Below are 230,686 nucleotides of genomic sequence, written 5' to 3'. Positions count from 1 at the left end.
CGTCTCCCCGGACGCGCTGCCGCACGGCGCGTTCGTCGACGGCCTCGGCATCGACCCGATGGACCTGCGGATCCCGCCCGCCGACCTGCGCACCTACAACCTCCAGCACGCCCTGGCCATCAAGGTCGCCGACGAGGCGCTGCACGACGCCGGTTACAGCCGCGCCGTGCCCAAGGGCGAGTCCGCGCCCGCCCCGCGCCGCATCGCGGTCGTCGTCGGCATGGAGACCGAGCCCACCACCCATCTGCGGATCACCCGCTACGGCCTGGGCACCTTCGTACGCCAGGAGTTCGCCCGCGCCGGCATCGAGGTCGACGAGGCGGAACTCGCCCGGCTGACCGCGGCGGGCCGGGACGCGGTGGTCGACCCGATCGTCGCCAACGAGGTGCTCAGCTACATCGGCAACGTCATGGCGAGCCGCATCTCCTCGCTGTGGAACCTCACCGGCCCCTCCTTCACGGTCTCCTCCGACGGCTCGGCCACCGCCGAGGCCCTCCAGGTCGCCCGGCTGCTGCTGCTCGACCCGGGCATCGAAGCCGTCCTGGTCGGCGCCGTGGACCTGGCGGGCTCGGCCGAGAACCTGCTGCTGCGGCCCGACGTGGTCGCCGAGGCCGGGCTCACCTTCAACGAGGGCGCGGCCGGCCGCCGGATCGGCGAGGGCGCCGGGGCGCTCGTCGTCACCCGGCCCGGCGAGGCCGCCGCACCCGTGTACGCCCGCATCGACGCGGTCGCCGTACGGCACGCGCCGCCCGTGGACGGCCGGGTGCCCGAGGCCGACGCCGACACCTACGCGGCGGCGGCCGAGGCCGCCCTCGCCGAGGCCGGCGTCACCGCCGACGACATCGGCTACATCGAGGCCCACGCGGGCGGCACCCCGGACCAGGACCGCGCCGAGATCGCCGCGCTGGCCCGGGTGTTCCCGGCGGCCGACGCCCCCGAGGCGCCCGCGGGCCCGCTCGGCCGCACCGGCCGGGTCGCGCTCGGCAGCGCCAAGGCGCAGCTCGGCGACACCGGCTGCGCGGCGACCATGGCCGGACTCATCCGCACCGTGCTCTGCCTGCACCACGGCTATGTGCCCGGCACCAGCGGCTGGCGCCGTCCGGCCGCCGCGCTCGCCGACGACTTCGCCGCCTCCGCGCTCTACGTCCCCGACGCCTCCCGCCCCTGGCTGCGGCGCACGGCCGGATCGCGCCGGTACGCGTCCGTCGGCTTCATCGGCGCGTCCGGCGCCCACGGGCACCTCACGCTCTCCGCCGAGGCCACCCGGGGCGCGCTGGTGCCCGGCGACTGGCAGCGGGCGGGCGGCCCCGTCGTCCTGCCGCTGTCCGCCGACACCTTCGACGGGCTGCTCACCGCCGTGGAGCGGCACCGCGAGCTGCTGGACGCGGGCTCGGACCCGTACGCCCTGGCCCGCGACGCGGCCCGGGAGCTGACCGGCCGCACCGTGCGGGCCGTGCTCGTCGGCCGCGACCGCGCCGAACTGGGCGCCCAGCTCGCCCTGGCCGCCCGGGACCTGCCCGCCGTGCACGCCTCCGGCGGCGAGTGGACCACCCCGGCGGGCAGTTGCTTCGCCGCCCGCCCGATCGGCCCCGAGGGCAAGGTCGCCCTGGTCTACCCGGGCGCCTTCAACTCCTACCCGGGCCTCGGCCAGGACCTGTTCCGGGCCTTCCCCGGGCTGCTCGAACGCTTCGAGTCCCAGGCCGACGCGCCCGAACGCCATCTGCGGGCCGCCGCGCTCCACCCGCGCGGCCAGGCCGCCCCGGGCCGCCGGGAGCTGATGGCCCTGGAGGCCGGACTCGGCGAGGACATCCCGTTCATGCTGGCCACCGGCACCAGCTTCGCGATCCTCTACACCGACCTGGTGCGCGACGTCCTCGGCATCACCGCGCACGGCGGCTTCGGCTACAGCCTGGGCGAGTCCAGCATGCTGTTCGCCACCGGCGGCTGGCGGCCCGAGGGCCGCGACGACGCGCTGATCAGCAACACCCCCATCTTCAAGGACCGGCTGTGCGGACCGCGCCGCACGGTCCGCGAGGCATGGGCACTGCCCGAGGACACCCCGGACGCCGAGGTGTGGGCGAGCCACGTCCTGCTCACCGACGCCGACACCGTACGGGCCGCGCTGCCCCGCTACGACCGGGTGCACCTCACCCATGTCAACACGCCCGCCGAACTGGTCGTCGCCGGAGACCCGGCCCAGTGCCGCGCCCTCATCGAGGAACTGGGCTGCCCGGCCGCGCGCTCGCCCGTCAACGCGGTCATGCACTGCCCGGTGGTGGACGCCGAGTCCGAGGGCCTGGCCGGGCTCAACGACTACCCGACCGGTTCCTTCGGCGACCTCGAACTGCTCAGCGCCTACGACTACGAGGCGCTGCCCGCCCTGGACCGCGCGGAGATCGCCCGCCGGATCGCGCACACCCTGCGCTCCCCGATCGACTTCCCGCGCCTGGTGCGCGGCGCCCACGACCGCGGCTTCCGGTACTTCCTGGAGGTCGGGCCGAGCGCCACCTGCTCGCGCTGGGTCCGCGAGACCCTGGGCGAGTCGGCGCACGTCGCGGTGCCGGTCGACCGGCGCGGGGTCGCCGCCACCAAGTCCATCGCCCAGCTCGCCGCCCGGCTCACCGCCCACGGCCTGGACCTCGACCTGGCCGCGCTGCTCGGCCCGGCCGCCGAACGCGTCCCGGCCCGGCCGGCCCGCCCCGCCCGGTTCCGGGTCGGCGGCGCGGACCCGGCCCCGGCCCGGATCGCCCGCGAACTGGCCGGTGCCGCCGCGCCGCAGGTCCCGGCCGCGGTCGGCGCGACGGCCGTGCCCGGCGCGGTCTCCGTCACCTCCACGGCACCCCGCGCGGTCCCGGCGGCGGTCTCCGCCGCCCCGGCCCACGCGACGGCCCCGGCCGCTCCGGTGGGCTCGCTCACCGCTCCGGCACCCGCCGCGCACGCCGCCCCTCCGGCCGCCGCCGCTCCCGCCGCGAGCCTCGCGGGCACCGGCACCGCCGTACCGCCGTCCGCCCCGGCGCCCGCCCCGCGCCCGGCCGGAACGGGCCCGCGCGCCGGTGCCACACCCCCGTCGACCGCCGGGTCCGCCCCGCACGCCGCGGCCGCCGTGCCGGCCCCCGCCCCCGACCCCGTCCAGCCCGTACCGCCGGAGGACTCAGCACTCATGCCCGCAGACCCGACCCTCGCCGACGCCGAGGTCATCGCCTTCGACGGCACCCCGGTCACGTACCTGCCCTGGGCACAGCACGCGCCCGGCGGCACGTCCCCGGCCGCACCGCCGCAGCAGCAGCAGCCGTCCGCCCCGGCGCCGGCCGCGCCGCAGCGGCCCGTCGCCCCGGCCGCCCCCACCGCGTACCAGGAGGGCACGGCCTCGGCCGCCGTCGCCGCCGACCTCGTGCGCGAGATGCGCCGCCAGATGGTCGCCACCCACTCGGTGGTGATGGAGACCCAGCACATCCTCCAGTCGGCCACCCTCTCCCGGGTGGAGGCGTTCCTCGACGGGGACGCCGCGCGGCCTCAGGCTCCCCAGGTGACCGTCCGGCAGGAGGCCCCGGCCGCACCCGCCCCGGCGCCGCTGCCGGAACTGCCCGCCGCCCCGCCCGCGCCCGCCCCCGCGCAGGCCGTGTCCGCCCCCGCCGCCCCCGCCGCTCCCGCCGAGCTCGTCCGGGAGGTCAAGGAAGGCGTCATCTGGGACGAGAAGGACCTGCTGGAGTTCGCGGTCGGCTCGGTCGCCGAGGTCTTCGGACCGGAGTTCGGCGTGATCGACGGCTACGGCAAGCGCGTCCGGCTGCCCGCACCGCCGTACCACTTCGTCAGCCGGGTCACCGCGATCGAGGGCACCACCGGCGAGTTCAAGCCCGCCACCATCACCACCGAGTACGACGTCCCCGAGGACGCCTGGTACGCGGTGGACGGCGGGGTCCCGCCGGCCGTCACCGTCGAGGCGGGCCAGTGCGACCTGCTGCTGGTCAGCTACCTCGGCATCGACTTCCGCAACAAGGGCGAGCGCGTCTACCGGCTGCTCGACAGCACCCTGATCTTCCGCGGCAACCTGCCCCGGGTGGGCCAGACGCTGCGCTACGACATCTCCATCGACCGCTTCGTCCACCAGGGCGACACCACCCTCTTCTTCTTCAGCTACAAGTGCTACGCGGACGGCGAGCTGATCCTCGAACTCCACGACGCCTGCGCCGGGTTCTTCAGCCAGGCCGAGCTGGACACCCCGCTCGGCGTGGTGATGACCGAGAAGGAGAAGGCCGCCCGCGCCGCCCTGCCGCGCGGCTACTTCAAGCCGCTCGCCTACACCGACAAGAACCACCTCACCCGCGAGGACCTGGACCTGCTCGCCCAGGGCAGGCCCGGGGACGTCTTCGGTCCCGACCACGCCCAGGACCCGGGGATCAACCCGGCGCTGCGGCTGCCCGACGAGAAGCTGCGCATGGTCGACGACGTCGTCATCGACCGCAAGGGCGGCCCGCGCGGACTCGGCACGCTCAGCGCGGTCAAGAAGCTCCAGCCCGACGCCTGGTACTTCACCTGCCACTTCCCGGACGACCACGTGCTGGCCGGTTCGCTGGTCGCCGAGGGCGCCGTCCAGCTCCTCCAGATCTACCTGCTCCACCAGGGCCTGCACCTCACCCTGCCCGACGCCCGCTTCCAGTGCGTCACGGACACCCCCATCGAGGTCCAGGTCCGCGGCCAGATCACCCAGGCCCACGAGGAGATCCGCTACGAGGTCGAGGTGATGGAGCTGACGCTGCTGCCGCGCGCCACCGTCATCGCCGACGTCCTGATCTACCTCGGCGACAAGCCGGTCATCCGGATGAAGAACCTCGGCCTCCAGGTCCGCGAGAAGGAGGGCTCGCCCTACCGCCCCGAGGCCGGCGGGTTCCCGAAGTTCCTCGGCCGCCGCAACCGCTCCGGCGAACCGGCGATGATCAACGAACTGCACCTGGCGCACGCCGCCAAGGGCCTGCTCGACATGGCGATGGGCCCCGAGTTCGAGGTCTACCGCGACAGCCGCGCCCCCTACATCCCCAACGGCGACTTCCAGTTCGTCGACCGCGTCATGTCCCTCGAGGGCACCCGCGGCGACCTCTCGCCCGGCGCGGAGATGGTCACCGAGTACGACTCCCCGGCCGACGCCTGGTACTACGAGCAGAACTCCCACCCGCACATGCCGAACGCCGTCTACATGGAGTCCTCCCTCCAGGCGGCGATCTTCCTCGGCTACTACCTCGGCGCCACCCTGAAGAACCCCGAGGAGCAGTACGCGATCCGCAACCTCGACGGCCGCGCCACCCTCGTCAAGGACATCGACCTGCGCGGCAAGACCATCAAGCACCACTCGAAGCTGCTGATGACCAGCGCCGTCCAGGGCGCGGTGCTCCAGAACTTCAGCTACGAGCTGTCCGCCGACGGCGAGGTCTTCTACACCGGCGAGTCGCTGTTCGGCTACTTCAACGCCGCCGCCCTCGCCAACCAGGTCGGCCTGGACAACGGCCAGTACGTGGCCCCCTGGATCGAGTCCGAGAAGCCGGCCGCCGACCGCGTCCGCCGCATCGAACTCCCCGAGGGCGCGCCCGCGTTCACCGACCCCGACGGCGGCCATCTGCATCTGCCCGGCGAGAAGTTCGCCCTCGTCGACCGGGTCGACCTGGTCACCGACGGCGGCCGGCACGGCAAGGGCTACCTGCACGGAAAGCGGGCCGTCCGCCCCGACGAGTGGTACTTCGACTGCCACTTCCACCGCGACCCGGTGATGCCCGGCTCGCTCGGCGTCGAGGCCGTCCTCCAGGCGCTGCGGCTGTACGTGCTGGAGCAGAACCTCGCCGAGGGCTACGCCCGGCCCCGCTTCGCCATGGCCACCGGGGTCGAGACGTCCTGGAAGTACCGCGGCCAGATCCTGCGCCACGACAAGGAGCTCTTCTTCGACGTGCACGTCAAGGAGATCCGCCGCGAGGACGACCGTCTGCTGGTCATCGCCGACGCCGACCTGTGGAAGCCGGGCCTGCGCATCTACGAACTGACCGACGTGGCCATCGAGGTCCGCCCCACCGAGGGGTGACGCCGGGGCCCGCCGTTCGGACCCCGCCGCGGACGCGGGGTCCGGCGCGGCCGGCCGTCCGCGCGGCCGGCCGCCGGACCCCGCCCGCCCCCGCGGACACGGCGCCGCCGGGGCCCCGCCCCCCGATCCGAACGACAGGCCCCCGCCCGCACCCGCCGCTCAGCCAAGGAGCTTCGTTTCACGATGGACGTTCGCGACACCCCTCTCCGCTGGTACGGAGAGCGGTACCCCAGCACGGACCCCGCCGGGATCTACCACGTCCTGGCCGACCTGGAGCAGCCCTGCTTCATCGCCGTCACCCCCGAGGGCATCGGCGCGGTCTCCGGCGGTTTCGCCTCCGCCGAGGGTGAGGGACTGCCGCTGCTCGCCGCCGCCGAACCGCTGCCGCCCGAGCGCCTGGGCTCGGCCGCCTTCCGCACCGCCCACGGCGTCGCCCAGCCGTACATGGCCGGTGCCATGGCCGGCGGCATCGCCTCCGCCGACCTGGTGATCGCCCTGGCCCGAGAGGGCTTCCTCGCCTCCTTCGGCGCCGCCGGACTGCTGCCCGAGACCATCGAGCGCACCCTCGCCCGGTTCGCCGCCGAGATCCCCGGACTGCCCTACGCCGTCAACCTCATCCACAGCCCCAGCGAGGACCGGCTGGAGCGGGAGGCCGTGGAGCTGTTCCTGCGCCACGGGGTGCGCTGCGTGGAGGCGTCCGCGTACATGGACCTCACCCCGCACGTGGTCCGCTACCGGCTGGCCGGGCTGCGCCGCGGCCCGGACGGGCGGGTCGTCGCCGACAACCGGCTGATCGCCAAGATCTCCCGCTCCGAGACCGCCGAGCGCTTCATGCACCCGGCCCCGGCCACCCTGGTCAGCGCCCTGCTGGAGCAGGGCCTGATCACCGCCGAGCAGGCCGCGCTCGCCCACCACGTCCCGCTCGCCGACGACATCACCGTCGAGGCGGACTCCGGCGGCCACACCGACCGGCGCCCGCTGCCCGCGCTGCTGCCGACCATCCTGCGGCTGCGCGACAGCGTGCAGCGCGAGTTCCGCTACGCCGTGCCGGTGCGCGTCGGCGCGGGCGGCGGCCTGGGCACCCCGGTCGCGGTCGCCGCCGCCTTCGCGATGGGCGCCGCCTATGTGGTGACCGGCTCCGTCAACCAGTCCTGCCTGGAGTCCGGCGCCTCCGCCAAGTCCAAGGAGATGCTGGCCGAGGCGGGCATCGCCGACTGCGAGATGGCCCCGGCCGCCGACATGTTCGAGATGGGCGTCGAACTCCAGGTCCTGAAGAAGGGCACGCTCTTCCCGATGCGGGCCAAGCGCCTGTACGAGCTGTACCAGAGCTGCGACAGCCTGGAGTCCATCCCGCCCGCCGACCGGGCCCGCCTGGAGCAGCAGATCTTCCGCCGCTCCCTGGAGGACGTCTGGCAGGAGTGCGTCACCTACTTCACCCGCCGCGACCCCGAGCAGCTCGCCCGCGCCGCCGGCAGCCCCAAGCGCCGGATGGCCCTCGTCTTCCGCTGGTACCTCGGCATGTCCTCGCGCTGGGCGGTCACCGGCGACGAGGGCCGCGCCATGGACTACCAGGTGTGGTGCGGCCCGGCCATGGGCAGCTTCAACGACTGGGTCACCGGCAGCTATCTGAAGACCCCCGGCAACCGCCGGGTCGCCGACGTCGCCCACCACCTGATGCGCGGCGCCGCCTTCCACACCCGGCTCGCCCAGCTGCGCACCGCCGGGGTGCACATCCCCGCGACCGCCGCCGACTACCGGCCCATCCCGCTGGAGACGCCCGCCCACGGCTCCTCGGTGGGGCTGCGATGAGCACACTCACCCCCGAGGAGCTGGAGGAACGCCTCGGCGATCCGGCCGACGACACCAACCCGTACGGCTTCGCCGCCGCCGTCGCCCGCGACGAGCGCGACGAGTTCCCCGAGGAGCTCTGCGCGGAGCTGGTGCGCGCCGGATTCCACCGCAACTACCTGCCCAAGGAGTGGGGCGGCGCGTTCGAGTCCTTCGACCGCAGCCTCACCCTGGTGCGCTCCGCCGCCCGCCGGGACGTCAACGTCATGCCCGGCACCATGTTCAGCATCATCGCCGCGACCTGCCTGCAACTGCACGGCAGCGTCGAGCAGCAGCAGCGGGCCGCGGAGATCCTGCGCTCCGGCGGCGCCGTCGCCTTCGCGCTCACCGAGGCCGCGCACGGCAGCGAACTGCTCACCAACGAGGTGCGGCTCACCCCCGAGTCCACCCTCACCGGCGAGAAGTGGCTGGTCGGCCTCGGCCTGCGCGGCGAGGCGGTCTACGTCGTCGCCCGCACCGGCGAACGCGGCCCCGGCGCCTTCTCCGCCGTGCTGCTGGAGACCGACCGGATCCCCGAGGGCCGCCTGGAGCGGGTGCCCGCGCCGCGCACCGGCGGCATGCGCGGCATCGACCTGGCCACCCTGCGCTTCCACGACACGCCCGTGCCCGAGGACGCGCTCGTCGGCCGGCGCGGCGAGGCCCTGGAGGTGGCGGTCAAGGCGCAGCAGGCGGTCCGGCTGATGAGCATGGCCGGCAGCCTCGGCATCGCCGACACCGCCGTCCGTATCGCCCTCGACTTCGCCACCGGCCGCCGCACCGGCCGCACCGAGCTGGTCGAATCCCCGTGGTCCAGGCGGGAGTTGTCGGTCGCCGCGGCCGCGCTGCTGGCCGCCGACGCGGTCGCGCTGAGCGCGGCCCGCGGGGTGCACGTGGTGCCCGAGGCGTTCAGCGTGTGGGCGCTGTCCGCCAAGCACGTCGTCGCCGAGGCCACCGACGACCTGATCCGCCGCTCGGGCACCGTGCTCGCCACCCGCTCCGTGCTGCGCGAGGGCGCGCCCGGCGCCGGGCTCTTCCAGAAGCTCCAGCGGGACTCCCAGGTGGTCCGGGTGATCGACGCGAGCACCCTGGCCAACCTCCGTTCCTACGCGGGCCAGTTGCCCACCCTCACCGAGGGCACCGCCCCCGCCGACGAGGACGCGGTGCACAGCGTCTTCTCGCTGGACGCGCCGCTGCCGCCGTACGAACCGGCCCGGCTCGACATGTTCGCGCGCGGCCAGGACCCGGTCCTGGCCGGGCTGCCGGACACCGCCGACGCGCTGCCCGACGGCCTCGGCGAGGCGGCTCGGCCCGCCCGGCGCCTGGTGGCGGCGGTCGCGGACCTCGGCGAGCTGGTCCGGGCCGCGCAGCGCCCCGGCGCCGACCCGAACGCGCTCGTGGACGCCGCCGAACGCTACGCCTGGCTGCACGCCGCCGCCTGCTGCCTGCACCTGTGGCAGGCGAACCGCGACCGCTCCCTGTACGGGGGCGAGCCCGGCGCCACCGGCTGGCTGGGCGCCGCCCTGGCCTACCTCCTCGCCCGCGCCGAGGGCACCGACCCGCGCCGCGACGCGGCCCTGCTGGCGCCCGCCCTGGACGCCGTCCGCGCACTGCACACCGGCGACCGGCTGTTCACCGCCCTGCCCGTCCGGCTGGCCACCCCCCGTAAGGAGCCCTGAGATGCCCAAGTCCGACGTGACCGAACTGGCCGCGAGCCTGGAGGAGTACCTGGGCGACCCGCACGACGCGGCCGGCCGGATGCCCTTCGCGCAGATCCTGGACCACGACGTCCGCGGCGAGTACCCGTACCAGTTCGTCGCCCTGCTGCGCCGCTGGGGCCTGCACCTGCGCTGTCTGCCCGCGAGCGACGGCGGCCTGGCCGGCAACGTCGAGACCGGGATGAGCCTGATGCGCCTGGTCGCCCGGCGCGACCCGTCCACCGCGGTCGGCCTGGCCCTCAACAGCCTCGGCTTCATGCCCGCCTGGATCCTGGGCACGCCCGAGCAGAAGGGCGCGCTGATCGAGGACATGAAGCGCGGCAGCTCGGTCTCCTGGGGCCTGTCCGAGCGCGTCCACGGCAGCGACCTGGTCGCCAACGAGGTGCTGGCCGAGCGGACCGAGGGCGGCTGGCTGCTCACCGGCGAGAAGTGGCCGATCGGCAACGCCACCGTCGCCGACAAGATGGTCGTCTTCGCCCGCACCGGCAAGCGCCCCGGCCCGGCCGCCTACTCGCTGTTCGTCCTGGACAAGTGGCGGGCCGAGCCCGGCACGGTGGCCGACCTGCCCTTCGAGGACCTGTACGGCACCCGCGCCCTGGACCTGAGCGGGGTCCGCCTGGACGGCGCGTTCGTCCCCGACGCGGCGATGATCGGGCGTGAGGGCCAGGGCCTGGAGATCGCGCTCAAGACCAGCCAGACCGCGCGCGTGGTGCTGATGCACCTGGCGCTGTCCGCCGTCGACACCAGCCTGCGGCTCGCCCTCGACTTCGCCGAGCGCCGGGTGCTGTTCGGCGACCGGATCAGCGATGTGCCCTACACCCGGCGCCAGCTCACCGAGGCGTTCGCCGACCTGATGATCGCCGACGCGATGGTCCTCGGCGCCGCCCGCGCCCTCCAGGCCGCGCCCGAGCAGATCAGCGTCTGGTCGTCGGTGGTCAAGTACCAGGTGCCGACGCTGCTCCAGAAGACGATGTCCCAGCTGACCGTCGTCCTGGGCGCGCGCACCTTCCTGCGCGACCACCCGCACTACGGCATGCACCAGAAGATGGTCCGCGACATCCTGATCACGGACATCGCCGACGGCAACACCGTGGTGAACCTGCGCAACCTCGGCCACCAGCTCGCCGGTCTGCTCGACAAGGCCGCCGAGCCCGGCGAGGGGGTGCGCGAGGCCGCCGCCGAGCGCGCCGCCGTGCTCTACGGCCTGGACCGGGAGCTGCCGGTGTACGAGCCGGTCAAGCAGGAGCTGTTCAGCCGCGGCCTGGACGACGCGGTGCTGGCCGCGCCCGACGGGATCGCCCGGCTGCGCGCCCTGGCGGACCGGGCCGACGGTGCCGAGGGCGCCGAGGGTGCCGCGGGCACCGAGGCGGAGCGGCTGCGCGCCGCCGCGGACCTCGCCGAGGAACTGACCGGCCGGGCCGGGCCGCTGCGCGAGCGCGCCGCCGCCCTGAAGGCCGGACTGGGCAAGGACTACGCGCAGTCGCCCGAGCTGTTCGAACTGGCCAAGGAGTACTGCCTGGTGCACGCCGCGGCGGCCTGCGTGCTCACCCACGTCCACTCCGCGGACGCCATGGAGGCGCCGCTGCCGAGCGCGTCCCTGCTGCTGCTCCAGCTGGAGCGGATCCGCCGCCAGCTGTTCCCGCACGAGCAGGTCACCTCGCAGGCGGTCGTCGACGAGGTGATGGAGGTGCTGCGCGGCCTGCACCAGGACAACCGGCTCTTCTCGTACTGGCAGTTCCCGCTCGCCAAGCGGCTCACCGACGAGTCCGCCGCCCGCCGCTGAACCGTCCGTCCGCCCACCAGGGAGGTGCCGCGTGATCCGCAGTGACGACCGGGCGTTCCTGTGGCTGCTGCCCGAACCGGCCGTGGCCTCCTTCGCCGCCGCGCTCGGCGGTCCCGGCCTGCTGACCGCCGAGGAGCGGGCCGCGCTGGACCGGCGGCGCACCGAGGGTGCGCGCCGCCGCTACCTCGGCGGGCGGCTGCTGTGCCGCTACGCGCTCACCGCCCGCACCGGCCGGCCCGTGGACCGCTGGCGCTTCACGCACGGCGCCCACGGGCGGCCCGAGCCCGAACCGGCGGCGGACGGCGTCCGGTTCAACCTCTCGCACCACGACGGACTCATCGCCTGCGTCGTCACCCGGGGACGCGGCTGCGGTGTGGACGTCGCCCCGGTCACCGCCTCCCCGGAGCTGACCTGCCACCTGGCCCGGCGGCTCGGTCCCGAGGAGCGGGCCCGGCTCGCCGGGGCCGCGCCCGGCGCGCGCGCCGCCCTGGCGAGCGAGCTGTGGGTGCTCAAGGAGGCGTATCTGAAGGCGCTGGGCACCGGGCTCACCCGGGACCTGGCGAGCTTCACCGTCGTCCGCGGGCCGGGGGACCGCGTCTCCGTACGCGACCCGCGGCAGCCCGGCGCGGACGCCCGCTGGTGGTTCGACCTGATCCACGCCGGGCCCCGGCACGTCGTCGCCGTCGCCACCGAGCACGGCCGGCCCGGGGCCCTGCGCCGCACCGACCTGTCCGACCTCTCGCTGACCGCCCTGACCACCGCATGAAGGACATCACCATGACGCAACCCACCACCCCGCGTGTCGCCATCGTCGGTGCGGGAGTCTCCGGCATCTCCGCCGCCTACCACCTGCGCGAGCGCGCCCAGATCACGATCTACGAGCGGGAGGACCGCCTCGGCGGCCACGCCAACACGGTGGAGGTGGAGGACGACGGCCGCACGCTCGGCATCGACACGGCCTTCGTCGTCTTCAACCGGCCCGCGTACACCAACCTGTGCGAGTTCTTCGACGAGCTGGGCGTCGAGGCGGTCGAGCACCAGGGCGCCTTCAACTTCTTCGACCTGGACTCGGGCCTGGAGTACGGCACCGCCGAACTCGCCCTGACCGAGGAGGAGGTGGCCGAGCGCTACACGGAGGAGTTCCTGACCATCTGGCGCGAGGCCCGCCGCTTCCACACCGAGGGCCGCAAGGACTTCGTCCGCAAGAAGGCCGACATCCCGCTCGGCGAGTACCTGGACCGAGGCGGCTACAGCCAGGCGTTCCGCAACTCCTACGTCATCCTGCTCTGCTCCGCCGTCTGGTCCATCCCGGCCGAGCTGATCTGGGAGATGCCGGCCAGCACCGCCATCGCCTTCTTCATGGGCCACGACGAGGGCGGCCTGGGCGGCCGCCAGGTGGACTGGCGCACCGTCGGCGGCGGCTCCATCTCCTACGTCCGCAAGGCGCTGGCCGCCATCGGCCCCGAGATCCGCAGCGGCGACCCGGTCACCGCGATCCACCAGGAGGACGACGGGGTCACGGTGACCACCGCGCGCGGCAGCGAGCGCTACGACTACGTGGTGGTCGGCGCCCACGCCGACGAGGCGCTGGCCCTGCTGGACAACGCCAATGACCACCAGCGCGAGGTGCTCTCCAAGGTCCGCTACAACGGCTCCTCGGTCGTGCTGCACACCGACCCGTCCGTGATGCCGGCCGACCGGGAGCGCTGGGAGGCGTGGAACTACGGCAAGGTCGACGTGGACGGCGAGGCCCGCACCTATGTCGCCTATTACATGAACAAGCTCCACGGATTCACCTCCGAGAAGGACTACTTCGTCACGCTCGACTATCCGCGTGACGTCGACCCGGAGACGGTCATCGCCGAATTCCCGTACACCCACCCGATCATCGACATTCACGTCCGTGACATGCAGAAGAGCATCTACGACGTGAATGTGGGAAGCCGTGTGAAGCTGTGCGGCTCGTACTTCCACGCCAAGCGGCACGGCGTGGACCAGATCGGTTCGCACGAGGCCGGATATTCCTCCGGAATGGAGGCGGCGCGCCAGCTCATCTCCGAACTCTGAGCGTTCCGTGACGCAAAGCGCGCCCTCCGCCTGTGGCGGGGGGCGCGCTTCGTGCGGGCGAGGTGCGCGGCGGGGTCAGGAGGCGAGGACCCGGCCGCTGAGCAACTGGGTCAGATAGCCCGCCACCGAGAGCGCCGAGGGCTCCTCGGGCTCCTGGGCGGCGCCCGTGCCGGGGCGCGGGGCGGCCCTCTCCGGCGCGGCGGCGCCCGGGTCGGTCAGGACGGGGGAGCAGACGCTGATCTGCTCCAGGCGGGCCGTCAGCAGCGGCGTGGCGGCGCCGTCGACGACGGCCAGCCGGCGCCGGGCGCGCCGGTAGACACCGATCGCCTCCGGACCGCGCCCGCACCGGCACAGGGCCAGCATGAGCTGGTCGTGGAAGCGTTCGCGCAGCGGGTGGGCGGCGACGGCCGCCTCCAGCTCGGGCACCACCTGCTGATGGCGCCCGGTGCGCAGCGCGCAGTCGAAGTAGATCTCCAGGGCCTCCTGGCGCTCGCGTTCCAGGCGGGCCGCCAGCGGGGTGCAGACCGGGCCGCGGGTGCCGCCGCCCAGCACGTCGCCGCGCCACAGCGCGAGGGCCGCGCGCAGCCCCGTGCAGGTGGTCCCGGGGTCGCGCTCGGCGGTGCGGCGGGCCGCCGCCACGGCCGCGCGGAAGCGTCCCGCGTCGGTCTCGGCGGGGGCGGCGCGCAGTGCGTAGCCCGCCTCGCGGGCGCTCAGCCGCTGCCCTTCGGCGCCTTCCGGTTCCAGTCGCAGCAGCGATTTCCTGAGCGTGGAGACATGGGCGTTGAGGGTATGGGCGGCCTGGCGCGGGGGAGTGGCACCCCAGAGTTCCCTGATCAGCAGGGAACGGGGGACGGGGAAATTCGGCTGGGCGAGCAGAGCGCCGATCAGCAGCCGAGTCTTCGGGGCGTTCAGGGGCACGCTCCGGTCGCCGTTCTCGTCGTGGAGATCGGGCGGCCCCAGAATCCGGAACTGCATTCTCCTGCCTCCCGTGCGCGATGTACTGAATTCCGCACACGAGAAGAACACGCGGGGCATTGCGCGGGCCTGAGTCGCGGCCACTCACCTTCCGGCGCCGCGGCGGCGCGGGGGACGGGGCGCGGTGTGCCGGGGCGGGCGTGCGCACGGGGCGGACATGAGTAGCCCTCACTCACGCCCGTCCGCCGCCGCGGCGCTTTCGACGGGCCCGGAGCACAGGGCGTCCTCGGCGGCCGCGCCCTCGCCGTGCCGCAGCTCCGACTCGGCCTCCTGCGCGAGGCGGCGCAGCGCCATCAGGGCGGGCTCCAGCAGGAACGTCAGCAGCACCGCGCGCTCCGCCTTCTCCAACGGGTCCTCGAACTCCTGGAGTTCGTCCAGGTCGAGGCGGGCGCTGCGGGCGGCCAGCTCGGCGTAGGGGAGCAGATGCCGCCAGTCGTACTCCATGCCCAGCGAGCGCAGGGTGCTCAGCGTCTGGTCGATGACGCGCCAGGCCGGGTTGTACGCGGAGACGCACCAGCCCAGCGCGTCGAGCAGGGCGGCCGCCTCGTGGCAGTCCTCGGCGGCCGGGCCCTCCTCGGCGCCGCCGCCCGGCGCGCCGCTGCCGGAGGGGTCTATGCCGACGGCCAGACCGAGCACCTCGTGCACATCGCTCTGGTGCTCGGAGACGGTGTCCAGCACCTGCCGGGCGGCGGCGACGGACAGTCCGCGCACCCCGATCAGCGCCCTGACCAGGCGCAGCCGCCTCAAGTGGGTGGCGTCGTACTCGGCCTGGGTCGCGGCGGTCGCCCGGCCCGGCGGCAGCAGGCCCTCGCGCAGGTAGTACTTGATCGTGGCGTTGGGCACCCCGCTGCGACGACTGAGTTCCGAGATCCGCATCAGCTTCTCCGCTCTCCCACTGGCAATTGGGTAGTGCCACTGTCTAAGATGGATAGTGTCACTCACCAACCGTGGAGGCGAGACTACCGTGCCCACTCTTCCCTGGGTCACGCCGAACCCGGCCCGGCCCGACACCACCGCCTTCGTCATGGCCTCCCGCTTCGAGGTGCGGTCCCTGAAGGACGTCCCCCGCTTCTTCTGGAAGTCCCTCGCCGCCTGGGGTCAGGTGCGCAAGGCGCCCGGAGCGCTCGGGGCGTCCCTGGAGGCCCAGCCGTTCAAGAGGACCTTCTTCACCCTGAGCGCGTGGGAGAGCCGCGAGGCGCTGTACACGTACGCCAGGACCGAACCGCACAAGGGCGTCATGGGCAATGTGCGCTCCACCATGCGCCGCTCGACGTTCATCTTCTGGGAGGTGCCCGTCACCGGCCTCCCGATCGACTGGAAGGACGCCAAGCGCCGCATCGACGAGAAGGCCCGCGCCGACGCGGCGGCCGGCGGTCGCACGGCCCACTGAGCCTCCGGCCCGCCGGGTCTCCGGTCCCCCGAGCCCCCGGCCCGAGGACGCCCCCGCCCTCGGGCCGGGTTCCCCGCCCGCCCGGACCTGCGCATCGTCACCCCGGGTTGAGCCCTTTGCCATTCCTTGGCCGAACGGGGCCGTGACCCGCGCCCCGCCTGTCAGGCGCCGTCAGCCCGCGGGCCCCGGGGCCCGCACTCTCATTACGCTTCCCGCCGGGCCACACGCCGGGCCGTCCGGCGGACGAGCCCGGCGCCCGGCGCCGCCTCCGGCACCCGGGGTCGACATGTCGACCCGCCCGCGCGCCCCCGGCCGCCGTACGCACTCCCGCATCCCGCACCCGCATCCCGCAGTCCGCACCCCGCACCGGCCGCACCTCTTCCCCCGGTACCCCGGTACCGGAGAACCCGGAGAACCAACGTGACCACGGTCCACGAGACGCTCGCCAGGGGCGAGACCGCAGCCGGTGCCGTCGGCGTGGCGACCGCTCTCCTCGACGCCTACCGGCCCGGCGCCCACCGCTTCTTCGCCTCCCCGACCCGCACCCTCCTCGCCGAGGGCACGCACACCCGGGTCGCGCACGACGAGCGGCCGCTGACCGACCGCGTGCGGGAGGCCCTCGGCACCGCCGCCGACCGGGGAGCGGCCGACCCCGTGGTGATCGGCGCCATCCCCTTCGACCGGACCGCGCCCGCCGCACTCGTCGTGCCCGCCGCGCTGCACCGCGCCCCGGCCCTCGCCGCCGACCCGCTGATCGCCCTGCCCGCGCCCCCGCCCGAACCCGTCGCCTGGACCCTGCGGCCCGTGCCCGCGCCCGAGCGGTACGCCGAGGCCGTCGCCGCGGCCGTACGGCGCATGCGGGACGGCGAGTTCGGCAAGGTCGTCCTCGCCCGCGCCCTGGACCTCACCGCCGACCGGACGCCCGGCCTGCCCGCGATGCTCCAGCGCCTGGCCCGCCGCGACCCCCACGGCTACACCTTCGCCGTGCCCACCGCCACCGGCGGCACCCTGCTCGGCGCCAGCCCCGAACTCCTCGTCTCCCGGCGCGGCACCGCCCTGGTGGCCAACCCGCTGGCCGGCTCCGCCCCGCGCAGCGAGGACCTCGCCGAGGACGTGCAGCGCGCCGCCGCGCTGCTGCGGTCCGCCAAGGACCTGCACGAGCACGCCGTCGTCGTGGACGCCATGCGCGCCGCCCTCGCCCCGTACTGCGCCACCCTGCACGTACCGCGGCGGCCCACCCTGGTGAAGACCGCCGCGATGTGGCACCTGTCGACCACCCTCACCGGCACCCTCGCCGACCCGGCCGCCACCGCGCTGGACCTGGCCTGCGCCGTGCACCCCACCCCCGCCGTCTGCGGCGCCCCCACCGCCCATGCCCGCCGGGTCATCGGCGAGCTGGAGCCCTTCGACCGGGGCCTGTACACCGGCATCGTCGGCTGGGGCGACGCCGCGGGCGACGGCGAGTGGGTGGTCACCATCCGCTGCGCCGAGACCCGCGGCCAGGACCTGCGCCTGTACGCCGGTGCGGGGGTCGTCGCCGACTCCGACCCCGCCGCCGAGACCGCCGAGACCGGCGCCAAGTTCCGTACGTTCCTGGACGCCGTGGGAGCAGCACTGTGACCGCACCGGCCCCGCACACCGCACCGGAGACCGCACCGGCCCCCGCCGCGCCCGACGCCCCCACCTGGCCCGCCGCGTACGCCGAGCGCTACCGCGCCGCCGGCTACTGGCGCGGCGAGACCTTCGGGCAGATGCTGCGCGCCCGCGCCGTCCGCCACCCCGACCGCACCGCCGTCGTCGACCCGGCAGGCGCCGGACGCCGCTGGTCCTACGCCGAACTCGACCGCCGCGCCGACCGGACGGCCGCCGGACTGCTCGCCGCCGGGATCGGCCGCGGCGACCGCGTCGTGCTCCAACTGCCCAACGTCGCCGAGTTCTTCGAGGTGCTCTTCGCGCTCTTCCGGATCGGCGCCCTGCCCGTCTTCGCGCTGCCCGCCCACCGCGACACCGAGATCACCCACTTCTGCGTGCTCAGCGAGGCCGTCGCCTACGTCGTCGCCGACGTCCACGAGGGCTACGACTACCGCGACCTGGCCACCCGGGTCCGCGCCAACGCCCCCGCCCTGCGGCATGTGTTCGTCGTCGGCGACCCCGGAGAGCACACCCCGCTGGCCGGGGTGCCCCGCGAACCCGTCCCGCACGACGAGCCCGCACCCGGCGACCTCGCCTTCCTCCAACTGTCCGGCGGCAGCACCGGCGTACCCAAACTCATCCCGCGCACCCACGACGACTACCTGTACTCAGTGCGCGCCTCCGACGAGATCTGCGCCGTCGACGAGGACAGCGTCCACCTCGTCGCCCTGCCCGCCGCGCACAACTTCCCGCTCAGCTCGCCCGGTTCGCTCGGCACCCTGGCCGCGGGCGGCCGCGTCGTGCTCTGCCCGCGCCCCGACCCGGACACCGCGTTCCCGCTCATCGAACGCGAACGCGTCACCCACACCGGGCTCGTCCCGCCGCTCGCCCTGGTGTGGACCGAGGCGGCGGCCGCGACCCCGTACGACCTCAGCAGCCTTCGGGTGCTGCTGGTGGGCGGCGCCAAGTTCAGCGAGGCCGCCGCCCGCCGCGTCCGGCCCGCCCTCGGCTGCGCCCTGCAACAGGTCTTCGGCATGGCCGAAGGACTGGTCAACTACACCCGGCTGGACGACGACGAGGAGACCGTCGTCACCACCCAGGGCCGGCCCATCTGCCCGGACGACGAGATCCGCGTCGTGGACGACGACGACCGCGACGTCGAACCCGGCGGGACCGGACACCTGCTCACCCGCGGCCCCTACACCATCCGCGGCTACTGGCGGGCCCCCGAGCACAACGCGCGCTCCTTCACCGCGGACGGCTTCTACCGCACCGGCGACCTCGTCCGGCTCACCGGCAGCGGCCACCTCGTCGTCGAAGGACGCAGCAAGGACCAGATCAACCGCGGCGGCGAGAAGATCGCCGCCGAGGAGGTCGAGAACGTCATCCTCGGCCACCCGGCGGTCCACGACGTCTCCGTCGTCGCCGTCCCCGACGACTACCTCGGCGAACGCAGCTGCGCCTACGTCATCCTGCGCCGCGGCGCCGAGCTGCGCGCCGCCGCCCTGCGGCGGTTCGTGCGCGAACGGGGACTGGCCGCCTACAAGGTGCCCGACCGCGTCGAGTTCGTCGACGCCTTCCCGCACACCGGCGTCGGCAAGGTCAGCAAGAGGGACCTGCGCACGACCGCCGCCGACTCCGCCAGCGCCCCCCACGGCCCCCACGACTAGGCGATCTCACCATGGGACTTCCCTCCATCGCGCCGTACGACCTGCCGTCCGGCCCCGACCTGCCCGCCAACCGGGTGGACTGGACCGTCGACCCGGACCGGGCCGTGCTCCTCGTGCACGACCTCCAGAACCACTTCCTGTCCGCGTTCACCCCCGGCGCCCAGCCGCTCACCGGCCTGCTCGCCGCCACCGCCCGCCTGGCGGACCGGGCCCGCGCCCTCGGCATCCCCGTCGTCTACTCCGCGCAGACCGGCGGCCAGAGCCCCGAACTGCGCGGTCTCCAGATGGACTTCTGGGGACCGGGGCTGCCCGACGACGCCCACGCCGAGGCCATCGCCGCCGAGGTCGCCCCGCGGGACGGCGACACCGTGCTCACCAAGTGGAAGTACAGCGCGTTCGTCCGCACCGACCTGGCCGCCCTCCTCACCGAGCGGGGCCGCGACCAGCTCGTCATCACCGGCGTCTACGCCCACCTCGGCGTCAACATGACGGCCTGCGACGCCTGGATGCGCGACGTGCAGGCGTTCGTCGTCGCCGACGCGGTCGCCGACTTCGGCCCGCGCGAACACCTGGACGCGCTGCGCTGGGCCGCCCGCGCCTGCGCCCGCGTCACCACCGCCGACACCGTCTTCGACCTGGGGGACCGGCCATGACCCTGACCGTGCGACGCATCCGCGAGGACGTCGCGGACGTCCTGGGGGAGGACCCCGAGGACATCCCCGTCGACGAGAACCTGGCCGACCACGGCCTGGACTCCGTACGGCTGATGACCCTCGTCGAACGCTGGCGCCGCGACCACGCCGCCGACATCTCCTTCGTCGACCTCGCCACCCGCCCCGCCATCGAGGCCTGGGCCCCCCTCCTGGGAGCCCGCGAATGACCACCGCCCCCGAGGCGGGGCGCACCCCCGAGCCCACAGCCGGGCCCGCGCCCGCGCGCGAGGCCGGGGCCGGGCATGCCCCCGGGGCTGGTCCCGCGCCCGAGGCCGGGCGTGCGCCCGCGCCTGCGGTCGCCTCTTCGGCCGGGCCGGTCCCGGAGTCCGGGCGTGCGCCCGCCTCCGAGGCCGCGTCCGCGCCCGAGGCCGGGCTCGTTCCCGTCCCTTCGGCCGGGCCCCCGTCTGCGCCCGAGGCCGGTACTGCGCCCGAAGGCGCGCCTGGGCCCGCCCCCTGGGCCGGGCCTGCTTCGGAGGCCGGGCCTGTGCCCGCTCCGGAAGCCGCGCCCGCGCCCGGAAGCGCGCCCGCGGCCGCCCCTGCGGCCGGCCTCGTAGCTGCGCCCGAGGCCGGGCCCGTGCCCGGAAGTGCGCCTGCGCCCACCCCCTCGGCCGGCTCCGCGCCGGAGGCCGGTCCTGCGCCCGCCACAGAAGCCGCGCCCGCGCCCAAGACCGGGCGTGCCCCCGCGCCCGAAAACGCTTCCGCAGCCGCCCCCTCGGCCGGTCCCGCGCCCACGCCCGCCCCCGAGGCCGGGCGCGCCCCCGAGGCCGCGTCCGGCCTCGCCCCCGCGTCGGCCCCCGCCGCCCCCGGCCTCCCCCTCACCGCCGCCCAGAGCGGCATGTGGTACGCCCAGGCCCTGGACCCGGACAGTCCCGCGCTGAACACCGCCGAACATCTGGAGATCCACGGCGACCTCCGCCCCGACCTGTTCGCCGAGGCCCTGTACCGCACCGCGTGCGAGGCGGAGACCCTGGGTGTGCGGGTCGCCGGGACGCCGGACGGGCCACGGCAGTTCCGCTGCCCGGTGCCGCCGCCCGGGGACGGGTTCCCGCTGCACACCGCCGACCTGCGCGACGCCCCGGACCCGGTCGCGGCCGCCCGCGCCTGGGCCGACGACGACCTCGCCCGGCCCTTCGACCTCACCACCGGACCGCTGTTCCGGCACGCCCTGCTCCGGCTCGGCGAGCACCGCTGGCTGTGGCACCAGCGCGTCCACCACCTCGCCCTGGACGGCTTCGGCTACTCCCTGGTCGCCCGCCGCACCGCCGAGATCTACACCGCGCTGGCCGCCGGACAGCCCCCGGCCGAGAGCCCCTTCGGCAGCCTCGGCGACCTCGTGGCCGACGACCTCGCCTACCGCGCGGGCGAACAGTACGAACGCGACCGCGCCCACTGGAACCAGCTCCTCGCCGACCGGCCCGAGGCCCCCGCCCTGGCCGGCCGCAGCGCGCTGCCCTCCCACACCTTCCTGCGGGCCACCGCCCGCGTCCCGGACGCGACCACCGCCTCCCTGCGCGAGCTGGCGGGCGAACTCAAGGCGACCTGGGCCGAGTTGATCGTCGTCGCGCAGGCCCTGTACGTCTCCCGGGCCACCGGCCGCGACGACGTCGTCCTCGGCCTGCCCCTGATGGGCCGGATGGGCTCCGTGGCCCTGCGGGTGCCCGGCATGGTGATGAACGTCCTGCCGCTGCGCCTCACCGTCCGGCCCGCCGACACTCTCGCCGAGCTGACCCGCCAGGTGGTCCTCGGCCTCCGGGCCGCCCGCCGCCACCAGCGCTACCGCTTCGAGGACATCCGCCGCGACCTGGGCCTGCTCGGCGAGAGCCGCCCGCTCGTCGGCCCGCTGGTCAACGTCATGCCCTTCGACTACGACCTCACCTTCGCCGGGGCCACCGCCGTCCCGCACAACCTCTCCGCCGGACCCGTCGACGACCTCACCGTCAACGTCTACGACCGCGCCGACGGCCGGGGCCTGCGCATCGACCACGATGCCAACCCCGCCCTCTACACCCGGGCCGAACTCATCGCCCACCAGGACCGGTTCCTCGCCCTGCTCACCCGGCTCACCGGCCACCGCCCCACCACCCCGCTCGCCGCGCTCGGCATCGCCACCGACGCCGAACACCACCAGGTGGTAACCGAGTTCAACGCCACCGCCCGCGACCTCCCGCCCACCACCCTCATCGGCCCCATCGAGGCCCAGGCCCGCCGCACCCCCGACGCGCCCGCCCTCGTCCACGGCGACCGCACCCTCAGCTACGCCGAACTCACCACCCGGGCCAACCGGCTGGCCCACCACCTGATCACCCGGGGAGCCGGACCCGGCACCCTCGTCGGCGTCGCCCTGCCCCGCTCCGCCGAGCTGATCACCACCCTGCTCGCCATTCTCAAGGCGGGCGCCGCCTATCTGCCGCTGGACCCCGGCTACCCGGCCGACCGGCTCCGCCATCTGCTCGACGACGGCGACCCGGTCTGCGTCGTCACCGACACCGCCACCGCGGACCGGCTGCCCGCCACCGGCCACCACCGCGTCCTGCTGGACCGCACCGGCCTCGGCCACCTCCCGGCCGTCGACCCGCCGCGCGCCCTCACCCCGCAGCACCCCGCCTACGTCATCCACACCTCCGGCTCCACCGGCCTGCCCAAGGGCGTCGTCGTCCCGCACTCCGCGATCGACAACCGCCTGCGCTGGATGCAGCACACCTACCCGCTGGCGCCCGGCGACCGCGTCCTACAGAAGACACCCTCCGGGTTCGACGTGTCCGTATGGGAGTTCTTCTGGGCGTTTCGCGAGGGCGCCACCCTCGTCCTCGCCGACCCGGAGGGCCACAAGGACCCCGCCTACCTGGCCCGGGTCATCCGCGAACAGGGCGTCACCGTCTGCCACTTCGTGCCCTCCATGCTCCAGGTGTTCCTCGCCGAACCCGACGCCGCCCGCTGCACCGGACTGCGGCACGTCTTCGCCAGCGGCGAGGCCCTGCCCCGCGAGACCGCCCACCACTTCCACCGCGTGCTGCCCGCCGCGGCCCTGCACAACCTGTACGGCCCCACCGAGGCCGCCGTCGACGTCAGCCACCACACCTGCGTCCCCGGCGCCACCGGCCCCGTGCCCATCGGCCGCCCCGTCTGGAACACCCGCCTGTACGTCCTCGACGCCGCCCTGAAGCCCTGCCCGCCCGGCGTCGCGGGCGAGCTGTACCTCGCGGGCGCCCAGCTCGCCGACGGCTACCTCGGCCGCCCCGCTCTGACCGCCACCCGGTTCGTCGCCGACCCGTACGGCCCCGCCGGGGCGCGCATGTACCGCACCGGCGACCTGGCCCGCTGGACCCCCGACGGCGAGGCCGTCTACCTCGGCCGCACCGACCACCAGGTCAAACTGCGCGGCCAGCGCCTGGAACCCGGCGAGATCGAGGCCCACCTCACCGCCGCCGACGGCATCACCGCCGCCACCGTCCTGCTGCGCGAGGACCGCCCCGGCGACCAGCGGCTCGTCGCCTACGTCACCGGCGACGCCCCCGACCCGGACGCCCTGCGCGCCCGCCTCGCCGCCGCCCTGCCCGACTACATGGTCCCCTCCGCCTTCGTCGTCCTCGACGACTTCCCGCTGAGCCCCAACGGCAAGCTGGACCGCACCGCGCTGCCCGCTCCCGCCGCCGCGGCGGGCACCGGCGGACGCCCGCCGCGCAACCCCACCGAGGAACTGCTGACCCGCCTGTTCGCCGAGGTCCTCGGCGTCGACCGGGTCGGCGTCGACGACGCCTTCTTCGACCTGGGCGGCACCTCCCTGCTCGCCGCCCGCCTGATGTCCCGCATCCGCGACATGCTCGGCACCACCGCCCCGCTCGGCACCCTCTTCCGGGCGCCCACCCCCGCCGCCCTCGCCGACCGGCTCACCGACGGCGACGGCGAGGACACCGCGCTCGACGTGCTGCTGCCGCTGCGCGCCACGGGCCGCCGCACCCCCCTGTTCGTGTTCCACCCGGCCGGGGGCATCAGCTGGTGCTACTCGGGCCTGCTGTCCCGGCTCGGCCCCGACCAGCCCGTGCACGGCCTCCAGGCCCGCGGACTGCGGCCGGGCGAGGACCTGCCCGCCACCATGGACGAGATGGCCGCCGACTACGCCGAGCAGCTGCGCACCGTCCAGCCGCACGGCCCCTACCGGCTGCTCGGCTGGTCCGTGGGCGGCGTCGTCGCCCACACCGTCGCCGTCCGTCTCCAGCAGGCGGGCGAACGCGTGGAACTCCTCGCCCTGCTGGACGCCTACCCCTCCGACCAGTGGCGCGACCTGGCCGGACCGACCGAGGCCGACGCCCTCAACGCCCTGCTGCGCATGGCCGGGTACGAGGGCGGCACCGGGCTGACCCGGCAGGAGGTCCTGACGGTGCTGCGCCGCGAGGGCAGCGCGCTGGCGGCCCTGCCCGAACGGGTCCTGGACGCCGTCGTCGGCATCGTCACCAACAACGCCCGCCTGATGCGCACCCAGCGGCACCGCGCCTTCGACGGCGACCTGCTGTTCTTCACGGCCGCCGCACCGCGCGCCGAGCACTGGCTCACCCCGCGGGCCTGGGCGCCGTACCTCACCGGCACCCTCGACGAGCACCGGCTGGACTGCCTGCACCCGGAGATGACCCGGCCCGGCCCGCTGGACGAGATCGCCGCCACGCTCGCGGCCCGGCTGAAGGAGCTGGACGGATGACCTCGCCCTTCGACCCGTTCGACCCGTTCGATCCGCTGGACCCGTCCGACGCGGCCGCACCGGGCGAGCCCGGCCACCTGGTCCTCGCCGGACCGGCCGGCCACCGCTCGCTGTGGCCTCACTGGCTGCCCGTCCCGCCCGGCTGGAGCACCGCGTACGGCCCGGCCCCGTACGCCGACTGCCTGCACCGGCTCGACGCGCCCCCGCCCCGGCCCGCGCCCCCGCCCGCGTCCCCGGACCCGGTCCGAACCCGGGACCCCCGGCCCTGACCCGACCCGATCCACCCGGCCCCGCGCCGCCCCGATCCCTGGAGGAAACACCATGTCCGGTTCCCGCAACCCGATACAGCGCCGCACCGTGCTCGGCGCGGCGATCGCCGCGGGCGGCGTGCTCGGCACGGCCGGTACGGCCGCCGCCGCCACCCCCGACCAGGCCCGCGACCGCAACCGCACCAAGGAGACGACCTACGCCGTGACGTCCGCCGAACTCGCCCAGGGCCTCTACCAGGTGGCCCACTCCACCCGCCACAACGCGCTGTGGGTGACCAGCTCCATCGGCTACCCGCCGGTCACCCAGTCCCGGCTGCTCAAGGTGGACCCGAGGACGCTCAAGACGCTGGCCTCCTACACCCCGCCGGTCACCGACGAGGCCACCGGCACCCTGGAGGCCGTCTACGGCATCGCCGTGGACGACGTCCACGACACCGTGTGGGTCACCGCCACCCTGAACAACGCCCTCGCCGTCTACAGCCAGCGCACCGGCCAGCACCTGGCGACGGTGCCCGGCGTGCAGCACACCCGGGACGTCGCCGTCGACATCCCGCGCGGCCTGGTCTGGTGCACCGCCCTGGAGGAGGGCAGCATCGTCGCGTTCGACCTGCGCACGCACGCCGAGCGCAAGCGCGTCACCGTCGAGGGCAGCTGGCCCGCCGGACTGGTCGTCAACCCCTTCACCGGCCACGTCTACGCCGCCGACCTGGCCAAGAGCCGCCTGTTCGAGGTGAGCCCCGGCTCCGACCGGCCGCGGATCCTGCCCGTGGGCGAGGGCACCATCGACGTCGCCCTGTCCGCGGACGGCCGCACCGCCTACACCGCGAACCAGGCCGCCGGTTCCGTCTCCGTCGTCGACCTGGCCAGCGGCGAGGTGACCCGGGAGATCAAGACCGGCGCGGGCACCCTCGCGGTGGCCACCGACCTGTGCACCGGCCGGGTCTACGCCGCCAACAAGGACGCGGGCACCACCACCGTCCTGGACCCCCGCACCGGCACGATCGTCGCCGACCTCGCCACCGGCGCCAACACCGACCACGTCACCGTCGCCCACGGCATCGCCTACGTGGTCGACAAGGCGGCGGCCGGCCCCGACACCCTGGACTCCATCCACCGCATCGACCCGATCCACTGACCCGCGCGGCCGTTCACCGTCCCCGGAGGCGGTGAACGGCCCCCGCGCGGCTCGTATCCTGGGGCGGCAGTCAGGTCGCGCGCCTGGTCCGGGGCCGCTCCGGCGCGGGGCGCGCTCGGAGAGAGGTCGCACGGTGAACCAGCCGCCCCCGAACCCGGTCCCGTCCGGGACCGCCCCGCAGGACCGGGCCCCGGAGGCGGACCCCGCCCACCCCGGCGGGCAGATCCCCGTCGTCGTGCTCGCCGGGTTCCTCGGATCCGGCAAGACGACGCTGCTCAACCATCTGCTGCACCACAGCGGCGGCAGCCGTATCGGCGCGATCGTCAACGACTTCGGGGCCATCGAGATCGACGCGATGGCGGTGGCGGGCGCGCTCGGCGACTCGACCGTCTCGCTGGGCAACGGCTGCCTGTGCTGCGCCGTCGACGCGGGGGAGCTGGACCAGTACCTGGACCGGCTCACCCGCCCCCAAACCGGCATCGATGTGATCGTGGTCGAGGCCAGCGGCCTCGCCGAGCCCCAGGAACTGGTCCGCATGGTCCTGGCCAGCGAGAACCCCCGGGTCGTCTACGGCGGCCTGGTCGAGGTCGTGGATGCCGCCGAGTTCGACGGCACCCGGGCCCGGCACCCCGAGATCGACCGGCACCTCGCCCTCGCGGACCTCGTCGTCGTCAACAAGGCCGACCGCGCGGACGACACCGAACGGGTGCTCGCGACCGTGCGCTCGCTCGTCGACCGGGCGGCCGTCGTCCCGGCCACCTACGGCCGGGTGGACCCCGAGTTCCTGTTCGACTGCCGGCCCGGTGAGGAACGCGTCGGCCAGCTCTCCTTCGACGACCTGCACCTCGCCGAAGAGGACGCCGAAGAGCACGGGGACGAGGGCGGGGACGGGTCCGGCGGCGGGTCCGGCGGGGCCCGCCACACCGGCCATCTGCACGCCGGCTACGACACCCTCTCCTTCGTCTCCGACGTGCCCCTCGACCCGCGCCGCCTGATGCGCTTCCTGGACAGCCGCCCCGACGGCCTCTACCGCATCAAGGGCTACGTCGGCTTCGGACCGTACGACCCGCGCAACCGCTACGCCGTGCACGCCGTGGGCCGGTTCCTGCGCTTCTACCCCGAGCCCTGGCCGGCCGGCGGACCGCGGCGGACCCAGCTCGTGCTCATCGGATCCGGCACCGACATGCCCGCCCTCGCCGGGGAGCTCCAGGAGTGCGAGCAGGACACCCCGGACGCCGACGAGCACGGCATGTGGGGCGTCCTGCGCTACGTCCAGGGCCCCGGGCAGGAGGAGGCACCCGCCGGGGCTCCCGGAGCCGCAGAGGCCCCTGAGGACCCTGAGGCTCCCGGGGCCGCCGACGACCCCGGGGACGCCCCGGACATCGAGGACCCGCCCGTCTAGACGGGTCCCGCCACCACCCCCACCGTCTTCGGCAGCGACAGCCCCGAGCCGTCGCGGCGCGGGTCGATCTCCGGCAGCTCGGCCGGGTTGCCGTTCTTCTGCGCGGCCCGCGCCGGGGTGGGGCCCGCCCAGGCGAACGACAGACAGTCCTCGCCCTTCAGGAACCGCTGGCAGCGCACCCCGCCGGTGGCCCGGCCCTTGCGCGGGAACTGGTCGAACGGCGTCGCCTTGCCCGTCGTCTGCACCGAGTCGTCCAGCGTCCCGCGCGAGCCCGCGACCGTGAACACCACCGCCTCCACGGCCGGATCCACCGCCGTGAACGAGATGACCTTGGCGCCCTCGGCGAGCTTGATCCCCGCCATGCCCCCGGCCGGGCGGCCCTGCGGCCGGACCTGGGCCGCCTGGTAGCGCAGGAGCTGCGCGTCGTCCGTGATGAAGACCAGGTCCTCCTCGCCGGTGCGCAGCTCGGCGGCGCCGACGATCCGGTCGCCCTCCTTGAGGGTGATGACCTCCAACTCGTCCTTGTTGGACGGATAGTCGGGCACCACCCGCTTGACGACACCCTGCTCGGTGCCGAGCGCGAGACCCGGCGAGGACTCGTCGAGCGTGATCAGGCACACCACCGACTCGTCGTCCTCCAGGGAGATGAACTCCGCGATCGGCGCCCCGCCGGACAGGGTCGGCGCCGCGTCGGTCCCCGGGAGCTGGGGCAGGTCGACCACGTTCACCCGGAGCAGGCGGCCGGTCGAGGTGACCACGCCCACCTCGCCGCGCGCGGTGGCCGGCACCGCCGAGACGATCACGTCGTGCTTGTGCCGCCTGCCGTCCGCCGCGCGCGGGAACGGCCGGTCGTCCGCCGTACGCGCCAGCAGCCCGGTGGAGGACAGCAGCACCCGGCACGGGTCGTCCGCCACCTGGAGCGGCACCGCCGCCACCGGCACGGCGCCCGCCTCCAGCAGCACCGTGCGCCGCGGGGTGGCGAACTTCTTGGCGACGGACGCCAGTTCGGCCGAGACCAGCTTGCGCAGCTCGGCGTCCGAGTCGAGGATCCGGGTCAGCTCCTCGATCTCCGCGGTCAGCCGGTCCTTCTCCGCCTCCAGCTCGATGCGGTCGAACCTGGTCAGCCGGCGCAGCGGCGTGTCGAGGATGTACTGCGTCTGGACCTCGCTCAGCGAGAACCGCTCCATCAGGCGCTGCTTGGCCTCGGCGGAGTTGTCCGAGGAGCGGATCAGCCGGATGACCTCGTCGATGTCGACCAGCGCCGTGAGCAGGCCCTCGACCAGGTGCAGCCGGTCGCGCCGCTTGCCGCGCCGGTACTCGCTGCGCCGCCGCACGACCTCGAAGCGGTGGTCGAGATAGACCTCCAGCAGCTCCTTGAGGCCCAGCGTGAGCGGCTGGCCGTCGACCAGCGCCACGTTGTTGATGCCGAAGGACTCCTCCATCGGCGTCAGCTTGTAGAGCTGTTCGAGGACGGCCTCCGGCACGAAGCCGTTCTTGATCTCGATGACCAGGCGCAGCCCGTGCTCGCGGTCGGTGAGGTCCTTGACGTCGGCGATGCCCTGGATCTTCTTCGCGCCGACCAGGTCCTTGATCTTCGCGATGACCTTCTCCGGGCCGACCGCGAAGGGCAGCTCGGTGACGACGAGGCCCTTGCGGCGGGCGCTGACCGTCTCCACCGAGACCGTGGCACGGATCTTGAAGGTGCCGCGCCCCGACTCGTAGGCGTCGCGGATCCCGGACAGGCCCACGATCCGCCCGCCGGTGGGCAGATCGGGACCCGGGACGTGCTTCATCAGCGCGTCCAGGTCCGCGTTCGGATTGCGGATCAGGTGGCGGGCCGCCGCGACGACCTCGCCCAGGTTGTGCGGGGGCATGTTCGTGGCCATGCCGACGGCGATGCCCGACGCGCCGTTCACCAGGAGGTTCGGGAAGGCGGCGGGCAGGGCCACCGGCTCCTGCTCCTGGCCGTCGTAGTTGGGCGCGAAGTCGACCGTGTCCTCGTCGATCGACTCGGTCATCAGGCTGGTCGCCTCGGCCATGCGGCACTCGGTGTACCGCATCGCGGCGGGCGGGTCGTCGTTGCCCAGGGAGCCGAAGTTGCCGTGGCCGTCGACCAGCGGGACGCGCATCGAGAAGGACTGGGCCAGCCGCACCAGCGCGTCGTAGATGGACGCGTCGCCGTGCGGGTGGAGCTTGCCCATGACCTCGCCGACGACACGGGCGCACTTCACATAGCCGCGCTCGGGGCGCAGGCCCATCTCGTTCATCTGGTAGACGATGCGGCGGTGCACCGGCTTCAGTCCGTCCCGGGCGTCCGGCAGGGCGCGCGAGTAGATGACCGAGTACGCGTACTCGAGGAAGGAGCCCTGCATCTCGTCGACCACGTCGATGTCGAGGATCTTCTCCTCGTACGGGTCGTCGGGCGGCGGGGTCTTCGTGCTGCGGCGGGCCATCGCTGCCGGCTCCTTGCTGAAGCGTGGAACGGGATCTGACGCCGACCATTGTGGACCGCCGGACTGACAACGTGGACCGGACCCCGCCCCACGAGCCTTCCCGGATCCCTCGCGGAGCCCCCGGACCGGCCCGTCCGAAGGGGCCACGGGTCCCTTCCCGGGCCCCGGCGGAAGGCGCCGGAGCGCCCCGCGGCCCCCGGCCCGGACCGCGCCGCCCCCCTCGAACCACCGCCCACTGCCCCGGAGCTCCGCCCACTGCCCCGAAGTCCCGCCCGCCGCCCGCGTGTCGGCCCCGGCACGGCGCCACGGCGGCTCCCGTCCGCGCCCCGGCCCGCCCCGCACGGTCCCGCGCCCCGCCCCGCGCGCCCTCGTACGCCCCCGCGTGCGGCCGCCGCGCCGCGCGCCCCGCCCGCTCCGCCTCGTCCCCCGTTCTCGTCCCCCGTTCGATCTCGCTCAGGGCGTACGGAGAGCGGGAACTTCGCCAGCGGCTCGCACGCTTGCATACAGTGGCAGGACCGGCAGGAACAGGGCGGATTCCGGACCGCCACCGCGATCGAAGGGACGTACATGCCCAAGGGTCACACCGCCACAGCCGAGGCAGGCTCCGGCGGCCTGACAGCGACCGAGCACCGCCTGGCCAACGGCCTGCGCGTGGTGCTCTCCGAGGACCACCTGACCCCGGTCGCGGCGGTGTGCCTCTGGTACGACGTCGGCTCCCGCCACGAGGTGAAGGGGCGCACCGGCCTGGCCCATCTCTTCGAGCACCTGATGTTCCAGGGCTCGGCCCAGGTGACGGGCAACGGCCACTTCGAACTGGTGCAGGGCGCCGGCGGCTCGCTGAACGGCACCACCAGCTTCGAGCGCACCAACTACTTCGAGACCATGCCCGCCCACCAGCTGGAACTGGCCCTCTGGCTGGAGGCCGACCGCATGGGCTCCCTGCTCGCCGCCCTGGACGACGAGTCGATGGAGAACCAGCGCGACGTCGTCAAGAACGAGCGCCGCCAGCGCTACGACAACGTCCCCTACGGCACGGCCTTCGAGCGGCTCACCGCCCTCGCCTACCCGGAGGGCCACCCGTACCACCACACGCCGATCGGCTCCATGGCCGACCTGGACGCGGCCACCCTGGAGGACGCCCGCGCGTTCTTCCGCACGTACTACGCGCCCAACAACGCCGTCCTGTCCGTCGTCGGCGACATCGACCCGCAGCAGACGCTCGCCTGGATCGAGAAGTACTTCGGCTCCATCGCCTCCCACGACGGCAAGCCCGAGCCCCGCGACGGCTCGCTGCCCGAGGTGATGGGCGAGCAGCTGCGCGAGGTCGTCGAGGAGGAGGTCCCGGCGCGCGCCCTGATGGCCGCCTACCGCCTCCCGCACGACGGCACGCGCGCGTGCGACGCGGCCGACCTCGCCCTGACCGTCCTGGGCGGCGGCGAGTCCTCCCGGCTCTACAACCGGCTGGTGCGCCGCGACCGCACCGCCGTGGCCGCCGGGTTCGGCCTGCTGCGGCTGGCCGGAGCACCCTCCCTGGGCTGGCTCGACGTCAAGACCTCCGGTGACGTGGAGGTCCCCGTCATCGAGGCCGCCATCGACGAGGAGCTGGCCCGCTTCGCCGCGGAGGGCCCCACCGCCGAGGAGCTGGAGCGCGCCCAGGCCCAGCTGGAGCGCGAGTGGCTGGACCGGCTCGGCACGGTCGCGGGCCGCGCCGACGAACTGTGCCGCTTCGCCGTCCTGTTCGGCGACCCGCAGCTCGCCCTCACCGCCGTCCAGCGCGTCCTGGAGGTGACGCCCGAGGAGGTCCAGGAGGTCGCCAAGACCCGGCTGCGCCCCGACAACCGCGCGGTCCTCGTCTACGAGCCGACCGCCCCCGACGCCCAGGACGACACCCCCGACGCCCAGGACGACACCGAGGAGACGGCGAAGTGACCGAGCTGGCCACCATGGAGTTCCACCCCCGCCCCGAGGCCGGCGAGGCCAGGCCGTGGGCGTTCCCGGCCCCCGGGCGCGGCACCCTGGACAACGGCATCACCGTGCTGCGCTGCCACCGCCCCGGCCAGCAGGTCGTCGCCGTCGAGGTGCTCCTCGACGCGCCCCTGGACGCCGAGCCGGCCGGTCTGGACGGCGTCGCCACGATCATGGCGCGGGCCTTCTCCGAGGGCACCGACAAGCACTCCGCCGAGGACTTCGCCGCCGAGCTGGAGCGCGCGGGCGCCACCCTGGACGCGCACGCCGACCACCCCGGCGTACGGCTCAGCCTGGAGGTCCCGGCCTCCCGGCTGGCCAAGGGGCTCGCGCTGCTCTCCGACGCGCTGCGGGCGCCCGCGTTCGCCGGGTCCGAGGTCGAGCGGCTGGTGCGCAACCGGCTCGACGAGATCCCGCACGAGCTGGCCAACCCCTCCCGCCGCGCTGCCAAGGAGCTGTCCCGGCAGCTGTTCCCGGCCACCGCCCGCATGTCGCGCCCGCGCCAGGGCACCGAGGAGACCGTCGCCGCCGTCGACGCCGCCGCCGTCCGCGCCTTCTACGACCGGCACGTGCGCCCCGCCACGGCCACCGCGGTCGTCGTCGGCGACCTCACCGGCATCGACCTCGACGAGCTGCTCGGCGAGACCCTGGGCGCCTGGACCGGTTCGCCGGCCGAGCCGCGTCCGGTGCCGCCGGTCACCGCCGACGACACCGGCCGCGTGGTGATCGTGGACCGCCCCGGCGCCGTCCAGACCCAGCTGCTCATCGGCCGGATCGGACCCGACCGGCACGACCGCGTGTGGCCCGCCCAGGTGCTCGGCACCTACTGCCTGGGCGGCACCCTGACCTCCCGTCTGGACCGCGTCCTGCGCGAGGAGAAGGGCTACACCTACGGCGTGCGGTCCTTCGGCCAGGTGCTGCGCTCGGCGCCCGACGGCACCGGCGCGGCCATGCTCGCCATCAGCGGCTCGGTCGACACGCCGAACACCGGACCGGCCCTGGACGACCTCTTCACGGTGCTGCGCAAGCTCGCCGCCGAGGGGCTCACCGAGGCCGAGCGGGACGTGGCCGTGCAGAACCTGGTGGGGGTGGCGCCGCTCAAGTACGAGACGGCCGCCGCCGTGGCGAGCACACTCGCCGACCAGGTCGAGCAGCACCTGCCCGACGACTACCAGGCGACGCTCTATCAGCAGCTCGCGCAGACCGGCACGGTGGAGGCGACCGCCGCGGTCGTCAGCGCCTTCCCGGTGGACCGCCTGGTGACGGTGCTCGTCGGGGACGCGGCGCAGATCAAGGAGCCGGTCGAGGCGCTCGGCGTCGGCCCGGTGACCGTGGTCGCCGCCGAGTAGGACGCACCGCGCGGCACGCGCGCGCGTGGGGCCCCGGTGACCGGAGCGTCACCGGGGCCCCGGCATGTCCGTATTGGGCAGGAGGCGCCCTGTCTGCCCTGTGGCGTGCGCTACAAAAACCCGGATCCGTTTGGGCGCGGAACACGGCCCCGTCTAGCGTCGGTCCGGCTGTTCGTCGGGCAGTGCGCCGCAGCCGCGGCACCGGACAGTCATCGCCGAGTCCCCGTACGGCGCGAGCCAGGGGAGCCGGGGACCCACTCAGTCCCTGGGGTGAATCGGGCACCGTGCGCCGCGCACGGCACCCGTAGGAGACCTTCCTGCTCCGAACCCGTCAGCTAACCCGGTAGGCGAGAGGGAAGGAAAGGACCAGCCACCACATGGCGTTCACGCGCGCCACCGGGAAGCACCGCCGTCCCGGCCGGGTGCAGCGCACCACCGCCCGCGCGGCGGGTGTCGCTGCCCTCACCACCACCGGCGTCATCGGCACCCTCGCCGCCTCCCCGGCCCTCGCCGCCGAGACCCCCGCCCCCGCGGACACCGGCCTCACCCCGGTCATCAGCCTCGGCGACACCGTCGCCGAGCGGGTCGACGCGCAGGCCGCCGCCCAGTGGGAGGCCGCCCAGCAGAAGCAGGCCGAGCAGGCCGCGCGCAAGCTGGCCGCCGAGCGCGCCGAGCAGGCGCGCGAGGCCAAGGAGCGGGCCGACCGCGAGGCCGAGCGCAAGCGCCTCAACACCTTCGTGCCGCCCATCGCCGGCTCCTACGTCTCCACCGGCTACAAGACCGGCGGCTCGCTGTGGTCCTCCGGCTCGCACACCGGCATCGACTTCCACGCCGCGACCGGCACCCCCGTCCACGCGGTCGGCGTCGGCACGGTGGTGGAGACCGGCTGGGGCGGGGCGTACGGCAACCAGGTCGTCATCAGGATGGCCGACGGCATGTACACCCAGTACGGCCATCTGTCGTCCATCGGGGTCACGGTGGGCCAGCAGGTCGCCGCGGGCCAGCAGATCGCGGTGTCGGGCTCCACGGGCAACGTCACCGGTCCGCATCTGCACTTCGAGGCGCGCACCGGCGCGGAGTACGGCTCGGACGTCGACCCGATCGCCTACCTCCGCACGCACGGCGTGCAGGTCTGAATTCCGGCTCCGGGCACGCTCCGTATTCTTCTCCGCCGCACTGCATCCCGGCTGTCCAAAAAATATCCCTGGATTCCGTCACGCCGTCGGAAATTCCCGCGCATTGTTCTAGAGTCGTCGGAATGCGCGTCCGCGGCGTGTCCGCCACGGGCGCGCCACGGCCATGGACACGGCCACGGTCACGGGACGGGATACGGAGGTCGGACATGCGTGTTCCGGCGCACTCGGTGTGCACGGCGATCCGGGACGACATCGTCGCCGGGGTGCACGAGCGCGGCAGCCGGCTCACCGAGGAGGTCCTGGCCCGCCGCTACGGCGTCTCGCGCGTCCCGGTGCGCGAGGCCCTGCGCACCCTGGAGGCCGAGGGCTTCGTGGTGACCCGGCGGCACGCGGGCGCGTGCGTGGCCGAGCCGACCGAGCAGGAGGGCGCCGACCTGCTGGAGATGCGTCTGCTGCTGGAGCCGCTGGGCGCCGAGCGGGCCGCCCAGCGGCGCACCGAGGGCCATCTGAAGGTGCTGCGCGGCCTGGTCAGGCTCGGTCAGGAGCGGGCCGCGGGCGGGGGCGGCGAGGAGCTGCGGTCCCTGGCCGCCTGGTTCCACGAGACCCTGGCCCAGTCCTGCGGCAGCCCCGCGCTGACCGCCGCCCTGGCCCAGCTGCGGCACAAGATCACCTGGATGTACGGGGCGCCGGACCCCGCCGACCCGGCCGAGACCTGGGCCGGACACGGGGCGATCGTCGACGCGGTGGCACGCGGCGACGCCGCCCGCGCCCGCGCCCTGACCGCCCTGCACACCGAGCGGATGACCGCCGCGCAGCGGGCGAGCGCCCGGAAACATCCCGTCAACACATCGAGCACACGGAATTAACACGCGTGCCGTAGAAAAGAACCGGCAGGAATCGGCAGGGACCGGCAGGGGCCGGGAAGGAATGTGCTGCCGATATCCGCGCCCTATTTCCGTTTCCCGCGCGGGGAATTCACGCGGACACACGAAAACCGCGCCGCCCCGCAGGGGGAGACGCGGTTCCCGGACGCGCTGTGTGTTCCCTCCGGCCGCTCAGACGGTCTCGGGGAGCTCTTCCAGGCCCTCGGCGACCAGCTTGGCCAGCCGCTCCAGGGCGGCCTCCGCGCCCTCGGCGTCGGAGGCGAGGACGACCTCCTCGCCACCCTGCGCGCCCAGGCCGAGCACGGCCAGCATGGAGGCCGCGTTGACGGGGTTGCCGTCGGCCTTGGCGATCGTCACGGGGACCCCTGCGGCCGTGGCGGCCCGGACGAAGATGGAAGCGGGGCGGGCGTGGAGACCCTCGGCCCAGCCGACGTTGACGCGGCGCTCAGCCATGTGATGCTGCCCTTCAGGTGTAGCAGGTTGTCTAGACCAGTTTCCCATACGTGCGGCACCGTGTGGGTACGCCACACACCGCCTCGCGCCGCCGCCCGGGGCGAGCCGTACGCTGGGCCCCATGCAGACCTCGTCGGACCGGCATGCGTACCCCGCCCACTGGGAGGCCGACGTGGTGCTGCGCGACGGGGGCACGGCACGGATCCGGCCCATCACCGCCGAGGACGCCGACCGGCTGGTCAGCTTCTACGAGCAGGTGTCGGACGAGTCCAAGTACTACCGCTTCTTCGCGCCCTACCCGCGCCTGTCCGCCAAGGACGTCCACCGCTTCACGCACCATGACTTCGTGGACCGGGTGGGGCTCGCGGCCACCGTCGGCGGCGAGTTCATCGCCACCGTACGCTACGACCGCATCGGCCCCGCCGGAGCGCCCGGCCCGGCGCCCGCCGACGAGGCCGAGGTCGCCTTCCTGGTGCAGGACGCCCACCAGGGCCGCGGGGTCGCCTCCGCCCTGCTGGAGCACATCGCGGCCGTCGCCCGCGAGCGCGGCATCCGCCGCTTCTCCGCCGAGGTGCTGCCCGCGAACACCAAGATGATCAAGGTGTTCACCGACGCCGGGTACACCCAGAAGCGCAGCTTCGAGGACGGTGTCGTCCGACTGGAGTTCGACATCGAGCCGACGGACCGCTCGCTGGCCGTGCAGCGCGCGCGGGAGCAGCGCGCGGAGGGGCGCTCGGTGCGGCGGCTGCTGCTGCCCGGCTCGGTCGCCGTGATCGGCGTCGGCCGCGGCCCCGGGAGCGTGGGCCGCGGCATCCTCGGCCATCTGCGCGAGGCCGGGTTCACCGGCCCGCTGTACGCCGTCAACCGCGCCTTCGAGCGGGAGCGCGCGGAGATCGACGGGGTGCCCGCCCACCGCTCGGTGCGGGACATCGCCCGGCCGGTCGACCTCGCCGTGGTCGCCGTCCCGGCCGAGCGGGTCCCCGAGGCGGTCGCCGAGTGCGGCGAGCACGGGGTGCAGGGGCTCGTCGTGATCTCCGCCGGGTACGCGGAGAGCGGGCCCGAGGGGCGCGAGCGGCAGCGGGCCCTCGTCCGGCAGGCACGCGCGTACGGCATGCGGATCATCGGCCCGAACGCCTTCGGGATCATCAACACCGCGCCCGGCGTCCGGCTCAACGCCTCGCTCGCCCCCGAGATGCCCCGGCCCGGCCGGATCGGCATGTTCACCCAGTCCGGCGCCATCGGCATCGCCCTGCTCTCCCGGCTGCACCGGCGCGGCGGCGGGGTCACCGGCGTGACCGGCGTCTCCACCTTCGTTTCGGCGGGCAACCGCGCGGACGTCTCGGGCAACGACGTCCTCCAGTACTGGTACGACGACCCCGGCACCGATGTGGCGCTGATGTACCTGGAGTCCATCGGCAACCCGCGCAAGTTCACCCGGCTGGCCCGGCGCACGGCGGCGGTGAAGCCGCTGGTGGTGGTGCAGGCCGCGGGCGCCCCGCAGGGCCACGCCGTGCGCGCGACCCGGCTGCCGCACGCGACGGTGTCCGCGCTGCTGCGCCAGGCCGGGGTGATCCGGGTGGACACCATCACCGAACTGGTCGACACCGGGCTGCTGCTGGCCCGGCAGCCGCTGCCCGCCGGGCCGCGGGTGGCGATCCTCGGCAACTCCGAGTCGCTGGGCGTGCTCACCTACGACCGCTGCCTGGCCGAGGGGCTGCGGCCGCAGCCGCCGCACGACCTGACGACGGCCGCCTCGGCGGAGGACTTCCGCGCCGCGCTGGCGCGGGCGCTGGCCGACGAGAGCAGCGACGCGGTCGTCGTCACCGCGATCCCGGCCGTGGGGGAGGGCGCCGCGCAGGACGCCGCCCTCGCCGGGGCGCTGCGCTCGGCCGCCCTGGCGAACCCGGCCAAGCCGGTCCTCGTCGTCCACGTCGAGCTGGGCGGCCTCGCCGAGGCCCTGTCGGCGGCGGCCAGCACGGGCCCCCAGCCCGGCGGCTCCCTTCCGCAGCCTCCGCTCCCGGGTGCCTCCGCGGTCACCGGCACCCCCGGCGTCCCGCCGGACGCGGAAGCCACCGCGGCCACGAACACCCCACCGGGCCCGGAGACATCCCCTGCCCCAGAGACATCCCCTGCCCCGGAGACACCGCCTGCCCCGGAGACACCCGAAGACCCGGAGACACCCGCTCCCCGCCTCATTCCCGCCTACCCCGCCGCCGAGCGGGCCGTGCGGGCGCTCGCCGAGGCGGTGCGCTACGGGCAGTGGCGGCGCGAGGCGGCCGAACCGGGCAGGGTGCCGGAGTACGAGGACATCGACGAGAAGGGCGCCGCCGCGCTCATCACCGGCCTCCTGGACCGCGGGGAGGGCCTCACGCCCGGCGCCGAGGACACCTGCGCGCTGCTCGCCCGCTACGGCATCCCCGTCCGCCGGGCCGTCCCCGCGCCCACCGCCGACGCCGCCGCCGAGGCCGCCCGCACCCTCGGCTACCCGGTCGCCCTGAAGGCCACCGCCCCGCACCTGCGCCACCGCGCCGACCTGGGCGGCGTCCGCCTCGACCTCGCCGACGAGGAGCAACTTCGCCGCTCCTACGCCGAGTTGACCGAGCTGTTCGGCAGCCCGCAGGAGGTGCGGCCGGTGGTGCAGACCATGGCACCCCGGGGCGTCGACACCGTCGTGCGGTCGGTCATCGACCCGGCGGCCGGTGCGGTGCTCTCCTTCGGCCTCGCCGGAGCCCCCTCCCAGCTCCTCGACGACATGGCGCACCGCCTGGTCCCGGTCACCGGCCGGGAGGCCACCTCCATGATCCGCTCCATCCGCACCGCCCCCCTGCTGTTCGGCTGGCGCGGCTCGGCGCCGGTCGACACCCCCGCCCTGGAGGAGCTGCTGCTGCGCGTCTCCCGGCTCGTCGACGACCACCCCGAGGTCGCCGCCGTCACCCTGGAGCCGGTCGTCGTCGCCCCGCACGGGGTGAGCGTCCTCGGCGCGAGCGTGCGCCTGGCCCCGCCGCCCGTCCGCGACGACCTCGGCCCGCGCACCCTCCCGGCGTACTGATCCTCCCGGCGTACTGACCCTCCGGCGTACTGACGGCCCGCCGACGGCCCGCCCACCGGTTCGCCCGGACGTTCCCCGCGACGAACCGGTGCCTGGCAGTCAGTGCCTCCCCGTAGGATGGACGGCATGGCCAAGACCAGTACGACGACCCAGGGGCTGCGGGCGGCGATCGAACGCAGCGGCTACTACCCGGCTCTCGTGGCCGAGGCGGTGGAGGCCGCCGTGGGCGGCGAGCCCATCCGGTCGTACCTGGTCCACCAGGAGACCACCTTCGACCAGAACGAGGTGCGGCGGCACGTCACCGTGCTCGTCCTCACCGGCAACCGCTTCATCGTCAGCCACACCGACGAGCAGGCGGCCGACAGCACCTCCCCGACGCCGTACGCCACGACGTCCACCGAATCGGTGAAGCTCGGCCGGATCTCGTCGGTCGTGGTGAGCCGGGTCGTCGCCAACCCGGAGCAGTACACGCCGGGCACGCTGCCCCGCGAGGTCGTCCTCACCATCGGCTGGGGCGCCGTCTCCCGCATCGACCTGGAGCCCGCCGCCTGCGGCGACCCGAACTGCGAGGCGGACCACGGCTACACGGGGAACTCCACCGCCGACGACCTCAGCCTGCGCGTCAGCGAGGCGGGGGACGGCCCGGAGACCGTGCGCCAGACGCTCGCCTTCGCCCAGGCGGTCTCCGAGGCCACCGCGGACGTCACCCGCTGATGCCGGCCCAGCCCACCGCCTGGGACCACCCCGAGCCCCTCGCCGTCGCCTCCGCGCCCGTCCCCGCCTACGGCACGGGTTCGCTCGCCGACCTGCTGCCCACCCTGGCCGCCGGGATGGACGTCCCCGGGACGACGGCCGCGATCCCCGAGCTGACCCCCGCCGACCGCGCCTGCGTCTTCCTGATCGACGGCCTCGGCTGGGAGCAGCTGCGCGCACACCCCGACGAGGCGCCCTTCCTGACCTCCCTGCTGGGCAGCTCGCGCGGCGGCACCGGCCGTCCGCTCACCGCCGGCTACCCGGCCACCACCGCGACCTCCCTCGCCTCCGTGGGCACCGGCCTGCCCCCGGGCGCGCACGGACTGCCCGGCTACACGGTCCGCGACCCGGCCACCGGCGCGCTGATGAACCAGCTCCGCTGGCAGCCCTACACCGACCCGCGCGCCTGGCAGCCGTACCCCACCGTCTTCGAGCTGGCCCACCGCGCCGGGGTGCACGCCGCTCAGGTCTCCTCCCCGGCCTTCCAGAACACCCCGCTCACCAAGGTCGCGCTGAGCGGCGGCACCTTCCTGGGCCGGCTGACCGGCGAGGAGCGCATGGACATGGCGGCCGGGCAGCTCGCCGCGGCCGACCGCGCCCTCGTCTACACGTACTACTCCGAACTCGACGGCGCCGGCCACCGCTTCGGCGTGGACTCCGACGCCTGGCGCGGCCAGCTGATGCACGTCGACCGGCTCGCCCAGCGGCTGGCCGAGCAGCTTCCGCCGCGCAGCGCGCTCTACGTCACCGCCGACCACGGCATGGTCGACATCGTCTTCGACGAGGAGCACCGCATCGACTTCGACGCCGACTGGGAGCTGCGCGCCGGTGTCGCCCTGCTCGGCGGCGAGGGCCGCGCCCGGCACGTGTACGCGGTGCCCGGCGCCGCCGGTGACGTGCTGACCTGCTGGCGCGAGGTGCTGGGGGAGCAGTTCTGGGTGGCCTCGCGGGACGAGGCGATCGACGCCGGCTGGTTCGGGCCCCGGATCGACGACCGGGTGTACGAGCGGCTCGGCGACGTGATCGCGGCCGCCCGGGACGACGTCCTGCTCATCGCCTCGGAGCGGGAGCCCAAGGAGTCCCTGATGGTCGGCAACCACGGCTCCATGACCCCGGCCGAGCAGTTCGTCCCGCTGCTCGAAGCCCGCCCCTGACCCTCGCCGCCCGTTCCCTTCCCCGACCCGCGACCTCGCCGAAAGGTGCCCGCCCCCTCATGCCCGAGCTGGTGTTCTTCTCCGGAACGATGGACTGCGGGAAGTCGACACTGGCTCTCCAGATCGAGCACAACCGCTCGGCGCGCGGACTCGCCGGTCTGATCTTCACCCGCGACGACAGGGCGGGCGAGGGCAAGCTGTCCTCCCGCCTCGGCCTGGTCACCGACGCCGTGGAGGTGGCGGACGGTGTCGACCTCTACTCCTACCTGGTCGACCACCTCTCCCAGGGTGGCCGGGCCGACTATGTGATCGCCGACGAGGCGCAGTTCCTCGCGCCCGAGCAGATCGACCAGCTCGCCCGCGTCGTGGACGACCTGGAGATCGACGTCTACGCCTTCGGCATCACCACCGACTTCCGCTCCAAGCTGTTCCCCGGCTCCCAGCGCCTGGTCGAACTCGCCGACCGCGTGGAGGTCCTCCAGGTCGAGGCCCTGTGCTGGTGCGGCGCCCGCGCCACGCACAACGCCCGCACGGTCGGCGGTGTCATGGTCGTGGAGGGCGCCCAGGTGGTCGTGGGCGACGTCGACCAGTCCCCGGACGAGATCGGCTACGAGGTGCTGTGCCGCCGCCACCACCGCCGCCGCATGACCGCGGCCTCGGCCCGCGCGGCGGCCCTGTCCCCGGACGTCCTCCCGGTCACCCCGGCCTGACCCCGCCGAAAGGGCGGCCCCATCCGTACGAGCGTCAGCCCCGCCCTTCCGACGAGGCGACAGCCCCGACGAACCCGCCCCAAGTCGCACGCGAGACGGTGAGCATGGGCCCGGCGGCGGCCTTCGAGTCACGGACGTGCACGGCAGCCGGGGCGGCCGCGACCTCGACGCACTGACCGCCTTCGGTGCCGCTGTGGCTGCTCTTGGCCCAGGCGAGGCCGACGAATCCGGCCCACGCTTCGCGTGAGACGGTGAGCATGGGGCCAGTGGCGGCTTTCGAGTCGCGGACGTGTACGAGCGTCGTGGCGGGTGCGACCTCTAGGCATTCCCCGCCTTCGGTTCCGCTGTAGCTGCTCTTGAACCAGGCGAGGCCGGAGACGACGGTCGAGGACTCAGCGTTGTTCATGGCGCTCCCAGCAACCCTTCGATGAACTCCGTTGACTCTCGCGGACTGAGAGCCTGTGATCGGATGATCCCATAGAGTGCGGCAGCCAGAACCCCTTGCTCGGGGTCGGTCTGTAGAGAGCCGATACCCCGCGCCTCGGCGTACACGAACTTCTTGCCGTCTTTGCGCGTGACAACCGTGAACGGCCCGTTCACCCCTGCGTTGTCCTCACGGTCGAGCGGCATGACCTGGATCTCGACATTGCGCTTCTGCCCGATCAGCAGGAGGTGTTCCAACTGCCCGTGCAGCACTGCCCAGCCGCCGTACGGGCGTCGCAGAAGCGACTCGTCGAGCACGAAGCTCAGGAAGGGTGCGGGCTGGTGCTCGAAGATGCTCTGCCGAGCCAACCTTGATGCCACGCGCTGCTCGATTGTCTCCTGGTCGAGGGGAGGGCGCCTCATGGCGAGCAGTGCTCTCATGTACTCCTCGGTCTGGAGCAGGCCGTTGAGCACGGGCATGCTGTACGAGACCAGTTCGACCGCCTTCTTCTCCAGCGCCGCCATCCCCCGGAAGAACGCCGGATACTGAGCCCGCTCCACCTGCTCCTGCCACAGGCAGAGCAACCCGCCCGCCCCCAGCACCTCGTCCGCCCGCTCGATCGTCTGCGGAGTCGGAATCCTCCGGCCCTGCTCGAACGACGCGATCGTGGACGCCGAGTACCCGAGCCGCCGCCCGAACTCCTCGCGCTCCAGCCCCTCGCGCAGCCGCAGCATCTTCATGGTCTGCCCGAACGCGACCACGACACCCCGGCCGGTGTCGTTCTCGCGCTCCCCGGAGCCCACCTCGGGCTCCGCGTCCGCATCCTTGTGTTCCGCGTGTTCCGCCATGTGCATCACCGCCTCCTCGGCCCAACGCCCCCGCGAGGAACGCCGTCACGGCGCACCGCGCCGACTCGTGCGTACAACGCGCGTACAGCGGGTTCCTGTCGCTGCGTCACCACTGGTCACGCTACGCGAGCAACGGGACCTTGGACGGCGTGACGACGAAACCCATCGAACCCACCCGCACCGGCAACGACCCCGCCCGCCCCGCGCCGCCGCCGGACCACACCTTCGAGATGAGGTTCACCTCCACGCCCCGAGGGGCCCGCCTCGCCCGCCGCCTCGCGGCCGTCCGCCTGCACGCGTGGGACATCCCGTACGGCACCGACGCGCACGACGCGATCGTGCTGATCGTCGCGGAGCTGGCCGCGAACGCCGTACGGCACGGCCATGTGCCCGGCCGGGACTTCCGGCTCGCTCTGCACGCCGCCGCGGGCGCCCGTACCGTCCGCGTCGAGGTCACCGACACCCGGGCCGAACGCCTCCCGCGCCGCCCCGGCCCGCCGCAGGGCGCCGCCGGTGCCGAGGAGTCCGGCCGCGGGCTGCTCCTCGTGGCCCACCTGGCCGCCCGCTGGGGCTGGCAGCCGCGCCCGGACGGACCGGGCAAGACCGTCTGGGCCGAGTACGCGGGACCCGGCCCCGCCGCCAACTGAACGGCGGCCAGGCGGATATGGCTATGATCTCCCCGGCAAGGCTGTAGCGCAGTGGTCGTCGCGCCCACGCATCAAGCTGGAGGACGTCGGTTCGAATCCGACCAGCCTTGCCACCCTTGTCGTGGAGGAAGTCGATGGGCGTCGGTCCGGCCCCGGACGGCCGGGAGCGGTGCCGCCCCCGGCGAGGCGGGCACCGGCGACGGACCGGTGGAGTGGTGATGACGCAGCCGACACCCGTGCGCTGCCCGGCGATCGAGCACCCGGACATCCCGATCAGCGATCCCGCCGCGCTGGACCCGCTGCTGGCCCGGCTGGGCTCGGCGCGGCCGGTGGCGGACGACGAGACGTTCCCGCTCGGCACCGTACGCGCGGACGGCCGGATCGACCTGTGCAAGCAGGGACTCGGCGCGGCGGGTGCCGCCCGCCTGCTGCCCGTGGCCGCCGCCTCGCCGCACGCCCGGCACCTCCTGCTCGGCACCAACGCCATCGGGGACGAGGGCGCGACCGCGGTGGCACGGGCCGTCGGCTCCGGACCGCACGGGCTGCACACCCTCTACCTCGGCTGCAACCGCATCGGCCCGGACGGCGTCACCGCGCTCGCCGGAGCGCTGGCGGCCGACACGACCGTCCGCGCCCTGTGGCTCAAACGCAACCCGGTCGGCGACGACGGCGCCCGCGCGCTCGCCGCGCTGCTGCGCCGCAACACCGCCCTGCGCACCCTCGACCTGGTCAACACCGGCCTCACCACCGCCGGACTGCGCGCCCTGCTGGACGCCCTCACCGACCGCCCGCAGCCGGTCGAACGCCTCTTCCTCGGCGGCAACGGCCTGACCGCCGACGCCGCCGGACCGCTGGCCGCGCTCGTGCGCGAGGCGGGCGTACGCGAGCTGTACCTGCCCGCCAACCACCTCGGTGACGAGGGCGCCGCCGTCCTCGCCGCGGCCGCCGACCCCGCCCGCCCCCTGCGGCTCGGCCTGGGCGGCAACGGCATCGGACCCGCCGGGGCGCGCGCCCTCGCGGACGCCCTGACCGGCATCGAGACGCTCGACCTGGGCCGCCCGCCCTCCGAACGGAGCCTGGGCGCCCCCGCCAACGCCACCGGCGACGAAGGCGCCCACGCCCTGGCCGCCGCCCTGCCGGGCAGCCCGCTGCGCCGCCTCGAACTGCGCCACACCGGACTCACCGGACGCGGCGCCAAGTCCCTGCTCGCCGCCGTACCGGACGACTCGCCGCTGGAGTACGTCGGTCTGGGCCCCGGACTGCCCCGCAAGGTCAAGCGGTCCTTCACCCGCCGTCTGCGGCCCGGCACCGGCACCCACCCCGACCTGCGCGCGATAGGGAGCGTCTACCGGTGAGCCCGTGCCCCGCACCGCCCTGCTTCTCCACCGAGGAGGCGGCGGCCCGGCGGCGGATCCGCCGCCACGCGGTGACCCGCACGACCATCGAACAGGCCACCGGGCGCCGCCTGGCCGGTGACTGGCGCGGCGCGTGCGCGGCGGCCCGCGTCGACCTCGCCCTCGTCCTCGCGGAGATCGCCTCCCACTGCGGCCGGGACGTCGCCGACGCCCTGACGGACGACCTGCGCCACCTCGTCCCCGACCTGCTGCACTGGCACCTGCCCCGGCTGCTCGGCGGCTGGACCACCCTGGACACCGGCCGGACCGTGGTCCTCGCCCGCTACCGCCCGGTGGACCCGGCCGAACGCCCCGGCACGACCCCGTACCTGTACGTCACCACCCCCGCGATGCGGGAGGGCCCGCAGCGGGTCGCCCTGCGGTTCCGGACGGTCGAGGACGAGCGGGCCCCCGGTGTCTTCGGACCCCGGACGGAGGACTGGCGGCACGCCCGGCACCTGTGGGACGCCCGGCACACCGCCGCACTGCGCGAACGCTGCGGCGGCGCCCACGACCGCCTCCCGTTCCTCCGCCCCGACGGCACCCCGCGCGCCGTGGACGAACTGCCCACCGCCGACCCCGGCCCCGGCGACCCGGCGGCCCGCGCCGAATGGATCACCGTGCTGCACCAGCGCGGTGAATGCCACGCGGCCCTCGCGGCGGCCGGTGTCGACGCCGACCTGACCCCGCCACCGCAGGGCTTCCGCTGGTACCGGTCCGACCCCGAGGCGTTCCTCGGCCGGTTCGCCCTCGACCACACCCGGCTGGAACGCGAGGTCCGCGGGTCGGCCGAGGCGGGCGCCGGACACCGCTTCCTCCTCGGCAGCGACTCCCGCACCCACCTCCTGCTGGAGACGCCCCCGTCCGGCGGGACCGGGCTCAGGGCCCGGCTCGTCGACCGGACCAAGGCCCAGGGCGTGCCGCTCCTGGCCGAGGCGCGCTGGCGCCGCCTGCCCGACCTCGACCTGCTGCGCGACGGCGGGATCACCGCGGAGCACCTGCACCCGCTGGTCCGCGACGCCCTGTTCCCCGCGCTGCGCGCCACCGGCGGCCCCGGCGGACCGCCCGGACCCGGCGCCCCCGCACCCGTCCGGGTCCGCTGCCGCGGCGCGTGGCACGAGGTCGGCTTCCGGCCGGGCGGCGGCCTGCTCCAGATGCCGCACAGCGACGAGGAGCAGCGGCGCGAGCAGGCCCTGCGCGCCTTCGGCGGCGCCGTCACCGGCTGCTTCGCCGTCCGGCAGACCTGGACATCGGGGGAGGGCCGGCTGCCCAAGGCCCTGCGCGCCCAGCGGCGGGAACTGTTCCTGCGCGCCCAGCACGGCGACACCCACGGGGTGCTCGCCCTGCTGGACCTGGGCATGGACCCGGGGGTGCGGGACGCCTCCGGACGCACCCTGCTGCACGTCCTGCACCTGCTGGACCACGAGACGCTGCTGCCCCGGCTGCTCGCGCACGGGCTCGACCTGGAGGCCCGCGACCGGCGCGAGCGCACCCCGCTGTTCACCGCGGTCAACGACGGCGGCTCCCGTGCCCTGGTGGAGGCGCTCGTCGCCGCCGGTGCCCGGCTCGACGTCGTCGACGAGTCCGCGTTCTCCCTGGCCCAGATCATCCGCCGCTACCGGCGGACCGACCTGGCCCACCTGCGCGAGCGCGTCCACGCGGAGCATCCGGACCTCGGCGTCGCCTGGCTGGACCGGTGGCTGGACGAGAAGGAACGGGAGCGGCAGCCGTACGACACCGACGACACCGACGACGCCCACGACGGCGAGGACGGGACCCCGTGAGCACCACCCGCCCCACAGGCACCAGCCCCCCGGGCCCCCTGGCCGCCGCCGACCACCTGGTCGACCGGCTGCGCATCCGGCACACCGAGCCCGCCGCCAGCACCCAACTGGAGGCGCTGGCACTCGCGGTGACGGCCAATCAGCCCGTCCTGCTGTGGGGTGAGCCGGGCATCGGCAAGTCCGCGGGCCTCGAACAGCTCGCCGCCGGGCTCGGCCTGCCGCTGGAGACGGTCATCGCCAGCGTCCACGAGCCCTCCGACTTCGCCGGGCTGCCGATCGTCGGCGACGATCCGGCGGTCACCGGAGTGCCGATGGCCCCGCCCGACTGGGCGGTCCGGCTCACCCGCGCCGGACAGGGCCTCCTCTTCTTCGACGAACTCTCCTCGGCGCCCCCGGCCGTGCAGGCGGCGCTGCTGCGCGTCGTCCTCGAACGCCGGGTCGGCAGCCTCGCCCTGCCCGACGCGGTCCGGATCGTCGCCGCCGCCAACCCGCCCTCCAGCGCCGCCGACGGCTGGCACCTCAGCCCGCCGCTGGCCAACCGCTTCGTCCACCTGGACTGGACGCACGACCCGCGCACGGTCGCCCGCGGCATGGCCGGCACCTGGCCCGAGGCGGCCGTCCCCACGGTCGACGCGGGCAAGGTGCCCGGCGCCGTGGCACGGGCCCGCGGCGCCGTCTCCGGCTTCCTCACCGCCCGGCCGGGACTGGTCCACCATCTGCCCGCCGACGCCGAGAGCCGGGGCCGCTCCTGGCCGTCCCCGCGCACCTGGGAGATGGCGCTGCGGCTGCTCGCCACCGGCTACGCGACCGGCGCCGGGCGCGAGGCGGTGGCCGCCGCGCTCACCGGGGCGGTCGGCGACGGCGCGGGCATCGAACTGCTGTCGTACCTGGAACACCTCGACCTGCCGGACCCCGAACGGGTCCTCGCCGACCCCGACGCGTTCGCCCTGCCCGAGCGCGGCGACCGCCAACTGGCCTTCCTCATCGCGGTGGTCGCCGCCGTCCGGAGCGACCTCACCCGGCCCCGCTGGGAGGCGGGCTGGACGGTGCTGGGCAAGGCCGTGGAGGCGGGCGTACCGGACGTGGCCGCCCGCGCCGCCACCGACCTCGCGGCGATGCGCCACCCGGACTGGCCGGTGCCGCCCGGCATCGACGGCTTCCTCGACCTGCTCCAGCTCTCCGGGGCCCTGCCCGGCAGCCCATGAGGGCACGGCGATGACGGACGCCCGCCGGGAACTGGACACCACCAAGCTGCTCGCCGCCCGCTACCGCGCGGCGAGCGACCGCCCGTATCTCGCCTCCGCCCTGTACGCCCTGACCGTCGTCCCCTCCCACGAGGTGCCGACCATGGGCGTGGACCGGCACTGGCGCTGCTATGTGTCGCCCGCCTTCGTCGAGGCGACCCCGGTCGCGGAACTCGCGGGCGTATGGGTGCACGAGGCGGCGCACCTGCTGCGCGACCACCACGGCCGCGCCGAGCGGCTGCCCGCCGCCGACCAGCGCGACGCGCACCGGGTGAACATCGCCCAGGACTGCGAGATCAACGACGACCTCCTCGCCGACGGTCTGCGGCTGCCCGCCGGACGCGTCGAGCCCCGCCTCTTCGGCCTGCCGGACGGGCAGTTGTTCGAGGCGTATCTGCCGGGGCTGCCCGCCCACCGCCAGGCACACGACTGCGGACCGGGCGCCCATGGCCGTCCGGTGCCCTGGGAGATCACCGGCCCCGCCGGTCCCGCCCGTCTCGGGGAGACCGAGGCACAGGCGCTGCGCCGGCACACCGCCGAGGCGATGCGCGCCCACCAGCGCGGCCGCGGCACCCTGCCCGGCGGCTGGCGGCGCTGGGCCGAGGAGATCCTCGAACCCACGGTCGACTGGCGCCAGGCGCTGTCCGGCGCGGTCCGCGAGGCCGCCGCCTGGGCCGCAGGCGCCGTCGACTACACCTACCGCCGCCCCTCGCGCCGCACCCCGGCGCTGCGCGGGGTCGTGCTGCCGAGCCTGCGCCGCCCGCTGCCCCGGGTGGCCGTGGTCGTCGACACCTCCGGTTCGATGGGCGAGGCCGAACTCGCCGCCGCCCTGGGCGAGGTGACGGGCGTGCTGCGCGAGGTCGGCGTGCGCGGCAACCGCGTGACCGTCCTCGCCTGCGACGCCGACGTACAGGCGGTGTCCCGGGTGACGGCCACCGAACAGGTCGTCCTCGGCGGCGGAGGCGGCACCGACCTGCGCGTCGGCATCGACGCCGCCCTGACCGCCCCCGACCGCCCCGGCATCGTCATCGTCCTCACCGACGGCCTCACCCCCTGGCCCGAACAGCCCACCTCCTGCCGCCTGATAGCCGCCCTGATCGGCCCCGACGCCCCCCACCCCCCGCACTGGGCGGAAACGATACGCATCCCACCCACCTGACCCCACCGCAGCACGCCCACCCTCTCGCCGCCCCACCGGGGCGCGCCCTCCTCCGGTCCGGCTCTGCCGCCCGACGCGGTCACGGGCCCGCGCCCACCGCCCCCGCCCGGCACGGCCCGTCCGCCGCGCGCCCGGGTCCGGCCCTCCCGCCCCGTACGATCACCACCCCGCCGATCCAACGCTGCACGGCCACCGTCCCGCCGGGGCACGCCCACGGGTCCGGTTCTACCGCCCGACGCGGTCGCGAGCCCGCGTCCACCGCCCCCGGCACGGCCTGTCGGCCGCGCACCCCCGCCCGATCCCGCCGCCGTAGGGTCACCACCCGCCGCCCCGCCGAGGCGCGGCCACCGCCCCGCCGACCCATCGACCCGCCGCCCCGTCGAGGCGCGGTCACCGGCCCGTGCCTGCGGCCCCGGCGTGGCCGCCGCCGTTCCGGGGCTGCCGCTCGAAACGGCCGCTACCGTCCCGCCACTTCGGCCACCGGGCCATCCGCCACACCGCTGGACCACGCACACGGCCTCGATCCGCACCGGGACACGGCGTCCGCGCCCGATGCCCCGAGCCCGCCCCCGCGGTGACGGGTCCCGCCCCCGTCACGGACACCAGCGCGGCAGGAGCACCCAGAGCCCGGAACCGGCCGCAGGCCCGCCGTGCCCGGGGCCGGGGCACGGGCCGTCGGCGTCTCACCTCACCCGGCCGCGCGCCGCCCGTCCGCTCCCGTGCCGCCGCGCTGGAGCAGCGCGAAGCGGGCGCCCTCCGGGTCCGTGACCGTGGCGGTGCGGCCGCGGGCGGTGTCGTGGGCCGGGGCGACGACACGTCCGCCGAGCCCGGTCAGTCGCTCCACCGCCGCGTCCGTGTCGGCGACCTCGAAGTACGTCAGCCAGTGCGGACCCCCGTCGTGCCGCAGCGCGGGCCCCGCGCCGAGGATCCCGGCGACCGGACGGCCGTCCAGGCACAGCGTCACCCGGTCGGCGCCCTCCTCGCCCGCTCCGGCACCGCCGGACTCCGGGCGCCGCTCCTCGTAACCGAACAGCGAGGCGTAGAACTTGGCGACGTTCGCGGTCTCGAAGGTGCGCAGCTCGTTCCAGAGCGGTGCCCCGGGCCGGCCACCGGCGGCGCCCCCGCGCTCCCCGGGCACCTGCCAGACACCGAAGACCGCCCCGGAGGGGTCGGAGCCGAGCACCAGCCGGCCGACCTCGCCCGCGTCGAGCGGCCCCACCCCGACCGTGCCCCCGCACAGCCGTACCGTTTCGGCCGTCACATCCACGTCGTCCGAGGCGAGATACGGGGTCCAGGCGACCGGAAGATGGCGGTCGGGCGACAGCAGGCCGATGCCCGCCACCTGCCGCCCGTCCAGCCGGGCCCGGACATAGGGGCCGAGCTGGGCGGGACCCGGCTCGAACTCCCAGCCGAACAGCTCGCCGTAGAAGCCCTGGGTCGCGGTCATGTCGTGCACCATCAGGCTCACCCAGCAGGGTGTCCCGGGCGTGTGCCGGGCGCTCGCCCGGCCGTCCCGGTCGGCCGGATCCGGTGCCTGAGTCATCGTCACTCTCTTCTCGGCCCCTCGCGGTGGCCGCGTCGATTCCGCTCGCTCTCCGGACTCGGAACGATGACCGGAGGATGCCCCGTGTGCGGTGTCCTGTCCGTTTCGGCGTGCTTTCCGACGGATGTCGATCGGCTGCACAGCATGTGGCTGATCCCGTACGCCTGGTGACCGGACCTGTCCGGCCGAGCAGAGTAGCGGGACCTGGACGCCGCGGCCACCCCGTGCGCAAGGATGGTGGCCATGAACGCCATCATCTCCGCATCCGATCTGGCGGCCGCCCTCGGGGGCCCCGGGGCGCCGGTCCTGCTCGACGTCCGCTGGCAGCTCAGCACGGCCAGGGCCGCGGGCGAACCGCCCTTCGACGGGCGCGCGGCCTACGCGTCGGGCCACCTGCCCGGCGCCGTCTTCGTCGACCTGGACCGCGAACTCGCCTCCGCGCCGGGCGCGCACGGCCGCCACCCGCTGCCCGACACCGCCGCGTTCGGCGCGGCGATGCGCCGTGCCGGGGTCGGCTCCGGCCGTCCGGTCGTCGTGTACGACGGCGGGCAGGGCTGGGCGGCGGCGCGCGCCTGATGGCTGCTGCGCTGGACCGGGCACCCCGACGTCCGGGTGCTCGACGGGGGCCTGGCGGCCTGGGACGGCCCGCTGGAGCAGACGGTTCCCGAACCGGCCGAGGGCGATTTCGTCCCGGAGCCGGGCGCCCTGGAACTGCTCGACGCCGACGGCGCGGGGGAGCTGGCCCGCTCCGGACTGCTGTTCGACGCGCGCGCCGGGGAGCGCTACCGGGGCGAGGTCGAGCCCATCGACCGGGTCGGCGGCCACATCCCGGGCGCGGTGTCCGCGCCGACGACGGAGAACGTCGGCCCGGACGGCCGGTTCCTGCCCGCCGGGCGGCTGCGCGAGCGGTTCGGGGAGCTGGGCGCCGCGGACGGCACCCACGTCGGTGTGTACTGCGGCTCGGGCGTCTCCGGCGCGCACGAGGTGCTGGCCCTGGCCGTGGCGGGCATCCCGGCCGCGCTGTACGTCGGTTCCTGGTCGGAGTGGTCCGCGGACCCGTCCCGCCCGGTGGCGACGGGCGCGGAGCCGCAGTAGCCGACGGGGAGTACGCGTACGGGTGAGGGCCGCGCCTTCCGGTGCGGCCCTCACCCGTACACGCTTGCGGTCACTCCTGCTTCTTGCGCCGGGTGCCGAACACGATCTCGTCCCAGCTCGGGACGGCGGCCCGGCGGCCCGGCCGGACGCCGTCCGCCTCGGCCTGCCGGTCGGTCGCCCCGACGAGGCGGTCGCGGTGGCTGCCGACCGAGCGGGGCATGAGCACATCGGCGTAGGCGGACCCGGCCCCGGCGGACGCGGCGGGCGCGGGCGGCTCCTCCACCTCCGGCTCCTGGTCGGGCTCCTGCGCGGGTTCGGGGGTGCGCTCGGGCACCACCATGTCGCCGCGGAAGCTCGGCACGGCCTCCAGCAGGCTGGTCAGCGAGTCGCGTTCACCGGAAGCCTCCTCGGCGGCCGGTTCCAGCGCCTGGGCGGGCAGCGCGGGACGGTCCCGGTCGCGGTCCCGCTCCCGGTCGAGCGGGCGGTCGCGGGGCAGCCGGGCGATGCGGGGCACGAACGGGAAGCTGGGCTCGGGCGTGCCGAGGTCGTCGGACTCGCCGATCAGGGCGCGCGCCTCCGAGTCGACGGCCTGCACCAGGCGCCGCGGCGGGTCGTACGTCCAGCTCGCCGAGTGCGGTTCGCCCGCGACCCGGTAGACGAGCAGCACCTCCCAGGTGCCGTCGTCGCGGCGCCAGGAGTCCCACTGCACGGTGTCCTTCTCGGCGCCCCGCAGCAGCAGCCGCTCCTGCACGGCCTCGCCGAGCAGCGGGCCGGAGTTCTCGCCGGGGCGGCGGACCGGGGTCTTGCGGGCGCGCTCGGCCATGAAGGCGCGCTCGGCGAGCACGGGGCCCTCGAAGCGGCGGACGCGGTCCACGGGGATGCCGGCGAGCTGGGCGACCTCTTCCGCGGTCGCTCCCGCTCTTATCCGCGCCTGGATGTCACGGGGGCGGAGATGGCTCTCCACCTCGATCTCGATCTGGCCGAGGCGGGGACGGTCGCCGCGCACGGCGGCGCGGAGCCGTTCGTCGATCGGAAGCGTGTACTCCGTGCTGTCCGCAGCCTTCAGCACCAGCCGTGTGCCGTCATTGGAGACGGCCACGACACGCAGTTCGGGCATGGGGACCTCCCGGGTGGTGCCTGCCGACGTCACGTGCGTCGCTGCTTCCGCTAGTCGAGTGTGGCCTGCCCGGGTGCAGCCTGCCACAACCTTGCCGAGTTGCCCGGCGTGTCGGGCGCGGGCCCTGGATCGCCGTTATGGCACGGTTACCTGTTCACAACGATCAGTGACCAACCGCGTCACCCTGTGCAACCAGCCCCCTCCCGGCGTTCCAGCAGGTCTCGGACACCCCGGCGGGAGACCGGACCCAGGGCTCGCAACAGTACTCCATTCGGACCACGTGCGTGGATCGCCGCGCCGCCCAACTTCTGGCGCCGGGCGGGACTTGGCCGCCCCTGACCCGTTTTCGCGATCATGAACGTGGCGTACTTCACGTAATCACCAGAAACGGAACTAAGGGTTTCGTCCGTACGTCCCTTTCTCGTGCAGTCGGCCGATCTCATCCCGAAGATTCGGCCGCGTACGGGAAAGGGAGGCAAGGTCCGGGTATGCGTGAAAGGCCGGAGAACGGTGGTCAGCCGGGCGCGGGGGAGGAGGCGCCGAGGCGGCGGATCGATCTGAGCGTGCCCCAGGTCGCGGGCAGTGCCGTGGCGGCGGTGGTGGCCGCGAAACTCGCCTCGTACTTCGGCGTCTACGGCACGATCCTCGGAGCCGGCCTGGTCAGCGTGGTCGCCACCTGCGGCGGCTCGGTCTTCCAGCACTTCTTCCGGCGCACCGGCGAGCAGATACGCACCGTGACCGTCCCGGTCCGGCCGGTGGTGGACGAACCGTCCGGCACCCCACCGCTCCCGTCCTGCCCGGTACCCGGCGAGTTCTCCGAGGGCACCGTCTACCGGGCCCGGGTCAAGAGCTGGAAGCGGCCGCTGGTCGCCGCGGCCCTGGTCTTCGGCGTCACCATGGGCGGCATCACCGCCTACGAGGTGCTCTCCGGCAGCAGCTTCAGCGGCGGCCACGGCACCACGGTCGGTGACGCCGTCACCGGCCGCCACCGCGGACCCTCCTCGCCCTCGGACGGCGGCACCCCGGAGCCGTCCAGCTCCCCGGGCTCCCCGGGAAGCAGTACCGGAACGGGTGACGGCGCCACCCCCGGTGGTGACGGCGACCCGTCCGACGGCCCCGGCGGGGGCGCGTCCGTGAGCCCGACGCCCACCCCCGGCGCGAGCACCGGCACCGGAAGCGGTGACCCGGACGGCACGGACGGCACGGACGGGACGAGCCCGGACCCGGGCGGCACCCCGGGCGAGGGCACGCACAGCACCCCGGGCACCGGTGGCGGCACCACCCCGGCGCCCGGCGGCTCGGCTACCGCCCCAGCACCCGCCGCAGGTGGTCGTTCTGGAACCGCCGGTCCGGATCGAGGCGGTCCCGCAGCGCCGTGAACTCGCCGAAGCGCGGATACACCCCGGAGAGGTACTCCGCGTCCCTGGTGTGGATCTTCCCCCAGTGCGGCCGGCCCTCGTGCGCGGTGAAGATGCGCTCGGCCTCGGTGAAGTACCGCTGGTAGGGGGTGCCCCGGAACATGTGGACCGCCACATAGGCGCTGTCCCGGCCGGACGCGGTGGACAGGGTGATGTCGTCGGCGGGCGCGGTGCGCACCTCCACCGGGAAGCTCACCCGCAGCCCCGAGCGGTCGACCATGGCCTTCAGCTCGCGCAGCGTGTCCGCGAGCGCCGCCCGCGGGACGGCGTACTCCATCTCCACGAAGCGCACCCGGCGCGGCGAGGTGAAGACCTTGTAGGGGATGTCGGTGTAGGTCCGCGCGGACAGCGCCCGGCTGGAGAGGCGGGCGATCCCGGGGACGGCGGCGGGCGCCGCGCGGCCCACCCAGTTGGCCACCTGGAAGAGGCCGTTGGACAGGAACTCGTCCTCGAACCAGCCGGCCACCGGCCCCACCGGCGCCTCGGGGCCCGCGCTGCGGTTGTTGCGCTTGGTGTTGGTGCTGCCGGTGTGCGGGAACCAGTAGAACTCGAAGTGCTCGTTCTCCGCCCAGAGCTGGTCGAACTCGGCCAGCACCCGGTCCAGGGGCATCGGCTCCTCGCGGGCGGTCAGCAGGAAGACCGGCTCCACCGCGAAGGTGATCGCCGTGATGATGCCGAGCGCGCCGAGCCCCACCCGGGCCGCGGCGAAGACCTCGGGGTTCTCCTTCTCGGAGCAGGCGAGCACCGAACCGTCCGCCGTGACCAGTTCCAGGCCCTTGATCTGGGCGGCTATGGAGGCCGACTCGCGCCCGGTGCCGTGGGTGCCGGTGCTGACCGCCCCGGACACCGTCTGCTCCATGATGTCGCCCATGTTGGTCAGGGACAGCCCCTCGCGGGCCAGGGCCAGATTGAGCCGCTTGAGCGGGGTGCCCGCCTCCACGGTGACCGTCATGGCCTCGCGGTCGATGCCGCGGATGCCGGTCAGCAGCTGGGGGCGGACCAGCAGGCCGTCGGTGGCGGCGATGGCGGTGAAGGAGTGCCCGGTGCCGACCGCCTTCACCGGCAGTCCGTCCTCGGCGGCCCGGCGCACGGCGGCGGCCAGTTCCGCCACCGAGGCGGGCGTCACCTCCCGCGCCGGACGGGACCGGACGTTTCCGCCCCAGTTACGCCACATGCCGTTCTTCGCGCGCGCTGTGCTGCTCAACGGTGCCTCCCCGACCCGGTGCCGGCCTGCTCAGCCGGCGGTACCCGAGGAAACCGACCGCGACCGCGACGGCCCCGGCCACCGCCGGAACCCCGTACCCCGAACGCGCGCCGGCCGCGTCGATCACCCAGCCGGCCACCGACGAACCGAGCGCCACCCCCACCGCGAGCCCGGTGCTCACCCAGGTCATGCCCTCGGTCAGATGTGCGCGGGGTACGTGCTCTTCGACGAGGGCCATCGTCGTGATCATGGTGGGAGCGACGGACAGGCCCGCGACGAACAGCGCCACGGCCAGAAACGGCAGGTTTCCGACCAGTAGGAGGGGGATCATACTCACGGCCATCGCGCATATGCCCAGCAGCCAGCGGCGGCCGGGCGCCCCGGACGGGCGCAGCAGCCCGAAGAGCACACCCGCCGAGCACGACCCGGCCGCGTACAGGGCCAGCACCACGCTCGCCGCGCCCTTGTGCCCGCGCTCGTCGGCGAAGGCCACGGTGACCACGTCCACCGCGCCGAAGATCGAGCCGGTCGCCACGAAGGTGGCCACCAGCACCTGGAGTCCGCGCGAGCGCAGCGCCGAACCGCCGCCGTGCTGCTCGCGCGGGTGCGGCGCGGGCTCGGTGGCCCGCTGCGAGGTGAGCCAGAAGACGCCCACCGCCAGGAAGCAGGCGGCCAGCAGCGGCCCGGCCTCCGGGAACCAGGCCGTGGAGAGCCCGATGGAGACGATCGGCCCGAAGATGAAGCAGACCTCGTCCACCACCGACTCGAACGAGTACGCGGTGTGCAGCTGCGGGGTCCCCCGGTACAGCGCCGCCCAGCGGGCCCGGACCATCGCGCCCAGCGAGGGCACCGAACCGATCCCGGCCGCGCACACGAACAGCACCCAGTCCGGCCAGCCGAAGTACGCCGTCAGCAGCAGCCCGGCCGCCGCGGTCAGCGAGACCAGGGTCGCCGGGCGCAGCACCCGGCGCTGCCCGTGCCGGTCGACCAGGCGGGATATCTGCGGTCCGAGCACGGCGGCGGCCAGCGCGATGGTGGCCGACAGCGCGCCCGCGAGCCCGTAGCGCCCGGTGAGCTGGGAGATCATCGTGACCACGCCGATGCCCATCATCGACAGCGGCATCCGGCCGAGGAACCCCGCGGCGGAGAAGCCCTTGGAGCCGGGAGCGGCGAACAGGGCGCGGTAGGGGCTGGGCACGGGGTCTCCGGGTATCCGGTAAGGCGTGTAGGTGGTCGATACAGCTTACGGCCCCGCCGCCCCGGGACGCACCCGCTTATGCGGGTCGGAATCCGGGCCGCGGGTGCCAGGTGGCAGGATCGAGACATGTCAGACGCGCTGGATCCCACTCCGTACGACGCCCTGCTCCTGCTCTCCTTCGGCGGTCCGGAAGGGCCGGACGACGTGGTCCCGTTCCTGGAGAACGTGACGCGCGGGCGCGGCATCCCCAAGGAACGACTGAAGGAAGTGGGGCAGCACTACTTCCTGTTCGGCGGGGTCAGCCCCATCAACGACCAGAACCGCGCCCTGCTGGACGCCCTGCGCAAGGACTTCGCCGGGCACGGCCTGGACCTGCCGGTCTACTGGGGCAACCGCAACTGGGCGCCGTACCTGACCGACACGCTGCGGGAGATGGTCCACGACGGCCGCCGCCGCGTCCTGGTCCTGGCCACCAGCGCCTACGCCTCCTACTCGGGCTGCCGCCAGTACCGGGAGAACCTGGCGGACTCCCTGGCCGCCCTTGCGGCCGAGGGCCTGGAGCCGCCGAGGGTCGACAAGCTGCGGCACTACTTCAACCACCCCGGCTTCGTCGAGCCCATGACCGACGGTGTGCTCGCCTCCCTCGACGACCTCCCCGAGGACGTCCGGGCCGGCGCCCACATCGCCTTCACCACCCACTCCATCCCGACCGCGGCCGCCGACACCTCGGGCCCCGCCGAGGAGCACGGCGACGGCGGCGCCTACGTCCGCGAGCACCTGGACGTGGCACGGCTGATCGCCGAAGCGGTCCGCGAGCGCACCGGCGTCGACCACCCCTGGCAGCTCGTCTACCAGTCCCGCTCCGGCGCCCCGCACATCCCGTGGCTGGAGCCGGACATCTGCGACCACCTGGAGGAGCGGCACGCCGCCGGGGTGCCCGCCGTCGTCATGGCGCCCATCGGCTTCGTCTCCGACCACATGGAGGTCCTCTACGACCTCGACACGGAGGCCACCGCCAAGGCCGCGGAGCTGGGCCTGCCGGTGCGCCGCTCGGCCACCGTCGGCGCCGACCCGCGCTTCGCCGCCGCCGTGCGCGACCTGGTCCTGGAGCGGGCCGCCCGCGAGAGCGGCCGGGCGGTCACCCCGTGCGCCCTGGGAGCGCTCGGCGCGAGCCACGACCTGTGCCCGGTGGGCTGCTGCCCGGCCCGCACCGCCCGGCCCGCCGCCGCGGGCGCCGACAGCCCGTACGCGTGAGGAACACCGTGACCGACGCCCTGCACACGGAACTGCTCCAGCTCGCCCTCCAGGCCGCCGCCCGCGCCGGTGAGCTGCTCAAGGACGGCCGCCCCGCCGACCTCGGGGTGGCCGCCACCAAGTCCAGCCCGGTCGACGTCGTCACCGAGATGGACATCGCGGCCGAGAAACTGATCACCGGCCTGATCGCCGACCGGCGCCCCGACGACGGCTTCCTCGGCGAGGAGGGCGCCGCCACCGAGGGCACCAGCGGCATCCGCTGGATCATCGACCCGCTCGACGGCACCGTGAACTACCTCTACGGGCTGCCCTCCTGGGCCGTCTCCATCGCGGCCGAACAGGACGGCGAGACCCTGGTGGGCGTCGTCACCGCCCCGATGCGCGCGGAGACCTTCCGCGCGGTGCGCGGCCGCGGCGCCTGGGCCACCGGATCCTGGGCCGGGGAACGCCGGCTCACCTGCCGCGCGGACGCCCCGCTGGACCGGGCCCTGGTCTCCACCGGCTTCAACTACGTCACCGACGTCCGCCGCCACCAGGCCGAGGTCGCCGGGCGGCTGATCCCGCTGGTCCGCGACATCCGGCGGGCCGGCTCGGCCGCGCTCGACCTGTGCGACGTGGCCGCGGGCCGCCTCGACGGCTACTACGAGCGCGGACTGCACCCCTGGGACCACGCGGCCGGCGACCTGATCGCCCGGGAGGCGGGCGCCCTGACCGGCGGGCGCCCCGGACAGCGCGTCTCCGGCGAACTGGCCGTGGCCGCCACCCCCGGCGTGTTCGGGCCGCTCCAGGGCCATCTGGAGAACCTCGGCGCCTGGCACGACTGAGGACCGGCCCCCGCACAGCGGAACGGGACCCCGGCGCTGGATTCGCCGGGGTCCCGTTCTCCGTGCGGTCCGGTCAGACGCCGGACATGCCGACCTCCACACCGTGCTCGGCGGCGAGGCGGCGCAGGTCGTCGAGTTCGGCCAGCTCCACCTCGACGAGGAAGTCGTCGCCCTCGTCGCGGGCCCGCGTGAGGTCGGACTCGGTCGTCTTTATGCGCTGCAGAAGTCCTGCGGTGAATGCGTCCATGCTGCGCCCCCTCGTCCTGGGTCGTGGGTCGGTGGCACGGGGGTGTGCCGTCGGGAAGGGGCGATCACGTCTCCATCAGGTGCCCAGCGCTGCCCTGCCGGGCGGCGACCGTGCCGGACACCCACGCCCACTCTGCCGAAGCGGAACGCGGCGTACCGCATGGTGGTGCGGTACATGCAGAGCGTGATCGCGGGGTGTAAAGCCGTCCTCCCCCCGCTCCCTCCCGCGGAAACCTCAACACCCCGAGAAACTTCCCCATTCCCGCCCCGCGACCGCCCGTACGTCCCGCCCCGGACCCCGGCTTACAGCCGACTTATGGCCGAAAAGGGCAGGATGGAGGCACACACTCATGAAGACCCCTGCCCGCGTGTGCCCGAACAATGCCGCGCGGGCGGACACAGGAAGGACAAGCGACGTGCGCGTACTCGTCGTCGAGGACGAGCAGCTGCTCGCCGATGCGGTGGCCACCGGACTGCGCCGGGAGGCCATGGCCGTCGACGTCGTGTACGACGGCGCGGCCGCCCTGGAGCGCATCGGCGTCAACGACTACGACGTGGTCGTCCTGGACCGCGACCTCCCGCTGGTGCACGGCGACGACGTCTGCCGCAGGATCGTCGAGCTGGGCATGCCCACGCGCGTACTGATGCTCACCGCCTCCGGCGACGTCAGCGACCGCGTCGAGGGCCTGGAGATCGGCGCCGACGACTACCTGCCCAAGCCCTTCGCGTTCAGCGAGCTGACGGCACGCGTGCGTGCCCTCGGCCGGCGCACCAGTGTGCCCCTGCCGCCCGTCCTGGAGCGCGCCGGGATCAAGCTCGACCCCAACCGCCGCGAGGTCTTCCGCGACGGCCGGGAGGTCCAGCTGGCGCCCAAGGAGTTCGCCGTGCTGGAGGTCCTGATGCGCAGCGAGGGCGCGGTCGTCTCCGCCGAGCAGCTCCTGGAGAAGGCCTGGGACGAGAACACCGACCCGTTCACCAACGTGGTCCGGGTCACGGTGATGACCCTGCGCCGCAAGCTGGGCGAACCCCCGGTGATCGTCACCGTGCCCGGCTCCGGCTACCGGATCTGATCCGCCGTGGCCGCGACGCCCGCGCCGCCCCAGGCGCCCCCCAAGCCCACCTGGGACCCCCGGCGGCCCGAGCCGCCCTTCCCGTGGCTGCGCCCCACCATCCGGATACGGCTCACCCTGCTGTACGGCGGCATGTTCCTGATCGCCGGGATCCTGCTGCTGTCGATCATCTACCTGCTCGCCGCCAACGCGCTGAACGTGGGCAGCAAGCTGCCCTTCGAGATCGTCTCCGGGGGAGTCTCCAGCAATACGTGCAACCTCCCGTCCTCGGCCCCGGCCGGGGAGCTCAACCGCGCCCTGAACGACTGCGTGAACCTCCAGCGCGAGCACGCCCTGAACGACCTGCTCAGCCGCTCGCTGCTGGCCCTGCTCGGGCTCGCCGTGATCGCCTTCGCCTTCGGCTACGCCATGGCCGGCCGGGTGCTGGCCCCGCTGGGCCGGATCACCCGCACCGCGCGCGCGGTGGCCGGCTCCGACCTGTCCCGGCGGATCGAGCTGGACGGCCCCGACGACGAGCTGAAGGAGCTGGCGGACACCTTCGACGACATGCTGGAGCGGCTCCAGCGCGCCTTCACCGCCCAGCAGCGCTTCGTGGGCAACGCCTCGCACGAGCTGCGCACCCCGCTCGCGATCAACCGCACCCTGCTGGAGGTGCACCTGTCCGACCCCGGGGCGCCCGTGGAGCTCCAGCAGCTGGGCAAGACGCTGCTGGCCACCAACGAGCGCAGCGAGCAGCTCGTGGAGGGCCTGCTGCTGCTCGCGCGCAGCGACAACCAGATCGTCGAGCGCAAGCCGGTGGACCTGGCCGAGGTCGCCTCCCGGGCGATCGACCAGGTGCACGCGGAGGCCGAGGACAGGGGCGTGGAGCTGCGCGGCGAGCGCAAGCCCGCCGTCGTCCAGGGCAACGGCGTCCTGCTGGAGCGGATCGCGCTGAACCTGGTGCAGAACGCGGTGCGGTACAACGTGGCCGAGGACGGCTGGGTGGAGGTCACCACCGATGTGCAGCACGGCCAGGCCGTCCTGGTCGTCACCAACACCGGACCGGTCGTCCCGGCCTACGAGGTGGACAACATCTTCGAGCCGTTCCGGCGGCTGCGCACCGAGCGCACCGGCAGCGACAAGGGCGTCGGCCTCGGCCTGTCCATCGTGCGCTCGGTGGCACGGGCGCACGGCGGGCACATCGCGGCCCAGCCGCGCGAGGGCGGCGGCCTCGTGATGCGTGTCACCCTGCCGGTCTGAGATCATGACCTCCGCACGGAGGATGTTCGCTGTGCGCGGAATTTCCGGAGGCTCTCACCAACCTCTTGCTGTGTGATCGATCACATGGGCGGATTTCCGGCCACCTACCGTCAGTGATCATGAAGCTTGGTGAAAAGTCCGGAAAGTCCGGGTTTTCAGGGGTCCTGATCACGGGAAGTACACGGTGAGACCGCTTTGAAGTGCGGCATTAGGACCGTGTACGGTCCCCATCGCCATCCAAGCCGATCACTCTTGAGGAGTCCGGTTGGGTGTCGATTGAGTAACAGACCTTGATGTGAGGCAAAATCTCCGCCTCAGGTCGGGCACAAGTCCGGCCTCTCACGCGTTACGTGCGCTGGAGACACCGCAGACACCCAGAGGGGGAGAGCGACACATGGCAACCGATTACGACACTCCACGCAAGACCGACGACGACGTCGACTCGGACAGCCTGGAAGAGCTGAAGGCCAGGCGGAACGACAAGTCGACCTCCGCTGTGGACGTCGACGAGTTCGAGGCCGCCGAAGGTCTCGAACTGCCCGGCGCCGACCTGTCCAACGAGGAACTGGCCGTCCGGGTGCTGCCCAAGCAGCAGGACGAGTTCACCTGCATGAGCTGCTTCCTGGTGCACCACCGCAGTCAGCTGGCCCGGGAGAAGAACGGTCAGCCGATCTGCCGCGACTGCGACTGAGGCAGGGTCGGCCGTGACCGGCTCGACCCCTCCTTGGAAGCGCCGCTTCTCCCACGGGGGAGCGGACCCGGAGCCGTCCGGCGGCTCCCACGGCGCGCGTGACCACGAGCGAGGCCCATCCCGTCCGTCCGACCGGACAGATGCGACAGCATCGACGGGATCGGCCTCGCTCGCGCAGGTGTCCGGACGTGATGATCAGGCCGCCCCGGCGGCTCGGCCCGCGCCGCTCGCCCGCCGCCGTATCGCGGTGCTCCGCGACCGGGCCGGCGAGGCCGCGAGGAACGGCGTCCGCAAGAGCGGCAGCCGGGCCAGAGCGGCACTGTCCCACCTGGCCGACCGGATCATCGCCCTCGCACCCCGCGTCCCGGTCCGCGACCTCGACACGCTCCGCAGGCAGTTCCCCGGCCTCGGACCCGAGGAACTGGCGGACAAGCTCGTCGCGGGCGCCGCCCACGCGACCTCCACCGTGGGCGCCGGCATCGGCGCGGTCGCGATGCTCCCCGTACCGCCCGCCATGCCGACCGAACTGGCCGCGGAGATCACCGGCGTCGCCGCGATCGAACTCAAGCTGATCGCCGAACTCCACGAGGTCTACGGTGTACGGCCGCCCGGCGGACTCGCCGTCCGCAGCACCGCGTACCTGTCCTCCTGGTCGGGGGAGCGCGGCATCGACGTCACCAGGCCGTCCACCGTCGATTCGGCCCTCGGCGGCCAGATGAAGCGGCGGCTGCGCCAGCAGATCATGAAACGCATGGTCCGCGACCTGCCGAACCTGATGCCCTTCCTGGTCGGTGCCGCCGTCGGCGCCGTCATCAACCGGCGCGACACCAAGAGACTCGCGGCCCTCGTCCGCGCCGACCTGCGCAAGATCCAGGTCCCCTGGGACCGGCTGCCCGCGCTGCCGCCCCTGGACGCCCCCGAGGGCCCCCTCCCGCTGGACGAAGGCCCGGAGCAGCAGCAGTCCTGAGCACGCCCCGCCGCGCGCGGAAGGCCGGAAAGCCGGGGAAAGCCGAGAAAAGCACGGAGACCGGCCTCGTACGCCCTCGGAGGCTCGCCTGGGCCCGTACCGGCCCGGGGCCGCTCCGGACGCTCCAGGGCCGCGCCGGGACGCCCAGGACGGGCCCGCAGGCGCGGTCGCACCCCCGGGGAAACGCCCCCCCCGCGTGGGCTCCGCGCGCTACGCGGCCGTCGTCCCCCCGGCCTCCGCACCGGACGCGGCCGTCCGGGCCGCCCGCAGGGCCTCCGCCAGCAGCTGCGGCTCCCGCGTCGACAGATACAGGTAGGGCGTCGGGTCCTCCGGGTCGGTGACCTCCACCCGCAGCGCCGTGGGGATGTAGGCGCGCAGCAGCAGGAACGCCCGGGTGTCCGCCTTGTACGTGCGCCAGGCCCGCGCCTCCTCGGCGTCCAGGATCTCCGCCTCGCCCAGGGCCGTGACCGGCACCTTCGCCTCGCCCGCGATCAGCGAGCCGCCCACGACCCGGATGCGCACCGAACCGTAGGAACTGGCCACCACCGCCGCGACCGCGGTGCCGCCGACCAGGCCGCCGAGCAGCGGCAGCGTGCCGAACGGAAGCAGGATCAGGGCGCACGAGACACCGATCAGGAAGCTGATCAGCCACCAGGAGCGGGGCGCGGTGAGGCGTTCTTCGTACGGCTGGGCGGAGAGCTGCATGAAACCAAGCTTGGCACGGTGCCCTGCCGACGCCGACGCGCGGGTAAGGTCTGCGCCTGTGAGTGGTAGTTCCGCAGCCCTTCAGCCCCCCGCCGACGCGGTGAAACCCGTACGGCATCCCGACGCCCCCGCGCCCGGAGAACTCCTCGGCGCGCACTACGGCGGGTGTTTCGGGTGCGGCGGCGACCAGCCGCACGGACTGCACCTGGAGGCACGCGCCGGGGAAGGCGTCCGCATCACGGCCGAGTTCACCGTGCAGGCGGCCCACCAGGGCGCCCCCGGCCTCGCGCACGGCGGAGTCCTCGCGACCGCCCTGGACGAGACCCTCGGCTCGCTGAACTGGCTGCTGCGGACCGTCGCCGTGACCGGACGCCTGGAGACGGACTTCCTGCGGCCCGTCCCGGTCGGCACGACGCTCCACCTGGAGGCCGAGGTCGTCGCGGTGGCCGGCCGGAAGATCTACTCGACGGCCACCGGCCGGGTCGGCGGTCCGGACGGGCCCGTCGCCGTGCGCGCCGACGCCCTGTTCGTCGAGGTCAAGATCGACCACTTCGCGCAGCACGGCCGCCCGCAGGAGATCCGGGCCGCCATGGAGGACCCCGACCAGATGCGCCGCGCCCGCGCCTTCGAGGTGAACCCGTGAACCGGACGACGCCCCCCGCGCACCCCGCCGGCCGTGCGCCCCTGGACGTGCTGATCCGCCGGGTCGACCCCGACGTACCGCTGCCCGCGTACGCGCAGCCGGGCGACGCGGGCGCCGATCTGCGCACCACGGACCCGTGCGAACTGGCCCCCGGCGAGCGGGCCGTTCTGCCCACGGGAGTGTCCATCGCCCTCCCCGAGGGGTACGCGGCCTTCGTGCACCCCCGGTCCGGCCTGGCCGCCCGGTGCGGTGTCGCCCTGGTGAATGCCCCAGGGACGGTTGATGCCGGGTACCGTGGGGAGATCAAGGTGATCGTGGTGAATCTCGACCCGCGCGAGTCCGTGCGGTTCGAGCGCTTCGACCGGATCGCCCAACTGGTCGTCCAGCAGGTCGAGAGGGTCCGCTTCCAGGAGGTGGCGGAACTTCCCGGCTCGGCGCGGGCCGAGGGGGGCTTCGGGTCCACCGGTGGCCATGCCTCGGTGGGCGGTGAGAGCGGCACAAGCGGCCGGGCTGCCAGAAGCGGCCCGGCGGGTGGGAATCGATACGCTTCGGTCGTATCCGACCGGGAAGGACAGTGACGTGTTCGGACGTCGCAAGAAGAAGGGTGCCGCCGAGGACGCGGCCGGCGAGGCCGAGCAGGTCGTCGACAGCGTCGGCACCGAGGCGGACGAAGAGGAAGAGACCGAGCGCGAGCGGGTGCGGCTCGAACCCGAGCCCCGCCCCGACGGCCCCTGGGACAGCTCCGAGGTGAGCGACCCGGACGAGGGCCGGGTGGACCTGGGCGGTCTGCTCGTGCCCGGCGTGGACGGCATGGAGCTGCGGGTCGAGGTCGCGGGCGACGCGATCGTCGCGGCGACCGTCGTCCTGGGGGACAGCGCGGTCCAGTTGCAGGGCTTCGCCGCACCCAAGCGCGAGGGCATCTGGGGCGAGGTGCGCGAGGAGATCGCCACCGGCATCACCCAGCAGGGCGGCATCGTCGACGAGACCGAGGGCCCGCTCGGCTGGGAGCTGCGCGCCCAGGTCCCGGTGCAGCTGCCGGACGGCACGGGCGGCTTCCAGGTGGTGCGGTTCGTCGGTGTGGACGGCCCCCGCTGGTTCCTGCGCGGAGTGATCTCCGGGCAGGGCGCGGTGCAGCCGCAGGCCGCCGGACTCCTGGAGCAGATCTTCCGGGACACGGTCGTGGTCCGCGGCGAGGGCCCGATGGCGCCCCGCGACCCGATCGTGCTGAAGCTGCCCAACGACGCCCAGATGGTCCCCGAGGGCGTCCAGCAGGACGAGGGCCAGTCCCGCTTCTCCGGCGGCATGGGCCAGCTCCAGCGCGGCCCGGAGATCACCGAGGTCCGCTAGGCACGTCCCCGCGAGACCGCGGGACACCGAGGGCCGCACCCCGCCGGGTGCGGCCCTTCGCGCGCCCGTGGTCTCCCGCACGCCCGTGAGCACCGGTTTCGCGGCCCGGGGAAACCCGTGAGGGCGCCCCGGGAAAACCCGTAACGAACGGAAACCAATACGGGACGCCGTCCGTTCAGGGATTGATCGGGACGGCCGCCGCTCGTGATACTGGCGCACGGTCCACGGGGGAGCACAGCGGGGAGGGCACATGAGCCAGGTCGCCACCGAGACGATGGTGCGCGTGGAGGACGTCCACAAGTCGTACGGGCAGGCCGCCGCCGCGGTGCACGCCCTGCGCGGGGTCTCCTTCGAGGTGCCGCGCGGCGAACTCGTCGCGCTCAAGGGCCGTTCCGGCTCCGGCAAGACCACCCTGCTCAACATCGTGGGCGGCCTCGACGCACCGGACCGCGGCCGGGTCCACGTCGACGGCCGCGACCTCTCCGAGCTGGGCGAGGACGGCCTGCTCGCGCTGCGCCGGGACCGCGTCGGCTTCGTCTTCCAGTCCTTCGGCCTCATCCCCATCCTCACGGCCGCGGAGAACGTGGGCGTGCCCCTGCGGATGCGCCGCGCCGACCCGCGCGAGCGCGAGGAGCGCGTGGAGCTGCTGCTCTCCCTCGTCGGCCTCGCCGACCACGCCGGGCAGCGGCCCGGTGAGCTCTCCGGCGGCCAGCAGCAGCGCGTCGCCATCGCCCGCGCCCTGGCCAACGACCCCGCGCTGCTCATCGCCGACGAGCCGACCGGCCAGCTCGACGCGGAGACCGGCCTCGCCGTGATGGAGCTGCTGCGCGCCGTCGTGCACAGCCAGCAGGTCACCGCCCTGGTCGCCACCCACGACCTCACCCTCCTCGACCTGGCCGACCGGGTCCTGGAACTGCGCGACGGCGAGATAGTCGAGCACTGAGCCGACCGGCCTCCCGGCCGCCCGCCCACCCCGCGCCTCACCTCGCGCCTCACCCCGCATCTCACTCAGCGTCACCGCCGCTCCCACAGGCAGCCCCCTGCCACACCCGCACCAGGCCCCGCGCCCCGCGGGCTTCCCCCAGGTCGCGTCAGAGTTGCGTCAAGGACCGTCCCGGGCCGCGGCCCGGATCCTCCCGCCGCGATTCTTGGCCGTAAGGTCGACGCAGCGTGCACGGTGTGACAGGAAGACAATGAGGTCATGGGACGCGGCAAGCTTCGGATCTACCTCGGTGCGGCACCGGGCGTCGGCAAGACCTACGCGATGCTGGCCGAGGCGCACCGCCGGGTGGAGCGGGGCACCGACTGCGTCGTCGCGTTCGTGGAGCACCACGACCGGCCGCGCACCGAGGTGATGCTGCACGGCCTGGAGCAGGTGCCGCGCCGGACGCTGGAGCACCGCGGATCCGCCTTCACCGAGATGGACGTCGACGCGGTGCTGCGCCGCGCCCCCGCCGTCGCCCTGGTGGACGAACTGGCCCACACCAATGTCCCCGGCTCCCGCAACGCCAAGCGCTGGCAGGACGTGGAGGAACTGCTCGCCGCCGGTGTCGACGTGGTCTCGACCGTCAACATCCAGCACCTGGAATCACTCGGCGACGTCGTCGAGTCGATCACCGGAGTGCGCCAGCGCGAGACCGTCCCCGACGAGGTGGTGCGCCGCGCCGACCAGATCGAACTGGTCGACATGTCGCCGGAGTCGCTGCGCCGCCGGATGGCGCACGGCAACATCTACCAGCCCGACAAGGTCGACGCGGCCCTGTCCAACTACTTCCGCCCCGGCAACCTCACCGCCCTGCGCGAGCTGGCCCTGCTCTGGGTGGCCGACCGGGTCGACGAGTACCTCCAGCAGTACCGCAGCGAGCACCGCGTCTCCAAGATCTGGGGCTCGCGCGAGCGGATCGTGGTGGGCCTGACCGGCGGCCCCGAGGGACGCACCCTGATCCGCCGCGCCGCCCGGCTGGCCGAGAAGGGCGCGGGCGGCGAGGTCATGGCCGTCTACATCGCCCGCAGCGACGGACTCACCGGCGCCTCCCCGAAGGAGCTGGCCGTCCAGCGCACCCTCGTGGAGGACCTGGGCGGCACCTTCCACCACGTCGTCGGCGACGACATACCGGCCGCCCTGCTGGACTTCGCGCGCGGGGTCAACGCCACCCAGATCGTGCTGGGCTCCTCCCGCCGCAAGACCTGGCAGTACGTCTTCGGACCCGGCGTCGGCGCCACGGTGGCCCGCGAGTCCGGCCCCGACCTCGACGTGCACATCGTCACCCACGGCCAGATCGCCAAGGGCCGCGGCCTGCCCGTGGCCAGGGGCGCCCGGCTCGGCCGCGCCCGGATCGCCTGGGGCTGGGTGATGGCCCTGGCCGGCCCGGTGGCCCTCGCGCTGCTGCTCAGCACCGTGGACCTGGGCCTGGCCAACGACATGCTGCTCTTCCTCGCCCTGACGGTGGCCGCGGCCCTGCTCGGCGGCCTGCTGCCCGCGCTCGGCTCGGCGGCCCTCGGCTCCTTCCTGCTGAACTACTTCTACACACCGCCGCTGCACCGGCTGACCATCGCCGACCCCAAGAACATCGTCGCCATAGCGATCTTCGTCGGCGTCGCCGTCTCCGTCGCCTCGGTGGTCGACCTGGCGGCCCGCCGCACCCACCAGGCGGCCCGGCTGCGCGCCGAGGCCGAGATACTGTCCTTCCTCGCGGGCAGCGTCCTGCGCGGCGAGACCAGCCTGGAGGCGCTGCTCGAACGGGTGCGCGAGACCTTCGGCATGGAGTCCGTGGCACTCCTCGAACGCAAGAGCGACGTCGACCCCTGGACCTGCGCCGGGCGGGTCGGCACCGACCGGCCGCTCCAGCGCCCCGAGGACGCGGATGTGGACATGCCGGTCGGGGACCACATGGCGCTCGCGCTGACCGGGCGCGTCCTGCCCGCCTCCGACCGCCGGGTGCTCGCCGCCTTCGCCGCCCAGGCCGTCGTCGTCCTGGACCGCCGCCGGCTCCAGGAGGAGGCCGACCAGGCCCGCGCCCTGGCCGAGGGCAACCGCATCCGCACCGCGCTGCTGGCCGCCGTCAGCCACGACCTGCGCACCCCCCTGGCCGGGATCAAGGCCGCCGTCTCCTCGCTGCGCTCCGAGGACGTCGAGTGGTCCGAGGAGGACCGGGCCGAACTCCTGGAGGGCATCGAGGAGGGCTCCGACCGGCTCGACCACCTCGTGGGCAACCTGCTGGACATGTCCCGTCTCCAGACCGGCACCGTCACCACCCTCATCCGCGAGATCGACCTCGACGAGGTGGTGCCGATGGCGCTGGGCGGGGTGCCAGAGGACAGCGTCGGCCTGGACGTCCCCGAGACGTTGCCGATGGTCGCCGTGGACGCCGGGCTGCTGGAACGCGCCATGGCCAACATCATCGAGAACGCCGTGAAGTACAGCCCGGCCCACACCCCGGTCCTGGTGTCGGCCAGCGCGATCGCCGACCGCGTCGAGGTGCGGGTCGTCGACCGCGGCCCCGGCGTGCCCGACGAGGCGAAGGACCGTATCTTCGAGCCCTTCCAGCGGCACGGCGACGCCCCGCGCGGCGCGGGCGTCGGCCTCGGCCTCGCGGTGGCCCGCGGCTTCGCCGAGTCCATGGGCGGCACGCTCGCCGCCGAGGACACCCCCGGCGGCGGCCTCACCATGGTCCTCAGCCTGCGCGCGGCGACGGCCCGCGCCGCGACGGAGCACACCGGGCCGCCCCCGCCCGGCACCGGCACCGGCGCCCGGCCGGACTCCGGCCCCGGCACCGGATCCGGCCCCCCGGACCCCGTACCGCGCCGCGCCGAGCGGACGCCCCGCGCGGGCAGCTCCGTACCCCAGGACCCCGTACCCCAGGACCCCGGACACCCGGACCCCGTACACCCAGAAAGGCAGGTTTCATGACCAGGGTGCTGGTGGTCGACGACGAACCGCAGATCGTGCGGGCCCTCGTGATCAACCTCAAGGCGCGCAAGTACGAGGTCGACGCCGCGCCCGACGGCCGTACCGCCCTCGACCTCGCCGCCTCCCGCCACCCCGACGTGGTCGTCCTCGACCTGGGCCTGCCCGACATGGACGGCGTCGAGGTGATCCGGGGCCTGCGCGGCTGGACCCGGGTCCCGATCCTGGTGCTGTCCGCCCGGCACTCCTCCGACGAGAAGGTCGAGGCGCTGGACGCGGGCGCCGACGACTACGTCACCAAGCCCTTCGGCATGGACGAGCTGCTGGCCCGGCTGCGCGCCGCCGTCCGCCGGGCCGAGCCCGTGGGCGGCGGCGAGGACGACGTCACCACCGTGGAGACCGCGCAGTTCACCGTCGACCTCGCCGCGAAGAAGGTCAACCGGGGCGGCAAGGACGTACGGCTGACCCCGACCGAGTGGCACCTGCTGGAGGTGCTGGTGCGCAACACCGGCCGCCTGGTGAGCCAGAAGCAGCTGCTCCAGGAGGTGTGGGGGCCGTCGTACGGCACCGAGACGAACTACCTGCGCGTCTACATGGCCCAGCTGCGCCGCAAGCTGGAGGCCGACCCCTCGCACCCCGCGCACTTCCTCACCGAGCCGGGCATGGGCTACCGCTTCGAGAAGTGAGCGCGGTTACGGTCCTGTCGGCCCGCCCCGGTACCCTTCAGACATGAGTGCCGTTCCCCGATCCGAGAAGCCCGCGGGCCGGTTCCGGCGCATGCTCGACCGGCTCTCCTCCTCGCAGGAGGACCTGGAGTCCGAGGAGCTGCGCGAGGACACCGAGACCGCCGGCTGCACCCGCATCGGTGACTGCCACGACCGCCAGGTCGTCACGGTTACTGGTACCTTGCGCACGGTCACCCTGCGCCCGCGTGCCGGAGTCCCCGCCCTGGAGGCGGAGCTGTTCGACGGTTCCGCCGCCCTGGACGTGGTGTGGCTCGGCCGGCGTTCCATCGTGGGTATAGAACCGGGGCGCAAGCTGATCGCATCGGGCCGGATCTCCATGAGCCGGGGCCGCCGGGTGCTGTTCAACCCCAAGTACGAACTGCGACCCCTCGGACGGGAGTAGCCCGTGACGTCACTCGACAAGCCGACCGAAGAGACGACCGCCACCGACGACTCGAGGGCGGTGACGGAGGCCGCGCTGTTCGAGGCGTTCGGCGGGGTCCGGGGCATGGTGGAGACCGTGCTGCCCGGCCTGCTCTTCGTCAGCATCTTCACCGTCAACAAGGACCTGCACTGGTCGGCCATCGCCGCCCTCGCGGTCTCCGTGGTGCTGGTCGCCGTCCGGCTGGTGATGCGGGACACCGTCAAGCACGCCTTCAGCGGCGTCTTCGGCGTGGTCTTCGGTGTCGTCTTCGCGATGATGACCGGCAACGCCAAGGACTTCTATCTGCCGGGCATGCTCTACACCCTCGGGCTGAGCCTCGCCTACATCGTCACCGCGCTGGCCGGTGTGCCGCTGATCGGACTGATCCTCGGCCCGGTCTTCAAGGAGAACCTCTCCTGGCGGACCCGCAACCCCGGCCGCAAGAAGGCGTACACCAAGGCGAGCTGGGCCTGGGGCCTGATCCTGCTCGCCAAGTGCGCGATCCTCTTCCCGCTGTACTGGTGGGCCGACACCACCCAGCTCGGCTGGATCCTGGTCGCCCTGAAGATCCCGCCGTTCCTGCTGGCGGTCTGGCTGACCTGGGTGTTCCTGGCGAAGGCGCCCGCGCCCATCGACGTGTTCGCGGAGATGGAGGCGGAGGAGCAGGCCGAGAAGGCCGAGAAAGAGGCCGAGGAGGAGCGCAGGGCCGCCCTGGCGGCCGAGACGACGGGCCCCGAGGGCGACACGTCCCCGGCGGCGGGCCGCCACCGCCGCGGGGCGTAGCACGTCGGTGGGGGCGCCCGGAGATCTCCGGGCGCCCCCACCGACGTACCACCGCTCACGCGCGACGGCCGAGAGGCCGCCCTAGCTCTCGGCGTCCTCGCGCCGCCGCTTCGACAGCAGGTCCTCCAGCTGCTCCTCGCGGGCCTGTGCGGCCACGAACAGGAGTTCGTCACCGACCTCCAGCGAGTCCTCCTGCGACGGGGTGAGCACCCGGGTGCCGCGGATGATGGTCACCAGGGAGGTGTCCTCGGGCCAGTGCACGTCACCGACCTGGATCCCGGCAAGCGCCGACTCCTCCGGCAGCGTCAGCTCGACCAGGTTCGCGTCGCCGTGGCTGAAGCGCAGCAGCCGCACCAGGTCGCCGACGCTCACCGCCTCCTCGACCAGGGCCGACATCAGCCGCGGCGTGGACACAGCGACGTCCACCCCCCACGCCTCGTTGAACAGCCACTCGTTCTTCGGGTTGTTCACCCGGGCGACGACGCGCGGCACGCCGTACTCCGTCTTCGCCAGCAGCGAGACGACCAGGTTGACCTTGTCGTCGCCCGTCGCGGCGATCACCACGTTGCAGCGCTGGAGCGCCGCCTCGTCCAGGGACGTGATCTCGCAGGCGTCGGCGAGCAGCCACTCGGCCTGCGGGACGCGCTCGACCGAGATGGCGGTCGGCGCCTTGTCGATGAGAAGGACCTCGTGGCCGTTCTCCAGCAGCTCGCCCGCGATCGAGCGTCCGACCGCGCCGGCACCGGCAATGGCGACCCTCATCAGTGACCGCTCTCCTCTTCGGGGCCCTCGGCGAACGCCGCCTCGACCTTGTCCACGTCGTCCGTCCGCATCATCACGTGCACGAGGTCGCCCTCCTGGAGCACGGTCTGCGAGGAGGGCAGCATCGCCTCGCCGAGGCGGGTCAGGAACGCCACCCGGACGCCCGTCTCCTCCTGGAGCCGGCTGATCTTGTGACCGACCCACTGCGGAGAGGTGTGCACCTCGGCGAGCTGGACCCCGCCGGTGGGGTCGCGCCACAGCGGCTCGGCGCCCGAGGGCAGCAGCCGGCGCAGCATCTGGTCGGCGGTCCAGCGGACCGTGGCCACCGTCGGGATGCCGAGACGCTGGTAGACCTCGGCACGGCGCGGGTCGTAGATCCGGGCCGCGACGTTCTGCACGCCGAACATCTCGCGTGCCACCCGGGCCGAGATGATGTTCGAGTTGTCGCCGCTGGAGACCGCCGCGAAGGCACCGGCCTCCTCGATGCCCGCCTCGCGCAGGGTGTCCTGGTCGAAGCCGATCCCGGTGACCCGGCGGCCGCCGAATCCCGGTCCCAGCCGGCGGAAGGCGGTGGGGTCCTGGTCGATCACGGCGACCGTGTGCCCCTGTTGCTCCAGGGTCTGGGCGAGAGCGGAACCCACTCTCCCGCAGCCCATGATGACGATGTGCACGACCGTCCTTCCGGTGTCAACAGCTACTGCTCAGCCCCATCAGGGTCTCAGACAGAGGGACAAGCTACACATGCGCGGTCCGGGGTGTGCACCCCCCTGCCGCATGCCGGACGGACGGCGGCGCCGGGACCCCTATTCCACCTCGGAAGGAGGACGCCTGGTGATGCTGCGCACGCTGCACGCGGTGAGGAATCCGAGGCCGAGCAGCGCGAGGGCCGCGCCGATCAGCTCCGCGAACGGGGGCATGGGACCTCCGGAGGGTCGGCGGCGGCCGAAGAGGGGCTGAAGAAGGCCGAATTCAGTCATCTAGGCACGGCCCCGCCCCCACCTGCGGAATCCGCAGCCTCCGCCGTCCCCGTTTTCACTCGTGAGGCAGATCTCGGGTGGCAGGTGGGCGAGCCCCTGTTCGACGGCCTACGATCCTCTGTTGTGTCCAAACTGACCGACGTGCCCAAACGCATTCTGATCGGGCGCGCACTGCGCAGCGACCGGCTGGGGGAGACCCTCCTGCCCAAGCGCATCGCACTCCCCGTCTTCGCCTCCGACCCGCTGTCGTCCGTGGCGTACGCTCCCGGCGAGGTGCTGCTGGTCCTGTCCATCGCGGGCGTGTCGGCGTACCACTTCAGCCCCTGGATCGCGCTCGCGGTCGTCGTGCTGATGTTCACGGTGGTCGCCTCCTACCGGCAGAACGTCCACGCCTACCCCAGCGGCGGCGGCGACTACGAGGTGGCGACGACCAACCTCGGCGCCAAGGCGGGCCTGACGGTCGCCAGCGCCCTGCTGGTCGACTACGTCATGACCGTGGCCGTCTCGATCTCCTCCGGCATCGAGAACCTCGGCTCCGCGATCCCCTTCGTCGTCGAGCACAAGGTGCTCTGCGCGGTGGTCGTGATCGTGCTGCTGACCGTGATGAACCTGCGCGGCGTGCGGGAGTCGGGCACGCTGTTCGCCATCCCGACGTACGTCTTCGTGGCCGGCGTCTTCATCATGATCATCTGGGGTGCGTTCCGCGGGCTGGCCCTCGGGGACACCATGCGGGCACCGACGGCCGACTACCACATCAAGGCCGAGCACCAGGGGCTCGCGGGCTTCGCCCTCGTCTTCCTGCTGCTGCGCGCCTTCTCCTCCGGCTGCGCCGCCCTCACCGGCGTCGAGGCCATCTCCAACGGCGTCCCGGCCTTCCGCAAGCCCAAGTCCAAGAACGCGGCGACCACGCTCGCGATGATGGGCCTGCTGGCCGTGACCATGTTCTGCGGCATCATCGTGCTGGCCATGACGACCAAGGTCCACATGGCCGAGAACCCGGCCGCCGACCTGCTGCACAACGGCAACCCGCTCGGCTCCGGCTACGTCCAGAACCCGGTGATCTCCCAGGTCGCCGAGGCCGTCTTCGGCAAGGGCAGCTTCCTGTTCGTCGTGCTCGCCGCGGCCACGGCCCTGGTCCTCTTCCTCGCGGCCAACACGGCGTACAACGGCTTCCCGCTCCTCGGCTCCATCCTCGCCCAGGACCGCTACCTGCCCCGCCAGCTGCACACCCGCGGCGACCGCCTCGCCTTCTCCAACGGCATCGTCCTGCTCGCGGGCGCGGCGACGCTCCTGGTCGTCGTCTACGGCGCCGACTCGACGCGGCTGATCCAGCTCTACATCGTCGGTGTGTTCGTCTCCTTCACGCTCAGCCAGATCGGCATGGTCCGGCACTGGAACCGCCATCTGGCCGCCGAGCGCGACCAGGCCAAGCGGCGCCACATGATCCGCTCGCGCGCCATCAACGCCTTCGGTGCCTTCCTCACCGGTCTGGTGCTGGTGGTCGTCCTGCTGACCAAGTTCACCCACGGCGCCTGGGTCGCGCTGCTCGGCATGTGCATCTTCTTCGCGACGATGACGGCCATCCGCAAGCACTACGACCGCGTCTCCGAGGAGATCGCCGCCCCCGAGGGCCCCAGCGACGACCTCGTGCGCCCCTCCCGCATCCACTCGGTCGTCCTGATCTCCAAGATCCACCGCCCCACCCTGCGCGCCCTGGCCTACGCCAAGCTGATGCGCTCGGACACCCTGGAGGCGCTCACCGTCAACGTCGACCCGGCCGAGACGAAGGCGCTGCGCGCGGAGTGGGAGCGGCGCGGCATCGACGTCCCGCTCAAGGTCCTCGACTCGCCCTACCGCGAGGTCACCCGGCCGGTCATCGAGTACGTCAAGAACCTGCGCAAGGAGTCCCCGCGCGACGCGGTCTCGGTGATCATCCCCGAGTACGTCGTCGGCCACTGGTACGAGCACCTGCTGCACAACCAGAGCGCGCTGCGCCTGAAGGGCCGGCTGCTCTTCACGCCCGGTGTGATGGTCACCTCGGTGCCCTACCAGCTCGCCTCCTCCGAGGCGGCGAAGGTACGCGCCCGCAGGCGCCAGGACTGGAGCGCGCCCGGTGCGGTGCGGCGCGGCCCGGCGCAGGTGCGCAAGGAGTCGTCGAAGGAGCCGAAGGAGTCCCCGGCGTCCAAGGGCTGAGGGTCTCCTTGCCGGGGCGCTCCGTCGCCGGGCGTCCCGGCCGCGTGGTGAACGGCCGGACGACTGCCACGTAGACTGGTGGGCTGTTGTCCGGCCGTTCCCCGCTTTCCGATCTGGAGACACCCCACCATGCAGGCAGAACCGAAGAACAAGCAGGTGGGGCGGGAACAGGAGCGGGAGCGGGAGCGCCCCGCGCAGCCGGAGGCGTCGACCGGTCCGCAGTCCCTGGTCGGCGAGGAGTACGAGGTCGAGGTCGGCCCGGTCGCCCACGGCGGCCACTGCATCGCCCGCACCGCCGAGGGCCAGGTGCTCTTCGTCCGGCACACCCTGCCCGGCGAGCGCGTCGTGGCCCGGGTGACCGAGGGGGAGACGGGCGCCCGCTTCCTGCGCGCCGACGCGGTACGCGTCCTGGAGGCGTCCAAGGACCGTATCGAGGCGCCCTGCCCCTACGCCGGCCCCGGCCGCTGCGGCGGCTGCGACTGGCAGCACGCCAAGCCGGGCGCCCAGCGCCGCTTCAAGGGCGAGGTGATCGCCGAGCAGCTGAAGCGGCTCGCCGGGCTCACCCCCGAGGAGGCCGGCTGGGACGGCACGGTGATGCCCGCCGAGGGCGACAAGCTGCCCGCGGGAGAGGTGCCCCAGTGGCGCACCCGCGTCCAGTACGCCGTCGACGCCGAGGGCCGGGCCGGACTGCGCAGGCACCGCTCGCACGAGGTCGAGCGCATCGACCACTGCATGATCGCCGCGCCGGGCGTGACCGAGCTGGGCATCGAGCGGCGGGACTGGACGGGCATGGAGACGGTCGAGGCGATCGCGGCCACCGGCTCCCAGGACCGCCAGGTCGTCCTGACCCCGCGCCCCGGCGGCCGCCTCCCGCTGGTCGAACTCGACAAGCCGGTCTCCGTCCTGCGCGTCGACGAGAAGACCGGCGGCGTCCACCGCGTCCACGGCCGCCCCTTCGTCCGCGAACGCGCCGACGGCCGCACCCACCGGGTGGGCGGCGGCGGCTTCTGGCAGGTCCACCCCAAGGCGGCCGACACCCTCGTCACCGCCGTCATGCAGGGCCTGCTGCCCCGCAAGGGCGACATGGCCCTCGACCTGTACTGCGGCGTCGGCCTCTTCGCCGGCGCCCTCGCCGACCGCATCGGCGAGAAGGGGGCCGTCCTCGGCATCGAGTCCGGCAAGCGCGCCGTCGAGGACGCCCGCCACAACCTCGCCGACTTCCCCCGCGTCCGCATCGAACAGGGCAAGGTCGACTCCGTCCTGCCCCGCACCGGCATCACCGAGGTCGACCTCATCGTCCTCGACCCGCCCCGCGCCGGCGCCGGCCGCGCCACGGTCACCCACCTCACCACCCTCGCGGCCCGCCGCATCGCCTACGTAGCCTGCGACCCGGCAGCCTTGGCCCGGGACCTGGGGTACTTCCGGGAGGGCGGGTACCGGGTGCGGATGCTTCGGGCGTTCGATCTGTTTCCTATGACGCATCATGTGGAGTGCGTGGCGATTCTGGAGCCTGCCGAGAAGGGCCTCTGACCTGCTGTTTTGCATTTCAGGTGGTCGACTCGACCTGTTTTCGCTCGCGGAATGCGTCGACTGAGGTTCGCTTGTGCAGAACGCTCTGAGCTGCAGGTTCAAGGGCCGGTGTGGGTCTCGCGGCGACGTGGCGATGCGCAATGCAGAATTTTTGACGCCCGGATGACGCTCGAATATCGGAAGCCTCAACCTCGGACCTCTCCGGCCCTGGGCCGCGGACCGGGGCCGTCGGCGCGGGGCAAGGCTCCGGTTCGGGGGGCGACTGCACCTCGCCGGCGGCGGCGTGCTGCTACCTCGTCGCACGCACCTCGGAACCGAGACCGCGGCCCGACCGGGCCACGAAGGACGGCGTCGTGGTCCGAGGTCTTGAGTGGCTGGTATCACCTCGCCACCCAGATACCAGTCCGGTATCATTCCTGTATGGCGATGACACTCCGACTCCCCGAAGACCTCGACGCGAAGCTCACCGAGCGGGCTCGTCGGGAGGGTCGCAGCAAGCAGGAGCTTGCCATCGAGGCCATCCGTGACGCCCAGCACCGGGCCGAGCTGAAGGTCGATGACGTCGTGGCCGAGCTGATGGACAGCGATGCGGAGATCCTGGACTACTTGAAGTGACCCAAGTGCGCTACATCCATATCGACGAGATCCTGGCCATCGCTCGCACGGTCAACGATACCGAGCACAGCGTGCGTGACATGGGACTTTTGGTGTCAGCGATCGAACGGCCCCGGACGAACGTGTTCGGGGCCGAGCTGTATCCCACGCTGCACGAGAAGGCGGCGGCACTGCTGCACTCCGTCGCTCGCAATCACGCGCTGATCGACGGCAACAAGCGCACCGCCTGGCTTGCCATGCGTGTCTTCCTGCGGTTCAACGGGGTCAGCGCCAGTACCGCCCCGCCATCCGTCTCTGTGGCTGGCCCGTTCGTCGAGGAAGTCGCGCAGGACAACATCGATGTACCGGCTATTGCCAAGCGCCTGTCGGCCTGGTTCCCCGTTTCCTGACGTTCGACGTCGTGGGTACGGGACGGAATGAGGTTCTGGGAGCGGTGCTGGCTCCTGGCAGTCCGCCGGGGGACTGACCCGTTCGTTCCCAGCGGTCACGGAATGCGCTGTCCGTGCCCCTCGCGCGCCCCCGTGCGCACTGAGCCGGTCCTCTCGCCTCCAACAAGCTGTGTCTGCGGTATCCACCGTCCACGTCCACAGCTTGGAGGGGGGCAAGGTGCCGGAGGAATGGATACGGGCTCTCGTGGCGGACTTCGGATCCGAGTGCAGGGAGCGTCTGCGGGTCAGCGACACGGAGGCGGGACCATCCCCGCGCGTGCGGGGAGCAGGCGGTGAGCCAGCGCAGCAGGAGGGTGATGTCGGGACCATCCCCGCGCGTGCGGGGAGCAGAGGTGGCGCGGTACCGGACGGGCCGGTCCTGGGGGACCATCCCCGCGCGTGCGGGGAGCAGGTCTTCATGGGCATGGCCTCGGGCGTGGCCGAGGGACCATCCCCGCGCGTGCGGGGAGCAGACGAGGTCCCGCTTGAGTGCCGAGTCGCCGATGGGACCATCCCCGCGCGTGCGGGGAGCAGACTTGCTGACCTGCGAGTCTATTGCCGCAGGGACACGATCTCAGTGACTTTCGCAGGTTCCGACCAATAGGGCATTTATGGTAATCGGCCTCGTAGGCGGTTCTCGATGGATCAGGGGAAGCCGACGATCTTATGTGACGGGGGTGGCTGTTTGCCTGTAGTTGCTTCTATTGGCTTGTTTTGGTGTGAGGTGGCGGTCGGTGCCTGTATCAATCGCTCATGAGTGGTGAGGGGAGCGCTTGTGCCGGCCTGTTGGGTCGGATCGGGGGGTCCGCCCGGTCGGTGTGGGCCAAGTATGACCGCGATACCGATGGGTGGTTGCCGTTGTGGCGGCACATGGAGGATGCCGCTGCGGTGGCGGGCCTGTTGTGGGACCGGTGGCTGCCGGTAGGGGTGCGCAGGCTGGTGGCCGAGGCGTTGCCGCAGGGTGATGCGGACGCACATGCCCTCGCTGTGTGGCTTGCCGGTGTGCATGACATCGGTAAGGCCACGCCGGCGTTCGCCTGCCAGGTGGACCAGCTTGCCGAGACGATGCGTCAGCATGGGCTGGAGATGCGCTCGGCGAGGGCGATGGGGCCGGACCGTCGGATCGCGCCGCACGGACTGGCTGGACAGGTGCTGCTGGGGGAGTGGCTGGAGGAAAGGCACGGGTGGGTGCCCGCCCGGACCGGGCAGTTCACGGTTGCTGTGGGCGGGCATCACGGTGTGCCGCCCGAACACGCCCAGATCACAGCCTTGTACGAGCATGAAGAGCTGCTGCGTACTCCTGGTGCGAGCGGCCGGGTCTGGCGGCAGGTGCAGACAGAGCTGCTCGACGCCTGCGCCGAGCGTTTCGGTGTGGCACAACGGCTCGCGGCATGGCGGGCGGTGAAGCTGCCGCAGCCGGTGCAGGTGCTGCTCACCGCGCTGGTCATCGTCTCCGACTGGATCGCCAGCAACCCGGATCTTTTCCCGTACTTCCCTGATGGCGCGTCCCGTGATGACCAGGAGCGTCTCACCGCAGCCTGGCAGGGACTGGACCTGCCGGGGGTCTGGCGGGCCGAGGAATCATGCCGAAGTGCACAGGAGTTGTTCGCTTCCCGGTTCGAACTGCCGACGGGAGCGCGGATACGCCCGGTCCAGGAGACGGCCGTGGAACTCGCCCGGGCCATGGAGACGCCTGGTCTGTTGATCGTCGAGGCACCGATGGGGGAGGGGAAGACGGAGGCGGCGCTTGCCGTGGCGGAGATCTTCGCGGCGCGTTCGGGGGCGGGAGGCGTGTTCTTCGCTCTGCCCACCATGGCCACCGGCAACGCCATGTTCCCGCGCCTTCTGGATTGGCTGGAGCGATTGCCGGGGGTGGCCGGCTTTCGCCGTTCGGTACATCTGGCGCATTCCAAGGCCGCTCTCAACGAGGACTTCGCCGGCCTGATGGCCCGTGCCGGGCGGGTCACGGCTGTCGGGGTGGACGAAGCGACGTCCGCGCCTCGGCAGCGGCACCACACGCAGCACCGTGCGGCTGCCGAACTCGTGGCGCACGCATGGCTGCGTGGCCACAAGAAGGCCATGCTGGCCTCGTTCGTCGCGGGCACCATCGACCAGTTGCTGTTTGCCGGATTGAAGAGCAGACACCTGGCACTGCGGCACCTCGCCATGGCGGGGAAGGTCATCGTCATCGACGAGGCCCACGCCTACGACACGTACATGAGTGTGTACCTGGACCGGGTGCTGTCCTGGTTGGGGGCCTACCGGGTCCCGGTGGTGGTGCTGTCAGCGACCCTGCCGGCTTCACGCAGGCGGGAACTCGTCCAGGCGTACTCCGGCCGGGCCGATGCCGAGCCGGAGACGGCCGCATCGGATGTGTACCCGCTGCTGACCGCAGTGGCTCCGGGCGGCTCCGCACTGTGCCGCCGCCCGCAGGCGTCAGCCCGGTCGACGGCGGTCTGCCTGGAACGCCTCGACGACGGCCCGGATGTCCTCGGCGACCGGCTGGAGCACGAGTTGGCCGACGGCGGGTGCGCCCTGGTGATCCGGAACACGGTCAGGCGGGTGCTGGAGACGGCTCGCGCGCTACGCGACAGGTTCGGGGCCGAGAACGTGACCGTGGCCCATTCGGGCTTCGTCGACCTCGACCGGGCGGACAAGGACAGCACGCTGCTGCGCCTGTTCGGGCCACCGGAGAAGACGGATGGCAGGCCCACAGGCCGGCATGTCGTGGTGGCCAGCCAGGTCGCCGAACAGTCCTTGGACGTCGACTTCGACCTGCTGGTCAGCGACCTGTGCCCCGTCGACCTGCTGTTGCAGCGCATGGGGCGGCTGCATCGCCACCAGCGCGGCCCGGGGCAGAAGGAGCGGCCCGGGCGGCTGCGGACGGCGCGCTGCCTGGTGACGGGAGCCGACTGGACGGCCCATGTGCCCGCCCCGGTGCGGGGCTCGGTCGCCGTGTACGGGCAGTACACCCTGCTGCGATCGGCCGCAGTGCTCCTTCCTCACCTCGACGGCGGGTCCGGGCGGCCGGTGCGGCTTCCGACCGACATCAGCCCGCTCGTGCAGAGCGCGTACGGGGAGGCACCGGTCGGGCCGGACCATTGGCAGGAGGCGATGAAGAGGGCACGCGAACAGTTCGAGCGGCACCGCGACGATCAGGCCGGGCGCGCCGCCGTGTTCCGGCTCGGGGGCGTCGGCAAGCCGGGACGTCCGCTGTTCGGCTGGGTCGCCGCCGGAGTCGGGGACACGGACGACACCCCTGCCGGGCGTGCCCAGGTCCGCGACAGCCGGGACAGCCTGGAAGTCGTCGTCGTCCAGCGCCGCGGCGATGGGCATCTCGTCACCCTGCCCTGGCTCAAGCCGGACAGCAAGAAGCGGCAACGAGCCGGTCTCGCACTGCCGCAGGATGCCACGCCGACGCGGTTCGCGGCCCGTACGGCCGCGAGCTGTGCCCTGCGGCTCCCCAGGCAGTTCTCCGGCGAGACCATGGACCGAGCCATCCAGGAGCTGGAGCAGTTGTACATGCCCAAGTGGCAGGGCAATGACAGCCCTTGGCTTTCCGACCAGCTCATTCTCGCCCTCGACGAGAATTGTCAGACCCGGCTGGCAGGATTCTCGCTCCGGTACAGCCCAAGTGACGGCCTGGAGGTGACCCGTGCTGAAGAGTCGCCTACGTGAATTCATGGGTGAGCCATCCCGGCGCGGGCGGGGAGCAGTGAAGCACCTTCATGCCTACGGAACACGGTTGGTGGACGGCGGGCGGATGTCCCGTGCGCTCAACGGCCGCCTGCCGCAGGGGTATGCGTGGACGACCGGCATCGTCCAGATGTTCGTCTCCGCGGCGGGCATGGTCAGACCGGTCTGACAGGCTTCTGTCCCCGCTACAGTCCCAGCCACTGTCTTGAGGTGAGCATTGCCTGAGAACAGTTCCAGCAGCGATGGCGCGCTGTCCTTCGACCTGATCCGTCAGCCGTGGATCCCGGTGCTGAACAGCGACGGTTCTCCACACGAGTTATCGCTGTCTCAGGTCTTCGCCCACGCCGCTGATCTCCAGCGCATCGTCGGCGACCTCGCCACGCAGGAGTTTGCCCTGATCCGCCTCCTGTTGGCCATCGCGCACGATGCCCTGGACGGGCCGGGCAGCGCCGAGGAGTGGGCGGAGCTGTGGGAGGACCCCGACTGCTTCGCCTCCGTCCAGGCGTACTTGGCCGATCACCGCGAGCGGTTCGACCTTCTGCATCCGCGCACGCCGTTTCTGCAGGCCGCCGGGCTGCGTACCGCGAAGGACGAGGTGTTCTCCCTGAACCGGATCGTGGCCGACGTGCCCGCCGGGGAGCCGTTCTTCACGTCGCGGATGCCGGACGTGGAGCGGCTGTCCTTCGCCGAGGCCGCTCGGTGGGTCGTGCACGTCCACGCCTACGACACCTCAGGCATCAAGACCGGCATGGTGGGCGACGACCGGGTCAAGGGCGGCAAGGTGTATCCGCTCGGCACCGGCTGGGCGGGCGGGCTCGGCGGCGTCTTCGTGGAGGGCGCGACGCTGCGCCAGACGCTGCTGCTCAACCTGGTGGCGGCGGACACCGAAGCCCTTGACCTCTCTGCCGATGACCGGCCGGCCTGGCGCCGTGAGCCGGTCGGGCCGGGATCCGACGGCCGTGCTGCGAGCGGCCCGCGCGACCTGTACACCTGGCAGTCGCGCCGGGTGCGGCTGCATCATGACGCGGACGGTGTCCACGGTGTCGTCCTCGGCTACGGCGACCCGCTCGCCTGGCGGAACATGCACCGCCGTGAGCCGATGACCGCATGGCGGCGCAGCCCTGTTCAGGAGAAGAAGCTGGGGCAGTCACCCGTGTACCTGCCCCTGGAGCACGACCCGGCCCGCTCGGCCTGGCGGGGGATCGCCGCGCTTGTGGCCGACCGGCTGGAGGAGTCCGGCGGCGCCGACGGGCCGTCGCGTCTGCGCCCGCGGATCCTTGACTGGGTCGCCCGTCTGGTGACCGAAGGGCACCTGCCCCGCCGTTTCCTGATCCGTGCCCGGGTGGCCGGGGTCAGCTACGGGACCCAGCAGTCCGTGATCGACGAGGCCGTCGACGACCGCTTGGTCATGCCGGTCGTCCTGCTCCACGGGCAGGATCCCACCTACGCCCGACAGGCCATCTCCGCCGCCGAGGACGCCGATCGGGCGGTGCGGGCCCTGGGGGACCTCGCAGTCGACCTGGCCCGGGGGACCGGGGCCGAGCCGGAGGGTCCGAAGGCCGTAGCCCGTGCCGGGGGGTTCGACGCGCTGGACCATCCCTACCGAGGCTGGCTGTCCGACCTTGCGGAAGCCGACGACCCGTTCGAGCATCGCCACACCTGGCAGCGTCTGGTACGGCAGACGGTGAGCCGTCTCGGGGACGATCTCATCGCCGCCGCCGGTGACGCGGCCTGGCAGGGCCGGATCCACACCGGCGACAAGGGCGGCACCCACTGGCTGAACGCGGGCCTGGCCGACGTGCGGTTCCGGCAACGCCTGGCCAGAGCGCTCGGGGACCCCGGCTCGCCCGGCTCTGCGGGCCCCGGCGAAAGCGACGCCGTTCCGGATGGCGACGGTCCGCCCCGGCCGGGGCCCGCCCGTCAGCCGGATTCCGACCACGCCGCGACCGACCCGGAGGTGCACGCATGACCCCAGCAACGCCCCTGTCCCCAGCCGCAACGCCCGTCGCGGTCCCGGTTCACCGACGGGTGGCAGACCTCGCCGCCACGCACATCGGACCCTGGCAGCAGGGATACCTCCAGGACAGGCCCCAGGCCGTGGCAGCCCTTGCCCGCCTGCGCCGCGGCGCAGGCTGTGAGGCGGGCCAGACGCCCGACCTGTGGAGCCTGATCGACACCGACCCGCTGCACACCCGGCCCGACAACACCCGGCCCTTGAGCGAGCCGGAGCTGGTGCGCGCCGAGAATGCGCTGCACACCGCCTGCACCCTGTGGGCATTCCACCAGCAGTCCCGCGGCACGCCCATGCACCGCCGGCACACCCGTGAACGGCCCGGTGGCCTCGGCGCGGCGGTCCGGCGCATGATGTCGGCCGACGGCACCGACGAGCCCATCCGCAAGCGTCTGGTCCGCGCGGGCACTGCCCCCGACCTCGTCGCGCTCGCCCAGCGGCTGCGCGACATCGTCGCTCTGCTGCGCCGCGACGACATCCCGCTCGACTACGCCCTCCTCGCCGGCCAGCTCTACCTCTGGCAGTGGCCCGACGGTCCCGCCACAGTCCGCCGCGCATGGGGCCGCTCCTTCCACGAGCAGCGACAATCTCGCCCGGCCCCGGACGAGAACACCACCCCGGACAGCGAATAAGGACGCCTTGTGAACCGCATCTTCCTGGACGTGCACGCCCTGCAGACCGTCCCGCCCAGCAACCTCAACCGGGACGACACGGGCGTGCCCAAAACGGCCGTCTACGGCGGCGTCTCCCGCGCGCGCGTCTCCAGCCAGGCGTGGAAGCGGGCCATCCGCACCTACTTCAAGGACGAGCACCTCCTCGACCCCGCCGAGCTGGGCGTGCGGACCAAGAAGGTCGTGGAACTCCTGGCCGACCGGATCACCGGCCTCGACTCGTCCGTCGGGCGCGAGACGGCCCTCCCCCTCGCCGACGAGATCATCAAGGCCGCGGGCATCAAGACCGAAGTCCCCAAGCGGAAGGCCGATCAGGCGAAGAAGGACGCAGGGCCCCTCCCCGCTCCCGAAAGCAAATACCTGGTCTTCCTCAGTTCACGGCAACTCGACGGCCTGGCCCGCCACGCCCTCGAAGGTGCCGCCGACATCACGGCCTTTCTGAAGAGCAAGGAGAACAAGGCGCGCGCCAAGGAACTCGCGGACACCCGCCACTCCGTGGACATCGCCCTGTTCGGCCGCATGGTCGCCGACACCGCCGACATCAACGTCGACGCCGCCGTGCAGGTCGCGCACGCCCTCAGCGTCCACCGGGTGGACAACGAGTCCGACTACTACACCGCCGTCGACGACGAGAACAAGGACGAGGAAACCGGCGCCGGAATGATCGGCACCGTCGACTTCAACTCCGCGACCCTCTACCGCTACGCCGCCCTCGGTGTGCACCAGCTCGCCGCCAACCTCGGCCAGGGCCTGCGCGAGGACGAACCGCGCACCGAGCCGGTACGCCGCGCCGTCGAGGCGTTCGTCCATGCCTTCGTCTCCTCCCTGCCCACCGGGAAGATCAACGCCTTCGGGCACCACACCCAGCCCGACGCCGTCGTCGTCAGGCTTCGCACCACCCGGCCGATCAGCTACGTCGCCGCCTTCGAGGACCCGGTCCGCAGCGAGGGCGGCGGCCACCTGCGCAAGGCAGCCGACCGGCTCGCCGCCTACGCCACCGATGTCGAGCGTGTCTACGGCGACCCCGAGACCACCCTCACCTGGGTTCTGCGCGTCGGCCCCGCCACGCACGAGCTCGCCGAGCTCGGCACCGAGACCGGCACACAGCGCGAACTCGCCGCAGCCGTCGGCCAGGCCGTCGCCGAACGCCTGGAGAGGCCCGCATGAGCCGCGCGGGCGTCCTCGCTCTCCGCCTGGCAGGTCCCCTGCAGTCCTGGGGCGCCTCCTCCCGCTTCACCCGCCGCACCACCGAATCGGCCCCGACCAAGAGCGGCGTCGTCGGCCTGCTCGCCGCGGTGGCCGGCGTCGAACGCGGCGACGACACACGCCTGGCTCCCCTGGCGGCGCTCCGCTTCGGTGTCCGCGTCGACCAGCCCGGCACCCGCATCCGGGACTTCCACACCGCCCACCACGGCGTCAGTGGCGCGTCCATGCCCCTGTCCGAACGCTTCTACCTCGCCGACGCCGTCTTCGTCGCCGCACTCGAAGGCGACCACACCCTGCTCACCAGCCTGCACGATGCCCTGCGCACCCCTGCGTACCCGCCCTACCTCGGACGGCGCTCCTGCCCGCCCACCGAACCGGTCGGCCTCGGACTGCACGAGGACACCCGCCTGGAGGAGGTACTGACGCACGTGCCCTGGCAGGCATCCGCCTGGTATCGCAGAAGCCGTCCCACTCCGCAGAACCTGACGGTGCTGCGCGAGACAGCCCCCGGCGAGCCCGTCACAGCGGCAGACGTCCTGCGCGACCAGCCGGTCAGCTTCGACGCCGCACACCGGCGGCACACACTGCGCACCGTCGCCACCACTCCCGTGCCCACCCCTGTCCCGGCCGGCGGCGGCTCGCAGGAGACGCACGATCCGTTCGCCGCCCTCGATGTCCTGGAGGATGACAGCGCCTGATGTTCATCACCCGCTTCCGCGTCAACACCGCGCGGCCCGGCGCCCGCCGCCTGCTGTCCTCACCTCAGGTCATGCACGCGGCCGTCATGTCGTCCTTCCCGCACATCCTGCCCTCCGACAGCCCGCAGCCCAGCGCACCACGCGTGCTGTGGCGGCTGGACCAGCAAGCCCGCGCCGAGGTACTGCTGTACATCGTCAGCCCCGACCGCACCGACCTGACCCACCTGGTCGAGCAGGCCGGATGGCCCGCCGTTGCCGGCCCCGAGAACCCCGGCTGGCAGACCCGGTCCTACGCCCCGCTCCTTGAGCGGCTGACCGCCGGTGACCGCTGGGCATTCCGCCTGACCGCGAACCCCGTACACACCATCCGCCGCAAAGAAGGCGAACCCCGCAAGGTCACCGCCCACCTCACACCCATCCACCAAATGGGATGGCTGCTCGACGAGAAACGCCAAGAACGCCTCGGCTTCCGCGTCTGCGAGAAGCCGGCCGACCGCCGGCTACTGCCCGAGGGCACCACCCACGGGGGGCGCCCCTCCCCGGGCGATCGCTTCGAACTGGCCATACGAGACACGAAGTCGCTCGTCTTCGACAAGAACCGCAGCGCCGGCGGCCGCCGGGACAAGCCGGTCACCGTCGTCACCGTCACCTTCGGAGGACGCATGGAGATCACCGACCCCGACGCCCTGCGCCGCACCCTCACCCAGGGCGTCGGCCGCGCCCGCGCCTACGGCTGCGGCCTGCTCACCCTCGCCCCCCTCACCCGTCCCACCCCGAATACGCCATGAGCATCCCCTCCCAGCGGTCGGCACTGACCCCGCGCCAGCTCACCCGCACCGACGAACGGCTCTCCTTCGTCTACCTGGAACGCTGCACCGTCCACCGCGACGCCAACGCCATCACCGCCCAGGATGCCGAAGGCACCACCCACATCCCCTCGGCGACCATCGGCACCCTCCTCCTGGGCCCCGGAACACGCGTCACCCACCAGGCCATGAGCGTGCTCGGCGAGACCGGAGCGGCAGTCTGCTGGGTCGGCGAACACGGCGTCCGCTACTACGCCTCCGGCCGCGCCCTCAGCCGTTCCTCCCACCTCATGGAGGCCCAGGCCCGGCAGTGGGCCAACCCACGCAACCGCCTCGCCGTGGCGCGAGAGATGTACCGGCTGCGTTTCCCGGACGAGGACCCGGCCGGTCTCACCAGGAACGAACTGCTCGGCCGAGAGGGACGGCGACTCAAGGACTGCTACCGAGCCCAGGCCGCCCGCACCGGCGTCCCCTGGCGGGGCCGCCGCTACATCCCCGGCGACTTCAGCAGCGGCGACGCCGTCAACCAGGCCGTCACCGCCGCCGCCCAGTGCATGTACGGCATCGCCCACGCCGTCGTCACCTCCCTGGGATGCAGCCCGGCCCTCGGTTTCATCCACTCCGGCCACGAACTCTCCTTCGTCCTGGACATCGCCGACCTCTACAAGACGGAAATCGGCATCCCGCTCGCCTTCGACGTGGCCGCACAGAGTGAGGAGGACGTAGGCTCCCGCACCCGGCGTGCACTGCGGGACCGCATCACCGAGACATCCTTGCTGCACCGGTGCGTCGACGACATCAAACGCCTCCTGCTGCCAGAGACGGCCACTTCCTCGGACTCCGGCGACGACCGGGACGTCGTCACACTCCAGAGCGATCACAACCACCAGGTCGCCTCCGGCGTCAATTACGACGGGCCCGACTACGGGGACGAGCTCTGGTGACCGTCATCGTCCTCACGCCCGGCCGGACTACGCGGCTTCCTCACGCGCTGGATGCTGGAGATCTCCGCCGGCGTGTTCGTGGGCAATCCCTCAGCCCGCATCCGCGATGTGCTCTGGGGCGAGATCCAGCAGTACGCGGGGCAGGGCCGCGCTCTGCTGGCCCACACCACGAACAACGAGCAGGGCTTCACCTTCCGCACCCACGACCACACCTGGCATCCGGCCGACCACGAGGGCGTCACCCTGATCCGCCGCCCCGACCCGAACGCACCTCCCGCCGGTACGGATCTCCGAAACGGATCCCCCTCCGGCTGGAGCCGGGCCGCCAAACGACGACGCTTTGGGAGAGGGTGATGCGCATCGCAAGGCTTTTATCCTGTATGCCGGAGTCGGGGAAAGTACTCCGAAACGGCTCTCGGTCCCAGTAGAACCGCAGGTCATTCAGCCTGCTCCCCGCACCCGCGGGGATGGTCCCAGCTACGGCCTGTCGGACGGGGGGGAACCGGACTGCTCCCCGCACCCGCGGGGATGGTCCCGAGGTCCGCCGCCTGCTCTGGCAGCACGCCAGCTGCTCCCCGCACCCGCGGGGATGGTCCCGGGGTTCTACGCCAACCCCTGCCGCCGGAGGTCTGCTCCCCGCACCCGCGGGGATGGTCCCCAGTTCCAGGACCTCAACTCGGGCGCGGCGTCCTGCTCCCCGCACCCGCGGGGATGGTCCCCCGCGCTCTTCTCGGCGCTGTGGATGTGCGCGCTGCTCCCCGCACCCGCGGGGATGGTCCCAAATACGCCAAAGAAACCCCTGGCATGGCGTCCTGCTCCCCACACCCGCGGGGATGGTCCCACGCAACGCATTGACCCGGTGGCTACAGCGCCCTGCTCCCCGCACCCGAGGGGATGGTCCCAGGCCATGGCCACGAGGGCGGCAGCCGCTGAGCTGCTCCTCGCACCCGCGGGGATGGTCCCATGCGTATGGCGGTGGCGACTTTGAGCCGGGCCTGCTCCCCGTACCCGCGGGGATGGTCCCCCAGGTGATCGTCATATAGGGCCCTCAATGTGGTGTCTGTGAGCGCGGCGACGATGTGGTGCGGCCCGGGTTCCTGCTCGGTTTCGGTCCATGCTTTCGGCGATGCGTGCCGGCGCAGAAGCAGGTCGGTCGGGTCGGTCCACTCGGTGAGGTTCCCGCGGCTGCGTGCCGCGCCATGTAGTCGTACACGCGCCCCACGTACCCGGGGAGCTCGGACAGGCCCAGTGGGACGGCCTCGGCATTCTCGACGACGAGCCCACTGCAGATGCTGCCGAAAAGGCCGACTTGCCGCAGCAGTGGCGGTACGGCAGGGCGTTGTTGGCGTGAGTTGTGTTCCGAGGGTGAAGGGCGAACGCTTTTACGGACTGAAATCCCCCGGATAGAGCGGGCGCGAGGAGTGGGTGAATCGTCCTTGCTCTCTGCGGACCATGGGATCAGCGGGCGGGGGCTGATGCCAGCGTCCTCCCCGGAGTGGTGGAGGCGGCGCGGGGGCGGGGTGCTGGGCGGCACGTCCGGATCTGGGGCTGCGTGACATGGCGTATGCGATCCGCCGACCCCACCGCCGTGCTCCGCAGCCGCAACGCGGCGTCATCTCACCGGGAAAGCGCAATACGGTGAATTCTCCAGCCGCAGGTGGCGAACCGCCGAGGCAGCCCATGTCGGTTTATGGCAGCCGGAGTTCCGCCCGGACCGTTTTGCCGGGCCGCACCCTCGCGCGGGGCGACGGCCCACCGCGTCGCCAGCTCCGCGACGATCAGCAGGCTCCGGCCGGACTCCGCGTCGCCGGGTGGTTCCTCCCGGAGGGCGGAGGCACACGTTCCGGCCGGGTGTCGGTGATCTCGACGCGCAAGGCGGCAGTGGCGTGGGTGAGCCGGACGCGGGAGCCCCGTCCGGCGACGTGCCCGTGTCGTACGGCGTTGGCCGCCAGTTCGGCCGTGATCAGCGTGAGCGTGTCGTTGACCCGGCCGCCGTACGGGTGCCCCCACGAGTCGAGCCGCGAGCCGCTGGGAGACCAGCCTGCGGGCGAGGCGGGCGCCGCGGGGCGACGAGGTGAACGCCATCGCGAACTCGGGGAGGGGCCGGGGGTCGGTGGAGTGCACCCGGGGGTGGAGATTCAGCTGTTCATGTGGCCCACGCTGCCGGTGCCGTCCTAGCGTGACCAGATGCGGCGCGCACACGGAGAGTTGCTGTAGGTGACGTGTGCGCGGGTGTAGGCGGGCAGGGCGTGTCGGTGGGCGCGGGGACGCGTTGGCCGAGGGAGGTGGTGCGAGGATGAGTGAACCGGCGGGACTGGCGGACGAGGTGTCCGACGCCGAGAGCGGTGACGAGCCCGAAGCGGATGCCGGACCCGGTGTCCTGCGGGTCTTCGGGCGCCAGCTGAAGCGCTTTCGGGTGCGGGCGGGTTTCGAACGGCCCGAGTTCGGCGCGCTGACCGGGTACTCGGTGTCGACCATCGCCGCGTACGAGCAGGGGCGCCGGGTGCCGCCCCCCAGGTTCATCGACCAGGCGGACGAGGTGCTGGACGCGGGCGGGGTCCTCCAGGAGATGAAGGAGGAGGTGGCTCGGGCACAGTATCCGGCGTTCTTCCGGGGTGCGGCGCGGTTGGAGGCGGGGGCGGTCGAGTTGCATGTGTACGCCAATCAGGCGGTGCCGGGCTTGTTGCAGACCGAGGAGTACGCGCGGGCGGTGTTCGGCATGTGGCGCCCTCTGCTGGACGAGGAGACGATCGTCCAGCGCGTGACGGCTCGGCTGGCTCGGCAGAACATCTTCGAGCGTAGGCCGATGCCCACCATCAGCTTCGTCATCGAGGAGGCGACGCTACGGCGTCCGTTGGGAGGTGACAGTGTCCTGCGCGGACAACTGGAGCACGTGTTATTGGTAGCGCAGCAGCGTAACGTCGAGTTGCAGGTGATGCCGACTCAACGCGAGGAACATGCCTCACTCGGTGGGCCGTTCACCTTGATCGAGACGAAAGAAGGGCGCAGGATCGCGTACGTGGAGGCGCACAAGGAGAGCCGTCTCTACACGGAGCGCAGCTCGGTGCGCGAGTTCGAGGAGCAGTACGGGATTCTCCGCGCTCAAGGACTCACTCCCCGGGAATCGCTTGCGTTCGTTGAGAAGCTGCTGGGAGAGAGATGACGATGAAGCCTGACCAGTCCGGCCCTGGTCTCACGTGGTTCAAGAGCAGCTACAGCAGTGGGGCGGGCGGCGAGTGCATCGAGGTCGCCGTCGGCCCTCACGCCGTCCACGTACGCGACTCCAAGGACGTGGCCCGCAGCGGCCTCGCGGTCGATGCCGAGGCCTGGACGACGTTCGTCGGCTTCGCCGCTCAGTAGGCGGCAGGTGTGCCCCCGGTCCGGGCCGGGGGCACACCTGTATCGGGCTGTCGGCGGGCGGAGCCAGACGCCCGGGTTCGGTCTCTGCGGACGCACCTCCTCCCGCCATGCCTCGCTGACGTCGGAGACCCACTCGGCGGACGAGGGACACGGACCGTGGGCGGGACCCCGCATGCGCGAGACCACGCGCCCCAGGTGCGGATGCGATCAGCTATGGATATGTTGCTGGTTGTTGCGTCTGTTCGGTTCTAGTGTGTTCTGCCATGTTTCACCCCTTCGGTGTGCTGAGTGGCTGGTGGATGGATGGGCGTCCTGCGCGATCACCCGGAGCTCGCGCTGTTCCTGTGTCTCGCCGTGGGCTATCTGCTCGGCAAGCTGCGGGTGGGGCCGATCACGCTGGGGGGTATCTGCGGCACGCTGATCGTGTCGTTGCTGCTGGGGGCGTGGGCGAAGGTCGCGGTGGCGGAGGATGTGAAGACCGTGTTCTTCGCGATCTTCATCTTCGCGCTGGGATACATGGCCGGTCCGCAGTTCTTCGCTCATCTCAACCGGCGCAGCCTGCGGTACTTCAGTCTGTGTCTGATCGAGCTGGTCTGTGTGCTCGGGATCGCCTTCGGGCTGGCCAAGTCGTTCCGGCTGGACGTCGGCACCGCGTCCGGGATCCTGGCGGGGGCGGCCACCGAGTCCGCCGTGGTCGGTACGGCCACCGAGTCCATCGCGAAGCTGAGCGGGCTCACCCCGGCCCAGGTCAGCCAGTACCAGGGCCATGTGGCCACCGCGTACACCGTCTGCTATCTGTTCGGCCTGATCACCGTCGTGATCTACACCAGCCAGCTGATGCCGATGCTGATGCGGATCGATCTCGCCGACGCCTCCCGTGCGCTGTGGGAGCGGATGCGGGGTGGCGGTGGCGGGCTCGAGGGGGACGAGCAGGAGGCTCTGCCCGCGCTGGTCGGACGGACCTTCTTCGTCACGCACGCGGACGGCCGTACCGTCGAATCCCTGGAGCGCGAGCTGGACGGGCGGGTCACGGTGGAGGCGGTGCGGCGGGGCAGCAAGCTTCTCACCGCGCCCGCGCCCGGCTTCGCACTCATCCTGTCCGATCTGGTGCTGCTGGTCGGACGCCGGGCCGACGTCATCGAGGCGAGCCGGGTCATCGGCCCGGAGACCGCCGGGCTGCCCGACCTGGACACACACCTGGCCACCAGCCAGGTCGCCGTCACCGAGAAGGCCACGGACGGCCGCACCCTGGGCGCGCTGCGCCAGGACCATCCGGAGTTCGCCCGCGACGGCGTCTACGTCACCGAGGTGGTGCGCGGTGATCTGCGGCTGCCCGCCTCCGCCGACACCGTCGTGCACCGCGGTGACGTACTGACGCTGGTCGGCGCCCGCTCCGGGCTGAGCCGGATCACCGCGAAGCTGGGCGCGCTCGTCAGGAACGACACCACCGACTTCGTCTACCTCGGTCTCGGGATCGCGGCCGGCTCGCTGCTGGGCCAGGTCGTGGTCCGTCTCGGTGACGTCCCGCTGTCCCTGGGCACCGGCGGCGGCTGCCTCGTCTCCGGGCTGCTGTTCGGCTGGTTCCGCTCGCGCCGGCAGACCTTCGGAGCCTTCCCGCCGCAGGCCGCGACGACGCTGAAGGACATGGGCCTGGCCGTCTTCATCGCCTGCACCGGCCTGACCGCGGGGCCGCAGGCGTGGCCGCTGCTGAAGCAGTACGGGGCACTGCTGCCGGTCGCCGGGATCGCCATGGTGCTCGTGCCGGCGTCCGTCTCGCTCGTGGTCGGCCGCACGCTGCTGCACATCGAGAAACCCCTGCTGATCGGCGCCATCGCGGGCCAGCAGTGCTCCACCCCGGCGATCACCTCCATCACCCAGGTCGCCCGCAGTTCCGTGCCGATGCTCGGCTACACCATCACCTACACCCTGTCGAACTTCCTGCTCCCGCTCACCGGCCCGCTCCTGGTCGGTGTCCTCGGAGCCTGACCGGACGGCCGGACACCGCCCGCACCCCCGGCCCGCACACCCAGGAGGATCCGTTGACCGAGGTGAGCCTGTCCCACGAGCAGATCAAGGCGTACGCCCGGCTCTCCCCGTTCGAGCTGAAGAACGTCTTCGTCGGCCTGGCCGAGCACGCCCAGCTCAACGAGCCCGGCCAGAAGGGCAAGTCGCAGGCGCAGATGCTCAACGCGGGCCGCGGCAACCCCAACTGGGTGGCGACCGGACCGCGCGAGGCCTTCCACGCCCTCGGCTACTTCGCCCTCACCGAGTCCAAGCGGGTCTGGACGGCCGACAACCTCGGCGGGATGCCGGAGCGACAGCGCGCCGGGGACCGCTTCGACGCGTTCGTCAGGCAGCACCCGGGCATGCCCGGCATCGAACTCCTCGCCACCTGTGTGTCGTACGCGCTGGAGCGCTTCGGCTTCGACAAGGACTCCTTCGTCCATGAACTGGCCGACTCGGCCGTCGCCGACAACTATCCGGTGCCCGACCGCATGCTCCCGCACGCCGAGGAGATCGTCCGCGGCTACCTCGCCGACGAACTCCTCGGCGGGCAGGCGCCCACGAGTGACCGGCTCAGCCTGTTCGCGACCGAGGGCGGCACGGCCGCCATGTGCTACATCTTCGACTCCCTGATGAAGAACGGCCTGTTGCACCAGGGGGACCGGATCGCGCTCATGGTGCCGGTCTTCACCCCGTACATCGAGATCCCGCAACTCGACACCTACGGCTTCGACGTCACCTATGTGAAGGCCGACATGTTCGCCGAGACGGGTGTGCGCGAGTGGCGCTACCCGGCCGAGGAGGTCGCCAAGCTGGCCGACCCGTCCATCCGGCTGGTCTGCCTGGTCAACCCCTCCAATCCGCCGTCACTGGCCCTGAGCGACCGGGTCAGGGAGCAGATCAAGGACATCGTGCGGACCGCGAACCCGCGGCTGATGATCGTCACCGACGACGTCTACGGCACCTTCGTGGAGGGCTTCCGCTCGCTGGCCGCCGACCTGCCCCGCAACACGCTGCTGGTCTACTCGTACTCCAAGCACTACGGCGCCACCGGCTGGCGGCTCGGTGTGATCGGCCTGCACGACGACAACGTGATCGACGAGATGATCGCGGAGCTGCCGCGGCCGGAACAGGACCGCCTGGAGCGGCGGTACGGCACCCTGACACTGGAACCGGCGCAGATGCGCTTCATCGACCGCATGGTCGCCGACTCCCGTCAGGTGGCGCTCAACCACACAGCCGGCCTCTCCCTCCCGCAGCAGGTCATGATGGTGCTCTTCTCCCTCTTCGGCCTGCTGGAGCAGGGGCAGGAGTACAAGCACCGGATCCGGGACACCGTCCGGCGGCGGCTCGCCCTGCTGCTGGAGGGCGCACACATGAAGATCGCCCACGACCCCGGGCGCGCGAGCTACTACGTCGAACTCGACCTGCTCGCCGAGGCGGAACGCGAACACGGCCCCGGCTTCGCCCAGTTCCTGACCACGGCCCACGAGCCGATCGACCCGCTGCTGCGCCTCGCCGAGCAGACGGGGGTCGTCCTCCTCAACGGCGGCGGCTTCGACGGACCCGAGTGGTCGGTGCGGGTGTCCCTGGCCAACCTCGACGACCTCGACTACCTGAGGATCGGACACCATCTGCGGCACATCTTCGACGCCTACGCCGCCGAATGGCAGGCGCGGAGCAGCGGGACCGGGACAGCGTCGGCAACGAGCGAGGAGGAACATGATGGGCGTTGAGGAGATCGGCCCGCGGACGGTGGGCGGAAAGCTGATGTACAACCGGGCCGTCCGGATCGACGAGCCGCGCAGCATGCTGTTCGTCTCCGGGCACGAGGCGCGGGACGACGACGGGAACATCGCCCACCGCGGGGACATGGCCGGGCAGATGAGGCTCGCGCTGCGGCGGCTCGGTGAGACCGTGTCGGAGGCGGGGATGACGATGGCCGATGTGGTGCAGATCCGGGTCGTCACCACCGACCTCGCCACCTGCAAGGCCCGGTACGGCGTGCTCATGGACGAGCTCGCGGCGCGGCAGTGCCGCCCGGCCAGCCTGCTGGCGGAGGTCAGCGCCCTGTCCGACCCCGACATGCTCATCGAGATCGAGGCCGTCGCGGTGCGCTGAAGCGGCGTTGCCGCCGTGGCCCTCCCCTCGAAGCGGGCAGGCCGAGGACGCGGCCCCCATAGCTCCCCTTTATGACGGCATCGGCCGGACCGTCCTACTCGGGCGGTTCGCCGGACAGGAAGCTGGCTTCAGCAGCATCGCACGACGTCACGCAAGGGGTAGGGCAGTGAGAAGCACATACATGGCCGTGATGACGGCTGCCGCCGCGATGGCTCCGGCGGTCCTCGGGGCGGCCGCGCCCGCGGCAGCGGGCGAGGGGCCCGGCACGGTCCTGGCGGCGTCCGACCGGAGCGCGGCGGAGGGTCCGGGGCCCCGGGGCGGGCAGGCACATGCCGACACGGCCCCGGACCTCAGGCTCGAAGGTGTCCCGGAGACCGTCGAGGCAGGCGGCGACTGGGCGGAATTCTCCGTCGTCATCGACAACGCCCATGACGGGGGCGAGGTCTGGATGCTCGACATGGCTCTCAACACGGACGGTCCTCAGGTGTACGGGGACGACCTCCAGGTCCAGGTCCATGTCGACGGCGTGTGGCGTGACGCACGGATCGACAGCGATCCGGGGCTGGGCAACTTCGATCTCGCGCTGCTGGAAGCGTTCTCGCTGCCCGAGGGGCGTACCACCGTTCCTGTCCGTATCCGCGCCGGAGCGGACGCCCCGCTCGTCGAGTTCTTCATGGGGCCACGGATCTATGACGGTCAGGTTGAGTCGGACCCGGCCTACTGGGTGGCCTCAAGGATCAGCGCCCTCACTGAGGGCGGCGAGAAGCCGGGCGAGGGCGAGAAGCCCGGCGGGGGCGGGAAACCCGGTGACGGTGAGAAGCCCGGCGGAGGGGAGAAACCCGGCGACGAGGGAAAGCCCGCCGACCAGGAGAAGCCTGCCGACCCGGAGACACCTGGAGGCGACGGCACACCCGGGAGCGCTCAGAAGCCCGGCGACGAGCAGGTCGGTCAGGACGGTGCGGGTGCTGGTGGCGCGGCGCTGGCCGAGACCGGGGGCGGCGCCGCCTGGCCCGCGATGCTCGGTGCCGGGGGTGCCTCGCTCGCTGTCGGTGCGGGTCTGGCCGTCGTGGCCCGCGGACGCCGCCGTAAGGCCTCCTGAGCGGGCGGGTCGATCGGTCCGTGGCAGGGTCGGCGAGGGCGGTGCCGAGGGTCGCGTTCTTGGCTAGTGTGGCGAGTCCGGGGGCGGTGGGGGGAGATGGGTCGCATGAGCGGGCGGGGGGCCGTGGACTCTGGGCCGGCGCCGGTGCTGCGGGTGCCGCTCGGGGTGGTCGCCGGTCTCGGGGCGCTGGTCGTCGTCGTGCTCGGGGTGGCGTACGCCGGGCAGAGCGGGCCCACCGCGGTGGACGCGCGGATCACGGCGGGAGTCGAGGGGGCCGGGGCGTTCTGGCGGCATGTCGCCCTCTTCGCCGACTCGTTGGGGGAGCCGGTGGGGGCGGTGCTGCTGGTGTCGGCCGTCGTCGGGGTGTGTGTGCTGCTGCGGTCCCGGCGGGCGGCGGTGCTCGCCGTCGTCGGGCCGGGTGCGGCCGTGGCCGTGGCCACGGGGCTCAAGTCCGTGGTGGGGCGCACCATTCACGGGGACGACAACCTGTCGTATCCGAGCGGGCACACCGCCTTCGCCACCGCCGTCGCTCTCGTGGTGGCGCTGACCGTGGCCGGTCGGCTCGGGCTCGGCCGGGCGGCCGGTGTGCCGCTCGTGCTGGGCGCCGCGCTGGTGGCCGGTGGTGTCATGGGGTGGGCCGAGGTCGTCCTGGGCGCCCACTATCCGAGCGACGCCCTCGGCGGCTGGTGCACCGCGCTGGCGGTGGTGCCGGTCGCCGCGTGGACGGTCGACCGGGCGGCCGGCGCCGGACGGTGGCGGCGGCCGCGCTGATCCGGCGTCAGCTCAGGCCCAGCGCCGGAACACCGGTTTCACCGGGCGCCCGCCGAGCCACGGGGTCGGGTCGCCGTTGTCCAGGGCCTTCCGGTAGACCGCGCAGGCACCGGAGACGGCGTCGACGGTCTGGGCGATGTCGGCGTCGTCGAGCGCGCTGCTCACCACGAACGAGGGGGCCAGCACCCCGCCCGCGAGGAGCCCGCGCAGGAACAGGGTGCGGTAGCGCTGCGACGGCCGGCCGTTCTCGTCGAGGGTGGCGAAGACCAGGTTGCTGGCCCGGCCCCGGACGACGACGTGATCGGCGACGCCCGCCGCGGCCGCCGCCGCGCGTACACCGGCGGCCAACTGCTCGCCGAGATGGTGCAGTCGGGCGGTGACGCCCTCCTCGGTGTAGGTGGTGAGCACGGCCGTCGCGGCGGCCAGGGAGTGGGTCTCCGCGCCGTGCGTGGTGGACAGCAGGAACACCCGGTCGCCCGGGTGGCGCAGTCCGCCGCGTTCCATCAGGTCGCGGCGGCCCGCCAGCGCGGCGACGGCGAACCCGTTGCCCAGGGCCTTGCCGAACGTGGAGAGGTCGGGGACGACGCCGTACAGGCCCTGGGCGCCCGCCTCGGACCAGCGCAGGCCGGTGATCATCTCGTCGAAGACCAGGACGCAGCCGTGCCGGTCGGCCAGGTCGCGCAGTCCGGCGAGGTAGCCGGGCGGGGGCTCGGTGTGGGTGGCGGGTTCGAGGATCAGGCAGGCGACCTCGTCCCGGTGCCGGGTGAGCAGGTCCTCGGTGGCGGCCAGGTCGCCGTAGGGGAAGGCCAGGGTGAGGTCGCCGGTGGGCGCCGGGACACCGGCGTTCATCGGTGTGGTGCCGATGAACCAGTCGTCGACGGAGAAGAAGGGGTGGTCGGCGCAGACGGCCACCTTCGGGCGGCCGGTGGCGGCGCGGGCCAGGCGCACCGCAGCGGTGGTGGCGTCGGAGCCGTTCTTCGCGAACTTGACCATCTCGGCGGTCGGTACCGTCGCCAGGAAGCGTTCCGCCGCCTCGACCTCCACGATGGACGGCCGGACGAAGTTGCTGCCGCGGTCGAGCTGGCGGCGCACCGCCTCGGTCACGCGCGGATGGGCGTGGCCGAGGCTGACCGACCGGAGGCCGGAGCCGTACTCGATGTACCGGTTGCCGTCCACGTCCCACACATGGGCACCGTGGCCGTGGCTGATGACCGGGGCCAGGTTCTCGGGATACTGGTCGTCGCCCTTGGCGTAGGTGTGCGCGCCGCCCGGGATCAGGGCGTGCAGCCGTTCGTTCGCCGCGCGTGACCGGGGGAGGTCCAAGTCTCCCTGGAACGCGGTGTGCTCGGTGTTCTCGGTGTGCACTCCTGCCTCAGCTCACCTTCTGCCGCAGGGCCTCGGCGAGGCCCGGTGCCTCCCGGTCGCGCCGGGACGTCGAGGTGACCGGGAGCGGCCACGGGATGGCCAGCTCCGGGTCGTCGAAGGCGATCGTCACGTCCTCGGCCGGATCGTGCGGGCGGTCGATGCGGTACGAGACGTCGGCGGGGTCGGTGAGGGCCTGGAAGCCGTGCGCGCACCCGGCCGGGACGTAGAGGGTCACCTGGGTCTCGCCGGACAGCTCGAAGGAGGCCCGGCCGAGGTAGGTCGGCGAGTGCGGGCGCAGGTCCACGACGACGTCGTAGACCTTCCCGTACGAGCACCGCACCAGCTTGGCCTCGCCCGCGCCGGAGCGCAGGTGCAGGCCGCGCAGCACGCCGCCCGCCGAGCGGGACAGGCTGTCCTGGACGAAGGCGTCCGGGTCCAGGCCCACCGAGCGCAGCACGTCGGCGTCGAAGGTGCGGCAGAAGAAGCCGCGTTCGTCGGCGTGGGCCGTCGGCTCGAACAGGTACGCGCCGTCGATCTCGGGTACGTCGATCGCCTTCATGGAGCCTCCCGCAGGGCGTGGTCGGGGCCGGCCGCCGGGAACAGGGCCGCGGTCAGGGCGTCGAACTGGTCCTCCAGGCGCCGGGCGGCGTCCCGGTTGCGTTCGGCGAGGGTGCGGCGCAGCCCGGCCGACTCCTTCTCCAGCGACCGGAACTGCTCCAGCAGCCGGTCGGCGTCGACCTCGCGCGCCGGATGGCAGTACGCGGCGAGCCCCATCCCGGCCATCAGCGCGTCGCTCTTGGCCGCGTAGCAGAGCGCCAGGGCCGGAGTGCCGGTCCGCAGCGCGCAGATGAGATTGTGGTAGCGGACGGCCACCACGCTGTCGGCGGCCGCCGTCTCCCTCATCAGGTCGGCGAGGGAGGCCGTCTCGGCGGCGCTGACCAGCGGGGAGTCCACGGCGTCGAGGATCGCGGCGACCACCGGCGCGTCGCACCGGTCGCCGGTGAGCAGCCGGACCGGCCTGCCCTCCGCCACCAGCGCGCGGACGAAGCGGATCGTCCCGTCGAGGTAGCGGCGGTGGATCTCGTCGGCGCGGTCGCGGTCGTCGTCGCCGCCGTGGAAGTCCATGACGCCCACGCAGACCCGGCCCGGCTCCGCCGCGGGCCCGTCCGGCGGCACCGGCAGGGAGAACGCGAGGTCCGGGTGGACCCGGTCGCGCGAGGTGTCCACGCCCATCGCCCGGATCGCGTCGCGCGACGGGGCGTCGCGGTACGAGCGGTACGTGGCGAGCCGCGCCGACCAGCGCACCAGGACGCGGGTCGCCCGGTTCCCGATCGGCGCCGCGCCGACGCCGACCAGCGCGACGCGGGTGCCGCACAGCCGGCCGCTCGCGCAGAGCAGGAACAGCGCGTACGGGAAGCCCCACGGGCGCAGCGGCAGCGTGGCCTCCAGGACGCCCATGCCCGGCACGATCACCACGTCGTGGCGGCGCACCCAGGCGGCGGTGCGGAAGACGTCGACGAGTTTGCCGACGCCCTTGGCGGCGACCGCGCCCGCGCGCGACGCGGTCCGGTACTCGCCCCGGTACCAGTGCAGCCGCGTCGCCGGGATCCCGAACCGGGCCGTGACGGCTTCCGGGCCGCCGCACAGCGCGTCCACCGCCGCGTCCGGGTGCCGGGCGGCGAGGTGGCCGAGGACGGCCTGGAGCGAGCCGTCGTTGCCGAGGTTGCCGGAGCCGAGCAGGCCGAACACCCCGACCCGCGGCGGCCGTCGGGCGGCGGACGTCATGCCCGCCTCCCCTCGCGCCCGGCGACCAGGGCGTCGACCGACACGTCGAGCCGCTCCGGGTCGACCGGGGCGCGGTCCTCGACCCGCTCGCCCGCGCCCGGCCGGACCCGGCTGGCCGCCCACGCGGCCAGATGGCGGTAGCAGGCCCGCCGGTCGGCCGCGGACAGCGGCGCCCGCCGGACCGCGGCGACGAAGCCCTGGACGTACTCGGCGAGCAGCCGGGGCACCGGGTGCAGCGGGCCCGCCCGGCGCGGGTCCAGATTGACGCACCGGGCGCGCTTGCCCGGGTTGGCCCGCTCGGCGCGGTGCGGATGGTCGCGGCGGAAGTACAGCAGCTCCGGCACCTGGTGGAAGCGTCCGTGCAGGGTGATCTCGGCGACGAACGTGCGGTCCGCGTGGTGGTAGCTGTCCAGCGGCTTCACCCGGCGCAGCACGTCGGCCCGCATCACCCCGTAGAAGTCGTCGCCGCCCGGCTCGAACAGCAGGCTGCGGAAGCGCTCCGGCGGGTGCGGCGAGTCGGTGGCGAGGCCGTACTCGTAGGGGACCTTGAGCCGTCCGTCGCCGTCGACGACGGCCTGGCCGGTGTGCGCGAGGATCACGTCCGGCCGCTCGTCCAGCGCCTGGACGCAGCGCAGCAGCAGGTCCCGGCCGTACAGGTCGTCGTGCGAGGCCCACTTGAACAGTTCGCCGCGCGCCTCGGCGAACACCCGGTTGTGGTTCGGTGTGGCGCCGATGTTGCGGGGGAGCCGGAGGTAGCGGACGCGCGGGTCCCGCGCGGCGTACTTCCGGCAGATGTCCTCGGTCGCGTCGGTCGAGGCGTTGTCGGAGACGATCAGCTCGAAGTCCTCGTAGGTCTGGCCGAGCAGCGCGTCGAAGGACTCGGCCAGGTACTCCTCGCCGTTGTACACGGGCAGGCCGATGCTCAGCCGGGGACGGGCGGTCATGGGTTCCTCACTTCGGGTACGGGGTTGTGGTGCCGCTCGCGCAGGGCGGAGCGCAACTGCCGCCACCACAGGGCCGAGCCGCCGACGGTCGCGGCGGCGACGCCCCAGGCCGAGCCGACGGTCCCGGCGAGGGCCGCGCCGCCGAGCCCGCCGCCGACGTAGCAGGCGGAGGCGAACAACTGGCAGCGCAGGCTGCGCCGGGCCGCGCCGAGCGCGCGCAGCCCGGCCGCGGCGCCGGTGCCGAGGCCCGCGCCCGCGACGCTGAGGGTGACCGGCACGATGAGGACGGCGGAGGAGTGCCAGACGTCGCCGAGCACCAGCTCGCCGAGCCGGTCCGGCATCAGCAGCAGCGCCCCGCCCCACAGCAGCGCGGCGGCGGCCTGCCCGCCGCCCAGGCCGAGGCAGAACGAGCCGAGGCGGTGCGGGGCCCGGCGCAGCACCCGGGCCGCCTCCGGGACGGTGACCAGCGACAGGCCCATCAGCACCGCGAGGAACGGGCCGAGCAGCAGTTCGGCGCCGCGTACCGCGCCCACCGCGCTCACCCCGGCGATCGCGCCGAGCCCGTACGCCCGCAGCTGGCTGGCGCCGCTGAGGCTGACGTTCTCGACCAGATACCGGTAGCCGAGGTCGCGCTGTTCGCGCAGCCAGCCGCGCGCCCGGCCCGGCCGGGGCCGGATGCCGGACTGGAGGCAGCCGTAACCGGCGGCCACCGTGGCGGCCGCGCCCCAGGCGAGCACGAAGGCGGCCACGCTGCCCACCCGCGCCGCCACGACCATGGCCGGGACGAGCACGACACCGGACACGACGTCGTTGACGAACGCCTTGCGCCCGGCGCCCGCCGCGAAGAACGCGAACCGCCAGGAGTCCTGGAGCAGCAGCCCCGGCAGCATCACGCCGAGGCAGGCGAACGCGGTTCCCACCCGGCCGCCGAGGCCGAGCCCGGCCACCAGGCACGCCGCGCCGATGGCGCCGCCGACGCCGAGCGCGGTGCCCGCCGACCGTTCCACGGCCGCGCGCCAGGACGCCCGCGGTACGCCGCTGAAGCGCACCACGAGCGGGTCGGTGGCCAGCCCGCGGGAGACGTTGAGCACCACGCCGTACGTCACCCAGGCCAGGCTGAACACACCGAACGCGGTCACCCCCAGCGAGCGCGCCACGTACGCGCCCACCACGAAGTTGGTGACGCTGGAGGCCGCCTGGTCGGCCAGTCCCCAGGACAGCCGGCCGACGAGGGCGCGCCTGGCGGACCGCCCGCCGTCCGCGGCCCCGGCCGGCGGCGCCGCCGTCTGCTCCTCCCCGGTGGTCATCGGCGTCACGCCTTGACCAGTCCGGCGCCGTGCAGGGCGTCGGCGGCGGCGGCCACGGCGTCGAAGGGCAGCCCGGACCGCTCGGCGACGTCCAGCAGGCTGTGCTCGCCGTCGGAGAGGCTGAGCACCCACAACATGGCGAGCTGGGCCTCCTTGGCGTCGCTGCGTCCGCCGAGCGAGTCGTACAGACCGCGGCGCCCCAACTGCGGTTCTCCGTAAGGGCTGAGGTTGACGTAGCGCCGGTTGCGGTCCAGCACGGCGAACGCCTCGCGGCACACGGCGAGCGTGTCCGCCATCGCCTCGGGCGAGACGAGGTCCAGGTCGTCCGCCGAGGTGTGGTACTCCGGGTATCCGGCGTACGGGGTCCGGCTGAGCGAGCCCACGCCGAGGTCGAACCCGGGCGAGCAGAACTGCCGCTCGTCGTAGCCGTACGGAGTGAACTCCCTTATTTCGTGCGGCCGTTCGGAGGCGGTCAGCACATGGCGCAGCACCTGGTCGATCTCCGCGTCGCCGCGTCTGCTCCGCTTGTACGTCAGACGGCCCGGGTCACCGGCGCAGGCCAGCACCAGTCCGTGCCTGACCCGGCCGACGCGCTCCGCGTTGCGGGCCAGCCAGGTGATCGCCCCGATGGTGCCGGGCGCGAAGAGGAACCGGTAGGTGTAGTAGGGCTGTTGCTCCGCCAGCGCCCGCGCCAGGAACACCGCCACCGCGATACCGGCCAGATTGTCGTTGGCCAGCGACGGGTGGCAGACATGGGCGGAGACGAGCACCTCGTCGGGGACCTGCCCCGGGACCACGTGCTCGGCGTAGGTGAGGTGGCCGTCGGCCAGGGTGGAGTCGACGCGCACCTCGTACTCGCCCTCGGGCAGCGCGTCCAGCGTCTCCTGGGCCAGGCAGAAGCCCCACTCGGGCTTGTAGTAGCTGGTGCGGTAGGGCACCCAGGACGGGTGCTCCGGCAGGGTGTACAGGTGCTCGCGCAGCTCGGCCAGCGGCAGGGTCGCCGCCACCGGCACGCTGTAGCCGAGCACATGCAGACTGGACGCGGCGAAGTCGACGACGCGGCGGCCCGAGGCGTCGGCGACGTACGCGTCCCGGATGTTCCACTCCTGCGGCACCGTCCAGTCGAGCACCTGCGTGCCGGTCGGCACCTCGTGCACGCGCAGCGGGACGTACTCGCCGACGATCTCCAGCGTGGCGCGCACCCCGTCGCCGGTGATGCTCCGGCACAGCGGGTACAGCCGCTCCACCAGCGCGTACATCTCCTCGCCCGTGGCGGTCACCGGCGCCACCGCAGGGTGTCGTCGACGGTGCCCGCCGCGGCGGCCGCGCGCAGCACGGCCAGGCGGGTGAAGCGCCGCTCGAAGTCCTCCCGGGTCAGCCCGTGCTCGCGGTAGGCGTCGGCGAGTTCGAGCGCGCCCCGCTTCACCGTCCACTCGCAGTCGAAGCCGGGCACCGCGGCCCGGAACCGGGAGAAGTCCACCCGGTAGGAGCGCGGGTCGGCGCCGGTCTCCCCGGTGATCACCACCCGCGAGCCGTCCACGGCCTCCGCGACCTGCTCGGCGATCTCGGCGACGGTCACGTTGTTGGTCTCGCTGCCGATGTTGAACGCCTGGTCGTGCACCGCCTCCCGGGGCGCGGTCAGCGCCGCCGTGAAGGCCCGTGCGATGTCGGCGGCGTGCACCAGCGGGCGCCAGGGCGTGCCGTCGGAGAGCACCAGCACCTCCCCGGACAGCAGCGCGTGGCCCACCAGGTTGTTCAGCACGATGTCGGCGCGCAGCCGGGGCGAGTGGCCGAACGCGGTGGCGTTGCGCAGGTACACCGGGCTGAAGTCGCCGTCGGCGAGCGCGTGCAGATCGTCCTCCACCCGCACCTTGGACTCCGCGTACGGTGTCACCGGGCGCAGCGGGGCGTCCTCGGTCACCAGGTCGTCGCCGCCCGCCGCGCCGTAGACCGAGCACGTCGACGCGTACAGGAAGCGCCGCACCCCGGCGTCGCGGGCCAGCCGGGCGAGCCGTACGGAGGCGCGGTGGTTGATGTCGTAGGTGAGGTCGGGCGCCAGCGAACCCAGCGGGTCGTTGGAGAGCGCGGCCAGGTGGATCACGGCGTCCACCCCGGCCACCTGGTCGGCGGTGACGTCGCGCAGGTCCACCCGGTGCCCCGGCGGGTCGTCCGGCACGGGGCCCAGCACGCAGTCGGCGAACAGGCCGGCGTCCAGCCCGACGACCTCGTGCCCCGCGGCGGTCAGCACCGGGGCCATCACGGTGCCCAGGTAGCCCAGGTGGCCGGTCAGCAGTACGCGCAAGGTTCATTCCCCCAGGTCGAGAGTGAGTTTGGTGACGGCGAACGCCTCGGCGTAGCGCGCGTGGCATTCGATGCCGCGGATCCGGGCGAGCCCGAGGAAGGTCTCCCGGTCGTACCAGGGCCGGTGCCGCTGCGAGGGATAGTGCTCCTGGAGCAGCCGCACCTTCCGCTCGGCGGTCTCCGGTGACAGCGGCTGGTACACCGCCGGACGGCCGAGGTCGCCGTCCCACTTGACGATCTCGTAGCCGAGCACGAGGTGGTCGCGGAACGCGGTGGGCAGCAGCCGCGCCAGGGTGCGGTGGTCCTGGTGCGCGTCGTCGGCGCGCGGGGCCAGCACGAGGTCCGGCTCGGTGCGCGCGCGCAGCTCCTCGACCGCCGCCTTGGCCTCCTCCCAGCGCGCCGGGATCCGGCCGTCGGGCAGTTTGAGCACGGTCAGCCGCAGGTCGGCGCCCGGACAGAAGGCGGCGAGCGCGGCCTGCTCCTCCTGCTCCCGCTCGCCGCCGCCGCCCGAGAGCACCAGCGCGTCGACGCGGACGCCGGGCCGGGCGCGGCAGAGCGCCAGCAGGGTGCCGCCGGCGCCGATGGCGATGTCGTCGCAGTGCGCGCCGACCGCGACGACCCGGTCCAGGGGCCCGGCCCCGAGCCGGATCACGCCCGCGCCCCGGCGCCGGCCCGCTCCCACACGGCCCACGGCCGCTCGCCCCGGGCGTACGCCTCGTCGAGCGCGGCGCGCTCCTTGACGGTGTCGGTCGGCTTCCAGAAACCGCGGTGCCGGTACGCCGTCAGCCGTCCCCGCTTGGCCAGTTGGGCGCAGCCGTCGGCCACCAGGTCCCCGTTCTCCGGGATGTGGTCGAAGACCTCCTGGCGGAGCACGAAGTAGCCGCCGTTCTCCCACAGCGGCAGTTCGCTCACCGCGGTGATGCCGCCCACCAGGCCGTCGTCGCCCAGCTCCACGCAGTGGAACGAGGACTGCGGCGGCACCACCATCATCGAGGCGCCCGCGTCGCGCCGCGCGAACCGGTCGATCATCTCCGGCAGCGGCGCGTCGGTGAGCACGTCGGCGTAGTTGGCGAGGAACATCTCGTCGCCGTCCAGATGGTGGCGCACCCGGCGCAGCCGCTCGCCGATCGGCGACTCCAGGCCCGTCTGCACGAACGTGATCGTCCACGAGGAGATGTCGGTGGACAGCAGCTCGGTCCGCCCGCCGCGCAGCACGAAGTCGTTGGAGGCGGTCTCCTCGTAGCGGAGGAAGAACTCCTTGATGTGGTGGGCCCCGTAGCCCAGGCACAGGATGAACTCCGTGTGCCCGTAGTGCGCGTAGTAGCGCATCACGTGCCAGATCAGCGGGCGCGGGCCGACCATCGCCATCGGCTTGGGCACGTCGTCGGAGGTGCCGTTGCGCATGCGCAGCCCGTAGCCGCCGCAGAAGAGTACGACCTTCATGGCCTGACCTCGACAATGCTCAGTTCCGGTATGGGGAAGACCAGCCGGCCGCCCCAGTCGTGCACATAGGACAGCTGCTCGACCAGCTCGGCCCGCAGGTTCCACGGCAGGACCAGCACGTAGTCGGGCCGGTCGGCGGCGATCCGCTCGGGCGGCAGGATCGGGATGCGGGTGCCGGGGGTGAACCTGCCGTGCTTGTACGGGTTGCGGTCGACCGTGTACGGGAGCAGATCGGGCCGGATGCCGCAGTGGTTGAGCAGGGTGTTGCCCTTGCCCGGGGCGCCGTAGCCCACCACCGTCTCGCCGCGGTCGGCCGCCTCCACGAGGAACCGCAGCAGATCGCGGCGCACCTTGGCCACCCGGGCGGAGAACTCGGTGTACCCGGACAGCTCTTGCAGCCCGGCGGCTTGCTCCCGGGCCAGCACGTCGGCGACGCGCCGCGACGGCGTACCGGCCGCCTCGGCGGGCCGGGCCCACAGCCGGATCGAACCGCCGTGCGTGGGCAGCAGCTCGACGTCCACGAGCGCGAGCCCGCCGCCGGCCAGCGCGCGGATCGCGGAGGCGACCGTGTAGTACTGGAAGTGCTCGTGGTAGATCGTGTCGTACTGGTTCTCCTCGATCAGGGTCAGCAGGTGCTGAACCTCGACGGAGACCCAGCCGTCGTCGGCGACCAGGGCGCGCAGGCCCCGGGTGAAGCCGGTGACGTCGGGGATGTGCGCGTACACGTTGTTGGCCACGACCAGGTCGGCCGGGCCGTGCTCGGCGCGGACGGCCGCTCCGGTGTCCGGGTCGAGGAACGCGGTGAGCGTGGGCACGCCCGCCTCCCGCGCCGCCGCGCCGACGTTCACCGACGGCTCGACGCCCAGGCAGCGGATCTCGCGGTCCACCACGTGCCGCAGCAGATACCCGTCGTTGCTGGCGACCTCCACCACGAAGGAGTCCTCGCCCAGGCCCAGCCGCCGCACGGCGCCGTCGACGAACGCGCGCGCGTGCTCCACCCAGGAGGCCGAGTACGAGGAGAAGTACGCGTACTCCTTGAACGTCTCCTCCGGGGTGATCAGCGGCGGGAGCTGCGCCAGCCAGCAGTCGGCGCAGACCCGCAGGTGCAGCGGGTACGCCGGTTCCGGGTCGTCCAGCTGGTCCGCGGCGAGGAAGCTCTCGCACGGTGGTGTCGCCCCCAGGTCGACGACGCTCGTCATCGCCTCGGAGCCGCAGAGTCGGCATCGTGTCATCCGCTGTCCCCATCCCCCCTGCCCGCGCGGGAATCCCCGTCACGGGCCAGTGCCGTCCGTCCCGCGATCGCGGAGCGGTACCCCTCCAGCAGGCGCTCCAGCCCGACGGCCGGGCTGAAGCCCTGCTCGTAACGGAGCCGGGCCGCCCGGCCCATCGCCTCGCCCGGCGCCCCCTCGGCGGTGATCCGGCGCAGGCAGGACGCGAGCGAGGCGGCCTCGCCCGGCCGGTGCAGCAGCCCGGTCACCCCGTCCTCGACGAGTTCGGTGAAGGCGCCGTGCGCGGCGGCGACGGCCGGGACGCCCGCCGCCATCGCCTCCACCACCACCAGGCCGAACGCCTCCAGCCAGGTGGACGGCGCCACCACGGCCACCGACCGGGCGACGGTCCGGCGGCACTCGTCCCCATCGAGCAGACCGGCGTAGCGCACGTCGTCGCGGCCCGCCGCCCAGGCCGTCACCTCCCGCTCCAGCGGCCCCGCCCCGGCGATCACCAGCGGCACCCCCGCACCGCCGCCGGCCGCGATCTCGTCCCACGCGGCCATCAGCAGCCGTACGCCCTTGGTCTCCGCGAGCCGGCCCAGGTACAGCAGGTGCTCGCCGGGGCCGTCGCGGCGGACGCCCGGCTCGGGCACGAAGTTGTGCTTCACCGCCAGCCGCCCGGCCGGCATCCCGGCCCGCACCAGGACCTCGCGCTGCGCCGCGGAGATGCAGAAGAACCGCTCCACGCCCGTCCACCACCGCCGCCGGTTGACCGCCATGCCGACCGCGAGCGGCACCGTCGCCAGCCGGGAGCCGCGGTAGCAGCCGTGCCGGACGGCGGGCAGCGGCGTGGACCCGACGCACTCGGTGCACGCCCGGCCGTCCCGGTGCAGCGTGCCCGGCGGGCAGACCTGGGTGTAGTTGTGCAGGGTGGCGACGGCGGGCACCCCGGTGTCGGCGCAGGCGGCCAGCACCGCGGGGGACAGCAGCGGGAAGACGTTGTGGATGTGCACCACGTCCGGCCGTGCCGTCCGCAGCCGGGCGGCGAGTTCCGCGCGGACCGCCGGGTTCCACGGCACCAGCAGCGGGACGGCGGCCTTGCCCGGCAGGGACCGGGCGGCGATGTCGTCGCTGCGCCGCTCGAACACCTCGATGCGGTGCCCGGCCTCGCGCAGCAGCGCCACCTCCTGGTCGACGACCCTGTTCTCGCCGCTCGGCTGCGCCGACGCGTAGCGGTTGTGCACCACGAGGACACGCATGCTCAGCTCACCTCCCCACTCTTGGCCCAGCGCGGCACGTGCCGCCGGGGTACGCCGGGCGCCGGGAGCGCGGCGGCCTCGGCGGGCGCCGCCAGCAGCGAGGCGGCCACGGCCAGATGCAGCAGATACGGCGAGGCGTCGCCCAGCCCGGCCTCGGTGTACGACGCGATGGCGCAGTAGGTGATCAGGAAGATCGCGCAGGCCCGCGACAGCGACGGCGGGCGCAGCAGCGCGACACCGCCCAGCACGGCGATGACCGCCGCGACCAGGGCGACGCCCAGCACGCCCTGCTCGTTGTAGACGGCCAGCCAGCTGTTGTCGATCGGCAGCCCGTCGAAGGACTTGTCGCCCAGGCCCGCGCCGAACAGGTACTCCGTGGTCGTCCGGGGCGCCGTCAGCAGCGCGTGCCAGACCTTGGCGCGGCCGGTGAGGCTGGAGAAGTTCTCCTGGCTCTGCCCGCGCAGGAACCACGTCTGCACCGCCGAGGAGAAGCCCACCGCGGCCACCGCGCCGCACAGCAGGGCCCAGGCGAAGAACCGGCGGGCGGCGGCGCTGGTCAGCACCAGCGAGCCGATCGCCGCCGCCAGCCCGACGAGCAGCCCCAGCGTGGCCGTGCGGGTGTGGGTCAGCGCCAGCAGCACCAGGGACGGCACGACGACCACCGCCGCACTGGTCCGGTCGGTGCGGCGGCCCAGCACCAGCAGCACGGTCAGCCCGATGATCACCGCCGCGTACTGCCCGATCTGCGGCGGGGTCAGCGGCCACCACGCGCCGACCAGCCGCCCGCCGTAGAGGTCGGGCAGGGCCGCGCCCGGCGAGGCGACCAGACCGGCGGCCACCGAGGCGAGCACCGCCAGATACATCCGGATGTGGTGCCGTACGAACGTCGTGCCGCCGTCCCACCAGCGGCTGAGCAGCCACAGCGTGCTGACGAACAGCGCCAGCCGGCCGCAGCGGAACAGCGCGCCGAACCCGGACGCCAGATGCACGCTGGAGATCACGCTCGGCACCAGCAGCAGGGTGAGCAGCAGCAGATAGGCGCCGGGACGGATCCGCACCCGGGGGTTGACCGCGAGCGCCAGCGCGAACGCGGCGACCAGCGCGCCCATGGTGACCATCTGGATGAGGGAGCGGGGCAGCGGCACGATGGTGCGCGCCCCGGCGGAGCCGAGGGTGTTGAGGACCAGCAGGCCCCAGGACGCCCCGACGATCCGCGACGTGCGGTCAGCCGCCATCCGGGTCACCGCCTCGGACGGGGAAGGTGCTGCCCGTGTCCTGGTGGTAGGGCGCGCCCTGCCACTGCGTCCGGTCCAGGGTCCGGCTCGGGTCGTGCGCGACGAACGTCCACGGCCCGACGTAGACGTTGTCGTGCCAGCGGTTGTGCTGCCCCAGGGTGATCGCCTCGGCCACCCGCTCGCCCTGGTACGGCGACCAGTCCGGGTAGGTGCCGTAGTTGGCGAGCACCGCCATCCGGTCGCACTTCACCGTGCAGCCGACGGCGGCCTTGTCCAGCACGAAGCGGTTGTCGTGGATGTCCACCCGCTGGGTCTTCCAGCGGCAGTCGGAGTAGAGCGGCGCGCGGGCGATCGCGGGCCGCGCGCAGCGGCGGGCGTCCTTCACCAGCAGCGTGCAGGAGCCGGAGGAGGTGTTGGCCGGGCTGTTGCAGAACCGGTCGGCGTTCTCCCACAGGGTGATGCCGGACCAGTTGTCCTCCAGGAGGTTCCGGTAGATCTCGATCTTGTCCATGCGGGCCGGGATCCGCGGTTCGCCGCCGGACTCGGACACATAGACGGTCGCGAACGGGAAGGTGTCGCCGCGGTCGGCGTAACGGCGGCCCTCCACCAGGTTGTTGCGGCGGATCGTGTTGTCGCGGACGACCGCGTTGTAGCTGGTCTCGTAGATCAGCGCGGCGCCGTCGTTGGCCTCGATCACGTTTCTCTCGACGAGGAAGTCGTTGTTGTCGGTGTCCGCCCACAGCCCGGCCCCGCGGTTGTCGTGCACCCAGTTGCCGCGTACGTCGGCGCCGTCGACGTCCCAGAACTTGACGCCGCCCGTGCAGCCGCAGCCCGGCTTCCGCCGCTCCCAGTCGTCCGTGTTGTTGCCGGTGATCTCGTTGCCGTCGAGCACCAGGCCGGTGATCCGCCCGGTGCCCTTGTAGGCGTTCATGCCGTACTGGCCGTTGCCGCGCAGACAACTGGCGCGGACCTGCTGGCGGGCCCCGGCCATCAGCCCGGCACCGGAGTTGTCCCGGATCGTGGTGTGCTCGATCACCCAGCCGTCGGCCGAGTCGTGGTTGACGACGCCCTCGTTCTGCGGGGCCGCGAACCCCCGCACGGTCAGGAAGCGGATGGTGACGTCGGGGGCGGTGCCGCCGAACGCGTACTGGTTGGTCTTCCGGCCGTCCAGCACCGCGCCCGGCGCCCCGAGATAGGTGTCGCCCTCCTTGGGCAGGACCTGGGCGTAGCGGTCCGGGCCGAGCCGGTGCGTGCCCGGCCGGAGCCAGAAGGTGGTGTGCGGGGGGCTGTTCCTGGTCTGGGCGGCCAGGTCGCCGGTGACGGCGGGGTCGACGGTCACGGCGCCCGCCGGTGCCTTCGCGGGACCGGGCGCGGGCTCGGCGCACACCCGGGCCGCGGACGCGGACGGCGCGGCGGTCGGCTTCGGCCGCGCGGTGTGCGTGCCGTCGCAGCCGGCCGCCGCCGACAGGGCCAGCGCCAGCAATGCCGCGGGCAGCCTCCGGTGCCGCCACTTGTTCCCCACACGCCCCCCTAGCCGCCGAACCCGAGCACGGTGGTGAACTCCTGTGTGCCGTCGGTGAATCCGGTGCCGACCAGGGTCGTGGCGGGCTCCCTGCGGCCGAATCCGGGGGAGTACCAGCCGAGCGGCGGGTCGCTCTCGCCGCGGTGCGCCCGCCAGTCCAGCCGCGCGGGCAGGTCCAGCACCGCGCGGCGGTCCTCGCCGTCCCGGGTCCAGGTGAGCACGGCCCGGTGCCCCGCCAGGTCCGCGGTGACCGCCGGGCCGAGATGGAACGCCAGGCGTACGGCGCGGCGCGGTCCGCGCACCTCGTCGACGACGCGCAACTCCTCTGTGCTGCCGTCCAGTTCCACCAGGCGGCGGTGCACGGAGGGCCGGTAGCCGTCGTGTTCGGCGCACCAGCGGGCGGTCCCCCCGCTCTCGGCGCCGGACGGGTCCGCGGCCAGGACCCGGCTGCGGGCCTGCCGCGTCCACAGGAACGGGCCGCCGGAGCCGGACTGGTCGGCGCCGTCCAGCTCCAGGGTGTTGTGGCCGAGCGTCGAGCGGAAGTACCGCCGCCACGCGGGCTGCCCGTGGTAGCAGTACGTCCCCGGGTCGGCGAGCACGTCGACCCCGTCGTGCCGGACCTCCACGGACAGCGCGTCCGCGTGGGCGTGCGCGGCGATGGACAAAAAGCCGTGCGGGCCGCCGTCGCAGCGGCACCAGATCCCCCGGGGACTCCGCAGCACGGTCAGGCCCGCGTCGGCGAAGTGGTCCGGCCGCCGAGCCGGGCGGGACACGGCCGGGGCGCCGGGCCGCACCAGGGCGGCCAGCAGCGGGGTGCGCACATCGGTGCCGGGCACCTGCGGCCACCAGTCCAGCCGCCCGAACACGGCGTCCCCGGTGGCCAGCAGCGAGCCCCAGCGGTCGGTGCCCGCGCCGTCCACGACCAGGCCGTGCCCGTCGTCCGCGTCGCCCTGGCGCGGCGGCCGCAGCGTGCTGTCCACGACGGCCGCGAGCGCGTCCGTCATCCGCAGCAGCACCAGCCGGACCACCGCGGGCACCGGCACACCGGCGGCGTCCGCCTCCGCCACGGCCGCGAGCCCCAGTTCGAGGACCAGACCGTGGTACTCGGTGGCCAGTTCGCGGTTGAGACCGGAGCCGAAGGTGTTGCTCCTCAGGTGCCGCTCCAGCGACGCCAGCGCGTCGGCGCGCCAGCGCGGCGAGGAGGGGAACCAGCCGAACGCGCAGGACGCGGCCAACTGCCCGGCGGCCTCGGCGACGGCATGGTTGTTCGCCGACGAGCCCCGGCTCGGGAAGGCGGCCAGCCAGCGCTGGTGGTGCCAGATCTGGTCCAGCGCCACCGGGTTGTCCTCGAACAGCGCCGCCGCGCCCGGCCAGCCCTCCAGCAGCCGCCGGACCCACACCCACGACAGCAGCCGGATCCCCAGCTCGATGCCGCTGGTCCAGTGCACCCCGCGCAGCGGCGGCTCGGCCGCCCACCACGACCGCAGCAGGGCGGCCACCCGCTCCGCGTACCGCTCGTCGCCGGTGAGCGCGTGGGCGGCGGCGAGCACGGTGAGGTACTGGTGCCGGGACGGCTCCCAGATCTGCTTGATGTCCCCGACCGCTTCCTCGTCCCGGTAGGGCACGTCGAAGGCGTAGCCGCCGGGGGCCCGGCGCCCGGTCCTCGGGTCGTACGACCAGTCCGGATCGGCGAGGTCCTCGCGGGCCACCCCGAACCAGCCGCCGTGCCCGGCCATGAGCCGGTCCGCCTCGGCCAGCAGGCGCTTGGCGGCGTCCGGAGGCACCGCGGCGGCCGTGCCCGCGGGCAGCACCGCCGTGAACCGGGCGCCGGTCACCTCCGGGCGCCTCGGCGGCGCCGCCGACCGCCACCGCCGTCTGCGCACCGCGTCGGCCGTCCGGCCGCCGATCTCCCGCGGCCCCATCCGGGACAGCCGCCGCAGGTACCAGCCCGCGCCCATGGTCATCGCGCCGCCGCCAGGGTCACCGGCCCGCCGGCCGCCAGCGAGGCCCGCACGGCGAGGGTGGCCGACGTGGTCGCCACCAGCGACTCCAGCGGCACCGGCATCGGTCCGCCGGTGCGCACCGCCCGGACGAACGCGGCGAGTTCGGCGTTCTGCCCCTTGTCCCGGGCCCGGGGCAGCCGGGACCCGGCCCACTGCCTGCGGCGCCCTTCGTGGACGGCGGCCCGGACGAAGTCGTCCAGGCGCAGCACCTTGCCGTCCGCGACCAGGTCCAGCGTCTCCTTGGGGAAGCCGGGCGCGCCGCCGGTGACGTAGCTGACGGTGGCGGTGGAGCCGTCCGGGTAGCACAGCACGACCTGGAGGTCCTCCTGGCCGGGCGGGGCGACGGCGTACACCGAGACCGGGTCGGCGCCCAGCAGCCAGCTCGCCGTGTCGATGAAGTGCCCGCCCTCACCGGTGAACCGCGAGCCCTCCGTGCCCTGCTGGAGGTACCAGCTGCCGTGTTCGAGACGCCCGGCGTTGACCAAATAGCGCAGGCTCGCCGGTCCCGTCCGGGTGCCGAGCAGCTTCCTGGCCTCCTGGAGCAGCGGCGCGAACCGGCGGTTGAAGCCCACCTGGATCCGGTCGTTGCCGGACTCCTCCACCGCCGCGAGCACCCCGGACAGCTCGTCCTCGGTGAGCGCGAGCGGCTTCTCCACGAACACCGCCTTGCCGGCCAGCAGCGCCCTGCGGGTCAGCTCGGCGTGCGAGTGGTGGCGGGTCACCACGAACACCGCGTCCACGGACGGGTCGCCGAGCACCGTGTCGAGGTCGGTGGTGGCACGGGCGAAGCCGAACGTGCGCCGGGCGTTGGCCGCGGACAGCGCCGTCGTGGTGACGACCGCGGACAGTTCGACGCCCTCGCGGCCCGCCAGGTGCGGCAGCAGCATCGACGTCGCGTAGTTGCCCGCGCCGACGAACGCCAGCCGCACCGGAGTCCCGGCGGGCCGGGCCGGTGGCTGCGCCGCGCCGCCGCGCCGCACGGCGGGCACGGCCACCGCCGGTGCCGCCGCCTCCGGGGCCGCCGCGGGCTGCCCCGGATAGCGGAACAGCACGGCCACGGCCTTCAGTTCGCCGCCCTCCAGCCGCCGGTACGTCTCCACGGCGTCGTCGAAGTCGGCCAGATGGGAGATCAGCGGCTCCACGTCGACGCGGCCGCGGGCCAGCAGATCGAGGAAGCACGCCAGGTTGCGCCGCTCGGTCCAGCGCACATGGCCGATCGGGTAGTCCCGCCCCTCCAGCTCGTACTCCGGGTCGTAGCGCCCGGGGCCGTAGGAGCGGGAGAACCGGACGTCCAGCTCCTTCTCGTAGTACGCGTTCCAGGGCAGGTCCAGGCGGCACTTGCCGATGTCGACGACCCGGCCCCGGTCCCGGGCGAGCCGGGCGGCCAGCTCCACGGGCTGGTTGCTGCCGCCGCCCGCCGCCAGATACACCTGGTCGGCGCCGTGGCCGCCGCTCAGCTCGGCGACGGAGTTCTCCACGGCGGCCGAGCCGGGATCGCCGCAGGCCACCGCGCCGAGGCGGGCGGCCAGTTCGCAGCGCGCCGGATCCGGGTCGGCCCCGACCACACGCACCCCGGAGGCCGTCAGCAACTGCACCACCAGCTGCCCGATCAGCCCGAGGCCGATGACCAGGGCCACCTCGCCGAGCCGCGACTCGCCCTGGCGCACGCCCTGCAACGCGATCGAGCCGACGGTGCCGAAGGCCGCGTGCCGGGGCGCCAGGCCGTCGGGCACGGGTGCGTAGAGGTTCTTCGGCACCCAGTTCAGCTCGGCGTGCAGCGCGTGCTCGTTGCCCGCGCAGGCCACCAGGTCACCGGCCTTCACCTCGTCGATCCCGGCGCCGACCTGCTCGACCACCCCGCACAGCGAGTAGCCCAGCGGCGTGTAGGAGTCCAGCTTGCCCATCACCTTGCGGTACGTGGCCGGCACCCCGTTGGCCGCGACGCTCTGCACGACCTTGGCCACCTGGTCGGGACGCGAACGGGCCTTGCCCAGCATCGACATGCCGGCCTCGGACACCTTCATCAGCTCGGTCCCGGTGGAGATCAGCGAGTAGGCGCTCCGTACCAGCACTCCGCCCGGCTTGCACCCGGGCACCGGCACGTCGAGCAGCGCCAGTTCGCCGCTCCGGTAGTTCTGCACGACCTGTTTCACCGAAGTCCCTTGTCTCTCATGTCTCTGCTGTCTCTAAGCCGTCGACGTCGAAGGAGCGTGCGGGCCGGTCCCCGTGACCGCGCCGCGATACCAGTGTTCGAGGGTCAGCACATGCCACAGATGCTTGGAGAAGTCCCGGTGCCCGGCGGCGTCCTCGGCGGCCATCCGCGCCAGCGCGTCGCGGCGCAGGAACCCGGAGCGGACCAGCTCGCCGTCGTGCACCACCTCGCGCACCAGCGGCGCCAGGTCCCGGCTCATCCAGGCCCGCAGCGGGGCGCTGAACAGGCCCTTGGGCCGGTACACGATCTCCTTGGGCAGGACCGTGCCCGCCGCCTCCTTGAGGACCGCCTTGCCCTGCCGCCCGACGATCTTGCGGTCGCCGGGCACCGCGAACGCCGCCTTCACCACCTCGACGTCCACGTACGGCACCCGCACCTCGGTCGAGGCGGCCATGCTCGACCGGTCCGTGTAGGCGAGGTTCAGGCCCGGCAGGAACATCCGGGCGTCGCCCAGACACATGCGGTTGACGAAGTCGTCGAGCGTGTTGTCCCGGTACACGTCCGCGTGCTCGGTCAGCACGTCCTCGACCGCCCCGGCCAGGTCCGGGTCGACCAGCGCGAGCAGCTCGTCCCGGTCGTACATGGTGTAGCTGCGCCGGAACGCCGTCTCCTCCGGCAGCCCGGCGAAGGACAGGAACCGCTTGGCGAAGCGCACCGACCGGTAGCCCCGGCGGGCCGAGGCCACCGGCAGCCGGTCCACGGCCCGCGACAGACCGCGCCGCAGCGGCCGGGGCACGCGCTGGTAGCGCAGCGCGAGCAGATTGGCCAGGTGCTTGCGGTACCCGGCGAACAGCTCGTCGGCGCCCATCCCCGAGAGCATCACCTTGACCCCGGCGTCGCGGGCGGCCGAGCAGATCAGAAAGGTGTTGATCGCCGCCGGGTCGCCGATCGGCTCGTCCAGGTGGTACGTCATCCGGGGCAGCAGGTCGAGCACGTCCGGGGCGATCTCGATCTCGTGCAGGTCGACCCCGAACCGCTCCGCCACCTGCCGGGCGTAGCGCAGGTCGTCCGGCATCGCCTCGAACCGGGCGTCCTCGGCGCGGAACCCGATCGTGTAGGCCGAGAGGCCCGGCCGCTCGCGGGCCGCCAGCGCGGTCAGATAGCTGGAGTCCAGCCCGCCGGAGAGGAAGGCGGCCACCGGCACGTCGGAGAGCAGATGGCGGCGCGTCGACTCCTCCACCACGGCGGCGAGATCCGGCCGCTCGCCGCTTTGGGCCCGCTCGGCGCCCTCGGCGGCGACGTCCTTCAGCCGCCAGTACCGGCCGCGCTCCACCCGCCCGTCGGCCCGGCACCTCAGCCAGCTCCCCGGCGGCAGCTTCTCCGCCTCGCGGAACGCGCACCGCGAGTCCGGCACCCAGTAGTACAGCAGCGAGGCCACCAGCGCCGCGTGGTCCACCTGGAGCGAACCGCCGCTCACGGCGGCGAGCGCCTTCAGCTCGGAGGCGAACACCAGGCCCTCGCCCCGGCGGAGCACGAACAGCGGCTTGATGCCCAACTGGTCGCGGGCGAGCACCAGATCACCGGTCCGCTCGTCGAACACCCCGAACGCGAACATGCCACGCAGCCGGGGCAGGCAGTCCGTGCCCCAGCGCCGCCACGCCTCCAGCAGCACCTCGGTGTCGGAGGTGCCGCGGAAGCGCACCCCGGCGGCGGCCAGTTCGGCGCGCAGCTCGGGCGCGTTGTACAGCTCGCCGTTGTACGTCAGGGCCAGGCCGCCGGAGACCATCGGCTGGGCGCCGGTCGGCGACAGGTCGACGACGGCCAGCCGACGGTGCCCGAGGTGCACCTCGCCGTCCCCCACGGGGTGGCTGTACCGCCCCGCCCCGTCCGGACCGCGGTGGGCGAGAACCTCGGTGAGCCGGTCGGCGACGGCCTTGCCGTCCGGCCACCGGTACGTGCCTGCGATGCCGCACATGTGCTACCGCGCCTCCTGATCGCTGTCCGGGACCCGTGCCGCCCGCGTCGGCGGCAGCTCCGTCCACCGCGGACCCGTTCCGTTGAGCCGGGCCGTGCGCTCGCCCGCGCCGCGCAGCGCGGTGTGCGGCCCGTCCCACAGCGTGCCGTCGGTGCGGTCGCGCGGATCGGGGTCGACCAGCACCACGCCCAGCACCGGGACGTGCTGGTCGGCGAGGTGCCGGGCCACGGTGTGCAGCCAGGCGGTGCCCGCGTGCCCGGCCCGTACGACGAGCACGGTCCGGGTGCCGAGACGGCGCAGGTCGGTCCACGCCGTGCCGGGCGCCACCGAGCCCACGCCGATCCACCGCTCGTGGCGGGGCAGTCCGGCGGCCTCGTCGCCGCCGATCACGGCCGGGTCGTCCGGGCGCGGGCGGCGGCCCGGGAGCCGGGTGCCGGGCAGCCCGTCCACGACGGTCACCGGCCGCCCCCGCTCCGCCAGCGCGCGGGCGAGGTCCACCGCGAGCGCGCTCGCGGTGCGCGCGCAGCCCAGCTCCAGAAGCGACACCGGCTCCGGCGAGCCGTGCACGGTGCGGGCCAGGAACGCGGTGAGCCGTTCGTGCGCCGCCCGGGTCCTGCGGCGCCGTCCGGGGCGGTGGGGCAGCTCCGCGAGCACCGAGGCGCCGAGGTGCGCCGCGATCTCCCGGCGCAGTACGGGGCGGTCGGCCACCACCGCGCCCACGGCGGCCACCGCGAGCCCGAGGGCCAGCCCGAGGACGAGCCCGATCGCGGCGTCGGTGGCGGCGGCCCGGGGCAGGGAGTGCGGCACCGGACGTGCCGCGTCCACGATCTGCGTACCGGCGACGAGCCGGGGCGTGCCGATGCGGGCGTCGGCGGCGCGCTGGCTGAAGTCGGTTATCCGCGAGGTGAGTTCGGCCCGGCGGGCGAAGAGCGACTCCAGGTCGGCCGACTCCTTCGGCCCGCTCTGCGGCGTGCCGTCCCCGATCGCCTTGTTGACCTGGGCGAGTTCGCCCTGCATCCGGTCCCGCTGGTCGAGCAGCGCCTTGGCCTCGGCGGTCGCGGCCTCCTGGATCCGCCGCACGTGGTCGGCGACGAACGCGTCGGCCAGCGCCCCGGCACGGGCCACCGCCTCCGTGTCGCTGGCGCCGGTCACGGTGATCCGCATCAGGTTGTTGGTCAGACCGGCCCCCTGGTAGTCCCGCATGAAGTCCTCCGGCGCCTCGGCGGAGTGCAGGGACTTCAGGGCCGCACCGGCGATCCGTGTGGTGTGCAGCAGCGCGACATCGGTACGGATGAGCGTCCCGGGGTCGTTGGGCTGGTCCTCCTGGTGCGCGACCAGCACCTCGGTCACGGCGGTGGGCGGCGGCGGCCGCAGGACCGCGACCGCCGCACCGGCGAGCAGTCCCAGCAGCGCCAGGGAGCACCACAGACGGCGCCGTCTGCGCACCGCCACCACCAGGGCGTGCAGGTCCAGCAGCGGAGCGGCGGCCGGCGACTCCGCGGTGTTGCTCGTCGTCACCCTCGGCTTCCCTTCGCGTCGTCGCCGGTCGCGGACCCCGTCGCGGCTTCCTTCGGCGGACGTCCGGCGGAGCGTGCCGGACGGGACCGGACCGGGGCGGCGAGGACGACGCCGACGATCTCGTGCCCGGCGTCCGCGCACGCCTCGGCGATGCCCGCCAGCTCGTCCGCGGTCCAGTGGCCCGCGCTGAGCACGACCAGGGCGCCCGACTCGCCGTCGCGGTCCGGCACCAGCGGCCGCGACACGGAGATCCCCACCACCCGCGGCTCGGAGCGTTCCCCGCCCGTGAAGCCCATGAAGCCCGTGAGGCCCGAGGAGCCCGAGGAGCTCAAGGTGCTGGTGAGGCCCGAGGCGCCGGTGAGGCCCGAAGAACCCCTGAAGCCCGGGGAAGCCGGGAAAGCCGCGGACACCGGGGAAGCCGCGGAAGCCGCGGAAGCCAGGGAATCCGGGGCGGCCGGACCGCTCCCGGCCTCGGCGGTGAGCTGCCCGGCGGCCCGGCGGGCGACCTCGTCGCCGTCCGGGACGAGGACCAGCAGCCGCCCGGGGGACGTCAGCCGGTCCTGGAGACGGGCCCACACCCGCCGGTGGCGGATCCGCCGCCCCGCCTCGTCGGCGGCGACCCGCGGCACCGGTACGTCCCACCGGACGTCGGTGCCCAGCACCCGGCGCAGCCGGGCCCGCGCGCCACGGCCGCCCGGCCGGTGCGCCGACCGCTCACCGGGCACGTCGACGGTGCCCAGCAGCGGCGAACCCAGCGCCGCGGCGATCTCCGGCGCGGTGCGCAGCCGACGGCTCATCCGGGCGGCGGCGAGCTGGCCGAGGACCGCGAGCAGGAGGAGGAGCAGCGCCCCGGCGCCCACGAGCTGCCACCGGGTCGGCGGTGCCTCGCCGGACGGCCGGGCCGCCGGGCCCATGACGACCATGGTGGCCTTGCCGGCCGTCGGGTCGGCTTGGTCCAGCTTGGTGATGGCCTCCCGCAGCGAGGTGCGCAGCTTCTCCAGCTCGGTGCGGGTCTGCACGCTCTCCACCGTCCGCCCCGGGTCGGCCGCGTCGGCCAGCTCGGTGATACGGCGGCTGGTCTGCACCACCATCTGCCGCAGCGTGTCGAGCTGCGCCGCCGCGTCGGAGTCGGTACCGGCGTCCACGACGTGCGCGGCGAACGCGACGAACTGCTGGGCCACCTGGTCGGCCAGTTGCTGCGCCCGCTCCGGGGTGGAGGCCGTGCCCGAGATCGTGATGATGTTCCCGTCGGCGGTCCTGGCGCTCACCCGGCGCCGCAGGTCCTTGCCGCCGACCCCGGACCAGTGCAGCGCGGCGGCGGCCCGGTCGGTCACGGCCGAACTGGTCGCGATCTCCTGCTGGGTCAGCAGCTCGCGCTCCTCCCACGCCCCCGGCAGCAGCACCGACGCCGACGTCGTGTAGCGCGGCGGGAACAGCAGGGAGGCGCCGTAACCGGCGAGCGCGCCCAGCACGGTGAGCACGAGGAGCAGCCGCCAGCGGCCACGGAGGATCCGGCCGACCGTGACCAGGCGTATCGTGTCGTCGCTCAACGGCGCGGCCTCCGCCCCGCCCGGAGCGGGCCGCCCTTCGGCGCCGGGGTACGGCCCTCGCAGGCGGCGGCGTAGGCGGCGAGCAGCGCCGCCTGCGAATTCCGCCAGGACAGCGGCCCGTCGATCCGCTCGCGGCCGGTCTTGCCCATCAGATCGCGCTTCTCCGGGTCGTCCAGCAGCTCCGCGACGAGCCGGGCGAACTCGCTCTCGTCGTTGCCGGGCGCGTACACGGCGGCGTCCCCGGCGGAGACCCGTGCCTCCCGGAGGTCGAAGGAGACCACCGGACGGCCCATCACCATGTACTCCAGGACCTTGTTCATGGTCGACACGTCGTTGAGCGGGTTGTGCGGGTCGGGGGAGAGGCACACGTCCGCGGTGCACAGGTAGCGCACCAGATCGGCGTCCGGGACGCGCCCGGTGAACTCCACCCGGTCCGCGAGGCCGAGCCGCCGCGACAGCTCCACCATCGCGTCGAAGGTGTCACCGGCGCCGACGAACACCGCGTGCCAGTCGGTGCGCCCGTGCTCGTCCCGGAGCTTCGCGAGGGCCCGCAGCGCGTAGTCGACGCCGTCCTGCGGGCCCATGACGCCGAGATAGCACAGCAGATGGGGCTTGCCGCGCTTCAGCTCGGGCTCGGGCGGCACGGGCCGGAACCGGTCGGTGTCCGGCGCGCTGCGCACCACGAAGACGTCCGAGGGGCGCCGCCCGCCCCGGCGCACCGCGACGTCCCGGTAGCTCTCGTTGGTGGCCAGCACGATGTCCGCGGCCCGGTAGGTCAGCCGCTCCAGCGCGCACACGGCGCGGTGGAGCAGGTCCTCGCCGCGGCCGAACCGGGACAGATACAGCTCGGGCACCAGGTCGTGCTGGTCGAAGACGAACCGCGCGCCGCGCCGCTTCAGCCACAGCGCGGGCAGGAACAGCAGGTCGGGCGGGTTGCAGGCGTGCACCACATGGACCGGGCCGACCTTGCGGGCCAGCCGGAAGGTGTGCCACAGCGCCGATCCGTACTCCCGCAGATACCCGGCCGGGCCTCCGGTGGCCGCGCGCAGCGGGTAGCGGTGGATCCGCACCCCGTCGATCACCGCCTCCGGCTCGGTGTCCCGCTTGCCGCCCCGGGGGCAGACGACGTGCACCTCCCAGCCCGCGTCGCGCAGGGTCGTGCACTCCTGCCACACCCGCCGGTCGAACGGCACCGACAGGTTCTCCACCAGGATCAGCGCGCGCCGCCCCGGCCGGCCGTGGGCGGATGTGTGGTCGAACGACGTGTCACCAGGCAAGGCCCATGTACCCCGGTTCGGCCCGGCGCGCTTCGGCGTCGGGGAGGTGGACGAGATCGACGATCACCGGGCCGCCGCCACCGCGGGGCAGCGCCGACAGCACGGCCGGGTCCCTGGTGCCGACCAGGCACACCTCGGCGTGGTCGAGGACCTCCTCGACGGAGTCCGCGAGCAGTTGCGCGAGATGCGGCAGCCGGTTCTCGACGTACTCGCGGTTCGCGCCGAGCAGCCGGGACAGGCTCACGTTGGCGTCGTGGATCCGCAGGTCGTAGCCCTTGCCGAAGAGCCGCTCGGCCAGCTCGACGAGCGGGCTCTCGCGCAGGTCGTCGGTGCCGGGCTTGAAGGACAGCCCGAACAGGCCCACCCGGCGTCTGCCGGTGCGTTCCACCAGCTCCACCGCGCGCTGGAGGTGGTCGGCGTTGGAGGGCAGCACATGGGCGAGGATGGGCACCGAGACATCGGCCCGCCGCGCCGCGTGCACCAGGCTGCGCAGGTCCTTGGGCAGGCAGGAGCCGCCGAAGGCGAAGCCGGGCCGCAGATAGGCGGGGCTGATGTTCAGCTTGCGGTCGGCCAGGAACACGTCCATCACCTGGTGCGAGTCGACCCCGAGCGCCTGGCACACCGCGCCGAACTCGTTGGCGAAGCCGATCTTGAGGCCGTGGAAGGCGTTGTCCGCGTACTTGATGGCCTCGGCCGTGGGGACCGGCACCCGGAACACCTCGCCGGGCAGGCCGTCGTAGAGCGCCGCCACCACGTCCCCGGCGGCCGGGTCCAGTTCGCCGATGACGGTCTTGGGCGGGTCGAAGAAGTCCCGCACGCTGGTGCCCTCGCGCAGGAACTCCGGGTTGACCGCGACCCCGACGTCCACCCCGGCCGTGCCGCCGAGGTGCTTCTCCAGGAGGGGCACCAGCAGGTTCAGGCAGGTGCCCGGGAGCATGGTGCTGCGGAACACGACGGTGTGCCGCCCGCCGCGCTCGGCCAGCGCGGCGCCGATCTCCTCGGTGACCCGCTCCAGATAGGTGGTGCACAGGGAGCCGTTGGGCTCCGAGGGGGTGCCCACGCAGACCAGCGACACCTCGCTCTCCCGGACCGCCTCGCGCACGTCGGCGGTGGCGCGCAGCGCTCCGCTCCGTACGACCTCGGCGACCAGTTCGCCGATCCCCTCCTCGACCACCGGGGCCCTGCCGTCGGCGACCAGGTCGACCTTGACCTGGTTCACGTCCACCCCGATGACGTCGTGCCCCATGCGGGCCAGGCACGCGGCCGACACGCAGCCCACGTAGCCGAGCCCGAGAACGCTGACCCTCATGTCCCGTTCCTCCCCCTGGGCAGGCCGTGGCGGCCCGCTCCTCTTGCACCGGCCGGACGGCGGTCGCCGCGCATCAGTAGGCCCCCTGCCCGTAGAGCACCGCACGCAGCGTCTTCCACAAGATCACCGTGTCCAGGGCGAGCGACCAGTCCTCCACGTACCGCAGGTCCAGCCGGACCGCCTCCTCCCACGACAGGTCGCTGCGTCCGCTGATCTGCCACAGGCCGGTGAGACCCGGCTTGACCAGCAGCCGCCGCCGGATGTCCGGGCCGTACGCGGCGGACTCCTCCGGGAGCGGCGGGCGCGGGCCGACGAGCGACATGGATCCGGTGAGCACGTTGAAGAGCTGCGGCAGTTCGTCGACCGAGTAGCGGCGCAGCACCGCTCCCACCCGGGTCACCCGCGGGTCCCGGCGCAGCTTGAACAGCAGTCCCGCGCCCTCGTTGCGGTCGGCCAGCGCGGCGCGTGCGCGGTCGGCGCCGACGACCATGGTGCGGAACTTCAGGATGGTGAACTCGCGGCCGTCCTTGCCGACCCGGCGCTGCCGGTAGAACGCCCCGCCCCGGCTGTCCGCCAGCACGAGCAGTGCGACGGCCGCCATCAGCGGGGCGAACAGCAGCAGCAGGACCGCGGCGCCCAGCCGGTCCACGACGCCCTTGACGGCGCGCCGCCCGCCGGTGAAGGACGGCATGCTGACCCGCAGCAGCGGGATCCCGAGCACCGCGTCGACGTGCAGCCGCGGTCCGGCCACCTCCATCAGCACCGGGGCCACGACCATCTCGGCGTCGCTGCCCTCCAGGTTCCAGGCCAGCCGCTGGAGCCGGTCCGGTGACCAGTGCGGGTCCGGGGTGACCGCCACGACCCGGTAGCCGTCGCGCCGGACATGGCCGGAGACGTCCGCCAGCCGGCCGACGACCGGCACCCCGTCCAGCCGGTCGCCGTCGAGCGTGGGGCCCTGCGTCGTGCACACCGCGTCCACCCGCCAGCCCAGGTGCGGGAACTTGCGGGTGCGGGTGATCAGGTCGCGCACGGTGGCGGGGCTTCCGGCGGCCAGGACCGGCCGCAGGCAGCGCCCTTCCTTGCGCTGCTTGTGCAGCCACAGGCGCAGCAGATACCGCTCGGTCATGGTGATCAGCGCGATGGCGGGAATCGCGACGAAGATCCAGAGTTTGATGTTGCGCGAGGTGAGCGCGATTCCGCCGAGCGCCAGCGCCACGGTCGCCATGAAGAGCGAGCGTCCGAGGCGGCGGAATTCCTCGGCTCCCTGGCCGAGAACCGCCGGTGCCCATGCCCGGCTCACCGCGAGCGAGCCCAGCACCAGCAGTTCGGTGCCGAATGCGAGAATTCCCCATTTCTCGTGCCAGTTGGCCGCGTCCCGGGCCCCGAAGAAGTTGCCGATGGCCGCCACCACGCAGGCGGTGGCCGCGGTGTCACCCGCGATCACGGCACGTCGGTACCGCTGTTCCCAGTCGATGGCGGACTGGCCCAGTGACCCGTCCGCCAGTCGCTCGCGCGCAGACGGAAACGGGCTGACCAATTCCCCTTGCCGCACAGAACCCCCCCAGGTCCGCAGTGGTCCGACGTCGTCGTCGCACACTGTCCGCGGGAGGCCCCCGCCCCCCGCGCCGCGCTGTTCCTCCCCCGGAGAGGCCCCCGCCTCTCCCGCCCCCGCAGCACATCGCGGCTGTTCAAGAGCTGTTCGACTCCTTTCGCACCCCGGAGAACGATCACCTCACGTCTGGTACCGAGGAAACGGCCGCCGGTCTTCCGCGACGCCGTATCCCTTGATCGTCAATGGCCGTACCGAGCACGAACAGCTGAAGCACGGTCAATCTAGACCATCGGGAACGATATGGAGAGAGGGTGTGTGCAATTCGTGCGTGAGCTGCGAGATTTGATGATCGTCGATCGGTATGGCGTTCTGGTGTTCCGATAATGATCTTTTCCGGAGAACGCCTGAAAATGGATCTTGACGGCTCAGGGGCCCCGGCCGTCACGGCTGCCGACCGGGGCCCCGAAGTCACCGGCCGGACTCCTCCTCGGGGGCGGCTCCCTCGGTGTCGTCCTCGTGCGGCAGGACGTACTGCGCGGTCTTCTTCGCCAGGTGGAGGGGGAGCGGGAGCTTCAGTGTCACGTCGTATTCCGGGGCCCGCCGCAGCTGATGGGTCACGGCGGCCCAGGCCCCCGCCTCGGCCGTCCCCTCCTCCGGCACCGCGAGCACGGCGATCTCCAGCGCCGCGGGGTTCCATGCGTGGGTCCCCGTGTCGATGACCGGATCCGGCTCCCGGTCCTCGTCGCCGTCCTCCGGCTTCTTCCGCACCGGGATCCGGGTCGCGATCTTCGAGGCGGTCTTCACGGCGTGCTTGGCCGTGTGGGGCTTCTCGCCGGTGCTGTAGTGGACGCGGTGGTCGCCGGTGGCGTCCGGACGGTGCCACAGACCGCTCGCGAAGCCGTGCTCGTGGGACTCGTCGTCCGGGGCGAACCACTGCGGGGTCTCGTCGGACATGTCGTCGCGCACCCGCACATGGCACAGCCGCTCGCCGTACAGGGAGATGTGCTGGGCCGGGTTGGCTCCGAACTGAAGTGCGTCCGGGATCAGCCGGCCGTTGGTCAGCCACGGCCAGTGCAGCCGCGCGTTCTGGGCGTGGGAGAGCAGCAGGACGTTCCGGCCGCGCAGACTGTAGAGCATCGACCGTACGAACTGCGCCGTCCGCGCCCGCTGCTCCTCCAGGTCGGGGACCCAGGGCGTGGTGCGCCGCTCATCGCCGCTCGTGGCCCCGGCGGCGGGAATCCCCGTGTCCTCGGTCTCCTCCCCCTCCGCTGCCGTCCCGTCCTCCTCCGCTGCCGTCCCGTCGGCGTCCGGGCCCTCGTCGTCGGTGTCATCGACGTCCTCGAACTGCTGGTACGTTCCCGGGACTTCGGCGTGGCGGGCCAGGGAGAGCAGCAGCTTCCGGTAGGGGATCCAGTCCCCGCTCTCCGGATCCCAGCCCGTGACCGAACCGTCGGCGGCGCTCACCCGGACCGCGACGGGCACGGTCCGGCGGGTGTACGTCGGGCCGTCGGCGCGGCGCTTCACCAGCCACAGCGCGACGTGGTCCAGGTCGGCGGGCACATCGTCCGCGCTGTGCTCCGGGACGGTGCACGAGCCCAGTTGCCGGAAGACGTGCGACCAGGTCTGACGGGCGCGGTGAGCGATGTTCTTCCTCGTGGCGGTACCCCGCTTCGAGCTGGGCACGGTGATGAACTTCGTCAGCCGTCCGGCGTCGGCGTAGCCGAGGCGCGCGGCGAACTTGGGATCCACGATGCCGGGCCGGTAGGAGTCCGGGTGGGCGATCTCGACCACGACCGCCTGGACGTCCGGGCGGCCGTCCCGCCCGCACAGCCCGGCGATCTCCCGCCGTCGTGCGCCGATCGCCGAGGCGAGGTGCTTGCGCCGCGGCCGGCCGTCCGGGAAGTCGAGCCGGGCGGCGACGAAGGAGGCGTCCTCCAGGTACAGACGCACCTCCAGGTGCGGTGTCGACCACGCGCGCACCGCGCCCGTCCCACCCGCTCCGTCCAGGCCGAGGAGGTCCGCCAACTGCTCGACCAGCGCGTCACGGGTGCGCGGGTTCTGCCATCGCGCCTCCACGACCAGCGGCGCGCCGCCGAGCGTCCGTGCCAGGGCGAGGCGCCGCTCCTGCCGTCGCGCGTGCGTCAACTCCTCCTTCTTGAGCGCCCGTTCCTCCTTCGTCCGGCCCGTCGGGGATTTCGGCAGGTTCCGCGGCAGGACGGGGTGACGGCTGCGGGTGAAGTCGTCCAGGCGGGTGAGACGCGGGGCGAACGCCTCGGCCGCCCAGTCGGTGAGCGGGGAACGGTCGCGCGGCATGAGGCCGGTTCCGACGCCGTGTCCGCCCATGGACGTCGCGTGCACGACACCGATCTGGACGCCGTCCTTCCCCGACATCCAGACGTCAGGGTCCTCCCGCACGGTCGCGGCGTCCGGCAGCCCGTGGGAGAAGCGGAGGCGGCCGAGCATCCCCTCGGGGCCGCCGCGCGCCCACTCGGTCGAGTCGGTGCGGCGGTCGCTGATCATCCGGCTCACCGCCAGGCGACCGGTCCCCGGCGTCTGCGCCAACCACGGATCCCGGCCGAGCAGATACGCCGACACCGACCGCCGGAAGGGCATCGGAACGGGACCGCCGGTACGCCATCGGCGCACCCCCGTGGCGACATGGAGGCGGAAGTCGGAGAAGGGCACGGTCTGCACGGTGAGCGCGACGACGAACGAGAACTTCCACCAGGCTCCGTCGTCGTCCTGGTGGTCCCGGGGCGGCCAGGACACGAGCTCCGCCCCCCGCGTGGTCGCGGCGATGCGGAACTCCATCTCGACGCCCTCGAAGCGGTACGGATCCAGCCGGGTGATGTCCTGCGCGAGGGCGTCCGGCAGGAGCTGGTGGACCAGCGCGTCCGGTTCGAAGGTGCCGCCGGGCGTCGTACGGCCCGAGAAGAGGTCCACCTCCTGCGGCTGCCAGCTCAGTCCGGCCACGTCCAGCGACGCGCCGAGTTCCACGGCCCGCTCGGTGATCTCCGGATGTTCCGCGCGCGTGCGGGGCGGGTGCAGGTCGCGGATCCAGGAGTGGATCAACTGGCGCATGACGGGGACCGGCAGCGGGTCGTACGCGTACAGCCAGGGGGTGTCGTCGTGCAGTGTGGCCTTGCGGGCCACGCACAGGAGTTCGGGAGCCACCGCGCGGATGACCTCGTTCAGGCGGCGGACCGGTACCTGGTTGATCTTCTGCGGTTCGCGTCTGCCGATCCGGTAGAAGTCCAGCACTTCCTTGCGCCAGGCGGCGGGGAACGCGAGACCGTGCGGCCGGCGGACGAACTCGGCGCCGCGGACGCGTTCGAAGGCCGCGAGCCGGATCGTGGAGTAGGAGGGCATGGGGAATCCCTTCGTGTTCTCGGGTGACGGGCCCTGTCCGCGGCTCAGCCGCGCGGGTCCGGGCCGGACGGGACGAGTCCGGTGAGGGCGGCGTGCAAGGGCTCGTACAGGGCTTTGACGAGCGCCCGGTCGAGCGCGGTCACCGGAGTACCGTCGGCGGTGGTGGCGTCTCCCGGCGACGGGGCGAGGTACGGGTCCAGCACGTGCCGCATGGCGAGGAGCAGACTGGTGTGCCAGGTGTCCGGCAGCTTCTTGCGCGCGGCCGCCCGGCTGGCGAACGGGGCGTCCACGAAGACGACCCGGGCCGGGACACCGCCGCGTACGAGCCGGCCGATGACCTGCCAGATGACGACGAGCTGGTCCCAGGTGAACGAGATCTTCTCCTCCTCGTTCAGCCGGCTCCAGGCCGGCGGATGGTTGAGGAGATACCGCCAGCGCGCGCGGGCCCGGGTCCGGAACTCCGCCCCGGCCTCGTCAAGACCCGGCTGCGCGCGGACGAACTCCGCGAAGCTGCCGTCCCGTTGCATACGCGCCACCCAGTCGTTCACGGCCTGCACGGCCAGGGCGATGTCGTCGGGGCGCGGGTGGGGCCGGGCCAGGAAGAACACCGAGCCGATCGCGGCGACTCCCCGGTCGAGGATGTTGTGGCCGCGCTCGACGGCGAGGAGCGGCGCGACGAGGATCTGCGTCCCGGTCGAGGCGAAGTTCGCCACGTCACCGCGGCGCAGGGCCACCACCGCCCCGCCGTCGGGCCCCGTGTCCGGGCCCGAGTGCCACTCGTGCTCCTGTTCCGCGTCGTCGGAGATCAGGCGGCACACCTTCCCGGCCCAGCGCGGGATGCGGTTGAGGATCTCCGCCGCGCGGCGCGCCTCGTCGTAGGAGCCGGTGAGGACGAGGAGCCGGCCGCGCCGCTCGTCGTCGTCCAGGGCGGCGAGCTCCCGTTCGAACACACTGGGCTTGCCGTCGGCGGAGCGGCGGGCCAGCTGGTCCAGCATGTGTTCGAGAGCGAGGGGACGCAGATGGGGCTTGGCGCCGGACAGCCTGAGCGGCCTGCCGTCGGGACCGGTCAGGAAACATGTGCGGAACACCGTCCGCTTGATGGCCTCACGCTCCGCGGGCGGGGGCTTGAGCAGTGCGCCGACCTCGGTGAGCACATGGAAGCGGGTGGACCGGCCGGCCCAGCTGGTCCCCGACATGAGCAGCACGTTCGGCCCGGGGAGGCCGTCGGCGAGGGTGAGATCGGGCAGGTGCAGAAGCAGCTCGCGGCCGCTGCCCGCACAGCGGAAGAAGCGCAGTTCGCCGCTGCGCAGCCGGCCCAGGCCCGCGTTCTCGGGGAGGAACTGGAAGCCGAGGATGTTGCCCATGGGGGATTCGGGGACCAGCGGACGGTAGTCCTCCGGCGGACGCCGGGACAGTACGTTGCTGGACGCCTCGAAGTTGAGGGCCGCCTCGATCCGCGGCCACATCTCGGTCAGCTGGTCGAGCCGGGTGTGCAGGGCGGACAGGAGCAGGGTGAACTCGAAGCGCAGCACCTGCTCCGAGACGCTGCTCCGCGCCCTGGACACGGCATCGCCCGCCAGCGCGAGCAGTTCCCGCTCGACGAGGCGGCGGGCGTTGCGGGGGCGCATGGTGTGCAGGAGCTGGCGGGTGAGCCGCACCAGTGCGTCGGCCCGGGGGTCGTCGTGCTCCCGGTCGCCGAGCGGGTCGTCCCGGAACGCGTCGAGGACGGTCACGACCCCGTCGCGGCCCGTGCCGCCCGCCGCGCCCGCCGGACCCGGCACGTCCGGTTTCCGGGCCCCGGCCGCCTCCGCCTCGTCGTCCTCGTCGGCGATCCGGCCGATCTCCTCGTCCCATTCGGGGGTGGGGCGGTCGGGGGTGTCGGCGGCGTCGGTGTCGGCGTCGGACGGGCTGCCGAACCATTCCGCGACCAGTTTGTACTGGAGGGTCCAGGAGCTGAAGTAGTCGGACTCGACCCATGAGCGCAGGCTCTTGTGGCGCAGCAGCATGTGATAGATGCGGTCGGCGGCGACCGTCACCGTGTGCAGGGCGGCGGTCCACTGCATGACGATGGAGTCGGACAACTGGATGCGCCCGCCCCGCGCCAGCTCGTCGATCTTGTGCCGGTGGATCTCGTCCAGCCACGAGTTGGGCGCGCGCCCCGTGAGCACGGCGGCGGGCGCGAACATGGTGTCCAGCTGCATCTGCACCCGGTCGGCCTCGTCGACGATGATCACATCGCTTCTGCGGCAGGCGAGTTCGAGGAAGCGGACGCGCTCCTCGTTCTGGTGGGCGGGCACGGCGCTGTGCACCAGCGCCGCGGGGGTGGCGATCCAGATGTCCGCCGTGACCAGCTCGCGGGTGCCGTGATGACGCGGGCACCTGTTCCACAGGGGGCAGCCGTGCCGCTTGCGCAGGTTCGGCGCCTGGCCGTGCTCCGACTCGTCGACGGCCAGGGCGGTCAGCGGGCGCCGGGGCGGACGGCACTTCGGCGGGAACAGCTGGGTGCAGGGCGCGTCGCGGTGGGCGAGCGGCTCCGCCGCCTCCACTCCGCGCAGTGCGTCGAGGGGGCAGGCGGTGCTGAGGTAGTCGAAGCTCAGCGCGTCGTGGGTGAGCAGGGACGTCCCGTCGTCCTGGGCGGCCAGGCGGCGGTGGGTGCGCTGGAGATGCTGTTCTCGTGTGGTCGCTCCCAGCACGGGGGCGGCCCGGAGACCGAGCGCGGAGAACAGGGACGTCAGGTGCAGGGCTTCGGCGACGTCACCCACGACCAGGGTGACCCGCTTGTCATGGGTGGCGGCCCAGACCGCGAGGATGTCGCGAAGCGTGCTCTTCCCGGCCCCGACCATCCCGAGGAGATGGAGCATCCGGTCGATCCGCAGCATCCTCCTCTCCGGCACGAAGTCGTCCGACTCGGTGTCCCGGACGAACAGTTCGACCCTTTCCAGCCTGCGGCGCCAGTCGCCCCCGTCGGGATTCCCGGGTCCGCGCAGCTTCTCCTCCATCCGCACGGCGGTCGCGACGAGTTCGTCCCAGGGGACCTCCAGGGGCTTGCCGTCCGAGGCCGCGGCTCGTCCGAGGGCATGCCCGGCGCTCTCCTCGGCGGGCAGTTCCTCGGGGAGCACCACCGAGGTCCACGCCTGGCCCTCCAGGAAGCGCCAGCCGCCGGGTTCGGCCGGCGGCAGTGTCCGTGTCCGGTACGGCGGGGCGTCGGCGAGCGCACGGGCGTAGACGGCCCATCGGCCGTGCGCGACCGACACGTTGCGGCGCCGGGGCGGGTCGTCCCCGCTGTCGAGGTCGTATCCGCGCAGCTCGGGCGGGAGGGACAGATAGGCGTCGAGGGACTGGGCCCAGATCCGGCGCCGCCGCAGGGGCCACAGCAGATGCCGTCCGATCCGCAGCATGCGCTGCTCCTCGGGCGTGCGGGCATGGCCGAGGGCCGAGGCGAAGGGATACCCGCCGAAGAGGGTCCACCCCGCCTGGGCGGGATGGCCCGGCAGCAGGCGCTCCACCAGGTGGAGCCCCAACTCGACCTCGCACAGCCGGGACGCGCCCAGCTCCGGATCGGCGTCGTCCGCGAAGTGGGGAGCGAACTCCTGGATGAGGTCGCCGCGCCACTGCATGCGGTCACGCATGGTCGTCCTCCGGTCGGTCGTCGTCCACGGCTCCGCCGCGGGTCTCTTCGAGAGCGGCGCGCACCCTCGTCATGAACTGCCGGTGGCTGACCACGGTGGTGCGACGCCGCACGTCGGGGTCCAGGAAGCGGCGGACCACGGCCACGTAGTCCCGGCGCAGGGCTGTCCTGTGGTCGGGGACGACGAGGAAGGCCCGGTCGTGCGGTGGCCTGTCCGGCAGGAGCAGGGCGTTGCGTCCGAGCAGCGCCGGATTCGCCCAGTCCTTGACGTCCACGGCCCACACCCGTCCGTCCGGCAGGGTGATCCGCAGGTCGTACGCGTCGTAGTCCGGCCACAGCTCGGGGGTGAGGCCGAGGCGTGTCAGGGCCCGCTCCAGGCGCAGCTCGGCGAAGCCCGGGGCGGTGACGAACAGGCGCAGCGGCCTGGTGAGCAGGAGTACGCCACCGCCCTCGGCCTCCGCGTACGCGTGGCCCACGGGAGCGTCCCCCTTGTGCCGGCAGCGCGCGTTCTCGCACCACCAGCCACCGTCGCGCATCGGCGCGAGCAGGGTCCGGCAGCGTCGGCACAAGGTGAACCGGCCGCCCCGTACCCAGCCGACCGGGGCGGGCAGGTAGATCTGCCGGAGGAGCCCGTCCAGTGGGGTGAAGGCCGGTTCCAGCGAGATCTCGGCGGCCTTGTCCCGGGTGAGCACGGGGTGTTCGACGAGCAGGCGCCGGAAGGCGACATAGCTCGCCGGGGCGTTCGCCAGGCGGCAGCGGTCCATCGCCAGGGCGATCAGGGCGCGGTCGATCTGTTCGGTGGCCGAGTCCGGCCGGTCCACGGCCCACTCGTAGCACAGGTCGGTGGGGACGCAGGCGTCCTTGTCGATCAGTCTGTCCTCCGGGGCCGCCAGACCGTCGGGGAGGTCGAGCGGCCATTCCGTCACGGGGCGCCGTCGGCACCAGATGAGCAGGTCGCTGACGCTCAGGGGCGGGTCGGCGCCGCGCAGCAGACAGGCCAGCGCGGTGCGGTCGAGGGCCCGTTGCGCCTCGGCCGGATACGGGAGGGTGAAGGTGCCCAGCCCGGTCAGGGCGTCCAGGTCGAGGACGGCGGTCGCCACGGTGCGCAGCAGGGTGAGTCCGTCGTGCGGGACGAGGGGGGAGCGGGCGGCGCCCGCGGCGGTGCGCGTCACCGCGGCTCCCCGAAGGCAGCCGCACCCGAGGACGGTGGTACGGCCGGGCACCAGCGGGCCACCTCGCAGCGGGCGCAGTGCTTCCCCGGCCTCGGCGCCGAGATGGCGTCCCGGTGCCACGGGGCGGCGAGGCCGTGGATCACCCGCCGGGCGGTGGCGACCCGGTCGGCCTGGCGGGGCGAGACGAGTTCCAGGTCGGAGCCGGTCGGCCGCAGGACCTCCACCTCGACGCGCGAGCGGCGCACGTCGCCGCCGAACACGCCCTGTGCCAGCAGCACCAGGGCGAGCGCCGCCTGCGGGTACCGCTCCAGGACGTCCTCGTCACCCCGCGGCGCGCGGTATCTGGTGCTCTTGATCTCCCGCCACACCACCGCTCCGCCGCTGCGGTAGACGAGATCGGGCTTGGCGACGAGGACGACGTCGGCCTCCGGGTCCTGGAAGGCGAGGAGCCGTTCCGCGATCACCGGCGCCTCCGGATCGGCGTGCCGCAGCGGGCACACGGCGGCATGGCGGCCGATCAGCCGGGCCCCGAGTTCGGCGTCGGCGCCGGTCAGGTGCCAGCCGTCGGCCTCCCAGTCCGTCGGGTCGGCGGGCGCGTCGGCGGGTGTGCAGGGGCGCCGGGGCGTCCGCTCGTGCATGCGCTGGAGCCAGGCGTGCACGGCGTGCCCCCGTGTCACATGGCGGTCGTGCTCAAGGCTCTCGTCGTACGGCAGGTGGAGGCGCCGCAGATGCTCCTGGGCCGGGCACTTCGCGTACCGGCGCAGATCCGTGACGGACAGGGTGCGGCGGGGGCGGGAGACATCCGCGACGCCGAGGACGCCGGGGGCACGCGGCAGGTCGGGGCAGGAGGCGGTCAGCCGGCAGGCCGCGCAGCCGGGCCCCGGTCGCCGGTGCACGGCGTCGACGGTGGCCCGCAGCCGGGGTGCGGCGAGCCGGCGGTACGCGGCCTCCGCCTCCTCGGGAGTCCCGTCGAACAGCGGTTCACCGACCGAGCCGTCCAGACACCCGATCTCCACGACCCGGATCCGCCGGGGCGCGGTGACGTCCTGCACCTCGTGCTCGTCCCCCCACCGGGCGGGCTCCGCCGCACGGCCGCCGTAGGCGGCGACGTACGCCGCCATGGCGGTCTCCGCCGGATCCCGCCCGGCCCGTGGGCGTCCCCCGCGGCGCACCGACCCGAACCTGAGGAGCCGCAGCTCGCACACCGTCCGCTCGCGGTCGGCGTAGCACCGTCCCCACGCCCGGAGTTCGTACACCGTGCGACCGCCACCGGAGCCGGCCGGTGTACGCGTCTGCCTGACCCAGTATTTGTGGTCGGGCAGCAACCGCCCTTCCGGATCAAGTGATTCCGCCGCGGCCAGGTACTGCGCCGCGGCATGCTCGGCGAAGCGCTCCAGACCCGGGTGGGACGGGCGCACCCGGGCCGGATCGTCGCGGATCCGGCCGAACTCCAGGAGATCGAGCCTGCGCATCACGGGGGCGAGGGCGAACGTCTCCAGGTCGTCCGGCTTGTAGGGAGTACGGTGCGCGGCTCGGAGACGGGGCCGGGCCTTGACGGCGCGCAGCGTGGGGCAGTCCTCCGCCCCCTCCTTCGCGCCTCCGGCGAACACCCTGATCAGGCGGGGGTCACCGGTGAGTCCTACGGGCAGCGGCCAGTCGGTCACTCTCTCTCCTCATCTGTTCCCCTGTGAACAACATTCACGGGATGCTACTCACTGCTACCATCCGTGTACGGACGTTCCGTCAGATCCCAGGCACAGGGCGGTTCTCAGGTGGGTTCGCAGAACGATGTCATCGCCGGGCAGTACCACCTGGTGAACCGGCTGGGGTACGGCGGGATGGGCGAGGTGTACCTGGCCCAGGATCTGAACCTCGCCCGGCAGGTGGCGGTCAAGCTGCTGCTCCCGAACAACGTCGAACGGGAGGAGCGCCGTCACCGGGACCGCTTCAGGCGGGAGGCCAGGACGACCGGCACACTCGGCCGTTCACGGCACTTCCCCCAGGTGCACGCCTTCGGCGAGCACGAGGGCGAGCCCTTCCTCGTCATGGAGTTCATCGAGGGCCCCACCCTGGAGGAGCTGGCCGAGCAGCATCACCCGCTGCCGTTCCGCGGCGTCGTCGCGATCCTGGCCCAGCTCGCCACCGCCCTCGCCTCGCTGCACGACGCCGGACTCGTGCACCGTGACCTCAAGCCGTCCAACGTCATGATCGCGCCGGGCGGCGTCGTCAAGGTGATGGATCTCGGCATCGTCGCCCACACCGATCCCTTCGCGACGCGTATCACCACCACGGGCGGCGCGGCCCCGGGCACCGTCGCCTATGCCGCCCCCGAGCAGGTGACCGAGGGGTACGCGGAGCCGCGCAGCGACCTCTACTCGCTCGGCTGCATCGTCTTCGAACTCGTCACCGGGGAGTACCTCTTCACCGCGGAGACCGCGTACGCGATGGCCCGCTGCCACGCCGACGAGCCGCCGCGCAGGATCGCGGACGTACGCCCGCAGACACCGCCGTGGCTGGCCGAGACCGTCGACCGGCTGCTGTGCAAGAACCCGGATCTGCGGCCGGGCGACGCGCGGGCGCTGTTCGACCTGGTCCGGCCGCACCTGGCGGTCCTCGAATCGGCCGGCTGCCCCGGACTCGGGGACTACGACCCGACCCTGCCGTGGGTGCGGCCGTGCTCTCCGCCGCCCCTGCCGAAGAAGTCCCCGTCGGACGCGCGACGTCGGCAGGGCTCCGACCTCGACGACCTGGCACGCCGCCAGAAGCGCACCACGGAACTGCGGCGGGACGACCTTTCCCGCATCCGCGCCGAGGCCGGCGCCTTCGCGAGGGACGGCGATCTGCGCGGGGCCGTCCGTCTGATCGACCAGTGCCTCGACAGCGCGGTGGGCCGCTTCGGCCGTATCGAGTCGGGTGTCGTACGGCTGCGCATCGACCGCGCCGCACTGCTGCGCGAGGAGGGACTGCCGCGGGACGCGCACTCCGCGTACACCGAGGTACGCCCTGATGCCGTACGGGCCTTCGGGGAGCCGAGTCCGGAGGTCCGGGAGATCGACGACGGCATCGAGCGGTGCGCGCAGGACGGCGGGCCGCACTGACCGGGACGACCCGAGCCGGGCGGAGGTGGCCGCCGGACCGCGCGGGACCCGGCCGCCCGGCGGAACGCCGGTACGCTTCACGTCTTCCCCGAGGGACACGGCGGGACGCAGGGAGACAGGCGTGGCAGAAGAACCGACCACGGTGACGGCCACCGGAATCGCCAGGATCGCCGGTGTCGGCCGGCCCGCGGTGAGCAACTGGCGCCGCCGCCACCAGGACTTCCCCCGGCCGGTCGCCGGGACGTCCGCCAGTCCCGCCTTCGACCTGCGTGAGGTGGAGCGATGGCTCGACCGGCAGGGAAAGCTCCGCCCCCTCGCACCGCTCGGCCGCCTCACCCGGTGCGCCGAGACGTTCGGCGCGGCAGGACGGCCCGCGGAGGCCCTCGCCCTGGCCGGGCTGGCACTGCTGACCGCACCCGCCGAGGCGCCCACCCCGGACCGGCTCGGCGACGCGGTACGGGCGGTCGTGTCGCCCCGGCATGCCGGCCTGCTCCTGACCGGGCTGCCCCCCGCGTGGTCGGCGGCCCAGCGGGAACTCCTCGAAGCCGCCCGGCTGGTGGCGTACGAGGAGGATCGCGTCCGCGTCCTGGAGCACCTCCACGCGTGGTACGCGACGGCCCGGGGCACGGCAGGGCTGACGGACGTCCCCACCGCCCTGGCCGGTCTCATGCTGGACCTCACCGGCCCGGCGGACTCGGTCCTCGACAGCGCCTGCGGAACCGGTACGTTCCTGCGTCCCGCCCTTGAGGAGAGTCCGCCCGGCAGGCCGCCACGGATCCTGGGACAGGACCGCCGTCCCGAGTACGTGCGCATCGCGCTCCTTCGCCTTCTGCTGCTTCGCTCGCGGGCCGGGGCCGGGGCCGATCCGGAGGCCGACGGACGGCTGCGCCTGGGGGTGGGCGGTCCGTTCCCGGAGGACGCCTTCGCCGAAGAGACGGTCGACGCCGTCGTCGGCGGTCCTCCGCCGGACGGCCTCCAGGACTGGACCCAGGACCGGTTCGCCCTTGACTCCCGGTGGCTGTACGGGGGTCCTCCGCCGCGCTCCGAGCCGGAACTCGCCTGGGCGCAGCAGGTGTTGGCGCGCCTCAGACCCGGCGGCCGGGCCGCCCTGCTCATGCCCGCGGCCGTGGCCGGACGGTCCACAGGGCGCCGGATCCGCGGCGAGCTCGTCCGGCGCGGTGTGGTCCGGGCCGTCGTCGGACTGCCCCCGACGACGGCGGCCGGGAACAGCAACGGCGCCCACCTGTGGGTGCTGCAACGTCCGGAGGCAGCCGGTGTCCCGGACGCGGCGGTGCTGCTGGTGACCGCCGAGGCCGTGCGCGGAGACCGGCACGCGTCGCCGGGCGACCCCTTCGACGTGCTCCGCCGACGGGTCAGGGACCTCTGGGCCGGTCACCGCACCGGACACGGGACATCGGGCACCGAGGGGGTCATCGCCCGGCGCGTACCGCGGGCCGAGCTGCTCGACGAGGACGCCGACCTCACGCCGCGACGTCATGTGCCGGGGCAGGGCGGGGCGTACGCGCTCGACGCCGTGCTGAGGATGCCCGCCGCGCTGGAGGCCAGACTCGCCGCGCTCCGCGTCGCGTTGCCCCGGCCGGACCGCGCTCCTCGGCCCGAGCCGGAGGACGTGTCCACGGCGACGCTGGGAGAGCTCTCGCGGACCGGAGCCCTCACCCTGCACCGCCACCCGGCCCGTGCCGCGGGCCAGGAATCTCCCGGCACCGACCGGGTGGAGCCGGCCCTCACAGGACAGGACGTCGCGGCCGGACGACCCGCGAGCGGATCCCTTCCCGTACGCCCCGGCACGGAGCCGGCTGCCCGGGTACAGGCCCACGACATTCTCGTCCCGTCGCTCGCCGGAGACCTGGTGGCCAAGGTCGCGACGGAGGAGCAGATCGGGGCCCGGCTCGGCCCCGGCGTCCATGCCGTACGCGTCGACCCGGACCTGCTCGACCCGTGGTTCGTGGCGGGCGCCGTCACCCACCCCGACAACGCGGCGAGAGCCGCGCGTCCGTCCGTCACCGCGAGCGGTGCCCTGCGTATCGACGTGAAACGGCTGCGCCTTCCGCTCCTGCCGGTCGACGTGCAACGCCGCCGGGGCAGCGTGCTGCGCGGTCTCGACCGGTGGGGGGCGGAGCTGACGCGTACCGCCGAGGCCGGGCAGGCGCTCGCCCGTGCCTTCACCGCGGCTCTGATCGACGGAAAGCTCGCGGCGCCGGACGACTGATCCGGTCGTGGGAGAGGGCTGAGTCGCGTGGGACGGCTGAGTCGCGCGGGACGGCTGACCGGACCGGGTCATGCCGGGGTGGCGTTCTGCTGTGGCTCCGGGACGGCGTCGAGATCCACGGCGTACATGGGCCGTTCGTCGATGCCGAGCAGGCGCATCAGCTCGGCCGTCGGAATCCGGTACTGGCGTCCGACCCGCATGATGGAACAGGGGAACGTGCCCTCGTAGACGAGCCGGTACGCGGTTCCCCGGCAGATGCCGAGCGCGCGTGCGGCCGTCCGCAGATCCACCGTGACCGGCAGTTCGAAGATCTCCGTGAAGCCGAGCCGACGTGACAGCGCCTGCTTCATGCCTGCCTCGCCCCGCGCCGGAGCGCCAAGGTGCCGATCTGCCGCCTCCGGTCGCACGGTGCCACACGGTACGAGCCGGGGCGCGCTTCCAGGTGCCCGGTCAGCTTGCCGAGCATCTCCTTCCGCACCTGCTGCGAGGCGATCCGGAAACGGAGCGGCGCGTGCAGCCCGGCCCGTTCCGGACGGAGGATCTCCAGCGCGAAGTCCTCCCGCCCGCACGGGTCCGCCGCCGGTCCGTCCGGCGCGGTCTGCTCGTCGTCGTCCGCGATGTTCTCCGGCAGGGTGGAGGGAATCTCCCGCAGCCCTGCGCGGGCGAGCCGCCAGGCGCTGCTGCGCGCCGCACCGAGCCAGGTCCGGACCGGGGGAGGCGGACCGTGCTCCCCGCTCCGCAGCCCTTCCAGCAGGGCGAGTGCCATCTCGGACTCCACGTCGGACCGGTCGACACCCAGCCGCGTGCTGATGCGCCGGACGGTGCCGGTGAGCTGCGGCAGGGCCAGCCAGATCACCAGGAGCCGCCAGGGGCCGCCCGGTGCGGTCTCGGCGCGCGCCGCGCCCAGGGCCTCCTGCCAGATCGAGGAGGCCAGGGCCGGGACGGCCGCCGGTCCGTACAGGGCCTCACGGGCTTCGGCGGGGGAGAGCGGGACCGGGGCTTCGCCGTCCTCCGTGCTGACACACAGCCGTGCCTCCTCCGCCGCGCGGGGATTCTCGAAGTGCCGGGTGACCGCGGCGAACAGGCCGCCGGGGGCGATAAGGGCCATGGAACGTCCTCTCTGGGCCCGCGGACCGACGCCGGGGCCAGGTGAACAGAGGCCGGGTGGTGAGCGCGGACGCCCGACCGCTCATCCCCGAAAAAGGGGCAAAGCGGTCATGAGTCCCACCTGCCTCAGAATTACACACGCGTGCTGTCGTGTCGGGTCCTCGGCCGAGTGGCGGAGCGGCCGGCCCGTACGTGTACCGGGCCGGCTCGGAGGACAGGCGGCGTGCTCCCGGGCGCGGGGCGCCCGCCCGCAGGCGGGCGCCCCGCTGGGCTGTGGAGCGGACCTCCTCAGTCCGTCTTGGCCGGTGGTGCCTCGTGCGGCGCCGCGGTCTGCGGCGCCGCGAGGCTCTCGGGCCGCACGGTGCGGCCGGTGCGTCGCGGGGTGGGCGGGAAGCCGCCGGACCGCCTGAGGTGGCCGGGGAGGTGTTTCTTCATGGCAATCGATCCTTTCGGACGAAGACGGAGCCGGTATCGCCCTGTCCGGCGAGCGGCTGACGCCATCGTGCCGGGCCCGCGGGGTCCGCCGCGGCACCGGATCTGACGAAAACCTGACGCGGGTCTGAAGCGGTAGAGCGTGTCGACGAGCGCCCAAGTGCGCCCGAATGCAGGAGTGTTCTCGTCATGGCTGCTGCTTCGGTGCGTGAGGGAGGACAGGCAGTGGAGGCGCGTGTACTCGGCCTGATCAGTGTCAGGGGATCGAACGGAAAGGGGATCTGTGGGGTGAAGAAGGCGACCGCGCTGTTCGGACTGCTGGTGACTTCGCCGCAGTACCGCTGTACCACCGACGAGATCGCCGAGCACCTCTGGCCGGGCCAGGAGTGCCCGCGAGAACGGGTGTACAAGGTCGCCTCGTTGCTGAGGGGCGTGCTGGGGGATGAGGTCCTCCCCGATCTGAGATCGAGCGTCTGTGTGATGAACCTTCCGGAAGGAAGTGTCGATCTGCTCCGCTTCCGCGAAGGGGTGCGGAAGGCCGCTCACCTCAAGTGGCCGGAGAAATTCGCGCAGTTGTGCACGGCCCTGGCGGAATGGCAGGACGACGAACCGCTGCGCGGGCTGCCGGAGGAAACGTTCGGCGGACGCAGGGCCGAGCTGCGGGAGGAGCTGATGGCCGCCGTCTGCGACCAGATGGAGGCCGCACTGCGGGCCGGCGAAGACACATGGCTTCGCATGGAAACGAAGAAATGGTATGAGCGCATGCCGGAACGGTCCCGGATCTTCGGGTTCTATCTGATCGCCCATGGACAGGCGATGGCGAGAGGGGTACTGGAGAGGCTGATCGACAAATGGGAGGCGGCCCACGGGAAGACGGAACAGGACCCGGAACTCCAGGAAATCGTCGACGAACTGCGTTCCACCCCGCGGCGTTCACGCGGTACCTCTCTTCGTCGGGTCCCGGACCAGCTCCCCGCGGGCAAGCACCGTCCTTTCGGGCGTGCCGGACTCATCGATGAACTCGCCGGGGTGGCCCGGACGCGGCAGGAGGCGGAAAGGCCGACGCTGATCGTGCTCAGCGGAATGGCCGGGGTCGGAAAGAGCCTGGTGGCGTACCGGCTCGGGGCGGTCCTCCGGGAAAGGTTCCCGGACGGCGCCCTCTACGCGAACCTCCGCGGGTTCGCGGGCGCCGAAGTGCGGCCCGCCGAACCGGAACACGTCCTGGACGGATTCCTGGCCGAGTTCCCGCCCTATTCGGGAGCGGCGGGAATCGAGGCGAAGAGCGCGGCGCTGCGTTCGGTCCTGGCGGACAAGTCGGTGCTCATCGTGCTGGACGACGCGGTGGACGTGGCCCAGGTGCGTCCGCTGCTGCCCGGGAACGGCACCAGCGCGGTGATCGTCACGAGCCGTAACACGCTCAGGGGTCTGGGCGCCGGACAGGACCCGTACTTCCGCAAGGTCGACCTCCTGGACGACGAGTCCGCCGCCGCCATCCTCCGGGAGAAGCTCCCGAAGGGCGACCCGAGAGGCCGTGAGCCGCTCATCCGTGCCCTGGTCGAACTGTGCGGCCGGCACCCGCTCGCTCTCACCGTGATCGCCCGGCGCCTGGAGAACCGGTCGGTCCGGGGCACGAGCGACCTTGTGCGGGATCTCCGGGAGGAGAAGGAGAAGCTGGGTGTTCTGCACCTGCCCGAGGAGGAGTTGTCCGTCCGGATGGCGTTGGCCTGTTCCATCCGCGCGCTGTCCCCGGCCGCCCGTCGGCTGCTCAGGCGACTCGCCGTGCACCCCGGCCCGAGTGCCGGCTGGGACGCCGTGATGGACCTCGGTCCGGCCGGCGACGCACCGCGCCCCGACCACGCCCTGGAGGAACTGGTGGCGGCCAGCCTGGTGGAGCTCCGGGCCGACCGCTACAGCCTGCACGACCTGGTGCGCGCCTTCGCACGCCACGAGGTGGACCCCGAAGCCGACGGCGTCCCGGAGGACTTCGAGGACGCGACCGTACGGCGGGTGCTGGAACACCAGTTGCACAACGTCCACGCCTGTGACCGCCGCCTCCATGAGCAGCGGGCACTTCCCGTGGGTGACCCCGCCGGGGTGAGAGTGTTCGAGCCGGTGGACCTCGAACAGGCGCTGGCCGTGCTGGACGACGAGTACGACACCGTGCAGCTCGGCATTCAACTGGCTCACCGGAAAGGGCTGGAGCGCTACGTCTGGCTGCTGCCGATGGCTCTCGTCACCTATCAGTGGTCGCGCCGCCGCCTGGACGACGCGTTGCGAGGGCTGACACTGGCGCGGGAGGTGGCGGAGAAGGTGGCCGAGCCCGCTCAGTGCGCCATGGTGCACCGGATGCTGGCCGGGACCTACTGGCGGCAGGAGCAGTTCGAGCGGGCGGCGGGCCATCTGTTCCGGGCCGTCCGGCTGAGCAAGGAGGACGACACCGGGACCGGCAGACTGAGTCTGGCGCATTCCCTGCACACGCTCGCGCTCACGTTGCGCAAACAGGGGGACGGGACGGCGGCGGAGGAGCATCACCGGCAAGCCCTGGAGCTGTACCGGGCGCTGGGCGACCGCAGCGGGGAAGCGGCGGCGCTGAACGGCATCGGTACCCTCCACCGCGACCGCGGGGAGTACGACGAAGGGCTCCGCGCCTGTGGTGAGGCGCTGCGCATCGCGGAGGGGACGACGGACCGGAGGTGCGGGGCGGACGCCCTGTACACGCTCGCCCAGATCCACCTCTCCAGGTCGGAGGGGGAGGAGGCGCTCCGGCTGCTCCGGCGGGCCTGCGGAATTCTGTGTGACCTCGAACACTGGCACGACGAGGCCAAGCTCCTGTGGCTCTGTGCCGATGTCCTGGTGGCGGCAGGCCGCTCACCCGAGGCCGTCGAGGCACTGGAACGCGTCCTCGTGCTGCGCGAACTGATGGGCGGCCACGACACCCAGGAAGTACGGGACCGTCTGGAAGAGCTGCGGTGAGGGCTCGTGCCCCGGGGGAACAGGCATACTCGGTCCCGGCGTGAGCGACGGTCGGCCGATCAGGGAGGTACCGCGGTGTCCGAGGACCCGTCCGGCGGCATACCGCGCGCACGGTCGTCGTCCGTGCGGCCGGAGCCGGAGCCGGAGCCGGTTTCGGTTCCCGTGCCCGTGCCGTGCCGGGTCGTGGTCTGCCGGGACTGCTGCTGCGGTACGCCCAAGGTGACCGGAGTCGACCACGCGGCGCAGACCGCGCGGCTGCGGGCCGGGGTGCCGGTGCGGATCTCCGCGTGCCTGGACGTGTGCGACCAGGCCAATGTGGTCGTCGTGCAGCCGTCGGCCGCGGGCCGGGCGGCCGGGGCACGGCCGGTCTGGCTGGGGCTGGTCAATGACCCGGAGGCCACGGAGGACATCGTCGGCTGGGTGCGGGCCGGTGGCCCGGGGGTGGCCCCGCTGCCGGACATCCTGGAGCTGTACGCGTTCGACCCGCCCGGACGAGGAGTGGGCAAACGCCCCCCGGCCGGGCTCGACCGGCCCTAGGATGACGGCGGTTCGCCCGCGCGTTCGGCGGACGGACCGTGTGTACGACAACCGCATAGGGCGCGTGCCTGGGGGAAGCCGGTGGGATTCCGGCGCTGACCTGCAACCGTGTGCGGCCGGTGGGCCGCGAGTCGGGACACCCGGGGCGCGCCGTGAACCGCTTCCCCTGTCATGGTCTGCAGCGCGAAGCCGAGAGTCTCGCCCGAGGCGGCGGCGGTGCCCGCTCCGTCCGCTCGGCGACGGGGCTGCGGGCCGCCCACACCAGGAAGGCTCCCGCCGTGCGACACACCTCCGGCACCTCAGCCGTCTCCCGTACCTCCCTGCGCCGTACGCTCATCGCCTCCGTCGCCCTCGGCGTGGCCCTGGCCGCCGCGCCGGCCACCGCCCAGGCCCACGGCGCACCGGGCACGCACGCCGTGCACGGCACGAACACCCCGGTCAGGGTGACGCTGACCGTGCAGGGCCCCGACGGGCCGCTGTTCCACGGGAAGGTCTGGACGCGCGGCCACGACGTCACCACGGCGACGGGCGGTACGCACAGATGCGACGGGACGAACGGGAGCGCCCACCCCTCCGCCGTGCCGACGCCCACCGCCGCCCTCGACGACGCCGCCCGCAAGCGGCACTTCGGCTGGGACGGCGCCTGGTACGCGTCGTTCGACGACTACGCGGTCGACAGCATCAAGAACGTCAGCGGCGGCGGCTCGGCGTACTGGAACATCTCCGTCAACGGCACGCCCACCCCGGTGGGCGGCTGCCAGTTCCGGCTGAACGCCGGGGACACGGTGGCGTTCACCTGGACGGCCTTCTGACGGCTGCCCGCCGCCCGGCGGCCGGGGGAGCACGCTCCTCCGGCCGGCCGGCGCCCCGGCAGGGCCCCGCTCCGACGGGAATCCGGTACGGCTCCAGCCGTGGCACTGGATTTACTAGGACGTCCAACTATATTCTGGGGACGTAGGCCCGCGGTGCAGGGAAGCCGGTGTGATTCCGGCACGGTCCCGCCACTGTGACCGGGGAGTACGCCGTCGAGCAGGACGCCACTGACGAGCTGGATGTCGGGAAGGCGGACGGCGCGCGCTGATCCGGGAGTCAGGATACCGGCCGTGGGATGTTCCGTGTGGTCCACGAGGATGGAGCTGACACGCATGGCACCGGTGCGTTTCCACGATCCCGGCGAGCTGCGCCGCGGGGGTTCCCCGCATTCCGCCACCGGCCTCACCCGCCCCGGCCCGACGGCCTGACGGTCCGGCGTCCTCAGCGTTCCGCGCCGACCGCCCTCGCGCACGCCCGCGTCCATGAGCGGGCCGTGCGCCGGTCGCGCGCGCCGTCCTGGATCACCCCCACCTGACGAGAGCAGGCACCCATGATCCGTCCGAACCACCCCGCCGGTGTACGGGAACTGACCCACTTCATCGGCGGCGAGAACGTCCCGGGCACCTCGGGGGCCCAGGGCGACGTGTACGACCCCAACACCGGAGAGGTCCAGGCCCGGGTACCGCTGGCGGACCGGGCCGAGACCGAGGCGGCGGTCACCGTCGCCGCCGAGGCGCAGCGCGCCTGGGGCGAGTGGAACCCGCAGCGCCGCGCCCGGGTCATGCTGCGCTTCCTCCAGCTCGTCGAGCAGGAGAAGGACGACCTGGCCCGGCTGCTCTCCGCCGAGCACGGCAAGACCGTCGCCGACGCGCACGGCGACCTCCAGCGCGGCCTGGAGGTCGTCGAGTTCGCCGCCGGGATCCCGCACCTGCTCAAGGGCGAGTTCACCGACAACGCGGGCACCGGCATCGATGTGCACTCGCTGCGCTCGCCGCTCGGCGTGGTCGCCGGCATCACCCCGTTCAACTTCCCCGCCATGATCCCGCTCTGGAAGGCCGCCCCCGCCCTGGCCTGCGGAAACGCCTATGTCCTCAAGCCGTCCGAGCGGGCACCCTCGGTGCCGCTGCGGCTCGCCGAACTCTTCTTGGAGGCGGGCCTGCCGCCGGGCGTCCTCAATGTCGTCAACGGCGCGCGGGAAGCCGTCGACACCCTGCTGGAGGATCCCCGCGTCGCCGCCCTCGGCTTCGTCGGCTCCACCCCGGTCGCCGCGCACGTCTACGCCACCGCCGCCGCCCACGGCAAGCGCGCCCAGTGCTTCGGCGGCGCCAAGAACCACATGATCGTGATGCCGGACGCCGACCTCGACCAGGCCGTGGAGGCGCTGGTCGGTGCCGGGTACGGCTCGGCGGGCGAGCGCTGCATGGCCATCTCGGTCGCCGTGCCGGTCGGCGAGGAGACCGCCGACGCCCTGGTCGCCCGGCTCAAGGAGCGCATCGGCACCCTGCGCATCGGCCGCAGCGACGACCCCGAGGCCGACTTCGGCCCGCTGGTCGCCCGGGACGCGGTGGAGCGCGTACGGTCCTATGTCGACCTCGGGGTGGAGGAGGGCGCCGAACTCGTCGTGGACGGGCGCGACTTCGTGCTCCCCGGGCACGAGAACGGCTTCTTCGCCGGGGCCTCCCTCTTCGACCGGGTCACCCCCGACATGCGCATCCACCAGGAGGAGATCTTCGGTCCCGTCCTGTCCGTGGTCCGCGCGGCCGACTACGAGGAGGCGCTGCGCCTGCCCAGCGAGCACGCCTTCGGCAACGGCGTGGCCATCTTCACCCGGGACGGAGACACCGCCCGCGACTTCACCCGCCGGGTGAACACCGGCATGGTCGGCGTCAACGTGCCCATCCCGGTCCCGGTCGCCTACCACACCTTCGGCGGCTGGAAGCGGTCCGGCTTCGGCGACCTCAACCAGCACGGGCCGGACGCCGTCCGCTTCTACACCCGTACCAAGACCGTCACGTCCCGCTGGCCCGCCGGGCTGCGCGAGGGCGCGAGCTTCACCATTCCCACGATGGGCTGAGCGACCATGACCCACACCCTGCTCACCGAGGACCAGCAGGCCCTCGTGGAGACCACCCTCGACTTCGCCCAGGACCACCTGGCACCGCACGCCCTGGACTGGGACCGCGACAAGCACTTCCCGGTCGACGTCCTGCGCAAGGCGGCCGGGCTGGGCCTCGGCGGCGTCTACGTCCGCGAGGAGTCCGGCGGCTCCGGCCTCGGCCGGGCCGACGGCGTCCTCGTCTTCGAGACCCTCGCCTCCGGCTGCCCCGCCATCGCCGGATACCTCTCCATCCACAACATGGTCGCCTGGATGATCGACCGCTACGGCGACCCGGCCCAGCGCGAGCGGTGGCTGCCCCGGCTGTGCGCCATGGACGACCTGGCCAGCTACTGCCTGACCGAACCCGGCGCGGGCTCCGACGCGGCGGCCCTCACCAGCCGGGCCGTCCGCGACGGCGACACCTATGTGCTCGACGGCGTCAAGCAGTTCATCTCCGGCGCGGGCGCCTCCCAGCTGTACATCGTGATGGCCCGCACCGGCGGCACCGGAGCGGACGGCGTCTCCGCCTTCGTCGTCGACAAGGACGACGCCGGAGTGGGCTTCGGCCCGAACGAACGCAAGATGGGCTGGAACGCCCAGCCCACCCGCCAGGTGATCCTGGACGGCGTACGGCTGCCCGCCGACCGGCTGCTGGGCCGCGAGGGCGACGGCTTCCGCATCGCCATGAACGGCCTCAACGGCGGCCGGCTCGGCATCGCCGCCTGCTCGCTCGGCGGCGCCCGCAGCGCCCTGGACCGCAGCCTCGCCCACCTCGCCGACCGGGAGGCGTTCGGGCAGCGGCTGCTCGACGCGCAGGCGCTGCGCTTCCGGCTGGCCGACATGGCGACCGAACTCGCCGCCGCCCGCGCCCTGGTGCAGCAGGCCGCCCGCGCCCTGGACGCGGGCGACCCGCAGGCGCCGTACCTGTGCGCGATGGCCAAGCGGTTCGCCACCGACACCGGGTACACGGTCGCCGACCGCGCGCTCCAACTGCACGGCGGCTACGGCTACCTCAGCGAGTACGGCATCGAGAAGATCGTCCGTGACCTGCGCGTCCACCAGATCCTGGAAGGAACCAACGAGATCATGCGCGTCATCGTGGCCCGCGGCCTGACGGAGGCGTTCCGGTGACCGGCACCGAGGACCCCGTCCTCCTGCGCACCGACGGCCGGGCCGCCCACATCGTCCTCAACCGGCCCCGGGCCCTCAACGCCCTCACCCACGAGATGGTCCGCCGCATCGACGCGGCCCTGACCGCCTGGGAGCACGACCCGGCGGTGGCCACCGTCGTCATCAGCGGCGCGGGCGAGCGCGGCCTGTGCGCGGGCGGCGACATCCGGGCCATCCACGACGACGCCAAGACCGGCGACGGCACCGCGGCGGCCGCGTTCTGGCGCGACGAGTACCGCCTCAATGCCCGGATCGCCCGCTACCCCAAGCCGTACGTCGCCGTCATGGACGGCATCGTGATGGGCGGCGGCGTCGGCGTCTCCGCCCACGGCAGCGTCCGCGTCGTCACCGAACGCGCGCGCGTCGCCATGCCCGAGACCGGCATCGGCTTCGTCCCCGATGTCGGCGGCACCTATCTGCTCGGCCTCGCCCCGGGCGAACTGGGCACCCATCTGGCGCTGACCGGCGCGCAGACCGGCGCCGGGGACGCCCTGCTGTGCGGGCTCGCCGACCACCATGTGCCCGCCGCCGCGCTCGGCGCCTTCACCGCCGACCTCGCCGTGCTGTCCGTGCACGACGCGCTCGCCCGGCATGTGCAGTCGCCGCCGCCGGGCGCACTCGCCGGGCAGCGGGAGTGGATCGACGCCTGCTACGCGGCCGACACCGTGGAGGAGATCGTGGACCGCCTCCTCGGCCGCGGCGAGCCCGCCGCGAAGGAGGCGGCCGAGACCCTGCTCACCAAGTCGCCCACCGCGCTGAAGGTCACCCTCGCCGCGCTGCGCCGCGCCCGGCACCTGGGCCCGCTGGAGGCGGTCCTCGACCAGGAGTACCGCGTCTCCTGCGCCGCGCTCGCCGCCCCCGACCTGGTCGAGGGCGTCCGCGCCCAGGTCATCGACAAGGACCGCAGGCCCCGCTGGTCGCCCGGCACCCTCGCCGAGGTCAGCGCGGCCGACGTGGACCGCTTCTTCGCCCCGCTCGGCGACCGCGAACTGGGGCTCGCCGGATCCGACAGCACCGTGGAGGTGGCCTGGTGAGCCTGACCGTCGCGTTCATCGGACTCGGGCACATGGGCGCGCCCATGGCCGCCAACCTGGTCAGGGCCGGGCATCGCGTACGGGGCCACGACCTGGTGCCCGAGGCCCTGGAGAGCGCCGTCCGCGCGGGTGTCGAGCCCGCCGCCGACGCCGCCTCGGCGGTCGCGGACGCCGACGTCGTCGTCTCCATGCTGCCCGCCGGACGGCACGTCCTCGGCCTGTACGGCACCGTCCTGGCGGCGGCCCGGCCCGGCACCCTCTTCGTCGACTGCTCCACCATCGACGTCACCGACGCCCGTACGGCCCACGAGCGGGCCGCCGCCGCCGGGATGCGGTCGCTGGACGCCCCCGTCTCCGGCGGGGTGGTCGGCGCCGAGGCCGGCACGCTCACCTTCATGGCGGGCGGCGGCGAGGCGGAGTTCGCCGAGGCCCGGCCGCTGCTGGAGGCCATGGGCAAGAAGGCCGTCCACTGCGGCGGCGCGGGAGCCGGGCAGGCGGCCAAGATCTGCAACAACATGATCCTCGGCGTCTCCATGATCGCCGTCAGCGAGGCGTTCGTGCTCGGCGAGCGCCTGGGCCTGTCCCACCAGGCCCTCTACGACGTGGCGTCCACGGCGTCCGGGCAGTGCTGGGCGCTCAGCGTCAACTGCCCGGTCCCCGGCCCGGTCCCGGGCAGCCCCGCCAACCGCGACTACCGGCCGGGCTTCGCCGCCTCCCTCATGGCCAAGGACCTCGGACTCGCCGCGCGGGCCGCCCGCGACAGCGGGGTGGACACCGGACTGGGCCTCGCGGCGGCCCGGTTGTACGAGGAGTACGCCGAACACGTCGGCGCCACCGAGGACTTCTCCGGCATCGTCCGCACCATCCGGGACCGTGGCACCCGGCAAGAACAAGAAGGGGAGGGGGAGAAGCGATGAGCACGCGGAACGGTGCCGGGCTTCCCGCGTACGAGACGATCCTCGTCGAACGCAAGGGGCGCACCGCCCTGCTCACCCTCAACCGGCCCGAGGCCCTCAACGCCCTGAATCTGACGGTCATGCGCGAGGTGGTGGCCGCGACCGAGGCGCTGGACCGGGACCCGGAGTGCGGCTGCGTCGTCATCACCGGCTCGGCGAAGGCGTTCGCGGCGGGCGCCGACATCAAGGAGATGCAGCCCCAGGGGTACCTGGACATGTACCTCGGCGACTGGTTCGCGGCCTGGGACCGGCTCGGGCAGCTGCGCACCCCGACGGTGGCCGCCGTCGCGGGCTACGCCCTGGGCGGCGGCTGCGAGCTGGCCATGCTCTGCGACATCCTGCTCGCCGCCGACACCGCCGTCTTCGGGCAGCCCGAGATCAAGCTCGGGGTGATCCCCGGCATCGGCGGCTCCCAGCGGCTGACCCGCGCGGTCGGCAAGGCCAAGGCCATGGAGCTGTGCCTGACCGGGCGCACCATGGACGCGGCGGAGGCCGAGCGGGCCGGACTGGTCTCCCGGGTGGTGCCCGCCGACGATCTGCTCGGCGAGGCGCTGGCCGTGGCCGAGACCGTCGCGGGCATGTCGCTGCCGGTGGCGATGATGGCGAAGGAGGCCGTCGGACGGGCCTTCGAGACGACGCTCGCCGAGGGCGTCCGCTTCGAACGGCGGCTCTTCCACGCGGTGTTCGCGACCGAGGACCAGAAGGAGGGCATGGGCGCCTTCGTCGACCGCAGAGCGCCCGGGTTCCGCCACCGCTGAGCGGCGGACCGCGTGCCGCCGCGCCCGGTCCGCCCTGCTGGGAGGGGAGATCACGTTCGGGGATCACCTCCCGGACGCGGTCTTGGCCGGGACGGCGGCACGCGGTACCGTCTGTTCGATATCGACGACGGCGAGACGGAAGCCGGTGGGAAACCGGCACGGTCGCGCCACTGTGTGCGACGGCTCCCCGGAGCCGCTCGCGAGTCAGACCCGTGGCCGTCGTCCAGTGCACCACCGAGATGGGACGCGAACTCCCAGAGGAGGCCCCTGCCATGGCGCAGCATGTCGCCCAGCCGACCGCCGACGCACCTGTCCTGCCCGCCAAGCTGCCGCTGAAGGCGATAGCTCCCTGGGCGGTCTTCTTCGGCATCCTGATGCTGATCCTGCTCTACTTCGTCGGCGCCGAGCAGGGCGCCACCTCCGTGTTCAGCGGCACGGACGTCCACGAGTGGGTGCACGACGCCCGCCACCTGCTCGGCTTCCCCTGCCACTGACGCGAGGGACGCCGCACACTCATGAACTCCGCAACTGTGCGAAACCTCCTGGTCCGCGGCATGCTCGCGGGCCTGGCGGCGGGCGTGCTCGCCCTCGTCGTCGCCTATCTCCTCGGTGAGCCCGGTGTCGACAAGGCCATCGCCTTCGAGGACGCCCACTCCCACGAGCACGAGATGGAGGTCGTCTCCCGCTCGCTCCAGTCCACGGCGGGCCTGGCCACCGGTGTCCTCGTCTACGGGGTCGCCTTCGGCGGCATCGCCGCGCTCGCCTTCTGCTTCGCGCTGGGCCGGGTGGGCCGCTTCAGCCCGCGGGCGACCGCGCTGCTGCTGTCGGGCTGCGCCCTGCTCGCCGTGTACGTCGTGCCGTTCCTGAAGTACCCGGCCAACCCGCCGTCGGTCGGCGACCCCGACACCATCGGCAAGCGGACCGCGCTGTACTTCCTGATGATGGTCCTCAGCGTGCTCCTCGCGGTCGCCGCGACGCTGCTCGGCAAGCGCCTGGCGCCCGCTCTGGGCACCTGGTGGGCGACCGTGGCCGCCGTCGCCGCCTTCGCCGTGGTGATCGGCCTGGCCTATGCCTTCCTGCCGGTCATCAACGAGGTGCCGCAGGACTTCCCGGCCGCTCTGCTGTGGCGCTTCCGGCTCTCCGCCCTGGCCATCCAGTCCGTGCTGTGGGGCGGCTTCGGCCTGCTCTTCGGCGAGCTGGCCCAGCGGCTGCTGGCCCCCGCTCCGGCCGGGTCCGGCGCCGGGCGGGCGGTTCCGGCCGCGCGCTGACGCTTTTCCGGACACCAGAGGGCCCTTCGGAACCACCGGGGGCCCTCTGCCGTTCTCCGGGACACCGGCCCGCACGGCACGCGGCCCCGGCCCAGTACGGCGCCCGGCACGGCACAGCGTCCGCCGACCGTGTGCGGACCCCAGCCAGAAGCGGAGGAACCGAGTGGCCAGAGCCCCCCGGCCGCGTCACATCACACTCGGCGGCCGTGCGGCGGTCGCCCTGACCGTGGAGGAGTACGACCAACTGATCGCCAGCCGACGGCAGATCGGCGGCCAGAGCGCCCGGGTGCGGGTGCTCGCCCAGCGGGCCAAGCAGGCCGAACGGCTGCTGGACGACCTGGAGGCGCTGATCACCGCGCATCGGACCGACTGCCCCGGGCACACCCGCCCGGACCCGGCGGACCGCCCCGAGGACGGGACCGTCCCGAAGACCCCTTCGGAGGACGTCCCCGGGCGCTGTCTGTGCGGCGACGTCGAGTCCCTGCTGCGCGCCCACCGGGACACGGTGTCCTGAACCGCCGGGACCGCGCCGACGCGCGTGCTACGGCGCGGCGGGAGCGGTCAGCGGCCGCCCCAGCCGCAGGTTCCAGCGCCCCGCCCGGCCGCTGACCTCGGTCACCGTCAGCGGGGCCACGTCCAGCCGCCAGAAGACGGCCGCGTCCAGGCCCAGCGCCGCGACGACCGCCGCCCGCACCACCTCCGGCTCGACCACGGCGACGCTGCGCCCCTCGGCCCCGGCCACCTCCACGAGCCACTCCGCCACCCGGCCGCACAGGTCCGCCACGGACTCACCGCCGTGCGGGGCGCTCGCGGGGTCGCCGAGCCAGCGGGCCAGGGCCTGCGGCTCGGCGGCGCCCACCTCGTCCAGCGCGAGCCCCCGCCAGCGGCCCACGTCCAGACCGGCGGGCGCCGGGGCACGTACGCCGTCCAGGCCCAGCGCGTCGGCCGTCTCGCGGCAGCGCGCGCCGGGGGACACGAGGACGCGCGCGGCGGCGGGCAGCGACCCGGCCGCCGACCGCGCCGCCGCGGCGCCGCCCTCCTCCAGCGGGCCGCCGTCGTCGAAGCGGGCCTGCCGCACGGACGCGTTCATGGCGGGGGAGACGAGCAGCATCCGGCTGGTCACGCGGTCACTCCTGGGGTGCGGCCCACGGGCCGCGGACGGGGTCGGACGTACGGGACTCGACCGGGTAGGGCACGTACGTGCGCCGGTCGGGGTCGATGGCCAGCCGGCCGCCCGCCGGGGGCCGGGCCCGCTGCGCGCAGTCGCGGCGCTCGCAGATCCGGCAGCCCAGGCCGATGGGCGTGGCGGCCCGCGGATCGTCCAGGGCGATGCCCTCGGCGTAGACGAGCCGGTGGGCGTGGCGCAGCTCGCAGCCGAGCGCGACGGCGAACTCGGCGCGCGGGGCGTGGTGCCCGGAGCCGCCGCGGGTGATGGTCCGCGCCACCCAGAAGTACCGCTTGCCGTCGGGCATCTCCGCGACCTGGGTCAGTATCCGGCCGGGCGCGGAGAACGCCTCGTACACCGTCCACAGCGGGCAGGTGCCGCCGAGCCGGGAGAAGTGGAAGTCGGTCGCGGACTGCCGCTTGGAGATGTTGCCGGCCCGGTCCACGCGCAGGAAGGAGAACGGCACACCGCGCCGCCCGGTGCGCTGGAGGGTGCTCAGCCGGTGGCAGACCGTCTCGAAGCCGACGCCGAAGCGGGCGGACAGCAGCTCGATGTCGTAGCGGGTCTCCTCGGCGGCCCGGTGGAAGGCGGTGTACGGCATCAGCAGGGCCCCGGCGAAGTAGTTGGCCAGGCCGATGCGGGCGAGCGCCGCCGACTCCGCCGAGGCGGTGCCCAGGGCGCCCTGGGCGAGGCGGTCCAGCAGCGGCCCGTGGCCGAGCAGCGCGAGCTGTGTGGCGAGCTGGAAGGCGCGCTGCCCGTCGCTCAGCCAGGGGGAGAGGAACAGCAGCCCGGTCTCCGGGTCGTAGCGCCGGGCGTCCACCGAGCGGCCCGCTGCGGCGGCCCGCACCACGCGCACGCCGTGCCGCTCGGCCAGCCGGACGGCGAGCGGGTCGGCGGCCCGGCCCGGCCGCAGGCCGAGTTCGGCCGCGATCCGCTCGGCCTCGGTGTCCAGCGGCTCGAAGTGGTTGTGGTGGGCGTAGAAGAAGTCCCGTACCTCGTCGTGCGGTTCACCGGGCGGCAGCAGGTCCTCCGGGCCGCCGCCCGGCGCGGCCAGGGCGGCGGCCTGCTCGGCGGCGTCGCGGTAGCGGCGGTGCAGGGCGACCAGGGCGCGGGCCACCTCCGGATGGTCGCGGGCGGCCTCGGCGCACTCCTCGGGCGCGGGCAGCGGCACCCCGCACGCCTCGTCGGCGAGCGCGGCCCGCAGCTCGGCGGCGAGCCGGTCCTCGGCGGCCTCGGAGAAGAACTCCGCGTCGACCCCGAAGACCTCCGCGATGCGCAGCAGCACCGGCGCCGTCAGCGGCCGCGTGCTCTGTTCGAGCTGGTTGGCGTAGCTGGTGGACAGGCCCAGCGCGCGGGCCATGTCGACCTGGTTCATCCCGTGCTCGCGGCGCAGCCGGCGCAGCTTGGCATGGGCGTAGATCTTCCGGACGGCCGGTCCCCTCGCCATGCGCGCACCTCCCGCTCCCGCCCGACCCGGCTGCGAACATAGCATCCGCAGGATTCGCAGATTCCGCAGATCCGCAGCTCGCGGATGTACGGATTACACAGCGTGGAGCGGTGGCCGGGCGGTGGGCCGCCGGGAAGGCTGAGGGTGTCCGTCCCGGCGTGCCCTCCGAGGAGTCCTGTGATCGAGCACCACGTCCGCGTCCGTCCCAGCGCCGACCGGCTCCCGCGCGAGCAGCAGCTCGCCTGGAAGCTCGCGGCGGTGGCCACCGCCACCGGGGAACCGGACCCCGGCAGCGCCGCGATGGCCGTCAACCGGGTCATCGACAACGCCTCGGTCGCCGTCGCCTCCCTGCTGCGCCGCCCGGTCGCCGTCGCCCGCGCCCAGGCCACCGCCCACCGCGGGGCCGCCCCGGGTGCCGCCGTCTTCGGCAGCCGCGCCCGCGTCTCCCCGGAGTGGGCGGCCTGGGCCAACGGCACCGCCGTGCGCGAACTCGACTTCCACGACACGTATCTGGCCGCCGACTACTCCCATCCCGGCGACAACATCCCGCCGCTGCTCGCCGTCGCCCAGCACACCGGGCGCGGCGGCGCGGATCTGCTGCGCGCCACCGTCGCCGCGTACGAGATCCATGTCGCCCTGGTCAAGGGCATCTGCCTGCACGAACACCGCATCGACCACGTGGCGCATCTGAGCGCGGCCACCGCGTGCGGACTGGGCGCGCTGCTGCGGCTGCCCACCGAGACGGTGTACCAGGCGGTCCAGCAGGCCGTGCACACCACGACCGCGACCCGGCAGTCCCGCAAGGGCGAGATCTCCAGCTGGAAGGCGTACGCGCCCGCCTTCGCCGGGAAGGCCGCGATCGAGGCCGTGGACCGGGCGATGCGCGGCGAGACCTCCCCCTCGCCGGTCTACGAGGGCGAGGACGGCTTCCTGGCCTGGATGCTGGACGGGCCGGACTCCGACTACACCGTGGCGCTGCCCGAGCCGGGCGAGCCGCGCCGCGCGATCCTCGACACCTACACCAAGGAGCACTCCGCCGAGTACCAGGCGCAGGCGTTCATCGACCTGGCCCGGCGGCTGCGCGAGAAGGCCGGACCGCTGGAGCGGGTCCGCTCGGTCGTGCTGCACACCAGCCACCACACGCACCACGTCATCGGCTCCGGCGCGGGCGACCCGCAGAAGTACGACCCCGCGGCCAGCCGCGAGACGCTGGACCACTCGGTGCCGTACATCTTCGCCGTCGCCCTGGAGGACGGCACCTGGCACCACGAGCGCTCCTACGCCCCCGAGCGGGCCGCCCGCCCGGAGACGGTCGCGCTGTGGCGGAGGATCAGCACGGTCGAGGACCCGGAGTGGACCCGCCGCTACCACGACCCGGACCCGGACCGGCGGGCCTTCGGCGGGCGCGCGGTGATCACCCTGGAGGACGGCACGGTCGTCGAGGACGAACTCGCCGTCGCCGACGCCCACCCGGCCGGCGCCCGGCCCTTCGGCCGCCCGGCCTACGCCGCCAAGTTCCGCACCCTCGCCGAGGGCGTCGTCGCCCCCGCCGACCAGGACCGCTTCCTGAGCGCCGCCGAGCACCTGGCCGACCTGGGCCCGGCCGGTCTCGACGGGCTGTTCCCGGCCGTCGGCACCGAGGCCGTCGCCGCATACGACGCCCGGCTGCCGAAGGGGCTGTTCTGATGCTGCTGCACACCCGCACCACGCCCGAGCGGCGCCGCCGCGCGCTGCGCGAGCGGCTGGCGAGCGGCCGGCTGCTGGCCGTGCCGGGCGCGCTGAACCCGCTCTCCGCCCGGCTCATCCAGGACACCGGCTTCGAGGCCGCCTACCTCTCCGGTGCCGTCCTCGCCGCCGACCTGGGCCTGCCCGACATCGGCCTGACCACCTCCACCGAGATCGCGGACCGCGCCCGGCAGACCACCCGGGTGACGGACCTGCCCGTCCTGATCGACGCCGACACCGGCTTCGGCGAGCCGATGAACGCGGCCCGCACCGTCCAGCTGATGGAGGACGCGGGACTGGCCGGACTCCATCTGGAGGACCAGGTCAACCCCAAGCGCTGCGGCCACCTCGACGGCAAGACCGTCGTGCCCCGCGAGGAGATGACCCGCCGGGTCCGGGCCGCCGTCGACGCCCGCCGCGACCCGGACTTCCTGCTGATGGCCCGCACCGACGCCCGCTCCGTCGAGGGCCTGGCCGCGGCGATCGACCGGGCGAAGGCGTACGTCGACGCGGGCGCCGACGCGATCTTCCCCGAAGCCCTCGCCGACGAAGCCGAGTTCGAGGCGTTCCGCGCGGCGGTCGACGTGCCGCTGCTCGCCAACATGACCGAGTTCGGCAAGAGCCGCCTGCTGGACGCCCGCACCCTGTCGAACCTCGGCTACGACATCGCGCTCTACCCGGTCACCCTGCTCCGGCTCGCCATGGGCGCCGTCGAGGACGGCCTGCGCACCCTGGCCGCCGAGGGCACCCAGGAGTCCCTGCTGCCCCGGATGCAGACCCGCTCCCGGCTCTACGAGCTCCTCGGCTACGAGGAGTACGCGGCCTTCGACTCGGCCGTCCACGACTTCACCCTCCCGCCCGGCACCTGACCCGAAGGCAGACCCATGACCACCAGCGCCGAGATCCACCGCGGACTCGCCGGTGTCGTCGTCGACACCACCGAGATCTCCACCGTCATCCAGGAGACCAACTCCCTCACCTACCGCGGCTACCCGGTGCAGGACCTCGCCGCCCGGTACTCCTTCGAGGAGGTCGCCCATCTGCTCTGGTACGGCGAACTGCCCGACGCGCGACGGCTCGCCGAGTTCCGGGCCGCCGAGCGCGCCCTGCGCCCGCTGGACCGCACCACCGCCGAACTGCTGGCCCGGCTGCCCGAGACCTGCCACCCGATGGACGTGCTGCGCACCGCCGTCAGCTTCTTCGGCGCCGAGGACCCCACCGAGGACGACGGCAGCCCGGCCGCCCACCACGCCAAGGCCCTGAACCTGCTGGCGAAGCTGCCCACCGTGGTCGCCGCCGACCAGCGCCGCCGCCGCGGACTCGACCCCGTCGCGCCCGACCCCGGCCTCGGGTACGCGGAGAACTTCTTCCACATGTGCTTCGGCGGCGTGCCCGACCCGGACGTGGTCCGCTGCTTCGAGATCTCCCTCGTCCTGTACGCCGAACACAGCTTCAACGCCTCGACGTTCACCGCCCGCGTGGTCACCTCCACCCTGTCCGACCTCTACAGCGCGGTCACCGCCGCCGTCGGCGCCCTCAAGGGACCGCTGCACGGCGGCGCCAACGAGGCCGTGATGCACATGCTGGAGGAGATCGGGGACCCGGCGCGCGCCGAGGAGTGGCTGGAGGAGGCGCTGGCCGCCCAGCGGAAGATCATGGGCTTCGGGCACCGCGTCTACCGGCACGGCGACTCCCGCGTACCGATCATGCAGGATGCCCTGGACCGGCTGGTCGCCCGCGCCGCCGACCCCGAGGTCACCCGCCTGGCCACGCTGCACGCCGCACTGCGCCGCGCCGTGCGGGCCCGCAAGGGCATCCACCCGAACCTGGACTACCCGGCCGGGCTCGCCTACCACCTGATGGGCTTCGACACCCCCGTCTTCACCCCGGTGTTCGTGATGAGCCGGGTGACCGGCTGGACCGCCCACATCACCGAACAGCTCGCCCACAACGCCCTGATCCGGCCGCTGGCCGCCTACGCGGGCCCGGGACAGCGGTCGGTGCCGATCGCGCGCTGAGGGTCGCTGAGCCCGGGAACGGCTCAGGAATGCTCAAAAGTGATCGCTACACACCCATTGCGAGCAGAAAAGAACAATCCTTAGGGTGCGGCACATGACTCCTCCCTCCAGGATCACGCGCCGCACCCTGCTCGCCGGTGCCGCCGCCGCGGCGGCCGTGCCGGTGCTCGCGGCCCCCTCCGCCGCCGCCCCGCTCCGCCGCGGCGACTGGACCTCGGTGCGCTACCGCGGCCTGTGCGCCGACGACCCCGGCGGCCGGGACGCCCTGGCCGCCCCGCACCGCGGCTTCCGCTACGAGATGTCGTACAACGCGATCGACCTCACCAGCCCGTGGGCCAACGAGCAGAACCACAGCCCGGACGTCGAGGAGACGCTGCGCACCCTGCGCGCCGAGTACGGCGAGGGCGCCCATGTCACCCAGCTGTACTTCTACCTCTGGGACTTCGCCACCACCGCGCTCCCCGGCAGCGCGCTCGCCAACATCGAACGCGTCCTCGCGGGCCTGCGCCGGGCCCGCACCACGGCCGTACTGCGCTTCGCCTACGACGACGGGGTCCGCGAGGGGCGCCGCTACACCGTCCAGCACATCCAGGCCCATCTGCGCCAACTGGCGCCGCTGGTCGGCCGGTACAGCGACGTGGTCACCGTCTGGCAGGCGGGCTTCCTCGGCGCCTGGGGCGAGTGGCACGGCAGCTACTACGACCACGAGGACCACCCGGACGCGGTCACCGAGATCATGCGCGGCCTGGTCGCGGCGCTGCCGCCGATGGTGCAGACCCAGGTCCGCTACGCCGAGAAGCGCCGGCTGGTCGGCGACCCGCAGACCCGGGACCGGATCGGCTACCACAACGACTACATCACCCTCGGCGAGGGGCTGTGGGACTACTACGTGCCGGGCAACCCCGGCTGGCCCGACTACCTGGCGGTCTCCCCGCACCACCCGGTGGACGGCGAGATGCCCTGGGACAAGGGGCAGAGCGCCGACCCGTACGCCTGGAGCGAGGTCATCGACCCGGTCGCCGCCGCCCGGCGGCTCCAGACGCTGCGCTTCGACACCCTGTCGATGGTCCACAACGCGACCGTGACCATCCCGGGCTGGCGCACCGCCCGCCTCACCGAGCGGCAGGTCGCGGCCGCCGGACTGCCCGCCGCCACCGGCTACTTCCGCCGCCGCGACGGCAGCGCGGTCGAGCGCACCGCCTTCGAGTACCTCCGCGACCACCTCGGCTACCGCATCGAGGCCCGGCAGGCCCGCTGGCGGCGCTCCGGGGCCGGACTCGACGTGGAACTCGATGTGGCCAACACCGGGTTCGCCGCGCCCAAGCGGCCGCGCCCGGTCCGGTTCGTGCTCCTCGACCGGTCCGGGCGCGTCGCCTCCGGCGGCGGCGCGGACACGGACTGGCGGACCTGGCTGCCCTCCGGCCGCGCCGAGATCGACGGCGAGGACCGCACCGTCCCGGTCACCCGGGTACGCGCCACCCTGCCCGCGCCCCGCCACCCGGGCCCGTACCGCCTCGGACTGCTCGTCACCGACGAGGGCCGGGACGGGAGATACGGTGTGCGGCTCGCCAACGCCGGGGTGCCGGTGGCCGACGGCGTGAACGTGCTCGGGGAGGTGGCGTTCGGCCGGCGCTGAGGGGGAACACGGCCCCGGCCGCGCGGCCCCGGGCGACGGGCGGTGCGGCGCGGGTGCCGTACCGCCCGCCGATCACTGCGTGCCGTTCACCGCGTCCCGTTCACGGCGTGTCCGGGGCGCCCGCCGTCTCCGCGGCCCGCAGCCGCCAGGACGCGCTGCGCTCCTGGTGCCGCCAGAAGTCGTGGAAGCGCCCGCCGGACGCCAGCAGCGCGTCCACGCTCCCGTCCTCCACCACCGCGCCGTCCTCCAGGAACAGCACCCGGTCGGCGCCGCGGACCGTGACCGGCCGGTGGGTCACGATCACCCGGGTGCGCCGGTGCCGGTCGGCGGTCAGGGCGTCGGCCACGGCGGTCTCGTTCTCCGTGTCCAGGGAACTGGTCGCCTCGTCCACGAGCAGCAGCGGCGCGGGCTTGAGCAGGGCGCGGGCGATGCCGACGCGCTGCCGCTCGCCGCCGGACAGGGCCGTACCGCCCTCGCCCACGGCGCTGTCCGCGCCCTCCGGCAGCCGCCCGGTGATCTCGTCCACCCGGGCCAGCGCGACCGCCCGCGCCAGCCGCGCCTCGTCGGCTTCCGGGTCACCGGCGAGCACGTTCTCGCGGACGGTCCCCTCGAACAGGTACGCATGCTGGAAGACCATGCTGGTCAGCGCCCGCCGGGCGGCGCCGTCGAGCGTCGAGGCGTCCACACCGTCGACGAGGACGCGGCCGCCGGTCGGGGTGTGCAGCCCGGCCAGCAGGGCGAGCACCGTGCTCTTGCCCGAACCCGAGGGGCCGACGATCGCGGTGGTGGTGCCCGCCTCCAGGGTGAGGTTCAGCCCGTCCAGCACGGGCGCGCCCCCGGGATAGGCGAAACGGACGTCCTGGAACTCGATCCGGGGTGCCCGGCCGTCGCCGGGGAGGGCGGCGGTGCCGGTGGGCGCGGTGGGCGCGTCGAGGACCGCGCGGACCCGGTCGAGGGCGGTGCGGACGGTCTCCAGGGCCGGGGCGAGTTCGGCCAGCGTGGTGAACGGCTCCAGATAGCGGGCGACGACGACGATCAGCGCGACCGCCTCCGGCGCCGACAGTTCGCCGCGCACGGTCAGTACGGCGGTGACCCCGGCCAGCAGCACCAGCGCCACCTGGCCCGCCAGCGCGAACAGCACCTGGCCCGGCACCTGGAACAGCAGCAGCCGCATCGTCGACCCGTGCTGGCGGGCGAGGGCCCGGCCGACGTGGCTGCGGGCGGGCTCGGCGCGGCGCGCGGCCCGCAGCGCCTGCTGGGTGGCGGCGAACTCGATGAGCCGTTCGGTCAGCGCGGTGTTGGTCCCGGCGGCCAGCGCGTCCGCGCGGGCGCTGATCCGTACGGCGGCCCACAGCGCGCCGAGCAGCACCGGCACGCCCGCGGCGGCGGCCAGGGCGAGCTGCCAGGCGACCGGTACCAGCGCGAGCGCGATGGCGGCGGGCAGCAGCAGGGCACCGGCCAGCGGGGTGAGCAGATTCGCGAACAGGCCGACCAGTTCGGGTCCTCCGGCGGCGAGCGCGCCCCGGGCCGTGGCGGTGTTGCCCGCCGTCAGCCAGCTCAGCCGGACGCGGGTCAGCCGGTCGGCGACCTCGTGCTGGACGCGTTCCAGCAGCGCGAATCCCAGGTCGAAGCCGAGCCGGGCGGTGACCGTGTCGACCGCCCACCCGGCGGCGGTCACCGCGGTCAGCACCAGCAGCAGGGGCAGCGCGCCGTCCGGGTCGTCGGCGAACAACTCCCGCACCAGCGGCACCAGAAGCACCACGCCCGCGGCCCGCAGCAGCACCGAGCAGAGCGAGAGCGCGCCGTAGGCGGCGGTTCTGCCGCGCCGGTCGTCCGGCAACAGCCGCAGCAGCGAGCGGATCACGAGACGGCTCCTTCGGTGCGGGACGCGGGACCGGCCGTGGTCCCCGCGGTTGCGGTGGTCTCCGCTGGCGGTGCGGCGGGGCGGCCGCCGGACTCCCACAGGTCGCGGTAGCGCCCGCCGTACGCCAGCAGTCCGGCGTGGGTGCCAGACTCGGCGATCCGGCCGTCCTCCAGGACGACGATCCGGTCGGCGCCGGTGACGGTGTGCAGCCGGTGCGCGATGACGAGCACCGTACGGTCCCGGGTGAGCCGGTCCAGGGCCCGCTGCACCAGGTACTCGGACTCGGGGTCGGCCATGGCGGTGGCCTCGTCCAGGACCAGGACGGGGGTGCGGGCGAGCAGCGCGCGGGCCACGGCGAGGCGCTGCCGCTCGCCGCCCGACAGGTGCGCCGCGTCCCCGAGGACGGTGGCGTAGCCGTCCGGCAGCCGGGTGATCCGCTCGTGGATCCGGGCGTCCCGGGCGGCCGCCTCGATCTGCTCGTCGGTGGCGTCCGGGTCGGCCAGTGCGATGTTCTCGCGGACGGTGCCGTGCACGAGCTGGACGTCCTGGAGGACGAAGCCCACACGGGTGTACAGCTCGTCGGAGGTGAGCGAGCGCAGGTCGCGGCCGTCGACGCGGATCGCGCCGCCGTCCACGTCGTGGAAGCGGGCGAGCAGCGCGGCGAGCGTGGACTTGCCCGCGCCGGACGGCCCGACCAGCGCGGTCACCGTCCCCGGCCGCAGCGTCAGCGACACGTCCCGCACCACCGGGGCGCCGGGCCGGTAGCCGAAGGTGACCCGGTCGAAGACGACCGTGCCCGGCGCATTCCCGGCGTCCTCGGCGGCGGAACCCTCTTCGGGGGCGAGCGGCGCGGTGTCCGGCCGGGTCGCCAGTTCCCGTTCGTCGAGCGCCACCGCCACGGAGCGGGCCGCGACCAGTCCCTCGCGCAGTCCGCCGAGCCCGTAGCCGATGCTCAGCAGCCTGGTCCCGAAGGTCGTGCCGAGCAGCAGGAACGGCAGCAGGTCCACCGGTTCCATGCGACCGGAGACGATCAGCAGCGTCCCGGTGGCGGTGATCAGCCACAGGAAGGTCGCGGGCCGGGTGACCAGGTCCATGAAGGTCCTCCTGCCGATGAACGGCCGCTGCCAGTCGCTCAGGAACGCGAGATAGGCGTCCAGGCGGCGGCGGAACGCGGAGGCCGCCGCACCGCCGAACACCCGTACCACCGGCTGCCCTTCGAGGTAGGCACCGGCCTCGCCGCCCATCCGCTCGGACCACCGCTGCGCCTGCGCGATCCGCGGCCCCGACTGGACCACCATGACCGACATCGTCACGACGTGGACCAGGATCGGCACGAACAGCACCAGGGCCGGACGCCAGTCCACGCCGAACAGGTAGACGAGGACGCCCACCGGGGCGACGACCGCGGCCACGGCGTCCGGCACGGCGTGCGTGACCAGGTAGTGCAGGGCCAGGGTGTCGTCCTGCACCAGTTTCTTGGTCCCGGCCGAGCCGCGCGCGGTGAACCAGCCGAGCGGCAGCCGGGCGAGCTTGTCGAGCAGCCGGGTCCGCAGGGCGCGCGCGAACCGGGCGTCCACCGCGTGCAACCACAGGGTCAGCGCGGCCCCGAGCACCGTACCGGCGCCGAGCAGTACCAGCGCGAGGGTCCCCACGGCCCGCAGCCGGGACGACGGCGCCCCGTCGAGCAGCAGCCGGGCCACCTCCACCAGCAGGACGAACGGCGCCAGTTGGAGCAGGGTGACGACCGCCTGGAGCGCCCCCGCGAGCAGCAGCGTCCGGCGCAGCGGGGCGAGCAGCCGGCCCGCCGCCTGCGACCGCCACCGCCCGGACCGGGCGGGCGGCACGCCCGGCCCGCCCGGTCCTCCGGGCGCGTCGGGTCCTTCCGGTCCTTCTGGTCCTACCGGTTCAACCGGTGCGTCCGCCGGGGTCGGTTCGTCCGGCCGCCTCGGTGCTCCCGGCTGCGCCGGTCCGGTGGCCGGGCGTCCTGCCGCGGCGGCCTCCGCCTCGGTCGGCGGGCGGGCCGCCGTGATCTCCGGGACCGGGACGGCCTCGCCCTCCTTGCCGTCCCGGAGCCTGCCCATGGCCCGGCCCTGGATCCAGTACGCCCGGCCGGTCACCTCCTGCTTGGGGAACCCGAACTCCTCGCGCAGCCGCTTGCGGACCAGCCGGAACGAGGTCTGCTCGGCGGCGATCCAGGCGGACCAGTCCGACCAGTCCCGTGCCTCGACGGCCGCGGCCAGTCGTGTGCCGTCGCCCCGGGGGACCCGGTGGGTGCGCAGCCGGGGATGGGCGGCCAGCGGGATCAGCCGGTCGTCCGCGCCGTGCTCCTCCAGATACAGCTCGACGGGCACGTCGTGCGGTACGACGCCCAGGATCGAGTTGACCGCCGGGACCGACGCCGCGTCGCCGAACAGCAGGTATCCGGCGGGCGGTTCGGCCGGGACCTCGAAGGGGGACGAGCCCAGCGACATCACCGGCACCCGCGCCCCCGGCTCCGCCAGCGCCGCCCAGCGCGACGCCGGACCCGCCGGTTCGTGCAGCACGAAGTCCACCGCGAACGCGCCCGTCGCCGGGTCCGCCTCGGTGATCGTGTACGCGCGCTGGTGCTCGGTGTCGCCGCCGTCCGGGTCGGGGAACCAGAACCGCAGCCAGGCGGTCGGTCCGGCCACCGCGTCCTCGAACAGCGTCGGCGAGACCAGGCGGACCCGCACGAAGTGCGGCGCCAGCCGCACCTTCTCCACCACCCGCGCCTCGTGGTCGCGGGCACCGAACCCGCGCAGCACCGCGCCCTGGAAACCCCGTGCCACTACTGCCTCCCCTCGGATGCGCCGGTCACACCGGTCACACCGGTCACGGCGGTCGTGTTGGACGCTCCGGTCGTGCCGGATGCCCCGGCCACCCCGGCCACCCCGGCCGCCTCGGACGTCCCGGATATCCCGGGCGTCCCGGGCGCGCCCGGTCCGACGTCCAGCGCGGCCATGACCTCGCGCAGCGCTCGCCCCGGCGGCGCCGCGGCGACCAGGCCCCGGATGTACGCGGTGACGACCAGGCGGAAGTAGTCCGCGGGGGAGACCTCGGGCAGGCTCGCGTGCGCCTGCGCGAGCACCCCCTCGGAGAGCAGCAGGGCCCGGGACTCGGCGAGTTGACGTTCCCTGCGGGCCCCGCCCGCGCCGCCCGCGTCGCCCGAGCCGCCCGCGTCGCCCGTCAGATAGGCGGTCTGCCGCTCCTGGGCGGCGGCCTGCGCGATGGCGAACCCGGCCACCGACGAGCAGACGACCGCCGCGACGTCCGGCGGATAGCCGCGCCCGGTCAGGGCCGTGATCTCGGCGGCGAGCAGCCGGGCGCCCGACGCGCCCCGGGGGAACAGTTCCTGGAGGTAGCGGGCCATGCCCGGCCGGTCGAGGACGAACTCCCGCAGGGTGACGGCGAAGCGCAGCAGATGGGCGGCGGCGTCCTCCGGCGGGTCGGGGACGCGGAGTTCGGCGAGCAGGCTCTCGCCGACCAGGCGGTCGAGGCCCGCCTTGCCGTCCACGTACCGGTAGAGCGCGGCGGCGGCGACGCCGAGCCGGGAGGCGACCCCTTGCAGGGTCAGCCCGGCGAGCCCGATCTCGCGTCCGGCCCGCTCCACGTCGGCCGTCGAGATGCGCGGGGGCCGTCCCTCGCGTCCCGCGTGGCCTGTGCTGCCCACCGTGCCGTCACCACCCGTCATGCCGGAGCACCGGACACCCGTCGAACTTAGGGTGCCCTTAGTTAGGGCGTTAACTTAATCGCCGGACGGGGCCAGGGCAACCTTTCGGGCCGCTGTCCGTGAAGTGGGCTCCGTGCTTTGCCAGTTGGTTATCGCCCGATCCCTTGACCAGCCCCGGTCCCTGAGTATGGTCTAGACCAAGTTTCGTAGGTCTAGACCTACATCGACGTGGCCTCGCAGGCGTCGGTTCCGGCGGCGCGCCGGTTCCGTACATCGAAGGTAGTGATGTGGCATGAACACGAAAAGACGAGTCGCTGTCGCGATCGGGGCCCTGGTCGCCCCGGTGCTCGCCGTCAGCCTTCCCGCGGCCTCGGCCAGCGCGCACGGCTGGGTCACCCTGCCCACCAGCCGTCAGGAGCAGTGCGCCGAGGGTGTCGTCGACTGCGGTCAGATCAAGTACGAGCCGCAGAGCGTCGAGGGCCCCAAGGGCCTCCAGAGTTGCAGCGGCGGGCACGCCGAGTACGCCGAGCTGGACGACGACAGCAAGGGCTGGAAGGTCACCACGGTCGGCAGCTCGGCGACCTTCACCTGGCACAACACCGCCCGTCACGCCACGGCCAACTGGCAGTACTTCATCGGCGGCCAGAAGATCGCCGAGTTCGACGGCCACAGCCAGCAGCCGCCCGCCGACGTCAGCCAGCAGGTGAACTTCGGCAGCTACACCGGCAAGCAGAAGGTGCTCGCCGTCTGGAACATCGCGGACACCGGCAACGCCTTCTACTCCTGCGTCGACGTCAACATCGGCGGCACCCCCGGCGGCGGTGACCCCGGGAACCCCGGCGGCGGTGACACCTGCACCGCCCCGGCCTGGGACGCGGCGCACGTCTACAACGGCGGCGACAGCGTCTCCTACGGCGGCCACACCTGGCGCGCCAAGTGGTGGGTGACCGGCGACAAGCCCGGCACCACCGGTCAGTGGGGTGTCTGGGAGGACCTGGGCGCCTGCCCGGCGTGACCCGGCGGTCCTGAACGCACCTCGGTGCTCCCGGGCACGACAGGTGGGGCGGCGCGCGACGCGCCGCCCCACCTCCGCGTTCCGTTCCGGGTGCCCGGTCCCGGTGAATTCCCCGGTCAGTCCCGCGAGTTGCCGAACAGCAGCCGGTAGAGGACCAGCAGCACCAGGGAACCGCCTATCGCGGCACCCCAGGTGGGCAGGTCGAAGAAGTGCTTCTCCACCGGCCGGTCGAGGAAGCGGGCGGAGAGCCAGCCGCCGACGAAGGCACCCGCGATGCCGATGAGGGTGGTGCCGATCAGGCCGCCCGGGTCGCGGCCGGGCAGCAGGATCTTGGCGATCGCCCCGGCGAGCAGGCCGAGGATGATCCAGCTGATGACGCCCACGTTGTCGTCCTCCAGACGAGTCGGGTCGCGGCGGTCCGCCCGGCCCGGTGGCCGCACGGTCCGCTGTTCCGCTCCAGATGTTCCGCTTGCGTGATTGCGCAAGCCTAGAGGCACGCTCGAACTGCCGCCAACAGCGCTACCGGGCAGGCACCTGGAACAGGCCCGCACAGAGCCGGCCCGGCACCTCGGTACGCGGATTGCGCAACTCTGGAACCCCCCGCACGCCGTACCGCGCACCGGGCCCCCGGGGAGCGGCGGCCCGCGGCGGCCCGGCGGACACCTACACTGGTGGGCGCATACGCGTCGGACGGTGACGGGCGGACGGGAGAGCGCTGTGACGGGGAACGCCGGGGGTTTCGAGGACCCGCCCGCCGAGGTGCTGGCCTCCGCGGCCGCCGCGTTCGGGCTGCTCGCCTCCTCGGCGCGGCTGCACCTGATGTGGGCGCTGTCCCAGGGCGAGAGCGACGTCACGCATCTCGCCGACCGGGTGGGCGGCGCGCTGCCCGCGGTCAGCCAGCACCTGGCCAAGCTGAAGCTCGCCGGTCTGGTGCGCTCGCGCCGCGAGGGCCGTAGACAGGTGTACTACGTGGACGACCCGGACGTCGTCACCGTCGTACGCGTGATGGTCGGGCAGCTGACCGCGCGCTCCCGCACCTCCGCGGCGCCCGTGCGCGCGCTGCGCGGGACCGGTGGCTGAGACCAGCGCGGCGCCGGGCCGGCGGCAGGACGGGGACCCGGGGCGGCCGGTCCTGACGGCGGCCCCGCCCGGATGGGCGCCGGGGCGTCCGGTGCCCACCGTCCTCGAGGTGCTGCGCGGGCTGGACAGCGGCCCGCGCGGGCTGACCGAGGCCGAGGCCGCGCAGCGGCTGGCGCTGCTGGGCGAGAACACCGTCCCGGCCCGGCGCGAGGCGTCCTGGCCGCGCCTGTTCGTCCGCAGCCTGCGCGATCCGTTCACCGCCGTGCTCGGCTGCCTCGGACTGGTCTCCGCCGCCGTCCTCGCCTGGGGCACCGCCGCGGTGATCCTGCTGCTCGTCGTGGTCAGCTGCGCCCTGCGGGCCTCCGGCGAGCACCGGGCCGACCGCTCCGCCGCCGCGCTGCGCGAACTGGTCGCCACCACCGCCACGGTGGTCCGGCGCGGGGACGTGGACGGGGACGGGGACGGGGACGACGGGGTCGGGGCCGGGACACCGGCCGCCCGTGAGACACCCGTGGCCGAGCTGGTGCCCGGCGACGTCATCCGGCTCGGGCCCGGCGACGTCGTCCCCGCCGACGTACGGCTGCTGCGGTCGAGCGGCCTCACCGTGCACCAGGCCGCGCTGACCGGGGAGTCCGCGCCCGTCGCCAAGACCGCCGACGATCTGCCGCCGGAACCGGGCGGCGGGGTGCTGGAGCAGCCGCAGCTCTGCTTCCTGGGCAGCAGTGTGGCCTCCGGCGGCGCCACGGCGGTCGTCACCGCGACCGGCCCGCACGTCCGCTTCGCCGCCGCCCACGACCGTGCCGGGGCCCGGCCCGCCGCGAGCGCCTTCGACCGGTCCGTGCACGGGATCTCCTGGATCCTCATCCGCTTCATGCTGCTCACCCCGCCGCTGGTGCTGGCCGCCAACGCGGCGCTGCGCGGACGCGGCCTGGAGACCCTGCCGTTCGCGGTGGCGGTGGCGGTCGGGCTGAGCCCGGAGATGCTGCCGGTGCTCGTCACCCTGTGCCTGGCCAGGGGCGCCTCGGGGCTGGCCCGCGCGCACGGCGTGATCGTCAAGCGGCTGCCCGCCCTGCACGACGTCGGCGCCGTCGACGTGCTGTGCCTGGACAAGACCGGCACCCTGACCCAGGACCGCCCGGTCCTCGACCGCGCCCTCGGTCCGGACGGCCGCGACGACCCCGAGGTGCTGCACTGGGCCGCCGTCAACGCCTGGTGGACGCTGCAACTCGCCGACCTGCCCGAACCCGACGCCCTCGACGAGGCCATCCTCGACGCGGCCGACGAGGACGCGCTCACCGCGTACGAGGGCACGGCGGCCCTCGCCTTCGCCCCCGTGCACCGCCTGGCCACCGCCGTCATCCGGACCCCCGGACGGCTCGGCCGCCACACCCTGGTCGTCAAGGGCGACGTGCAGGCGGTCCTGGAGCGCTGCGCGCTCGACGACGAGGAGCGCGCGGAGCTGTCCGGTCTCGCCGTCCGGCACGCCGGGCGCGGGGCGCGGGTGCTGGCCGTCGCCACGGCCGAACGTCCGGCCCGCTCGCGCGGCTACACGCCCGCCGACGTCCGCGGGCTCACCTTCCGCGGCCTGGTCACCCTGCGCGACGCGCTGGCGCCCACCGCCGCCGACGCGCTGCGGGTCCTCACCGACCGGGGCGTCACCGTCAAGGTGCTCACCGGCGACCATCCGGGCACGGCCGTGCGCGCCTGCCTCGACCTCGGGATACCCGTCGAGCCGGACGCCGTGCTCACCGCCGACCGCGTCGACGCCCTCACCGACGGCGAACTCGCCGCCGCGGCGGGGCGTACGACCGTCTTCGCGCGCTGCACCCCCGAGCACAAGGCCCGGATCACCCGGGCGCTGCGCCGGGCCGGACACACCGTGGGCTTCCTCGGCGACGGCGTCAACGACCTGCCCGCGCTGCGCGCCGCCGACGTCGGCATCGCGCCCCGGGACGCCGCCGACGTGGCCCGGGAGAGCGCCGACGTGGTGCTCGCGCGCAAGGACCTCACCGCCGTCGCGCACGCCGTCGCCGCCGGGCGGCACGCGGGCGACAACATCGCCACCTATCTGCGCGTCACCCTGTCGTCCAACCTCGGCAATGTGCTCGCGATGCTCTCGGCCGGGCTGCTGCTGCCCTTCCTGCCGATGCTCCCCGCGCAGGTCCTCATCCAGAACCTGTGCTTCGACGCGGCCCAGCTCGCCTTCGCCCACGACCGGCCGCATCCGGCGGTCCTGCGGCGCCCCGCCGTGCTGGACCCGCGGGACCTGCTGCGCTTCATCACCGGCTTCGGCGCGCTGAACGCCGTCGCCGACCTGGCGACGTTCGCCGTCCTCGCGCTCACCCTGCACGGCCCGGGGACCGGGGACGACGAGGCGGTGTTCCACTCCGGCTGGTTCACCGAGAACCTGCTCACCCAGGCGCTGGTGATGGTGCTGCTGCGGGTCGGCCGCCGGACGGCCGGGACCGGCAGACCCGGCCCGGTCGTGTGGGCGGCGGGCGCGCTCGCCGCCATCGGCCTGGCCCTGCCGCCCTCCCCGCTGGGCCCGCCGCTCGGCCTGACCGCCCTGCCGGCCGAGTACTACCTGCTGCTCACCGCCGTCCTGGCCCTCTACGCCGCGGCCCTCCTGGCAGCCAGGGCACGCTACGCCCGCAGCCCGGACCACCCCACCTGACCGTCCCGACCCCACCGCGCGCGGGCTCCCTCCCCGCATGGCCCGGTGCGCGACGGCGTGCGGGTCCCTTCCGTGCGGCCCGGTGGGCGGAGACGTCCGGTCCTTTGCCCGGCCGCGGTGTGCGGCGGCGCCTGGCGTGCCGTCCGGGCGGGCCGGTCCGTAGGGTGCACGGCTTCCCGTTGGGTGGGTCCGGCGTGCGCGACGGGGCGTGAGTCCTCCCGCACGGCCCGGTGCGCGACGGCGTCCGGTTCTCCGCCTGCCCGGCCCGGTATGCGGGGCGATGGACGTCCCGCGGCCTCGGCGGGCGCGGTGTGCGGCGGTGCTTGCCGTGCCGTCCGGGCGGGCCGGCCCGTTGGGCGCGCGGCGCCCCGTTGAGTGCGCGTGCGCGCGGGCGCGGGGGACTTCGCCCCGCCGCGCCCGCTGCGCGTCACGTCGTGTGAGCTCCCGCCCGGTCGGCCCCGGCGTACGACACGGCCCACGGGCACCCGCGCCCCACCGCCCCCACCGCCCCCACCGCCCCCACCGCGCCACCGCGCGGCCGCCCGTGCCGTACGGGCGGCCGCGCCCGTGTCACTCCTTGGCGCCCTCGCGCAGGTGCAGTGAGCGCAGGGCGGCCTCCAGGGCGAAGCGGTGGCCGGGGTCGGCCAGGCGGTCGCCGAGGCGGGCGTCCAGGTTCCGCAGCCGGTAGCGGACGGTCTGGGCGTGCACGCCGAGGATCTCGCCGACCTGTTCCGCGGGCGCCCGGGTGGAGACGTGCACGCGCAGCGTCTCCACGAGCCGGTCGCGGCGGCTGGCGGGCAGCCCGTCCAGCGGGGCGAGTTCCCTGGCCGCCAGGTGGGAGACGAGCGGCGGGTCGGACAGCAGCCACAGGGTCACCAGATGGTCCTCGCAGCGGACCAGCGGAGCGTCGGCGACGACGCCCTCGTCGATCAGCTGGAGCACCCGCCGCGCCCAGCGGATGGAGTCGGCGGCCTGGGTGAGCGGCACGGTCAGGCCCGCCACGGCGTGGGTGCCGCCGAGCGCCGAGTCGAGCATCGCCAGCCGCTCGGGGGTCAGTTCGCCCGGGACGAGCAGATGCGGCTGGGGGATGTCCAGATCGGCCAGGACGTCCCCGGCGAGGCCCGCCTCCACATGGTCGGGCGCGGGGGAGCGCAGGGCGACCAGGGTGACATGGGCGGGCAGCGTCCAGGCGGCGGCCTCGCACAGCCCGGACACGGTCGACTGGGGCAGCGGCGGAGCGGCCAGGATCAGGTGCAGGAGCTGTCTGCGCAGCGCGGAGACCTCGGAGGAGGCCCGCGACTGCACCTCGACGTAGCCCTCGCGGGAGATCGCCTCCAGCTCCTCCACGTAGGCGAACAGGGCGTCGGCGAAGGCCAGGATGACCGTGGGCGACAGGTTGTACTGGCGGCCCACGGCCTTGGCCCGGCGCAGCGCGATCCGGGCGCCGAGCCGGTACGCCCCCTGGAGCGTGTCCAGTTCGCGGCCCTCGTACGCCTCGACGCGCCCGAACTTGCGCAGCAGCTGGTCGCGCAGGGCGGAGTTCTTGCCGGGCTCGGCGACCCGGTCCACGAACGCGGACAGGGCCTGTTCGACGCCCTGGCGGATGGCGTCCGCGTTGGGGCCGTTGAGCAGCCGGCCGTAGACCGGGTAGGCGCGGGTGACCTCGATGCGTATCTCCTTCATGAGTCCGGGTAATTCCGGGCGCATGAAGGCCGCGAACTCCTTGGGCAGGGGGTCGAGCGGTTCACCGACCTCCGGTGTCCGTACGGGTGAAGGCATGAGTTGGTCGTCCCTTGCTCTTCCGACGCGCCCGGTGGGGGACCGGCCGCCTGTCACCCGCCGTCGCGGAGCGTGACAGGCGGCCGGTCAGGTGCAGACCTGTGTGAAAGGTGAAGCTAAATCAACTTCCTTGATCCGTACACAGGTTGGACACACATTGGTGCCGAGGCACGGGCACGGCCGGCCGGGACGGCTGATAATCGCCGCCGTACGGCCATTACTTGACGGCGGAGTTCCAGTTCTGCGAGAGGATCTTGCCCGCGTCGGGGGCGGCGGCACCGGGTGCGTTCAGACCGGCCAGGTAGGTCTGGGCGTTGTTCAGGGTGACGCTGTTCTTCCCGGCGGCCGAGGGCAGCCCGGTCTTGAGGTTGACGGCCGCGTCGATCAGCCCGAGCAGGCCGAGGCCGCAGCCGCTGGCGCCGGGCACCGCGAAGGTGCTGTCGTTCTGGGTGGCGCCGGTGAGGTTGATCCGGCTCATGTCGCCGTCGTCGGCGAGGGTGCCGTCGCCCTTGAAGAACGTCATGCCGAAGTCGGGCAGGTTCACGTTGTGCGGGCGCAGCACGATCGGGCTGGACTTGGTGCCGATGTAGCAGTTGGACCCCAGGAACGGGTTCTGGAGGTGGATGCGGACCGGGATGGCGACGATCGGCTCGTCGGTGAGGATGCCCGCGGTCTGGTTGAAGTCGCTGGGCGCGCCCACGGACTCCACGGTGGCTGTGATCTTGTTGAGGCTGCTGTCGGCGATCTGGTTGCAGATGGCCGTGACGGCGGGGATGTTGCTCGGGCACATCAGGCCGAGCAGACCGCCGGGCACGGCCGCGGAGTCGGCGATGAGCGCCCCGGCCGGCGGGGCGACGACCGAGCTGGTGCCGTCCGCGTTCTGCACCACCCCGATCTGGAGTTCGGTGCGGCCTGTCGTCACCGTGGTGTTGCCCAGCTTGATGGAGCCGCTGGCCGAGGTGGACACCACGCACTGCGGGGTCTGCACCAGGCCGTCGGCGGCGAGCATCGCGGAGGCGCCCACCGGACAGCGGGTGAACGGCCCCCACTCGCCGTTGAGCTGGGTGGTCGCGGCGGTGGCCGTGCCCATGGCCGCGAAGGAGCCGAGGGCGGTGCCGAGCACGGTGACGGTCGTGGCGGCGAGTCTGGTGCGGCGGGACAACCGGTTCATGGCATGGCCTTCCATGGGAGTACGGGGAACGAGTACGGAGGAGCGGAGGAGGGGAGTTCAGGCAGACGGGGGTGTCGGGGGAGCGGCGGCGGAGGGCGGGTCAGCGCTCGGGGACCGGGATCTGGGCCGGCTGGAGGTCCTTGGTGCACTGGCCCTCGACCGGATTGGCCTGGCCGCACGTCTGGCCCTGGATCTGTTTGATGTAGTTGCCCGGCCCGGAGACCGAGGCCGTCAGCAGACCGTCCAGGTTCTCGCCGCCCGCGCCGCAGCCGGTGAACGCGGGGATCGTCGTCTCGCCGGTCAGCGGGCCGCCCGAGAGCAGGATGTAGCCGGTGGCCGGCTCGCCGAGGGCGTACTCGCCCCTGCCGCGCAGCACCAGGTGGTCGCCGGGGTGCTTGGCCGGGTCCGGGTCGGCCGAGCTGAGCGAGGTGCGGGTCCGGCAGGACGAACCGACGTCCAGGGGCGTGCCGTTGACGGTCAGGGAGGTGACCCTGAGCACCAGCGGGACCCGGATGTAGGTGTCCATCGTGGTGTAGAAGGTCGTCATGTCCATCTCGCCGCGCGAGTCGATGGACAGCGGACCCGTCTCCTCCAGCACCATGGTGGCCGTCGCCGGGGCGAAGTCGAAGGTCAGGAAGGTGGCCTTGAACGGCGGGGTCTGCTGCTTCCCCTGGTGGTAGAGCTGACCGTCGGAGTGCTGGGTGATGACCGCCGGGCCGCCGTCCTCGGGGAACTGGAAGTCCGGCTGGCCCTGCTCGATCAGCGCGCAGGACACCGGGATCAGCGATGCGCCCTTCTGCTTGCGTACGTTGGCGTAGCCGGTGATGTAGCTGTTCAGCGACATCTCGTCCGCGGGGTGCCCGGCGTCGAAGCGGCACGGCGGGGCGTCGGTGCCGCCGGTGGTGGCGCCGGAGAGGTTGCCGGTGAGCTTCGGGGCCCGGTCGCTCTGCGGGTTCCCGTCCGGTGCGGCGGAGCGTCCGGCGGCCGAGGACGGCGCCGACGGCACGCCGGATCCGGCGGCTCCGGTGGGCGGCCCGCCGGGGGAGCCGGAGGGCGCGCCGGAGGGGTCCGCCGTCGGGCCGTCCACCGGCACGGTGGCCAGCAGGCCCTTGCCGGGCGCGTCCTCGCCCAGGGTGCACCGCAGGGTGACCGGGGGCGGGGCGGTGGCCGTGGCGTCGGCCGGGGACACCGCCAGGTCGATGTCCAGACCCTGGGCCGTCAGCGTCAGATCGCCGGCGCTCTGCGCGGTCATCGAGGGCACGTCGCCGGTGGCGGTCAGGGTGAGCGGTCCGGACCCCGGCACGGTGGCGGGCTGCGCGGTGCCGCGCCAGGTGGCCTGCGCCGAGGCGGTGTTCTGCGCGACGCCGACGCTCAGCCGGGTCGCGGCCCGCACCTCGGCGTTCTCGGGCGCGCCCAGGTCGGCCACGGCGGCGGGCGGCAGCTCGACCGTGGTGGTGACGTCCGTGGGCCGGATCGTGCGGCGCGGTGCCGCCCGGTCCGGGAAGACCGCCGTGACCCGTACCGTCGCGGGCTGCCGGTGCCCGGACGGGAAGGCGCAGACATAGGGCAGTGCCGTGTCCACCTGCTGGGTGCCGGCCGCGGCGACGACGGCGGGGACCATGGCGGCGAGCACGACGAACGCGGCGGTCGTCGCGCCCCGGGCCCGGACCCGCCGGGTCCACCGCTCGGCTGCACGGGGGCCTGTCATCTGCTGCTCCACTCGGGTCGTTCACGGACGGGGCGCCGAACCGGCCGCAACCGCCCGGCCGGGGGTGTCCCGGACGGGCGGTTGCGAACGGCGGGCGTCTTACGGGTTGGAGCCGACGATCGTCGGGATGGTGCTGGTGCCGGTCACCTTCACGGCGTAGTTGCCCTTGAAGGTGGGCTTGGTCGCGGTGGTGACGACCGTGCCGCACCCGGTGGCCGCGGTGACGGCCAGGTCACCGGAGACGCTGTTGACCGCCAGGATGCCGGTGGAGTTGGTGTAGGTGCCGGACGCCTTGCCCGCCACGGTGAAGTGGCAGGCACCCGCGACCACGTTCGCCTGGACGCTGCCGACGTAGCCCGAGGTGACACCGGTCGAGGCGTTGTAGTCCTGCGCGACGACGTGCCAGGTCCCGATCGGGGTGGCCGTGACGGCGCCCAGGATGCTGGTGCACGGGGACGCCGTGGTGCCGAAGTTGATGGCGGTGATGTCGGCGACCGACGCGGGGTTGCCGGTGGCGCTCGCCATGGTGCCCGACGCGCCCGACGTCGTACACGTCATCGGGATGTTGGCGGTGAGCACGATGTTCCCGCTGTTGGTCGCCGTGAAGTTGGACGGCGACGGGCTGACGGTCCAGACGGTGGACGCGTTGGCGGAGGCGGGGGCGACGGCGATGCCGAACGCTGCCGCGCCCGCGCCCGCCACGACGGCGATCCTTCTGATGGACTTCTTCATGGCTCTGGGACTCTCCTCGTGGATTGACCGGCAGAGACGGACCGCCGCGGAACGGATGGAGCGGGAGTCGTGCGGTCCGGGGGATCGGAAACCTCGATCGCGAGCACCGACGTTACTTGCGGGAAACTTGGCCGAACAATGCCGCCGACCATGATTCTTTGAAAAGGGCAATCATCTGTCCAGTGGGTGAGCAGTCGGCGCGCGGCCTTAGTCATCCGCTGCTAAGGCCGATTCGTCGCCGGTCCGCCCCGCGAGTGCGGGCGAGAAGTCCGGAATGTGCCGCGCCGAACGCCTTCCAGGGCGTCCGACACGCAGCAGAGTGATAAATCGGGGGCCTCTTTTTATAGGCGGTCTGACAGGCCGGGGATGGCCGAAGAGAATGTCGTCGAAAAGTCAGAATCCGCTCTTGCCTGCCGAGGTTACCGGGCCGTAACGTGCCGGGTACGGCGCTGATCTCCAGGTCGGTGGCCCACCGCCGCCCGGAGACACGACGGGCGATTTCCGGCCCTTGCCCTCCTTCGGGTCCGGTCGTCCGCAGGCAGGGCCCGCGGATCCAGTCCCCCCGGAGGCGCGCGGCCCTGCCCTGTCTGTCGGAGACAAGTGCCGGGCCGCTTTTTGTCTGCGCGGTGACAAAGACGGGAAGCGCGGCAGGAACCCGGTGCCCGCCTATTGTCAGTGAACCGTGCACCGACTTAACGTGCGCTCCTCGGTGCACACCTGACCCACTCTTGTCGGAGGTGATATGGGAATCGAAGTGGTGGTCGAGGGTCTGACCAAGTCCTTCGGCAAGCAGAACATCTGGCAGGATGTGACCCTCACCCTTCCGGCCGGGGAAGTCAGTGTGATGCTGGGGCCCTCCGGAACCGGAAAGACCGTCTTCCTGAAGTCGCTCATCGGGCTCCTCAAGCCGGAGCACGGCCGTGTCCTCATCAATGGGGTCGACATGGTCAACGGACCGGAACGCGACATCTTCGAGACCCGGAAACTCTTCGGCCTCATGTTCCAGGACGGCGCCCTCTTCGGCTCCATGTCCCTCTTCGACAACATCGCCTTTCCGCTGCGCGAGCACACCCGCAAGAAGGAGTCCGAGATCCGCCGCGTCGTCATGGAGCGGATCGAGGTCGTCGGCCTGCTCGGCGCGGAGGGCAAGCTGCCCGGCGAGATCAGCGGCGGCATGCGCAAACGCGCCGGACTGGCCCGCGCGCTGGTCCTGGACCCGCAGATCATCCTGTGCGACGAACCGGACTCCGGCCTCGACCCGGTGCGCACCGCCTACATCTCGCAGCTGCTGATCGACCTGAACGCGCAGATCGACGCGACGATGCTGATCGTCACCCACAACCTGGACATCGCCGCCACCGTCCCGGACAACATGGGCATGCTCTTCCGGCGCGAACTGGTCACCTTCGGGCCCCGCGAGGTGCTCCTCACCAGCGACGAACCCGTGGTCGCCCAGTTCCTCGCCGCCCGGCGCGAGGGGCCCATCGGCATGTCCGAGGAGAAGGACGCCGCCACCCTCGCCGCCGAGGCCGCCGCCCTGCCGGAACCGGCCGGACCGCGCGAGATCGTCCCGCAGCTCGAACCGTCCCCCGGAATGCCGCCGCGCCGCGCCGTCATGCGGCGCCGCGAACGGGTCCTGGGCATGCTCGACCGGCTGCCGCCCGCCGCCCGCGCCGCCATCGAGCGCACCTACGCCGCCTCGGGCGCGGCCACCCTCACGCTGCCCACCAGCGGGAGCGGCTCGTGATCACCGGTGCCCTGCGGCAGACCGGCCGGCTCTTCGCACTCGCGGCGGAGGTCGGCCGGGCCATCTTCAGACGGCCCTTCCAGTTCCGCGAGTTCATCGAGCAGTTCTGGTTCCTGGCCAGCGTCACCATCCTGCCCGCCGCGCTCGTGTCCATCCCGTTCGGCGCGGTGATCGCCCTCCAGGTCGGCTCGCTCACCCAGCAGCTCGGCGCGCAGTCCTTCACCGGCGGCGCCAGCGTGCTCGCCGTGGTGCAGCAGGCCAGCCCGCTCATCGTGGCACTGCTGATCTCCGGCGCTGGCGGCTCCGCGATCTGCGCCGACCTCGGCTCGCGCACCATCCGCGAGGAGCTGGACGCCATGGAGGTCATGGGCGTCTCCCCGGTGCAGCGCCTGGTCGTCCCGCGCGTGCTGGCCGCCATGGGCGTGGCCGTCCTGCTCAACGGACTGGTCTCCGTGGTCGGCATCCTCGGCGGCTACTTCTTCAACGTGTACCTCCAGGACGGCACCCCCGGCGCCTACCTGTCCAGCTTCTCCTCGCTCGCCCAGCTCCCCGACCTGTACGTCAGCGAACTCAAGGCGCTCGTCTTCGGGTTCATCGCCGGCATCGTCGCCGCCTACCGCGGACTCAACCCGCGCGGCGGCCCCAAGGGCGTGGGCGACGCCGTCAACCAGTCCGTCGTCATCACCTTCCTCCTGCTCTTCTTCGTCAACATGGTGATGACGGGCGTCTACCTCCAGATCGTCCCGCCGAAGGGAGGCTGAGGCCGTGGCCTCCCCGCTCGTCTGGCTCGACCGCTCCGGCGACCAGCTCCTGTTCTATCTGCGCTCCCTGCTGTGGATCCCGCGCACCCTGCGCCGCTACCTCAAGGAGGTGCAGCGGCTGCTCGCCGAGGTCGTCTTCGGCACCGGCGGCCTCGGCGTCATCGGCGGCACCATCGGCGTGATGATCGCGATGACCCTGTTCACCGGGACCGTCGTCGGCCTCCAGGGCTACGCCGCGCTGGACCAGATCGGCACCGCCGCGTTCACCGGGTTCGTCTCCGCGTACTTCAACACCCGCGAGATCGCCCCCCTCGTCGCCGGGCTCGCCCTGTCCGCGACGGTCGGCGCCGGTTTCACCGCCCAGCTCGGCGCCATGCGCATCAACGAGGAGGTCGACGCCCTCGAAGGCATGGGCATCCGCTCGCTGCCCTACCTGGTCACCACCCGCATCATCGCCGGGGTCGTCGCGATCATCCCGCTCTACGCGATCGGACTGCTCTCCTCCTACCTGGCGTCCCGCTACGTCACCGTCCTGTTCAAGGGCCAGTCCCGGGGCACCTACGACCACTACTTCGGGCTGTTCCTGTCGCCCACGGACGTCCTGCTGTCCGTGCTGAAGGTGCTCATCTTCAGCGTGATGGTGATCATCGCCCACTGCTACTACGGCTACCGCGCCACCGGCGGCCCCGCCGGTGTCGGCGTCGCCGTGGGCCGCTCGGTACGCAACGCCATCGTGCTGATCGGCGTCACCGACTTCTTCCTCTCGCTGGCCCTGTGGGGCGCCACGACGACCGTGAAGGTGGCGGGGTGAGATGAGCAGACCCAGCACCGAGACGCTGAGCCGCAGGCTGGCCGGGGTGGTGTTCCTGGTGGTGCCCGCCCTGCTGATCTGGCTCGCCGTCGCCGTCTACGACAAGCAGTTCACCGACTCCGACCCGGTCGTCGTGGAGACCGGCAGCGTCGGCAACGAGATGCACCTGGGCGCCGAGGTGAAACTGCGCGGCGTCGTCGTCGGCGAGGTCCGCTCCATCGAACCCACCGACCACGGCGCCCGGCTCACCCTCGCGCTGCGACCGGGCGCCCTCGGCGACATCCCCTCCGACGTGAGCGCGCAGATGCTGCCGACCACCCTGTTCGGCGCCCGGTTCGTCGCCCTGGTCCCGCCCGCGCACCCCTCCTCCACCCCGCTGACCGCCGGAGCGACCATCCCGCAGGACCGCTCCGCGAACGCCGTCGAACTCCAGCAGGTGCTGGACAACGTGCTGCCCATGCTGACCGCCGTCCAGCCGCAGAAACTCTCCGCCACCCTGTCCGCCGTCTCCCAGGCGCTCCAGGGCCGGGGCGCGAAACTCGGCGACACGCTCACGCAACTCGACGCGCACCTCAAGAAGTTCAACCCGGACCTGCCCGCCCTCAACCGCGACCTGAAGGAACTCGTCAAGGTCAGCCAGGTCTACGCCGACGCCGCCCCGGACATCGTCACCGCGCTCACCGACTTCACCACCACCACCGGCACCCTGGCCGAGAAGGACGCCGACCTGGCCGGCACCCTCGGCGCCACCACCCGCACCGCCGAGGACCTGACCTCCTTCCTGCGGCAGAACAAGGACAACATCATCCGGCTCAGCGCCACCTCGAAGCCGACCCTGCGGCTGCTCTCCGCGTACTCCTCGTCCTTCCCGTGCACCCTGCGCACCCTCGCCGACTTCGTGCCCCGGATGGACAAGGCCCTCGGCAAGGGCACCGACCGGCCCGGCCTGCACGTCGACGTCACCACCGTCCCCTCGCGCGGCGCCTACGTGCCCGGCCGCGACACCCCCTCCTACGACGCCTCCGGCGGCCCGCACTGCTACCCGGTGCCCTACCTCGGCGTCCCCGCGCGGCCCGCCGCACAGGTCGCGGCCACCGCCCGGCAGGACCTCGGACCCGCCAACTCCCCGCAGGAGAACGACCTCGTCAACGAGCTCCTCGCCCCGGCCACCGGCAAGCCGTCCGCCGACCTGCCGGACTGGAGCAGCCTGCTCGCCGGTCCCGCCCTGCGCGGCGCGGAGGTGACCCTGAAATGACGTCCCCGCGCAGCGCGCACACCCGGCGCCGCCCGCTGACCGGCCCCGTGCTGAAGTCCCTCGTCTTCGTCCTGGTCACCGCGCTGGCCACCACCGTCCTCGGACTGAGCGTCGCCAACCGGGGCGTCGGCGACGGCACCCGCTCCTACAAGGCGCTGTTCACCGACGTCACCGGACTCGTCGACGGCGACAGCGTGCGCGTCTCCGGAGTGAAGGTCGGCGAGGTCACCGACATCCGCGTGGTGAACCGGCGCACCGCCCAGATCACCTTCAGTGTCCGCGACGACCGCACCCTGCCCCGCTCCACGACGGCCGCCGTGAAGTACCTCAACATGGTCGGCCAGCGCTACATCGCCCTCGACCAGGGCAGCGGCGACCTCGGCGGCACCCTCGGGGCCGGCGACACCATCGCCCTCGACCACACCGCGCCCGCCCTCGATCTGACGCTGCTCTTCAACGGCTTCAAGCCGCTGTTCGAAGGGCTCTCCCCGAAGGACGTCAACGAACTCGCGGGCTCGATCGTGCAGGTCCTCCAGGGCGAGGGCGGCACCGTCGACAGCCTGATCCGGCACATCGGCTCGCTCAGCACCACCGTCGCCGCCAAGGACCAGGTCATCGGCGCCGTGGTGAAGAACCTCAACACCGTGCTGACCACCCTCAACGAACGCGAGGCAGGCTTCGACACCCTCGTCGACACCCTCCGCCGGCTCGTCAGCGGCTTCAACGACGACCGCAAGCCGCTGGGCCGGGCCGTCGCCGCCATGGGCGATCTGACCACCGTCACCGCCGGACTCCTCCAGGACGGACGCGCCCCCCTCAAGCAGGACATCCGCGAACTGGGCCGGCTCTCCGGCACCCTGGGCGACGCCACCGGGCAGATCCAGGACTTCCTGGCCAAGAGCCCCGCCAAGATGACCGCCCTGGCCCGGCTGTCCTCCTACGGATCCTGGTTCAACCTCTACCTCTGCGAGGCGCGCGTGAGCGGAGTCAGCACCTCCGACGGCTCGAAGCCGCCCACCGGCATCGCCGTCACGGAACCGAGGTGCGGCGCATGACCCTCCTGCACCGTCCCCGCCCCGTCGAGCGGGACGCCGAACCGCGCCGCGCCCGCCGGCCCCTGTTCAAGCCGGTCAAGGAACGCAACCCGATCGCCGTCGCCCTGGTCGGACTGCTCCTGCTGGCCCTGCTCACCGTCTTCGCCTACAACGCCGACCGGCTGCCCCTGATCGGCGGCGGCACCACCTACAGCGCCGACTTCAGCGAGGCCGCCGGACTCGACAAGGGCGACGAGGTGCGCATCGCCGGTGTCAAGGTCGGCAAGGTCACGGGGGTCGCCCTGGACCGCGGCAGGGTGAAGGTCACCTTCGAGACCAAGAACGCCTGGATCGGCGACCGCACCACCGCCGCCATCGCCATCAAGACCCTGCTCGGCGACAAGTACCTGGCGCTCGACCCGCTGGGCGCCGGCCGCCAGGACCCCGGCGACCGCATCCCGCTCTCCCGCACCACCTCGCCCTACGACGTCACCCAGGCGTTCCAGGACCTCAGCTCCACCGTCGACGAGATCGACACCCAGCAGCTCGCCAAGAGCTTCGAGACCATCTCGCAGACCTTCAAGGACTCGCCGCCCGCCGTGCGCAACGCCGCCACCGGCCTGTCCGCCCTGTCCAAGTCGGTCTCCAAGCGCGACGCCGAACTCTCCCAGCTCCTCAAGGGCAGCGCCCGCTTCACCCAGACCCTGAAGAACAAGAAGTCCAGCTTCGAGACGCTCATCGAGGACGGCGGCTCCCTGCTCGGCGAGCTCCAGGACCGCCGCGACGCCATCCGCGCCCTGCTCACCGGCAGCAGGGCGCTCGCCACCCAGCTCAGCGGCCTCGTCCAGGACAACGACAAGCAGCTCGGGCCCACCCTCAAGGCACTCGGCCGCGTCACCGACGTACTGGCCGCGAACAACACCCAGCTCGACAAGACCCTCGCCCTGGTCGGCCCGTACTACCGGCTCGTCGGCAACACCCTCGGCAACGGACGCTGGTTCGACAGCTATCTGTGCGGAGTCGTCCCGCGCGACTACCTGCCCGCCGGGTCCCAGCCCGCCACCGGATGCATGCCGCCCGAGCAGTCCGCGCAGAACCGGGGGAGCGGTCAGTGAACAGCAAGCGCAGCAGACTCCTCGCCGCGGCCGTCGCCCTGGTGGTCGTCGCGGCCGGCCTCGCCGTCGCCCGCGTCCTGGACTCCGGCGGCACCCGCGTCACCGCCTACTTCGACCGCGCGGTCGGCATCTACGCCGGATCCGACCTGCGCATCCTCGGAGTGCGGGCCGGCGCGGTGAAGTCCGTGCGGCCGCAGGGCACCCAGGTGCGGGTCGAACTCGAACTCGACGACGGCATCCAGGTCCCCCGGGGCGCGCACGCCGTGATCGTGGCGCCCAGCGTCGTCGCCGACCGGTTCGTGCAGCTCACCCCCGCCTACCGGTCCGGGCCCGCCCTCGCCGACGGCGCCGTGCTGCCCGCCTCCGGCAACCGCACCCCCGTCGAGATCGACCAGCTCTACGCCTCGCTCACCGACCTCAGCAAGGCACTCGGCCCCGACGGCGCCAACTCCACCGGAGCACTGTCCGACCTGCTGAAGACCGGCGCGGCCAACCTGAACGGCAACGGCAAGGCCATCGGCGACAGCATCGAGCAGTTCGGCAAGGCCGCCAAGACGCTCAACGGCTCCAGCGACGACCTGTTCGCCAGCCTCGGCAGGCTCCAGACCTTCACCACCATGCTCAAGGACAAGGACGCCGACGTCCGCACCGCCCAGGAGCGCCTGGACACCGTCGTCAGCTTCTTCGCCGACAACAAGAACGATCTCGCCGGGGCGCTCGCCGAACTCGGCAAGGCCCTCGGACAGGTCAAGCAGTTCATCCAGGACAACCGGGGCGAACTGAAGAAGAACGTCGACAAGCTGGTGCCCCTCACCCAGACCCTGGTACGGCAGCGGGCCTCGCTCGCCGAGGCCCTGGACGTCGCGCCGCTGGCCGCGAGCAACGTCGTGGGCGCCTACGACCCCGACCACCGCAGCCTCGACGGCCGGGCCAACCTCAACGAGATCAGCATGGGCGGCCCGCTGCTGCCGCTGCCCGCCACCGGCGGCGCCGCGGCCACGGACGGCGCCACGGGGAAGGGGGACCGATGAAGCGCTCCATCCGCACCGGCGGCGCGGCCCTGGGCGTCACGGCGGGCGGACTCGTCGCCCTGGCCCTCGGCTTCGCCCTGGCCTTCGGCGCGTTCTCCGTCGACGCGCCCCGCTTCGACGGCATCGAGGACCTGCCGCTGCCCGGCGGCGCCGACCTCGGCTCCCACCCCTACACCGTCACCGCCGAACTCGACGACGTCCTCAGCCTCGTCCCGCAGGCGGCGGTCAAGGTGGACGACGTTGCCGTCGGCCGGGTCACCGCCATCAGCCTCGACGGCTGGAAGGCCCGCGTCACCATGAAGATCAACGGCGATGTGCGGCTGCCCGCCGACGCCGGTGCCCGCCTGGAGCAGTCCAGCCTGCTCGGCGAGAAGTACGTCCAGCTCGTCGCCCCCGCCAAGGACACCAGCACCACGCGCCTCACCGACGGCAGCGTCATCCCCGTCTCCCGCACCGGCCGCAACACCGAGGTCGAAGAGGTCTTCGGCGCGCTGTCCCTGCTGCTCAACGGCGGCGGCGTCAACCAGCTCAAGACCATCACCCAGGAACTGAACACCGCCCTGGGCGGCCGCGAACCCCAGGTCCGCTCCATGCTCCAGCGCGTCAACACCCTCGTCACCGACCTCGACCAGCACCGCGACGACATCACCGACGCCCTCGACAGCGTCAACCGGCTCGCCGCCACCCTCGCCCACCGCAAGACCGACGTACAGACCGTCCTCACCGGCCTCTCACCCGGCCTGAAGACCCTGGACGAACAGCGCGGCGCCCTGCTGACCATGCTCCGCTCCCTCGACACGCTGTCCGGCGTCGCCGTCTCCACCGTCAACGCCAGCAAGGACGACATGGTCGCCGACCTGAAGGCCCTCGCGCCCACCCTGAAGGCCCTCGCCGACGCGGGCGCCGACCTGCCCGACTCGCTCCAGGTGCTGCTCACCTACCCGTTCACCGACGAGGTGATGACCGGCATCAAGGGCGACTACCTCAACGTGTACCTGAACATGGCCGCCGTACCGGGCACCCAGATCATCCCGCCGCTGGTACCGGGATCCACCGCCTCGCCCGCACCCACCGGCACGGCCTCCGCACCCGGGACGGCCCGCCGCGGCCTCGGCCGCGACCCGGCGCCGAAGTCCGTCCCGTCCGTGCCGCTGCCCCTGCCCTCCGTCCCCACCCCCGCCAAGGACGGAGGCACCCACCGGTGATCACCCTCGCCGTACGGCTGAAGAACCTCGCCTTCCTGGTCATCGCCGTCCTCGTCCTCGGCTTCGTCGGCATCCGCTACGCCGACCTCGGCCGCTACGTCGGCGTCGCCGACTACTACACCGTCGATGTGCAACTCCCGCGCACCGGCGGACTCTTCACCCACTCCGACGTCACCTACCGCGGCGTGTCCGTCGGCCGGGTCGGGCCCATCGACCTCACCGCGGACGGTGTCACGGCGGAACTGCGCCTGAAGAAGTCGGCTCCGCACATCCCCGCCGACACCCGGGCCGTCGTCGCCGGGCTCTCCGCCGTCGGCGAGCAGTACATCGACCTGCGCCCGCGCAGCGACGACGGCCCCTACCTCAGCGACGGAGCCCGGATCGAACAGTCCGACACCGAGGTGCCCGCACCCGTCACCGACGTCCTGAGCAGCGTCGACGACCTCACCAAGTCGGTGCCGCTGGACGATCTGCGCACCGTCGTCGACGAGTTCGGCAAGGCCTTCGAGGGCCACGGCGACGACCTCCAGGTGCTCCTGGACAACGGCAGCGAGTTCGTCCGGGCGGCCGACCGGGCGCTGCCCTCCACCACCCGGCTGATCGACGACGGCGAGACCGTGCTCCGCACCCAGGCCGAAGAGGGCCGCGCCGTACGCGACTTCGCCACCGGCGCCACCCAACTGGCCGCCACCCTCAAGGGATCCGACGCCGACCTGCGCCGGCTGCTGACCGTCGCGCCCGACGCCGCCACCCAGATCAGCGGCGTCCTGCGCGACCTCGACCCCAGCCTGGGCGTGGTCCTCGCCAACCTGCTCACCACCTCCGAGGTCGCCGTCACCCGGCAGCACGGCATCGAGGAGCTGCTCGTGAAGTACCCGGCGGCCGTCGCCGCGGGCGCCACCGCGGTCGACGGCGGAAAGGTCAACCTCGGCATGGCCGTCACCTTCTTCAAACCCCTGCCCTGCACCGCCGGTTACGGCGCCACCCGCTACCGCAACGGCCTCGACCTCGGCACCGCGCCCCCGCTCAACACCGACGCCTCCTGCACCGCGCCCGCCTCCAGCGGCATCGGCGTACGCGGCTCGGCCCACGCCCCCGGGAGCGGCGCGGTGCCCGACCCGGCCAAGCCCGCCTCCCTGCCCTCGGGCAGCGGCACGGCCGCCACGGGCACCGGCACGGCGGGCCCGGGATCCGCCGCACCGCTGCCGGGCGCGCTCGCCCTGCCGGGTGTCGGCGGCGGCGCCCCGGCCGGCCTCGCGGACCTGCTCGCCCCGGCCGGCGAGGGGGACCGGTGAGGCGGGCGCGCGTCCTGGCGGGCGCCGCTCTCGCCCTGGCGGCGGCGTTCTGCGGCGCGGGCGCGTGGACGTACGCCCAGGCCCGCGGCGACGACTCGCTCGCCTACGGCCGGGCCCGTGACGCGGTGCTCGCCGACGGACGCCGGAACATCGCCGTCCTCACCACCTTCGACGCGTCCACGCGGCAGACGGCGCAGGCGGGCGTCAGCGCCTGGCGGGCCGCCTCGACCGGGCCGCTCCAGGAGGAACTGGGCCGCACCGAGGCGAAGACGGGTGCCTCGGCGCGCGGCACGGTCACCGAGGCCGCCGTCACCGCGCTCGACACCCGGGCCGGTACCGCGAAGCTCATCGCGACCGTCCGCGTGGACGTCACCCCCGCCGGGTCGAAGACCCCGACCACGGACCGCAAACGGCTGGAAGCGGTGCTGGCCCGCACGGGCGAGGACGAGTGGAAGGTCAAGGCACTGGACGCGGTACCGCTCGCCCGGACGGCGGAGGACGGTGACGGCCGATGAGCAGGCTGCTGCGCACGAGGCGCGGGCATTCCGCCGACGCGGACACGGCAATCACGGAAGACACGGCGGACACAGCGAACCCGGCGGACGAAGCGGCGGCGCCCGAGCCACGGGACGAGAGCGGGGCGCCCGACGCGCCGGAGACGGCCGACGAGGCGGAGGGCGCCGAGAACGCGGCCGACACCGATGACCCGGCCGACACCGACGACCCGGCCGACACCGACGACACGGCCGAGGCGCCTGCCGCACCCGCCCGCCGCTCGCGCCGCGCACTGCTGCGCCGGTCCGCGCTCGCCGCGCTCGCGCTCGTGCTCGTCCTGGCCGGCGGCGCCTTCTTCTACGGCGCCCACCACCTGCGCTCGGCACCCTCCGCCCGGAACACCGCGCTGACCGACAACGAGGCCACCACCCGGGTCGCCGGTGACATCGGCAACGACCTCGCCCGCGTCTTCTCGTACTCACCGGACGGCCTCGACGCCACCGAGCGCTCGGCCAGGTCCGTCCTGACCGGGAAGGCGGCACGCCAGTACACCGAACTGGTCGGCCGGATCCGCGCGGACGTCGCCAAGCAGCGGGTGACCCTGAGCACCCAGGCCGTACGCGTCGCCGTGGTCGAACTCCACGGCGACAGAGCCACGTTGCTGGTCTTCCTCGACCAGGTGTCCCGCCGGGACAAGGGCAAGGCGACCGCCGCCGCGGCCCAGCTCGTGGTGACCGCCCAGAAGGAGGGGGACCAGTGGCGGATCGTCGACATGCAGACCCGCTGACGGCGGGCGGGAACGGCAGACGGGAGCACCCCATGAAACGCACGGTCCGCACCTGGGCGGCCGGGCCCCGTGCCCTGCCGGCCGCGGCCCTCGCCCTCACGCTCCTCGCGGGCGGCTTCGCGGCGTGGGCGGGCTGGGACTGGTACGGCGCGGCGCACGACGACGCGGCGGCGTACGCGGTCCAGCGCGACAAGGCGCTGTCCGCCGGTGAGCAGGCCGTGCAGAACCTGAACACCCTGGACCACAGCAGCGTCGACCGGGGACTCGATCTGTGGGAGTCCTCGACGACCGGCGAACTCCACGACCAACTCGTCTCCGGGCGCAAGGAGTTCACCACACAGGTGAAGTCGGCGAAGACGGTCACCACCGCCCGGGTGCTGTCGGGGGCCGTCACCGAACTCGACGACCGGGCCGGACGCGCCCGGGTGCTCGTGGCCCTGCGGGTGACGGTGAAGGCGCCCGGCGGCCAGAGCACCGACAAGGACAGCCGCATGCTCGGTGAACTCACCCGCACCGGCGGCGGCTGGAAGCTGAGCGCCCTGGGCCAGGCACCCGTGGGCGGCACCTCGGCCGGCTGACCCCTGCCCGCCCCGCAGCAGCCGGCCGCCGCACGAGAGGACGACACCGATGTCGACGACCCGTCACCACATCAACCGCCAGCGCCGCCGCCAGGCCCGCGGCCTCCCGCCGGAGACCGCAGCCGCGGCCGGGCAGGAGCCCGCCCGGTCTCCCGCCGCCGTGGCCGTCCTGCCCGCGCGCACCGCCTCGCCCGGCCCGGACACCACGCCCGGCGCGGCCACCGGGAACACCACCCGGGCCGCCGCGGACAAGGCCGCCGGGTCCGCCGCGGACACGGCCGCGCCGAGCCGCCGCACCGGGAAGCGCCGTCCGTCCCGCAACCTGGTCCTGGCCGTGCTGTGTCTGCTGACGCTCGTCCTCGGCGGCTTCGCCGGCTGGGCGCACGGGCGCGCCCAGAGCCTGCGGGACGACCCCGCGGTACGCAACACCGCCCTGACCGACCCCGCCCGGACCAGCGAGATCAAGACCCAGACGGAGAAGGCGGTCACCGCGCTCTTCTCCTACGACCACGCATCGCCCGCCGCGTACGACAAGGCCGTCAGGACGCTGCTCACGGGGAAGGCGGTGGCCCAGCACCGGGCCCTGCTGGACGCCGTGCGGACCCGCGCCGACCAGCAGAAGGCGGTCATCACCACCACCGTGACCGACAGCGCGGTCGAGCGCATCGACGGCGACCGGGCGCGGGTCCTCGTCTACGCCGACCAGAGCAGCGTCAGCACCGCCGGGACCAAGGACAGCAAGGACGCCAAGGACAGCAAGAACAGCAAGAACAGCAAGGGATCCGAGGGCGGGCAGCAGGCACAGGACCAGGGGACCTACGCCGGTGCCATGTTCGCCGTGGACGTCGTCCTGAGCGGCGGCCGCTGGCTCGTCTCCGGCATCGACACCTTCGGCCGCTGAGAACACATCCCGTCCGCCCCGCCCACCTCATCGACACGGAGTGAGAGCCATGCCCGTACGCCGCGTACGACGTCTGAGCGCCCGCACCCGGCACGGCCTGCGCACCACCGCCGTCGCCGTGGCCGCGGTCGCGGCGCTCACCGCCTCGCAGGCCCCCGGCGCGCTGGGGTCGGACGGCCGGGGAACCGGCCGTCCGGCGGCCGACGACGAGCAGGCGACGGCGGCGCGGGGCGCCCCGGCGCCCGCCGTTCCCGCTCCCGCCGCGGCGCCCGGTGACGGCTCGTACCACACCGAACTCCCGCCTCTGGTCACGCAGTCCGGCGGCAAGCCGCTGACGGCACGTCAGACGGCCGACGTACGCGCCGAGTCGGGCATCCCCGGTACCGTGCTGGCCGCCTACCGCGCCGCCGAGCGGTCCGTCGCCCGCACCGACCCGGGCTGCCGGCTGCCCTGGCAACTGCTCGCCGCGATCGGCAAGGTGGAGTCCGGGCAGGCGAGTGGCGGCGCGGTGGACCGGCAGGGCACGACCCTGGGGCGGATCACCGGCCCGGCGCTCGACGGCCGGGGGTTCGCGCTGGTGAGGGACACCGACGGCGGGGTCCTCGACGGCGACCCGGTGTACGACCGCGCGGTGGGCCCGATGCAGTTCCTGCCCTCCACCTGGAACGGCTGGGGCGCCGACGGCAACGGCGACGGCCGCGCCGACCCGAACAACGTCTTCGACGCGGCCCTGGCCGCCGGGCACTACCTGTGCGCGGGCGGCCGGGACCTGGGCCGAGCCGCCGACCTGGACCGGGCGGTGCTCAGCTACAACAACTCCCGGGAGTACCTGGACCTGGTCCGCTACTGGCTGGACTTCTACCGCCATGGTGTGCACAGCGTGCCGGACGGCAAGGGTGTCATCCCGAAGTCCCCGGGCGCGGGCGGCGACACCCCGGCGACCAAGCCCGTGGACGGCGGCGGAGGGGACACGGGGCACGGCGGGGGCGGCAAGGACGGCGGCGGAATCATCATCGGCCCCGACCCCGGGCCCTCCGGCCCCGGCAGGCCCCGCCCCTCGCACCCCGCCCCGTCGTCCGGCCCGTCCTCCCCGGCGCCCACCCCCACCGGCGGTCCGTCCCCGTCGCACCCGGGGTCTCCGTCGCCGGACCCCTCGGGCACCGGCGACCCGTCCTCGACACCGGAGCCCAGCGGCTCGGCGTCCCCCACGGACTGCCCGTCGCCCTCGGGGAGCCCGTCCCCGGACGGCACCGGACAGCCGCCCACGGGCGATCCCACGTCCGACCCCACCACCGGCCCCTCCTGCCCGGCGGCCCCTCCGGAGGCCGCACAGCTGTAGGGAGCGGCAGGAGGAGGGAGCGGCAGGGGAAGGGAGCGGCAGGGGGAGGCGCCCGCGGGAGGGGCGGGCGCGCGGGCGCCGGGGCAGGCAGGGCCCCGGCCCGTGGGTCATCCGGGCGGGCAGACGGTGTCCGGCCGGGCCGTGGCCCAGCCCTCGCCCACCGCGCGCACACTGACGTGCGGCTGCGGCCCCGGCTGCCGCGGCGGCGCCGTCGACATCCCGCCGTCGGTGCCCGGCGGCACGGAGTGCGGCAGCCCGGGGCTTGGTTCGCCGGAGCCCGGCGAGGGGCTCGCGTCCGCCCCGCTCCAGTGCAGGGCGTGCACGGCGGTGCAGGTCAGCTGTTCCATCGCCGTCGTGTCCAGCCGTTCCACCCCGGCGGGGAAGCGGACGGTGACGGTGCCCTCGGCCAGGGTGACGGCGGCCCGCCCCGGCAGGGCGGGCAGGGCCGTGGTCAGCTTCCGGGCCTCGTCGCCGACGGGCCCGGCCAGCAGCAGCCGTACGGCGCCCTCCACCGGGTCGCCGATGCCCTTGGGGAGCCGCCGGGGCACGGGCCGCAGGGTCCCGTCGGCGACGAAGTAGAGCGTGATCCGGGCGGGGACGCCGACCGCCGGTGTCCCGGCGTCGATCACTCCCGAGGTGGGCACCCCGCAGCCCGCGAGGGCCAGCAGGGCGCCCGTGAGGGCCGCGGCGGCGGCCGTGCGCGGGGCGCGTCTCATACGCCGTCCTTCCTCTCGGCCCACTCAGCCCATTCAGTCCATTCAGCCCTTTCGGACCTTTCGGCCCCTTCGGACCTTTCGGTCCCTTCGGCGGCCATGGGGTCGTGCCCCTCCCCGGCCTCCGCCGCTCCGGTCGGCGGCCCCGGCCGCAGCGGCAGCTCGACCGTGAACACCGCGCCGCCGCCGGGGCCGTTGGCCGCCCGGACGCGTCCGCCGTGCAGACGTACGTTCTCGGCGGTGATGGCGAGCCCGAGTCCGCTGCTCTCGCTGCGGGTGCGGGCCCGGCTCGCCTTGTAGAAGCGCTCGAAGATGTGCGGCAGGTCCGCCTCGGGGATGCCGGGTCCCCGGTCGGCCACGGTGAGCACGGCCCAGCCGCCCTCGGCGGTCAGCCGCAGGGCCACCGGCGGTGCCCCGTGCCGCAGCGCGTTGCCGACCAGATTGGCGACCACCACGTCCACCCGGCGCGGATCGACCCGGGCCCGCAGGCCGCCCGGCTCCGGCAGGTCCGCCGCCACCCGGTCCAGCCAGCCGCGGGCGGCGAGCGTGTGCCGCACCGACTCGGCCAGGTCGATGTCGTCGGCGCCGAGTTCGGCGGCGCCCGCGTCGAAGCGGGAGATCTCCATCAGGTCGTCGACCAGCCGGGCCAGCCGCGCGGTCTCCTCGCTGACCAGGCGCACCGCCTCGCCGGTGACCCGGTCCAGCCGGGACGACTCCTCGTCGAGCACGTCGGTGACCGCCGTCATCGCGGCGAGCGGGGTGCGCAGTTCGTGCGAGACGTCGGCGGCGAAGCGGCGGGCCCGCTCCTCCATGCGGCGCAGCTCGGCCACGGACTGCTCCAGCGCGGCGGCGGTGTCGTTGAACGTCCGCGACAGCTCGGCCAGTTCGTCGGAACCGCTCACGGCCAGCCGGGTGTCCAGGTGCCCGGCGGCCATCCGCCGGGTGGCCCGGCCCAGGGCCCGGACGGGGCGCAGCACCCCGCGCGCGACCAGCAGCGCGATCAGCACGGCGAGGCCCAGCGCGGGCAGGGTGGCCCGTTCGATGGCGGTGATCAGGGCCTGCACGTAGAGCTGTTCGGTCTCCTGCGGGACGACCAGGTAGAGCACGAGGCCGGTCGGGGTGGGGGAGACGCCGCCCGAGGAGGCGTAGGTGACGGGCAGGCCCACGACGAGGTAGGCCCGGCCGTCGTGGCGCACCCGCTGGAAGACGGCGGCGGCCCGGGTGCTCACGGAGCGCCGCAGCTCGGGGGTGAGGACGTCGAAGCTGTCCTGCGGTCCGTAGACGGCGCGCAGGCCGCCGTAGGTGGCCAGGAAGCGCCACTGCTGCGAGCGGTGCGTGTAGGCGAGGTCGGCGACCATGCTGTTCAGGTCGGCCTTGCCGGGGGTGTCGGGGAAGCTGGGCGCCCGCGCGTCGACGCTGTCGCGGAACTGCCGGACCACCGCGTCCTGGCTCTGCTGGAGCACTCCGGTGCGGGCCTCGCGGAAGGTCAGCACACCGGTGCTCAGGCAGCTGACGACGGCGACGACGGTGAAGCCCGCGACGAGCCGGAGCCGCAGGCCGCCGCGCAGGGAGGGGCGGCGCGGTCTCACGGCGACCGGAAGCAGTAGCCGAAGCCGCGCACGGTGTGGACGTAGCGCGAGGTGCCGCCGGGTTCGCCGAGTTTGCCGCGCAGGCGTTTCACACAGGCGTCCACCAGGCGTATGTCCCCGTGGTAGCTGTGCTCCCAGACCGCTTCCAGCAGTTGCTGGCGGCTGAGGACCTGGCCGGGGGAGGCGGACAGGGCGAGCAGCAGCCGCAGTTCGGACGGGGCGAGGTCGACCGGGTGGCCCCGGTGGGTGACGCGCAGCCCGGTCCGGTCGATGCCCAGCTCGCCGTGGGTCTCGGCGCGGGGCCGGGCGGCGCCGGTGTGCGGGGCGTCCAGACGGCGCAGCAGGGCGCGGATGCGGGCGTCCAGGACGCGCGCCTGCACGGGCTTGACCACGTAGTCGTCGGCACCCGCCTCCAGGCCGACGATCATGTCGACGCTGTCGCCCTTGGCGGTCATCATGATGATCCCGACCTGCTCGCGGTCCCTGATCCGGCGGCACACGTCGAGGCCGGGCAGTCCGGGCAGCATGAGGTCGAGGACGACCACGTCCGGGCGGAAGGCGCCGAGCTGCTCCAGGCCCTCTTCGCCGGTGGCGGCGGCGCAGACGTCGTGCCCCTGATGGCGCAGGGCGAGCCGGACGCCCTGGCGCACGGCGGCGTCGTCTTCGATGAGCAGGATCCGGGGCATGGCGCCCAGTATGTGCGGGCCGCGGGCGGCGACGGCCGCCGGGGCCGTCCGCGACCGGGAACTGTTACCGAAGGATCATATGAAGACCCCGGCGGCACCTCGGAAAGCCGCCGTTACGTTTCCGTGACCTTTCGGTCCAGAGGGCATCACATGAGGTCATCAGCCTGTGCGCCATGCCCAGAACCACGCCCAGCCCGGACACCGGCCCCGGCGCGGACGGCATCCGCAGCCGTCGCACCGTCCGCCGCGCCTCCCGCCGCCGCGCCCGCCACCGCCGCCGCGTGTACCTGCTCTGCGCGCTGGCCGCGGCCGGTGCGCTCGGCGCCGCGGCCCTGCTCGCGGGCGGCCAGGACGGCGCCGACCGCGCGTCGGCGGCCGGAGGCGGCGCGACCTCGTCCGCGTCCACCGGGAAGGGGCGTACGCAGGCGGCGGACGCCGGGCGGCACGCGGCCGGCCGGGCCGCCCCGTCCGGGAAGGCGACCGGCGGCGCGGGAGAGACACCGGGCGCGCGCGGCAAGGGCTCCGACCCGCACAAGACCGGCAACGGCGTCTTCCACACCGCGCACGCCACCGGCAAGCAGGCCGGTACGGGTACGCTCCGGCGCTACGAGGTCCAGGTCGAGGAAGGCACGGGCATCGCGCCCGACGAGGCGGCCCGCGAGATCGAGGGCATCCTCGCCGACCGGCGGGGCTGGACCGCCGACGGGCACGACGCCTTCCAGCTCGTCTCCCAGGGCCCCCTCGACTTCGTGGTGCGGATCGCCACGCCCGACACCGTGGACCGCATCTGCGGCGCGGCCGGACTGCACACCCGCGGGGAGGTCAACTGCGACGTGGGCAGCCAGGTGATCGTCAACCTCAAGCGCTGGAACCAGGGCTCGCCCGAGTTCCCGGGCCCCCTCCACGAGTACCGCGCCCTGATCGTCAACCACGAGGTCGGCCACCGCATCGGCCACGGCCACGAGGCGTGCCCCGGAGCCGGACGGCCCGCGCCCGCCATGATGCAGCAGATCGACGGGCTGCACGGCTGCGTCGCCAACGCCTGGCCCTACGACGCCAAGGGCCGCTACCTCGGCGGACCCGCCGTGCCCTGAGCGTCGCCCTCCGGCCGCACCGCCCGCTCCGGCAGCGGACCGGGTACGGCCGGACCGAGGGCGACCTGCCCGGGAGCAGCAGGACCGAGCGCCGCGGTGCCGTCGCCGCCGCCGTCGCCATGGCCGCCGCCGTCACAGTCGGCGGTACGGCGGGTCAGCCGCCGTACGTCCGGCACGCACAGCACGGCCAGGGTCAGCACCAGCACCAGCGCCGAGCACCCCCACAGCGCGGCCGGCCGGCCCACCGCGTCCTGCACCGGACCGGCCGCCGCCGTCGCCACCGGCACCAGCGCCAGCGACCCGAGCCAGTCGTAGGACGACACCCGCGAGAACTTCTCCTCCGGTATCTCCTGGTGCAGCGCGGACATCCACGCCACCGCGAACACCTCGACGCTCACCCCCGTCACGAACAGCACCGCGACCAGCACGGGCGTCCCCACCGGCACGGCCAGCGCGGCGGACGGCAGCGCCAGCGGCAGCACGCCCAGCACCCCCACCAGCAGCAGCCTGCGCGGCGCCCAGCGCGTCATCAGCAGCCCGCCCAGCAGCGTGCCCACCCCGAAGGCGGCCAGCGCGAGACCCCACGGGCCCGCTCCGCCCAGCCGCTCCCGCGCGACCAGCGGCCCGTACACCGACTCGGCCGCCGCGACCACCGCGTTCACCACGGCGAACTGCGTCACGATCGACCACAGCCAGGGCCGCCCGGCCACCTCGCGCCACCCCTCGCGCAGATCCGCCAGGAGGCCGGTGCCGCCCCGCCGCCCCGGCACGTCCCGTACGTCCAGGAAGGCCCGCAGCGCCGCCGCGACGGCGAAGGCCCCCGCGTCGGCCGCCAGCACCCAGCCCGGCCCGGTCGCGGCGGCCAGCGCCCCGCCCAGCGCGGTGCCGAGGATGCCCGCGCCGTTCACCCCCATCCGGAAGGCCGCGAACGCGCGCCCGGACTCGCTGCCGGAGACGGTGGCCAGCACCATCCCCTCGGCGGCCGGGGAGAAGAACGCCTGGCCGGTGCCGCCCAGCGCGGCCAGCAGCGCCATCTGCCACACCCGCGCGGTGCCGGTCAGCACCAGGACGGCGAACAGGCCCTGCGAGGCGCAGTTGAGCGCGTTCGCCGCGACCATCACACGGTGCCGGGGCACCCGGTCCGCCAGCGCCCCGCCGATCAGCACGAACAGCACCAGCGGCACGGTCCGCGCCGCCGCGACCAGCCCCACGTCGGTCGCCGAGCCGCCGGCCGCCAGTACCGCGAAGGCCCCCGCGACCAGCGCCCCGGAACTGCCGAGCCCCGAGACGACGGCGGCGGCGGTGAGCAGGGTGTAGTTGCGCCCGGCCCAGGAGGGGCGACGAACAGGGTTTCGACGGGGAAGCACCCACGGAGTATCCCTGGTGCGTCGTATCACCGGTGCGTCCGGGGAATCCGCGGCGGAGTCAGCGGCGGAACCTGTGGCCCGGGGGAAGCGGCGGGAGGACCGACCCACTCCTCGCCACTCTCAACGTATAGCGCACCGGGGGGCTTGCGGCAAGGCCCCCCTCGCCCCGCAGAATGTCCGGCCGAAGCCCATGACCTGCGAAAACGCCGGACCGTCCCGGCGCACCGACCGCCCGCGGGACGCAGGGCACCGCACCCCCCCGCACACCCGAGGAACGGGAGCCCCCAGGCCGTGAACCCTCTCACCACGCCCGCCTTCGACCTCCCCGAGCGGCTGGCCGCCAAGGCCGACCCCGCGCTGATCGCCGCCGACGAGCGGCACTTCGCGGCCGTCGCCCGGTGCCTGGAGCAGTCCGTCGCCGAACTCACCGAGCGGCTCGACGCCGAACGCCGGGCCCCCGGCGGCCTCGGCCGGCAGGCGATGGACCGGGACGCCGAGGTCCACCGGCTGACCGCCCGGCTGCGCACCCTGCGCCGCTTCGGACTCGACCTGTGCCTGGGCCGCATGGTCGGCGCCGACGGCACCGACCCGGTGTACGTCGGACGGCTCGGCCTCACCGACGGCTCGGGCGCCCGGCTGCTGGTCGACTGGCGCTCACCGGCCGCCGAGCCGTTCTTCGGCGCCACCCACGCCGACCCGATGGGGCTGGCCGGCCGCCGCAGATACCGCTGGACCGGCGGCCGGATCAGCGACTACTGGGACGAGGTGTTCACCGAGGACGCCCTCGCCGGGCACGCCGCGCTCGACGACCGGTCCGCTTTCATCGCCGCTCTCGGCGCCACCCGCTCCCCGCGCATGCGGGACGTGCTCGCCACCATCCAGGCCGACCAGGACGCCGTCATCCGCGCGGGCTCCCGCGGTGCCCTCGTCGTCGACGGCGGCCCCGGGACCGGCAAGACCGTCGTCGCGCTGCACCGCTCCGCCTACCTCCTGTACTCCGACCCGCGCCTCGGCCACCGCAGGGGCGGCGTGCTGTTCGTCGGACCGCACCAGCCCTACCTGGGCTACGTCGCCGACGTCCTGCCCAGCCTCGGCGAGGAGGGCGTGCGGACCTGCACCCTGCGCGACCTCGTCCCCGAGGGCGCCGGTGCGGGCACCGAGACCGACCCGGAGGCGGCCCGGCTGAAGTCCTCGGCCGGCCTGGTGCGCGCGATCGAGACGGCCGTACGGTTCTACGAGGAGCCGCCCGCCGAGGCGATGACGGTCTCCACCCCCTGGTCCGACATCCCGCTCGGCCCGGACGACTGGGCCGCCGCCTTCGAGTCGGCCGGACCCGGCGCCCCGCACAACGAGGCCCGCGACCAGGTCTGGGAGGAACTGCTCACCGTCCTGGCCGACAAGCACGACGGCGACACCGCCCCCGAGACGCTGCGCGCCGCCCTGGGGCGCGACCGGGACCTGCGCACGGCCTTCGACCGCGCCTGGCCGCTGATCGAGGCGGCCGACCTGGTGGGGGACCTGTGGTCGGTGCCCGCCTATCTGCGGCTGTGCGCGCCCTGGCTCGAACCCCAGGACGTACGGCGGTTGCAGCGCGCCGACCCGCGGGCGTGGACCGTGTCCGACCTGCCGCTGCTCGACGCGGCCCGGCAGCGGCTCGGCGACCCGGAGGCGTCCCGGCGCGGGCGGCGGCAGCGGGCGGCCGCCGCGGCCGAGCGCGAGCGGATGGCCGGGGTCATCGAACACGTCCTGGCGGCCGACGACGACGGCGAGGGCGCGGTGGCGATGCTGCGCGGCCAGGACCTGCGGGACGCGCTCGTCGACGAGGACGCGCTGCCCGCCGCCGAACCCGACCGGCTCGCCGGGCCGTTCGCGCACATCGTCGTGGACGAGGCCCAGGAACTGACCGACGCCGAGTGGCAGATGCTGCTGGTGCGCTGCCCGTCGCGGAGCTTCACCGTCGTCGGGGACCGCGCCCAGGCCCGGCAGGGCTTCCCGGAGTCCTGGCGCGAACGGCTCCGGCGGGTCGGGTTCGACCGGATCGCCCTGGCCTCCCTGAGCGTCAACTACCGCACCCCGCGGGAGATCATGGAGGAGGCGGAGCCGGTCATCCGGGCCGTTCTGCCGGACGCCGGGGTGCCGGTCTCCGTGCGCGACTCCGGCGTCCCGGTCGGCCACGGCTCCCGCGCGGACCTCGGCCGGATCCTCGACACCTGGCTCGCCGGGCACGCCGAGGGGACCGCGTGCGTCATCGGCGACCCGTCCTTCCGGCCGCGCCCCCGGGTGCGGTCGCTGTCCCCGCGGCTGGCGAAGGGCCTGGAGTTCGACCTGGTCGTGCTCGTCGACCCGGAGGGCTTCGGCGCGGGCGTCGAGGGCGCCGTCGACCGCTATGTCGCCATGACCCGGGCGACCCGGCAGCTCGTCGTCCTCACCGGCGACCGGGGCCCCCGGAACCCCGGCCACGGCGCGCCGGATCCGGCACCGGCCGTGTCGCAGTTGGGCCGAACAGGTGACATGGCGTAAGAATTGGCCAGTGCAGGCGATGAGTACGAGTCAGGTCGGGGGGAGCCGGTGAACAGCCACGACGTCACCGATGAACAGTGGGAGGGGCTCGCCCAGGTCGTTCCGTTGCGCGGACGGGACTCCTGGCCGTCCGCGGTGGACCACCGCTCCCTCCCGGAGGCGGACACCGAGATGCGCCGCCGGTTCGTCGTCCTCAGAGTCAATGTGTTCGCAGACGCCCGGGACGTGGCGGAGACGCTGATGGCCGGGGTGCCGGTCCTGCTGGACCTCACCGGCGCCGAGGGCGACGTGGCCAAGCGGGTCCTGGACTTCAGCACCGGTGTCGTCTTCGGCCTGGGCAGCGGGATGCACCGGGTCGACCGCAATGTGTTCCTCCTCACCCCGCCGGGCACCGAGGTGAGCGGACTCATGCAGGGGGCGGCCGTCCCCGGCGTGTGAACCGGGGCGGCCGGGGCTGCCGGGACGGCACGGGTGACAGACCTGGTGACACGGGTGATAGACCTGGTGACGTGACCGAGCACCCCGATCCCTCCGCGCAGCCGGGCCCCGCCCCCGTCCCCTCCGGTGCCACCGCGTCCGGTGCCACCCCGTCCACCGGGTCCGGCCCCGAGGTGGCCGGACTCCAGCGGCGGCTCGCCGAGTTCGCCGCCGCGCGGGACTGGCAGCCGTACCACACCCCGAAGAACCTGGCCGCCGCCCTCAGCGTCGAGGCGTCCGAACTGGTCGAGATCTTCCAGTGGCTGACGCCGGAGGAGTCGGCGCGCGTCATGGACGACCCGGAGACCGCGCACCGCGTGCGGGACGAGGTCGCGGACGTCCTCGCGTATCTGCTCCAGTTCTGCGAGGTGCTCGGCGTCGATCCGCTGACGGCGCTCGCCGCGAAGATCGACCGCAACGAGCAGCGGTTCCCGGCGCGGCGGACGGACCCGGGGACCACGGGCACCACGGGGGAAAACAGCCGGAGTTGAGCGTTCCGCTATTACTCTCCGGAGTCGTTCACCCGGTCGAAATCGATTTGTTGTCCAGAGATTTCCGTCTTCCTCTGGCTTTTTGTGCCAGGCGCCTTCACTCTGGGTAGTGAACAAGGGAGTTCGGGCAGACGTGCGGCGAGTACGTCGGAGGAAGCGGGGGCAGCGCATGGACGCGATGCGGCTCATCCTGGCGAGCAGGCGTGCGCTGGCGGGCAGCGGCGAGACCCCCGCCATCCTGGCGGAGGTGTGGCAGGCGCAGGCCCTGGCCCAGGCGGTCGGCAGCCGCATCGCGGTCACCGGTCCGCCCGAGCTGCGCGGCGAGGCCCTGGGCCTGACCGAGCTGGCGGGCCGGGGCTGCGGGGTCCTGGACGCCCCGGACCTGGACCCGGGCGCCTCGCGCGCCGCCCAGCTCACCGAACTGGCCGACGAGCGCCGGGTGCTGCTGTGCCTGGGCGGACTGCTCGGCGAGGTCGGGATAGCCCTCGTCGGCATAGCCAGCTCGGCCGCCGACGAGCGGACGTACTGGCAGTGCATGGAGGCCATCGACGCGGCCGACGAGTCCCGGGACCGGGTCCGCGAGATGCTGCGCAAGCTGGCCGCCCGCGAGGAGGCGGTCCTGCCGGAGCGCGAGGCGGGCTGAGCACCGGCGGGCCGCCGCCTCGCCCCCGAGGCGCCGGACGGGTGGCGCGCGGCGGGGTCGGCGGCCCCGCCGGGGTGCCGGACGTGCAGGATGGGACCATGGATCTGCGCATCTTCACCGAGCCCCAGCAGGGGGCTTCCTACGACACCCTGCTCACCGTCGCCAAGGCCACCGAGGACCTCGGGTTCGACGCCTTCTTCCGCTCCGACCACTATCTCCGCATGGGCGACGGCGACGGCCTGCCCGGACCCACCGACGCCTGGATCACCCTCGCCGGGATCGCCCGCGAGACCAGCCGCATCCGCCTGGGCACGCTGATGACCGCCGCCACCTTCCGCCTCCCCGGCGTCCTCGCCATCCAGGTCGCCCAGGTCGACCAGATGTCCGGCGGCCGGGTCGAGCTGGGCCTGGGCGCGGGCTGGTTCGAGGAGGAGCACAAGGCGTACGGCATCCCCTTCCCGAAGGACAAGTTCGCCCGCCTGGAGGAGCAGCTCGCCGTCGTCACCGGCCTGTGGGCCACCGAGACCGGCAAGACCTTCGACTTCCGGGGCGAGCACTACCAGCTGACCGGGTCGCCCGCGCTGCCCAAGCCCGCGCAGGAGAAGATCCCCGTCCTCATCGGCGGGCACGGCGCGGTCCGCACCCCGCGGCTGGCCGCCCGGTACGCCGACGAGTTCAACATCCCCTTCGCCTCCGTCGAGGACAGCGAGCGGCAGTTCGGCCGGGTGCGCACCGCCGCCCTGGCGGCCGGGCGCGACGCCGACGCCATCACGTACTCCAGCGCCCTGGTCGTCTGCGTCGGCCGCGACGACCAGGAGGTCGCCCGCCGCGCCGCCGCGATCGGCCGCGAGGTGGACGAGCTGAAGGCCAACGGCCTGGCCGGCTCCCCGGCCGAGGTGGTCGACAAGATCGGCCGCTACGCCGAGATCGGCGCGAGCCGCCTCTACCTCCAGCTCCTCGACCTCTCCGACCTGGACCACCTGGAGCTGATCTCCTCCCAGGTCCAGGCGCAGTTGGCATGATTTAAAGGCGGGCGCGGGTCCGCCGCCCTGTGCCAAGGTGGAGGCGTCGTCCTGCCGGGCCCCCGGGATCTGCGTCCCGGGGGCCCGCGCACGCCCGGCACCCATCCACCCGACCGGCCGGAGAGGCCACCGCCATGTTCCTGACCGTCAGCACCACCGGCACACCCGAACGCCCCGCCACCGACCTGGGTCATCTGCTGCACAAGCATCCCGGCAAGGCGCAGGCGTTCTCCACCTCCTTCGGCACGGCGCACGTCCTCTACCCCGAGGCGGACGACGAACGCTGCACGGCGGCGCTGCTGCTGGAGGTCGACGCGGTGGCGCTGGTGCGGCGGAGCAAGGGCAAGGGCAAGGGCGGCCGCGGCGGCGCACCCGACGCCGCGCTCGCGCAGTACGTCAACGACCGCCCCTACGCGGCCTCCTCGCTGCTCGCCGTGGCGCTGAGCGCGGTGTTCTCCAGCGCGCTGCGCGGTGTGTGCCGCGCCCGGCCCGAACTGCCGGGACAGTCACGCCCGTTGCGTATCGAGATACCGGCCCTGCCCGCCCGCGGCGGAGCGGCCCTGGTGCAGCGGCTGTTCGCCCCGCTCGGCTGGACGGTCACGGCCGACGCCGTACCGCTGGACACCGAGTTCCCGCAGTGGGGCGACTCCCGCTATGTGCGCCTGGTCCTGGAGTCGGAGACCCTCACCCTCGCCGAGGCCCTGCGCCACCTCTATGTGCTGCTGCCCGTCCTGGACGACGCCAAGCACTACTGGGTCGCCCCCGACGAGGTCGACAAGCTGCTGCGGGCGGGCGAGGGCTGGCTGCCCGCGCACCCGGAGCAGCACCTCATCACCAGCCGCTATCTGAGCCGCCGCTGGTCGCTGACCCGGCAGGCCAGGGAGCGGCTGGAACTGGCGCGGCTGGCCGAGTCGGACGACAGCGCCGTCGAGGAGATCGACAACGCGGTGGCGGCCGACACCGACACCGACACCTGTACCGACACCGACACCGACACCGGTACCGGCACCGACACGGGCGACGGCACCGGGGAGCGGTCCGTCCCGCTCGCCGTCCGGCGCCGTGAGGCGATCCTCGCCGAGCTGGCCGCGGCGGGCGCCGCCCGGGTGCTCGACCTCGGCTGCGGCCAGGGCCAGTTGGTGCAGGCACTGCTCAAGGACGTCCGCCACACCGAGATCGTCGGCGTCGACGTGTCGGTGCGGGCGCTCACCATCGCCGCCCGGCGCCTCCGGCTGGACCGGATGGGGGAGCGGCAGGCCGCGCGCGTCACGCTCCGGCAGGGCTCGCTCGTCTACACCGACAAGCAGCTCAAGGGGTACGACGCGGCCGTGCTCAGCGAGGTGGTCGAACACCTCGACCCGCCCCGGCTGCCCGCCCTGGAGTACGCCGTGTTCGGCACCGCCCGGCCCCGTACGGTCCTGGTCACCACGCCGAACGTCGAGTACAACGTCCGCTGGGAGACGCTGCCCGCCGGGCACGTCCGGCACGGCGACCACCGCTTCGAGTGGACCCGGGAGCAGTTCCGCACCTGGGCCGGGGAGGTCGCCGCCCGGCACGGCTACACCGTCGGGTTCCGGCCCGTCGGCCCCGACGACCCCGAGGTGGGCCCGCCCACCCAGATGGCCGTGTTCACCCTCGCGCCCGGCGAGCAGCCCCACGAGCCCCGCAGGACCCGCGAGCAGCACGAGCAGCACGCGAAGACCGACGAGAAGACCGACAAGAAGACCGACGAGAAGGAGGCGAAGGCGGCATGACCGGCACACCGGAGAACGAGCACCGGAACGAGACCGGCGGCACCACGCGGGGACGCGTGCTGCCCGTCACCGACCTCTCCCTCGTCGTCCTCGTCGGCGCCACCGGCTCGGGCAAGTCCACCTTCGCGCGCCGCCACTTCAAGCCCACCGAGGTCCTCTCCTCGGACTTCTGCCGGGGCCTGGTCAGCGACGACGAGAACGACCAGAGCGCCAGCCGCGACGCCTTCGACGTCCTGCACTACATCGCGGGCAAGCGGCTCGCCGCGGGCCGCCGGACCGTCGTCGACGCCACCAGCGTGCAGCAGGACGCCCGGCGCCAGCTGATCGACCTGGCCAAGCGGCACGACGTGCTGCCGATCGCCATCGTCCTGGACCTGCCCGAGGAGGTCTGCACCGCGCGCAACGCCGCCCGCGCCGACCGGGCCGGGCTGCCCCGCCGGGTCGTCCAGCGGCACATCCGCGAACTGCGCCGCTCGCTGCGCCACCTGGAGCGCGAGGGCTTCCGCAAGGTGCACGTACTGCGCGGCGAGGAGGAGGCCGAGCACGCCACCGTCGTCACCGAGAAGCGCTTCAACGACCTCACCCACCTCACCGGCCCCTTCGACATCATCGGCGACGTGCACGGCTGCGCCGCCGAACTGGAGGCCCTGCTCGGCAAGCTGGGCTACACCGACGGCGTCCACCCCGAGGGCCGTACCGCGGTCTTCGTCGGCGACCTCGTCGACCGCGGCCCCGACTCGCCCGCCGTGCTGCGCCGGGTGATGGGCATGGTGAAGTCCGGCACCGCGCTGTGCGTGCCGGGCAACCACGAGAACAAGTTCGGCCGCCACCTCAAGGGCCGCACCGTCCAGCACACCCACGGACTGGCCGAGACGGTCGCGCAGATGGAGCGGGAGAGCGAGGAGTTCCGCGCGGAGGTACGGGAGTTCATCGACGGCCTGGTCAGCCACTACGTGCTCGACGGCGGCCGGCTGGTGGTCTGCCACGCGGGGCTGCCCGAGAAGTACCACGGCCGCACCTCCGGCCGGGTCCGCTCGCACGCCCTGTACGGCGAGACCACCGGCGAGACCGACGAGTTCGGCCTGCCGGTGCGCTACCCGTGGGCGGAGGACTACCGGGGCTCGGCGGCCGTCGTCTACGGCCACACCCCCGTCCCGGAGGCCACCTGGCTCAACAACACCCTGTGCCTGGACACCGGCGCCGTGTTCGGCGGCAGGCTGACCGCGCTGCGCTGGCCGGAGCGCGAGCTGGTCGACGTACCGGCCGAACAGGTCTGGTACGAGCCGGTCAGACCGCTGCGCTCCGAGGCGCCCGGCGGGCACGACGGGCGTCCGCTGGACCTCGGCGACGTGCAGGGCCGCCGGGGCGTGGAGACCCGGCACACCGGCCGGGTGGCCGTCCGCGAGGAGAACGCGGCGGCGGCCCTGGAGGTGATGAGCCGCTTCGCCGTCGACCCGCGGCTGCTGCCCTACCTGCCGCCCACCATGGCGCCGACCGCCACCTCGCGCGAGGACGGCTACCTGGAGCACCCGGCCGAGGCGTTCGCCCAGTACCGGGAGGACGGCGTGGCGCGGGTGGTGTGCGAGGAGAAGCACATGGGCTCGCGGGCGGTGGCCCTGGTGTGCCGGGACGCCGGAGCGGCACGCGAGCGCTTCGGCGTGGACGGTCCCACGGGCGCCCTCTACACCCGTACCGGCCGCCCCTTCTTCGACGACCCGGCGGTCACCGAGGAGATCCTCGGCCGGCTGCGCACGGCGGCGGGCGACGCCGGGCTGTGGAGCGAGCTGGACACCGACTGGCTGCTCCTGGACGCCGAGCTGATGCCGTGGTCGCTGAAGGCGTCCGGTTTGCTGCGCTCGCAGTACGCGGCGGTCGGCGCGGCCGCCGGTGCCGCCTTCCCCGGGGCGCTGGCCGCGCTGGAGGGCGCCGCCGCCCGGGGCATCGACGTCGCCGGGCTGCTGGAGCGCCAGCGCGGGCGGGCCGAGGACGCCGCCGCGTTCACCGCCGCCTACCGGCGTTACTGCTGGCCCACCGAGGGTCTGGAGGGTGTCCGCCTGGCGCCGTTCCAGCTCCTGGCCGTGCGGGGCCGCAGCCTGGCCGCGCTGCCGCACGACGAACAGCTCGCGCTGGTGGACCGGCTCGTGGAGCACGACACCAGCGGACTGCTCCAGGTCACCCGCCGCCTCTACGTCGACACCGCCGACCCCGAGTCGGTGCGCGCCGGGGTCGACTGGTGGCTGGAGATGACCGGGCGCGGCGGTGAGGGCATGGTCGTCAAGCCGCTCGGCGCGCTGGTGCGCACGCCGGAGGGCCGGCTGGTCCAGCCGGGCGTCAAGTGCCGCGGCCGGGAGTACCTGCGGATCATCTACGGTCCCGAGTACACCCGCCCGGACAACCTCGCCAGGCTGCGGCAGCGCTTCCTCCACCACAAGCGCTCGCTGGCCATCCGCGAGTACGCCCTCGGTCTGGAGGCGCTGGACCGGCTGGCGGACGGTGAGCCGCTGTGGCGGGTGCACGAGGCGGTGTTCGCGGTGCTGGCCCTGGAGTCGGAGCCGGTGGACCCCCGGCTCTGACCGCCCCGGACCGCCCCGGACCGCCCCGGACCGGCGTGGTTCTGCCCGGAACCGGCCGTGTCCCGGCCTGGTCCCGGCCTGGTCCCGGGCGGCCGGGGCCGGTTCCGGCCGCGCCCCCGGTCGGCGTACGCGCCGCGGAATCGGGGGAGCGGGGGGTGAAGCCGCCCGGCAGTGGTCAGGATGGAGGCATGGGATTCCATGTCGACTCCGAGGCCGGGCGGCTGCGCCGCGTCATCCTGCACCGCCCGGACCTGGAGCTCAAGAGGCTCACCCCCAGCAACAAGGACGCCCTTCTCTTCGACGACGTGCTGTGGGTGCGCCGGGCGCGCGCCGAGCACGACGGGTTCGCCGACGTGCTGCGCGACCGCGGGGTCGCCGTGCACCTCTTCGGCGAGCTGCTGACCGAGACGATGGGGATCGCCCCGGCCCGGTCGCTGGTCCTGGACCGCGTCTTCGACGAGAAGGAGTACGGCCCGCTCGCCACCGACCACCTGCGGGCCGCGTTCGAGACGCTGGACGCGCGGGAACTGGCCGAGGCGCTGGTCGGCGGCATGACCAAGCGGGAGTTCCTGGCCGGGCACGCCGAGCCCGCCTCCGTGCGGTTCCACGTCATGGACCTGGACGACTTCCTGCTGGACCCGCTGCCCAACCACCTCTTCACCCGCGACACCTCCGCCTGGATCTACGACGGCGTCTCCATCAACGCCATGCGGCTGCCCGCCCGGCAGCGCGAGACCGTGCACTTCGAGGCGATCTACCGCCACCACCCGCTCTTCGCCGACGAGGCGTTCCACCTGTGGTCGCAGGGGCAGGCCGACTACCCGTCCACCATCGAGGGCGGGGACGTGCTGGTCATCGGCAACGGCGCGGTGCTCATCGGGATGAGCGAGCGCACCACCCCGCAGGCCGTGGAGATGCTGGCGCACAAGCTGTTCGCCGCCGGTTCGGCGCGCACCATCGTGGCGCTCGACCTGCCCAAGCGGCGCGCTTTCATGCACCTGGACACGGTGATGACCATGATCGGCGCGGACACCTTCACCCAGTACGCCGGGCTCGGCATGCTCCGCTCGTACACCATCGAGCCGGGCGTGGGCGACAAGGAGCTGAAGGTCACCGACCATCCGCCCGAGCACATGCACCGGGCGATCGCCGCCGCGCTCGGCCTGGACCAGATCCGGGTGCTGACCGCCACCCAGGACGTGCACGCGGCCGAGCGCGAGCAGTGGGACGACGGCTGCAACGTGCTCGCGGTGGAGCCGGGCGTGGTCGTCGCCTACGAGCGCAACGCCACCACCAACACCCATCTGCGCAAACAGGGCATCGAGGTGATCGAGATCCCCGGCAGCGAGCTGGGCCGGGGCCGGGGCGGGCCGCGCTGCATGAGCTGTCCCGTGGAGCGGGATCCCGTCGCATAGAAATTCTGGTCCTCGTATAGAATTCCAACAGTCCCTGTCCCTCATCTGTTGGAGCGCCCCCATGGCGACAGTCCCGACCGCCCTCGCCGGCCGCCACTTCCTCAAGGAGCTGGACCTCACCGGGGAGGAGTTCCGCGGTCTGATCGAGCTGGCCGCCGAGCTGAAGGCGGCCAAGAAGGCCGGGACGGAGACGCGCCACCTCACCGGGCGGAACATCGCGCTGATCTTCGAGAAGACCTCGACCCGCACCCGCTGCGCGTTCGAGGTCGCCGCCGCCGACCAGGGCGCCTCGACCACGTATCTCGACTCGTCCGGGTCGCAGATCGGGCACAAGGAGTCCCTGAAGGACACCGCCCGGGTGCTCGGCCGGATGTTCGACGCGATCGAGTTCCGCGGGGACAGCCAGGCGGCCGTCGAGGAGCTGGCCGCGCACGCCGGTGTGCCCGTCTACAACGGGCTCACCGACGACTGGCACCCCACCCAGATGCTCGCCGACGTGCTCACCATGACCGAGCACAGCGCCCGGCCGCTCACCGAGACCGCCTTCGCCTACCTCGGCGACGCCCGCTTCAACATGGGCAACTCCTACCTGGTCACCGGCGCCCTGCTCGGCATGGACGTCCGGCTCGTCGCCCCGAAGGCGTACTGGCCCGCCCAGGACGTCGTCGACCGGGCGCGTGAGCTGGCCGCCGCCAGCGGGGCCCGGATCACCCTCACCGAGTCCGTGGAGGAGGGCGTGCGCGGCGCCGGCTTCGTCGCCACCGACGTCTGGGTCTCCATGGGTGAGCCCAAGGACGTCTGGGCCGAGCGCATCGAGGCGCTGGGCCCGTACGCGGTGACCATGGACGTGCTGCGCGCCACCGGCGAGCCGGACGTCAAGTTCCTGCACTGCCTGCCCGCCTTCCACGACCTCGGCACCGCGGTCGGCCGGGAGATCCACGAGCGGTACGGGCTGCGCTCGCTGGAGGTCACCGACGAGGTCTTCGAGTCGGCGCACTCGGTCGTCTTCGACGAGGCCGAGAACCGCCTGCACACCATCAAGGCGGTCCTGGTCGCCACCCTGGCGCGCGGCTGACCCCCGCCCGGCCGGTCTCCCTGATCTCCCCGGTCTCCCCGGCGCCGCTCACGCGGGGCGCGGCTCCCGGGGCGGCGCGGCCAGCCGGAACCACACCGCCTTGCCCGACGCGGTCGGCCGGTGCCCGCAGGACGAGCTGAGCGCCCGGATCAGCAGCAGGCCGCGCCCGTCCTCCCGCCACGGGTCGGGCGGGGCGAGGCCGGGCCGGGTCAGCGCGGCGGGCGGCGCCGGGTCCGGATCGCGCACCTCGACCCGGCAGCCGCCCGGCTCCAGCTCCAGCAGCAGCTCTATCGGGCCGCCGCCCCCGGTGTGCTCCACGGCGTTGGCGACCAGTTCGGCCGTGAGCAGCTCCGCGGTGTCGCTGTCGGCCGTGTGCTCCCGTTCGGCCAGCGCCGTACGGACCAGGGCGCGGGCCACCGGGACGGCGGCGGCCGAGTGCGGCAGCGCGATGCGCCAGGCGGAGGCGGGGGGCTCGTGCAACGTGTGTCCGTTCATGACGCAGGCCGCACCGGTGGTCACCATCAGGCTGTCCTGCTCTCGACGAGGGGAATGGTACGGGGGCCGTCGGCGGCGGCTCCCGGTGCCCTCCGTGCCGGGACCCGGGTCCCGGCACGGACGCACCACCCCTGGGAACGCCTCTCCCGCCCGGCGCCCTCCCGCCGTTACCGCCCCATCGAGGAGCTGTGACGAAGCCCCGGGCGGCGGCCACATTGTCACAGGCTCTATCGCGCCCTCGTGACGACGGTCACGGATGAGTGATAGCTTCGGGGGGAGCGCCGGGCGCGGCACCACCGGCGCCGGACGACCCGGACGCCCTGGACGAAACGGACAGCCGCCGAGGAGGCCGTACGTCATGAGTCCCTTCACCGGTTCCGCCGCCCGCACCTCCGCGTGGCGCCATCTGCGCGTGGTGCTGGACGACGGCGTCGCCACGGTCACCCTGGCCCGCCCCGACAAGCTCAACGCCCTCACCTTCGGCGCCTACGCCGACCTGCGCGACCTGCTCGCCGAGCTGTCCCGGGAGCGGGCCGTGCGCGCCCTGGTGCTGGCCGGGGAGGGGCGCGGCTTCTGCTCGGGCGGCGATGTCGACGAGATCATCGGCGCCACCCTGGCCATGGACACCGCCGAACTGCTCGACTTCAACCGGATGACCGGCCAGGTGGTCCGCGCCGTGCGCGAGTGCCCGTTCCCGGTGGTCGCGGCCGTGCACGGCGTCGCGGCGGGCGCCGGGGCCGTGCTGGCGCTGGCCGCCGACTTCCGCGTCGCCGACCCCAGCGCCCGCTTCGCCTTCCTGTTCACCCGCGTCGGCCTGTCCGGCGGCGACATGGGCGCCGCCTATCTGCTGCCCCGCGTGGTCGGCCTCGGCCATGCCACCCGGCTGCTGATGCTCGGCGAGCCGGTCCGCGCCCCCGAGGCCGAACGCATCGGCCTGATCAGCGAGTTGACCGAGGAGGGGCACGCCGACGAGGCGGCCGGTGCCCTGGCCCGGCGGCTGGCCGACGGCCCCGCCCTCGCCCACGCCCAGACCAAGGCCCTGCTCACCGCCGAGCTGGACATGCCGCTGTCGGCCGCCGTGGAGCTGGACGCCGCCACCCAGGCCCTGCTGATGAACGGCGCGGACTACGCCGAGTTCCACGCCGCCTTCACCGAGAAGCGGCCGCCGAAGTGGCAGGGGAGGTGAGCGGGCGATGACCGCCGCGAGGCGGGTCGCCGTCATCGGCGGCGGACCCGGCGGGCTCTACACGGCGGCCCTGCTGAAACGGCTCGATCCGGCCCGCGAGATCACCCTCTGGGAGCGCAACGCCCCCGACGACACCTTCGGCTTCGGCGTCGTGCTCTCCGACGAGACCCTCGGCGGCATCGAGCACGCCGACCCGGCCGTCCACCGCTCGCTCCAGCGGGAGTTCGTCCGCTGGGACGCCATCGACGTCGTCCACCGGGGCACCCGGCACACCTCGGGCGGCCACGGCTTCGCCGCCCTCGGCCGGCACCGCCTGCTGCGGATCCTGCACGACCGCTGCCGCGAACTCGGCGTCGACCTGCGCTTTCGCACCCCGGCTCCCGAGACGGACCGGCTGATCCGCGAGTACGACCTCGTCGTCGCCGCCGACGGGGTGCACAGCGCCGTCCGCACCGCCCACGCCGACGTGTTCCGGCCCCGGATCACCGGCCACCGCTGCCGCTACATCTGGCTCGCCGCCGACTTCGCCTTCGACGCGTTCCGCTTCGAGATCGCCGAGACCGAGCACGGGGTGATGCAACTGCACGGCTACCCCTACACGGCGGACGCCTCCACCGTCATCGTCGAGATGCGCGAAGAGGTGTGGCGGGCCGCCGGGTTCGACGCCCTGGACGAGCAGGGCTCCGTCGAGCGCTGCGCCAAGATCTTCGCCGACGCCCTCGGCGGCCGCCCGCTGCGCTCGCGCGACTCGGCCTGGACCACCTTCCGCACGGTGGTCAACGAGCGCTGGTCGCACGGCAATCTGGTGCTGCTCGGCGACGCCGCGCACACCGCCCACTTCTCCATCGGCTCCGGCACCAAACTCGCCGTCGAGGACGCCCTCGCCCTCACCGCCCACCTCTCCCGACAGCCCACACCGGAACAGGCGTTGACGGCCTACGAGCAGGAGCGCGCCCCGGTCGTCGCCTCCACCCAGCGCGCCGCGCGGGCCAGCCTGGAGTGGTTCGAGAACCTCGCCCTGTACCTCGACCGGCCGCCCCGCCAGTTCGCCTTCAACCTGCTCACCCGCAGCCGCCGCGTCACCCACGGCAACCTCCGGCTGCGCGACGCCGCCTTCACCGAATCCGTGGAGCGCGAGTTCGGCTGCCCGCCCGGCACACCCCCGATGTTCACCCCGTTCCGGCTGCGCGGACTGACCCTGCACAACCGGGTCGTCGTCTCGCCGATGGACATGTACTCCGCGGTCGACGGCGTGCCCGGCGACTTCCACCTGGTGCACCTGGGCGCCCGTGCCCTGGGCGGCGCGGGCCTGGTGATGACCGAGATGGTGTGCGTGAGCCCCGAGGGGCGGATCACCCCCGGCTGTGCCGGGCTGTGGACCGGACGGCAGACCGAGTCCTGGCGGCGGATCACCGACTTCGTGCACCGCCAGGCGCCCGGCACCGCGATCGGCGTCCAGCTCGGCCACAGCGGACGCAAGGGCTCGACCCGGCTGATGTGGGAGGGCATGGACGAGCCGCTGCCCGAGGGCAACTGGCCGCTGGTGGCCGCCTCCCCGCTGCCGTACACGCCCCGCAGCCAGGTCCCGCGCCAGCTCACCCGGGCCCAGCTCACCGATGTCCGCGAGCAGTTCACCTCCGCCGCCTGGCGCGCCGCGCGGGCCGGCTTCGACCTGCTCGAACTGCACTGCGCCCACGGCTATCTGCTCTCCGGTTTCCTCTCACCGCTGACCAACCACCGCACCGACGCCTACGGCGGCTCCCCGGACAAGCGGCTGCGCTTCCCGCTGGAGGTCTTCGACGCGGTGCGCGCGGTGTGGCCCGAGGAACGGCCCATGACCGTACGCGTCTCCGCCACCGACTGGGCCGAGGGCGGCACCGGGGCCGAGGACGCCGTGGCCATCGCCCGCGCCTTCGCCGCGCACGGCGCCGACGCCGTCGACGTCTCCACCGGACAGGTGGTCGCCGACGAGCGGCCGGAGTTCGGGCGGTCGTACCAGACGCCGTTCGCCGACCGCATCCGCAACGAGGCGAAGGTCCCGGTGATCGCGGTCGGCGCGATCTCCTCCTGGGACGACGTCAACTCCCTGATCCTGGCCGGGCGCACGGACCTGTGCGCGCTGGGCCGCCCGCATCTGTACGACCCGCACTGGACCCTGCACGCCGCCGCCGAACAGGGCTACCAGGGGCCCGGCGCCGTCTGGCCCGCCCCCTACCGCGCGGGCAGCAGACCCCCGCGCACCGGCCGCGCGGACGACCCCGGGCCCCGCGTCACGCCGGGCGGTTGAGGGGGCCCGCCCTCAGGTCAGATCGGCGAACTCGGCCCCCGCGTCCCGCAGCCGCTCGTGCAGCCCCCGGAAGACGGCGGCCGAGCGGGCGCCGGGCCAGCCGGCCGGGAGCAGCCGGGCCGGCAGACCCGGGTCGGTGTAGGGCAGATGGCGCCAGGAGTCCAGGGCGAGGAGATAGTCGCGGTACGCCTCCTCGGGCGGGGTGTCCACCCGCCGCTCCCACGCCCGCAGCACGCCCGCGTGCCGGTCCAGGAACGCCTCGTGCTCCGCGGCGATCGCCGCCAGGTCCCACCAGCGGCCCACCGCCTCGGCGGTCGGCGTGAACCCCAGGTGCTCGCCGCGGAAGAAGTCCACGTACGCGTCCAGCCGCAGCCGCCGCAGCGTGTGCCGGGTCTCCTCGTGCAGCCGGGCCGGGGCGATCCACACGCCCGGCGCCGCCGTGCCGAAGCCGAGCCCGGCCAGCCGGGAGCGCAGCACATGGCGCTTCTGCCGCTCCGACTCCGGTACGGAGAACACCGCCAGCACCCAGCCCGCGTCGTCCGGCGGCGCCCCGGCGTACACGCGGCGGTCGCCGTCCTCCAGCAACTGCCGTGCCTGTGGGGAGAGTTCGTAGCCCGCCGCACCCTGAGCGGTGCGCGCCGGGAGCAGCAGCCCGCGGCGCTTGAGCCGGGACACCGAGGAGCGCACGGACGGCGCGTCCACCCCGACCGCGGCCAGCAGCCGGATCAGCTCGGCGACCGGCACCGGGCCGGGCGCGAAGCGGCCGTACGCCCCGTAGAGCGTGACGATGAGGGACCTCGGGGCATGCGGTACGGGCTGCTCGGACACGTTGATCATTTTAGGTCGTCGTGGTCACCGCTGGTCATCGGCGTCCGGGTCGGCGTCCGGGTCGGCGTCCGCGGCCCCGCCGGTGGCCGTGCGCAGCCGGAAGCGCTGGAGCTTGCCGGTGGCCGTGCGCGGCAGGGCGTCCAGGAACACGATCTCGCGCGGGCACTTGTACGGCGCCAGCTCGGACTTGACGAAGGCGCGCAGCGCCTCCGCGTCCCGGGCCGCGCCCCGCCGCAGCACGGCGTAGGCCACCACGACCTCGCCGCGCGCGTCGTCGGGCCGTCCCACCACCGCCGCCTCGACCACGTCCGGGTGGCGCAGCAGGGCGTCCTCGACCTCCGGCCCGGCGATGTTGTACCCGGCCGAGATGATCATGTCGTCGGCGCGGGCGATGTAGCGGAAGTACCCGTCGGAGTCGCGGACATAGGTGTCCCCGGTGAGGTTCCAGCCGTCGCGGACGTACGCGTGCTGGCGCGGGTCCGCCAGATAGCGGCAGCCGACGGGCCCCTGGACGGCGAGCAGTCCCGGCTCCCCGTCCGGCACCGGCCGGCCGTACTCGTCCTGCACGCGCGCGTGCCACCCCGGTACGGGCAGTCCGGTCGCGCCGGGTCTGATGTCGTCGTCGGCGGCCGAGACGAAGATGTGCAGCAGCTCGGTGGCGCCGATGCCGTTGATGATGCGCAGGCCGGTGCGCTCGTGCCAGGCGTGCCAGGTGGCCGCGGGCAGGTTCTCGCCCGCCGAGACGCAGCGGCGCAGCGAGGAGAGGTCCTGGCTGCCGAGCCGGTCGAGCATCGTGCGGTAGGCGGTGGGGGCGGTGAACAGCACGGACACCCGGTGCTCGGCGACGGCCGCGAGCAACTGCTCGGGGCGGGCCTGTTCGAGCAGCAGGGCGCTGGCGCCCGCCCGCAGCGGGAAGACCACCAGACCGCCCAGGCCGAAGGTGAACCCGAGCGGGGGACTGCCCGCGAACACGTCGTCCGCGCGCGGCCTGAGCACATGGCGGGAGAAGGTGTCCGCGATGGCCAGGACGTCCCGGTGGAAGTGCACACAGCCCTTGGGCCGCCCGGTCGTGCCGGAGGTGAACGCGATGAGCGCCACGTCGTCGGCGGCGGTGTCCACCGCCCGGAAGGGCACCTCGGACACGGCGCGGCGCAGCAGGTCGTCGGGCGCGTCGCCGCCGTACGCGGTGATGGAGAGCCCGGGGACCTCCGCCTTGACCAGGTCGTCGACGGCCCGTGCGTCGCACAGCGCGTGCCGGACCCGGGCGATCTCGCAGATCGTGCGCAGTTCGTGGGCCCGCTGCTGGGCCAGCACGGTGACGGCGACGGCGCCCGCCTTGAGGACGGCGAGCCAGCAGGCGGCCAGCCAGGGCGTGGTCGGCCCGCGCAGCAGCACCCGGTTGCCGGGCACCACACCGAGGTCGGTGGTGAGGATCCGCGCGATGCGGTCGACGTGGGCGCGCAGGTCGGCGTACGTCCAGACCGCTCCCGCGGGCGTGCGGAACACCGGGCGCGTGCCGGGGGCGCCGGCCGGGTCGAGGAGTTCGGCGGCGCAGTTCAGCCGGTCCGGGTAGCGCAGCTCCGGCAGTTCGAAGCGCAGCCGCGGCCACTGGTCCGGGGGCGGCAGATGGTCGCGCGCGAAGGTGTCGGCGTGGGCCGAGGGAACCGGCGGCCGCAGGCCGCCCCCGGCACCGGCGGACTCGGTCTCCCCGATGTCCGCCCTGGCCTCGTCCCAGCTGGGATCCGTCGGGTTCATGGCGGTTCGCCCCCTTGTCGTGGTGGGCTCGCACAGGGAGCGTATCGTGTTGATGACGACAGTCAACGGGGCGCGATACGGTGGCCGTGGACCCCGGTCGCCCCGGGGGAGGGAGGACCGGCGAATGCCCGCATTCTCGCTCGAACCGGACCGGATCGCCTGGTGTGCCGAACTGCGCGCACTGGCCGCCGGACGGCTGCGGCCCCTCGCGGAGAAGGGCGCGCCGGGCCGCGTCAACCGCCCGCTCCTCGCCGAGCTGGGCCGCCTCGGCTTGCTCGAACGTCTGTTCACTTCCGGCGCGCTGGACCTCTGTCTGATGCGCGAGTCCCTCGCCCGGAGCTGCACCGAGGCCGAGACCGCCCTCGCCCTCCAGGGCCTGGGCGCCCATCCGGTCCATGCCCACGGCACCCCGGCCCAGCGCGCCCGCTGGCTGCCCGCGGTGGCGGCGGGCGAGGCGGTGGCGGCGTTCGCGCTGAGCGAGCCGGGAGCGGGCTCGGACGCGGCGGCCCTGGCCCTGCGCGCGGAGCCGGAGACGGGCACCGCACCGGAGGCGGACGGCCGGGGGGAGCAGCGCGGGACCACCGCCCCGGACGGCACCGGCGGGTTCCTCGCCGCCCGCCCCGACGGCCCCCGCCGCTGGCGGCTCACCGGGACCAAGTGCTGGATCTCCAACGCCCCCGAGGCCGATCTCTACACCGTCTTCGCCCGCACCACGCCCGGCGCCGGTGCCCGGGGCGTGACCGCGTTCCTGGTCCCGGCCGACCGCCCCGGCCTCACCGGCAGCGCCCTGGAGATGCTCTCCCCGCACCCCGTCGGCACGCTCGACTTCGACGGCGTGCCCGTCACCGGCGACGACGTGCTCGGCGAGCCGGACCGGGGGTTCCGGGTCGCGATGGGCACCCTCAACCTGTTCCGCCCGAGCGTCGGCGCGTTCGCCGTCGGCATGGCACAGGCGGCGCTGGAGGCCACCGTGGCGCACACCGCGCGGCGCGACGCCTTCGGCGGCAGGCTGAGCGACCTCCAGGCCGTCGCCCACCGGGTGGCCGAGATGTCCCTACGCACGGAGGCGGCCCGTCTGATGGTGTACGCGGCGGCCACCGCGTACGACGCCGGGGACCCGGACGTGCCCCGGCGCTCGGCCATGGCCAAACTCCTCGCCACCGAGACCGCGCAGTACGTCGTCGACGCGGCCGTCCAGCTGCACGGCGCCCGCGCCCTGTGCCGCGGCCACCTCCTCGAACACCTCTACCGCGAGGTGCGCGCGCCCCGGATCTACGAGGGCGCCAGCGAGGTCCAGCGCTCGATCATCGCCAAGGAGACCTACGCCCGGCTCACGACCGAGGAGGCCCTGTGACCGTCCGGCGCGTCAACCCGCCCGAGCTGTCCCCGCCCACCGGCTTCTCGCACGCCGTCGTCGCCACCGGCTCCCGCGTGGTGTTCCTGGCCGGGCAGACCGCGCTGGACGCGGACGGCAAGGTGACCGGCACCACCCTGCCCGAGCAGTTCGCGACGGCCCTGACCAACCTCCTCACCGCCCTGCGCGCCGCCGGCGGCACCCCCGCCGACCTCGCCCGCGTCACCGTCTACGCCACCGACGTCGCCGCCTACCGCGCCCACGCGCCCGCCCTCGGCCGCCTCTGGCGCGAACTGGCGGGCCGCGACTACCCGGCGATGGCGGTCGTGCAGGTCGTACGCCTGTGGGACGAGGAGGCGATGGTGGAGATCGACGGCCTCGCGGTCCTCGCCTGACGCCACAGGGGCGCGGACTCGCCACCGAAGGGGTGAGGATCACGGCGGAACGCCGGGCCGCCGGGTACCAGTGGAGGCCCCCGTTCCGCTCACCCGCCCCGGGAGGCACCCGATGTCCCTCACCCCGGTACGACCTCTGCTCGGCGCCCTCGGACTGGCCGCCGCCGCGCTGCTCCTGAGCGCACCGCACGCGGCGACGGCCGCGGACGGCACCGACACAGGCACCGACACCGTCACCGTCGACCCGACCGCCCGCCTGGCCGCCGACGGCACCGTGACGCTCTCCGGCACCTACCGCTGCACCGGCGCCGACGGCCCGGTCTTCGTCAGCTCCGCCCTCAGCAGAAACGACTCACCCACCCGCTACGGCATCGGCGGCACCCGCGCGGTCTGCGACGGCGCCCGGCACACCTGGTCCAACACGGGCACCCCCGCGGGCGCCCTGGACCCGGGCGCGGCCCGCGTCGAGGCCACCGTCATGGAACTCACCACCCGGGGCGGACTGCCGCTGATGCCCCGCTTCCACGCGGTCGGACAGCGGGACGTCACCCTGACCCGCGTCTGAGCCCCGCCCGCACCACGGCACGGCGGCCTCCCCGCCTCCCCGCGCACCCGGGCGGGGAAGCCGCCACCCGCCCGCCTGACGGTCCATGACATCCTGTGTCGCCACAGGACGTCACAGGGCACCGGCGACAAGGGCCGGCGCCCGGCGGTTACGGGGAAGATCGATGAAGCTCTGCTTTCTGGTGGAGGAGCAGTACCGCCGCGACGGCATGCCGGTCGAGGTGATCCGCCGGCTGACCTCCTGGGGACACCAGGTGGACGTGGTGCGGCCGGGCGGCTCCCTGCTGGACATGACGGAGGAACTGCGCACCGGCGCGCACGACGCCTGGGTGCTCAAGACGGTCTCCGGCGGCCCGGGACTCACCCTGCTCGAAGCCGCGGCCGCCGCCGGGACGACCACCGTCAACGACGCCCGCTCCATACGCGGCGTACGCGACAAGGCCCTCGCCGCCGCCATCGGCCGCAGCCGCGGACTCCCGCTGCCCCGGACGTACGCGGCGGCCCGCCCCGAACTGCTCGCCGAGATACCGCCGTCCGAGTACCCGCTCGTCGTCAAGCCCGCCGACGGCAGCTCGGGCCGGGCGGTGCACCTGGTCCCCTCGCCGGACCGGCTCGCCGCGCTCCTGCCCGAACTGGCCGGTGAGGGCCTGCTCATCGCCCAGCCGTACGTGCCCAACCCGGGCACCGACGTCAAGGTGTACAGCGTCGCCGGTGAGCTGTACGCGACCGAGCGCCGCTCCCCGCTCCACCCCGAACACGCCCTGCGCGAACGCCGCGTACCGCTGTCGGCGGAGGTCGCCGCGCTGGCCGCCCGGGTCGGCGCCGTCTACGGCCTCGACCTGTACGGCGTGGACGTGGTGCTCGGCCCGGACGGTCCCGTGGTCGTCGATGTGAACGACTTCCCGAGCTTCCGTCAGGTCCCCGACGCGGTGTCCCGCGTCGCCCGCGCCGTACTCGAACTGGCCGCCCGTACGGACTCCCCGGCCCCCGCGCCCGGACTCGACGCCGTCCCCGTCCCCGGCCCCGACGCCGGTCCCGCGGCGCAGCGGACCGGGCCGCCCGCCGCGCCCGCGCTGCCGGTGGCACTGCCCCACCTGCCCGGACAGGTCCCCGTCACGGTGGGCGAGACCGCATGAGGATCGGCCTGGTCACCGCGGACCCCGGCCACCCCCTGCTTGCCGACACGACCGCGCTGCTCACCCCCGCACACCAGGTGGACGTCCTGCACCCGGAGACGGCCGACGCCGCCGGGCCGCTCGCCGACGTCTACCTCCTCAAGGCGCGCACACCCCGCGCCCTCGGCCTCGCCCGCGCACTGGAGCGGCGCGGCGCGCCCGTGGTCAACTCGGCCGCGGCGACGGCGCTGTGCCAGGACCGCACGGCCATGGCCGAGCACGCCCGGCGCGCCGGACTGCCCTTCGCGGCCACCCGCACCCTCGCCACGCTCGCCGAACTGGCCGCCGGACCACCGCTGTCCGCACCCGTGGTGATCAAGAGCCGGCACAGCAGGCGGCACGACCTGGTGGCCCGCGTCGACGGCGCCGCACCGCTGGCCCGGCTCGCCGCCGCGCACCCGCGAGAACCGGTCGTCGTCCAGGACTTCGCGCCCAACAACGGCTGGGACCACAAACTCTGGGTGGTGGGCGACCGCCTCTTCGCCGCCCTGCGCCGCTCCGAACTCTCCCCCGAGGGACGCGGACCCACCGTGCCGCTCGCCGCGGACGCCCTGCCGCCCGGCTGGGCCGCCCTCGCCCACCGGGTCGGCGAGGTCTTCGCCCTGGAGGTCTACGGCGTCGACATCATCGACCGGGGCGACGGCACCGCCCTGATCGTCGACATCAACGCCTTCCCCGGAGCCCGCGGCCAGGCGGGCGCCCCCGAGGCACTGGCGGCCCTGGCCCTGTCGGCGGCCACCACGGCACGGCGACCGGTCCCGGACGGAAAACCCTAGAGCAGCGCCTCCTGCGGGGAATCGGCGACCAGCCGGGCCAGCGACCGCTCGTCCGTCTCGGACGCGGGCATGAAGACCACCAGGTGCTGGCCGGGTGCCTCCGCCACATCCAGTTTGGTGTAGTTGAGATCCAGCCGCCCGGCCGTCGGATGGCTGAAGCGCTTCATGGTCGGCCGGAACGCCCGTACGGGATGCTCGGACCACAGGGCGCGGAACTGGCTGCTGGAGCGGGTCAGCGTGTCGATCAGCGCGGCGGTGCGCGGATCGTCGGGGTGCTGCCCGACGGCGATGCGGAACTGGCCGAGGATGTCACGCACCTCGTTCTGCCAGTCGACCAGGAGTGACTGCATCTGCGGGCGGGTGAACAGCAGCCAGATGCTGTTGCGTTCCTCCTGCGGCAGCTGTTCCAGACCGCCCACCAGGGAGGCGTAGCCGCGGTTGGCGGCCAGTACGTCCCAGCGGTCGTTGATGACGTGCGCCGGGTTGGGGTCGAGGGTCTGCACCAGCTTACGCAGGGTCGGGTGGACCGTCGCGGGCCGCGGCGGTTCGACCGGCAGCGCCGTCTCCGCCAGGGTGAACAGGTGCCGCCGCTCGTCCGGGGTGAGCTGGAGCGTCTGGGCGAGCGCTTCGAGGACCTGGCGGCTCACCCGGATGTCCCGGCCCTGCTCCAGCCAGGTGTACCAGGTCAGGCTGACACCGGAGAGCTGGGCGACCTCCTCGCGGCGCAGCCCCGGGGTGCGGCGGCGCGGTCCTGGGTTCAGCCCGAGCTGTTCGGGGGAGAGTGCTTCGCGTCGGGACCTGAGGAACGCCGCCAGAAGTTCTCGCTGCATGCCGGCCATCCAAGCATCCGCCTTCCGGGCGTGTCCTGGTGGTCATTACACCAGCATGATTGGCCCTCTGTACCCCCATCACGACAAGCGCCACGCTTCTTGTGTGACTACCGAATCGACCACCACGGGCACGAAGAGCCCCACCACGGCAGCGCCGTCCTGGGGAAGGCCCGTCGCCGTACTCGCCCTCGGCTCCTTCGCCATGGGCACGGACTCCTTCGTCCTGGCCGGCATCCTGCCGCAGATCGCCGACGGTCTGCACGTCTCCACCGGCGCCGCCGGCCAGACCATCACCGCCTTCGCCCTGACCTACGGCCTGGCAGCGCCCTTCCTGGCCGTGCTGACCAGCCGGCTGCCCCGCAAGCCCCTGCTGGCGGTCGCGCTCGCCCTGTTCGTCCTCGCCAACCTCGCCTCCGCCGTCGCACCGAACCTGACGCTGCTGCTGGTGGCGCGGGTCGTCGCGGGTCTGGGCGCGGCCCTGTACACGCCCAACGCCTCCGCCGCCGCGGCCGCGCTCGCCGGACCCGCCGCCCGCGGCCGCGCCCTGTCGGTGATCCTCGGCGGCCTGACGGTGGGCACCGTCTTAGGCGTCCCCGTCGGCACGGCCATCGGACAGCACGTGTCCTGGGAGGCCAGCCTCGTCTTCGTCGCGGCCGTCGGCGCGCTGGCACTGCTCGGTGTCCTGGCCGTGCTGCCCGCCCTGCCGATCCCGCCGGCCATCCCGCTCGCGCAGCGGTTCGCGGTGCTGGCCAACCGCCGGGTCGTCGTCATGGTCCTGTTCATGCTGCTGGCCAGCGGCGCCAGCATCATGGTCTACACGTACACCTCGACCGTGCTCGGGGACATCGCCCACATCCACGGCACCGCCCTCGCCACCGCACTGCTCGCCTGGGGCTTCGGCGGCATCTTCGGCTCCTTCGGCAGCGGCTTCCTCACCGACCGCCTGGGCGCGACCCGCACCCTCACCTACGCCGTCGTCCTGCTGGTCGTGACCCTCGCCCTGCTGACGGTCTGCACCTCGATCGTGCCGGTGATCATCGTGATGGCGCTCAACGGCGCCGCAGGCTGGGCGCTGGCCACGCCGAACAACCACCGGCTGACGGAGCTGGTGCCGACGCTGCCCAGCGTCGTCATCTCCTTCAACTCCTCCGGCATCTACCTCGGTCAGGCGCTCGGCGCCGCCCTCGGCGGCATCCTCGTCGACCAGGACGTCACCGCCCGCGCGCTGTGCCTGACCGGCGTCGCCATCGCCGCGGTCGCCGGTGTCGTCCACCTGCTGGTCCCGCGACCGGCCACCGAGTCCTGACCCGGGCACCGGGCCCGGGACGCGGACCCCGGGCCCCGGAGACCGCAACCGGAAACCGGAACCCCAGGCACACGCCGCCGCACTCCTCCCCACCCGCCCCGGCGGGAGCGGGCAGGGTGCGGCGGCGCCGCCGTGTCCGGAGCCGAACGCGGTCCCGCCCGGCGGCTACCGGGTCCGGGCGCCGGGCACGCGCGAGGCGTCCGGCGAGCGCGGCGCGCGGGAGGCGTTCGGGGTGAAGTGCGCCGGGGTGTGGTCGACAGGGAGACCGGGACGCCACGCGGTGAGGATCTGCGCGCTGCACACGAACAGGCCGTCGGGCAGCCCGTCCAGCGGATACCAGTCCCAGTCGCCCACCCGCTCGTCCGGCCGGGTGGACGGCGTACCCGTCCAGGCGTGCACCACCGCGCCCACGGTGATCCGCACCACGTCCTCGACGTGGTCGACGAGCGTGCCGAGCAGCGAGACGTCCTCGGTCCGGGCGCGCAGCCCGGTCTCCTCGGCGAGTTCCCGCACCACGGTCGCTTCCAGGGACTCCCCGGGCTCCACGGTGCCGCCCGGCAGTTCGTACGTGCCGTGGCGATGGCGCCCCAGCAGCAGGCCCCGCTCGCCGAGGACGACGGCCCCCACCCCGAGGGCCGCGTGCGGCACGGGCGGCCGGTCCGTGCGCGGGCGGCCGGAGAGCCGTACGGGCCGCACGGGACCTGCGGGCGGTTCGGCCGGACGGCGGCCCGCGCCCGGTTCCCGCGCGGTGGGCATGCCCTCACCGCGGTCGTCGACGGACACGGGAACTCCTGCGGATGGCTCGGCGGATGAACGAGGCATGCCGACGGCCACCGTAGCGACGGCAGCAGGACGGCGGGGAGCCGAACCGCGAGGAGCCGGGCGATCGACGCGACGCACGGCCCGCCGCCCCGGGACCTCGCCCGGACACCCTCCCCGCGGGCGCCGCGCATGGCATGTATCAGGCAATTTCTGAACCATCCGCACACATCCTCTCGTTCCCCTGACGTGCCGCTCTCCGCAGGCGACGGCACATCAGGCCATGTGGGCGAGGTCCGTTCCCGGGAGGTACGTATGAAGACCCGAGCCGCCGTTCTCTTCGAGGTGGGCAAGCCGTTCGAGGTCGTCGAGCTCGAACTGGACGGTCCCCGCCGCGGGGAAGTGCTGATCAAGGTCGAGGCGGCCGGGCTGTGCCACTCGGAGCTGCACCTGCTCAACGGCGACTGGCCCGTGCCGCTGCCGGTGGTGGGCGGGCACGAGGCGGCCGGTGTCGTGGAGGCCGTCGGTCCCGGGGTCAGCAAGGTGACACCCGGCGACCACGTGGTCTGCACCTTCGTGCCCAGCTGCGGACTGTGCCGCTACTGCTCGACCGGTCGGCAGAACCTCTGCGTCTACGGCGACCAGCCGGACGGCCCGCTCCCGGACGGGACGTTTCGCTTCCATCTGAACGGACCGGAGAGGAAGGACGTCGGCTCCTTCCGGCAGCTCGGCGCCTTCTCCGAACGGCTCGTGACCTCGGAACGCTCGGTCGTGCGCATCGACGACAGCGTCCCGTTCGACCGGGCCGTGCTCGTCAGCTGCGGCGTCCCGACCGGTTTCGGCACGGCCACGGAGGCCGGCCAGGTGCGTGCTGGTGACACGGTCGTCGTCTTCGGGATCGGCGGCATCGGGATCAACGCCGTGCAGGGTGCCGTGCACGCGGGCGCGGCCCACGTGATCGCGGTCGACCCCGTCCCCATGAAGCTGCAGGCCGCGAAGGAGTTCGGGGCCACCCACACCTTCACCGAGGCGGGCCCGGCCATCGAGAAGGCGCGCGAACTCACGGGCGGTCAGATGGCCGACCAGGCGCTGGTCACCGTGGGGGAGGTGGACCAGGAGGTGGTGCAGGCGGCGCAGACGGCCGTGGGGAAGTCGGGTGTCGTCGTCATCACCGGGCTCGCCAGTTCCACGTTCGAGATCCACGCGGTGTCCGACTGGCTGCTCCAGCGCCAGGTGGAGATCAGGGGATCGATCTACGGATCGATGAACCCGCAGACGGACATCCCCCGCCTCCTCGACCTCTGGCGTTCCGGCTACCTCCGCCTGGACGGCCTGCTCACCGCCCGCTACGCGCTGGACGAGGTGAACAAGGGATACGACGACCTCCGCGCCGGCAAGAACCTGCGCGGAATCATCCAGTTCGACCGCTTCTGAGCGATCCAGATCCGCCGCTTCGGCAACACCCGCGGGTCCGTCGCCCGCGGGACCAGACAGTCAGGACAGTGAAGGAAAGACATGAGTTCAACGGCCGAGCCCTATGACTACGTGATCGTCGGCGCCGGAAGCGCCGGATGTGTCCTCGCCTCGCGGCTGTCGGAGGACCCGGGGGCGCGGGTGCTGCTGCTGGAGGCGGGCGCCGCGGAGCCCCTGGACCTGATGGCCGGGGCGACCACCTGGCCCGCGCTCGCGGGCAGCAGCGCCGACTGGGCGGGTGTCTCCACCGAGCAGACGTTCACGGGGGCGGCCCTGCCGCTGCCGCGTGGGCGCACGCTCGGCGGCTCCTCCAGCATCAACGCGATGTTCTTCCTGCGCGGACACCGCTCCGCCTACGACCGCTGGCCCGCCGAGGGCGCCGCGGGATGGGGCTTCGACGACCTGCTGCCGTACTTCAGGCGCAGCGAGACCGCCGAGGGCCGCGACCCGGCCCTGCGCGGGCAGGACGGACCGCTGCGGGTCGGCCCGCCGGCCCGGCCCAACCCCCTGATCACCGCCTGCCTCGACGCCGCAGTGCAGGCCGGGCACGAGCGGGCCGACGATGTCAGCGGCGGCCTGGAGACCGGCATGGGCCGGCTCGACGGCAACGTGGTGGACGGCCGGCGGCAGAGCGCGGCCGACGCCTACCTCCGCCCGGTCATGGGCACCCGGCCCAACCTGGAGGTCGTCACCGGCGCCCTCGTCCGCCGGCTGCTGATCACCGACGGCCGCTGCACCGGAGTCGAGTACAGCCTCGGCGACCGTCTGCTCACCGCCGAGTGCGCGCGCGAGGTCGTGCTCAGCGCCGGCGCCATCGGAAGCCCGCACCTGCTGATGCTGTCCGGCATCGGACCGCGGGAACACCTGCGCGAGGCCGGTGTGGAACCGGTGCTCGACCTGCCCGGCGTCGGCACCGGCCTCCAGGAGCACCCGATGTCGACGGTCGTCTACGCCGCCCGGCAGCCCGTCCCCGTGTACCCGGACAACCTGCTGGGCGAGGCCGGCGGACTCGTCCGCACCGAGCACGCCCCGGACGACGCCCCCGACCTCCAGATCGTCTTCAGCCCCGTCCCCTACCGCGCGCCGGGCCTGGACGGACCCGACAACGGCTACGCCGTCGCGTTCTCCCTGATGAGCCCGCGCAGCCGGGGCTGGGTGCGGCTGGCCGCCGCGGACCCGACGGTGGCGCCGCTGGTCAACCCCAACTACCTTGGCGACGCCCACGACGTGGCGGTGATGACGGCCGGTCTGCGGATCGCCCGCGAGATCGGCGAGGCGGCGGCCCTGGCCCCCTGGCGCGAGTCCGAGGCCCAGCCGGGTCCGGACGTCCAGGACGACGACTCCGTCCGCGAGTACCTGCGCCGCAGCCTGCTGGTGTACTTCCACTACACCAGCACCTGCCGCATCGGCGACGACGCGATGGCCGTCGTCGACCCCGAACTGCGGGTACGCGGGATCGACGGCCTGCGCGTCGCGGACGCCTCGGTGATGCCGTCCATCGTGTCCGCCAACACCAACGCCACCGTCTACGCCATCGCTGAACGGGCCGCCGACCTGATCCGGGGCTGACGGCACCGGCGGCCTGCTCCCGGCCCGTCCGTGGACGGGGACCAGGCCGCCCGCCGCCCACGGACGGGGCGGCCTCAGCCCAGCCGGACCGGCAGGGCGGTCAGTCCGTTGACCGCGGGCGAGACCAGGTGCTCCAGGTCCTCGGCGGGGACCGCGAGGCGGAGGCCCGGGAAGCGGGTGAAGAGTTCCCGCAGGGCGATGGTCCCCTCCAACCGGGCCAGCGGGGCGCCGATGCAGTAGTGCGGACCGGCACCGAAGCCGAGGTGGCCCTTGTGACCGCGGGTCACGTCGAACCCCTCGGACTCCGGCAGGCCGTCACCGCCGCCGTCCCGGTGCGCGGCGGCCAGCAGCACGATGATGGGCTCGCCCTCGCGGACCGGGACACCGAGGATCTCGGTGTCCCGGAGCGCGAACCTCATGTAGACGTTGCGCAGCGGCCCGTCCCAGGCGAGACCGGCTTCCAGCGCGTCCGCCCAGTCGTGCTCCCCGCCCAGCAGCAGGCCGAGCTGCCCGGGGTGGGTGAGGAGCGCGTGCACCGTGTTGGTGAGGCCGTTGACGACCGTCTCGTGCCCGGCGATCAGCACGAGCTGGAGCGTGTCGAGCAGTTCCTTCCCGGTCAGCCGGTCCCCGTCCTCGTCCGTGATGCCGACGAGGACACTGGTCAGATCGTCGCCGGGCGCCGCCCGCTTCTCGTCGACGAGCAGGGCCAGCTCCTCGCGCAGCCCGAGGGCGGCTGCCTGGCGCTGGGCGTCCGAGGCCGTGAGGCTGAGCATCGTCGCGTAGTGGTCGCGCAGGGCTGCGCGACGTGTCTCCTCGGTGATCCCGAAGAACTCGCAGATGATGCGCAGCGCCAGCGGATACGCGAACAGCTCCTTGAGGTCGACGCCGTTTCCGGGCGCGTCCAGGGCCGCCGCCTCCACCGCGTCCAGCAGCTCCAGCGTCAGGCGCTCCACGCGCGGAGCGAGGGCGTTGACGCGCCGCGGCGTGAACGCGGGCACCACCGAACGGCGCAGCCGCAGATGGTCGCCACCGTCGGCGAACAGCATCGACTCACCCGCGATGAACGGCAGCAACGGCCAGCCGGCCGGTATCTCACCGCGCTGGTAGGCGCCCCAGTGCCGCGGGTTCTTCGCCAGGTCCGGGTGGCTCTCCAGCACGATCCGGGCTGATTCCTCGGTGGTGGTGGCCCACGCGCGGACATCGTCCGGCAGTCCGATGGGTGCCAGCGGACCGTACTGGCGGAGCAGACCGGCCTCGGTGTAGGTGTCCAGAACCGGATCGAGCTGGAACACCGGTTCGTCCAGCGAGAGGTCGCCGGGTCGCGAGAGTATGCCCATGGTCGTCATGTTCCTTCGGTGAAGGACCGGCCGAGGAAGGCCGGTCGGTCGTTGTACCGCGCAGTCCGCCCGCGGCGGCCTCACGAGGCCGCCGGGCCGCTGTACCGTCCGCTGTGACCGCACCAGGCGACGGTCCCGGCCATCAGGGCCCGCATGCCGGCGATGTGGCGGTAGACGGCGGAGCGGTCCTCGGGAGCCATGCCCAGCGTGTCCAGCGCATGGGGCACGGCGGCCTCGGCGGCGAGAAAGGCGTCCGTGTGTTCCCGCACCATGCGATGCACCAGCCCCAGCGCCTGCTCCCGGTCCAGGCCCTTCTCGCGCTCCAGCAGCAGCACGAGATTGCTCTCCCCGGCGGCCTCCTCCTTGGGCAGCGACTGCACCTCGTTGGTCAGCCAGACCTCCCGGCCGGTGTGCCGTTCGAGCGCGCGCATCTCGGGGGTCGCCAGCACCGAGGAGGGCAGGATGTAACCGCCGCCGCGCTCCAGCAGGTCCAGGGTCAGCGGCTGCAACCCCGTCTCGTCGCGTACGGTGGTCTTCTCCTCGATCGTCATGACCCGGCCCTCGCGTTCCGCCGTGTCCTCGACGACAAGGGCTTCCAGCGCCCGGCGCCAGTTCCCCGCGGTCCGCTCCCGCCAGACGCTCGGCATGCCCCGCTGCCACCGGGCCCACACGTCCGACCAGGCGCGGACGTACGGCGCGTAGGGCCCCTGGCCGGCGCCGGGCGGTCCGCCGTCGAGCACGGCGAGCATCGGCTCGAACATCTCGACCCCGCGCCCCCGGTGGGGCGGCGTGCTCAGCAGATGATCCCACTGGGCGGCCAGCGAGATGAAGTCGGAGATCAACCGGAGTGCCTCCAGGGGCGCTTCGGGGTAGCACAGCACGGCCCAGGCGGGGACGTCGTGCACCTGGTACACGGACACGTCGGCGTCCGTCGCGAGGACGCCCGTCTCCCGCAACCACCGGCCGGTGTGCCCGAAGACGGACAGGTGGTGCGGATGGTCAGCGGGCGCGGGCGGCGCGGGAAACGGCAGGTCGAACGGCCAGTGCTGAAGGTCCGTGGTGAACGGGGAGGGCAGGACGACGGTCACGGGCACCACCAATCACGGGGTTCGGGGCAGACGGCGTGGATCGTGCTTCGGATGAACACCCGGCTGTGGTGATCAACCGCAACGGCCACGTGTTCACACCTGGCTGGGGTTCACCCGCGTCCGCGCACCGGGGCGGGAACCGGCCATCACGTGCCGCGCGGATGCGGCCCGTCGGCGAGCGCCGGGCCGAGGGGGCAGGTCGGGGAGGGGGGGCGGGCGTCCGGCCGGGCACGCTCGGGTGAAGCCGTGGCGTACGAGGACTGCCGAGGTGCGTCCGCACCTGGCCGCAGAGGCCGAACCCGCCTCGGCGCCGACGGGTCTTCTGCCGCCCCGGCCCGCACCGTCGCCCGCCACGGGCGGCAGCCGGTCGCCCCGCCCCGCCGTACCTGACCGAAAACCCCCCGCGGTTCCGGGCCCCGGCCGCGGCCGACCTCCGTTGGAGGATGTCTCACATGGTGTGACGTCTGTGCGGCATGATGGCGGTCGTGGGTGCTGATCTGCAGCAGCGGCTGGTTCCTGATGGTCTGTGGGATCTGGTCGCCCCGTTGCTGCCGTCGTTCGCGTCCCGTCCGCAGGGCGGCGGGACGGCGCCGTTGGACGAGCGGGCCGTGTTCACGGCGGTGGTGTACATCTTGACCAGCGGGTGCGCCTGGCGGCATCTGCCGGAGACGTTCGGTGTCTCACCCGCCACCGCGCACCGCCGGTTCAGCGTGTGGACGAGGGCGGGGCTGTGGCGCCGGCTGCACCGGGCGGTCCTGGACGATCTCGACTGGACCTCCGCGATCGTAGACGCCGCCGGCGTGCGGGCGAAATGGGGGGTGCACCGACCGGGCCGAACCCGGTCGACCGCGGCAAGAAGGGCAGCGAACTGCACGTACTGTCCGAGGCCCGGGGCATCCCCCTGACCATCGCCGTGTCCGGAGCGAACACCCACGACAGCCAGGCCCTCAAACCGCTGACCCGCGGCATACCCGCCATCCGCTCCCGCCGCGGGCCACGCCGACGCCGGCCGGTCAGGCTCCGCGCGGACAAGGCGTACTTCTCCGCAGACCACCTCACCTGGCTGCGTGGACGCGGCCTCATCCCGCGCATCGCCCGCCCGGGCATCGAATCGAGCGAACGGCCCGGCCGGCACCGCTGGAAGACCGAGAGGACGATCTCCTGGCTCTTCGGCTACCGCCGCCTCACCGTCCGATACGAACGCAAGGGCTCACACTTCCTCGCCTTCCTCGGCCTCGCAGCCGCCCTGACCTGCCACAAGAAGCTCGCGAAACTCACCACGTGAGACATCCTCTCAGTCTGCGGTCCATGTCGCATATTCGGGTATTTCGGGTGTCAAATGCGGTCCGGTGCCGCTCGGTAGCAGACATCTCGGATGCTGATGCACTCGGAAGTACATTTACGAGGTGTCTCTTTGACCGGCCTGCTATGGATGAACGTGAGCGCCGATAGCTCGTTCTCCGGTGAGCGTGCCCATGCCGGGATGGGGGACATCGCTTGCGCAGCCTGTCGAGACAGTTGCCAATGGCGCCCCTTCGGGTGTTGTTGGACGCGGCGGGCTGAACACCCTCGTGCTGCGGTGTCGTGTCCTCCGCCACGCGAAATTGATCAACCATCAAGGGGTTGACGTCTCACCGCCTACCGTGCACGAGGTTGTCAGCACCTCTCGTAGATGCGTTTGTGGCTGCGGAGCGCTGCCAGTCGGAAGGGCCCGTTGGTCTGCTGCGGAGTGGGGCGGTTGCCGCCGTCGGTCGGGAAGGACCGCTCGTGCAGCTCGCGGTAGGCGGCGTAGTCGAGTGTCCTGCGCCGCTCGATTGCCTCGTGGTGCGCTGTGGTCCGCAGGTGCTCACGGTAGCCGGGAACAGCGGTCCCGGCGAAGAACTCGGCGACGCTGCCGGAGCCGTAGCTGCGGAAGCCGATGGGCCGGTCGCTCAGGTCGTCCGCCTGGTCGAGCAGCGCGGCGAGGCCAAGGTACGCCGATGCTGTGTAGCTGTTGCCGATGACCCTGTTGTAGGCCGTGGTTCGCCCGATGGCTTGCTTGAGCCGGGCCTCGTCGGTGTCGTACCCGCAGGTGTTCAACAGGCGGCGGTGCGCCTTGTAGGCCATCTTCGTGAACGGCTGGTGATAGCAGAACGCCGTGAAATCGTCCGTGGCCGACGGCAGCGCGGAGATGACCGTGGTCCTGCCGGCCGAGGACACCGGACGGGATTCCGCGGCGGCGGCCCGCGCCGCCGCCCGGCAGCTCGCCGACTGGCTCGCACGCCCGGAACACGGCCGGGGGCGCCTGCTCTTCCTCAGCCGCGGCGCCGTGTCGGCGCGCCCCGAGGACGGCGCGCCCGATCCGGCCCAGGCCGCGCTCCGGGCCGCCGCGCGCACCCTGCAGACGTGATACCCGGACCGGCTGATCGTCGCCGATCTGGATGCCGACAGCCGGCCGGTGCCCGCCGAGCCGGCGTCGGCGCTCCGGGGCGACGAGCCATGGCCGCTGCTGCGGTCCGGTGCGCCGTACGTGCCGAGGCTGGTGCGGGTGCCGGTGGCCGATCGACCGCGGCGGCCCTGGCCCGGCGCGAAGGGCACCGTCGTGGTGACCGGCGCCGGTTCGGTGCGCGGGGCGGCGGTCGTCCGCCACCTGGCCTCGGTCCATCAGGTCCAGCACCTGCTGCTGGTGGGCGAGGAGGGCTCCTTCGACCTGGCCGCAGCCGGGGTGGACGTACGGTGCTCAAGGGCCGCCGCCTGCTGACGGTGCGGGCCGGCATCGAGAGGTCCCGGACCGTCACCAATGACGAGGAACTGCGCGCGGTCCGCGCCGGCATCCTCGGCGGCACCCTCGACTGAAGCACGGCACCGCACCCCGTTCCCCTCGCTCGACGCGGCCCACGCCGCTCGTCTCGTCACCCCCGTCACCGTCGACAGAACAAGGTCGACAGAACAGGATGGACATGCGTCGCAACCTGTCCCGCTCGGAGAACCTGTACGCCGGGGAGATGAGAACCCAGGCCGTGCGCACCATCACGGTGCGCGGCGGTGTCGACCCCGACGCGCTCGGCGCGGCGTTCGCCGCGGCGAACGCCGCGGTGCTCGCCGACCACCCGTCGCTGCGCAGCCGCCTGGAGCAGGACACCGAGGGCAGTTTCCTCAGCCCGCTGAAGCCCCACGAACTGCCGTGCCTGGTGGGACGCCCCGATGGCCCGGACGCGCTGGGGCAGGAGTGGAACACGCCGCTGCCGCTGGGCGGCCCGCTGGTCCGCGCGGTGCTCCTGACCGGCGAGGACGAGGACACGCTGGTCCTCGGGACCGACCACGCGATCTGCGACGGCCGCAGCGCGACCGCCCTGTGTGTCCGCCTGTGGCCGTACTACGCAGACATCAAGGCAGGCACGCACTCGCCCGTCCGGCCCATCCGGGAGGACTGGTCGGCGGCGATCGACGACCGCCTCACACCCGTCACCGAGACCGACGTGGCCGCCTATGTCCAGGGGCGGCTCGACCGGGCCGAAGGCGCCCCGGTCGGCGCCCTCCCGTACCTCGCGGCCCGGTCCCGGCGAGGTGGCCCCCCCAGCAGGGCCGGACCCAGTCGCGCCGGCCGCAGCTGGACGTCTCCGAGACCGCGAGTCTCCTGGCGTTCGCCCGGAGCTCGGGGGTGTCGGTGCACGGGCTGGTGGGCGCGGCGGTCCTCGCGGCCGTCCGTTCCGGCCTGCCGGCGGAGTACGCCGACCACCGGCTGGCCCGTGTCTCCACGGTGGACCTGCGCGAGCGGGTGGAGCCCGAGCTGAGCCGTGAGGTGATGGTCCCCGCGGCCTCGTGGTACCAGGATCTGGTCGACGTACCGGCGGGGGCGCGGGCTCGAATCGACCGCCACACCCCGGTCAAGGTCGTCCTCGCCGTCCTGCGCATTCTCCTCGAGCACCTGGGCCGCTGAACCCGCACCCGCCGCACGGCTCCGACGCCCCCGATCGAAGGGGATCCCTCATCTCCACTGTGCGCTCCGCCCGCGCTAAGAACTCCTAACAGAATGGTGCTTCTTGCCTTGGAATGGTGGCGCCTGATGGTGCTTTGGCCTGCACATGAGAAGGGGTGGGCAGCTGCCATGGGTCGTGTCCGATGAGTTGTGGGCGCGGATCGAGCCGTTGCTACCGGTCGTGCCACGCCGTGCGGATCACCCTGGCCGTAGGCGCCTGGACGACCGGAAGGTGCTGTCGGGGATCCTGTTCGTGCTGTACACCGGCATTCCGTGGGAGTTCCTGCCGCAGGAGCTGGGCTTCGGCTCCGGCATGACGTGCTGGCGGCGCCTGCGTGACTGGAACGAGGCAGGAGTCTGGCAGCGTCTGCACGAGTCGCTCCTGGCGGAACTGAACGCCGCCGGCGCGCTGGACTGGTCGGGGGTGGTGATCGACGGCTCCCACGTACGGGCCATGAAAGGCGGCCCAAAACAGGACCGAGCCCGGTCGACCGTGCCCGAACAGGCTCCAAGCACCATCTGATCACCGAAGGGCACGGCATCCCGCTGGCGGTATCGCTGACCGGCGGCAACCGCAACGACGTCACCCAACTCATGCCACTGGTCCAAGCCGTCCCGCCCGTACGCGGCCGGGGGGGGGGGGCCCCCCCCCCCACCCGGCCAGAGTGGGGCGGGAGACCCCCCCGCCCCCA

The 230,686-nt window shown here is 73.5% G+C and carries 184 protein-coding genes, 4 pseudogenes, 2 CRISPR repeat arrays and 4 riboswitches (1 of these 194 cut by a window edge); of the genes and pseudogenes, 124 read left to right on the top strand and 64 right to left on the bottom strand.

Going from position 1 to position 230,686, the window contains the following annotated elements; all coding sequences use genetic code 11:
- The 6 genes from ACWDYF_RS17680 to ACWDYF_RS17655 all read left to right on the top strand — a co-directional run.
- On the top strand, positions 1–6,064 hold the 3' portion of the coding sequence (locus ACWDYF_RS17680; protein WP_389469870.1) for a beta-ketoacyl synthase N-terminal-like domain-containing protein. The gene continues 1,580 nt to the left of window position 1, outside the view; only the last 6,064 of its 7,644 coding nucleotides appear in the window; its start codon lies off the left edge, out of view; its stop codon occupies positions 6,062–6,064.
- 183 nt (positions 6,065–6,247) lie between these two features.
- Positions 6,248–7,873 (top strand): PfaD family polyunsaturated fatty acid/polyketide biosynthesis protein, encoded by a 1,626-nt coding sequence (locus ACWDYF_RS17675; RefSeq protein ID WP_381739510.1) that lies wholly within the window; start codon positions 6,248–6,250, stop codon positions 7,871–7,873.
- The gene (locus tag ACWDYF_RS17670) at positions 7,870–9,567 is read left to right on the top strand and encodes an acyl-CoA dehydrogenase family protein (RefSeq protein WP_389468772.1); all 1,698 of its coding nucleotides are present in this window, start codon (positions 7,870–7,872) and stop codon (positions 9,565–9,567) included. The genes ACWDYF_RS17675 and ACWDYF_RS17670 overlap by 4 nt, the downstream gene beginning before the upstream one ends.
- A gap of 1 nt (position 9,568) precedes the next feature.
- A complete protein-coding gene (locus tag ACWDYF_RS17665) occupies positions 9,569–11,389 on the top strand; it encodes an acyl-CoA dehydrogenase family protein (protein WP_389468769.1) in 1,821 nt (606 codons plus the stop codon).
- 31 nt (positions 11,390–11,420) lie between these two features.
- The gene (locus ACWDYF_RS17660; protein WP_389468765.1) at positions 11,421–12,155 is read left to right on the top strand and encodes a 4'-phosphopantetheinyl transferase family protein; all 735 of its coding nucleotides are present in this window, start codon (positions 11,421–11,423) and stop codon (positions 12,153–12,155) included.
- Between the two features lie 11 nt (positions 12,156–12,166).
- Entirely contained in the window at positions 12,167–13,456 is a 1,290-nt protein-coding gene (locus ACWDYF_RS17655; RefSeq protein ID WP_381739515.1) for an NAD(P)/FAD-dependent oxidoreductase, read from the top strand.
- Positions 13,457–13,531: 75 nt separating this feature from the next.
- Here ACWDYF_RS17655 and ACWDYF_RS17650 read toward each other — a convergent pair whose 3' ends face one another.
- Both ACWDYF_RS17650 and ACWDYF_RS17645 read right to left on the bottom strand, forming a co-directional pair.
- The gene (locus ACWDYF_RS17650) at positions 13,532–14,431 is read right to left on the bottom strand and encodes an AfsR/SARP family transcriptional regulator (RefSeq protein WP_389468760.1); all 900 of its coding nucleotides are present in this window, start codon (positions 14,429–14,431) and stop codon (positions 13,532–13,534) included.
- 168 nt (positions 14,432–14,599) lie between these two features.
- Positions 14,600–15,307, bottom strand: a complete 708-nt coding sequence (locus tag ACWDYF_RS17645; RefSeq protein WP_389468757.1) for a MerR family transcriptional regulator — start codon at positions 15,305–15,307, stop codon at positions 14,600–14,602.
- 88 nt (positions 15,308–15,395) lie between these two features.
- Between ACWDYF_RS17645 and ACWDYF_RS17640 the strand changes: the two genes are divergently transcribed.
- From ACWDYF_RS17640 to ACWDYF_RS17600, 9 genes are all read left to right on the top strand, one after another.
- Entirely contained in the window at positions 15,396–15,821 is a 426-nt protein-coding gene (locus ACWDYF_RS17640; protein ID WP_018564623.1) for a DUF3291 domain-containing protein, read from the top strand.
- A 420-nt stretch (positions 15,822–16,241) separates the two neighbouring features.
- On the top strand, positions 16,242–17,441 hold the full coding sequence (gene dhbC, locus ACWDYF_RS17635) for an isochorismate synthase DhbC (RefSeq protein ID WP_381739519.1): 1,200 nt from the start codon (positions 16,242–16,244) through the stop codon (positions 17,439–17,441).
- Positions 17,438–19,123, top strand: a complete 1,686-nt coding sequence (locus ACWDYF_RS17630; RefSeq protein ID WP_389468754.1) for a (2,3-dihydroxybenzoyl)adenylate synthase — start codon at positions 17,438–17,440, stop codon at positions 19,121–19,123. The genes dhbC and ACWDYF_RS17630 overlap by 4 nt, the downstream gene beginning before the upstream one ends.
- An 11-nt stretch (positions 19,124–19,134) precedes the next feature.
- A complete protein-coding gene (locus ACWDYF_RS17625; RefSeq protein ID WP_018564620.1) occupies positions 19,135–19,776 on the top strand; it encodes an isochorismatase family protein in 642 nt (213 codons plus the stop codon).
- Positions 19,773–20,003: a phosphopantetheine-binding protein gene (locus ACWDYF_RS17620; RefSeq protein ID WP_037889082.1), complete on the top strand. Its 231-nt coding sequence runs from the start codon at positions 19,773–19,775 to the stop codon at positions 20,001–20,003. Before ACWDYF_RS17625 ends, ACWDYF_RS17620 begins: the two co-directional genes overlap by 4 nt.
- A 407-nt stretch (positions 20,004–20,410) precedes the next feature.
- Positions 20,411–24,529, top strand: coding sequence for an amino acid adenylation domain-containing protein (locus tag ACWDYF_RS17615; RefSeq protein ID WP_389468749.1), 4,119 nt, complete (start codon positions 20,411–20,413; stop codon positions 24,527–24,529).
- Positions 24,526–24,798, top strand: coding sequence for an MbtH family NRPS accessory protein (locus ACWDYF_RS17610; RefSeq protein WP_389468746.1), 273 nt, complete (start codon positions 24,526–24,528; stop codon positions 24,796–24,798). The genes ACWDYF_RS17615 and ACWDYF_RS17610 overlap by 4 nt, the downstream gene beginning before the upstream one ends.
- A gap of 52 nt (positions 24,799–24,850) precedes the next feature.
- On the top strand, positions 24,851–25,933 hold the full coding sequence (locus ACWDYF_RS17605; protein WP_381739523.1) for a YncE family protein: 1,083 nt from the start codon (positions 24,851–24,853) through the stop codon (positions 25,931–25,933).
- A 223-nt stretch (positions 25,934–26,156) separates the two neighbouring features.
- Positions 26,157–27,335, top strand: a complete 1,179-nt coding sequence (locus ACWDYF_RS17600; protein ID WP_381740320.1) for a CobW family GTP-binding protein — start codon at positions 26,157–26,159, stop codon at positions 27,333–27,335.
- Here ACWDYF_RS17600 and ACWDYF_RS17595 read toward each other — a convergent pair.
- Complete coding sequence (locus tag ACWDYF_RS17595; RefSeq protein ID WP_381739525.1) at positions 27,332–29,788, bottom strand: DNA gyrase/topoisomerase IV subunit A; 2,457 nt, start codon at positions 29,786–29,788, stop codon at positions 27,332–27,334. The genes ACWDYF_RS17600 and ACWDYF_RS17595 overlap by 4 nt on opposite strands.
- A 567-nt stretch (positions 29,789–30,355) precedes the next feature.
- Between ACWDYF_RS17595 and ACWDYF_RS17590 the strand changes: the two genes are divergently transcribed.
- The 4 genes from ACWDYF_RS17590 (at position 30,356) to ACWDYF_RS17575 (ending at position 35,104) form a co-directional block, all read left to right on the top strand.
- Positions 30,356–31,717 carry a M16 family metallopeptidase gene (locus tag ACWDYF_RS17590; RefSeq protein WP_389468741.1) on the top strand — a complete coding sequence of 454 codons (1,362 nt, stop codon included), beginning with the start codon at positions 30,356–30,358 and terminating at the stop codon, positions 31,715–31,717.
- The gene (locus ACWDYF_RS17585; RefSeq protein ID WP_381739528.1) at positions 31,714–33,102 is read left to right on the top strand and encodes a M16 family metallopeptidase; all 1,389 of its coding nucleotides are present in this window, start codon (positions 31,714–31,716) and stop codon (positions 33,100–33,102) included. The genes ACWDYF_RS17590 and ACWDYF_RS17585 overlap by 4 nt, the downstream gene beginning before the upstream one ends.
- 203 nt (positions 33,103–33,305) lie before the next feature.
- Positions 33,306–33,467, top strand: a riboswitch (cyclic di-AMP (ydaO/yuaA leader).
- A 12-nt stretch (positions 33,468–33,479) separates the two neighbouring features.
- Positions 33,480–34,238 (top strand): M23 family metallopeptidase, encoded by a 759-nt coding sequence (locus ACWDYF_RS17580; RefSeq protein ID WP_389468738.1) that lies wholly within the window; start codon positions 33,480–33,482, stop codon positions 34,236–34,238.
- A gap of 206 nt (positions 34,239–34,444) precedes the next feature.
- Positions 34,445–35,104, top strand: coding sequence for a GntR family transcriptional regulator (locus ACWDYF_RS17575; protein ID WP_381739531.1), 660 nt, complete (start codon positions 34,445–34,447; stop codon positions 35,102–35,104).
- 189 nt (positions 35,105–35,293) lie between these two features.
- On the opposite strand, the gene ACWDYF_RS17570 is transcribed toward ACWDYF_RS17575, so the two are convergent.
- Entirely contained in the window at positions 35,294–35,575 is a 282-nt protein-coding gene (locus ACWDYF_RS17570; protein ID WP_018564609.1) for an HPr family phosphocarrier protein, read from the bottom strand.
- A 121-nt stretch (positions 35,576–35,696) separates the two neighbouring features.
- On the opposite strand from ACWDYF_RS17570, the gene ACWDYF_RS17565 reads away from it, so the two are divergent.
- The 4 genes from ACWDYF_RS17565 to ACWDYF_RS17550 all read left to right on the top strand — a co-directional run bounded on the left by ACWDYF_RS17565 (position 35,697) and on the right by ACWDYF_RS17550 (position 41,241).
- Complete coding sequence (locus ACWDYF_RS17565) at positions 35,697–38,624, top strand: bifunctional acetate--CoA ligase family protein/GNAT family N-acetyltransferase (RefSeq protein ID WP_389468734.1); 2,928 nt, start codon at positions 35,697–35,699, stop codon at positions 38,622–38,624.
- A 117-nt stretch (positions 38,625–38,741) separates the two neighbouring features.
- Complete coding sequence (locus tag ACWDYF_RS17560) at positions 38,742–39,338, top strand: DUF5998 family protein (RefSeq protein ID WP_381740322.1); 597 nt, start codon at positions 38,742–38,744, stop codon at positions 39,336–39,338.
- Positions 39,338–40,531 (top strand): alkaline phosphatase family protein, encoded by a 1,194-nt coding sequence (locus tag ACWDYF_RS17555; RefSeq protein WP_389468731.1) that lies wholly within the window; start codon positions 39,338–39,340, stop codon positions 40,529–40,531. The genes ACWDYF_RS17560 and ACWDYF_RS17555 overlap by 1 nt, the downstream gene beginning before the upstream one ends.
- 59 nt (positions 40,532–40,590) lie before the next feature.
- The gene (locus tag ACWDYF_RS17550) at positions 40,591–41,241 is read left to right on the top strand and encodes a thymidine kinase (protein ID WP_389468728.1); all 651 of its coding nucleotides are present in this window, start codon (positions 40,591–40,593) and stop codon (positions 41,239–41,241) included.
- Positions 41,242–41,275: 34 nt separating this feature from the next.
- On the opposite strand, the gene ACWDYF_RS17545 is transcribed toward ACWDYF_RS17550, so the two are convergent.
- Positions 41,276–41,647, bottom strand: a complete 372-nt coding sequence (locus ACWDYF_RS17545) for a DUF397 domain-containing protein (RefSeq protein WP_389468725.1) — start codon at positions 41,645–41,647, stop codon at positions 41,276–41,278.
- Positions 41,644–42,519, bottom strand: coding sequence for a helix-turn-helix domain-containing protein (locus tag ACWDYF_RS17540; protein ID WP_382848888.1), 876 nt, complete (start codon positions 42,517–42,519; stop codon positions 41,644–41,646). The genes ACWDYF_RS17545 and ACWDYF_RS17540 overlap by 4 nt, the downstream gene beginning before the upstream one ends.
- 143 nt (positions 42,520–42,662) lie before the next feature.
- Here ACWDYF_RS17540 and ACWDYF_RS17535 point away from each other — a divergent pair, with 143 nt between their 5' ends.
- The 6 genes and pseudogenes from ACWDYF_RS17535 to ACWDYF_RS17510 all read left to right on the top strand — a co-directional run bounded on the left by ACWDYF_RS17535 (position 42,663) and on the right by ACWDYF_RS17510 (position 48,741).
- Positions 42,663–43,160, top strand: a complete 498-nt coding sequence (locus tag ACWDYF_RS17535) for an ATP-binding protein (protein ID WP_389468722.1) — start codon at positions 42,663–42,665, stop codon at positions 43,158–43,160.
- 37 nt (positions 43,161–43,197) lie between these two features.
- Positions 43,198–43,273, top strand: a pseudogene (locus tag ACWDYF_RS17530).
- A gap of 105 nt (positions 43,274–43,378) precedes the next feature.
- Complete coding sequence (locus ACWDYF_RS17525) at positions 43,379–44,515, top strand: leucine-rich repeat domain-containing protein (protein WP_389468719.1); 1,137 nt, start codon at positions 43,379–43,381, stop codon at positions 44,513–44,515.
- Positions 44,512–46,338: an ankyrin repeat domain-containing protein gene (locus tag ACWDYF_RS17520; RefSeq protein ID WP_389468716.1), complete on the top strand. Its 1,827-nt coding sequence runs from the start codon at positions 44,512–44,514 to the stop codon at positions 46,336–46,338. Before ACWDYF_RS17525 ends, ACWDYF_RS17520 begins: the two co-directional genes overlap by 4 nt.
- Positions 46,335–47,543: a sigma 54-interacting transcriptional regulator gene (locus ACWDYF_RS17515; protein ID WP_389468713.1), complete on the top strand. Its 1,209-nt coding sequence runs from the start codon at positions 46,335–46,337 to the stop codon at positions 47,541–47,543. The genes ACWDYF_RS17520 and ACWDYF_RS17515 overlap by 4 nt, the downstream gene beginning before the upstream one ends.
- 10 nt (positions 47,544–47,553) lie before the next feature.
- The gene (locus tag ACWDYF_RS17510) at positions 47,554–48,741 is read left to right on the top strand and encodes a vWA domain-containing protein (RefSeq protein WP_381739545.1); all 1,188 of its coding nucleotides are present in this window, start codon (positions 47,554–47,556) and stop codon (positions 48,739–48,741) included.
- A gap of 688 nt (positions 48,742–49,429) precedes the next feature.
- On the opposite strand, the gene ACWDYF_RS17505 is transcribed toward ACWDYF_RS17510, so the two are convergent.
- On the bottom strand, positions 49,430–50,284 hold the full coding sequence (locus tag ACWDYF_RS17505) for a VOC family protein (RefSeq protein WP_389468710.1): 855 nt from the start codon (positions 50,282–50,284) through the stop codon (positions 49,430–49,432).
- Between the two features lie 243 nt (positions 50,285–50,527).
- Here ACWDYF_RS17505 and ACWDYF_RS17500 point away from each other — a divergent pair.
- A pseudogene (locus ACWDYF_RS17500) lies at positions 50,528–51,379 on the top strand (sulfurtransferase).
- A 70-nt stretch (positions 51,380–51,449) separates the two neighbouring features.
- Here ACWDYF_RS17500 and sepH read toward each other — a convergent pair.
- Positions 51,450–52,496, bottom strand: coding sequence for a septation protein SepH (gene sepH / locus ACWDYF_RS17495; RefSeq protein ID WP_381739550.1), 1,047 nt, complete (start codon positions 52,494–52,496; stop codon positions 51,450–51,452).
- A gap of 488 nt (positions 52,497–52,984) precedes the next feature.
- Here sepH and ACWDYF_RS17490 point away from each other — a divergent pair, with 488 nt between their 5' ends.
- Positions 52,985–53,875 (top strand): hypothetical protein, encoded by an 891-nt coding sequence (locus tag ACWDYF_RS17490; RefSeq protein WP_389468706.1) that lies wholly within the window; start codon positions 52,985–52,987, stop codon positions 53,873–53,875.
- Here ACWDYF_RS17490 and ACWDYF_RS17485 read toward each other — a convergent pair.
- Positions 53,799–55,118 (bottom strand): D-arabinono-1,4-lactone oxidase, encoded by a 1,320-nt coding sequence (locus tag ACWDYF_RS17485; protein WP_389468704.1) that lies wholly within the window; start codon positions 55,116–55,118, stop codon positions 53,799–53,801. The genes ACWDYF_RS17490 and ACWDYF_RS17485 overlap by 77 nt on opposite strands.
- On the bottom strand, positions 55,078–56,316 hold the full coding sequence (locus ACWDYF_RS17480) for an MFS transporter (RefSeq protein ID WP_018564593.1): 1,239 nt from the start codon (positions 56,314–56,316) through the stop codon (positions 55,078–55,080). The genes ACWDYF_RS17485 and ACWDYF_RS17480 overlap by 41 nt, the downstream gene beginning before the upstream one ends.
- 126 nt (positions 56,317–56,442) lie before the next feature.
- Between ACWDYF_RS17480 and ACWDYF_RS17475 the strand changes: the two genes are divergently transcribed.
- Positions 56,443–57,570: a ferrochelatase gene (locus ACWDYF_RS17475; protein ID WP_389468701.1), complete on the top strand. Its 1,128-nt coding sequence runs from the start codon at positions 56,443–56,445 to the stop codon at positions 57,568–57,570.
- A gap of 8 nt (positions 57,571–57,578) precedes the next feature.
- The gene (locus tag ACWDYF_RS17470; protein ID WP_381740326.1) at positions 57,579–58,394 is read left to right on the top strand and encodes an inositol monophosphatase family protein; all 816 of its coding nucleotides are present in this window, start codon (positions 57,579–57,581) and stop codon (positions 58,392–58,394) included.
- Positions 58,395–58,467: 73 nt separating this feature from the next.
- Here the strand turns inward: ACWDYF_RS17470 and ACWDYF_RS17465 are convergent, their stop codons facing one another.
- Complete coding sequence (locus ACWDYF_RS17465; protein ID WP_018564590.1) at positions 58,468–58,641, bottom strand: hypothetical protein; 174 nt, start codon at positions 58,639–58,641, stop codon at positions 58,468–58,470.
- A 415-nt stretch (positions 58,642–59,056) separates the two neighbouring features.
- Here ACWDYF_RS17465 and ACWDYF_RS17460 point away from each other — a divergent pair, with 415 nt between their 5' ends.
- From ACWDYF_RS17460 to ACWDYF_RS17445, 4 genes are all read left to right on the top strand, one after another.
- Positions 59,057–59,710: a response regulator transcription factor gene (locus tag ACWDYF_RS17460; RefSeq protein ID WP_018564589.1), complete on the top strand. Its 654-nt coding sequence runs from the start codon at positions 59,057–59,059 to the stop codon at positions 59,708–59,710.
- A gap of 6 nt (positions 59,711–59,716) precedes the next feature.
- Positions 59,717–60,949, top strand: a complete 1,233-nt coding sequence (locus ACWDYF_RS17455; protein ID WP_389468697.1) for a sensor histidine kinase — start codon at positions 59,717–59,719, stop codon at positions 60,947–60,949.
- A gap of 394 nt (positions 60,950–61,343) precedes the next feature.
- Positions 61,344–61,640 (top strand): DUF4193 domain-containing protein, encoded by a 297-nt coding sequence (locus tag ACWDYF_RS17450; protein WP_005481602.1) that lies wholly within the window; start codon positions 61,344–61,346, stop codon positions 61,638–61,640.
- Between the two features lie 13 nt (positions 61,641–61,653).
- The gene (locus ACWDYF_RS17445; protein WP_389468694.1) at positions 61,654–62,607 is read left to right on the top strand and encodes a hypothetical protein; all 954 of its coding nucleotides are present in this window, start codon (positions 61,654–61,656) and stop codon (positions 62,605–62,607) included.
- Positions 62,608–62,817: 210 nt separating this feature from the next.
- Here the strand turns inward: ACWDYF_RS17445 and ACWDYF_RS17440 are convergent, their stop codons facing one another.
- Positions 62,818–63,312, bottom strand: coding sequence for a DUF3093 domain-containing protein (locus ACWDYF_RS17440; RefSeq protein ID WP_037889116.1), 495 nt, complete (start codon positions 63,310–63,312; stop codon positions 62,818–62,820).
- 58 nt (positions 63,313–63,370) lie between these two features.
- Here ACWDYF_RS17440 and ACWDYF_RS17435 point away from each other — a divergent pair, with 58 nt between their 5' ends.
- From ACWDYF_RS17435 to ACWDYF_RS17400, 8 genes are all read left to right on the top strand, one after another.
- Entirely contained in the window at positions 63,371–63,955 is a 585-nt protein-coding gene (locus ACWDYF_RS17435; protein ID WP_026251991.1) for a PaaI family thioesterase, read from the top strand.
- Positions 63,952–64,533: a dUTP diphosphatase gene (dut, locus tag ACWDYF_RS17430; RefSeq protein ID WP_018564584.1), complete on the top strand. Its 582-nt coding sequence runs from the start codon at positions 63,952–63,954 to the stop codon at positions 64,531–64,533. Before ACWDYF_RS17435 ends, dut begins: the two co-directional genes overlap by 4 nt.
- Before the next feature lies 1 nt (position 64,534).
- A complete protein-coding gene (locus ACWDYF_RS17425; RefSeq protein ID WP_018564583.1) occupies positions 64,535–65,302 on the top strand; it encodes a DUF3710 domain-containing protein in 768 nt (255 codons plus the stop codon).
- Between the two features lie 250 nt (positions 65,303–65,552).
- Positions 65,553–66,245, top strand: a complete 693-nt coding sequence (locus tag ACWDYF_RS17420) for an ABC transporter ATP-binding protein (protein WP_389468689.1) — start codon at positions 65,553–65,555, stop codon at positions 66,243–66,245.
- A gap of 258 nt (positions 66,246–66,503) precedes the next feature.
- Positions 66,504–69,212, top strand: a complete 2,709-nt coding sequence (locus ACWDYF_RS17415; RefSeq protein WP_389468686.1) for a sensor histidine kinase — start codon at positions 66,504–66,506, stop codon at positions 69,210–69,212.
- Entirely contained in the window at positions 69,209–69,895 is a 687-nt protein-coding gene (locus ACWDYF_RS17410; RefSeq protein ID WP_018564580.1) for a response regulator, read from the top strand. Before ACWDYF_RS17415 ends, ACWDYF_RS17410 begins: the two co-directional genes overlap by 4 nt.
- 43 nt (positions 69,896–69,938) lie before the next feature.
- Positions 69,939–70,337, top strand: coding sequence for an OB-fold nucleic acid binding domain-containing protein (locus tag ACWDYF_RS17405; protein ID WP_078509722.1), 399 nt, complete (start codon positions 69,939–69,941; stop codon positions 70,335–70,337).
- 3 nt (positions 70,338–70,340) lie between these two features.
- The gene (locus ACWDYF_RS17400) at positions 70,341–71,141 is read left to right on the top strand and encodes a DUF3159 domain-containing protein (RefSeq protein WP_389468681.1); all 801 of its coding nucleotides are present in this window, start codon (positions 70,341–70,343) and stop codon (positions 71,139–71,141) included.
- 81 nt (positions 71,142–71,222) lie between these two features.
- Here ACWDYF_RS17400 and ACWDYF_RS17395 read toward each other — a convergent pair whose 3' ends face one another.
- Together ACWDYF_RS17395 and ACWDYF_RS17390 are read right to left on the bottom strand one after the other, a co-directional pair.
- On the bottom strand, positions 71,223–71,903 hold the full coding sequence (locus ACWDYF_RS17395) for a potassium channel family protein (RefSeq protein ID WP_389468677.1): 681 nt from the start codon (positions 71,901–71,903) through the stop codon (positions 71,223–71,225).
- Complete coding sequence (locus tag ACWDYF_RS17390) at positions 71,903–72,574, bottom strand: potassium channel family protein (RefSeq protein ID WP_018564576.1); 672 nt, start codon at positions 72,572–72,574, stop codon at positions 71,903–71,905. Before ACWDYF_RS17390 ends, ACWDYF_RS17395 begins: the two co-directional genes overlap by 1 nt.
- Before the next feature lie 429 nt (positions 72,575–73,003).
- Between ACWDYF_RS17390 and ACWDYF_RS17385 the strand changes: the two genes are divergently transcribed.
- From ACWDYF_RS17385 to ACWDYF_RS17290, 20 genes are all read left to right on the top strand, one after another.
- Positions 73,004–75,073 (top strand): APC family permease, encoded by a 2,070-nt coding sequence (locus ACWDYF_RS17385; protein ID WP_389468674.1) that lies wholly within the window; start codon positions 73,004–73,006, stop codon positions 75,071–75,073.
- Positions 75,074–75,202: 129 nt separating this feature from the next.
- On the top strand, positions 75,203–76,603 hold the full coding sequence (locus tag ACWDYF_RS17380) for a class I SAM-dependent RNA methyltransferase (protein ID WP_389468671.1): 1,401 nt from the start codon (positions 75,203–75,205) through the stop codon (positions 76,601–76,603).
- Positions 76,604–77,023: 420 nt separating this feature from the next.
- Positions 77,024–77,218 (top strand): ribbon-helix-helix protein, CopG family, encoded by a 195-nt coding sequence (locus ACWDYF_RS17375; RefSeq protein WP_389468669.1) that lies wholly within the window; start codon positions 77,024–77,026, stop codon positions 77,216–77,218.
- Entirely contained in the window at positions 77,215–77,607 is a 393-nt protein-coding gene (locus ACWDYF_RS17370) for a type II toxin-antitoxin system death-on-curing family toxin (protein ID WP_389468666.1), read from the top strand. The genes ACWDYF_RS17375 and ACWDYF_RS17370 overlap by 4 nt, the downstream gene beginning before the upstream one ends.
- Positions 77,608–77,907: 300 nt before the next feature.
- Positions 77,908–78,180: a CRISPR direct-repeat array (repeat unit 29 nt; unit sequence GGGACCATCCCCGCGCGTGCGGGGAGCAG).
- 336 nt (positions 78,181–78,516) lie between these two features.
- A complete protein-coding gene (cas3, locus tag ACWDYF_RS17365; RefSeq protein ID WP_389468661.1) occupies positions 78,517–81,324 on the top strand; it encodes a CRISPR-associated helicase Cas3' in 2,808 nt (935 codons plus the stop codon).
- A gap of 37 nt (positions 81,325–81,361) precedes the next feature.
- On the top strand, positions 81,362–81,511 hold the full coding sequence (locus ACWDYF_RS17360) for a hypothetical protein (RefSeq protein WP_389468657.1): 150 nt from the start codon (positions 81,362–81,364) through the stop codon (positions 81,509–81,511).
- Positions 81,512–81,559: 48 nt separating this feature from the next.
- Complete coding sequence (gene casA / locus ACWDYF_RS17355; RefSeq protein ID WP_389468655.1) at positions 81,560–83,311, top strand: type I-E CRISPR-associated protein Cse1/CasA; 1,752 nt, start codon at positions 81,560–81,562, stop codon at positions 83,309–83,311.
- Entirely contained in the window at positions 83,308–83,985 is a 678-nt protein-coding gene (gene casB / locus ACWDYF_RS17350; protein WP_389468652.1) for a type I-E CRISPR-associated protein Cse2/CasB, read from the top strand. The genes casA and casB overlap by 4 nt, the downstream gene beginning before the upstream one ends.
- Positions 83,986–83,994: 9 nt before the next feature.
- A complete protein-coding gene (gene cas7e, locus ACWDYF_RS17345; protein ID WP_389468649.1) occupies positions 83,995–85,191 on the top strand; it encodes a type I-E CRISPR-associated protein Cas7/Cse4/CasC in 1,197 nt (398 codons plus the stop codon).
- Positions 85,188–85,928: a type I-E CRISPR-associated protein Cas5/CasD gene (cas5e, locus tag ACWDYF_RS17340; RefSeq protein ID WP_389468646.1), complete on the top strand. Its 741-nt coding sequence runs from the start codon at positions 85,188–85,190 to the stop codon at positions 85,926–85,928. The genes cas7e and cas5e overlap by 4 nt, the downstream gene beginning before the upstream one ends.
- On the top strand, positions 85,928–86,716 hold the full coding sequence (gene cas6e, locus ACWDYF_RS17335) for a type I-E CRISPR-associated protein Cas6/Cse3/CasE (protein WP_389468643.1): 789 nt from the start codon (positions 85,928–85,930) through the stop codon (positions 86,714–86,716). Before cas5e ends, cas6e begins: the two co-directional genes overlap by 1 nt.
- Positions 86,713–87,678: a type I-E CRISPR-associated endonuclease Cas1e gene (gene cas1e, locus ACWDYF_RS17330; protein WP_389468639.1), complete on the top strand. Its 966-nt coding sequence runs from the start codon at positions 86,713–86,715 to the stop codon at positions 87,676–87,678. The genes cas6e and cas1e overlap by 4 nt, the downstream gene beginning before the upstream one ends.
- Positions 87,679–87,729: 51 nt before the next feature.
- Complete coding sequence (gene cas2e, locus ACWDYF_RS17325; protein ID WP_389468636.1) at positions 87,730–88,032, top strand: type I-E CRISPR-associated endoribonuclease Cas2e; 303 nt, start codon at positions 87,730–87,732, stop codon at positions 88,030–88,032.
- A 92-nt stretch (positions 88,033–88,124) separates the two neighbouring features.
- Positions 88,125–88,702: direct repeats of the CRISPR family, unit length 29 nt; unit sequence CTGCTCCCCGCACCCGCGGGGATGGTCCC.
- A 1,272-nt stretch (positions 88,703–89,974) separates the two neighbouring features.
- Positions 89,975–90,841, top strand: coding sequence for a helix-turn-helix domain-containing protein (locus ACWDYF_RS17320; protein ID WP_389468633.1), 867 nt, complete (start codon positions 89,975–89,977; stop codon positions 90,839–90,841).
- Positions 90,838–91,038 (top strand): DUF397 domain-containing protein, encoded by a 201-nt coding sequence (locus ACWDYF_RS17315; protein ID WP_018564561.1) that lies wholly within the window; start codon positions 90,838–90,840, stop codon positions 91,036–91,038. The genes ACWDYF_RS17320 and ACWDYF_RS17315 overlap by 4 nt, the downstream gene beginning before the upstream one ends.
- A 303-nt stretch (positions 91,039–91,341) precedes the next feature.
- The gene (aspT, locus tag ACWDYF_RS17310) at positions 91,342–93,024 is read left to right on the top strand and encodes an aspartate-alanine antiporter (RefSeq protein WP_381740331.1); all 1,683 of its coding nucleotides are present in this window, start codon (positions 91,342–91,344) and stop codon (positions 93,022–93,024) included.
- A gap of 53 nt (positions 93,025–93,077) precedes the next feature.
- Positions 93,078–94,778, top strand: coding sequence for a bifunctional aspartate transaminase/aspartate 4-decarboxylase (locus ACWDYF_RS17305; protein ID WP_389468629.1), 1,701 nt, complete (start codon positions 93,078–93,080; stop codon positions 94,776–94,778).
- Entirely contained in the window at positions 94,768–95,163 is a 396-nt protein-coding gene (locus ACWDYF_RS17300; protein WP_381740333.1) for a Rid family hydrolase, read from the top strand. The genes ACWDYF_RS17305 and ACWDYF_RS17300 overlap by 11 nt, the downstream gene beginning before the upstream one ends.
- A gap of 166 nt (positions 95,164–95,329) precedes the next feature.
- Positions 95,330–96,262 carry a hypothetical protein gene (locus ACWDYF_RS17295; RefSeq protein WP_389468626.1) on the top strand — a complete coding sequence of 311 codons (933 nt, stop codon included), beginning with the start codon at positions 95,330–95,332 and terminating at the stop codon, positions 96,260–96,262.
- A 105-nt stretch (positions 96,263–96,367) separates the two neighbouring features.
- Positions 96,368–97,033, top strand: coding sequence for a phosphatase PAP2 family protein (locus ACWDYF_RS17290; protein WP_389468623.1), 666 nt, complete (start codon positions 96,368–96,370; stop codon positions 97,031–97,033).
- A gap of 12 nt (positions 97,034–97,045) precedes the next feature.
- Here the strand turns inward: ACWDYF_RS17290 and ACWDYF_RS17285 are convergent, their stop codons facing one another.
- The 25 genes from ACWDYF_RS17285 to ACWDYF_RS17165 all read right to left on the bottom strand — a co-directional run bounded on the left by ACWDYF_RS17285 (position 97,046) and on the right by ACWDYF_RS17165 (position 134,574).
- Positions 97,046–98,398: a glutamate-1-semialdehyde 2,1-aminomutase gene (locus ACWDYF_RS17285; RefSeq protein WP_389468620.1), complete on the bottom strand. Its 1,353-nt coding sequence runs from the start codon at positions 98,396–98,398 to the stop codon at positions 97,046–97,048.
- A 7-nt stretch (positions 98,399–98,405) separates the two neighbouring features.
- Positions 98,406–98,957, bottom strand: a complete 552-nt coding sequence (locus ACWDYF_RS17280; protein ID WP_389468617.1) for a dTDP-4-dehydrorhamnose 3,5-epimerase family protein — start codon at positions 98,955–98,957, stop codon at positions 98,406–98,408.
- Complete coding sequence (locus tag ACWDYF_RS17275) at positions 98,954–100,183, bottom strand: polysaccharide pyruvyl transferase family protein (protein ID WP_389468614.1); 1,230 nt, start codon at positions 100,181–100,183, stop codon at positions 98,954–98,956. Before ACWDYF_RS17275 ends, ACWDYF_RS17280 begins: the two co-directional genes overlap by 4 nt.
- Positions 100,180–101,127, bottom strand: coding sequence for a glycosyltransferase family 2 protein (locus tag ACWDYF_RS17270; RefSeq protein ID WP_389468611.1), 948 nt, complete (start codon positions 101,125–101,127; stop codon positions 100,180–100,182). Before ACWDYF_RS17270 ends, ACWDYF_RS17275 begins: the two co-directional genes overlap by 4 nt.
- Positions 101,124–102,434, bottom strand: coding sequence for an MATE family efflux transporter (locus ACWDYF_RS17265; RefSeq protein ID WP_389468608.1), 1,311 nt, complete (start codon positions 102,432–102,434; stop codon positions 101,124–101,126). Before ACWDYF_RS17265 ends, ACWDYF_RS17270 begins: the two co-directional genes overlap by 4 nt.
- A gap of 5 nt (positions 102,435–102,439) precedes the next feature.
- Positions 102,440–103,723 carry a DUF4910 domain-containing protein gene (locus ACWDYF_RS17260; RefSeq protein WP_389468605.1) on the bottom strand — a complete coding sequence of 428 codons (1,284 nt, stop codon included), beginning with the start codon at positions 103,721–103,723 and terminating at the stop codon, positions 102,440–102,442.
- Positions 103,711–104,736, bottom strand: coding sequence for an NAD-dependent epimerase/dehydratase family protein (locus ACWDYF_RS17255; protein WP_381739637.1), 1,026 nt, complete (start codon positions 104,734–104,736; stop codon positions 103,711–103,713). Before ACWDYF_RS17255 ends, ACWDYF_RS17260 begins: the two co-directional genes overlap by 13 nt.
- A 3-nt stretch (positions 104,737–104,739) precedes the next feature.
- Positions 104,740–105,387 carry a PIG-L deacetylase family protein gene (locus ACWDYF_RS17250; RefSeq protein WP_389468601.1) on the bottom strand — a complete coding sequence of 216 codons (648 nt, stop codon included), beginning with the start codon at positions 105,385–105,387 and terminating at the stop codon, positions 104,740–104,742.
- Positions 105,384–106,178, bottom strand: coding sequence for a sugar phosphate nucleotidyltransferase (locus tag ACWDYF_RS17245; RefSeq protein WP_381739639.1), 795 nt, complete (start codon positions 106,176–106,178; stop codon positions 105,384–105,386). Before ACWDYF_RS17245 ends, ACWDYF_RS17250 begins: the two co-directional genes overlap by 4 nt.
- The gene (locus ACWDYF_RS17240) at positions 106,175–107,410 is read right to left on the bottom strand and encodes a class I SAM-dependent methyltransferase (RefSeq protein ID WP_389468598.1); all 1,236 of its coding nucleotides are present in this window, start codon (positions 107,408–107,410) and stop codon (positions 106,175–106,177) included. The genes ACWDYF_RS17245 and ACWDYF_RS17240 overlap by 4 nt, the downstream gene beginning before the upstream one ends.
- On the bottom strand, positions 107,407–108,648 hold the full coding sequence (locus ACWDYF_RS17235) for a glycosyltransferase (RefSeq protein WP_389468595.1): 1,242 nt from the start codon (positions 108,646–108,648) through the stop codon (positions 107,407–107,409). Before ACWDYF_RS17235 ends, ACWDYF_RS17240 begins: the two co-directional genes overlap by 4 nt.
- A 2-nt stretch (positions 108,649–108,650) precedes the next feature.
- Positions 108,651–109,883, bottom strand: coding sequence for a membrane protein (locus ACWDYF_RS17230; RefSeq protein WP_026251981.1), 1,233 nt, complete (start codon positions 109,881–109,883; stop codon positions 108,651–108,653).
- Complete coding sequence (locus ACWDYF_RS17225) at positions 109,873–111,405, bottom strand: right-handed parallel beta-helix repeat-containing protein (protein ID WP_389468591.1); 1,533 nt, start codon at positions 111,403–111,405, stop codon at positions 109,873–109,875. The genes ACWDYF_RS17230 and ACWDYF_RS17225 overlap by 11 nt, the downstream gene beginning before the upstream one ends.
- Positions 111,406–111,413: 8 nt before the next feature.
- Positions 111,414–113,369, bottom strand: coding sequence for a heparinase II/III family protein (locus tag ACWDYF_RS17220; RefSeq protein WP_389468588.1), 1,956 nt, complete (start codon positions 113,367–113,369; stop codon positions 111,414–111,416).
- Positions 113,366–115,561: a bi-domain-containing oxidoreductase gene (locus ACWDYF_RS17215; RefSeq protein ID WP_389468585.1), complete on the bottom strand. Its 2,196-nt coding sequence runs from the start codon at positions 115,559–115,561 to the stop codon at positions 113,366–113,368. Before ACWDYF_RS17215 ends, ACWDYF_RS17220 begins: the two co-directional genes overlap by 4 nt.
- A 33-nt stretch (positions 115,562–115,594) precedes the next feature.
- Positions 115,595–117,535: an asparagine synthase (glutamine-hydrolyzing) gene (gene asnB / locus ACWDYF_RS17210; RefSeq protein ID WP_389468582.1), complete on the bottom strand. Its 1,941-nt coding sequence runs from the start codon at positions 117,533–117,535 to the stop codon at positions 115,595–115,597.
- Between the two features lie 3 nt (positions 117,536–117,538).
- Positions 117,539–119,053, bottom strand: coding sequence for a Wzz/FepE/Etk N-terminal domain-containing protein (locus tag ACWDYF_RS17205; protein ID WP_389468579.1), 1,515 nt, complete (start codon positions 119,051–119,053; stop codon positions 117,539–117,541).
- Positions 119,050–120,603 (bottom strand): Wzz/FepE/Etk N-terminal domain-containing protein, encoded by a 1,554-nt coding sequence (locus tag ACWDYF_RS17200; protein WP_389468576.1) that lies wholly within the window; start codon positions 120,601–120,603, stop codon positions 119,050–119,052. The genes ACWDYF_RS17205 and ACWDYF_RS17200 overlap by 4 nt, the downstream gene beginning before the upstream one ends.
- Complete coding sequence (locus ACWDYF_RS17195) at positions 120,600–121,880, bottom strand: glycosyltransferase family 4 protein (RefSeq protein WP_389468573.1); 1,281 nt, start codon at positions 121,878–121,880, stop codon at positions 120,600–120,602. Before ACWDYF_RS17195 ends, ACWDYF_RS17200 begins: the two co-directional genes overlap by 4 nt.
- Positions 121,870–123,189 carry a nucleotide sugar dehydrogenase gene (locus ACWDYF_RS17190; protein ID WP_381739647.1) on the bottom strand — a complete coding sequence of 440 codons (1,320 nt, stop codon included), beginning with the start codon at positions 123,187–123,189 and terminating at the stop codon, positions 121,870–121,872. The genes ACWDYF_RS17195 and ACWDYF_RS17190 overlap by 11 nt, the downstream gene beginning before the upstream one ends.
- Positions 123,190–123,262: 73 nt before the next feature.
- The gene (locus ACWDYF_RS17185) at positions 123,263–124,741 is read right to left on the bottom strand and encodes a sugar transferase (protein WP_389468568.1); all 1,479 of its coding nucleotides are present in this window, start codon (positions 124,739–124,741) and stop codon (positions 123,263–123,265) included.
- Between the two features lie 468 nt (positions 124,742–125,209).
- Complete coding sequence (locus ACWDYF_RS17180; protein WP_389468565.1) at positions 125,210–128,110, bottom strand: pPIWI_RE module domain-containing protein; 2,901 nt, start codon at positions 128,108–128,110, stop codon at positions 125,210–125,212.
- Between the two features lie 44 nt (positions 128,111–128,154).
- Positions 128,155–131,739, bottom strand: a complete 3,585-nt coding sequence (locus ACWDYF_RS17175; protein WP_389468562.1) for a pPIWI_RE_Z domain-containing protein — start codon at positions 131,737–131,739, stop codon at positions 128,155–128,157.
- A complete protein-coding gene (locus tag ACWDYF_RS17170; protein ID WP_389468558.1) occupies positions 131,732–132,910 on the bottom strand; it encodes a pPIWI_RE_Y domain-containing protein in 1,179 nt (392 codons plus the stop codon). Before ACWDYF_RS17170 ends, ACWDYF_RS17175 begins: the two co-directional genes overlap by 8 nt.
- The gene (locus ACWDYF_RS17165) at positions 132,907–134,574 is read right to left on the bottom strand and encodes a PD-(D/E)XK nuclease family protein (RefSeq protein WP_389468553.1); all 1,668 of its coding nucleotides are present in this window, start codon (positions 134,572–134,574) and stop codon (positions 132,907–132,909) included. The genes ACWDYF_RS17170 and ACWDYF_RS17165 overlap by 4 nt, the downstream gene beginning before the upstream one ends.
- Before the next feature lie 108 nt (positions 134,575–134,682).
- Between ACWDYF_RS17165 and ACWDYF_RS17160 the strand changes: the two genes are divergently transcribed.
- A complete protein-coding gene (locus tag ACWDYF_RS17160) occupies positions 134,683–136,008 on the top strand; it encodes a serine/threonine-protein kinase (protein ID WP_389468550.1) in 1,326 nt (441 codons plus the stop codon).
- Between the two features lie 121 nt (positions 136,009–136,129).
- The gene (locus ACWDYF_RS17155; RefSeq protein WP_389468547.1) at positions 136,130–138,238 is read left to right on the top strand and encodes an N-6 DNA methylase; all 2,109 of its coding nucleotides are present in this window, start codon (positions 136,130–136,132) and stop codon (positions 138,236–138,238) included.
- 68 nt (positions 138,239–138,306) lie between these two features.
- Here the strand turns inward: ACWDYF_RS17155 and ACWDYF_RS17150 are convergent, their stop codons facing one another.
- From ACWDYF_RS17150 to ACWDYF_RS17140, 3 genes are all read right to left on the bottom strand, one after another.
- Positions 138,307–138,588, bottom strand: a complete 282-nt coding sequence (locus tag ACWDYF_RS17150; RefSeq protein ID WP_381739659.1) for a helix-turn-helix domain-containing protein — start codon at positions 138,586–138,588, stop codon at positions 138,307–138,309.
- Complete coding sequence (locus ACWDYF_RS17145) at positions 138,585–139,346, bottom strand: hypothetical protein (protein ID WP_389468542.1); 762 nt, start codon at positions 139,344–139,346, stop codon at positions 138,585–138,587. The genes ACWDYF_RS17150 and ACWDYF_RS17145 overlap by 4 nt, the downstream gene beginning before the upstream one ends.
- A gap of 287 nt (positions 139,347–139,633) precedes the next feature.
- Positions 139,634–139,780 (bottom strand): hypothetical protein, encoded by a 147-nt coding sequence (locus ACWDYF_RS17140; RefSeq protein WP_158679211.1) that lies wholly within the window; start codon positions 139,778–139,780, stop codon positions 139,634–139,636.
- Between the two features lie 285 nt (positions 139,781–140,065).
- On the opposite strand from ACWDYF_RS17140, the gene ACWDYF_RS17135 reads away from it, so the two are divergent.
- From ACWDYF_RS17135 to ACWDYF_RS17085, 11 genes are all read left to right on the top strand, one after another.
- Positions 140,066–142,750 (top strand): AfsR/SARP family transcriptional regulator, encoded by a 2,685-nt coding sequence (locus ACWDYF_RS17135; protein ID WP_389468536.1) that lies wholly within the window; start codon positions 140,066–140,068, stop codon positions 142,748–142,750.
- Between the two features lie 123 nt (positions 142,751–142,873).
- Positions 142,874–143,287, top strand: coding sequence for a hypothetical protein (locus tag ACWDYF_RS17130; RefSeq protein ID WP_389468781.1), 414 nt, complete (start codon positions 142,874–142,876; stop codon positions 143,285–143,287).
- A 71-nt stretch (positions 143,288–143,358) separates the two neighbouring features.
- Positions 143,359–143,429, top strand: a riboswitch (cobalamin riboswitch).
- A gap of 136 nt (positions 143,430–143,565) precedes the next feature.
- Positions 143,566–144,099, top strand: coding sequence for a DUF4430 domain-containing protein (locus ACWDYF_RS17125; RefSeq protein ID WP_389468533.1), 534 nt, complete (start codon positions 143,566–143,568; stop codon positions 144,097–144,099).
- A 110-nt stretch (positions 144,100–144,209) separates the two neighbouring features.
- A riboswitch (cobalamin riboswitch) is annotated at positions 144,210–144,407 on the top strand.
- Between the two features lie 243 nt (positions 144,408–144,650).
- Entirely contained in the window at positions 144,651–146,174 is a 1,524-nt protein-coding gene (locus tag ACWDYF_RS17120) for a CoA-acylating methylmalonate-semialdehyde dehydrogenase (RefSeq protein ID WP_381739668.1), read from the top strand.
- Between the two features lie 6 nt (positions 146,175–146,180).
- Entirely contained in the window at positions 146,181–147,329 is a 1,149-nt protein-coding gene (locus ACWDYF_RS17115; RefSeq protein ID WP_018564521.1) for an acyl-CoA dehydrogenase family protein, read from the top strand.
- Positions 147,326–148,402, top strand: coding sequence for an enoyl-CoA hydratase/isomerase family protein (locus ACWDYF_RS17110; protein ID WP_389468529.1), 1,077 nt, complete (start codon positions 147,326–147,328; stop codon positions 148,400–148,402). Before ACWDYF_RS17115 ends, ACWDYF_RS17110 begins: the two co-directional genes overlap by 4 nt.
- Positions 148,399–149,319, top strand: coding sequence for a 3-hydroxyisobutyrate dehydrogenase (gene mmsB / locus ACWDYF_RS17105; RefSeq protein WP_381739670.1), 921 nt, complete (start codon positions 148,399–148,401; stop codon positions 149,317–149,319). The genes ACWDYF_RS17110 and mmsB overlap by 4 nt, the downstream gene beginning before the upstream one ends.
- Positions 149,316–150,116, top strand: coding sequence for an enoyl-CoA hydratase (locus ACWDYF_RS17100; RefSeq protein ID WP_381739672.1), 801 nt, complete (start codon positions 149,316–149,318; stop codon positions 150,114–150,116). Before mmsB ends, ACWDYF_RS17100 begins: the two co-directional genes overlap by 4 nt.
- 111 nt (positions 150,117–150,227) lie before the next feature.
- Positions 150,228–150,351, top strand: a riboswitch (cobalamin riboswitch).
- 37 nt (positions 150,352–150,388) lie between these two features.
- Positions 150,389–150,610 (top strand): CbtB domain-containing protein, encoded by a 222-nt coding sequence (locus ACWDYF_RS17095; protein WP_018564517.1) that lies wholly within the window; start codon positions 150,389–150,391, stop codon positions 150,608–150,610.
- 21 nt (positions 150,611–150,631) lie between these two features.
- Complete coding sequence (locus ACWDYF_RS17090; RefSeq protein WP_389468524.1) at positions 150,632–151,384, top strand: CbtA family protein; 753 nt, start codon at positions 150,632–150,634, stop codon at positions 151,382–151,384.
- A 163-nt stretch (positions 151,385–151,547) separates the two neighbouring features.
- Complete coding sequence (locus ACWDYF_RS17085) at positions 151,548–151,898, top strand: hypothetical protein (protein WP_389468521.1); 351 nt, start codon at positions 151,548–151,550, stop codon at positions 151,896–151,898.
- A 27-nt stretch (positions 151,899–151,925) separates the two neighbouring features.
- Here ACWDYF_RS17085 and ACWDYF_RS17080 read toward each other — a convergent pair whose 3' ends face one another.
- Positions 151,926–152,507, bottom strand: a complete 582-nt coding sequence (locus ACWDYF_RS17080) for a histidine phosphatase family protein (protein ID WP_389468518.1) — start codon at positions 152,505–152,507, stop codon at positions 151,926–151,928.
- A 4-nt stretch (positions 152,508–152,511) separates the two neighbouring features.
- Positions 152,512–153,996, bottom strand: coding sequence for a short-chain fatty acyl-CoA regulator family protein (locus tag ACWDYF_RS17075; protein ID WP_381739678.1), 1,485 nt, complete (start codon positions 153,994–153,996; stop codon positions 152,512–152,514).
- Positions 153,997–154,173: 177 nt separating this feature from the next.
- On the opposite strand from ACWDYF_RS17075, the gene ACWDYF_RS17070 reads away from it, so the two are divergent.
- The 4 genes from ACWDYF_RS17070 (at position 154,174) to ACWDYF_RS17055 (ending at position 159,375) form a co-directional block, all read left to right on the top strand.
- Entirely contained in the window at positions 154,174–155,682 is a 1,509-nt protein-coding gene (locus tag ACWDYF_RS17070) for an MmgE/PrpD family protein (protein ID WP_389468514.1), read from the top strand.
- Between the two features lie 2 nt (positions 155,683–155,684).
- Positions 155,685–156,590 (top strand): methylisocitrate lyase, encoded by a 906-nt coding sequence (prpB, locus tag ACWDYF_RS17065; protein ID WP_381740335.1) that lies wholly within the window; start codon positions 155,685–155,687, stop codon positions 156,588–156,590.
- A gap of 15 nt (positions 156,591–156,605) precedes the next feature.
- Entirely contained in the window at positions 156,606–157,739 is a 1,134-nt protein-coding gene (locus ACWDYF_RS17060) for a bifunctional 2-methylcitrate synthase/citrate synthase (protein ID WP_389468511.1), read from the top strand.
- Positions 157,740–157,833: 94 nt separating this feature from the next.
- The gene (locus tag ACWDYF_RS17055; RefSeq protein ID WP_389468508.1) at positions 157,834–159,375 is read left to right on the top strand and encodes a DUF4874 domain-containing protein; all 1,542 of its coding nucleotides are present in this window, start codon (positions 157,834–157,836) and stop codon (positions 159,373–159,375) included.
- 100 nt (positions 159,376–159,475) lie between these two features.
- Here ACWDYF_RS17055 and ACWDYF_RS17050 read toward each other — a convergent pair whose 3' ends face one another.
- Genes ACWDYF_RS17050 through ACWDYF_RS17040 form a run of 3 tightly spaced genes read right to left on the bottom strand, consistent with a single transcriptional unit; the run spans position 159,476 to position 164,948 of the window.
- Positions 159,476–161,239, bottom strand: a complete 1,764-nt coding sequence (locus tag ACWDYF_RS17050) for an ABC transporter ATP-binding protein (RefSeq protein WP_389468505.1) — start codon at positions 161,237–161,239, stop codon at positions 159,476–159,478.
- Positions 161,236–164,046: an ABC transporter ATP-binding protein/permease gene (locus ACWDYF_RS17045; RefSeq protein ID WP_389468501.1), complete on the bottom strand. Its 2,811-nt coding sequence runs from the start codon at positions 164,044–164,046 to the stop codon at positions 161,236–161,238. Before ACWDYF_RS17045 ends, ACWDYF_RS17050 begins: the two co-directional genes overlap by 4 nt.
- A complete protein-coding gene (locus tag ACWDYF_RS17040; protein WP_389468498.1) occupies positions 164,046–164,948 on the bottom strand; it encodes a TetR/AcrR family transcriptional regulator in 903 nt (300 codons plus the stop codon). The genes ACWDYF_RS17045 and ACWDYF_RS17040 overlap by 1 nt, the downstream gene beginning before the upstream one ends.
- A 271-nt stretch (positions 164,949–165,219) precedes the next feature.
- Between ACWDYF_RS17040 and ACWDYF_RS17035 the strand changes: the two genes are divergently transcribed.
- Positions 165,220–165,942 (top strand): lytic polysaccharide monooxygenase, encoded by a 723-nt coding sequence (locus ACWDYF_RS17035; protein WP_018564505.1) that lies wholly within the window; start codon positions 165,220–165,222, stop codon positions 165,940–165,942.
- 116 nt (positions 165,943–166,058) lie between these two features.
- Here ACWDYF_RS17035 and ACWDYF_RS17030 read toward each other — a convergent pair whose 3' ends face one another.
- Positions 166,059–166,325 (bottom strand): GlsB/YeaQ/YmgE family stress response membrane protein, encoded by a 267-nt coding sequence (locus ACWDYF_RS17030; protein ID WP_018564504.1) that lies wholly within the window; start codon positions 166,323–166,325, stop codon positions 166,059–166,061.
- Between the two features lie 334 nt (positions 166,326–166,659).
- Here ACWDYF_RS17030 and ACWDYF_RS17025 point away from each other — a divergent pair, with 334 nt between their 5' ends.
- Together ACWDYF_RS17025 and mgtA are read left to right on the top strand one after the other, a co-directional pair.
- Entirely contained in the window at positions 166,660–167,022 is a 363-nt protein-coding gene (locus ACWDYF_RS17025) for an ArsR/SmtB family transcription factor (RefSeq protein ID WP_018564503.1), read from the top strand.
- Entirely contained in the window at positions 167,015–169,696 is a 2,682-nt protein-coding gene (gene mgtA / locus ACWDYF_RS17020; protein ID WP_389468492.1) for a magnesium-translocating P-type ATPase, read from the top strand. The genes ACWDYF_RS17025 and mgtA overlap by 8 nt, the downstream gene beginning before the upstream one ends.
- A 570-nt stretch (positions 169,697–170,266) precedes the next feature.
- Here mgtA and ACWDYF_RS17015 read toward each other — a convergent pair.
- From ACWDYF_RS17015 to ACWDYF_RS17000, 4 genes are all read right to left on the bottom strand, one after another.
- Positions 170,267–171,475, bottom strand: a complete 1,209-nt coding sequence (locus tag ACWDYF_RS17015) for a helix-turn-helix domain-containing protein (protein ID WP_381739692.1) — start codon at positions 171,473–171,475, stop codon at positions 170,267–170,269.
- 217 nt (positions 171,476–171,692) lie between these two features.
- Entirely contained in the window at positions 171,693–172,646 is a 954-nt protein-coding gene (locus tag ACWDYF_RS17010; protein ID WP_389468489.1) for a hypothetical protein, read from the bottom strand.
- 100 nt (positions 172,647–172,746) lie between these two features.
- Positions 172,747–174,354 (bottom strand): DUF6801 domain-containing protein, encoded by a 1,608-nt coding sequence (locus ACWDYF_RS17005; RefSeq protein ID WP_381739696.1) that lies wholly within the window; start codon positions 174,352–174,354, stop codon positions 172,747–172,749.
- A 99-nt stretch (positions 174,355–174,453) separates the two neighbouring features.
- Complete coding sequence (locus tag ACWDYF_RS17000) at positions 174,454–175,086, bottom strand: hypothetical protein (protein WP_018564498.1); 633 nt, start codon at positions 175,084–175,086, stop codon at positions 174,454–174,456.
- A gap of 742 nt (positions 175,087–175,828) precedes the next feature.
- Here ACWDYF_RS17000 and ACWDYF_RS16995 point away from each other — a divergent pair.
- From ACWDYF_RS16995 to ACWDYF_RS16930, 14 genes are read left to right on the top strand one after another with little or no spacing between them, the layout of a single operon-like run.
- On the top strand, positions 175,829–176,833 hold the full coding sequence (locus ACWDYF_RS16995; RefSeq protein ID WP_381739698.1) for an ABC transporter ATP-binding protein: 1,005 nt from the start codon (positions 175,829–175,831) through the stop codon (positions 176,831–176,833).
- Complete coding sequence (locus tag ACWDYF_RS16990; RefSeq protein WP_018564496.1) at positions 176,830–177,594, top strand: MlaE family ABC transporter permease; 765 nt, start codon at positions 176,830–176,832, stop codon at positions 177,592–177,594. Before ACWDYF_RS16995 ends, ACWDYF_RS16990 begins: the two co-directional genes overlap by 4 nt.
- Positions 177,595–177,598: 4 nt before the next feature.
- Positions 177,599–178,405, top strand: a complete 807-nt coding sequence (locus ACWDYF_RS16985) for an MlaE family ABC transporter permease (RefSeq protein WP_064535770.1) — start codon at positions 177,599–177,601, stop codon at positions 178,403–178,405.
- Between the two features lies 1 nt (position 178,406).
- Positions 178,407–179,660, top strand: a complete 1,254-nt coding sequence (locus ACWDYF_RS16980) for an MCE family protein (RefSeq protein ID WP_381739701.1) — start codon at positions 178,407–178,409, stop codon at positions 179,658–179,660.
- Entirely contained in the window at positions 179,657–180,715 is a 1,059-nt protein-coding gene (locus ACWDYF_RS16975) for an MCE family protein (RefSeq protein ID WP_018564493.1), read from the top strand. Before ACWDYF_RS16980 ends, ACWDYF_RS16975 begins: the two co-directional genes overlap by 4 nt.
- The gene (locus ACWDYF_RS16970; RefSeq protein ID WP_381739703.1) at positions 180,712–181,809 is read left to right on the top strand and encodes an MCE family protein; all 1,098 of its coding nucleotides are present in this window, start codon (positions 180,712–180,714) and stop codon (positions 181,807–181,809) included. The genes ACWDYF_RS16975 and ACWDYF_RS16970 overlap by 4 nt, the downstream gene beginning before the upstream one ends.
- Positions 181,806–182,840, top strand: a complete 1,035-nt coding sequence (locus tag ACWDYF_RS16965) for an MCE family protein (RefSeq protein WP_389468482.1) — start codon at positions 181,806–181,808, stop codon at positions 182,838–182,840. The genes ACWDYF_RS16970 and ACWDYF_RS16965 overlap by 4 nt, the downstream gene beginning before the upstream one ends.
- Positions 182,837–184,045 carry an MCE family protein gene (locus tag ACWDYF_RS16960; RefSeq protein WP_389468479.1) on the top strand — a complete coding sequence of 403 codons (1,209 nt, stop codon included), beginning with the start codon at positions 182,837–182,839 and terminating at the stop codon, positions 184,043–184,045. The genes ACWDYF_RS16965 and ACWDYF_RS16960 overlap by 4 nt, the downstream gene beginning before the upstream one ends.
- Positions 184,042–185,340, top strand: coding sequence for an MCE family protein (locus tag ACWDYF_RS16955; RefSeq protein WP_389468476.1), 1,299 nt, complete (start codon positions 184,042–184,044; stop codon positions 185,338–185,340). Before ACWDYF_RS16960 ends, ACWDYF_RS16955 begins: the two co-directional genes overlap by 4 nt.
- A complete protein-coding gene (locus ACWDYF_RS16950; RefSeq protein WP_389468474.1) occupies positions 185,337–185,855 on the top strand; it encodes a hypothetical protein in 519 nt (172 codons plus the stop codon). The genes ACWDYF_RS16955 and ACWDYF_RS16950 overlap by 4 nt, the downstream gene beginning before the upstream one ends.
- The gene (locus ACWDYF_RS16945; protein ID WP_389468471.1) at positions 185,852–186,622 is read left to right on the top strand and encodes a hypothetical protein; all 771 of its coding nucleotides are present in this window, start codon (positions 185,852–185,854) and stop codon (positions 186,620–186,622) included. Before ACWDYF_RS16950 ends, ACWDYF_RS16945 begins: the two co-directional genes overlap by 4 nt.
- Positions 186,623–186,654: 32 nt before the next feature.
- The gene (locus ACWDYF_RS16940) at positions 186,655–187,200 is read left to right on the top strand and encodes a nuclear transport factor 2 family protein (protein ID WP_018564486.1); all 546 of its coding nucleotides are present in this window, start codon (positions 186,655–186,657) and stop codon (positions 187,198–187,200) included.
- A 49-nt stretch (positions 187,201–187,249) separates the two neighbouring features.
- Positions 187,250–188,101: a hypothetical protein gene (locus ACWDYF_RS16935; RefSeq protein ID WP_381739711.1), complete on the top strand. Its 852-nt coding sequence runs from the start codon at positions 187,250–187,252 to the stop codon at positions 188,099–188,101.
- A gap of 49 nt (positions 188,102–188,150) precedes the next feature.
- Positions 188,151–189,440 carry a lytic transglycosylase domain-containing protein gene (locus ACWDYF_RS16930; protein WP_389468468.1) on the top strand — a complete coding sequence of 430 codons (1,290 nt, stop codon included), beginning with the start codon at positions 188,151–188,153 and terminating at the stop codon, positions 189,438–189,440.
- Positions 189,441–189,547: 107 nt separating this feature from the next.
- On the opposite strand, the gene ACWDYF_RS16925 is transcribed toward ACWDYF_RS16930, so the two are convergent.
- From ACWDYF_RS16925 to ACWDYF_RS16915, 3 genes are read right to left on the bottom strand one after another with little or no spacing between them, the layout of a single operon-like run.
- Complete coding sequence (locus tag ACWDYF_RS16925) at positions 189,548–190,156, bottom strand: hypothetical protein (protein ID WP_389468464.1); 609 nt, start codon at positions 190,154–190,156, stop codon at positions 189,548–189,550.
- Complete coding sequence (locus ACWDYF_RS16920) at positions 190,153–191,742, bottom strand: ATP-binding protein (protein ID WP_389468461.1); 1,590 nt, start codon at positions 191,740–191,742, stop codon at positions 190,153–190,155. Before ACWDYF_RS16920 ends, ACWDYF_RS16925 begins: the two co-directional genes overlap by 4 nt.
- The gene (locus ACWDYF_RS16915; protein WP_018564481.1) at positions 191,739–192,428 is read right to left on the bottom strand and encodes a response regulator transcription factor; all 690 of its coding nucleotides are present in this window, start codon (positions 192,426–192,428) and stop codon (positions 191,739–191,741) included. Before ACWDYF_RS16915 ends, ACWDYF_RS16920 begins: the two co-directional genes overlap by 4 nt.
- Before the next feature lie 173 nt (positions 192,429–192,601).
- Between ACWDYF_RS16915 and ACWDYF_RS16910 the strand changes: the two genes are divergently transcribed.
- On the top strand, positions 192,602–193,522 hold the full coding sequence (locus ACWDYF_RS16910) for a DUF3152 domain-containing protein (RefSeq protein WP_389468457.1): 921 nt from the start codon (positions 192,602–192,604) through the stop codon (positions 193,520–193,522).
- Here ACWDYF_RS16910 and ACWDYF_RS16905 read toward each other — a convergent pair.
- Complete coding sequence (locus tag ACWDYF_RS16905) at positions 193,495–194,889, bottom strand: MFS transporter (protein ID WP_389468455.1); 1,395 nt, start codon at positions 194,887–194,889, stop codon at positions 193,495–193,497. The genes ACWDYF_RS16910 and ACWDYF_RS16905 overlap by 28 nt on opposite strands.
- A gap of 291 nt (positions 194,890–195,180) precedes the next feature.
- Here ACWDYF_RS16905 and helR point away from each other — a divergent pair, with 291 nt between their 5' ends.
- From helR to argF, 9 genes are all read left to right on the top strand, one after another.
- Positions 195,181–197,409 carry an RNA polymerase recycling motor ATPase HelR gene (helR, locus tag ACWDYF_RS16900; protein ID WP_389468452.1) on the top strand — a complete coding sequence of 743 codons (2,229 nt, stop codon included), beginning with the start codon at positions 195,181–195,183 and terminating at the stop codon, positions 197,407–197,409.
- A 48-nt stretch (positions 197,410–197,457) separates the two neighbouring features.
- Positions 197,458–197,847: a cell division protein SepF gene (locus ACWDYF_RS16895; RefSeq protein ID WP_381739722.1), complete on the top strand. Its 390-nt coding sequence runs from the start codon at positions 197,458–197,460 to the stop codon at positions 197,845–197,847.
- A 173-nt stretch (positions 197,848–198,020) separates the two neighbouring features.
- Positions 198,021–198,377 carry a nucleotide pyrophosphohydrolase gene (locus tag ACWDYF_RS16890; protein WP_381740337.1) on the top strand — a complete coding sequence of 119 codons (357 nt, stop codon included), beginning with the start codon at positions 198,021–198,023 and terminating at the stop codon, positions 198,375–198,377.
- A gap of 169 nt (positions 198,378–198,546) precedes the next feature.
- The gene (locus ACWDYF_RS16885; protein WP_389468449.1) at positions 198,547–199,020 is read left to right on the top strand and encodes a DUF6099 family protein; all 474 of its coding nucleotides are present in this window, start codon (positions 198,547–198,549) and stop codon (positions 199,018–199,020) included.
- A 98-nt stretch (positions 199,021–199,118) separates the two neighbouring features.
- Entirely contained in the window at positions 199,119–200,042 is a 924-nt protein-coding gene (locus ACWDYF_RS16880; protein WP_389468446.1) for an LLM class F420-dependent oxidoreductase, read from the top strand.
- 134 nt (positions 200,043–200,176) lie between these two features.
- The gene (locus ACWDYF_RS16875; protein ID WP_389468440.1) at positions 200,177–201,796 is read left to right on the top strand and encodes a 3' terminal RNA ribose 2'-O-methyltransferase Hen1; all 1,620 of its coding nucleotides are present in this window, start codon (positions 200,177–200,179) and stop codon (positions 201,794–201,796) included.
- Positions 201,793–204,369 carry a polynucleotide kinase-phosphatase gene (locus ACWDYF_RS16870; RefSeq protein ID WP_389468436.1) on the top strand — a complete coding sequence of 859 codons (2,577 nt, stop codon included), beginning with the start codon at positions 201,793–201,795 and terminating at the stop codon, positions 204,367–204,369. The genes ACWDYF_RS16875 and ACWDYF_RS16870 overlap by 4 nt, the downstream gene beginning before the upstream one ends.
- A 188-nt stretch (positions 204,370–204,557) precedes the next feature.
- Positions 204,558–205,784, top strand: coding sequence for an arginine deiminase (locus ACWDYF_RS16865; RefSeq protein ID WP_381739729.1), 1,227 nt, complete (start codon positions 204,558–204,560; stop codon positions 205,782–205,784).
- 61 nt (positions 205,785–205,845) lie between these two features.
- Entirely contained in the window at positions 205,846–206,859 is a 1,014-nt protein-coding gene (gene argF, locus ACWDYF_RS16860; protein WP_018564470.1) for an ornithine carbamoyltransferase, read from the top strand.
- A 48-nt stretch (positions 206,860–206,907) separates the two neighbouring features.
- Here the strand turns inward: argF and ACWDYF_RS16855 are convergent, their stop codons facing one another.
- Positions 206,908–207,381 (bottom strand): ATP-binding protein, encoded by a 474-nt coding sequence (locus ACWDYF_RS16855; protein WP_018564469.1) that lies wholly within the window; start codon positions 207,379–207,381, stop codon positions 206,908–206,910.
- 331 nt (positions 207,382–207,712) lie between these two features.
- On the opposite strand from ACWDYF_RS16855, the gene ACWDYF_RS16850 reads away from it, so the two are divergent.
- Together ACWDYF_RS16850 and ACWDYF_RS16845 are read left to right on the top strand one after the other, a co-directional pair.
- Positions 207,713–208,540, top strand: coding sequence for an enoyl-CoA hydratase family protein (locus ACWDYF_RS16850; RefSeq protein ID WP_381739731.1), 828 nt, complete (start codon positions 207,713–207,715; stop codon positions 208,538–208,540).
- Between the two features lie 7 nt (positions 208,541–208,547).
- On the top strand, positions 208,548–210,827 hold the full coding sequence (locus tag ACWDYF_RS16845; protein WP_389468426.1) for a bifunctional salicylyl-CoA 5-hydroxylase/oxidoreductase: 2,280 nt from the start codon (positions 208,548–208,550) through the stop codon (positions 210,825–210,827).
- A 12-nt stretch (positions 210,828–210,839) separates the two neighbouring features.
- Here ACWDYF_RS16845 and ACWDYF_RS16840 read toward each other — a convergent pair whose 3' ends face one another.
- Positions 210,840–211,664 (bottom strand): PaaX family transcriptional regulator, encoded by an 825-nt coding sequence (locus ACWDYF_RS16840; protein WP_389468423.1) that lies wholly within the window; start codon positions 211,662–211,664, stop codon positions 210,840–210,842.
- Between the two features lie 15 nt (positions 211,665–211,679).
- Positions 211,680–213,410, bottom strand: a complete 1,731-nt coding sequence (locus ACWDYF_RS16835) for an AMP-binding protein (RefSeq protein ID WP_389468420.1) — start codon at positions 213,408–213,410, stop codon at positions 211,680–211,682.
- 124 nt (positions 213,411–213,534) lie between these two features.
- On the opposite strand from ACWDYF_RS16835, the gene ACWDYF_RS16830 reads away from it, so the two are divergent.
- The 5 genes from ACWDYF_RS16830 (at position 213,535) to ACWDYF_RS16810 (ending at position 217,674) form a co-directional block, all read left to right on the top strand.
- Positions 213,535–214,764, top strand: coding sequence for an acyl-CoA dehydrogenase family protein (locus ACWDYF_RS16830; protein WP_389468417.1), 1,230 nt, complete (start codon positions 213,535–213,537; stop codon positions 214,762–214,764).
- Positions 214,761–215,159 carry a RidA family protein gene (locus ACWDYF_RS16825; protein ID WP_037889271.1) on the top strand — a complete coding sequence of 133 codons (399 nt, stop codon included), beginning with the start codon at positions 214,761–214,763 and terminating at the stop codon, positions 215,157–215,159. Before ACWDYF_RS16830 ends, ACWDYF_RS16825 begins: the two co-directional genes overlap by 4 nt.
- Before the next feature lie 112 nt (positions 215,160–215,271).
- Positions 215,272–215,724 (top strand): DUF6299 family protein, encoded by a 453-nt coding sequence (locus ACWDYF_RS16820; protein WP_389468413.1) that lies wholly within the window; start codon positions 215,272–215,274, stop codon positions 215,722–215,724.
- 163 nt (positions 215,725–215,887) lie between these two features.
- Positions 215,888–216,859, top strand: a complete 972-nt coding sequence (locus tag ACWDYF_RS16815; protein WP_389468410.1) for an ATP-grasp domain-containing protein — start codon at positions 215,888–215,890, stop codon at positions 216,857–216,859.
- Complete coding sequence (locus ACWDYF_RS16810) at positions 216,856–217,674, top strand: ATP-grasp domain-containing protein (RefSeq protein ID WP_389468407.1); 819 nt, start codon at positions 216,856–216,858, stop codon at positions 217,672–217,674. The genes ACWDYF_RS16815 and ACWDYF_RS16810 overlap by 4 nt, the downstream gene beginning before the upstream one ends.
- Here ACWDYF_RS16810 and ACWDYF_RS16805 read toward each other — a convergent pair.
- Complete coding sequence (locus ACWDYF_RS16805) at positions 217,671–218,504, bottom strand: helix-turn-helix transcriptional regulator (RefSeq protein ID WP_106435995.1); 834 nt, start codon at positions 218,502–218,504, stop codon at positions 217,671–217,673. The two genes, ACWDYF_RS16810 and ACWDYF_RS16805, sit on opposite strands and share 4 nt — an antisense overlap.
- Positions 218,505–218,607: 103 nt before the next feature.
- On the opposite strand from ACWDYF_RS16805, the gene ACWDYF_RS16800 reads away from it, so the two are divergent.
- A complete protein-coding gene (locus tag ACWDYF_RS16800; protein ID WP_051115731.1) occupies positions 218,608–219,810 on the top strand; it encodes an MFS transporter in 1,203 nt (400 codons plus the stop codon).
- Between the two features lie 165 nt (positions 219,811–219,975).
- On the opposite strand, the pseudogene ACWDYF_RS16795 reads toward ACWDYF_RS16800, so the two are convergent.
- A pseudogene (locus tag ACWDYF_RS16795) lies at positions 219,976–220,506 on the bottom strand (nucleotide triphosphate diphosphatase NUDT15); the annotation flags it as partial.
- Positions 220,507–220,884: 378 nt separating this feature from the next.
- Here ACWDYF_RS16795 and ACWDYF_RS16790 point away from each other — a divergent pair.
- A complete protein-coding gene (locus tag ACWDYF_RS16790; RefSeq protein WP_389468402.1) occupies positions 220,885–222,003 on the top strand; it encodes an NDMA-dependent alcohol dehydrogenase in 1,119 nt (372 codons plus the stop codon).
- Positions 222,004–222,084: 81 nt separating this feature from the next.
- On the top strand, positions 222,085–223,611 hold the full coding sequence (locus tag ACWDYF_RS16785) for a GMC family oxidoreductase (RefSeq protein ID WP_389468399.1): 1,527 nt from the start codon (positions 222,085–222,087) through the stop codon (positions 223,609–223,611).
- A 74-nt stretch (positions 223,612–223,685) separates the two neighbouring features.
- Here ACWDYF_RS16785 and ACWDYF_RS16780 read toward each other — a convergent pair whose 3' ends face one another.
- A complete protein-coding gene (locus ACWDYF_RS16780; protein WP_389468396.1) occupies positions 223,686–224,948 on the bottom strand; it encodes a cytochrome P450 family protein in 1,263 nt (420 codons plus the stop codon).
- Positions 224,949–225,028: 80 nt separating this feature from the next.
- Positions 225,029–226,036, bottom strand: a complete 1,008-nt coding sequence (locus ACWDYF_RS16775; RefSeq protein ID WP_389468392.1) for a terpene synthase family protein — start codon at positions 226,034–226,036, stop codon at positions 225,029–225,031.
- A 485-nt stretch (positions 226,037–226,521) separates the two neighbouring features.
- Between ACWDYF_RS16775 and ACWDYF_RS16770 the strand changes: the two genes are divergently transcribed.
- A protein-coding gene (locus tag ACWDYF_RS16770) for an IS5 family transposase (RefSeq protein ID WP_451584282.1) occupies positions 226,522–227,321 on the top strand; the annotation gives its coding sequence in 2 pieces (ribosomal slippage) (positions 226,522–226,849 and positions 226,849–227,321; 801 coding nt in all).
- Between the two features lie 371 nt (positions 227,322–227,692).
- Here the strand turns inward: ACWDYF_RS16770 and ACWDYF_RS16765 are convergent.
- Entirely contained in the window at positions 227,693–228,142 is a 450-nt protein-coding gene (locus ACWDYF_RS16765) for a hydroxymethylglutaryl-CoA synthase (protein WP_389468389.1), read from the bottom strand.
- A gap of 31 nt (positions 228,143–228,173) precedes the next feature.
- On the opposite strand from ACWDYF_RS16765, the gene ACWDYF_RS16760 reads away from it, so the two are divergent.
- The 4 genes and pseudogenes from ACWDYF_RS16760 to ACWDYF_RS16745 form a co-directional block, all read left to right on the top strand.
- Positions 228,174–228,425 (top strand): hypothetical protein, encoded by a 252-nt coding sequence (locus ACWDYF_RS16760; protein WP_389468386.1) that lies wholly within the window; start codon positions 228,174–228,176, stop codon positions 228,423–228,425.
- A 48-nt stretch (positions 228,426–228,473) separates the two neighbouring features.
- Positions 228,474–228,776, top strand: coding sequence for a hypothetical protein (locus ACWDYF_RS16755; RefSeq protein ID WP_389468383.1), 303 nt, complete (start codon positions 228,474–228,476; stop codon positions 228,774–228,776).
- Positions 228,777–228,815: 39 nt separating this feature from the next.
- Complete coding sequence (locus ACWDYF_RS16750) at positions 228,816–229,955, top strand: phthiocerol/phthiodiolone dimycocerosyl transferase family protein (RefSeq protein ID WP_389468775.1); 1,140 nt, start codon at positions 228,816–228,818, stop codon at positions 229,953–229,955.
- 145 nt (positions 229,956–230,100) lie between these two features.
- Positions 230,101–230,686 (top strand): annotated as a pseudogene (locus ACWDYF_RS16745) (IS5 family transposase); the annotation flags it as partial.

The sequence above is a fragment of the Streptomyces sp. NPDC003284 genome (assembly GCF_053589675.1).
Note: the sequence above shows the minus strand (reverse complement) of the source record. Positions and strands in the feature narration are given on the sequence as shown.

Excerpts from the sequence above, each read along its gene's own strand:
- ACWDYF_RS16970 (WP_381739703.1), top strand. The coding sequence starts at position 180,712 with ATGACCCTCCTGCACCGTCCCCGCCCCGTCGAGCGGGACGCCGAACCG.
- ACWDYF_RS17075 (WP_381739678.1), bottom strand. The coding sequence starts at position 153,996 with ATGGCGAGGGGACCGGCCGTCCGGAAGATCTACGCCCATGCCAAGCTG.
- ACWDYF_RS17060 (WP_389468511.1), top strand. The coding sequence starts at position 156,606 with ATGACCACCAGCGCCGAGATCCACCGCGGACTCGCCGGTGTCGTCGTC.
- ACWDYF_RS17570 (WP_018564609.1), bottom strand. The coding sequence starts at position 35,575 with ATGGCTGAGCGCCGCGTCAACGTCGGCTGGGCCGAGGGTCTCCACGCC.
- cas5e (WP_389468646.1), top strand. The coding sequence starts at position 85,188 with ATGAGCCGCGCGGGCGTCCTCGCTCTCCGCCTGGCAGGTCCCCTGCAG.
- ACWDYF_RS17595 (WP_381739525.1), bottom strand. The coding sequence starts at position 29,788 with ATGGCCCGCCGCAGCACGAAGACCCCGCCGCCCGACGACCCGTACGAG.
- ACWDYF_RS16870 (WP_389468436.1), top strand. The coding sequence starts at position 201,793 with ATGACCGGCACACCGGAGAACGAGCACCGGAACGAGACCGGCGGCACC.
- ACWDYF_RS17280 (WP_389468617.1), bottom strand. The coding sequence starts at position 98,957 with ATGAAGGCGATCGACGTACCCGAGATCGACGGCGCGTACCTGTTCGAG.
- ACWDYF_RS16915 (WP_018564481.1), bottom strand. The coding sequence starts at position 192,428 with ATGCCCCGGATCCTGCTCATCGAAGACGACGCCGCCGTGCGCCAGGGC.
- ACWDYF_RS16980 (WP_381739701.1), top strand. The coding sequence starts at position 178,407 with ATGAGCAGACCCAGCACCGAGACGCTGAGCCGCAGGCTGGCCGGGGTG.
- ACWDYF_RS17380 (WP_389468671.1), top strand. The coding sequence starts at position 75,203 with ATGCAGGCAGAACCGAAGAACAAGCAGGTGGGGCGGGAACAGGAGCGG.
- ACWDYF_RS17525 (WP_389468719.1), top strand. The coding sequence starts at position 43,379 with ATGACGCAGCCGACACCCGTGCGCTGCCCGGCGATCGAGCACCCGGAC.
- ACWDYF_RS16995 (WP_381739698.1), top strand. The coding sequence starts at position 175,829 with ATGGGAATCGAAGTGGTGGTCGAGGGTCTGACCAAGTCCTTCGGCAAG.
- ACWDYF_RS17675 (WP_381739510.1), top strand. The coding sequence starts at position 6,248 with ATGGACGTTCGCGACACCCCTCTCCGCTGGTACGGAGAGCGGTACCCC.
- ACWDYF_RS17245 (WP_381739639.1), bottom strand. The coding sequence starts at position 106,178 with ATGAAGGTCGTACTCTTCTGCGGCGGCTACGGGCTGCGCATGCGCAAC.
- ACWDYF_RS17300 (WP_381740333.1), top strand. The coding sequence starts at position 94,768 with ATGGGCGTTGAGGAGATCGGCCCGCGGACGGTGGGCGGAAAGCTGATG.
- ACWDYF_RS17540 (WP_382848888.1), bottom strand. The coding sequence starts at position 42,519 with ATGCACATGGCGGAACACGCGGAACACAAGGATGCGGACGCGGAGCCC.
- ACWDYF_RS17440 (WP_037889116.1), bottom strand. The coding sequence starts at position 63,312 with ATGCAGCTCTCCGCCCAGCCGTACGAAGAACGCCTCACCGCGCCCCGC.
- ACWDYF_RS17055 (WP_389468508.1), top strand. The coding sequence starts at position 157,834 with ATGACTCCTCCCTCCAGGATCACGCGCCGCACCCTGCTCGCCGGTGCC.
- ACWDYF_RS16810 (WP_389468407.1), top strand. The coding sequence starts at position 216,856 with ATGAGGATCGGCCTGGTCACCGCGGACCCCGGCCACCCCCTGCTTGCC.
- ACWDYF_RS17610 (WP_389468746.1), top strand. The coding sequence starts at position 24,526 with ATGACCTCGCCCTTCGACCCGTTCGACCCGTTCGATCCGCTGGACCCG.
- ACWDYF_RS17550 (WP_389468728.1), top strand. The coding sequence starts at position 40,591 with ATGCCCGAGCTGGTGTTCTTCTCCGGAACGATGGACTGCGGGAAGTCG.
- ACWDYF_RS17420 (WP_389468689.1), top strand. The coding sequence starts at position 65,553 with ATGAGCCAGGTCGCCACCGAGACGATGGTGCGCGTGGAGGACGTCCAC.
- ACWDYF_RS17035 (WP_018564505.1), top strand. The coding sequence starts at position 165,220 with ATGAACACGAAAAGACGAGTCGCTGTCGCGATCGGGGCCCTGGTCGCC.
- ACWDYF_RS17150 (WP_381739659.1), bottom strand. The coding sequence starts at position 138,588 with ATGAAGCAGGCGCTGTCACGTCGGCTCGGCTTCACGGAGATCTTCGAA.
- ACWDYF_RS16845 (WP_389468426.1), top strand. The coding sequence starts at position 208,548 with ATGACCGCCGCGAGGCGGGTCGCCGTCATCGGCGGCGGACCCGGCGGG.
- ACWDYF_RS16785 (WP_389468399.1), top strand. The coding sequence starts at position 222,085 with ATGAGTTCAACGGCCGAGCCCTATGACTACGTGATCGTCGGCGCCGGA.
- ACWDYF_RS17410 (WP_018564580.1), top strand. The coding sequence starts at position 69,209 with ATGACCAGGGTGCTGGTGGTCGACGACGAACCGCAGATCGTGCGGGCC.
- ACWDYF_RS17000 (WP_018564498.1), bottom strand. The coding sequence starts at position 175,086 with ATGAAGAAGTCCATCAGAAGGATCGCCGTCGTGGCGGGCGCGGGCGCG.
- ACWDYF_RS16820 (WP_389468413.1), top strand. The coding sequence starts at position 215,272 with ATGTCCCTCACCCCGGTACGACCTCTGCTCGGCGCCCTCGGACTGGCC.
- ACWDYF_RS17545 (WP_389468725.1), bottom strand. The coding sequence starts at position 41,647 with ATGAACAACGCTGAGTCCTCGACCGTCGTCTCCGGCCTCGCCTGGTTC.
- ACWDYF_RS16880 (WP_389468446.1), top strand. The coding sequence starts at position 199,119 with ATGGATCTGCGCATCTTCACCGAGCCCCAGCAGGGGGCTTCCTACGAC.
- ACWDYF_RS17010 (WP_389468489.1), bottom strand. The coding sequence starts at position 172,646 with ATGAACCGGTTGTCCCGCCGCACCAGACTCGCCGCCACGACCGTCACC.
- ACWDYF_RS16910 (WP_389468457.1), top strand. The coding sequence starts at position 192,602 with ATGCCCAGAACCACGCCCAGCCCGGACACCGGCCCCGGCGCGGACGGC.
- ACWDYF_RS17265 (WP_389468608.1), bottom strand. The coding sequence starts at position 102,434 with ATGACCACCGGGGAGGAGCAGACGGCGGCGCCGCCGGCCGGGGCCGCG.
- cas2e (WP_389468636.1), top strand. The coding sequence starts at position 87,730 with ATGCTGGAGATCTCCGCCGGCGTGTTCGTGGGCAATCCCTCAGCCCGC.
- ACWDYF_RS16885 (WP_389468449.1), top strand. The coding sequence starts at position 198,547 with ATGGACGCGATGCGGCTCATCCTGGCGAGCAGGCGTGCGCTGGCGGGC.
- ACWDYF_RS16765 (WP_389468389.1), bottom strand. The coding sequence starts at position 228,142 with ATGGCCTACAAGGCGCACCGCCGCCTGTTGAACACCTGCGGGTACGAC.
- ACWDYF_RS17395 (WP_389468677.1), bottom strand. The coding sequence starts at position 71,903 with ATGAGGGTCGCCATTGCCGGTGCCGGCGCGGTCGGACGCTCGATCGCG.
- ACWDYF_RS17040 (WP_389468498.1), bottom strand. The coding sequence starts at position 164,948 with ATGACGGGTGGTGACGGCACGGTGGGCAGCACAGGCCACGCGGGACGC.
- ACWDYF_RS16780 (WP_389468396.1), bottom strand. The coding sequence starts at position 224,948 with ATGGGCATACTCTCGCGACCCGGCGACCTCTCGCTGGACGAACCGGTG.
- ACWDYF_RS17670 (WP_389468772.1), top strand. The coding sequence starts at position 7,870 with ATGAGCACACTCACCCCCGAGGAGCTGGAGGAACGCCTCGGCGATCCG.
- ACWDYF_RS16790 (WP_389468402.1), top strand. The coding sequence starts at position 220,885 with ATGAAGACCCGAGCCGCCGTTCTCTTCGAGGTGGGCAAGCCGTTCGAG.
- ACWDYF_RS17625 (WP_018564620.1), top strand. The coding sequence starts at position 19,135 with ATGGGACTTCCCTCCATCGCGCCGTACGACCTGCCGTCCGGCCCCGAC.
- ACWDYF_RS17095 (WP_018564517.1), top strand. The coding sequence starts at position 150,389 with ATGGCGCAGCATGTCGCCCAGCCGACCGCCGACGCACCTGTCCTGCCC.
- ACWDYF_RS17650 (WP_389468760.1), bottom strand. The coding sequence starts at position 14,431 with ATGCAGTTCCGGATTCTGGGGCCGCCCGATCTCCACGACGAGAACGGC.
- ACWDYF_RS17230 (WP_026251981.1), bottom strand. The coding sequence starts at position 109,883 with ATGGCGGCTGACCGCACGTCGCGGATCGTCGGGGCGTCCTGGGGCCTG.
- ACWDYF_RS17275 (WP_389468614.1), bottom strand. The coding sequence starts at position 100,183 with ATGACGTCCGCCGCCCGACGGCCGCCGCGGGTCGGGGTGTTCGGCCTG.
- ACWDYF_RS17240 (WP_389468598.1), bottom strand. The coding sequence starts at position 107,410 with ATGACACGATGCCGACTCTGCGGCTCCGAGGCGATGACGAGCGTCGTC.
- ACWDYF_RS17235 (WP_389468595.1), bottom strand. The coding sequence starts at position 108,648 with ATGCGTGTCCTCGTGGTGCACAACCGCTACGCGTCGGCGCAGCCGAGC.
- ACWDYF_RS16805 (WP_106435995.1), bottom strand. The coding sequence starts at position 218,504 with ATGCAGCGAGAACTTCTGGCGGCGTTCCTCAGGTCCCGACGCGAAGCA.
- ACWDYF_RS16925 (WP_389468464.1), bottom strand. The coding sequence starts at position 190,156 with ATGAGACGCGCCCCGCGCACGGCCGCCGCCGCGGCCCTCACGGGCGCC.
- ACWDYF_RS17510 (WP_381739545.1), top strand. The coding sequence starts at position 47,554 with ATGACGGACGCCCGCCGGGAACTGGACACCACCAAGCTGCTCGCCGCC.
- ACWDYF_RS16960 (WP_389468479.1), top strand. The coding sequence starts at position 182,837 with ATGAAGCGCTCCATCCGCACCGGCGGCGCGGCCCTGGGCGTCACGGCG.
- ACWDYF_RS16975 (WP_018564493.1), top strand. The coding sequence starts at position 179,657 with ATGACGTCCCCGCGCAGCGCGCACACCCGGCGCCGCCCGCTGACCGGC.
- ACWDYF_RS17190 (WP_381739647.1), bottom strand. The coding sequence starts at position 123,189 with ATGAGGGTCAGCGTTCTCGGGCTCGGCTACGTGGGCTGCGTGTCGGCC.
- ACWDYF_RS16930 (WP_389468468.1), top strand. The coding sequence starts at position 188,151 with ATGCCCGTACGCCGCGTACGACGTCTGAGCGCCCGCACCCGGCACGGC.
- cas1e (WP_389468639.1), top strand. The coding sequence starts at position 86,713 with ATGAGCATCCCCTCCCAGCGGTCGGCACTGACCCCGCGCCAGCTCACC.
- ACWDYF_RS17180 (WP_389468565.1), bottom strand. The coding sequence starts at position 128,110 with ATGCCCTCCTACTCCACGATCCGGCTCGCGGCCTTCGAACGCGTCCGC.
- ACWDYF_RS16865 (WP_381739729.1), top strand. The coding sequence starts at position 204,558 with ATGGGATTCCATGTCGACTCCGAGGCCGGGCGGCTGCGCCGCGTCATC.
- sepH (WP_381739550.1), bottom strand. The coding sequence starts at position 52,496 with ATGCCCGAACTGCGTGTCGTGGCCGTCTCCAATGACGGCACACGGCTG.
- ACWDYF_RS17145 (WP_389468542.1), bottom strand. The coding sequence starts at position 139,346 with ATGGCCCTTATCGCCCCCGGCGGCCTGTTCGCCGCGGTCACCCGGCAC.
- ACWDYF_RS17450 (WP_005481602.1), top strand. The coding sequence starts at position 61,344 with ATGGCAACCGATTACGACACTCCACGCAAGACCGACGACGACGTCGAC.
- ACWDYF_RS17315 (WP_018564561.1), top strand. The coding sequence starts at position 90,838 with ATGACGATGAAGCCTGACCAGTCCGGCCCTGGTCTCACGTGGTTCAAG.
- ACWDYF_RS16840 (WP_389468423.1), bottom strand. The coding sequence starts at position 211,664 with ATGATCAACGTGTCCGAGCAGCCCGTACCGCATGCCCCGAGGTCCCTC.
- argF (WP_018564470.1), top strand. The coding sequence starts at position 205,846 with ATGGCGACAGTCCCGACCGCCCTCGCCGGCCGCCACTTCCTCAAGGAG.
- ACWDYF_RS17090 (WP_389468524.1), top strand. The coding sequence starts at position 150,632 with ATGAACTCCGCAACTGTGCGAAACCTCCTGGTCCGCGGCATGCTCGCG.
- ACWDYF_RS16855 (WP_018564469.1), bottom strand. The coding sequence starts at position 207,381 with ATGGTGACCACCGGTGCGGCCTGCGTCATGAACGGACACACGTTGCAC.
- ACWDYF_RS16830 (WP_389468417.1), top strand. The coding sequence starts at position 213,535 with ATGCCCGCATTCTCGCTCGAACCGGACCGGATCGCCTGGTGTGCCGAA.
- ACWDYF_RS16875 (WP_389468440.1), top strand. The coding sequence starts at position 200,177 with ATGTTCCTGACCGTCAGCACCACCGGCACACCCGAACGCCCCGCCACC.
- ACWDYF_RS17140 (WP_158679211.1), bottom strand. The coding sequence starts at position 139,780 with ATGAAGAAACACCTCCCCGGCCACCTCAGGCGGTCCGGCGGCTTCCCG.
- ACWDYF_RS17375 (WP_389468669.1), top strand. The coding sequence starts at position 77,024 with ATGGCGATGACACTCCGACTCCCCGAAGACCTCGACGCGAAGCTCACC.
- ACWDYF_RS17270 (WP_389468611.1), bottom strand. The coding sequence starts at position 101,127 with ATGACCGCCCGTCCCCGGCTGAGCATCGGCCTGCCCGTGTACAACGGC.
- ACWDYF_RS17005 (WP_381739696.1), bottom strand. The coding sequence starts at position 174,354 with ATGACAGGCCCCCGTGCAGCCGAGCGGTGGACCCGGCGGGTCCGGGCC.
- ACWDYF_RS17605 (WP_381739523.1), top strand. The coding sequence starts at position 24,851 with ATGTCCGGTTCCCGCAACCCGATACAGCGCCGCACCGTGCTCGGCGCG.
- ACWDYF_RS16940 (WP_018564486.1), top strand. The coding sequence starts at position 186,655 with ATGAAACGCACGGTCCGCACCTGGGCGGCCGGGCCCCGTGCCCTGCCG.
- ACWDYF_RS17620 (WP_037889082.1), top strand. The coding sequence starts at position 19,773 with ATGACCCTGACCGTGCGACGCATCCGCGAGGACGTCGCGGACGTCCTG.
- ACWDYF_RS17560 (WP_381740322.1), top strand. The coding sequence starts at position 38,742 with ATGGACGGCATGGCCAAGACCAGTACGACGACCCAGGGGCTGCGGGCG.
- ACWDYF_RS17505 (WP_389468710.1), bottom strand. The coding sequence starts at position 50,284 with ATGACTCAGGCACCGGATCCGGCCGACCGGGACGGCCGGGCGAGCGCC.
- ACWDYF_RS17100 (WP_381739672.1), top strand. The coding sequence starts at position 149,316 with ATGAGCACGCGGAACGGTGCCGGGCTTCCCGCGTACGAGACGATCCTC.
- ACWDYF_RS17290 (WP_389468623.1), top strand. The coding sequence starts at position 96,368 with ATGAGCGGGCGGGGGGCCGTGGACTCTGGGCCGGCGCCGGTGCTGCGG.
- ACWDYF_RS17575 (WP_381739531.1), top strand. The coding sequence starts at position 34,445 with ATGCGTGTTCCGGCGCACTCGGTGTGCACGGCGATCCGGGACGACATC.
- ACWDYF_RS17320 (WP_389468633.1), top strand. The coding sequence starts at position 89,975 with ATGAGTGAACCGGCGGGACTGGCGGACGAGGTGTCCGACGCCGAGAGC.
- ACWDYF_RS17645 (WP_389468757.1), bottom strand. The coding sequence starts at position 15,307 with ATGCGGATCTCGGAACTCAGTCGTCGCAGCGGGGTGCCCAACGCCACG.
- ACWDYF_RS17405 (WP_078509722.1), top strand. The coding sequence starts at position 69,939 with ATGAGTGCCGTTCCCCGATCCGAGAAGCCCGCGGGCCGGTTCCGGCGC.
- ACWDYF_RS17655 (WP_381739515.1), top strand. The coding sequence starts at position 12,167 with ATGACGCAACCCACCACCCCGCGTGTCGCCATCGTCGGTGCGGGAGTC.
- ACWDYF_RS17465 (WP_018564590.1), bottom strand. The coding sequence starts at position 58,641 with ATGGACGCATTCACCGCAGGACTTCTGCAGCGCATAAAGACGACCGAG.
- casB (WP_389468652.1), top strand. The coding sequence starts at position 83,308 with ATGACCCCAGCAACGCCCCTGTCCCCAGCCGCAACGCCCGTCGCGGTC.
- cas3 (WP_389468661.1), top strand. The coding sequence starts at position 78,517 with ATGGAGGATGCCGCTGCGGTGGCGGGCCTGTTGTGGGACCGGTGGCTG.
- ACWDYF_RS17175 (WP_389468562.1), bottom strand. The coding sequence starts at position 131,739 with ATGCGTGACCGCATGCAGTGGCGCGGCGACCTCATCCAGGAGTTCGCT.
- ACWDYF_RS16815 (WP_389468410.1), top strand. The coding sequence starts at position 215,888 with ATGAAGCTCTGCTTTCTGGTGGAGGAGCAGTACCGCCGCGACGGCATG.
- ACWDYF_RS17580 (WP_389468738.1), top strand. The coding sequence starts at position 33,480 with ATGGCGTTCACGCGCGCCACCGGGAAGCACCGCCGTCCCGGCCGGGTG.
- ACWDYF_RS17490 (WP_389468706.1), top strand. The coding sequence starts at position 52,985 with ATGCGTGAAAGGCCGGAGAACGGTGGTCAGCCGGGCGCGGGGGAGGAG.
- ACWDYF_RS17475 (WP_389468701.1), top strand. The coding sequence starts at position 56,443 with ATGTCAGACGCGCTGGATCCCACTCCGTACGACGCCCTGCTCCTGCTC.
- ACWDYF_RS17590 (WP_389468741.1), top strand. The coding sequence starts at position 30,356 with ATGCCCAAGGGTCACACCGCCACAGCCGAGGCAGGCTCCGGCGGCCTG.
- ACWDYF_RS16850 (WP_381739731.1), top strand. The coding sequence starts at position 207,713 with ATGAGTCCCTTCACCGGTTCCGCCGCCCGCACCTCCGCGTGGCGCCAT.
- ACWDYF_RS17015 (WP_381739692.1), bottom strand. The coding sequence starts at position 171,475 with ATGCCTTCACCCGTACGGACACCGGAGGTCGGTGAACCGCTCGACCCC.
- ACWDYF_RS17120 (WP_381739668.1), top strand. The coding sequence starts at position 144,651 with ATGATCCGTCCGAACCACCCCGCCGGTGTACGGGAACTGACCCACTTC.
- asnB (WP_389468582.1), bottom strand. The coding sequence starts at position 117,535 with ATGTGCGGCATCGCAGGCACGTACCGGTGGCCGGACGGCAAGGCCGTC.
- aspT (WP_381740331.1), top strand. The coding sequence starts at position 91,342 with ATGGGCGTCCTGCGCGATCACCCGGAGCTCGCGCTGTTCCTGTGTCTC.
- ACWDYF_RS17115 (WP_018564521.1), top strand. The coding sequence starts at position 146,181 with ATGACCCACACCCTGCTCACCGAGGACCAGCAGGCCCTCGTGGAGACC.
- ACWDYF_RS16935 (WP_381739711.1), top strand. The coding sequence starts at position 187,250 with ATGTCGACGACCCGTCACCACATCAACCGCCAGCGCCGCCGCCAGGCC.
- ACWDYF_RS17555 (WP_389468731.1), top strand. The coding sequence starts at position 39,338 with ATGCCGGCCCAGCCCACCGCCTGGGACCACCCCGAGCCCCTCGCCGTC.
- cas6e (WP_389468643.1), top strand. The coding sequence starts at position 85,928 with ATGTTCATCACCCGCTTCCGCGTCAACACCGCGCGGCCCGGCGCCCGC.
- ACWDYF_RS16945 (WP_389468471.1), top strand. The coding sequence starts at position 185,852 with ATGAGCAGGCTGCTGCGCACGAGGCGCGGGCATTCCGCCGACGCGGAC.
- ACWDYF_RS16750 (WP_389468775.1), top strand. The coding sequence starts at position 228,816 with ATGACGAGGAACTGCGCGCGGTCCGCGCCGGCATCCTCGGCGGCACCC.
- ACWDYF_RS16835 (WP_389468420.1), bottom strand. The coding sequence starts at position 213,410 with ATGAACCCGACGGATCCCAGCTGGGACGAGGCCAGGGCGGACATCGGG.
- ACWDYF_RS17415 (WP_389468686.1), top strand. The coding sequence starts at position 66,504 with ATGGGACGCGGCAAGCTTCGGATCTACCTCGGTGCGGCACCGGGCGTC.
- ACWDYF_RS17665 (WP_389468769.1), top strand. The coding sequence starts at position 9,569 with ATGCCCAAGTCCGACGTGACCGAACTGGCCGCGAGCCTGGAGGAGTAC.
- ACWDYF_RS17220 (WP_389468588.1), bottom strand. The coding sequence starts at position 113,369 with ATGACCATGGGCGCGGGCTGGTACCTGCGGCGGCTGTCCCGGATGGGG.
- ACWDYF_RS17565 (WP_389468734.1), top strand. The coding sequence starts at position 35,697 with ATGCAGACCTCGTCGGACCGGCATGCGTACCCCGCCCACTGGGAGGCC.